The sequence below is a fragment of the Diaphorobacter caeni genome (assembly GCF_015354245.1).
In the GTDB taxonomy this organism is placed as follows: Bacteria; Pseudomonadota; Gammaproteobacteria; order Burkholderiales; family Burkholderiaceae_C; genus Diaphorobacter_A; species Diaphorobacter_A caeni.
Map to the genome: position 1 here is coordinate 572,992 of NZ_JADKYZ010000002.1, position 230,686 is coordinate 803,677.

Annotated in this window: 193 protein-coding genes and 1 riboswitch (2 of these 194 running past the window's edge); of the genes, 75 read left to right on the plus strand and 118 right to left on the minus strand. The window is 63.6% G+C overall.

Annotated features, from left to right (window positions below; translation table 11 throughout):
- The 7 genes from ISG32_RS06515 to ISG32_RS06545 all read right to left on the minus strand — a co-directional run.
- A protein-coding gene (locus ISG32_RS06515; RefSeq protein WP_194770184.1) for a hypothetical protein crosses the window boundary here: on the minus strand, nucleotides 1–513 show its 5' portion. 1,974 nt of this gene lie to the left of the window's left edge; 513 of the gene's 2,487 nt are visible here — the first part of the coding sequence; the start codon lies at nucleotides 511–513; the stop codon falls past the left edge of the window.
- A gap of 154 nt (nucleotides 514–667) precedes the next feature.
- Nucleotides 668–1,717 carry an ABC transporter ATP-binding protein gene (locus ISG32_RS06520; RefSeq protein WP_194770185.1) on the minus strand — a complete coding sequence of 350 codons (1,050 nt, stop codon included), beginning with the start codon at nucleotides 1,715–1,717 and terminating at the stop codon, nucleotides 668–670.
- Nucleotides 1,714–2,712 (minus strand): ABC transporter ATP-binding protein, encoded by a 999-nt coding sequence (locus tag ISG32_RS06525; RefSeq protein ID WP_194770186.1) that lies wholly within the window; start codon nucleotides 2,710–2,712, stop codon nucleotides 1,714–1,716. Before ISG32_RS06525 ends, ISG32_RS06520 begins: the two co-directional genes overlap by 4 nt.
- A 10-nt stretch (nucleotides 2,713–2,722) precedes the next feature.
- A complete protein-coding gene (locus tag ISG32_RS06530) occupies nucleotides 2,723–3,643 on the minus strand; it encodes an ABC transporter permease (protein ID WP_194770450.1) in 921 nt (306 codons plus the stop codon).
- 71 nt (nucleotides 3,644–3,714) lie between these two features.
- A complete protein-coding gene (locus ISG32_RS06535) occupies nucleotides 3,715–4,935 on the minus strand; it encodes a M20 aminoacylase family protein (RefSeq protein ID WP_194770187.1) in 1,221 nt (406 codons plus the stop codon).
- Nucleotide 4,936: 1 nt separating this feature from the next.
- A complete protein-coding gene (locus ISG32_RS06540) occupies nucleotides 4,937–5,920 on the minus strand; it encodes an ABC transporter permease (RefSeq protein WP_194770188.1) in 984 nt (327 codons plus the stop codon).
- A 401-nt stretch (nucleotides 5,921–6,321) separates the two neighbouring features.
- Nucleotides 6,322–7,359 carry a porin gene (locus tag ISG32_RS06545; RefSeq protein WP_194770189.1) on the minus strand — a complete coding sequence of 346 codons (1,038 nt, stop codon included), beginning with the start codon at nucleotides 7,357–7,359 and terminating at the stop codon, nucleotides 6,322–6,324.
- Nucleotides 7,360–7,667: 308 nt separating this feature from the next.
- Between ISG32_RS06545 and coq7 the strand changes: the two genes are divergently transcribed.
- Nucleotides 7,668–8,285: a 2-polyprenyl-3-methyl-6-methoxy-1,4-benzoquinone monooxygenase gene (gene coq7, locus ISG32_RS06550; protein WP_194770190.1), complete on the plus strand. Its 618-nt coding sequence runs from the start codon at nucleotides 7,668–7,670 to the stop codon at nucleotides 8,283–8,285.
- Between the two features lie 24 nt (nucleotides 8,286–8,309).
- Here coq7 and ISG32_RS06555 read toward each other — a convergent pair whose 3' ends face one another.
- Nucleotides 8,310–8,759: an OsmC family protein gene (locus ISG32_RS06555; RefSeq protein ID WP_194770451.1), complete on the minus strand. Its 450-nt coding sequence runs from the start codon at nucleotides 8,757–8,759 to the stop codon at nucleotides 8,310–8,312.
- Nucleotides 8,760–9,084: 325 nt separating this feature from the next.
- On the opposite strand from ISG32_RS06555, the gene ilvA reads away from it, so the two are divergent.
- From ilvA to ISG32_RS06570, 3 genes are read left to right on the plus strand one after another with little or no spacing between them, the layout of a single operon-like run.
- Nucleotides 9,085–10,659 carry a threonine ammonia-lyase, biosynthetic gene (gene ilvA / locus ISG32_RS06560; RefSeq protein ID WP_194770191.1) on the plus strand — a complete coding sequence of 525 codons (1,575 nt, stop codon included), beginning with the start codon at nucleotides 9,085–9,087 and terminating at the stop codon, nucleotides 10,657–10,659.
- Nucleotides 10,660–10,695: 36 nt separating this feature from the next.
- Nucleotides 10,696–11,538 (plus strand): adenosylcobinamide-GDP ribazoletransferase, encoded by an 843-nt coding sequence (locus ISG32_RS06565; protein WP_194770192.1) that lies wholly within the window; start codon nucleotides 10,696–10,698, stop codon nucleotides 11,536–11,538.
- A complete protein-coding gene (locus tag ISG32_RS06570) occupies nucleotides 11,523–12,104 on the plus strand; it encodes a histidine phosphatase family protein (protein ID WP_194770193.1) in 582 nt (193 codons plus the stop codon). Before ISG32_RS06565 ends, ISG32_RS06570 begins: the two co-directional genes overlap by 16 nt.
- A 27-nt stretch (nucleotides 12,105–12,131) precedes the next feature.
- Here ISG32_RS06570 and ISG32_RS06575 read toward each other — a convergent pair whose 3' ends face one another.
- Nucleotides 12,132–12,713 carry a type II secretion system protein N gene (locus ISG32_RS06575; protein WP_194770194.1) on the minus strand — a complete coding sequence of 194 codons (582 nt, stop codon included), beginning with the start codon at nucleotides 12,711–12,713 and terminating at the stop codon, nucleotides 12,132–12,134.
- 50 nt (nucleotides 12,714–12,763) lie between these two features.
- On the opposite strand from ISG32_RS06575, the gene gspG (ISG32_RS06580) reads away from it, so the two are divergent.
- The 10 genes from gspG (ISG32_RS06580) (at nucleotide 12,764) to ISG32_RS06625 (ending at nucleotide 22,298) form a co-directional block, all read left to right on the plus strand.
- Complete coding sequence (gene gspG, locus ISG32_RS06580; protein ID WP_194770195.1) at nucleotides 12,764–13,216, plus strand: type II secretion system major pseudopilin GspG; 453 nt, start codon at nucleotides 12,764–12,766, stop codon at nucleotides 13,214–13,216.
- A gap of 67 nt (nucleotides 13,217–13,283) precedes the next feature.
- On the plus strand, nucleotides 13,284–13,709 hold the full coding sequence (locus ISG32_RS06585) for a prepilin-type N-terminal cleavage/methylation domain-containing protein (protein ID WP_194770196.1): 426 nt from the start codon (nucleotides 13,284–13,286) through the stop codon (nucleotides 13,707–13,709).
- Nucleotides 13,706–14,071, plus strand: coding sequence for a type II secretion system minor pseudopilin GspI (gspI, locus tag ISG32_RS06590; RefSeq protein WP_194770197.1), 366 nt, complete (start codon nucleotides 13,706–13,708; stop codon nucleotides 14,069–14,071). Before ISG32_RS06585 ends, gspI begins: the two co-directional genes overlap by 4 nt.
- A 21-nt stretch (nucleotides 14,072–14,092) precedes the next feature.
- The gene (locus ISG32_RS06595) at nucleotides 14,093–14,797 is read left to right on the plus strand and encodes a PulJ/GspJ family protein (RefSeq protein WP_194770198.1); all 705 of its coding nucleotides are present in this window, start codon (nucleotides 14,093–14,095) and stop codon (nucleotides 14,795–14,797) included.
- Between the two features lie 8 nt (nucleotides 14,798–14,805).
- Nucleotides 14,806–15,816 (plus strand): type II secretion system minor pseudopilin GspK, encoded by a 1,011-nt coding sequence (gspK, locus tag ISG32_RS06600; RefSeq protein ID WP_194770199.1) that lies wholly within the window; start codon nucleotides 14,806–14,808, stop codon nucleotides 15,814–15,816.
- 67 nt (nucleotides 15,817–15,883) lie between these two features.
- A complete protein-coding gene (gspL, locus tag ISG32_RS06605) occupies nucleotides 15,884–17,116 on the plus strand; it encodes a type II secretion system protein GspL (RefSeq protein ID WP_194770200.1) in 1,233 nt (410 codons plus the stop codon).
- On the plus strand, nucleotides 17,113–17,667 hold the full coding sequence (gene gspM / locus ISG32_RS06610) for a type II secretion system protein GspM (protein WP_228529622.1): 555 nt from the start codon (nucleotides 17,113–17,115) through the stop codon (nucleotides 17,665–17,667). Before gspL ends, gspM (ISG32_RS06610) begins: the two co-directional genes overlap by 4 nt.
- A gap of 1 nt (nucleotide 17,668) precedes the next feature.
- Nucleotides 17,669–18,493, plus strand: a complete 825-nt coding sequence (gene gspN / locus ISG32_RS06615) for a type II secretion system protein N (protein WP_194770201.1) — start codon at nucleotides 17,669–17,671, stop codon at nucleotides 18,491–18,493.
- A gap of 7 nt (nucleotides 18,494–18,500) precedes the next feature.
- Nucleotides 18,501–20,870, plus strand: a complete 2,370-nt coding sequence (gene gspD, locus ISG32_RS06620) for a type II secretion system secretin GspD (protein ID WP_194770202.1) — start codon at nucleotides 18,501–18,503, stop codon at nucleotides 20,868–20,870.
- A gap of 66 nt (nucleotides 20,871–20,936) precedes the next feature.
- Nucleotides 20,937–22,298 (plus strand): GspE/PulE family protein, encoded by a 1,362-nt coding sequence (locus ISG32_RS06625; protein WP_194770203.1) that lies wholly within the window; start codon nucleotides 20,937–20,939, stop codon nucleotides 22,296–22,298.
- A gap of 60 nt (nucleotides 22,299–22,358) precedes the next feature.
- Here ISG32_RS06625 and ISG32_RS06630 read toward each other — a convergent pair whose 3' ends face one another.
- Complete coding sequence (locus ISG32_RS06630; RefSeq protein WP_194770204.1) at nucleotides 22,359–22,913, minus strand: CZB domain-containing protein; 555 nt, start codon at nucleotides 22,911–22,913, stop codon at nucleotides 22,359–22,361.
- A 355-nt stretch (nucleotides 22,914–23,268) separates the two neighbouring features.
- On the opposite strand from ISG32_RS06630, the gene ISG32_RS06635 reads away from it, so the two are divergent.
- The 3 genes from ISG32_RS06635 to ISG32_RS06645 all read left to right on the plus strand — a co-directional run bounded on the left by ISG32_RS06635 (nucleotide 23,269) and on the right by ISG32_RS06645 (nucleotide 26,518).
- The gene (locus ISG32_RS06635) at nucleotides 23,269–24,255 is read left to right on the plus strand and encodes an LLM class flavin-dependent oxidoreductase (protein ID WP_228529623.1); all 987 of its coding nucleotides are present in this window, start codon (nucleotides 23,269–23,271) and stop codon (nucleotides 24,253–24,255) included.
- A gap of 114 nt (nucleotides 24,256–24,369) precedes the next feature.
- On the plus strand, nucleotides 24,370–25,596 hold the full coding sequence (gene gspF, locus ISG32_RS06640) for a type II secretion system inner membrane protein GspF (RefSeq protein WP_194770206.1): 1,227 nt from the start codon (nucleotides 24,370–24,372) through the stop codon (nucleotides 25,594–25,596).
- A gap of 25 nt (nucleotides 25,597–25,621) precedes the next feature.
- On the plus strand, nucleotides 25,622–26,518 hold the full coding sequence (locus tag ISG32_RS06645) for a 5'-nucleotidase (RefSeq protein ID WP_194770207.1): 897 nt from the start codon (nucleotides 25,622–25,624) through the stop codon (nucleotides 26,516–26,518).
- A gap of 72 nt (nucleotides 26,519–26,590) precedes the next feature.
- On the opposite strand, the gene ISG32_RS06650 is transcribed toward ISG32_RS06645, so the two are convergent.
- Together ISG32_RS06650 and ISG32_RS06655 are read right to left on the minus strand one after the other, a co-directional pair.
- Nucleotides 26,591–27,088 (minus strand): cyanophycin metabolism-associated DUF1854 family protein, encoded by a 498-nt coding sequence (locus ISG32_RS06650; protein ID WP_194770208.1) that lies wholly within the window; start codon nucleotides 27,086–27,088, stop codon nucleotides 26,591–26,593.
- Nucleotides 27,089–27,115: 27 nt separating this feature from the next.
- Nucleotides 27,116–29,458 carry a cyanophycin metabolism-associated ABC transporter gene (locus ISG32_RS06655; protein ID WP_194770209.1) on the minus strand — a complete coding sequence of 781 codons (2,343 nt, stop codon included), beginning with the start codon at nucleotides 29,456–29,458 and terminating at the stop codon, nucleotides 27,116–27,118.
- A 236-nt stretch (nucleotides 29,459–29,694) separates the two neighbouring features.
- Here ISG32_RS06655 and ISG32_RS06660 point away from each other — a divergent pair, with 236 nt between their 5' ends.
- The 3 genes from ISG32_RS06660 to ISG32_RS06670 all read left to right on the plus strand — a co-directional run bounded on the left by ISG32_RS06660 (nucleotide 29,695) and on the right by ISG32_RS06670 (nucleotide 35,057).
- Nucleotides 29,695–31,869 (plus strand): cyanophycin synthetase, encoded by a 2,175-nt coding sequence (locus ISG32_RS06660; protein WP_194770210.1) that lies wholly within the window; start codon nucleotides 29,695–29,697, stop codon nucleotides 31,867–31,869.
- A 73-nt stretch (nucleotides 31,870–31,942) separates the two neighbouring features.
- Nucleotides 31,943–34,519 carry a cyanophycin synthetase gene (cphA, locus tag ISG32_RS06665; RefSeq protein ID WP_194770211.1) on the plus strand — a complete coding sequence of 859 codons (2,577 nt, stop codon included), beginning with the start codon at nucleotides 31,943–31,945 and terminating at the stop codon, nucleotides 34,517–34,519.
- A 43-nt stretch (nucleotides 34,520–34,562) separates the two neighbouring features.
- Nucleotides 34,563–35,057: a CreA family protein gene (locus ISG32_RS06670; protein WP_194770212.1), complete on the plus strand. Its 495-nt coding sequence runs from the start codon at nucleotides 34,563–34,565 to the stop codon at nucleotides 35,055–35,057.
- A 49-nt stretch (nucleotides 35,058–35,106) separates the two neighbouring features.
- Here the strand turns inward: ISG32_RS06670 and ISG32_RS06675 are convergent, their stop codons facing one another.
- The 3 genes from ISG32_RS06675 to ISG32_RS06685 all read right to left on the minus strand — a co-directional run bounded on the left by ISG32_RS06675 (nucleotide 35,107) and on the right by ISG32_RS06685 (nucleotide 38,589).
- A complete protein-coding gene (locus ISG32_RS06675; protein WP_194770213.1) occupies nucleotides 35,107–35,772 on the minus strand; it encodes a DsbA family oxidoreductase in 666 nt (221 codons plus the stop codon).
- Nucleotides 35,773–35,899: 127 nt separating this feature from the next.
- Entirely contained in the window at nucleotides 35,900–37,426 is a 1,527-nt protein-coding gene (locus ISG32_RS06680) for an AMP-binding protein (RefSeq protein WP_194770214.1), read from the minus strand.
- Complete coding sequence (locus ISG32_RS06685; protein WP_194770215.1) at nucleotides 37,423–38,589, minus strand: acetyl-CoA acetyltransferase; 1,167 nt, start codon at nucleotides 38,587–38,589, stop codon at nucleotides 37,423–37,425. The genes ISG32_RS06680 and ISG32_RS06685 overlap by 4 nt, the downstream gene beginning before the upstream one ends.
- A 114-nt stretch (nucleotides 38,590–38,703) precedes the next feature.
- Between ISG32_RS06685 and alkB the strand changes: the two genes are divergently transcribed.
- The 4 genes from alkB (at nucleotide 38,704) to ISG32_RS06705 (ending at nucleotide 41,130) form a co-directional block, all read left to right on the plus strand.
- The gene (gene alkB, locus ISG32_RS06690) at nucleotides 38,704–39,354 is read left to right on the plus strand and encodes a DNA oxidative demethylase AlkB (protein WP_194770216.1); all 651 of its coding nucleotides are present in this window, start codon (nucleotides 38,704–38,706) and stop codon (nucleotides 39,352–39,354) included.
- 147 nt (nucleotides 39,355–39,501) lie between these two features.
- Nucleotides 39,502–39,870: a response regulator gene (locus tag ISG32_RS06695; protein ID WP_194770217.1), complete on the plus strand. Its 369-nt coding sequence runs from the start codon at nucleotides 39,502–39,504 to the stop codon at nucleotides 39,868–39,870.
- Nucleotides 39,871–39,980: 110 nt separating this feature from the next.
- A complete protein-coding gene (locus ISG32_RS06700) occupies nucleotides 39,981–40,562 on the plus strand; it encodes a DJ-1/PfpI family protein (RefSeq protein WP_194770218.1) in 582 nt (193 codons plus the stop codon).
- A 193-nt stretch (nucleotides 40,563–40,755) separates the two neighbouring features.
- Nucleotides 40,756–41,130: a ribbon-helix-helix domain-containing protein gene (locus tag ISG32_RS06705; RefSeq protein ID WP_194770219.1), complete on the plus strand. Its 375-nt coding sequence runs from the start codon at nucleotides 40,756–40,758 to the stop codon at nucleotides 41,128–41,130.
- A gap of 12 nt (nucleotides 41,131–41,142) precedes the next feature.
- On the opposite strand, the gene ISG32_RS06710 is transcribed toward ISG32_RS06705, so the two are convergent.
- From ISG32_RS06710 to glmS, 6 genes are all read right to left on the minus strand, one after another.
- The gene (locus ISG32_RS06710; protein ID WP_194770220.1) at nucleotides 41,143–41,778 is read right to left on the minus strand and encodes a flavin reductase family protein; all 636 of its coding nucleotides are present in this window, start codon (nucleotides 41,776–41,778) and stop codon (nucleotides 41,143–41,145) included.
- A gap of 231 nt (nucleotides 41,779–42,009) precedes the next feature.
- On the minus strand, nucleotides 42,010–43,356 hold the full coding sequence (locus tag ISG32_RS06715; RefSeq protein ID WP_407645031.1) for an HlyD family type I secretion periplasmic adaptor subunit: 1,347 nt from the start codon (nucleotides 43,354–43,356) through the stop codon (nucleotides 42,010–42,012).
- A gap of 4 nt (nucleotides 43,357–43,360) precedes the next feature.
- Complete coding sequence (locus tag ISG32_RS06720) at nucleotides 43,361–45,478, minus strand: type I secretion system permease/ATPase (RefSeq protein WP_194770221.1); 2,118 nt, start codon at nucleotides 45,476–45,478, stop codon at nucleotides 43,361–43,363.
- 83 nt (nucleotides 45,479–45,561) lie between these two features.
- Nucleotides 45,562–46,806: a TolC family protein gene (locus ISG32_RS06725; protein ID WP_228529624.1), complete on the minus strand. Its 1,245-nt coding sequence runs from the start codon at nucleotides 46,804–46,806 to the stop codon at nucleotides 45,562–45,564.
- Nucleotides 46,807–47,653: 847 nt separating this feature from the next.
- Nucleotides 47,654–56,575, minus strand: coding sequence for an Ig-like domain-containing protein (locus ISG32_RS06730; RefSeq protein WP_228529625.1), 8,922 nt, complete (start codon nucleotides 56,573–56,575; stop codon nucleotides 47,654–47,656).
- 1,435 nt (nucleotides 56,576–58,010) lie between these two features.
- Nucleotides 58,011–59,921, minus strand: coding sequence for a glutamine--fructose-6-phosphate transaminase (isomerizing) (gene glmS, locus ISG32_RS06735; protein ID WP_194770455.1), 1,911 nt, complete (start codon nucleotides 59,919–59,921; stop codon nucleotides 58,011–58,013).
- Nucleotides 59,922–60,120: 199 nt separating this feature from the next.
- Between glmS and ISG32_RS06740 the strand changes: the two genes are divergently transcribed.
- The 3 genes from ISG32_RS06740 (at nucleotide 60,121) to ISG32_RS06750 (ending at nucleotide 62,098) form a co-directional block, all read left to right on the plus strand.
- Complete coding sequence (locus tag ISG32_RS06740; RefSeq protein WP_194770223.1) at nucleotides 60,121–60,612, plus strand: Lrp/AsnC family transcriptional regulator; 492 nt, start codon at nucleotides 60,121–60,123, stop codon at nucleotides 60,610–60,612.
- A gap of 135 nt (nucleotides 60,613–60,747) precedes the next feature.
- A complete protein-coding gene (locus ISG32_RS06745) occupies nucleotides 60,748–61,743 on the plus strand; it encodes a DnaJ C-terminal domain-containing protein (RefSeq protein WP_194770224.1) in 996 nt (331 codons plus the stop codon).
- 28 nt (nucleotides 61,744–61,771) lie between these two features.
- Nucleotides 61,772–62,098 (plus strand): chaperone modulator CbpM, encoded by a 327-nt coding sequence (locus ISG32_RS06750; protein WP_194770225.1) that lies wholly within the window; start codon nucleotides 61,772–61,774, stop codon nucleotides 62,096–62,098.
- Nucleotides 62,099–62,690: 592 nt separating this feature from the next.
- Here the strand turns inward: ISG32_RS06750 and glmU are convergent.
- Entirely contained in the window at nucleotides 62,691–64,118 is a 1,428-nt protein-coding gene (gene glmU / locus ISG32_RS06755) for a bifunctional UDP-N-acetylglucosamine diphosphorylase/glucosamine-1-phosphate N-acetyltransferase GlmU (protein WP_194770226.1), read from the minus strand.
- Between the two features lie 55 nt (nucleotides 64,119–64,173).
- On the minus strand, nucleotides 64,174–64,521 hold the full coding sequence (locus tag ISG32_RS06760; protein ID WP_194770227.1) for a DUF2917 domain-containing protein: 348 nt from the start codon (nucleotides 64,519–64,521) through the stop codon (nucleotides 64,174–64,176).
- A 140-nt stretch (nucleotides 64,522–64,661) separates the two neighbouring features.
- On the opposite strand from ISG32_RS06760, the gene ISG32_RS06765 reads away from it, so the two are divergent.
- Nucleotides 64,662–65,696 (plus strand): LysR substrate-binding domain-containing protein, encoded by a 1,035-nt coding sequence (locus tag ISG32_RS06765; RefSeq protein WP_194770228.1) that lies wholly within the window; start codon nucleotides 64,662–64,664, stop codon nucleotides 65,694–65,696.
- A gap of 193 nt (nucleotides 65,697–65,889) precedes the next feature.
- Nucleotides 65,890–66,324, plus strand: coding sequence for a bacteriohemerythrin (locus tag ISG32_RS06770; protein WP_194770229.1), 435 nt, complete (start codon nucleotides 65,890–65,892; stop codon nucleotides 66,322–66,324).
- A gap of 92 nt (nucleotides 66,325–66,416) precedes the next feature.
- Here ISG32_RS06770 and tyrS read toward each other — a convergent pair whose 3' ends face one another.
- Complete coding sequence (gene tyrS, locus ISG32_RS06775; RefSeq protein WP_194770230.1) at nucleotides 66,417–67,649, minus strand: tyrosine--tRNA ligase; 1,233 nt, start codon at nucleotides 67,647–67,649, stop codon at nucleotides 66,417–66,419.
- Between the two features lie 209 nt (nucleotides 67,650–67,858).
- Here tyrS and ISG32_RS06780 point away from each other — a divergent pair, with 209 nt between their 5' ends.
- On the plus strand, nucleotides 67,859–69,223 hold the full coding sequence (locus ISG32_RS06780) for a M23 family metallopeptidase (protein WP_194770231.1): 1,365 nt from the start codon (nucleotides 67,859–67,861) through the stop codon (nucleotides 69,221–69,223).
- A gap of 37 nt (nucleotides 69,224–69,260) precedes the next feature.
- A complete protein-coding gene (locus tag ISG32_RS06785) occupies nucleotides 69,261–70,394 on the plus strand; it encodes an anhydro-N-acetylmuramic acid kinase (protein WP_194770232.1) in 1,134 nt (377 codons plus the stop codon).
- Nucleotides 70,395–70,482: 88 nt separating this feature from the next.
- Here ISG32_RS06785 and erpA read toward each other — a convergent pair whose 3' ends face one another.
- The 4 genes from erpA to ISG32_RS06805 all read right to left on the minus strand — a co-directional run bounded on the left by erpA (nucleotide 70,483) and on the right by ISG32_RS06805 (nucleotide 74,348).
- Nucleotides 70,483–70,851 (minus strand): iron-sulfur cluster insertion protein ErpA, encoded by a 369-nt coding sequence (gene erpA / locus ISG32_RS06790; protein WP_166308726.1) that lies wholly within the window; start codon nucleotides 70,849–70,851, stop codon nucleotides 70,483–70,485.
- Nucleotides 70,852–71,256: 405 nt separating this feature from the next.
- On the minus strand, nucleotides 71,257–71,649 hold the full coding sequence (rpsI, locus tag ISG32_RS06795; protein WP_194770233.1) for a 30S ribosomal protein S9: 393 nt from the start codon (nucleotides 71,647–71,649) through the stop codon (nucleotides 71,257–71,259).
- Nucleotides 71,650–71,659: 10 nt separating this feature from the next.
- On the minus strand, nucleotides 71,660–72,091 hold the full coding sequence (rplM, locus tag ISG32_RS06800) for a 50S ribosomal protein L13 (protein WP_194770234.1): 432 nt from the start codon (nucleotides 72,089–72,091) through the stop codon (nucleotides 71,660–71,662).
- A 244-nt stretch (nucleotides 72,092–72,335) separates the two neighbouring features.
- The gene (locus ISG32_RS06805) at nucleotides 72,336–74,348 is read right to left on the minus strand and encodes a serine/threonine protein kinase (protein ID WP_194770235.1); all 2,013 of its coding nucleotides are present in this window, start codon (nucleotides 74,346–74,348) and stop codon (nucleotides 72,336–72,338) included.
- Nucleotides 74,349–74,603: 255 nt separating this feature from the next.
- Between ISG32_RS06805 and ISG32_RS06810 the strand changes: the two genes are divergently transcribed.
- Entirely contained in the window at nucleotides 74,604–75,488 is an 885-nt protein-coding gene (locus ISG32_RS06810) for a 23S rRNA (adenine(2030)-N(6))-methyltransferase RlmJ (protein WP_194770236.1), read from the plus strand.
- Between the two features lie 47 nt (nucleotides 75,489–75,535).
- Here ISG32_RS06810 and ISG32_RS27830 read toward each other — a convergent pair whose 3' ends face one another.
- The 11 genes from ISG32_RS27830 to ISG32_RS06865 form a co-directional block, all read right to left on the minus strand.
- Nucleotides 75,536–76,507: a septal ring lytic transglycosylase RlpA family protein gene (locus ISG32_RS27830; protein WP_194770237.1), complete on the minus strand. Its 972-nt coding sequence runs from the start codon at nucleotides 76,505–76,507 to the stop codon at nucleotides 75,536–75,538.
- Nucleotides 76,508–76,849: 342 nt separating this feature from the next.
- Nucleotides 76,850–77,698 (minus strand): methylenetetrahydrofolate reductase [NAD(P)H], encoded by an 849-nt coding sequence (gene metF, locus ISG32_RS06820; RefSeq protein WP_194770238.1) that lies wholly within the window; start codon nucleotides 77,696–77,698, stop codon nucleotides 76,850–76,852.
- Nucleotides 77,695–78,693: a TlyA family RNA methyltransferase gene (locus tag ISG32_RS06825; protein WP_194770239.1), complete on the minus strand. Its 999-nt coding sequence runs from the start codon at nucleotides 78,691–78,693 to the stop codon at nucleotides 77,695–77,697. The genes metF and ISG32_RS06825 overlap by 4 nt, the downstream gene beginning before the upstream one ends.
- Before the next feature lie 219 nt (nucleotides 78,694–78,912).
- On the minus strand, nucleotides 78,913–80,331 hold the full coding sequence (ahcY, locus tag ISG32_RS06830) for an adenosylhomocysteinase (protein ID WP_194770240.1): 1,419 nt from the start codon (nucleotides 80,329–80,331) through the stop codon (nucleotides 78,913–78,915).
- A gap of 82 nt (nucleotides 80,332–80,413) precedes the next feature.
- A riboswitch (S-adenosyl-L-homocysteine riboswitch) is annotated at nucleotides 80,414–80,487 on the minus strand.
- A gap of 26 nt (nucleotides 80,488–80,513) precedes the next feature.
- Nucleotides 80,514–81,227, minus strand: coding sequence for a two-component system response regulator KdpE (gene kdpE, locus ISG32_RS06835; RefSeq protein WP_194770241.1), 714 nt, complete (start codon nucleotides 81,225–81,227; stop codon nucleotides 80,514–80,516).
- Between the two features lie 48 nt (nucleotides 81,228–81,275).
- On the minus strand, nucleotides 81,276–84,002 hold the full coding sequence (locus ISG32_RS06840; RefSeq protein WP_194770242.1) for a sensor histidine kinase: 2,727 nt from the start codon (nucleotides 84,000–84,002) through the stop codon (nucleotides 81,276–81,278).
- Between the two features lie 27 nt (nucleotides 84,003–84,029).
- Nucleotides 84,030–86,111, minus strand: coding sequence for a potassium-transporting ATPase subunit KdpB (gene kdpB / locus ISG32_RS06845; protein ID WP_194770243.1), 2,082 nt, complete (start codon nucleotides 86,109–86,111; stop codon nucleotides 84,030–84,032).
- A gap of 5 nt (nucleotides 86,112–86,116) precedes the next feature.
- Nucleotides 86,117–86,734, minus strand: a complete 618-nt coding sequence (kdpC, locus tag ISG32_RS06850) for a potassium-transporting ATPase subunit KdpC (RefSeq protein WP_228529626.1) — start codon at nucleotides 86,732–86,734, stop codon at nucleotides 86,117–86,119.
- 154 nt (nucleotides 86,735–86,888) lie between these two features.
- Complete coding sequence (gene kdpA, locus ISG32_RS06855) at nucleotides 86,889–88,595, minus strand: potassium-transporting ATPase subunit KdpA (protein WP_194770245.1); 1,707 nt, start codon at nucleotides 88,593–88,595, stop codon at nucleotides 86,889–86,891.
- A gap of 113 nt (nucleotides 88,596–88,708) precedes the next feature.
- Complete coding sequence (kdpF, locus tag ISG32_RS06860) at nucleotides 88,709–88,810, minus strand: K(+)-transporting ATPase subunit F (protein WP_194770246.1); 102 nt, start codon at nucleotides 88,808–88,810, stop codon at nucleotides 88,709–88,711.
- A gap of 114 nt (nucleotides 88,811–88,924) precedes the next feature.
- Nucleotides 88,925–90,229 (minus strand): MFS transporter, encoded by a 1,305-nt coding sequence (locus tag ISG32_RS06865; RefSeq protein WP_194770247.1) that lies wholly within the window; start codon nucleotides 90,227–90,229, stop codon nucleotides 88,925–88,927.
- A 445-nt stretch (nucleotides 90,230–90,674) separates the two neighbouring features.
- Between ISG32_RS06865 and ISG32_RS06870 the strand changes: the two genes are divergently transcribed.
- Entirely contained in the window at nucleotides 90,675–92,300 is a 1,626-nt protein-coding gene (locus ISG32_RS06870) for a peptide chain release factor 3 (protein ID WP_194770248.1), read from the plus strand.
- 63 nt (nucleotides 92,301–92,363) lie between these two features.
- Here ISG32_RS06870 and ISG32_RS06875 read toward each other — a convergent pair whose 3' ends face one another.
- Complete coding sequence (locus ISG32_RS06875) at nucleotides 92,364–94,901, minus strand: DUF7657 domain-containing protein (protein WP_194770249.1); 2,538 nt, start codon at nucleotides 94,899–94,901, stop codon at nucleotides 92,364–92,366.
- A gap of 179 nt (nucleotides 94,902–95,080) precedes the next feature.
- On the opposite strand from ISG32_RS06875, the gene ISG32_RS06880 reads away from it, so the two are divergent.
- From ISG32_RS06880 to ISG32_RS06905, 6 genes are all read left to right on the plus strand, one after another.
- A complete protein-coding gene (locus ISG32_RS06880) occupies nucleotides 95,081–97,099 on the plus strand; it encodes an ArnT family glycosyltransferase (RefSeq protein ID WP_194770250.1) in 2,019 nt (672 codons plus the stop codon).
- 18 nt (nucleotides 97,100–97,117) lie between these two features.
- Nucleotides 97,118–97,468: an EamA family transporter gene (locus ISG32_RS06885; protein ID WP_194770251.1), complete on the plus strand. Its 351-nt coding sequence runs from the start codon at nucleotides 97,118–97,120 to the stop codon at nucleotides 97,466–97,468.
- Between the two features lie 10 nt (nucleotides 97,469–97,478).
- A complete protein-coding gene (locus ISG32_RS06890) occupies nucleotides 97,479–98,474 on the plus strand; it encodes a glycosyltransferase family 2 protein (protein WP_194770252.1) in 996 nt (331 codons plus the stop codon).
- A 20-nt stretch (nucleotides 98,475–98,494) separates the two neighbouring features.
- Complete coding sequence (locus ISG32_RS06895; protein WP_228529627.1) at nucleotides 98,495–100,360, plus strand: beta-galactosidase; 1,866 nt, start codon at nucleotides 98,495–98,497, stop codon at nucleotides 100,358–100,360.
- A gap of 57 nt (nucleotides 100,361–100,417) precedes the next feature.
- On the plus strand, nucleotides 100,418–101,206 hold the full coding sequence (locus ISG32_RS06900) for an HAD-IIB family hydrolase (protein ID WP_194770253.1): 789 nt from the start codon (nucleotides 100,418–100,420) through the stop codon (nucleotides 101,204–101,206).
- Between the two features lie 144 nt (nucleotides 101,207–101,350).
- Nucleotides 101,351–102,460 carry an acyltransferase family protein gene (locus ISG32_RS06905; RefSeq protein WP_194770254.1) on the plus strand — a complete coding sequence of 370 codons (1,110 nt, stop codon included), beginning with the start codon at nucleotides 101,351–101,353 and terminating at the stop codon, nucleotides 102,458–102,460.
- Between the two features lie 204 nt (nucleotides 102,461–102,664).
- On the opposite strand, the gene ISG32_RS06910 is transcribed toward ISG32_RS06905, so the two are convergent.
- The 6 genes from ISG32_RS06910 to ISG32_RS06935 form a co-directional block, all read right to left on the minus strand.
- Nucleotides 102,665–103,402, minus strand: coding sequence for an amino acid ABC transporter ATP-binding protein (locus ISG32_RS06910; RefSeq protein ID WP_194770255.1), 738 nt, complete (start codon nucleotides 103,400–103,402; stop codon nucleotides 102,665–102,667).
- Between the two features lie 30 nt (nucleotides 103,403–103,432).
- The gene (locus ISG32_RS06915) at nucleotides 103,433–104,104 is read right to left on the minus strand and encodes an amino acid ABC transporter permease (protein WP_194770256.1); all 672 of its coding nucleotides are present in this window, start codon (nucleotides 104,102–104,104) and stop codon (nucleotides 103,433–103,435) included.
- Between the two features lies 1 nt (nucleotide 104,105).
- On the minus strand, nucleotides 104,106–104,858 hold the full coding sequence (locus ISG32_RS06920) for an amino acid ABC transporter permease (RefSeq protein WP_194770257.1): 753 nt from the start codon (nucleotides 104,856–104,858) through the stop codon (nucleotides 104,106–104,108).
- Between the two features lie 166 nt (nucleotides 104,859–105,024).
- Entirely contained in the window at nucleotides 105,025–105,927 is a 903-nt protein-coding gene (locus ISG32_RS06925) for a transporter substrate-binding domain-containing protein (RefSeq protein WP_194770258.1), read from the minus strand.
- A gap of 133 nt (nucleotides 105,928–106,060) precedes the next feature.
- Nucleotides 106,061–106,960 (minus strand): amino acid ABC transporter substrate-binding protein, encoded by a 900-nt coding sequence (locus tag ISG32_RS06930; protein WP_194770259.1) that lies wholly within the window; start codon nucleotides 106,958–106,960, stop codon nucleotides 106,061–106,063.
- Between the two features lie 232 nt (nucleotides 106,961–107,192).
- On the minus strand, nucleotides 107,193–108,137 hold the full coding sequence (locus tag ISG32_RS06935; RefSeq protein ID WP_194770260.1) for a LysR substrate-binding domain-containing protein: 945 nt from the start codon (nucleotides 108,135–108,137) through the stop codon (nucleotides 107,193–107,195).
- 249 nt (nucleotides 108,138–108,386) lie between these two features.
- On the opposite strand from ISG32_RS06935, the gene ISG32_RS06940 reads away from it, so the two are divergent.
- The 5 genes from ISG32_RS06940 (at nucleotide 108,387) to ISG32_RS06960 (ending at nucleotide 113,502) form a co-directional block, all read left to right on the plus strand.
- Nucleotides 108,387–108,992: a TRAP transporter small permease gene (locus ISG32_RS06940; protein WP_194770261.1), complete on the plus strand. Its 606-nt coding sequence runs from the start codon at nucleotides 108,387–108,389 to the stop codon at nucleotides 108,990–108,992.
- A complete protein-coding gene (locus tag ISG32_RS06945; protein WP_194770262.1) occupies nucleotides 108,989–110,287 on the plus strand; it encodes a TRAP transporter large permease in 1,299 nt (432 codons plus the stop codon). The genes ISG32_RS06940 and ISG32_RS06945 overlap by 4 nt, the downstream gene beginning before the upstream one ends.
- Nucleotides 110,288–110,348: 61 nt before the next feature.
- Entirely contained in the window at nucleotides 110,349–111,389 is a 1,041-nt protein-coding gene (locus ISG32_RS06950) for a DctP family TRAP transporter solute-binding subunit (protein ID WP_194770263.1), read from the plus strand.
- Nucleotides 111,390–111,478: 89 nt separating this feature from the next.
- Complete coding sequence (locus tag ISG32_RS06955; protein WP_228529629.1) at nucleotides 111,479–112,486, plus strand: thiamine pyrophosphate-dependent dehydrogenase E1 component subunit alpha; 1,008 nt, start codon at nucleotides 111,479–111,481, stop codon at nucleotides 112,484–112,486.
- Entirely contained in the window at nucleotides 112,483–113,502 is a 1,020-nt protein-coding gene (locus ISG32_RS06960; RefSeq protein ID WP_194770264.1) for an alpha-ketoacid dehydrogenase subunit beta, read from the plus strand. Before ISG32_RS06955 ends, ISG32_RS06960 begins: the two co-directional genes overlap by 4 nt.
- Here the strand turns inward: ISG32_RS06960 and ISG32_RS06965 are convergent, their stop codons facing one another.
- Nucleotides 113,503–115,359, minus strand: a complete 1,857-nt coding sequence (locus ISG32_RS06965) for an ABCB family ABC transporter ATP-binding protein/permease (protein ID WP_194770265.1) — start codon at nucleotides 115,357–115,359, stop codon at nucleotides 113,503–113,505. It lies immediately after the preceding gene.
- A 207-nt stretch (nucleotides 115,360–115,566) separates the two neighbouring features.
- On the opposite strand from ISG32_RS06965, the gene ISG32_RS06970 reads away from it, so the two are divergent.
- Entirely contained in the window at nucleotides 115,567–116,013 is a 447-nt protein-coding gene (locus ISG32_RS06970) for an acyl-CoA thioesterase (protein ID WP_228529630.1), read from the plus strand.
- A 182-nt stretch (nucleotides 116,014–116,195) separates the two neighbouring features.
- On the opposite strand, the gene ISG32_RS06975 is transcribed toward ISG32_RS06970, so the two are convergent.
- The 13 genes from ISG32_RS06975 to ISG32_RS07035 all read right to left on the minus strand — a co-directional run bounded on the left by ISG32_RS06975 (nucleotide 116,196) and on the right by ISG32_RS07035 (nucleotide 130,144).
- Entirely contained in the window at nucleotides 116,196–116,786 is a 591-nt protein-coding gene (locus ISG32_RS06975; protein ID WP_194770266.1) for a bactofilin family protein, read from the minus strand.
- 365 nt (nucleotides 116,787–117,151) lie between these two features.
- Entirely contained in the window at nucleotides 117,152–117,643 is a 492-nt protein-coding gene (locus ISG32_RS06980) for a thioesterase family protein (RefSeq protein WP_194770267.1), read from the minus strand.
- A 10-nt stretch (nucleotides 117,644–117,653) separates the two neighbouring features.
- Entirely contained in the window at nucleotides 117,654–118,430 is a 777-nt protein-coding gene (locus ISG32_RS06985) for an enoyl-CoA hydratase (RefSeq protein WP_194770268.1), read from the minus strand.
- Nucleotides 118,431–118,495: 65 nt separating this feature from the next.
- Nucleotides 118,496–119,329, minus strand: coding sequence for an acyl-CoA thioesterase (locus ISG32_RS06990; protein WP_194770269.1), 834 nt, complete (start codon nucleotides 119,327–119,329; stop codon nucleotides 118,496–118,498).
- 118 nt (nucleotides 119,330–119,447) lie between these two features.
- On the minus strand, nucleotides 119,448–120,644 hold the full coding sequence (locus tag ISG32_RS06995; protein WP_194770270.1) for an acetyl-CoA C-acyltransferase: 1,197 nt from the start codon (nucleotides 120,642–120,644) through the stop codon (nucleotides 119,448–119,450).
- Nucleotides 120,645–120,672: 28 nt separating this feature from the next.
- Nucleotides 120,673–123,075 (minus strand): 3-hydroxyacyl-CoA dehydrogenase/enoyl-CoA hydratase family protein, encoded by a 2,403-nt coding sequence (locus ISG32_RS07000; RefSeq protein WP_194770271.1) that lies wholly within the window; start codon nucleotides 123,073–123,075, stop codon nucleotides 120,673–120,675.
- A 28-nt stretch (nucleotides 123,076–123,103) separates the two neighbouring features.
- Complete coding sequence (locus tag ISG32_RS07005; protein WP_194770272.1) at nucleotides 123,104–123,538, minus strand: DUF2147 domain-containing protein; 435 nt, start codon at nucleotides 123,536–123,538, stop codon at nucleotides 123,104–123,106.
- A 43-nt stretch (nucleotides 123,539–123,581) separates the two neighbouring features.
- A complete protein-coding gene (locus ISG32_RS07010) occupies nucleotides 123,582–125,378 on the minus strand; it encodes an acyl-CoA dehydrogenase C-terminal domain-containing protein (RefSeq protein WP_194770273.1) in 1,797 nt (598 codons plus the stop codon).
- Nucleotides 125,379–125,453: 75 nt separating this feature from the next.
- Nucleotides 125,454–126,122 carry a TetR/AcrR family transcriptional regulator gene (locus ISG32_RS07015; protein WP_194770274.1) on the minus strand — a complete coding sequence of 223 codons (669 nt, stop codon included), beginning with the start codon at nucleotides 126,120–126,122 and terminating at the stop codon, nucleotides 125,454–125,456.
- Nucleotides 126,123–126,292: 170 nt separating this feature from the next.
- Complete coding sequence (gene slmA, locus ISG32_RS07020) at nucleotides 126,293–126,943, minus strand: nucleoid occlusion factor SlmA (RefSeq protein ID WP_194770275.1); 651 nt, start codon at nucleotides 126,941–126,943, stop codon at nucleotides 126,293–126,295.
- 207 nt (nucleotides 126,944–127,150) lie between these two features.
- A complete protein-coding gene (gene argB, locus ISG32_RS07025) occupies nucleotides 127,151–128,041 on the minus strand; it encodes an acetylglutamate kinase (protein WP_194770276.1) in 891 nt (296 codons plus the stop codon).
- Between the two features lie 211 nt (nucleotides 128,042–128,252).
- Nucleotides 128,253–129,359, minus strand: coding sequence for a glycosyltransferase family 4 protein (locus tag ISG32_RS07030; RefSeq protein WP_194770277.1), 1,107 nt, complete (start codon nucleotides 129,357–129,359; stop codon nucleotides 128,253–128,255).
- Nucleotides 129,356–130,144: a glycosyltransferase gene (locus tag ISG32_RS07035; RefSeq protein ID WP_194770278.1), complete on the minus strand. Its 789-nt coding sequence runs from the start codon at nucleotides 130,142–130,144 to the stop codon at nucleotides 129,356–129,358. The genes ISG32_RS07030 and ISG32_RS07035 overlap by 4 nt, the downstream gene beginning before the upstream one ends.
- Before the next feature lie 85 nt (nucleotides 130,145–130,229).
- On the opposite strand from ISG32_RS07035, the gene ISG32_RS07040 reads away from it, so the two are divergent.
- On the plus strand, nucleotides 130,230–134,060 hold the full coding sequence (locus ISG32_RS07040; protein WP_194770279.1) for a methyltransferase domain-containing protein: 3,831 nt from the start codon (nucleotides 130,230–130,232) through the stop codon (nucleotides 134,058–134,060).
- Nucleotides 134,061–134,135: 75 nt separating this feature from the next.
- On the opposite strand, the gene ISG32_RS07045 is transcribed toward ISG32_RS07040, so the two are convergent.
- The 19 genes from ISG32_RS07045 to ISG32_RS07135 form a co-directional block, all read right to left on the minus strand.
- Nucleotides 134,136–136,742 (minus strand): DUF7657 domain-containing protein, encoded by a 2,607-nt coding sequence (locus tag ISG32_RS07045; protein WP_194770280.1) that lies wholly within the window; start codon nucleotides 136,740–136,742, stop codon nucleotides 134,136–134,138.
- 66 nt (nucleotides 136,743–136,808) lie between these two features.
- Nucleotides 136,809–137,408: a methyltransferase domain-containing protein gene (locus ISG32_RS07050; protein WP_194770281.1), complete on the minus strand. Its 600-nt coding sequence runs from the start codon at nucleotides 137,406–137,408 to the stop codon at nucleotides 136,809–136,811.
- 190 nt (nucleotides 137,409–137,598) lie between these two features.
- Nucleotides 137,599–138,489, minus strand: coding sequence for a class I SAM-dependent methyltransferase (locus ISG32_RS07055; RefSeq protein WP_228529631.1), 891 nt, complete (start codon nucleotides 138,487–138,489; stop codon nucleotides 137,599–137,601).
- A gap of 48 nt (nucleotides 138,490–138,537) precedes the next feature.
- On the minus strand, nucleotides 138,538–139,842 hold the full coding sequence (locus tag ISG32_RS07060) for an ABC transporter ATP-binding protein (RefSeq protein ID WP_194770282.1): 1,305 nt from the start codon (nucleotides 139,840–139,842) through the stop codon (nucleotides 138,538–138,540).
- Complete coding sequence (locus ISG32_RS07065; protein ID WP_194770283.1) at nucleotides 139,839–140,639, minus strand: ABC transporter permease; 801 nt, start codon at nucleotides 140,637–140,639, stop codon at nucleotides 139,839–139,841. The genes ISG32_RS07060 and ISG32_RS07065 overlap by 4 nt, the downstream gene beginning before the upstream one ends.
- 235 nt (nucleotides 140,640–140,874) lie before the next feature.
- Entirely contained in the window at nucleotides 140,875–141,774 is a 900-nt protein-coding gene (locus tag ISG32_RS07070; protein WP_194770284.1) for a peptidylprolyl isomerase, read from the minus strand.
- 257 nt (nucleotides 141,775–142,031) lie between these two features.
- Entirely contained in the window at nucleotides 142,032–143,591 is a 1,560-nt protein-coding gene (locus ISG32_RS07075; RefSeq protein WP_194770285.1) for a cell surface protein, read from the minus strand.
- Between the two features lie 209 nt (nucleotides 143,592–143,800).
- Nucleotides 143,801–144,262 carry a hypothetical protein gene (locus ISG32_RS07080; RefSeq protein WP_194770286.1) on the minus strand — a complete coding sequence of 154 codons (462 nt, stop codon included), beginning with the start codon at nucleotides 144,260–144,262 and terminating at the stop codon, nucleotides 143,801–143,803.
- A gap of 44 nt (nucleotides 144,263–144,306) precedes the next feature.
- Entirely contained in the window at nucleotides 144,307–146,751 is a 2,445-nt protein-coding gene (gene gspD, locus ISG32_RS07085; protein WP_194770287.1) for a type II secretion system secretin GspD, read from the minus strand.
- A 14-nt stretch (nucleotides 146,752–146,765) separates the two neighbouring features.
- Nucleotides 146,766–147,443 (minus strand): hypothetical protein, encoded by a 678-nt coding sequence (locus tag ISG32_RS07090; RefSeq protein WP_194770288.1) that lies wholly within the window; start codon nucleotides 147,441–147,443, stop codon nucleotides 146,766–146,768.
- Nucleotides 147,440–147,994 (minus strand): type II secretion system protein GspM, encoded by a 555-nt coding sequence (gene gspM, locus ISG32_RS07095; protein ID WP_194770289.1) that lies wholly within the window; start codon nucleotides 147,992–147,994, stop codon nucleotides 147,440–147,442. The genes ISG32_RS07090 and gspM (ISG32_RS07095) overlap by 4 nt, the downstream gene beginning before the upstream one ends.
- Complete coding sequence (locus ISG32_RS07100; protein ID WP_194770290.1) at nucleotides 147,991–149,250, minus strand: PilN domain-containing protein; 1,260 nt, start codon at nucleotides 149,248–149,250, stop codon at nucleotides 147,991–147,993. Before ISG32_RS07100 ends, gspM (ISG32_RS07095) begins: the two co-directional genes overlap by 4 nt.
- A 97-nt stretch (nucleotides 149,251–149,347) precedes the next feature.
- Nucleotides 149,348–150,211 (minus strand): type II secretion system minor pseudopilin, encoded by an 864-nt coding sequence (locus ISG32_RS07105; protein ID WP_194770291.1) that lies wholly within the window; start codon nucleotides 150,209–150,211, stop codon nucleotides 149,348–149,350.
- Nucleotides 150,212–150,219: 8 nt separating this feature from the next.
- Nucleotides 150,220–150,933, minus strand: a complete 714-nt coding sequence (locus ISG32_RS07110) for a prepilin-type N-terminal cleavage/methylation domain-containing protein (protein WP_194770292.1) — start codon at nucleotides 150,931–150,933, stop codon at nucleotides 150,220–150,222.
- Nucleotides 150,930–151,349 carry a type IV pilus modification PilV family protein gene (locus tag ISG32_RS07115; RefSeq protein ID WP_228529632.1) on the minus strand — a complete coding sequence of 140 codons (420 nt, stop codon included), beginning with the start codon at nucleotides 151,347–151,349 and terminating at the stop codon, nucleotides 150,930–150,932. The genes ISG32_RS07110 and ISG32_RS07115 overlap by 4 nt, the downstream gene beginning before the upstream one ends.
- The gene (locus tag ISG32_RS07120) at nucleotides 151,346–151,792 is read right to left on the minus strand and encodes a GspH/FimT family pseudopilin (RefSeq protein WP_194770293.1); all 447 of its coding nucleotides are present in this window, start codon (nucleotides 151,790–151,792) and stop codon (nucleotides 151,346–151,348) included. The genes ISG32_RS07115 and ISG32_RS07120 overlap by 4 nt, the downstream gene beginning before the upstream one ends.
- A 26-nt stretch (nucleotides 151,793–151,818) precedes the next feature.
- The gene (gene gspG, locus ISG32_RS07125) at nucleotides 151,819–152,247 is read right to left on the minus strand and encodes a type II secretion system major pseudopilin GspG (protein ID WP_194770294.1); all 429 of its coding nucleotides are present in this window, start codon (nucleotides 152,245–152,247) and stop codon (nucleotides 151,819–151,821) included.
- A 30-nt stretch (nucleotides 152,248–152,277) separates the two neighbouring features.
- Nucleotides 152,278–153,528, minus strand: coding sequence for a type II secretion system F family protein (locus tag ISG32_RS07130; protein WP_194770295.1), 1,251 nt, complete (start codon nucleotides 153,526–153,528; stop codon nucleotides 152,278–152,280).
- Nucleotides 153,521–155,251 carry a GspE/PulE family protein gene (locus tag ISG32_RS07135; RefSeq protein WP_228529634.1) on the minus strand — a complete coding sequence of 577 codons (1,731 nt, stop codon included), beginning with the start codon at nucleotides 155,249–155,251 and terminating at the stop codon, nucleotides 153,521–153,523. Before ISG32_RS07135 ends, ISG32_RS07130 begins: the two co-directional genes overlap by 8 nt.
- A 227-nt stretch (nucleotides 155,252–155,478) precedes the next feature.
- Here ISG32_RS07135 and ISG32_RS07140 point away from each other — a divergent pair, with 227 nt between their 5' ends.
- Entirely contained in the window at nucleotides 155,479–157,224 is a 1,746-nt protein-coding gene (locus tag ISG32_RS07140) for a beta-galactosidase (protein WP_194770296.1), read from the plus strand.
- A 70-nt stretch (nucleotides 157,225–157,294) separates the two neighbouring features.
- On the opposite strand, the gene rfbC is transcribed toward ISG32_RS07140, so the two are convergent.
- The 4 genes from rfbC to rfbB are packed head-to-tail and all read right to left on the minus strand — an operon-like array spanning nucleotide 157,295 to nucleotide 160,766.
- Nucleotides 157,295–157,840: a dTDP-4-dehydrorhamnose 3,5-epimerase gene (gene rfbC / locus ISG32_RS07145; RefSeq protein WP_194770297.1), complete on the minus strand. Its 546-nt coding sequence runs from the start codon at nucleotides 157,838–157,840 to the stop codon at nucleotides 157,295–157,297.
- Nucleotides 157,841–157,865: 25 nt separating this feature from the next.
- Nucleotides 157,866–158,765: a glucose-1-phosphate thymidylyltransferase RfbA gene (gene rfbA / locus ISG32_RS07150; protein ID WP_194770298.1), complete on the minus strand. Its 900-nt coding sequence runs from the start codon at nucleotides 158,763–158,765 to the stop codon at nucleotides 157,866–157,868.
- A gap of 37 nt (nucleotides 158,766–158,802) precedes the next feature.
- Nucleotides 158,803–159,693 carry a dTDP-4-dehydrorhamnose reductase gene (rfbD, locus tag ISG32_RS07155; RefSeq protein ID WP_194770299.1) on the minus strand — a complete coding sequence of 297 codons (891 nt, stop codon included), beginning with the start codon at nucleotides 159,691–159,693 and terminating at the stop codon, nucleotides 158,803–158,805.
- 2 nt (nucleotides 159,694–159,695) lie between these two features.
- Nucleotides 159,696–160,766 carry a dTDP-glucose 4,6-dehydratase gene (rfbB, locus tag ISG32_RS07160; protein WP_194770300.1) on the minus strand — a complete coding sequence of 357 codons (1,071 nt, stop codon included), beginning with the start codon at nucleotides 160,764–160,766 and terminating at the stop codon, nucleotides 159,696–159,698.
- Between the two features lie 149 nt (nucleotides 160,767–160,915).
- Between rfbB and ISG32_RS07165 the strand changes: the two genes are divergently transcribed.
- Nucleotides 160,916–161,428 (plus strand): phasin family protein, encoded by a 513-nt coding sequence (locus ISG32_RS07165; protein WP_194770301.1) that lies wholly within the window; start codon nucleotides 160,916–160,918, stop codon nucleotides 161,426–161,428.
- Between the two features lie 158 nt (nucleotides 161,429–161,586).
- Nucleotides 161,587–162,273 (plus strand): TetR/AcrR family transcriptional regulator, encoded by a 687-nt coding sequence (locus tag ISG32_RS07170; RefSeq protein WP_194770302.1) that lies wholly within the window; start codon nucleotides 161,587–161,589, stop codon nucleotides 162,271–162,273.
- A gap of 20 nt (nucleotides 162,274–162,293) precedes the next feature.
- Here the strand turns inward: ISG32_RS07170 and ISG32_RS07175 are convergent, their stop codons facing one another.
- The gene (locus ISG32_RS07175) at nucleotides 162,294–163,067 is read right to left on the minus strand and encodes a type III pantothenate kinase (protein ID WP_194770303.1); all 774 of its coding nucleotides are present in this window, start codon (nucleotides 163,065–163,067) and stop codon (nucleotides 162,294–162,296) included.
- A gap of 176 nt (nucleotides 163,068–163,243) precedes the next feature.
- On the opposite strand from ISG32_RS07175, the gene lysM reads away from it, so the two are divergent.
- Entirely contained in the window at nucleotides 163,244–163,711 is a 468-nt protein-coding gene (gene lysM / locus ISG32_RS07180; RefSeq protein ID WP_194770304.1) for a peptidoglycan-binding protein LysM, read from the plus strand.
- A gap of 722 nt (nucleotides 163,712–164,433) precedes the next feature.
- Here lysM and ISG32_RS07185 read toward each other — a convergent pair.
- The 12 genes from ISG32_RS07185 to ISG32_RS07240 all read right to left on the minus strand — a co-directional run bounded on the left by ISG32_RS07185 (nucleotide 164,434) and on the right by ISG32_RS07240 (nucleotide 176,701).
- The gene (locus ISG32_RS07185; RefSeq protein WP_194770305.1) at nucleotides 164,434–164,877 is read right to left on the minus strand and encodes a rhodanese-like domain-containing protein; all 444 of its coding nucleotides are present in this window, start codon (nucleotides 164,875–164,877) and stop codon (nucleotides 164,434–164,436) included.
- 95 nt (nucleotides 164,878–164,972) lie between these two features.
- Nucleotides 164,973–165,974 carry a M48 family metallopeptidase gene (locus ISG32_RS07190; RefSeq protein WP_194770462.1) on the minus strand — a complete coding sequence of 334 codons (1,002 nt, stop codon included), beginning with the start codon at nucleotides 165,972–165,974 and terminating at the stop codon, nucleotides 164,973–164,975.
- 28 nt (nucleotides 165,975–166,002) lie between these two features.
- Nucleotides 166,003–166,749, minus strand: coding sequence for a lysophospholipid acyltransferase family protein (locus tag ISG32_RS07195; protein ID WP_194770306.1), 747 nt, complete (start codon nucleotides 166,747–166,749; stop codon nucleotides 166,003–166,005).
- Between the two features lie 64 nt (nucleotides 166,750–166,813).
- A complete protein-coding gene (gmhB, locus tag ISG32_RS07200; RefSeq protein ID WP_194770307.1) occupies nucleotides 166,814–167,392 on the minus strand; it encodes a D-glycero-beta-D-manno-heptose 1,7-bisphosphate 7-phosphatase in 579 nt (192 codons plus the stop codon).
- Between the two features lie 71 nt (nucleotides 167,393–167,463).
- Nucleotides 167,464–169,629, minus strand: coding sequence for a glycine--tRNA ligase subunit beta (glyS, locus tag ISG32_RS07205; RefSeq protein ID WP_194770308.1), 2,166 nt, complete (start codon nucleotides 169,627–169,629; stop codon nucleotides 167,464–167,466).
- A 27-nt stretch (nucleotides 169,630–169,656) separates the two neighbouring features.
- Nucleotides 169,657–170,616: a glycine--tRNA ligase subunit alpha gene (gene glyQ / locus ISG32_RS07210; protein WP_194770309.1), complete on the minus strand. Its 960-nt coding sequence runs from the start codon at nucleotides 170,614–170,616 to the stop codon at nucleotides 169,657–169,659.
- Between the two features lie 110 nt (nucleotides 170,617–170,726).
- The gene (gene fabB / locus ISG32_RS07215) at nucleotides 170,727–171,947 is read right to left on the minus strand and encodes a beta-ketoacyl-ACP synthase I (protein WP_194770310.1); all 1,221 of its coding nucleotides are present in this window, start codon (nucleotides 171,945–171,947) and stop codon (nucleotides 170,727–170,729) included.
- On the minus strand, nucleotides 171,944–172,468 hold the full coding sequence (gene fabA / locus ISG32_RS07220; RefSeq protein ID WP_194770311.1) for a bifunctional 3-hydroxydecanoyl-ACP dehydratase/trans-2-decenoyl-ACP isomerase: 525 nt from the start codon (nucleotides 172,466–172,468) through the stop codon (nucleotides 171,944–171,946). Before fabA ends, fabB begins: the two co-directional genes overlap by 4 nt.
- Nucleotides 172,469–172,636: 168 nt before the next feature.
- On the minus strand, nucleotides 172,637–174,229 hold the full coding sequence (gene lnt / locus ISG32_RS07225; protein WP_323745903.1) for an apolipoprotein N-acyltransferase: 1,593 nt from the start codon (nucleotides 174,227–174,229) through the stop codon (nucleotides 172,637–172,639).
- Between the two features lie 32 nt (nucleotides 174,230–174,261).
- Nucleotides 174,262–175,143 carry an HlyC/CorC family transporter gene (locus ISG32_RS07230; RefSeq protein ID WP_194770312.1) on the minus strand — a complete coding sequence of 294 codons (882 nt, stop codon included), beginning with the start codon at nucleotides 175,141–175,143 and terminating at the stop codon, nucleotides 174,262–174,264.
- A gap of 153 nt (nucleotides 175,144–175,296) precedes the next feature.
- Nucleotides 175,297–176,040, minus strand: a complete 744-nt coding sequence (locus ISG32_RS07235; protein ID WP_194770313.1) for a GNAT family N-acetyltransferase — start codon at nucleotides 176,038–176,040, stop codon at nucleotides 175,297–175,299.
- A gap of 154 nt (nucleotides 176,041–176,194) precedes the next feature.
- Complete coding sequence (locus ISG32_RS07240; RefSeq protein ID WP_194770314.1) at nucleotides 176,195–176,701, minus strand: Lrp/AsnC family transcriptional regulator; 507 nt, start codon at nucleotides 176,699–176,701, stop codon at nucleotides 176,195–176,197.
- Nucleotides 176,702–176,958: 257 nt separating this feature from the next.
- Between ISG32_RS07240 and hppD the strand changes: the two genes are divergently transcribed.
- The 3 genes from hppD (at nucleotide 176,959) to phhA (ending at nucleotide 180,086) form a co-directional block, all read left to right on the plus strand.
- On the plus strand, nucleotides 176,959–178,101 hold the full coding sequence (gene hppD, locus ISG32_RS07245; RefSeq protein WP_194770315.1) for a 4-hydroxyphenylpyruvate dioxygenase: 1,143 nt from the start codon (nucleotides 176,959–176,961) through the stop codon (nucleotides 178,099–178,101).
- Nucleotides 178,102–178,218: 117 nt separating this feature from the next.
- A complete protein-coding gene (locus ISG32_RS07250; RefSeq protein ID WP_407645032.1) occupies nucleotides 178,219–179,187 on the plus strand; it encodes a Bug family tripartite tricarboxylate transporter substrate binding protein in 969 nt (322 codons plus the stop codon).
- Between the two features lie 59 nt (nucleotides 179,188–179,246).
- Entirely contained in the window at nucleotides 179,247–180,086 is an 840-nt protein-coding gene (phhA, locus tag ISG32_RS07255) for a phenylalanine 4-monooxygenase (protein WP_194770316.1), read from the plus strand.
- Here phhA and ISG32_RS07260 read toward each other — a convergent pair.
- Nucleotides 180,076–181,041 (minus strand): alpha/beta fold hydrolase, encoded by a 966-nt coding sequence (locus ISG32_RS07260; protein ID WP_194770317.1) that lies wholly within the window; start codon nucleotides 181,039–181,041, stop codon nucleotides 180,076–180,078. The genes phhA and ISG32_RS07260 overlap by 11 nt on opposite strands.
- A 148-nt stretch (nucleotides 181,042–181,189) precedes the next feature.
- On the opposite strand from ISG32_RS07260, the gene ISG32_RS07265 reads away from it, so the two are divergent.
- From ISG32_RS07265 to ISG32_RS07285, 5 genes are all read left to right on the plus strand, one after another.
- Entirely contained in the window at nucleotides 181,190–182,116 is a 927-nt protein-coding gene (locus tag ISG32_RS07265; protein WP_194770318.1) for an MBL fold metallo-hydrolase, read from the plus strand.
- Nucleotides 182,117–182,356: 240 nt separating this feature from the next.
- Entirely contained in the window at nucleotides 182,357–184,684 is a 2,328-nt protein-coding gene (locus ISG32_RS07270) for a TonB-dependent receptor (RefSeq protein WP_194770319.1), read from the plus strand.
- A gap of 174 nt (nucleotides 184,685–184,858) precedes the next feature.
- Entirely contained in the window at nucleotides 184,859–185,542 is a 684-nt protein-coding gene (locus ISG32_RS07275) for a Fe2+-dependent dioxygenase (protein WP_194770320.1), read from the plus strand.
- Nucleotides 185,543–185,597: 55 nt separating this feature from the next.
- Nucleotides 185,598–185,870 (plus strand): PepSY domain-containing protein, encoded by a 273-nt coding sequence (locus ISG32_RS07280; RefSeq protein ID WP_194770321.1) that lies wholly within the window; start codon nucleotides 185,598–185,600, stop codon nucleotides 185,868–185,870.
- On the plus strand, nucleotides 185,857–186,432 hold the full coding sequence (locus tag ISG32_RS07285) for a cytochrome b/b6 domain-containing protein (RefSeq protein WP_228529636.1): 576 nt from the start codon (nucleotides 185,857–185,859) through the stop codon (nucleotides 186,430–186,432). The genes ISG32_RS07280 and ISG32_RS07285 overlap by 14 nt, the downstream gene beginning before the upstream one ends.
- 149 nt (nucleotides 186,433–186,581) lie before the next feature.
- Here ISG32_RS07285 and ISG32_RS07290 read toward each other — a convergent pair whose 3' ends face one another.
- Nucleotides 186,582–188,564 carry a lytic transglycosylase domain-containing protein gene (locus ISG32_RS07290; RefSeq protein ID WP_194770322.1) on the minus strand — a complete coding sequence of 661 codons (1,983 nt, stop codon included), beginning with the start codon at nucleotides 188,562–188,564 and terminating at the stop codon, nucleotides 186,582–186,584.
- Between the two features lie 14 nt (nucleotides 188,565–188,578).
- Here ISG32_RS07290 and ISG32_RS07295 point away from each other — a divergent pair, with 14 nt between their 5' ends.
- Nucleotides 188,579–189,154, plus strand: coding sequence for a 5-formyltetrahydrofolate cyclo-ligase (locus ISG32_RS07295; protein ID WP_194770323.1), 576 nt, complete (start codon nucleotides 188,579–188,581; stop codon nucleotides 189,152–189,154).
- 54 nt (nucleotides 189,155–189,208) lie between these two features.
- On the opposite strand, the gene queC is transcribed toward ISG32_RS07295, so the two are convergent.
- Complete coding sequence (queC, locus tag ISG32_RS07300; protein ID WP_194770324.1) at nucleotides 189,209–189,937, minus strand: 7-cyano-7-deazaguanine synthase QueC; 729 nt, start codon at nucleotides 189,935–189,937, stop codon at nucleotides 189,209–189,211.
- A gap of 108 nt (nucleotides 189,938–190,045) precedes the next feature.
- On the opposite strand from queC, the gene ISG32_RS07305 reads away from it, so the two are divergent.
- The 3 genes from ISG32_RS07305 (at nucleotide 190,046) to ISG32_RS07315 (ending at nucleotide 193,065) form a co-directional block, all read left to right on the plus strand.
- On the plus strand, nucleotides 190,046–190,738 hold the full coding sequence (locus ISG32_RS07305; protein WP_194770325.1) for a glutathione S-transferase family protein: 693 nt from the start codon (nucleotides 190,046–190,048) through the stop codon (nucleotides 190,736–190,738).
- Nucleotides 190,739–191,401: 663 nt separating this feature from the next.
- A complete protein-coding gene (locus tag ISG32_RS07310) occupies nucleotides 191,402–192,658 on the plus strand; it encodes a multifunctional CCA addition/repair protein (protein ID WP_194770326.1) in 1,257 nt (418 codons plus the stop codon).
- Entirely contained in the window at nucleotides 192,655–193,065 is a 411-nt protein-coding gene (locus ISG32_RS07315; RefSeq protein ID WP_194770327.1) for a hypothetical protein, read from the plus strand. Before ISG32_RS07310 ends, ISG32_RS07315 begins: the two co-directional genes overlap by 4 nt.
- 658 nt (nucleotides 193,066–193,723) lie before the next feature.
- Here the strand turns inward: ISG32_RS07315 and trxC are convergent.
- The 3 genes from trxC to ISG32_RS07330 all read right to left on the minus strand — a co-directional run bounded on the left by trxC (nucleotide 193,724) and on the right by ISG32_RS07330 (nucleotide 195,650).
- Nucleotides 193,724–194,158: a thioredoxin TrxC gene (trxC, locus tag ISG32_RS07320; RefSeq protein WP_194770328.1), complete on the minus strand. Its 435-nt coding sequence runs from the start codon at nucleotides 194,156–194,158 to the stop codon at nucleotides 193,724–193,726.
- A 169-nt stretch (nucleotides 194,159–194,327) separates the two neighbouring features.
- Entirely contained in the window at nucleotides 194,328–194,522 is a 195-nt protein-coding gene (locus tag ISG32_RS07325; RefSeq protein WP_194770329.1) for a DUF2905 domain-containing protein, read from the minus strand.
- Between the two features lie 12 nt (nucleotides 194,523–194,534).
- Nucleotides 194,535–195,650 (minus strand): class I SAM-dependent methyltransferase, encoded by a 1,116-nt coding sequence (locus ISG32_RS07330; RefSeq protein WP_407645033.1) that lies wholly within the window; start codon nucleotides 195,648–195,650, stop codon nucleotides 194,535–194,537.
- 18 nt (nucleotides 195,651–195,668) lie between these two features.
- Between ISG32_RS07330 and ISG32_RS07335 the strand changes: the two genes are divergently transcribed.
- The 7 genes from ISG32_RS07335 (at nucleotide 195,669) to ISG32_RS07365 (ending at nucleotide 201,974) form a co-directional block, all read left to right on the plus strand.
- Nucleotides 195,669–196,463, plus strand: coding sequence for an SDR family oxidoreductase (locus ISG32_RS07335; RefSeq protein WP_194770330.1), 795 nt, complete (start codon nucleotides 195,669–195,671; stop codon nucleotides 196,461–196,463).
- Between the two features lie 50 nt (nucleotides 196,464–196,513).
- Nucleotides 196,514–196,885 (plus strand): dihydroneopterin aldolase, encoded by a 372-nt coding sequence (locus ISG32_RS07340; protein WP_194770331.1) that lies wholly within the window; start codon nucleotides 196,514–196,516, stop codon nucleotides 196,883–196,885.
- Nucleotides 196,886–197,130: 245 nt separating this feature from the next.
- Nucleotides 197,131–198,093, plus strand: coding sequence for a tRNA 2-thiocytidine(32) synthetase TtcA (gene ttcA / locus ISG32_RS07345; protein WP_194770332.1), 963 nt, complete (start codon nucleotides 197,131–197,133; stop codon nucleotides 198,091–198,093).
- Nucleotides 198,094–198,366: 273 nt separating this feature from the next.
- On the plus strand, nucleotides 198,367–199,107 hold the full coding sequence (locus ISG32_RS07350) for a DUF4136 domain-containing protein (protein ID WP_194770333.1): 741 nt from the start codon (nucleotides 198,367–198,369) through the stop codon (nucleotides 199,105–199,107).
- Nucleotides 199,108–199,290: 183 nt separating this feature from the next.
- Nucleotides 199,291–199,812, plus strand: a complete 522-nt coding sequence (locus ISG32_RS07355) for a DUF2501 domain-containing protein (protein ID WP_194770334.1) — start codon at nucleotides 199,291–199,293, stop codon at nucleotides 199,810–199,812.
- Nucleotides 199,813–200,143: 331 nt separating this feature from the next.
- Nucleotides 200,144–200,791, plus strand: a complete 648-nt coding sequence (locus ISG32_RS07360) for a histidine phosphatase family protein (protein ID WP_194770335.1) — start codon at nucleotides 200,144–200,146, stop codon at nucleotides 200,789–200,791.
- Complete coding sequence (locus tag ISG32_RS07365; protein WP_194770336.1) at nucleotides 200,775–201,974, plus strand: DSD1 family PLP-dependent enzyme; 1,200 nt, start codon at nucleotides 200,775–200,777, stop codon at nucleotides 201,972–201,974. Before ISG32_RS07360 ends, ISG32_RS07365 begins: the two co-directional genes overlap by 17 nt.
- Before the next feature lie 83 nt (nucleotides 201,975–202,057).
- Here ISG32_RS07365 and ISG32_RS07370 read toward each other — a convergent pair whose 3' ends face one another.
- From ISG32_RS07370 to ISG32_RS07415, 10 genes are all read right to left on the minus strand, one after another.
- Complete coding sequence (locus ISG32_RS07370) at nucleotides 202,058–204,379, minus strand: hypothetical protein (protein ID WP_194770337.1); 2,322 nt, start codon at nucleotides 204,377–204,379, stop codon at nucleotides 202,058–202,060.
- Nucleotides 204,380–204,690: 311 nt separating this feature from the next.
- Nucleotides 204,691–205,269: a DUF1697 domain-containing protein gene (locus tag ISG32_RS07375; RefSeq protein WP_323745909.1), complete on the minus strand. Its 579-nt coding sequence runs from the start codon at nucleotides 205,267–205,269 to the stop codon at nucleotides 204,691–204,693.
- Nucleotides 205,244–205,693, minus strand: a complete 450-nt coding sequence (locus tag ISG32_RS07380; protein ID WP_194770339.1) for a hypothetical protein — start codon at nucleotides 205,691–205,693, stop codon at nucleotides 205,244–205,246. The genes ISG32_RS07375 and ISG32_RS07380 overlap by 26 nt, the downstream gene beginning before the upstream one ends.
- Nucleotides 205,694–205,733: 40 nt before the next feature.
- The gene (locus ISG32_RS07385) at nucleotides 205,734–206,966 is read right to left on the minus strand and encodes a VWA domain-containing protein (protein ID WP_323745910.1); all 1,233 of its coding nucleotides are present in this window, start codon (nucleotides 206,964–206,966) and stop codon (nucleotides 205,734–205,736) included.
- Nucleotides 206,967–206,980: 14 nt separating this feature from the next.
- Entirely contained in the window at nucleotides 206,981–209,416 is a 2,436-nt protein-coding gene (locus ISG32_RS07390) for a DUF5682 family protein (RefSeq protein WP_194770341.1), read from the minus strand.
- A gap of 46 nt (nucleotides 209,417–209,462) precedes the next feature.
- Nucleotides 209,463–211,787 (minus strand): tetratricopeptide repeat protein, encoded by a 2,325-nt coding sequence (locus ISG32_RS07395; protein WP_194770342.1) that lies wholly within the window; start codon nucleotides 211,785–211,787, stop codon nucleotides 209,463–209,465.
- A gap of 31 nt (nucleotides 211,788–211,818) precedes the next feature.
- Nucleotides 211,819–213,684, minus strand: coding sequence for an ATP-binding protein (locus tag ISG32_RS07400; RefSeq protein WP_194770343.1), 1,866 nt, complete (start codon nucleotides 213,682–213,684; stop codon nucleotides 211,819–211,821).
- Between the two features lie 29 nt (nucleotides 213,685–213,713).
- Complete coding sequence (locus ISG32_RS07405) at nucleotides 213,714–214,796, minus strand: ATP-binding protein (protein ID WP_194770344.1); 1,083 nt, start codon at nucleotides 214,794–214,796, stop codon at nucleotides 213,714–213,716.
- A gap of 38 nt (nucleotides 214,797–214,834) precedes the next feature.
- Nucleotides 214,835–216,478, minus strand: coding sequence for a DUF5691 domain-containing protein (locus ISG32_RS07410; protein ID WP_194770345.1), 1,644 nt, complete (start codon nucleotides 216,476–216,478; stop codon nucleotides 214,835–214,837).
- The gene (locus ISG32_RS07415) at nucleotides 216,475–217,878 is read right to left on the minus strand and encodes an SWIM zinc finger family protein (RefSeq protein WP_323745905.1); all 1,404 of its coding nucleotides are present in this window, start codon (nucleotides 217,876–217,878) and stop codon (nucleotides 216,475–216,477) included. Before ISG32_RS07415 ends, ISG32_RS07410 begins: the two co-directional genes overlap by 4 nt.
- Nucleotides 217,879–218,063: 185 nt before the next feature.
- On the opposite strand from ISG32_RS07415, the gene ISG32_RS07420 reads away from it, so the two are divergent.
- Nucleotides 218,064–219,827 carry a lysoplasmalogenase family protein gene (locus tag ISG32_RS07420; RefSeq protein WP_194770347.1) on the plus strand — a complete coding sequence of 588 codons (1,764 nt, stop codon included), beginning with the start codon at nucleotides 218,064–218,066 and terminating at the stop codon, nucleotides 219,825–219,827.
- Between the two features lie 100 nt (nucleotides 219,828–219,927).
- On the opposite strand, the gene ISG32_RS07425 is transcribed toward ISG32_RS07420, so the two are convergent.
- Entirely contained in the window at nucleotides 219,928–220,191 is a 264-nt protein-coding gene (locus ISG32_RS07425) for a hypothetical protein (protein WP_194770348.1), read from the minus strand.
- On the opposite strand from ISG32_RS07425, the gene ISG32_RS07430 reads away from it, so the two are divergent.
- A complete protein-coding gene (locus ISG32_RS07430) occupies nucleotides 220,190–220,390 on the plus strand; it encodes a hypothetical protein (RefSeq protein WP_194770349.1) in 201 nt (66 codons plus the stop codon). The two genes, ISG32_RS07425 and ISG32_RS07430, sit on opposite strands and share 2 nt — an antisense overlap.
- Before the next feature lie 246 nt (nucleotides 220,391–220,636).
- On the plus strand, nucleotides 220,637–221,353 hold the full coding sequence (locus ISG32_RS07435) for an MgtC/SapB family protein (protein ID WP_194770350.1): 717 nt from the start codon (nucleotides 220,637–220,639) through the stop codon (nucleotides 221,351–221,353).
- 48 nt (nucleotides 221,354–221,401) lie between these two features.
- Here ISG32_RS07435 and ISG32_RS07440 read toward each other — a convergent pair whose 3' ends face one another.
- Entirely contained in the window at nucleotides 221,402–221,566 is a 165-nt protein-coding gene (locus ISG32_RS07440; protein WP_194770351.1) for a hypothetical protein, read from the minus strand.
- A gap of 373 nt (nucleotides 221,567–221,939) precedes the next feature.
- On the opposite strand from ISG32_RS07440, the gene cysK reads away from it, so the two are divergent.
- From cysK to ISG32_RS07455, 3 genes are all read left to right on the plus strand, one after another.
- Nucleotides 221,940–222,857, plus strand: a complete 918-nt coding sequence (gene cysK / locus ISG32_RS07445; protein WP_194770352.1) for a cysteine synthase A — start codon at nucleotides 221,940–221,942, stop codon at nucleotides 222,855–222,857.
- Between the two features lie 482 nt (nucleotides 222,858–223,339).
- On the plus strand, nucleotides 223,340–223,924 hold the full coding sequence (locus tag ISG32_RS07450; RefSeq protein ID WP_194770353.1) for a hypothetical protein: 585 nt from the start codon (nucleotides 223,340–223,342) through the stop codon (nucleotides 223,922–223,924).
- A 111-nt stretch (nucleotides 223,925–224,035) separates the two neighbouring features.
- Nucleotides 224,036–225,787, plus strand: a complete 1,752-nt coding sequence (locus tag ISG32_RS07455; protein WP_194770354.1) for an NAD(P)/FAD-dependent oxidoreductase — start codon at nucleotides 224,036–224,038, stop codon at nucleotides 225,785–225,787.
- On the opposite strand, the gene ISG32_RS07460 is transcribed toward ISG32_RS07455, so the two are convergent.
- The 4 genes from ISG32_RS07460 to ISG32_RS07475 form a co-directional block, all read right to left on the minus strand.
- On the minus strand, nucleotides 225,757–227,313 hold the full coding sequence (locus tag ISG32_RS07460) for a class I adenylate-forming enzyme family protein (RefSeq protein ID WP_194770355.1): 1,557 nt from the start codon (nucleotides 227,311–227,313) through the stop codon (nucleotides 225,757–225,759). The two genes, ISG32_RS07455 and ISG32_RS07460, sit on opposite strands and share 31 nt — an antisense overlap.
- Before the next feature lie 23 nt (nucleotides 227,314–227,336).
- Complete coding sequence (locus ISG32_RS07465; RefSeq protein WP_194770356.1) at nucleotides 227,337–228,314, minus strand: NAD(P)H-dependent flavin oxidoreductase; 978 nt, start codon at nucleotides 228,312–228,314, stop codon at nucleotides 227,337–227,339.
- Nucleotides 228,315–228,344: 30 nt separating this feature from the next.
- On the minus strand, nucleotides 228,345–229,361 hold the full coding sequence (locus tag ISG32_RS07470) for a Bug family tripartite tricarboxylate transporter substrate binding protein (RefSeq protein WP_194770357.1): 1,017 nt from the start codon (nucleotides 229,359–229,361) through the stop codon (nucleotides 228,345–228,347).
- A gap of 127 nt (nucleotides 229,362–229,488) precedes the next feature.
- On the minus strand, nucleotides 229,489–230,686 hold the 3' portion of the coding sequence (locus ISG32_RS07475) for a CaiB/BaiF CoA transferase family protein (RefSeq protein ID WP_194770358.1). Its footprint extends 35 nt past the window's final position; 1,198 of the gene's 1,233 nt are visible here — the last part of the coding sequence; its start codon lies beyond the right edge, outside the window; the stop codon is at nucleotides 229,489–229,491.

Here is a 230,686-nt window from a genome sequence, read left to right on the forward strand (position 1 = left end):
TTTCAGTTGCTTGAGTGCGGTGCTGGCGTCCACGAGCGAAGGCTCAAGCTCTGCCAGCGCCTGCTTGAGCTGATGGATGTCCGCCATGTCCATGCGCGACAAGGCGGAGTTCACGGACTGCTCCAGCACACCCGAGAATTTCGCGCCGGCCTTGAGTGCTCCAGAGGCCGCGCCTTCGAGCTTGCTCGCCCATTTCCCCACTTCACCGACAGAGCCACCCGGCGTGGTCAATGCGCCAATGCATTTCTCCACCCCCTGCGTCGTCGCATGCACTCCCTCCCGCACTTTCCGGGCAGCGCGTGCCGCGCTGGTCTCGCCAGTCAAACCAAACACCCGGGACAAAAGCGCCGGAGCGGGTGGCGAAGCAAGTGCTGTTCTCACGGCCACTCTGGCGGGCATCGGAGTGGCTGGCCGTATTGAATGCCCGCCAAACGTCGCATTGCCGGGCACACTTTGCGGCTGCGGTTGCGCGACGGGTGCCGACAGTCCGGGATTGACAGTTTGGAGGCTCATGACAACGTCCTTAGAAGAAAGGCGGCCATGGATCCAATCGATCCACATCCGCATCATTCTGAGTAACACCGCCACGACATTGGTTCCATGACCTCACCGCCAATGCCTGCACGCAGCCAGATGGCGAGCACGCTGCGATCAGGAAATCATGCCTTCACGCCGGCACGAGCACCACCGGAATGCGCCCCTCCTCAACGGCGTGGCAAGCCACGCGCGATGCGCCATCGCCGAGCAGCTGCGGACGCTCGCTGCGGCAACGTTCGTTCGCGAACGGGCAGCGCGGGTTGAACGCGCAGCCAGGTGGAGGATTCAGCGGGTTGGGCACCTCGCCACGCACCGGCGTGCGTGCGCGGCCCGTGTCGTGCATTTTCGGGATCGCGTCGAGCAGCATGCGGGTGTAAGGGTGACGCGGACGCGAGAACAGCTCCTGCTTGTCCGCGATCTCGACCAGTCGTCCCAGATACATCACGCCAACCTGGTCGCTCACATGCCGCACCACGGCGAGGTTGTGGCTGATGAAGAGATAAGTGAGGTGCTGCTTGCGCTGCAGGTCCTTCATGATGTTGAGCACCTGCGCCTGCACCGAGACGTCGAGCGCCGACGTCGGCTCGTCGCAGACCAGAAATTCGGGCTCGGTCGCCAACGCGCGCGCAATCGAGATGCGCTGGCGTTGCCCTCCCGAGAACTGGTGCGGGTACTTGGCCATGTCCGCCGGAGCCAGCCCCACGGACTGCAGCAGTTCGCCCACGCGCTGCGTCAGCGCTTGCTTGTCGCTGATGAGGCCGTGTTCGATCAACGGCTCGGCCACGATGTCGCGCACCAGCCAGCGCGGATTCAGGCTGGCGTACGGGTCCTGAAAGATCATCTGGATGCGGCGGCGCATGCTGCGCATGTCGCTTCCGGCATAGGCCGCATGCGCGTCCTTGCCATCGAACTCGAAGCTGCCGCGCGTGGGCTCGTAGAGACCCACGAGCAGGCGCGCCACGGTGCTCTTGCCGCAGCCCGATTCGCCGACGAGCGCGAGCGTCTTGCCCTTCTGGATCTCGAAGCTCACGCCGTCCACCGCATGCAGCAGTGCGCGCGGCTTGCGCTCGAGCACGCGGTTGAGCCACGGCGGCGACACATCGAAAGTCTTGGCCAGATCCTGCGCGCGCACCAGTGGCTGTGTCGGTGACGATGCGGGGTTGTGATCGCGGTCGCTCATGCGGGAACTCCTGTCGCTGCCACGCCTGTCCCCGCCGTGTTTTCGCGGAGCCAGCACGCGGCCTGCGTCGCACCCGCGGGAAGCAGGTCGGGGCGCTCGCTGCGGCAGCGGTCGAACACCTGCGTGCAGCGCGGGTTGAACGCGCACCCCGTGGGAATGGCGTTCAGACGCGGCATCGCGCCGTCGATCTGGTTGAGGCGCTCGCGGTCTTCGTCCATGTCGGGAATCGATGCCATGAGGCCAGCGGTGTAGGGGTGGGCGGGATGGTTGATGACCTCGTGCACCGGGCCGATCTCCGCGACGCGTCCGGCGTACATCACGGCCACTCGGTCGCAGGTTTCGGCGATCACGCCCATGTCGTGCGTGATCAGCATGACGGCCGCGCCGCGCGAGCGGCAGATGTTCTTGAGCAGCGTGATGATCTGCGCCTGGATCGACACGTCCAGCGCGGTGGTGGGCTCGTCGGCGACGATCAGTTCGGGCTCGGCCGCGAGCGCGAGCGCGATCACCACGCGCTGGCGCATGCCGCCCGAGAACTGGTGCGGATAGTGATCGATGCGCTGCTCCGCCGCCGGAATGCCGGTGTCCTTGAGCAGCGAGATCGCCCGCTCGCGCGCCTGCGCGGCATTCAGCGGCAGATGCGTGGTGATGGTCTCGATGAGCTGGCGGCCGACGGTGTACAGCGGATTGAGCGAGGTGAGCGGATCCTGGAAGATCGCGCCGATGCGCCGGCCCCGGATGTGGCGCATCTTCTCTGCTGGCAGGTTGTCGATGCGCTCGCCGTTCAGCAGAATCTGGCCCGAGGCGATGTGCCCCGGCGGCTCCAGCAGGCCGATGATGGACGCGCCGGTAAGCGACTTGCCCGCACCGGACTCGCCCACCACGCCCAGGATTTCTCCGGGCGCTATCGAGAAGGAAATGTTGTCGAGCGCGCGCAGCGTGCCCTTGCGGTTCGGGAATTCGACGACGAGGTTCTGGACATCCAGCAATGACATGGCGCTCACCTCAACGCAGGCGGGGGTTGAGGGCGTCGCGCAACCAGTCGCCCAACAGATTGACGGACAAAGCGATCAGCACCAGCATGATGCCGGGGAACACCGTGATCCACCATTCGCCGGAAAACAGGTAGTCGTTGCCGATGCGGATCAGCGTGCCGAGCGATGGCGAGGTGGGCGGCGCGCCGACGCCGAGAAAGGACAGCGTCGCCTCCGTGATGATCGCCGTCGCGACCTGGATGGTGGCGAGCACCATCACCGGACCGAGCACGTTGGGCAGCACATGGCGGCGCATGATGCGAAACGGCGGCACGCCCGTCACGCGCGCGGCCTGCACGTATTCCTTGCCGTACTCGACCATGGTGCTGGCGCGCACCGTGCGCGCGTACTGCACCCAGCCGTTGCTGCCGGCAAAGGCAATCGCCAGCACCAGCACGGCGAACGCGACGCCCTCGGCAGCGTTCGGAAAGACGGCGCGGGCGACACCGGCGATCAAGAGCGCCACCAGAATCGCGGGGAACGAGGACACCACGTCGCAGGCACGCATGAGCAGTGCATCGATCCAGCCGCCCTTGGCGCCCGAGATCAGACCCAGCGTCACGCCGATCACGATGGACAGCGCCACCGACACCACACCGACGATCAGCGAGATGCGCGCACCGTAGATCAGCGCCGAGAGAATGTCGCGTCCCTGATCGTCCGTGCCGAGCGGATATTTGCCCGTGCCCTGCTCCAGCCATGCGGGCGGAAGACGCGCGTCCGACAGCTCGAGCGTGGTCAGATCGAACGGATTGTGCGGAGCCACCCAGGCGGCAAACACCGAACAGAAGATGCAGACGAAGGCGATCGCCGCCGCCAGCATGGCGACCGGCGAAGATCGGAAGCTGTGCGCGACATCGCTGTCCCACCAGCGGGCAAGGGTTGATTTCATCGACATGTGCTCTGCGCCTTTTGTTTGAATTGCCTGCCCATTGCGTTTCGTGGTTCGCTCATGCCCATGATTCACTCCGCCGCGGCCAGCGGCATGCCCTGCTCGATGAGGCCCGCATGCAGCGCCGCGCCCAGCGGAAGGATGTCGTCATTGAAGTCGTAGCGGCTGTTGTGCAGTGTGCTGTTGCCCGCGCCCATGCCCTGGCCAATGCGCAGATACGCACCCGGCTTGTTCTGCAGCATGAACGAGAAATCCTCGGCCCCCATGCTGGGCTCGAGGTCCCGCACCAGGTTCTCCTCGCCCACGATGGTGGCCGCCACGTCACCGGCGAAGCGCGCTTCGCTCTCGGTGTTGATCGTGGCCGGGTAGATGCGCTCGTAGCGCACGTTCACGCTCGCCCCAAAGCCCATGGCGATGCCGTTGCAGACTTCCTGAATGCGCCGCTCCACCATCTCCTGCACGGCGGGGTCGAACGAGCGCACGGTGCCCACCAGCGTCGCGCTTCCCGGCAGCACGCTGAAAGCACCGAGATCGCCTGCCTGCACCGCGCACAGGCTCACCACCGCACTGTCCAGCGGCCGCACATTGCGCGCAACGATGCCCTGCACCGCCGTGATGATGTGGCCCGCGACCAGCACCACGTCGACGGTCTGATAGGGATGCGCACCGTGTCCGCCCCTGCCCGTGATCTCGATGGTGATGCGGTCGGCCGCCGCCATCATCGGACCATCGTTGAGACCCACGGTGCCCGGCTTCATCTGCGGCCAGTTGTGCATGGCGAAGACCGACTGGATGGGAAAACGCTCGAACAGGCCGTCCTCGATCATCACGCGCGCCCCGCCAAGCCCCTCCTCGGCCGGTTGGAAGATCAGCGCCGCCGTGCCGTCAAACTGCCGCGTCGCGGCCAGATAGCGCGCCGCGCCCAGCAGCATGGTGACGTGGCCATCATGCCCGCAGCCATGCATCAGCCCCTGCCTGCAGGACTTCCAGGTGAACTCATTGCTCTCCTGCATCGGCAGCGCGTCCATGTCGGCACGCAGGGCCATCATGCTGCCGCTTGCGCGCGTCTGGCCGTGGATCAGCGCGACCATCCCGGTGCGGCCGATGTGCTCATGCACCTCGTCCACGCCGCTCTGGCGCAACGCCTCGGCAATGCGCTTGCTCGTGTACTGCTCCTCAAACCCCAGCTCAGGGTGCGCATGAAGGTCGCGCCGGAACGCGGTCAATTCGGGATGAAACCGCGTGATGTGCGCAAACGCCCGTCCGCCCGCCTTCCATCGTGTCGTCTGCATGTCAGTGCCCTCCTGCCTTGCCGCCGACGGCAAGACGTGGATCGACCGCGAAATACAGCATGTCCACCACCAGATTGATGATCACGAAGATCAGCGCGATCAGGCAGAGATAGGCGGCCATCACGGGGATGTCCGCGTACATCACCGCCTGGATGAACAGCAGACCCATGCCGGGCCACTGGAACACGGTCTCGGTGATGATCGCGAAGGCGATCAGGCCGCCGAGTTGCAGCCCGGTGATCGTCATCACCGGCACCAGCGTGTTCTTGAGCGCATGGCCGAAATAGATCGTGCGGTCGGTCAGCCCGCGTGCGCGTGCGAACTTGATGTAGTCGGTGCGCAGCACCTCGAGCATTTCCGCGCGCACCAGCCGCATGATCAACGTGAGCTGAAAGATCGCCAGCGTGATCGCCGGCAGGGCGATGTGGTGCCATCCCTTGGCGGTGAGCAGCCCCGTGCTCCACCAGCCCAGTTGCACCACATCGCCGCGCCCGAAGCTTGGGAACCAGCCGAGCGTGACCGAGAAGACGAGAATCAGCAGAATGCCGATCAGAAAGGTCGGCAGCGACACGCCCAGCAGCGAAATCGTCATGAACACCTGGCTCAGAAAGGTGCCACGCCTGAGCGCGGCATAGACGCCCATGGGCACTCCGACCAACAGCGCGATCACGGCGGCCACCAGCGCCAACTCCAGCGTCGCCGGAAAGCGTTCCGCGATCAGACGCGACACCTTCGCGCCCTGTCGCAGGCTCAGACCGAAGTCACCCTGAGCGGCGTTCACCAGAAAGTGCCAGAACTGCACGACGAAGGGCTGATCCAGCCCCAGAGAGGCGCGCAGTTCCTGGATCTGCTGCGGCGTCGCATCCTGCCCCAACATGGTGACCACGGGATCTCCGACGTACTGGAACAGCAGGAACGAAATGAACGCGACCGTGACCATCACGATCACGGCTTGAATCAGTCGGCGCAGGATGAAGGCGAGCATGCGGTGTGGGGAGGTCGGTCCTGAATTCTTCTTCAGTGCGCAGTAGCAGGAATCCTGCCAAGCTGAACGCTCTGTCCAATGAAACACTATGCCGCTGAGCACCGGGGAACAGCCGCCGGGAAATCCCTGACAGACAAATGCGACAGGCCCCATGCCGCTCAAAACGCCATGCCCACCACTCCATCCGCGCCGCGGATTCCACAGATCATCAAGGGGAATCCGTGCATGCACGGACACACGCAGTCACACAACCCACACGCCAACGGCGCTGCCCACCGCTTCACGACGAGGCACCAGCCCCGCCTGGATCACGGCACAAATGACAGGGACGAAAAAAAACCGCCGCTCCGAAGAGTGGCGGTTTTCATCTCTAACTCAAGCTGGCAGATGCCAGCCGGAAATTAGAAGGAGTGGCGGATACCAACTTGCAGGCCGGTTTGAGCCTTGCCAGCGCCAGGACCGTCTGTGTTCAGGTTCTTGGAAGCCAGACCCAGGTTTGCGCCGTCCTTGTTCTTCAGGTACGACACGTTGCCGTACACAGCAGTGCGCTTGGACAGGTTGTACACGTAGCCCAGGCTCAGCTGGTGCGACTTGGCATCGTCAAATGCCTTTTGGTCGTACAGAGCGTACTGGATCTTCACTTCGCCAGCGCCCACTGGAGCGGAAGCGCCCAGCATGTAAGCGTTGACCTTCTGGTTAGGAGCGCCGTCGATCTTGTCGCGGGTCTGTTGAACGATACCGTTCAGCTTCACAACGTTCAGGTTGTACGAAGCACCCAGAGTCAGGGCGTTGCGATCGCGGTTAGCGGCAACGGTGTCACGGTCGTCGTACGACAGAGCAACGCTCAGAGGACCGTTGTCATATGCAACGTAACCACCGATGTAACGACCAGCGTGGCCGGAAGTTTGCTCGTCGAAGCCGTAACCCACAGCTGCGTTGAAGCCGCCGAAGTTAGGTGTGTAGTACGAAACCATGTTGCTGGAACGGATGCCGTTTGCATCGCCAGCTGTACCGTACCAGTTGCTCCAGCCCATGAATTGGCCGATACCGGTTTGGTTGAACAGGTCGTAGGAGCTGGTCTTCGTGTAGCCAGGAGTCAGGTCACGACCCAGACGCACTTCACCGAAGCCGCCCGACAGGGACACGGTCGAACGACGCTTGAAGTTGAAGCCGGAAGCATTGCCGTCGTCACCGAAGATTTCGCCTTCGAGCCAGAAGCCAGCCTTCAGGCCGCCACCCAGATCTTCCACGCCGCGGAAGCCGATACGGCTGGTGTAGTTGCCGCTAGTGTAAACGCCGTACTTGCTGTCGCCAGCTGCGTTGGCCTTGTTCACATAGCCGATACCAGTGTCGACGATACCGAACAGGGTCACGGAAGATTGAGCCATCGCAGCGCCGGAGGAAGCCAGCACAGCCAGGGCAATCAGTGATTTTTTCATTGCGAGTTACTCCAAGGTTAAACAGAGGGCCCTGGATCAAGGGGACTAGAGGCACATACTTCTGTGCAGCCCGCCGGTTCCCCCGGGCCAACCTCCTGGTGGGGAAGTTAGTCCTATTGCAACAGACGCCGCGATCTTTCGCAAAGGAATTCCCTCACAAAGGGCTGAAAAGCCAGAATTCCGTTGCGGTGTTGCAACACCCCATATCCTCTAGTTAAAGCACTCAAACGGAGCTTCGTCAACCCGGCAATACGGCTATTTTTGTAAACAACCTGCAGCTGGATCGATTCTGCCGACAATAGCGCCCAATGGACCACATTCTTACCGCCGCAGACGCCGCCCTGCGCACCCTTTTCGCCACACCCAAGGCGAGCGAGCCCTCGCCCGCGGGCCACTCCGAGGAGCCGGAGCTGAGCAGCGACGAGCGCCGTCTCTCCGGGGCGCTGATGCGCGTGAACCACGTTGGCGAGGTCTGCGCTCAGGCGCTGTACCTCTCCCAGGCTGCGGTCACCCGCGATCCGCAGCTGCGTGAAAGCCTGCTCGAATCGGCCCGGGAAGAACTGGACCATCTGGCCTGGACCCGCGACCGTCTGGATGCGCTTGGCAGTCGCCCCAGCCTGCTCAACCCGCTGTGGTTCGCGGGCGCGTTCGCCATCGGCCTCGGTGCAGCCAAGGTGAGCGACCGGATCAGCCTCGGTTTTGTGGTGGAAACGGAACGTCAGGTGTCCGAACACCTGCAGGGCCACCTCGGAACGCTGCCCGAGGCGGACACGCCTTCACGTCAGGTGGTTGCCCGGATGCAACAGGACGAGGAGCGCCATGCCGCCCAGGCGCTCGCCGCAGGAGCCCAGGAGCTGCCCGCCCCCGCCCGCCTGCTCATGAAGATGGCCGCCAAGGTCATGACGACGACCGCTCACTATATATAGAGGAGCGGCGCACCCCTTGGGGAATCAGCCCTCGACGATCTCGAAACCGGTGGTGATCTCCGCCGTCTTGCCCAGCATGATGCTGGCCGAGCAGTACTTCTCGTGGCTCATCGCGATCGCGCGCTCCACCGCTGCCGGCGGGATGCCCTTGCCGGTCACGGTGAACTGCATGTGGATCTTCGTGAACACCTTGGGATCGGTGTCCGCGCGTTCTGAGGTGAGCTTGACGCTGCAGCCGCGCACATCGTGGCGCCCGCGCTTGAGAATCAGCACCACGTCATAGGCCGTGCAGCCACCAGTGCCCGCGAGCACCGTCTCCATCGGGCGCGGTGCGAGGTTCTGCCCACCGTTCTGCGGGTTCGCCGCATCGGGCGCGCCGTCCATGGTCAGGACATGGCCGCTGCCGGTTTCCGCCACGAAACCCATTCCGGAGCGGGTTCCCGAGTTGCCGGTCCAGCTGACTGTGCATTCCATCATCTTTCCTCTCAAAACTGACTCATCAACGCAACACCATGTCGCGCAATGAAGAATTCATGCTGATTTTGCTGCATCGCAGCAAGATTTGGGAGTAGAATTCAACTCATGCGCCAAACAACGCTGACAACAGCCTGATTTGTTTGGTGCGCCGATTGTCTCCTCCATCTCCTCAAAGGATGGATTTGGCCCCGAGCTTCACGGCTTGGGGCCATTTTTTTGCCTTTTTGAACATCGACTGTCTGCTTTGCACCGCGTGCAGGCCAGCTTGTTCCTATGATGGCGGCCCAAGCACTGCCATCGCTCAGTGCCACCGGACCGCCAGATGACGAACAAACAACAGACACTCAGCCCCTTTGACTACCTCAAGAAGATCCTGACCGCCCGCGTCTACGACGTCGCCGTCGAGTCCGATCTCCAGGTCGCCAAGTCCCTCAGCCGCCGCCTGCACAACAAGGTGCTGCTCAAGCGCGAGGACCAGCAGCCCGTGTTCAGCTTCAAGCTCCGCGGCGCCTACAACAAGATGGCCCAGCTCACGCCCGAGCAACTGTCGCGCGGCGTGATCTGCGCCTCCGCCGGCAACCACGCGCAGGGTGTGGCGATGAGCGCCTCCAAGCTGGGCACGCGAGCCGTGATTGTGATGCCAACCACGACGCCTCAATTGAAAATCGATGCAGTGAAAACCCTTGGCGGCGAGGTCGTGCTGAGCGGCGAGAGCTACAACGACGCCTATGACCATGCGGCCAGGCTGCAGAAGGAAGAAGGCCTGACCTTTGTGCATCCCTTCGATGATCCGGACGTGATCGCGGGACAGGGCACGATCGCCATGGAGGTGCTGCGCCAGCTCCAGGCGCTCGGCAGCAACAGGCTTGACGCGGTGTTCGTCGCCATCGGCGGCGGCGGCCTGATCTCGGGCGTGGCCAACTACATCAAGGCCGTGCGCCCCGACATCAAGGTGATCGGCGTGCAGATGAACGATTCCGACGCGATGATGCAGTCCGTCAAGGCGCACCAGCGCGTGACGCTGCCCGACGTGGGCCTGTTCTCCGACGGCACGGCCGTCAAGCTGGTCGGCGAGGAGACCTTCCGCGTCGCCAGCGGTCTGGTGGACGATTTCGTCACCGTGGACACCGATGCCGTCTGCGCCGCGATCAAGGACATCTTCGTGGACACGCGCTCCATCGTCGAGCCCGCCGGCGCCATGTCGGTGGCGGCCATCAAGCAGTACGTCGCCAAGAACAAGACCAAGGGCGAGACCTACGCCGCCATTCTCTGCGGCGCAAACATGAACTTCGACCGCCTGCGCTTCGTCGCGGAGCGCGCCGAGGTCGGCGAGGAGCGCGAGGCCCTCTTCGCGGTGACCATTCCCGAAGAGCGCGGCAGCTTCAAGCGCTTCTGCGAAGTGGTCGGCTCCCTCCCCGGCGGCAGCCGCAACGTCACCGAGTTCAACTACCGCATCAGCAACGAAAAGCGCGCCCATGTGTTCGTCGGCCTCACGACCCATGGCCGCGGCGAATCCGAAAAGATCGCGAAGAACTTCCAGAAGCAAGGCTTCGACTCGCTCGACCTGACACATGACGAACTGGCCAAGGAGCATCTGCGCCACCTCGTCGGCGGCCATTCGTCGCTCGCGCAGGACGAGCGCCTGATGCGCTTCACCTTCCCGGAACGCCCGGGCGCGCTGCTCAAGTTCCTCAGCCTGATGCAGCCACACTGGAACATCAGCCTGTTCCACTACCGCAATCAGGGCGCGGACTACGGTCGCATTCTGGTGGGCATGCAGGTGCCGCCCGAGGACGCAGCGGAGTTCGACCAGTTCCTCACGACGCTGGGCTACCCCTTCGTCGAAGAGACGCTCAACCCCGCCTACCGCCTGTTCCTCCAGGCCAGCGGCAACTGAGCGCACGCCGCGCACTCCACCGCAACTGACTTCGCCATGCAAGCGATCCGCCACTATCTGCTGGCCGTGCAGTTCTTCACGCGCATTCCGGTGAGCGGACCGCTGGCGGACTGGGTCGGCTACAGCCCGGCCATGCTGCGCGCGAGCGCCGCGCATTTCCCGGGCGTGGGCTGGCTGGTCGCGGTGATCGCCGCCGCGAGCTTCGGTGCGATCAGCTGGCTGCTGGGCCCCGCGCAGATCTTCACCCCGCTCGTGGCCGCCGTGCTCAGCACCATCGTCACCGTGCTCGCCACAGGAGGCTTTCACGAGGACGGTCTGGCCGACGTGGCCGATGGCCTGGGCGGCGGCTACCAGCGCGAGCGCGTGCTCGAGATCATGAAGGACTCGCGCATCGGTGCCTTCGGCGCGATGGCGCTGGTGCTGGCGTTCGCAGCCAAGTTCGCGCTGCTCGCGCTGCTCGGGCAGCAAGGGCTGTCCATCGCGCTTTGGGCGCTGCTCTGCGGCCATGTGGTGTCGCGATTCTGGCCGCTGATCGCCGTGCGCACGCTGCCGCACGTGGGCGACACCGCCACCTCCAAGAGCAAGCCGCTGGCCGATCAGATCACGCCCGGCGCGCTGGTCACCGCGCTGCTCTGGTGCGTGATTCCGGTGCTGCTCTTCGCACTGGCGCTCGGCTGGCGGACGGCGGCCGTGGCGGTGCTGACCAGCGGCCTTGGAGCCGTCTGGATGCTCTGGCGGTTCCACAAGCGCCTGCAGGGCTTCACCGGCGACTGCCTCGGCACGATCCAGCAGGTGAGCGAGATCGCCTTCTATCTGGGCGTGGCCATCGCCGCAGGGCAGCAGTGGATCTTGCCGATCCAGCCATGGCTGAGCCTGTGAACACGCCGCGCCTGTGGCTCGTGCGGCATGCACGGCCATTGGTGGCGCCCGGCGTCTGCTACGGGGGGCTTGATGTCGCCGCCGACGACAAACACACCCAAGCCAGCGCGCTGCGCCTGCACTCCGCCTTGCCACCGCACATCACCGTCATTCACAGCTCGCCGCTGCGCCGCTGCCGGCAATTGGCGGATGAGCTGTTCTCTCTGCGCGCCAACACAGCCCCGATCCAGCTCGACGCTCGACTGCAGGAAATGGATTTCGGCACCTGGGAAGGCCGCCGCTGGAACGACATCGCCCGAGCGGAGATCGATGCGTGGACAGCGGACTTCACCCGCTTTCGTCCCGGCGACGGCGAGCCGCTGCAGCAGATGCTGGCGCGCGTCGCACAGGCTCTGCACGACGCTCAACAATCGGGGAAGGACGCCGTCTGGATCACCCACGCGGGCGTGATCCGCTGCGTGCTGTGGCTTCTGGAGCATGGGCACGACGAGCCCAAGGCCAACGAGTGGACGATGGCAGCACCCGGGTTCGGCGAATGGTTTTGCCTTCCCTTTGCTCCTCCTTGATCACCACTCAATTGCAAGCGAACGCAATCATTGTCCCTGCGCGGGATTGAACGGCGGGGGCGTGATGCCGGGAGTCGTGCCCTGGGGCATCATCGGCGATTGAACAGCCGGGGGAACCGCACCGGCAGGTGGCGGCTGGTACGCGGGGGACGACGCGGGCGCGTTGGCCGCGACCTTGAGCGGCATCTGCAGCGTCATCGACGCAGGGCCCTTGAGATCGAATCCCAGCACCGCCTCGCGCTTGTTCACCGACTGCAACACCATGCCCTCGGCCACTGGAGCGCCGATGCGGTACGGCTTGGCGGGCTTGCCATCCACCTCGATCAGCGCGGCGCCGTGACCGCTGCGGGTGCCGGCCAGCACGCCCACGAGGGTGTAGCGCGTGGGCGCGGCGGGGGCCGCCTTGGCGACCACTTCGGTGCCGCCCAGCAGACGCACCAGCGACGGCACGTCGACGACCGTGGGCGCGGCCGGCAGCGCGGACGCTCCCTGACCCAGCTGGGAAGCCGAGAGCCTGAGCCCCCAGAACACCACGCAGGCTGCCGCCAGAAACCACAAAACGAGGGTTCCGGCGCCCACCTTCCAACGGCTGTATGTGTTTGTCACCATCACGCGATTATGATTGACCCGATAACCACATTCCAAGTCGATCTGACGACATGCTGCAAACTGCCCAAGCCCTCGCCCGTTCCTCCCGCCGCAAAATCGCGCGCGGCTTCACTCTGATCGAGCTGATGGTCGTGCTCGTCATCATCGGCGTGCTGGCCGCGCTGATCGTGCCCAACGTGCTCGACCGCGCCGACGACGCGCGCAGCACCGCGGCTCGCACCGACATCACCAACCTGATGCAGGCGCTCAAGATGTACCGCCTCGACAACCAGCGCTACCCCACGGCCGAGCAGGGCCTGCAGGCGCTGATCGCCAAGCCCGCGAGCGGCCCGGTGCCGAACAACTGGCGCCCGTACCTCGAAAAACTGCCCAATGACCCTTGGGGCCGTCCCTATCAGTACCTCAGCCCCGGCGTGAAGGGCGAGGTGGATGTGATGTCCTTTGGCGCCGACGGTCAATCCGGCGGCGAAGGCAAGAACGCGGACGTGGGCAGCTGGCAATAAACCCGGACACTGACCGCGCTCCGTGCCTTCTCCCGTCGCCCTTTCGTCAAGAAACCCTTTCCGCCCCATGACACGCGCACACCGGGGCTTCACGCTGCTGGAGCTGCTGGTGGTGCTCTCCATCGTCGCGCTTGCCACGGTCGGCGTGAGCTTTGCCATCCGCGACAACGGCGCGACCGATCTGCAGCGCGAGGGTGAACGCCTCGCCGTGCTGCTCGAGACCGCGCGTGCGCAGTCGCGCGCCTCGGGCACGGCCGTGCGCTGGCGCACCACCGAGCAGGGCTTTGTCTTCGAGGGCCTGCCCACGCTCAAGCTGCCCAATCACTGGCTGGTCAGCGGCTCGCGCGCGAGCGGCCCCGCGCAGCTGTGGCTCGGGCCCGAGCCCATCATCAGCGCGCAGCAGGTCTGGGTCGTGAACGACGCCTATCCGGGCCGCGCGGTACGTGTAGGCACGGACGGCGTGCGCTCCTTCACCGTGGAGGCCATGCAATGACCAAGCGGGCACTGCAGCGCGGCTTCACGCTGATCGAGGTGCTGGTCGCGCTCGCCATCGTGGCGATCGCGCTCATGGCGGGAACGCAGGCCACCTCCGCATTGATGACCAACGCCACGCGTCAGACCGACGTGATGCTCGGCCACATCTGCGCGCAGAACGAACTCGTGAAGGCCCGCCTGATGCGCGAGCTGCCGGCCTATGGGGACCAGCAGAGCCTGTGCGAGCAGGCGGGCCGACGCTACCAGGTGGTGACCTCGGTGTCACCGCTGCCCAACCCGCAGTTCCGCCGCGTCGATGCGCAGGTCTTCGACGAGCGCTATCCGGTGATCCGCGTGTCCACCATCGTCGGCCGATACTGAAGAAGAAAAAGAAGAGCCGAGATGCGCAGACACCCCGCTTTTGCTCCACGCCGGTCTTCACGCGGCTTCACGCTGATCGAGCTGCTGGTGGCGATCACCATCATGTCGCTGATCGCGCTGCTGAGCTGGCGCGGCATCGACGGCATGGTGCGCTCGCAGCAGATCACGCGCGAACGCTCCGACCACCTTGTGGTCATACAGAACGCGCTCGCGCAGTGGCAGTCCGATCTCGACTCCATCCAGCCGGTGGACAGCACCCAGCCACTTCACTGGGACGGACAGGTTCTGCGCCTCACGCGCCGCACCACGCAGCAGCCCGATCAGGGCGTCGTGGTGGTGGCGTGGGCCAGGCGCGACGCCAACGGCACGCCGCAATGGCTGCGCTGGCAGTCACCGCCCGTCAACACCCGCGCGGCCTGGAGCGCCGCCTGGCAGACCGCCGGGCAATGGGCGCGCACGCCGTCAAGCAGCGAAGCGCAGCGCGAGACCGTGCTGTTCCCGCTGGCCGATGTGCAGCTCTACTACTACGTCGGCGGCGCCTGGGCGAATGCGCAGTCGAGCGTCGGCGGCTCGTATGCCGAACAGTCGCTCGGCGGGCTGACCAAGGCGGCTGCCTCGGTCCCCGAAGGCATCCGCCTGTCGATCACCCTGCCCGAGGGCGGCGCGATCACCGGCACGATCACCCAGGACTGGGTCAACCCCGTGCTCGGCGGCAACAAGACATGAGGACGACGATGCAGCACGCCCTCACCTCACGCCCTCCGGGGCGACGCGAACGCGGCGCGGCGCTGCTCGCGGCCATGCTGACGGTCGCGCTGGTCGCCACCTTCGCCGCATCGGCCATGTGGCAGCAGTGGCGCGCCATCGAGGTCGAATCGGCCGAGCGCGCGCGCATCCAGTCGGCGTGGATTCTCGTCGGCGCGCTCGACTGGTCGCGCCTGATCCTGCGTGAGGATTCACTGGCACGCGGCGACAGCACCGACAACCTCACCGAGCCCTGGTCGATCCCGCTCGAAGAGGCGCGCCTCTCGACCTTTCTTTCCGCCCAGCGCAACGTCTCGCAGGTCGATGACGCCAGCGCGCAGACCGACAACGCGTTTCTTTCTGGACGCGTGACCGACATGCAGTCGCGCATGAACCTCACCAATCTGGTGAAGAACAACGCCCTGGACGCAACGGCCATGGCCCAGTTCGAGCGTCTGTTCGACTATCTGGGGTTGCCGCAGAGCGAGCTGTCGCTGATCTCCTCCCACATGCTGCGCGCGGCGGCTTCCGACACCAGCGACGCGCAGAGCTCCGCCATCGCGCTGATGCCGATGACCATCGCGCAACTGAGCTGGTGGGGCGTCGCGCAGAACACCATCGCCAAGTTGGCCCCCTTCGTCACCATTCTTCCGCTCTCCACCAAGCTCAACATCAACACCGCCGGCGCGGAAGTCATCTGGGCCAGCGCGGACGGCCTCGACATGTCGGACGCGCAACGCCTCATCCAGTCCCGCTCGTCGCAGTATTTCAAGTCGGTGAGCGTCGCGGCCAATTTGCTCAGCAAGCCCGAGCTGCTGACGGCGACGCTGTTCGACGTGTCTTCCGAATATTTCGAGGTGCGCGGTCGCATGCGCATCGATCAGACCATCGTCGAGGAACGCTCGCTCGTGCACAAGCAACGCGGCAAGGTCCGCACCCTGTGGCGCGAGCGCGGCGGCTTTCTGCGAAGCGAGTCGGCCGACGCGATGGGCAAATCTTGATCACCGGGTACAAACGATGCCAGTCACCGTCACGCGTCACGCCTAAAATGGCGCGCGAACACCAGTCATGAGCACCCTCATTCTTTACCTGCCTCCGGGCACGCCTGGGCCGAACACCGAATTCAGCTACACGCTGACCGCCGACGGCCACTCCGCAACCCGCCAAGCCAGCGCCAAGGCCGCACGCCTGCCCGATCCGGGCCGTACGGGCGAGGTCGTCGCCGTCGTGCCCGCACGCGGGCTGTCGTGGCAGCGCGTGACCCTGCCGCAAGGAGCGACCGCCTCCGCCGCGCGCCTGCGCTCGGTGCTTGAAGGTCTGCTTGAAGAGCAACTGCTGGATGAACCCGCGCAGCTGCATTTCGCGCTCGCCCCCGACGCGCAGATCGGCGAACCCGCGTGGGTCGCCGTGTGTGACCGCGTCTGGCTGCGCGAGACGCTGCAGCTGCTCGAATCGGTGGGCCGCAGCGTGGGCCGCATCGTTCCCGAATTCGCTCCGGGCGCGTCCGACGCGCGCGAGGTCTATGCCATCGGCGTGCCCGAAGAGGCGCAGTTGGTGCTCACATCCGCCAGCGCCGATCAGGCCGTGAACGTGCTGCCGCTGAACTCCGCCACGCTGGCGCTGGGCATGCAGAGCACCGATCCCGACCAGCCCGCCCGCGTGCGCGCCGAGCCGGCCGTCGCGGGCATGACCGAGAAGCTGCTCGGCCGCTCCGTCGAGCTGTCGACGTCCAGCCAGCGCTCGCTCGTCGCCGCGCGCGGCCAATGGAATCTGGCACAGCTCGAATTCTCGAGCAGCGGACGCACGCGCGCCCTGCGCAGCGTGAGCGGCGGCTTCAACGCCTTTCTGCGCGCGCCGCAGTGGCGCGCCGCGCGCTGGGCGCTCGCCATCGCCGTCGTGGCTCAGATCGTCGGCCTCAACGTGGCCGCCTACAAGGAACGCCAGTCGCTGGCGGCCAAGGAGGTCGGCATCCGCAGCACCCTGCAGCAGGCCTTTCCCAACGTCAAGGTGGTGGTCGACGCTCCCGTGCAGATGGAGCGCGAGGTCGCCCAGCTGCGCCAGGCGGCAGGCAGCCTGTCGCACCGCGATTTTGAGCCCCTGCTCGCCGCCGCAGGTGCCGCGCTGCCGGTCAGTCAGGTGCCATCCATGGTGGAGTTCGCCGATTCAGAACTGCATCTCACCGGCGTGAGCCTCACCAATGACGAGCTGTCCACTGTGACCCAGCGCCTGCAAGCCGACGGCTTCGTCGCCCGCGCACAGGGTTCGCAGCTCTGGATTCGCGCAGCCGGGGAGCGGCCATGATGAAGAACAAGAATCCCGCGGCCAAGTCCGAAGCGCTCGACGCGCTCAGAGAACGCTGGAAGAGTCTCGCCGCACGCGAGCAGATGCTGGTGCTGATCGCCGCGAGCGTCGTCGGCCTCGCCATCGTGTGGTGGGTGCTGCTGTCGCCCGCGCTCAAGACGCTGCGCAGCGCGCCGGCAGAACACGCGCAGCTCGACGGCCAGCTGCAGCACATGCGCAGCCTCCAGCAGGAAGCGCTCGAGCTGCAGAAGGCCCCGCGCGTGCAGGGCGATGACGCGACGCGCGTGCTCCAGAGTTCGCTGGCGCAGGCGCTCGGCTCGACCGCGCAGGTCTCCGTCGTCGGCGATCGGGCGACGGTAACGCTCAAGGCCGCGCCCGCTGGCGCTCTGGGCCAGTGGCTCGCCCACGTGCGCAGCACCGCGCGCGCAATCCCGATTCAGGCCAAACTCGTTCGCACCAATGGCGCGGGCAAGTCCGGCGCGAACGCCGCCAACACGCTGCCCGCCTTCTGGGAAGGCACACTGGTGCTGACCCTGCCGGTCGCGAACTGACATGGCGATCAGCAAACCACGCACCGCCAACCGCTCCGCTCGCGGCACCGAAGCGCCCGTGCGCTCGCCGCGCGGCTGGGCCATCGTCGGCGGCGTGCTCGGCGCCCTGACGATGATCGCCGTGCAGGCACCCGCCACATGGCTGGCCTCGGGCGTGAACAGCGCCACCAGGGGCATGGTGCAACTGCAGCAGGCGCGCGGCACGCTCTGGAACGGCTCTGCGCAACTCGTGCTCACCGGCGGCGAGGGCAGCTCCGATCAGGTCGCGCTGCCCGGCCGCCTGAACTGGCAGCTGCGCCCTGCCCTGGTCGGAGCCAGCGTCGTTCTGAATGCCGACTGCTGCACCACCACGCCCGTGCGCATGCACGCCGGGCTGCGCTGGAACGGCATGCAGCTCAAGGTGGCCAACAGCCAGAGCCAGTGGCCCAGCGCCGTGCTCAGCGGCCTTGGCACGCCATGGAACACCATTCAGCCGCAAGGCCGACTCTCGCTTGCCACCACCGGACTGCAGATCGACTGGAACGCCGGGCGCATGGCGCTGCAGGGCCATCTGCAGCTCGACGCGCTTGACGTATCCTCCAAGCTCTCCACCCTGAGCCCGATGGGCAGCTACCGCGTGAGCGTGAATGGCGGCGACAGCCCCACGCTCGCGCTCAGCACCTTGAGCGGCGCGCTGCTGCTCAACGGATCGGGCCAATGGGTGGGCCAGCGCCTGCGCTTCACCGGCGAGGCCAGGGCCGCAGCCGGCCGCGAGGCCGCGCTGGCCAATCTCTTGAATATCATTGGGCGACGCACCGGCGACCGCTCCATACTCACCGTGGGTTGAACCAACCATGACTTTCTTGCCTCCACATCGCCTGCGACTCGCACTGCACTCCATCGCCGCCAGCACCCTGCTGCTGTGCGCCAGCGTTCCGCAGCAAGCCGTCGCCGCGCCGCAAGGCAGCATCCAGTCCAACGAGCCGGTCACGCTGAACTTCGCCAATGCCGACATCGAGGCCGTGGCCCGCACCATCGCGACCATCACCGGCCGCAACGTGGTGGTCGATCCGCGCGTGAAGGGCCAGCTCACGCTGGTCACCGACAAGCCCGTGCCGCCAACCACCGCGTTCCAGCAGTTTCTCGCGGCGCTGCGCCTGCAGGGCTTCACCATCGTCGAGGCGGCCGGTCTCTACAAGGTCGTTCCCGAGGCCGACGCCAAGCTGCAGGCCGGCGGCGTGACCGTCACCCAGGGCAGCTCGGGCACGGGGCCCGCCAGCGGCCAGATCGCCACGCAGATCTTCAAGCTCAACTTCGAGAACGCCAGCAATCTGGTGCCGGTGCTGCGCCCGCTGATCAGCCCCAACAACACCATCAACGTGAACCCCGGCAACAACTCGCTGGTGATCACCGACTACGGCGACAACCTGCAGCGCATCGCCCGCATCATCGCGGCGATGGACGTCTCCAACGCGAGCGACGTCGAAGTCATCGCGCTGCAGAACGCCATCGCCTCGGACCTCGCGCCGCTGGTGCAAAAGCTCATCGACGGCTCCGGCAACTCCGGCGTTGCTGCAACCGGCACGCCCGGCGCGGCCGCCGCCGGCCAGTCCGACACGTCCTACCGCACCACCCTGCTGGCCGAGCCCCGCAGCAATTCGCTGATCGTGCGCGCGGCCAATCCGGCGCGTCTGGCGCTCGTGCGCTCGCTCGTGGCCAAGCTCGATCAGGCTCCCGCCGCAGGCAGCTCCGCCGCGACCGGCAACATCCACGTCGTCTATCTGAAGAACGCCGACGCAGTGAAGCTCGCGGCCACCCTGCGTGCCGCGATTTCCAACGGTTCGATGGGCGGCAGCAATTCTGGCTCGGGCTCCGGCTCGGGCCTGCCCTTCAGCGGCAGCAGCGGCGGCACAAGCGGTGGGCTGATGAGCACCGCCAGCAACAGCACCACGCAATCCTCGGGCCTTGGCAGCAACACCAGCGGTGGCCTTGGCGGAGGCACGCAGTCCAGTTTCGGCAGTTCGCAGAACAACGCGAACCAGGGCTCCACGGGCGGCCAGATCCAGGCCGACGCCTCGACCAATTCGCTGATCATCTCGGCACCCGAGCCGCAGTACCGCCAGATCCGCGCCGTCATCGACAAGCTCGACGGTCGCCGTGCGCAGGTGCTGATCGAGAGCCTGATCGTCGAAGTGTCCGCCAACAAGGTCGCCGAATTCGGCATTCAGTGGCAGGGCATCATGGGCAACTACGGCAGCACGCTGGGCCTTCTGGGCACCAACTCCAGCCAGTCGGGCACCAACATCCTGGATCTGGCGCTCGCCGCGGCCAGTGGCACCACCTCCACCATCACCTCCGCCCTGTCCAGCAAACCGGCGGGCGGCACCATCGCGGTCGCGCCGCGCATCAACGGCAAGTACTACCTCGGCGTGCTCGCCAACTTCCTCGAGAACACGGGCGACGCCAATGTGCTCTCGACCCCGAACCTGCTCACGCTCGACAACGAAGAGGCGCAGATCATCATCGGCGAGAACGTGCCGTTCGTGACCGGCTCCTACGCCAACTCCACCGGCAGCTCGACCGTGAATCCGTTCACCACCGTCGAGCGCAAGGACGTGGGCCTGATGCTGCGCGTGCGCCCGCAGATCAGCGAAAACGGCTCCGTCAAGCTCACGCTCTATCAGGAAGTCTCCAAGGTCAACAGCACCACCACGTCGAATGCGAACGGCCCCACCACCAGCAAGCGCGCCATCGAGTCGTCCGTGATGGTGCAGGACGGCAACGTCATCGTGCTCGGCGGTCTGCTCGAAGACAGCTACGCGCTCGGCCAGGACAAGGTGCCGCTGATGGGCGACCTGCCCGTGGTCGGCGCGCTGTTCCGCAACGAGCAGCGTTCGCGCAAGAAGACCAATCTGATGGTCTTCCTGCGCCCCATCGTGATCCGCGACGACGCCACCAGCGACGCGCTGGTGCAGGACCGCTACGAAGCCATCCGTGCGCTGCAGATGGGCACGCAGCCCGCCGACAGCACGCTGATGCGCGCGGTCAACGAAGCCCCCGTGCTGCCGCCGCTGAACACGCAGACCACGCCGTCCAAGAACGGCAGTGCGCCCGCGAAGCCGGTGCCCACATCGATGTTCCCGGTCGAGGTGAACCGCAACAAGTCCACTGCGCAGCAGCCCGCGGACTCGACCGTGCAGGACCCCAACTTCACGCCGCAGTAAACCGCCTCAAACGCTGCCCATCCACCCATCGATTCAACGCCAGACCGACCGTCAGCCAGACCGCCCATGCGCCATCCCCTGCCATACACCTTCGCACGCTCGAACCAGTTGCTGCTCGAGGACGATGGCCACCAGCTGGTGCTGTGGCACGGCATGGCGCCCGACATGGGCGCGATGTCCGAGGTGCTGCGCAAGCACGCCGTGCAGCAGCTCATGCCGTTGGACAACGGCGCGCTCGCCCAGCGCATCAGCGCGGCCTATTCACAGTCCGATTCGAGCGCGGCGATGGTGGTCAGCGAGGTCGAGTCCGACGCCGACCTCTCTCGCATGATGCAGGAGCTGCCCGCGGTCGAGGACTTGCTGGAGTCGGCCGGCGACGCGCCCATCATCCGCATGCTCAACGCGCTGCTCACGCAGTCCGTGCGCGACGGCGCGAGCGATATCCACATTGAGCCCTACGAGCGTCATTCCAGCGTGCGCTTTCGCGTGGACGGCACGCTGCGCGAGGTGGTGCAGCCCAACCGCGCGCTGCACGCCGCGCTGATCTCGCGCCTGAAGATCATGGCCGATCTCGACATCTCCGAGAAACGCCTGCCGCAGGACGGCCGCATCTCTCTGCGCCTTGGCACCCGTGCCATCGACGTGCGCGTCTCCACCCTGCCCAACGCCCACGGCGAGCGCGCCGTGCTGCGTCTGCTGGACAAGAGCGAGAACAAGCTCAGCCTCGAGTCGGTGGGCATGCAGGGCCCCGTGCTCACGCAGTTCGAGCGCCTGATCTCGCAGCCGCACGGCATCATTCTCGTGACCGGCCCGACCGGCTCGGGCAAGACCACCACGCTGTACGCGGCGCTCGCCCGCCTGGACGCGACGAGCAGCAACATCATGACGGTGGAAGACCCCATCGAATACGAGCTCGCGGGCGTCGGCCAGACACAGATCAACAGCAAGATCGACCTGACCTTCGCCAAGGCCCTGCGCGCCATCCTGCGCCAGGACCCGGACGTGATCATGATCGGTGAAATCCGCGACTTCGAAACCGCCCAGATTGCGATCCAGGCGTCTCTGACCGGCCATCTGGTGCTCGCCACGCTGCACACCAACGACTCGGCCAGCGCCATCACACGCCTGACCGACATGGGGGTGGAGCCGTTCCTGCTGTCCAGCTCGCTGCTCGGCGTGCTCGCCCAGCGACTGGTGCGCAGGCTCGATCCGAGCGAGCCCTCGGGCTATCGGGGCCGCACCGGCATCTTTGAATTGCTGGAAGTGGACGACCAGATCCGCGCGCAGATCCACGGTCAGGTCAGCGAATCGGAGATCCGCGATCAGGCGCTGGCCAATGGCATGTCGCTGATGCGCACCGACGGCGAACGTCTGGTGGCGGCGGGCATCACCAGCGCCGAAGAGGTGCTGCGCGTCACGCGCGACTGAGCGCGCGGGATCTCAGGAAAAGTTCAGGAAGCCTCTGCCTCTCAGAGCGCGTCTACGCTCTCAGGCGCCGGCCGGCAGCACCGGCTTTCTGACGGCTGGCGTACCGGACGCCGGGTTGCGCACCAAACCGCGCTTGAGCTCCTTGAGCAGCAGCACCATCTGGCGCGACGCATGCTCGCACTGCCGGAACGTGCGCTCCGCCATCACCATGTCGCCCTGTTCGATCTGGGTGATCAGCTCCGCGGCCTTGAGATGGAAATAGCGATTGCGCACCAGCAGCATGTCATAGGTCGGCAGATGGCCGAGCGCCTTGCGGCCCGCGTCATGCAGCCATGCGCCGAGTTCCGAGCTGCGGTCATCGCGGATCACGTCCGGACGCAGCTGTTCATCGATCTGTCCTTCGCAGGCCTGCCACAGCCAGGGCAGCCAACGCTCGTGGCTCACGATCAGTGCCTCGATGTCGAACTCCACGGACAGGCGGCTGACCTCGTCCCCGAAGGCGACGAGTTCGCTGGCTTGCAGTGCGGGCACGGTCGACCAGTCCTCGGGCCGCTCCGCCTTGGCGCGTTGCTTGGAGGAGGCGGCTCCCGACGAAGAGAAAAAACGTTTGAGCATGTCCATGTCACTCCCTCTCAAAGTTGGATTGCATGGCGCAAAGCGTTCGGCACTCTCTGCTTCCCTTGCCGCACTTCAACCATACCAAATACCAATTGAATATTTAATATTTTAATTTAAAACTATCAGCCTGTCTGGAGCGTTGGAAAATGCGCACGCTCCGCTCAAACACAAGCAAAGGCTGACCCGTGTGAGTCTAGGTAGTTAAAAATAGTTTGCACATACCCCAGTTCAGGTAATTTGGGGTTTGAGGCAGGTCATTTAACATTGATTTACATTTTGCGATAAATCGATTGCCCGCACGGAGGCGCAGTTTTTGACCGACACACACAATGGGACGATGCGTACCACTCCCATGCCCTCCCTTTCCATGCTCGATCTGGTGGCCGTCCGCGAAGGCGGCACCGTCGCCGATGCGCTCGCCATCGCGGTGCGGACCGCACAACGTGCGGAGCAGCTCGGCTTCAAGCGCTACTGGCTGGCCGAGCACCACAACATGCCCGGCATCGCCAGTTCCTCCACGGCCGTGCTCATTGGTCACATCGCGGGCCAGACGGGTTCCATCCGCGTGGGATCGGGCGGCATCATGCTGCCCAACCGCGCGCCGCTGGTGGTGGCCGAGGCCTTCGGCACGCTCGCGGAGCTCTATCCCGGCCGCATCGAACTCGGCCTCGGCCGCGCGCCCGGCACCGACGGCCCGACGATGCGCGCGCTGCGCCGAGACCGCGTCGAGACCGAAGAGGACTTTCCGCGCGACGTCGCCGAGCTGCAGCGCCTTCTTGGCCCCGTCCAGCCGGGCCAGCGCATCGTGGCCGTTCCAGGCTCGGACACCAACGTGCCGATCTGGCTGCTGGGCTCGAGCATGTTCTCCGCCCAGCTCGCCGCCGAAAAGGGCCTGCCCTACGCTTTCGCCTCGCATTTCGCGCCGCGCTTCCTGATGCCCGCCATCGAGATCTACCGCGCCAACTTCAAGCCCTCGGCCACGCTCGCCAAGCCCTACGTGATCATTGGAGTGCCGCTGATCGCCGCGCCCACCGACGACGAGGCCGAATACCTCGCCAGCAGCACCTTCCAGCGCGTGCTGAGCATCCTCACCAACCAGCGCGGACGGCTCCAGCCTCCCGTCGCCAACTATCTGCAGCAGCTCGGCCCGCGCGAGCGCGAAGCGATTGCCGACTTCCTCGCCATCGGCGTCATCGGCGGCCCCGAGACCGTCAAGGCGGGCTTCGAGAAACTCGCAGCAGCCACCGAAGCCGACGAGTTCATGCTGGTGAGCGACGTCTACGACCCTGCCCTGCGGCTGCGCTCGCTGGAGATCGCTGCGCAGGCGATGCAGAACTGATCTGCCCGCGGAGATCGCGGCGCCTCTGCAACCGGCTACCATCAGGGCCTTGGCGCCGCGTTCCGTTCGCGTTGAACGGGAACGGAAAGGGCGCCGCCGAACCTGAAAACACGCATGCCCGCCTTTTCCTTTGAAGCACTGGACGCCGCCGGCCAGACCCGCAAAGGCACGATCGACGCCGACAGTCCCAAGGCCGCCCGCAGCCTGCTGCGCGCGCAGGCCCTCGTGCCCTTGGCAGTGGAAGCGCTCGCCGCGAACACCGCCGGGCAGGCGCCGTCGCTCAGCCAGCGGCTGCTCACCCGACCGGTGTTCAACTCCACGCAGCTCGCCATCTGGACGCGCCAGCTGGCCGGGTTGATCGTCTCGGGCCTGCCGCTCGAGCGCGCGCTCAGCGCCCTCTCCGAAGAAGCCGACACCGAACGCCAGCACCATCTCGTCGCCGCCCTGCGCGCCGAGGTGAATGCCGGCTCCACTTTCGCGAAGGCGCTGTCGCAGCACCCGCGCGAGTTCTCCGACATCTTCTGCGCGGTGATCGGCGCGGGCGAGCAAAGCGGCCATCTCGGCGAGGTGCTCGACAGGCTGGCCGACGATCTCGAGCAGCGCCAGGCTCTGCGCGCCAAGCTCATCGGCGCCTCGCTGTACCCGGCCATCGTGACCTGCGTGGCCATCGTCATCGTGCTGTTCCTCGTCGGCTATGTGGTGCCGCAGGTGGCCAACGTGTTCGCCGGAACCAAGCGCGCGCTGCCCGTGCTCACCGTGGCCATGCTCACACTCAGCGATGTGGTGCGCAACTACGGCTGGCTGATGCTCGGCGTGGTGATCCTCTTTGCGATCTTCATGCGGACCGCGCTTTCGCGACCCGCGTTTCGCGCCACCTTCGATGCCTGGTGGCTGAATCTGCCCATCATCGGCAAGCTCGCGCGTGGATACAACGCAGCGCGCTTCGCAGGCACGCTGGCGATGCTCGCGGGCGCGGGCGTGCCGATTCTCAAGGCGCTGCAGGCCGCCGCCGAAACCCTCCACAACCGCGCCATGCGCGCCGATGCGCTCGACGCGCTGGTGCTGGTGCGCGAGGGCGCACCGCTGGCCTCGGCCATCTCGCAGAAGAAGCGTTTTCCGAGTCTCGTCTCGATGTTCGCGCGCCTGGGCGAGCAGACCGGCCAGCTGCCGCTGATGCTGCAGCGCGCGGCCAACCAGCTCTCGACCGAAGTGCAGCGCCGCGCCATGCAGCTCGCCACGATTCTCGAGCCGCTGCTGATCGTCGCCATGGGTCTGATCGTCATGCTCATCGTGCTGGCCGTGCTCATGCCGATCATCCAGCTCAACCAGTTCGTCAAGTAACTCCAACCACGAGACCAGAAAAGCCATGCCCGTCACGCTGGATGATCAACTGGTGGTCGCGATCTCCTCGCGCGCCCTGTTCGACTTTGAAGAAGAGAACCGCCTGTTCGACGCCGAGAATCCACAGGCCTACATGCAATTGCAGCTCGACCGGCTGGACACGCCGGCGCGCCCGGGCGTGGCGTTCTCGCTGATCAAGAAACTGCTGGCCTTCAACGCCGACGGGAAGCAGCGCGTGGAGGTGGTGATGCTCTCGCGCAACGATCCGGTGAGTGGCATGCGCATCTTCCGCTCGACCAAGGCCGCGGACATCCCGCTGCAGCGCGGCGTGTTCACCCAGGGCGGCGCACCGTTCAGATACCTGCGCCCGCTCGGCGCGCACCTGTTCCTCTCGGCCAACGCGCAGGACGTGACGCAGGCGCTGCGCCTCGGCCACCCGGCCGCGCACGTTTTCACGGATTCGGTGCGCGCCAGCGACTCGCATCCCAACGAAGTGCGCATCGCCTTCGACGGCGACGCCGTGCTGTTCTCCGACGAGGCCGAGCAGGTGTTCCAACGCGACGGATTGGAAGCCTTTCAGCGCCACGAACTCGACAAGGCCACGCAGCCCTTGCCCGAAGGCCCCTTCAAGCCATTGCTGGCCGCCCTGCACCGGCTGCAGCAGGCCAGCACCAAGGGCATGCGCATCCGCACCGCGCTGGTCACCGCACGCAGCGCCCCGGCGCACGAACGCGCGATCCGCACCCTGATGGACTGGAACATCTACGTCGACGAAGCCATGTTCCTCGGCGGCCTTGAAAAAGGCCCCTTCCTGCGCGAGTTCGAACCTGATTTCTTCTTCGACGACCAGACAGGCCATGTCGAATCGGCCGCTCGACATGTGCCCGCAGGCCATGTGAGCAGCGGCATCGCGAATGGTTGAACAAACTCACAGAGGCACAACGAAGGATCGCGCCCATATCGACGCCGAACAGACGGCGTCAACAAAACAAAATCAAAGAAACCGGCTCAGCAGCTTGCGCGAATGCTTGTCGAGGGCCGAGGAATCGCGCACACGGAACTGCAGCCCATCGCTCGCGGTGATGAGCAGATGCGTGCGCCCTTCGAGCTTGCGGATGTCCTCTTCGGCCTTGAGCACCAGATCGAAGCGCCCCCTGTCCGTCTCCACGCTCCAGGTGCTCGGCGTCGCGAACGTCGACACGCTGACCAGTTTCTGGATCGTCGGCACGAACTCGCGCGCCGCCAGTTCTTCTTCGATCAGCGTGCGCTGTTCGGCAGAGAGCTGGTCCATGCGGTCGATCCAGACGAGCTCGTGACCATCGGTGCCGAACAGCGACAGGCCCTCGTTCGGTGCCGAGATCGGATAGGCGCGCACCGGCAGCACGCCGACATGCTCCTTGTCGTCGGCCGCAAGGCGCAGCGTGAGGCGACCATGGGCGTTGCGCGAGAGTTGGAAGGCGACGTTGGCTGTTGTCTGACTGTGCAATGACATGATTTCTTTCGCTCCGGATCTCTCGGCTCAGGCGTGTGCGGATGAAGGGTCGGCCGGGGCCTTGGAGGCCACGCGGGATGCGGCGTCGATCACCACGCCCGCGGCTTCGGCGTCCTCCTCGGCGCGGCGGGCCTGCGCCATGTAGAGGCGCCAGTACGCGCCTTCCTTGGCCATGAGCTCGTCGTGCGGGCCGACTTCCACGATCTCGCCGCGATCCATCACCACAAGGCGGTCGGCCTTGCGCAGCGTGGACAGGCGGTGGGCGATCGCGATCGTCGTGCGGCCTTGCACGAGGTTGTCGAGCGCCTTCTGGATTTCCTTTTCGGTCTCGGTGTCGACGGCCGAAGTCGCCTCATCAAGAATCAGGATGCGCGGGTCGATCAGCAGCGCGCGCGCAATAGAGATGCGCTGGCGCTCGCCGCCCGACAGGCCCTGGCCGCGCTCGCCCACGAGCGAGTCGTATCCGTGCGGCAGGCGCAGGATGAATTCGTGGGCATGCGCGGCGCGCGCGGCGGCGACGATTTCCTCGCGCGTCGCCTCGGGCTTGCCGTAGGCGATGTTCTCGGCGATAGTTCCGAAGAACAGGAACGGCTCCTGCAGCACCAGGCCGATGTTGCGGCGGAAGTCCGACACGGCGATGCGGCGCAGGTCCACGCCGTCAAGCTGGATCGAGCCCTCGCTCACGTCGTAGAAGCGGCAGATCAGGTTGACCAGCGTGCTCTTGCCCGAACCGCTGTGGCCGACCAGACCGATCATCTCGCCGGGCTTGATCTGCAGGTCGAGGTGCTTGATGACCGAACGGCTGCCGTAGCGGAAGCTCACGTCCTCCATGGTCAGCGCGCCCTTCACGTCGTTCGGCAGACGCACCGGGTTCTGCGGATCGGGCACGTTGCTCACGTGATCAAGAATGTCGAAGATGCGCTTGGCGCCGGCCGCCGCCTTCTGGGTGACCGAGACGATGCGGCTCATCGAATCAAGGCGGCTGTAGAAGCGGCCGATGTACGCGATGAAGGCGGTGAGCACACCGACGGTGATGCTGCCACCGGCCACCAGCCAGATGCCGAAGCCCCAGACGATCAGCAGGCCGATTTCGGTGAGGAAGGTGACCGTGGGAGTGAACAGCGACCAGGTCTTGTTCACCCGGTCGTTGGCCTCCAGATTGGCCTTGTTGGCGTCGGCAAAGCGGTCAGACTCGCGCTGCTCCTGAGCGAAGGCCTTGACCACACGGATGCCGGGAATGGTGTCGGCCAGCACGTTGGTCACCTCGGACCAGACGCGGTCGATCTTCTCGAAGCCCGTGCGCAGGCGTTCGCGCACCATGTGGATCATCCACGCGATGAACGGCAGCGGCACCAGCGTGACGAGAGCCAGCCAGGGGTTGATGGAGAACAGGATCGCCGCGGTCATCATCATCATGAGCACGTCGGTCGCGAAGTCGAGCGCGTTGAGCGACAGGAACAGGTTGATGCGGTCGGTCTCGGCGCCGATGCGCGCCATCAGATCGCCGGTGCGCTTGCTGCCGTAGTAGTCGAGCGAGAGCTTGAGCAGATGGTCATACGTCTGGGTGCGCAGCCCCGAGCCGATGCGCTCGGACACCTTGGCCAGCACGAAGGTGCGTGCCCAGCCAAGAACCCAGGCCAGCACTGCCGAAATCAGCAGGCCGCTCAGATAGAAAACCACCGTGCCGGGATCAATCTTCTGGCCGTTCTGGTACGGGATCAGGATCTTGTCCATGATCGGAATCGTCAGATACGGCGCGACCAGCTGCGCGCCCGTCGCGGCCAGCGTCAGCAGGAAGCCCAGCAGCAGTTGATTTTTGTAAGGCTTTGCAAAACGCCACAGGCGCAGCAGCACCCAGGTGGACGTCTGCGGGGCCTGCTGCCGCGCGCAGGCCGGGCATTCCTCGCTGTCGGGCGGCAGGGGCGCATGGCAGGTCGGGCAGAGCGTTTCTTCCTCGTCCTCGGCGGGCAGCGACGAGCCGTCGCGCAAGGCCAGAAGGCGGCGTTCGATCTTCTCGAACTTCTGCATCAGCAGCAGCGCCTGCGGGTGGCGCGCCAGCGTGAAGCGCCACAGCTCGTGACGCTTGGCCTCGTCATGCAGCTCGAGCGTGCCTACGCCGCCATGGTCCAGCAGCCGCAGCGACATGCCTGCCTCAAGCGGCCAGTCCCGGATCACCCCTTCCGCATTGCGAAAAATCATGCGCTGCGGCGTGAGCACCAGCAGGCCGTTCGCAAACCGCAGATCGGGGGTCAGGTCAACCTCCAGGGATGCCAGCACGTTTTCATCTGTACGGAGCTGTGCTCGCACTTGCTGTCCGGCGGGGGAATTCATGACGCCGGCAGCGTCCACAGGATGGTGGTGATTTTGCATTTGGATTATTTTTCGGCCCTTGGCACCTACAAAACTCTGTCAGTGTCCTCATCTGAATTGTCCATGACAGGAGGGTCGGTTTGGCGACTCCCGTTTTAACGCGCCGCCCGCCCCTTCGGCTGACATCCCGACACTCAAGTCGCAATTAACGCGCACAATGCACGCTGTTGCAGCCTCTTGGTGATCGACAATCCGGTTTCCATTCTGGCGTTTCAAGAATTCACTAGTTGCAATCCATGGCGACATTCAAAGATATCCAACTCCTGCGCACGACCTATCTGCGCGGCCCCAGCGTCTGGACCTACCGACCCGTTCTGGAGGTCTGGCTCGATCTGGGAGAGCTGGAGGACTACCCGTCCAACAAGATCCCCGGTTTCAATGAACGACTCACCGCCTGGCTGCCCGATCTGATCGAGCACACCTGCGGCGTGGGCGAGCGCGGTGGCTTTCTGCTGCGCCTGAAGGAAGGCACCTGGATGGGCCATGTGCTGGAGCACATCGTCATCGAACTGCTGAACCTCGCCGGCATGCCTGCGGAGTTCGGCCAGACGCGCGAGATCTCCCAGCGCGGCGTCTACCGCATGGTGTTCCGCTGCCCCGAAGAGTCGGTCGCCCGTACGGCGCTCGATTGGGGCCACAAGCTGATCATGGCGGCGATCAATGACCAGCCCTACGACATCAAGCCCGCGATCCAGGCCATCAAGACCGCGATCAACGACCGCTACCTTGGCCCGAGCACCGGCAGCATCGTCGATGCCGCGGGCGAGCGCCGCATCCCCCACATCCGCCTGAACGACGGCAACCTCGTGCAGCTCGGCTACGGCGCCGCTCAGCGCCGCATCTGGACCGCCGAGAGCGACCAGACCAGCGCCATCGCCGAGGGCATCGCCCAGGACAAGGACTTCACCAAGCGCCTGCTGGCCGCCTGTGGCGTGCCTGTCCCTGAAGGTCAGATCGTGAACTCGCCCGAAGAAGCCTGGGAAGTCGCGCAGGACATCGGATTTCCGGTCACCGTCAAGCCATCCGACGGCAACCACGCGCGCGGCGTGACGCTGGACCTGAGCGCCGAAGACGACATCAAGACCGCCTTCGCGCTGGCCCAGCCTGAAGGCTCCGACGTGATCGTCGAGAAATTCATCAACGGCACCGAGCACCGCCTGCTCGTGGTCGGCGGCAAGGTCGTCGCGGCCTGCCGTGGCGAAACCGTGAGCGTGGCCGGCAATGGCAAGTCCACGCTGGCCGAACTGGTCGCCGTGGTCAATCAGGACCCGCGTCGTGGCCCCGAGCAGGAATATCCGCTCGACTGGATCAATCTGGAAGCGCCCGCCGTCAAGCTCGAACTCAAGCGCCAGAACATGACGCCCGCGTCGGTGCCCGCGCAGGGCGAGTCCGTCCTGCTGCAACGCAACGGCAACATGGCCATCGACTGCACCGACGAGGTGCACCCCGACGTGGCCTACTACGCCACGCTCGCGGCCAAGATCGTGGGTCTGGACATCGCCGGCATGGACATGATCCTGCAGGACGTCTCCAAGCCCATGAAGGGCCAGGGCGCGATCCTCGAAGTGAACGCCGGCCCCGGCCTGCTCATGCACCTCAAGCCCACCAGCGGCGCGCCGCGCCCCGTGGGTCAGGCCATCGTCGAGCACCTGTTCCCGACGACTGAAGACGGCACGGGCGCGGGCCGCATTCCCGTGGTCGGCATCGCCGGAACGCGCGAGAACGCGTTCATCGCGCGCCTCGTCGGCTGGCTGCTGCAGCTCTCGGGCAAGCTCACCGGCGTGGCCAGCGAGCAAGGCATGTTCCTGAACAATCGCCAGACCCAGAAGACCAACACCGCCAACTGGGCCGGCGCGCACCGACTGCTCACCAACCGCCTCGCCCAGGCCGCCGTGATCGAGACCACCGCGCGCTCGATCCTCGCCGAGGGGCTGGCCTATGACCGCTGCCTCGTGGGCGTGGTCACCGACATGGACGGCTTCGAGACGCTCAAGGACCACGACGTGCACGAGCAGGGCCAGATGACCCGCGTGTTGCGCACCCAGATCGACGTGGTCCTCGACGAAGGCGCTGGCGTGCTCAACGCCGACATCGAACAGGTGGCCGATCTGGCCCGCCTGTGCGACGGCGAGGTGCTGCTGTACTCCCTGCAGGCCGACAACGCCCACATCGCCCAGCACCGCGCCGACAACGCCGAAGGCCGTGCGGTGTTCGTGCGCGGCGATCAGGTGGTGCTCGCCACCGGCACGCAGGAACGTGTGCTCGGCACGCTCGATGCGCTGTCGCTGCCCGGTGGCCGCAAGCCCGACACGCCTGCCCTGCTGGCCGCCATCGCCACGGCGTGGTCGATGGACATCGCGCCCGATCTCATCGGCGCGGGCATCAAGACCTTCGAGTACAACGAGATCTGAGATCGATCTCACCCCCAGATGATTTCTCTGCGTTGCCGCACACGAAGCGGCAACGCGAAAAAGAAAGAAGAACATGCAAGTCACCCGCGTCCGAGCCCTGCGTGGCCCGAATCTCTGGACCCGCAGCACGGCCATCGAAGCCGTCGTGCACTGCGACACCCATGAGTGCGTGTACTCCGACATCGCCGGTTTTGAAGACCGCCTGCGCGCACGCTTTCCCAAGATCGGCACGCTGCAACCCCACGGTGCGGACCAGCGCCTGTCGCTCGCCCATGTGCTCGAAGTCGCGGCGCTGTCCCTGCAGGCACAGGCGGGCTGCCCCGTCACCTTCAGCCGCACGCACTCCACGGTCGAGCCCGGCACCTTCCAGGTCGTCGTCGAATACACCGAGGAAGCCGTCGGCCGCAAGGCCATGGAATACGCCGAAGCGCTGCTGCGCGCCGCGATGGACAACACCGCGTTCGACGCCGACAAGGCGATCGCCGATCTGCGCGAGACCGACGAGGACGAGCGCATTGGCCCCTCGACCGGCTCCATCGTGGACGCCGCCGTCGCGCGCGGCATTCCGTTCCGCCGCCTGACGTCCGGCTCGCTCGTGCAACTGGGTTGGGGCTCCAAGGCCCGCCGCATCCAGGCCGCCGAACTCGACATGACCAGCGCCGTGGCCGAGTCCATCGCGCAGGACAAGGACCTCACCAAGCGCCTGCTGCACGCGGCCGGCGTGCCCGTGCCGCTCGGCCGTCCCGTCAAGGACGTGGACGACGCCTGGGTCGTCGCTCAGGAAGTCGGCCTGCCCGTCGTCGTGAAGCCGCAGGACGGCAATCAGGGCAAGGGCGTGGTCGTCAACATCACCACGCGCGAAGGCCTCGAAGCCGCCTACAAGGTGGCCGAGGAATTCGGCGACGACGTGATGGTCGAGCGCTTTCTGCCCGGCCATGACTTCCGCCTGCTGGTCGTCGGTGGTCAGCTGGTCGCCGCAGCGCGCCGCGAGCCGCCCCAGGTGCTTGGCGACGGCGAACACAACATCCGCGAGCTCGTCGAGATCGTCAACCGCGATCCGCGTCGCGGCACCGGCCACGGCACGGCGCTCACCAAGATCCGCCTCGACGACATCGCCATCGCGCGCATCGCCTCCGAGGGCCTCACGCCCGAATCCGTGCCCGCACCGGGCCAGCGCGTCGTGCTGCGCAACAATGCCAACCTGTCCACCGGCGGCAGCGCCACCGACGTGACCGACGACGTGCATCCCGAGGTCGCTGCCCGCGCCATCGAGGCCGCGCAAACCATCGGCCTGCACATCTGCGGCGTGGACGTGGTCTGCGAGACCATGCTCAAGCCGCTCGAAGAACAGAACGGCGGCATCGTCGAAGTCAACGCCGCTCCCGGCCTGCGCATGCACCTCGCGCCCTCGTTCGGCAAGCCGCGCAACGTCGGAGTGCCCATGGTCGACGAGCTGTTCGCGCCCGGTCAGGACGGCCGCATTCCGGTCGTCGCCGTCACCGGCACCAACGGCAAGACCACCACCACCCGCGTGATCGCCCACCTGTTCACCTCGCACGGCTGGCGCACCGCCATGACCAACACCGACGGCGTCTACGTCAACGGTCGCCAGATCGACAGCGGTGACTGCTCCGGCCCGCGCAGCGCCCGCAACGCGCTCGCCCATCCCGAGACCGACGCGGCCGTGCTCGAATGCGCGCGCGGCGGCATCCTGCGCGAAGGCCTCGGATTCGACCGCTGCCAGGTGGCCGTGGTCACCAACGTCGGCGAAGGCGACCATCTGGGTCTGAACTTCATCACCACCGCCGAAGACGTCGCGGTGCTCAAGCGCGTCATCGTGCAGAACGTCGCCCCCTCGGGCTACGCCGTGCTCAACGCCGCCGACCCGCTGGTCGCGGCCATGGCCTCGGTCTGCCCCGGCAAGGTGATCTTCTTCGCGGCCGACCGCCACCACCCCGTGATGGCCACGCACCGCGCCCAAGGCAACCGCGTGGTCTACGTCGATGGCGACAACATCGTCGCGGCCGAAGGCTCGTGGCGCGAGAGCATTCCGCTGCGCGACATCCCGATCACGCGCAGCGGCCTGATCACCTTCCAGGTCGAAAACGTCATGGCCTCCATCGGCGCCGCCTGGGCCTCCGGCCTGCCGTGGCAGACCATCCGCCGCGGCCTCGCAGGCTTCCTGAACGACAGCGACAACGCCCCTGCGCGCTTCAACGTGATGGACTACAAGGGCGCCACCGTGATCGCCGACTACGGCCACAACCCCGACGCCATCCGCGCGCTCGCGCAGGCCGTCCAGGCCATGCCGGCCAAACGCCGCAGCGTGGTGATCTCGGGCGCGGGTGACCGCCGCGATCAGGACATCGTCGAGCAGACCCGCATCCTCGGCCAGTACTTCGACGACGTGATCCTCTACCAGGACGCCTGCCAGCGCGGCCGTGAAGACGGTGAAGTGCTCGGCCTGCTCAAGCAGGGCCTCGAGGGCGCACCGCGCACCACGTACAGCACCGAGATCCACGGCGAGTTCATCGCCATCGATCACGCGCTGGAGCGCCTGCAACCCGGTGACCTGAGCCTCGTGCTCGTCGACCAGGTGGAAGAAGCCCTCGCCCACCTGAACAAGCGCTGCGCCGAAGCCAAGGCCTGACGCAGACGCCGCCCCCACTCTCACCGACCGCACACGACAAGCCATGCGCCACCTGATCCGGAACACCTTCGCACCAGCTCTCGCACTGGCCTGTCTGTCGCTCTCCGCCTTCGCGGCGGACGGTGAAAAAATCGGCACGGTCGACACCGCCTTCAAGCTCATCGGCCGCGACCACGACATCATCGTCGAGGCCTACGACGACCCAGAAGTGAATGGCGTCACCTGCTACGTCTCGCGCGCCCGCATCGGCGGCGTCAAGGGCACGCTCGGCCTCGCCGAAGACCGCGCTGAGGCATCACTTTCCTGTCATCAGGTGGGCGCCATCTCGTTCCCGCAGCCGCTCAAGCCGCAGGACGAAGTCTTCAGCGAACGCATGTCGATTCTGTTCAAGCGCCTGCGCGTCGTGCGCATGGTGGACGCCAAGCGCAACGCGCTGGTCTACCTCACCTACTCCGACAAGCTCATCGACGGCTCACCGCAGAACTCGGTCTCTGCGGTGCCGGTGGCGCACGGGACGGTGATTCCGGTGAAGAAGTAGCAAGCGCGTGTGGAAATCGCAAGCGCGCTCCAAAAGCACGTTGGCGATTTCAGGCCTGCGCGGCCAGCTTTCTCAACGCTTCCTCAAACACCTCCACCGGCTGCCCGCCCTGAATCAGATGGCGGTCGTTGACGATCACCGCGGGCACCGAGTTGATGCCGTGCTGGTGATAGAACGCCTCGCGTTCACGCACCTCGCTCGCGTATTCGTCTGACTCCAGAATCGCTTTCGCACGCGCCTCATCGAGACCCAGCTCGCGCACGAGGCGCAGCAGCACGGCATGGTCGCTGGGGTTGTCTCCGTCCGTGAAATAGGCCTTGAAAAGCGCATGCTTGAGCGCGCGTTGCTGCTCGGCCTGGCTGTCTTCTTCGAGCCAATGCAGCAGGCGATGCGCGTCGAAGGTGTTGTAGATGCGGCCGCGCCGATCCATGTTGAACGTGAAGCCGACGCCCGCGCCTCGCTCGGTGATCGCCTGCTGGTTCTTGCGCATCTGCTCGGCGGGCGCGCCGTACTTGCGCTGCAGATGCTCGATGACATCCTCACCCTCGGGCACCATGTCGGCGTTGAGCTCGAACGGCTGGAAATGCAGGTCGATCTGCACATCGCCCTTCACGCGCTCAGCCGCCATCTCCAGCGCGTTCAGCCCGATGGCACACCACGGGCAGGAGACGTCGGAGACGAAGTCGATCTTGAGTTTGACGGGTGCGTTGGACATGGAAAACTCCGTGCAGAGAAAGCTGTTTTGAATGATTGATCAAGCAATCTACGCCAATTCAATTTTCCCTGCATGAAGCCGTTTACCTGCGCGCGATGGCGTGCGGCATGGATCGCACAATCATCGCTCAATCGGCCTTGGCAAGCCAGTCGCGCAACTCGGTCTTGAGCACCTTGCCGTAGCTGTTCTTCGGCAGCGCCGGCACAAAGCGGTAGGCCTTGGGCCGCTTGAAGCGCGCGATGTGGTCGAGGCACAGCGCGTCGAGTTCGGCATCCTCGGGGCGAGCACCGTCGGCCGCGACGAGGAAGGCGATGACGACCTCGCCCCAGTCCGCATCGCGCTGACCGACCACCGCCACCTCGCTGATCTGTGGATGCATGAGCAGCACCTCTTCCACTTCGCGTGGATAGATGTTGGAGCCGCCCGAGATGATGACGTCCTTGGAGCGGTCGCGCAGCGTGAGAAAGCCGTCGGCGTCCATGCTCGCGACATCGCCCGTGTGCAGCCAGCCGCCACGCAGCGTGGATTGCGTGGAGGACTCGTTGGCCCAGTAGCCCGCCATCACCGCATCGCCCCGCACGGCCACTTCTCCGAGCTCGCCGACCGGCACCTCGCAGTCATTCGCATCGACCACGCGCACCTCGACGCATGCATGCGCCTTGCCGACTGACGCGATGCGCTCGGCCCAGCGGGGGTGCCCGGTCTCCGCGATCTGCTCGCGGGCGAGTGCGGTGATCGTCATCGGGCATTCGCCCTGACCGTAAATCTGCACGAACTTCTGACCCATGGTGTCGAGCGCGTCGCGCAGGTCTTCGACATACATCGGTCCACCGCCATAAACGATGGTCTTGAAGGCCTCCACATCGGCCTCGACACGACGGACGTGCTCGACGAGGCGATGCACCATCGTGGGCGCGGCGAACAGGCTCAGATGGCCGACGCTGGCCGCCAGTTCCACCAGTTCGGCCGGATCGAAGCCGCCCGACACGGGCACCACATGCCTCGCGCCGCGCAGCATGTGCGCATAGTTGTAGAGGCCCGCGCCGTGCGACATGGGCGCGGCGTAGACCATCGCGTCATGCGCCTGCACGTCATCCACGTCCGTGAAGTAGGCCATGGTCGTTGCAAGCAGGTTGCGGTGCGTCTGCATCACTCCCTTGGGCCTGCCCGTGGTGCCCGAGGTGTAGAACAGCGAGGCCACGTCGTCAGGGCGCCTGTCCTCCATCACGAGCGGACTGGCATCGCTCACCGCCGCCTGCCAGTCCGTGTCGCCGAAGACCAGCAGAGCATTTGGCGATGCACCCGCGTCCAAGGCCGAATCGCGCAGTTCGGGCGACACGCAGACCGCACGCGCGCCGGAGTTTTCGAGCACGTAGGCCAGCTCCTTGCTGTGCAGTTTGTAGTTCACCGGCACCGAGATCGCACCGGCCCAGTGGATGGCGTGCAGCGCCTCCAGATACTGCGTGCAGTTGGCCGAGAAGATGGCCACGCGGTCACCTGGCTGCACGCCGCAGCGCGCGCGCAGATGAGCGGCCAGACGCGCCACGCGACCCGCGAGCGTGTGGTAGTCGCAGACCGGCTGCGCGCCCAAGAACACGGCGGAGCGCTCTCCATGCGCGAGTGCCGTGCGATGAAGCAGCTGGGAAATGTTCATCGCGCGCGCTCCAGAACGCTCACGTAATTGGCCACCGCCGAGCCGCCCATGTTGAACACCGCCCCAAGCCGGGGATCGCGCACCTGGATGTCGCCCGCCTCGCCCATGAGCTGCATGGCGGACAGCACATGCATGGAGACGCCGGTCGCGCCGATGGGGTGGCCCTTGGCCTTGAGGCCGCCGGACGCGTTGACCGGCAGGCGGCCATCGCGCATCACGGTGCCGTCCTCGAGCACCCGGTGCCCCTCTCCTGTGGCCGCCAGTCCCATGGCCTCGTAGGTGAGCAGTTCGGCGATGGTGAAGCAGTCGTGCACCTCGGCGAACGAGAGATCATTCACGCCTACGCCCGCATGCTGAAGCGACTGCTGCCATGCGCGGCGCGGGCCTTCGAACTGCACCACATCGCGACCTTTCATCGGCAGGTAGTCGTTGACCTGAGCGCGCGAGCGAAATCGCACTGCGCGCGGGAAGTCGGCGAGCGCGTCGTCGCTCGCGAGAATCAGCGCGGCTGCGCCATCCGAGACCAGCGAACAGTCGGTCTTGCGCAGCGGCGCGGCGATCATCGGGTTCTTGTCGGAGACCGTGTTGCAGAACTCGAAGCCCAGATCTCGCCGCATGTGCGCCCATGGATTGAGCGCGCCGTTAGCGTGGTTCTTGGCGGCGATGCGCGCAAGCGCCGCGCTGTGGTCGCCATGGCGCGCAAAGTACTCCTGCGCAATCCCGCCGAAGATGCCGGGGAAGCCACCATCGCCCGCCTGCACCTCGCCCGAGTAGCCGCAATCGCCCAGAATGCGCGTGACTTCCGCGCCGCTCACCGCCGTCATCTTCTCGGCGCCGACCACCAGCGCGACGCGCGCGCGGCCGGCCTCGATGGCGTCGCACGCCGCATACACCGCGGCCGAACCCGAGGCGCAGGCGTTCTCCAGCCGCGTGGCGGGCTTCCAGCGCAGAGCGGGGTCGGCCTGCAGCGCCAGCGAGGACGCGAAGATGTCGGGCGCGAAGCCGCCGTTGAGATTGCCAAGCCAGATGCCGTCCACCGCCTGGCCGTCAATGCCCGCATGCGCCATGGCCTGCGAAGCCGATTCCGTAATCAGTTGCTGAAGCGACAGGCCGTCCAGCTTGCCAAAGGGCAGATGCGCCCAACCCACGATTGCCACACCCATGTCCATCTCCTTGATTGGGGTTGTTCCGTGCATGCATGGTACGAAGCCGCCAAGCCAGCGTACAGTCGCGCAACTACACTAGGGTTTACGCTGAATCCATCCACCCACGCCGTCATGACCGCCGATCTCTTCGCTGACGACTCCGCCGCATCCGAGCCCTTGAGACTTGGCGAAGAGGCCGTGCTGCTCAGAGGCTTCGCGCTCGACCAGGCCGATGCGCTGCTCGCGGACATCACCGCCATCACCACGCGCGCGCCGTTCCGGCACATGGTCACGCCGGGTGGCAAATCCATGTCGGTGGCGACCAGCAGCTGCGGCGATCTCGGCTGGGTGAGCGATCTGCACGGCTATCGATACGCGAGCGCAGACCCGCTGACCGACCTGCCCTGGCCAGCGACGCCCGAACGCTGGCTCGATCTGGCGGAGCGCGCCAAGCGGGCCGCCGGCTTTGCAGACAGCAGCGCCCCTGACGCCTGCCTCATCAACCGCTATGCGCCTGGCGCGCGACTGTCGCTGCATCAGGACCGCGACGAGCGCGACTTCGGAGTGCCCATCGTCTCCGTGTCGCTGGGCTTGTCTGCCGTGTTTCTGTGGGGCGGAAACCGGCGCGCGGATCCGTACCGCACAATGGTTCTGTCGCATGGCGACGTTCTGCTCTGGGGCGGCGTGGACCGCCTGCGTTTTCATGGCGTGAAGCCGGTGGCGCAAGATGCGTCGTGCCGATGGGAACATCGGTTCAACATCACCATGCGCAAGGCCGCCTGACGCCGTGCGTTGCGCACCGTCTCCCTTTGCCATGTAGGGCTTTGGCCGCGCGGAATGGTCGGCTGTCGGCAACGGGCTAGGATTTCAGGCCGCTTCCACTCGATTCGGCCATTTCTTCTTTTCCGCTCTCAACACAGAAGGACCTGCGTGCGCGTTCTATACGTCGAAGACAACGACCAGCTCAGAGAATCCATCACCCTGCTGCTGCAGGACGATGGCCGTGAGGTATGCCCCTGCACGACTGCCGAGGAGGCGCTGGAACTGGACGCGCCACGGCCCTTCGATCTGGTGATCACCGACGTCACGCTGCCCGGCCTCTCGGGGCTGGAACTGAGCGCCCGCCTGCTGGACGCCGACATCGCGCGCTGGATCGTGCTGTGCAGCGGCTACCAGCTCGACGAGCAGATCCGCGATCTGGGAGGCGCCAACGTGCGCGCACTGGTCAAGCCCTTTGGCATCGACGAACTCGAGTCGCTCGTGGACTCCGTGCAGACCGCGCTGGACCAGGCGCGCTGAATCTCCTCACCGCACCCCGCATGTAGTAAGCGGATAACACCCGCGCACGCCCAAGCCTGTCGACAATGCCGGAAACCGATTCCCCATTGCACACCACACAGGAGACAGACATGGCAGGCAAGAAGATTCTGATGATCTGCGGCGACTACTGCGAGGACTACGAGACCATGGTGCCCTTTCAGGCGCTGCTGGCCGTGGGCCACACCGTGCACGCCGTGTGCCCCGACAAGGCGGCGGGCGACAGCATCAAGACGGCGATCCACGACTTCGAGGGCGCGCAGACCTACAGCGAAAAGCCCGGTCACAACTTCACGCTCAACGCCACCTTCAGCGCAGTGAAGGCAGAGGACTACGACGCGCTCGTCATCCCCGGCGGACGCGGCCCCGAGTATCTGCGCACCTACCCGGCCGTGGTCGCGGCCGTGCGCCATTTCTTCGACGCCAACAAGCCGGTGGCGGCCGTCTGCCACGGCGCGCAGCTGCTCGCGGGCGCGGGCGTGCTCAAGGGCCGCACCTGCTCGGCCTACCCCGCCTGCCGCGTCGAAGTGGAACTGGCCGGCGGCACCTATGCCGACATCGCCATTGACAAGGCCCACACCGACGGTAACCTGGTCTCGTCTCCCGCATGGCCCGCTCACCCCGACTGGATCGCCCAGTTTCTCAGCCTGCTGGGCACTCGCATTCAGCATTGAGAAGCGCCCGGCGGACCTCGCCTGAGCCGCACCCGCTCCGTTCGCGAAGCGAGGTGCCGTGCTCCATGCGCCATTGACGCCGTTCGCGAAACCAGTCGCACTGCCGTTCGCGGATGCCGTCATTTGCGCGATGGAGGAATGAATGCACAATGCGGTGGCCCTTTCACCCTCAAGAGTACGAAGGAGACATGCCATGTGCGAGGTATTCATCAGCGCGGACCCGAACCTCTACGCCAGCCGCGCGCGCTCGGTGCGGCTGCACGGCGTGGTGACCAGCATCCGTCTGGAAAACCTGTTCTGGAAAGTGCTCGAAGAAATCGCCACGCGCGACGGCATGAGCGTGCCCCAGCTTTGCGCGCGCCTGCATGACGAACTGCAGGAGGCCCACGGCAGCGTGGAAAACTTCACCTCGTTCCTGCGCGTGTGCTGCGGCCGCTACCTCGCGCTGCAGCTCGCGGGTGGCATTCCGCAGGATCGCTCCATCCCGATCCGCAGCCTCAACGCGCAGCAGGTGCTGGACACGGAGCGCCAGACGCCAGCGACACACGCCATGCGGCGCACCGCTTGAGCGAACCGTTGGTCAGTCCTGGGACTGCTCAACATCAACATCAACATCAACATCAACATCGACCGCATCACCGATCGCGTAGAAGTGTCCGCCGGCAATGTAGTGCAGGCTGCGCAACGCATCGGGCGCGCTCTCGAACAGCCAGTGCCCATCGCGAAACACCCGTGAATCGGCCCATGCGCCTACGATCTCTCCAATGAACAGGTCGTAGGCCGCCTGATTGTGCGGCTCGCTGACGAGCCTGCAGGCCATCCACGCCGAGCACCCGTCGACCAACGGCAGATCGCACTCCGGCAGCTCAAGCCACTCGACACCGGCGCGCTCCAGCTTGTCCGCCTCGTTCAGGGCACTGTGCGTTCCCACATGGTGCACCAGCCGCGCCTGCGCACGCGTAGGCACCTGAATCACGAACTCCCCGCTTTGCTCCACCAGCGCCCGCGTGCGCGTCGCCTTGTCGATCACCACCGTGAGCTTGGGAGGCGAGTAATCCAAAGCACATGCCCAGGCCGCCGCCATCACATTCGATTCACCGGCATGCCGTGCGGACACCAGCACCGTCGGACCATGGTTGAGCAGTCGATAGGCCTTGGAAAGATCGACGGGCAGGACAAACGAAGAAGAAGAAGAAGAAGAAGAAACAGAAGACATGAAAGACCCGGAGGAGAACCCAAAGACTTCAAAGTATCGCCCAGGACGGCGGCCCACAGATGACCACGAGTGCCCAAGGCATCGGGTGGCATCGGGAAGCGTCGGAGGGGTACAGGAGCACACGAAACATCCAGTGGTCACGAGCACCCAATCAAAACAAAAAGTGCCTGAAGACATGGAGCCTTCAAGCACTTTCCAACTTCTGGATTCATCCATCCTGACGCGTCCGAGTCACCTTTCTCGCAGAGCCTCTCGGCCCTTGTTGAAAGGCTTGATCAGATACTGCATGACCGTCTTGCTGCCGGTAAGAATTTCCACCGACGCGATCATCCCCGGGCTGATCGGAAACACCTTGTCCTCGCGCTTCAGATGATCCGCCTCCGTGCGTATGAACACGCGGTAGTAGTACTGATCGCGCTTCACATCATCCTGAATCGTGTCGGGCGAGATCGTCACCACCTTGGCGGGCAGACCTCCGTAGATCGAATAGTCGTACGCCGTGATCTTGACCGTGGCCGTCTGGCCAGGGTGGATGAAGGCAATGTCGCGTGGAGAGATGCGGGCTTCCACCAGCAACTTCTCGTCGAGCGGCACGATCTCCATCAGCTTGCCGTTGGGCGGAACCACGCCGCCGACCGTGGTGATCGCGATGTCCTTGACCACGCCACGCACCGGCGAAGTGAAGGTCAACCGCGTCAGCGCATCGGCTCGGCCACGGGTCACCTGCCGCAGCGATTCGATTTCCGCATTCGCCTTGGCCAGATCCTCGCGCGCCTTCACGAGATACTGACTGCGTGCATCAGCGATGCGGGTGGTCAGATCGTTGGCCTGACGCTTCAAGCGCAGCACTTCGACGTCGCTTGCGGCGCCGCGCACCACCAGCGGTTCGGTCAGCGACAGCTCCTTGCGCACCAGCATCAGCGCTTCCTGCAGACCCGAAATCGTTCCGGAAAGCCCTTCACGCCGCGAGTCATAGAGCGCCGTTTCCGTGCGCACCAGATCGGCGTCCGCGCGCACGTCGTCCGGAAACTTCAGCGGCGTGCCGTTCACTTCGGCATACAGACGCGCCGAGGTCGCCTGCGCCGCGCGCATGCGCACCGCGCTTTCCTGCACCGTGGCCTCGCTCTTGGTCCGGTCGAGCTGGGCCAGCACCTCGCCCGCCTCGACGATGTCGCCTTCCTTGACCTTGAGCTCCACCAGAATGCCTCCTTCCAGCGACTGGATGACCTGCTCCCGCGAAGAAGGAATCACCTTGCCCGTGCCGGTTGATACCTCTGAGAGTTCGAACGCAGTGGCCCAGATCGCAAACGCCGCAACCATCAGCGCCGCGATCCAGACGATCAGAAAGGGAAGCGGCATGCCCACGCGCTTGCTCGGTGAATTCACCGGCATCGGCGGCATCTTGCGCATCATCGGCCCGCCCCCTCCACCAGCGCCGACATGTTTGACGTTCACCGTCATTTTCTGAGGAGCCACGCTTTTCGCGGCACTCGCAGCCTTGTCCGCCGTTGCCTGCGCATCCGGCTGGGATTGGATTTGCCCGACAAGCATGGGCTCGGGCCTTTCGTTCGCGTTCATCGCGTCATGCCTTGCCATTTGTCAACTCTCCCAACACATGCTTTTTCGGGCCATCCATCACCACACGACCGTTGTCCAGAATGATGACGCGATCCACCCACTGCAGCACCTGCATGCGATGGGTGGCGACGATCAGGGTGCGCGGGGCGAGCCACGGCGTCAGAGATTCGATCACCTGATGCTCGGTCACCTCGTCGAAATGGGCCGTCGGCTCATCAAGCAACAACACCGAAGGCTGGCGCACGATGGTGCGCGCCAGCAGCAGCGCCTGGCGCTGTCCGCCGGACAGGCCAAGACCACCTTCCTGAATCATTTCGTCCAGCCCTTCCGGACGCCCCTGGACCAATGCCAGGCCGCCCGACATGCGCAGCGCCTCCAGCAGTTCCTGATCATTCGCCATCGGTCGACCCAACACGAGGTTTTCGCGGATGGTCCCGTAGAACAGGTTGGAGTTCTGCGCAAGCAACCCGATGTCGCGGCGCACATCCTGCGGATCGATCAAGGCCAGGTCGAGACCATCCAGGCTGATGCTTCCCGCACTCGGCTTGTACATCCCCGCGAAGAGCTGCAGCAGCGTCGACTTGCCCGCCCCCATGCGCCCCAGCACGGCGATCTTTTCGCCGGGCTGCACGCGCAGATTGGGCAGCTCGAGCGCGGGACGCCTGGCTTCTTCGGAATACTGGAAGCGCACACCCGTCGTGCGGTAGTTGCCGTGCACATGCGCGACATGCACGCGGCGGGCCTCGTCCGGCACATCCACGGGTCGCTCCATGAGCTTGTTGAGGCCTTCGCGTGCCACCTTGGCCTGCTGCCAACGGGACAGCAGGCTGGAGATCTGGGCCATCGGCGAGACCATGCGCGAAGACAGGATCGAGCTGCCCACGAGCGCGCCGGTCGTCATGTCGCCGTTCATCACGCGATAGCAGCCCACCAGCAGCACGACGGCGTAGACCACGCCCTGAATCTCCTGTGTCCACGTCATCAGCGTGTTGGTCAGAAAGCGCTGGCGCATGCCGATGTCGGCCGACACCATGTTCACATGGTTCCAGCGGTTCTGAAAACGCGGCTCCGCGCGCAGCGACTTGATGTCGTCGAGTCCTTGCACCGCCTCCACCAGCATCGCGTTGCGCAGCGCCGATTCGCGCATGCCGGCGTTGGCCAGTCGCGCGAGCGGACGCTGGGCCAGCAAACCGGGCAGCAGCAGCAGCGGCAGCGCGGCCAGCGGAATCCACACCAACTGCCCGCCGATCAGCCACAGCACGCCAAGGAACAGGAAGAAGAACGGAATGTCGGCCGCGGCCCCGATGGTCGTCGACGTCAGAAGCTCGCGCACCTGATCAATCTCGCGGATCTGGGCGATGAAACTGCCCGTCGATTTGGGGCGCGCGTCATAGCGCAGTCGCAGCGCGCGGCCGAAAACCGTCTCGGATATCTGCAGATCGGCGCGCTTGCCGAGGATGTCGATGATGTAGGTGCGACACAGCCGCATCAGAAACTCGAACGCCATGGCGAGCATGACTCCGCCGAACAGCACCCAGAGCGTGGCTTCGGACTGCGAGGGCACGACGCGGTCATAGACCTGCATCGAAAACACCATGCCCGACAGCGCGAGCACGTTGGCCACCAGCGATGCCAGCACGACCTCGCCATAGCGATGCCAGTCCTTGAGAGCGATCTTCCAGAACCAGCTGGGTTTCCAGGGTTTGATGTACTCATCGACGCGAGCATCGGGCACATCGGCCAATGGGCGCAGCAGTGCAGCGCGCACGACGAGCGTCTTGAGCTCAGCACCGTCCATGACGGTCTCGACGCCCCGCTCGCCGCTGAAAGCGATGGCGACCCTGTTCTGCGCGTCGACAGTGCGGATCACGCCCACACGTCCATCGGCAAACTCCACCACCACCGGCAGGCGCCATGCATCGAGCAGCGAGGCATCGAAGCTTGACAGCCGAAGGCTCAGGCCCATCTGGCGAGCCATGATTTCGAGCAGCGTTTCAAGTGCCGTGCCGCTCTCCCACGCCAGCGCCACCCTGGCATTTTCGGCCGACGCACCTATGCCGTAGTGGCGACCGACAGCCAGCATCGCATCAAGCCATGCCGTGTATTGTTTTGGCAATTCCATCTCTGTTCAACTCCTGGCAGCGACCGCAGAAGGCATGCGCCACATCATTCGGTTATGCGATTTCGAGCAAGTCCCATCGGCGGTCACGGCAGCAGTTCCATACCTTGGATGATCTTGTTGTTCAATCCGAAGAATTCGCGCAGACGCCCCGTTGCGGCGAGGTACTCGAGGCGGTATTGCCACAGGTCGTGCATCAGGCCCTGCGCATCGGAGTCCGCCTGGTGGATTTCCTGCTCCGCGTTCAGCAGATCCAGAATCGAGCGCGTGCCAAGCTGATACTGCTCGCGATAGAGGTCACGCACCGACAGGATGCTTTGCTTGCGATGCTCCACGTCGGCCAGACGTGCCTGACCACCCAGCGCCAACTCCTTCCATGCGCGAGATTGATCGCCTGCCTGCAGCAGAGCTGTCTCGATGCGCTCGCGCGTGGCGACCTCTTCGGCAGCCGCGGCATTGATCTGCGCATCCGCAGCACCGCCCTGATACAGCGGAACCGACAGGTTGATTTGCAGCGAGTGGTACATGCCGCGCCGCTCGTAGGTGTTGGGATTGACGCCCTTGAGCGCCTTGTTGCCCGCCGCGTCAAGCGTGATCGTGGGCCACTTCGAGGCACGCGTGCTGACGAGCTGCGCCTTGGCCGCCTGCCGTTCCGCCTGAACCATCAGCACGTCGGGCAGCAGCTGGAAATCCGGCGTTCCGCTCATCCACAGCGCATCGTCTTCCAGACCGGGCAAGACAGAAACCCTGCGCGCACCGGCCTCACCGACAAAAGTGCGCAGCTTCTGGCGCCACTGAGCAAGCTCGGACGACATCTGTCCCAAGTGGGCCCGCGCGCCCTGAGCCCGTGCGCGCGCCTGAATCGGATCCGCCTTCGTGCTCAGGCCCGCGTTGGCTCGCAACTCTGCCAGCTCCAGCACTTTGTCCACCGCATCGACCTGCGTTCGTGCCGTGTCCGTCAGGGCCTGATAGCGATGCACCATCAGCACCGCCTCCGCCGTACTGCGAGAGATCACGTCAATCTGCTTGATGACCATGGCCTGCTGGCGCCGCACCAGTGCCTGGCTGCGGCCGACCTGGCTGTCCACCTTGCCGAAGTCATACAGCATCTGTGACGCCGAAATGTTCGCCAGCAGGCTGCCGCCGCCCGTGCTCGATGAATTGCTGGTTCCGGTGCCCATGCCTGCCCGAATCTGCGGGTAGTACCCTGCCTTGGCGTAGTCCACCCCAGCCGTCTGCTGCGCAAGCGTCGCCACCGCATCGGTGATGGAGGGGTGCTGCTGAACGGCCAGTTGCACTGCACTCGCCATGGGCAGCAAGCCGGCAGGCATGCGATCCTTCGTCAAGGGCCGAGGCGCGGGCGCGTCCACCTCGGTCGCCAGACTGGATGGCGCCAGTTTCCTGCTCTCGGCTGGGATGGGCGAACTCACCGACGGCACCCCGCTCTCCGTTTCGCCTCCATGCTCGCCCGTACGTTCGCCCCTGTGCTCACCTTTGAGCGCTGCCGACGTCTGTGCGCCCGCATCCATATTGGTCTGCGCACAAGCCGATGAATACGCGAAGGAAAGCATCGGAGACACCACCAGCAGGATGGTTGCCGCCCCGAGCCTACTCCCCTCTCGGCGCCCATTGACCTGCTGGCCTACTGACCCGTCTAAATGTTTGGAACTAATTTTCATATCCCTCGGATATTTTCCAAATTAATGCATGCAAATAATCCAACATGCACTCAACACACAATGCACAAATACGCGCCATATCCATCCAATGACAACAATGCAGCGCAACCCCATTCAAATACAAACTGAAATCTCTTCCCCATAGGAAAGCCAAACCCGGAAAACCACATAGACCGGGGAAATTCGATGGGGAACAGTTGGAAGTCGATGCGAATGAGATTTCAAACACAAATCACCGAATTCAATCAATTCAGATTCACTCATCGCGACACACATCACATATTAATATCAGCCCAGAAAAACAGGGGATGCACTTATTAAATTTAAAAATTAATCAATCACAAAAACTCTTCTTCATAAACAAAGCTTTTTTTTCACGCACAAAAATGCACCTTTCGTCATGAATACAAAAGGTGCAATTTCAATGAAAATCGACTTCAAATGAGGAAACCGAGGGGTTGCGGACTATTCACAAGTCCCCAACCCCTCGTCCGCTTCATCAGATCAGAGAGATCTGATGATTGGCCAGCAAGGTCGCCAAGTCGGTTTCCACACCGGTCAGCGTCACAAGAGTCGTGGACGAGAACGTTCCGCCCGCGCCATCCCGGTCAATGCTCACCATCGTGTTGCCACCCGAGGTCGTCACCGACAGGTACTGCGCGATGTTGTCGCCGGCGTTGATGGTCGCAACGCCGTTGATGTACTTCGAAGCAAATTGCCCGTCGACCGTCGGCGTGTAGCCCACCAGCAGATCGCTCACATCGATGCGGTCCGCATTCGCGGTCGCCTCCCATGTTCCGACCTTGAAGCCGTTCACCACGTCAGAGCCGTTGCCACCCGTCGCGTTGTTCGCGTTGAGCAGCTTGTACATCAGCGTGTCGTTGCCACCGTTCGTCAGGTTGAAGGTGTCATTGCCACCACGACCGTCGAAGTAGTTGTTGCCCGCGTTGTCGGTGAAGGTGTCATTGCCGGAGGCCCCCGCAATCCCTTCGATTTCGCGGAACGTATGCGTGCCAAAGCCCGTGTTCTGGGCCGTCGCAAGCGACAGGTTCACCTGGATCGCAGCGCTGCCCGCAGCCTTGTAGTCAACGATGTCCAGGCCACCGGTGTCGCTCCACGATTTCACGCCCGAGATTTCCGTCGTGCCGCCGCCACCCGTGAAGATGTCGGTGCCCTGAGTCGCCATGAACGTATCGTTGTAGCCCGAACCGACAATGCCGTTGCCGACATTGGCATTGTTCGATGCCGTGGCGGACTCTGTCGTCAGCACATAGGCACTGTTGGCCGCGCCCGCCGAGATCCCTCCCCACGAAGAGTTCACGATCTCGACCGTATTGCTGCCCACGGAGCTCACCCCACCCACGTCTGCCGCAGCACCACTCTCGCTGCGCAGAATGACCACGCTATAGGTTGCGCTTGCATCCAGCCCGTAGAAGTCAACGATGGCGGTGCTGTCATTGGTCTGGTTGCCCGACTGCGGGTTGATGGTCTGGGTACCGACCACCGCACCCGTTGCCTCGTTGACGAGTTGAACGGTGTTGCCATAGAGCGAATTTATGCCGCCTTTATCGAGAATCCGGAAATGCAGGGACGTGCCATCCGCCACCTGGTTCTTGTTTTCGATATAGGTCGTTTTGCCCTGCTGTGTGAAAGCCAACAGATCACGATCACCATCCCAGTCGATATCTATCGCCACCGCGCCCGTCACCGGATTGGCGGAGGAACCAATCGTGCTCGTACCCACCTGCGTCAGCAGATTGGTCGTCGCGAAACTGGTTGCGGTACCGGTCGTCGTGTTGGTGTACAAGTTGATCGGACCCGTCTGCGCTGCCGCAGAGATGCCAATCGCAATGCCTCCGGCCATGCCAGGCAGTTCGATGACGTCCATCTTGCCGTCGTGGTTCCAATCCAGTGCGATGGACGCGCCACCAGCCAGCGTATCGCCGAAGGTGTACATGCCCGCTGCGGTGGGCGTTCCCACGCCGTCGCCATTCGCATCGCTGAACACCAGCTTGCCGGTGCCGTCGTTCATGTAGATGCGGCTTGCGTATTCGGCGTTGGAATTGGCTGCGCCGCTGGGACTGCTTGTGCTTTCGCTGCCGCGACCCAGGAACAGATCCATGTACCCGTCACCGTTGAAGTCCGCCCATGTCATCGCCACACCATTGCCGATGGCAGGATCAGAGTCGTCTCCACGTTGGAACACGTTTTCGACGATTTGACTGACGTTCCACGCACCGGTGTTCGTACCGTTGACCACCACCAGGCGCGCATTGTTGGTGCTGTTGGCACCGCTGGCATTCACCACCGATCCATTGGGCGCAACAATGTTCTGGCTATGCATCACGAAGTCGACAACGCCATCGTTGTTGATGTCGACGCCAGAGAGCTCCATGTCCGGCTGAGACTGGTTTTGAGCCGTCGGAGCCTGGTACCCTGCCGCACCGATTGCATAGGAGTTCGCAAACGCCCCGTCTTTGCTCATGCCGGTCACTGTGCCGTCGTTGTTCAAAACGATCTGGGAACCGTAGCCACCGCGGATGTCCGTGTCATTGGGTGTCTGGTCACCAATCACCATGTCGACATAGCCATCACCGTTCTTGTCGATGGCCACAATGCCACCGTACCAGCTCCATGTGTTTGCACTTCCTGCCGTGTTCGCGTCACCCGCAAAACTGCCAGTCTGGGGTGAAGTCGTGAACGCTCCCACCTGATAGGCCGCATACGTGGATCCGTTGTAGTAGAACATCTGCTGACCGTCGTCATAGACGCTGTCCACCGCGAACAGGTCCATATAGCCATCGCGGTTGTAGTCGATGAAGGTCGCGTTCTGCACATAGCTGGCCCCTGAATAGCCAGCACCGGAGTTGCTCACCAGCTTCGTCGTGGAGAAGTCGCCCAGAGAGGAAGACGACGTCGCTGTCGAATCCAGCATGGTCTGGTTGCTATGGATGCGCCACAGACCATCCTCGCTCAAGGTTACCGCCGTCGCCTTCTGGTTGGAATCACCACCGCCAGCACCCACAGTCACCACCGGCGTAGGCGCGACCACCAACTCGTTTGTCGTTGCATCCGACGTGATTGCCACGCCGTCCGCGCCGTACAGCACCGCCGTCACATCGTACGTCCTCACCGTCAGCGCATTGGCATCCGGAATCTGCACATACCACGTGTTGTTCAGCGGATCGACCACTACCGCGCCCGTCTGCGAGCTGTACGTCACGCCATTGACCGTCACCTGAACATACTCGCCCGGCTGGATTTCAAAGCCGACGGAACCGGCGATGATGGGGGTCGTGTCCAGAGTATTCTGCGCTTGCACCACGACGACGAGGTCGACGTTGATGGTCAGCGACGCGTTCGCGCCCTGGTTGCCTGCAGCATCGACGACCTTCGCCACATAGGTATGTGTCGAGTTGTCGGCAAGCTGGTCGGGCAGCACGAAGGTCCAGTTGTTGCCCGTGACCGTGGCGTGGCCCAGCAGAGTTGTGCCCTCGTAAATGTCCACGGTTTCGTTGGCCGCGAGCGCTGTGCTCAACGCACCCTTGAGCAGCGGTGTGCGGTCGTCCGTGGTCGTGCCAGTGCCGAAATCGCCCTGAGCTGCACCTACGTTGTCGTTGTACAGGATGGTCGTCGTCGTGGTCGGGGCCACAGTGTCCACGCTCAGCGTGAATGCCGTGGATGCCGAGCCCTCCGCACCGCTGTCGCTCGTGACGACTGCGGTGTAGCTGTAGCTCTGGCCGTTGGCCAGGCCGCTGAGCGCGTACGTCCAGCCCGTTCCCGCTGCGTCGACCGTAGCGTTGCCCAACAGGGTCGTGCCCTGGTAGATGCGCACGGTCTCGCCCGCTGCGATGGCCGCACTCAGTGAGCCGTTCAGCACCGGAGTGGTGTCGTCCGTCGTAGTGCCCGACGCATAGTTGCCCTGCAGTGCGCCGACGTTGTCGGAGTACGTGTCGATGGTGGTCGTGACCTCCGGCGCGCTGGTGTTCACGGTGAGGGTGAACACTGGCGATTTGCCCGTCGTGCTTGCATTGCCTGCCTGATCGACCACCAGCGCGGTGTAGTTGTAGGTCGCGTCGGCGAGATCATGGAGCTGGTAGGTCCAGCCCGTGCCCATGACCGTTGCCGTACCCAGCAATGTATTGCCCTGGTAGATCTGAACGGAGTCTCCCACGCTCAGTCCGTACTGCAAGGTCCCCCGGAGCAGCGGCGAGGTGTCGTCCGTCGTCGTGCCCGAATCCATGGCGTTGTTCACTACGGAACCGGCGTCATCCACGTAGCTGTCGATGGTGACCATCACGCTCGGAGCGTTCGTGTCCACCGTGAGAGAGAACGTGTTCGACAGCGGCCCCACATTGCCAGCCGCATCCACAACCTTGGCTACATACTGGTAGGTGGTTGCATCCACCAGACCGCTGAGCTGCAGATGCCAGCTGTTGTCGGTTGCATTGACGCTCGCCTCGCCCACAAGCACGCTGTCCGAGCCCACGATGCGGTACACGAGCACCTGCTCTCCAGCGCCCAGAGCCGCTGGAATGGAGCCGTTCAGCACCGGCGCGGTATCGTCGGTGACCGTGGCGTTGCCATAGTCACTCTGCAGCGTTCCTTGGTCGTCCGTGTAGCTGATGATGGTCGGCGCGCTCGTCGATGCGCTCGAGTCTTCAGTCAACGTGAACACGTTGGAAGTCAGGCCCTTGTTGCCGGCCTCGTCAACGATCACAGCCGTATAGCTGTGAGCGCCTGCAGTCAGCGCGTTGAGCTGGAACGTCCAGGCACCGCTCGCCACGGTAGCCTCGCCCAACAGCGTTGCACCCTCGTAGATACGCACCACGTCGCCCGAGACAAGACCCGCTACGCTGCCCTTGAGCAGTGGCGATGGATCATTGGTCGTCGTGTTGTTTCCGAAGTCGCCGTCGTTTGGCGTGACGTTGTCTTCGTACGCAGTGATCTCGATTTGGTACTCTGCCGTGTTGCTCGGCGGGACGGTGTCGAGCTTCACCAGCGCCTGCGCGCTGGCCGGATTGCCCAATTGATCCGTCACCTGTGCCGTCACGGTGATCGTGCCTTCGTTCAAGGTGCTCAGGTCTGCCGGTGCAGCCGTCCACGCATTGTTGTTGATGGTAGCTACGGCATTGACGCTGTTGACGCCATCCGTGAACGTCACGTTCACGGTCAGCCCGTTCGCGATGTTCGCCGTGGTGCCACTCACCACCACATCAGACACTTCCGCCGCATTGACGATGTTGTCGCCTTCGATCGGCGCATCAAGCCAGATGCCGGACACGCTGGTATCCACCGTGTAGGTCTGTGCCGCCGTCTTGACGCCTTCGTTGCCTGCAGCGTCCGCCATGGTGGCCGTCACCTGCAGCGTCTTGTCCGCATCGGCTGCAAGGGCTGCACCGGGGACGCTCACGCTCCAGGTCGTGCCCGTCACGGTGGCCTCGTAGGTCGCGCCGTTCAGGCTCACCTGCACGCTCGTGGCCGTCACGTCCGCCGGTACGCCAACGAGCGTGCCCGTGAGGGTCACCGCTGCGCTCTGCGCCTCGGCTGCGTTCACGACGTTGTCCGCCGTCACCGGGTTCACCGTGAGCGTGACTGCGCTCATGTCCGGCGCCGTCGTGTCCAGGTTCACCACGAACGGTGTGCCTGGCGCGCTTTCGTTGCCCGCCGCATCCACGCTGGTGGTCGTGAACTGGTGCTCGCCATCGGCGGTGAGCGCCGGGGCCGTGTACGACCAGCTGCCGTCCGGCTGCACCGTGGTGCTGCCAACGAGCGTTCCGTCCACGTACACGTTGACGAGGTCGCCCGCCGTACCCGTGCCGCTGAGCGTCGGAGTGGTGTCGTCGGTGACGCCGCCGCTCACGAGGTCGCCCTGGTGGCTGCCCACGTCATCCACCGCCTTGCCGATCGCCGGCACGCTGGAGGCCTGGGTGTCCACCGTCAGCGTGAAGCTGGCCGTGGCCGTGACATTGGCCGCATTGGTGCTGCTGGCCACGTAGCTGTGCGTGCCCTCCGCCTGCACCGGCAGGCTCACGCTCCAGTGGCCCGTGGCGTCCGCCACGACACTGGCGACCGCCGTCGTGCCTTCGTGGATGGTCACCAGCTGCCCCGCGTTGGCCTTGCCCGCAAACGTCGGTGTGCTGTCGTTGGTGGTGCCTCCGTCGGCGATCGCTCCCGTGATCGCCTGCACGTCGTCCTGCACGCTGCTGATGGTCAGCTCCAGCGTGCTGGTGTCCACCGTGAAGTCCAGCGCCGGGCTCGGTGCGCTTGTGTTGCCCGCCGCATCGGTGAGCGTGCTCGTCAGGCTGTGGCTGCCCTCCGCCAGCTCCTGCGCCGGCGTGAAGCTCCAGGTGCCATCCGGCTGCACGGTGGCCGTGCCGATCGGCGCGCCGTTGTCCATGATGGTGACCGTCTCGCCCGGCTGGCCCGTGCCGCTGAGGGTGGGCGTCGCGTCGTCCGTGGTGCCGCCTGCCGTGATCACGCCGGGCGTGTTCACGTTGTCGGTGGCCACCGGTGCTGCCGGTGTGGCCGGGGCCACGGTGTCCACCACGAGCGGGTACGCTCCCGTCGGTGCGCTCTCCACGCTTGCTGCGTTGGTGCTGGTGGCCGTCAGGCTGTGGCTGCCCTCGCCCAGGGCGCTGACTTCCACGCTCCAGTGGCCTTGCGGATCCACCACCGCGCTGCCAACGGCCGTGCTGCCGTCGTACACCGTCACCGTGGTGCCGGCCGTGCCCGTGCCCGAGAGCACCGGGGTGTTGTCGCTGGTCACCGCATCCTTCTGGATGTTCTTGAGCGCGCCCGTGTCGTTGGCCGACACGTCCGTGATCGAGGGGGCGGCCGGAGCCACGCCGTCAAACGTGAAGGCGATCTCGCCGGTCTCCGCGCCCGCGTTGCCTGCTGCGTCCACCGGACGCAGCGTGAAGCTGTGGTCCGTGCCCGTGATCGGGGTGCCCGGCGCCACGCTGAACGTGCCGTCCGCATTCACCGTCGCCGTGCCGATCACCACGCCGTTGTCCAGCAGCTCGACCGTCGCAACGCCCGCCGCCGCCGTGCCCGTGTAGGTCGGTGTGCTGTCGTCCGTCGTCTCGCCCGCAAGGATCGGGCTCTGGTCATCGCCCACGTTGTCTTCCAGCACCAGGCCGCCCAGGCTGCCGTCCGGCGGCGCAACCGTGTCGGACGCCTGCGATGCGCTGGCCGCCGTGTTGGGGTTGCCTGCCAGATCATGCGCCGCGCCTGCCGACACGCTCACGATGATCGTGCCAGCATCACCCTCGTGCGGTGTGACCCGCAGCGTGTACACGCCGGGCGAAATCTGCGTGAATTGACCCGCGTCGCCTCCGCTGACTGCGATGTCGCTTGCGTCGAATCCTTCGACCTCCTCGCTGAAGGTGAAAGTGAAAGTGACGACACCGTTCTGGCCGAGCGTGCCTGCGACATCATCGGTGATCGTCAGCGTGGGAGCCACGCCGTCGACGGTCGCCTGCGTCTCTCCGCTGACGTTGCCTGCGGGGTCCGTTGCGATCACTGTGACGATGCCGCCATCGGTCAAGTTTCCGGGGTTCGGAACTTCAAAGCTGCCGTCCGGACCAGCGGTCACGGAATCCTTCGTGCCGTCGGGATAGGTCACGGTCACGGTCGCGCCCGGCTCGGCCTCGCCAGTGATCGGCTGGGTTGGGCCCACAGGATCGACCGTCGGCGCGGGAGGCGCCACGGCATCCACGGTCGCGGTGGCTTCATCGCTGACATTGCCCGAAGGATCTGTTGCAGTCGCTGTGATCTTGTCGCCGTCCGTGAGATCGCCCGGATTGGGGATGGTGAAGCTGCCGTCCGGACCAGCGGTCACGGAATCCTTCGTGCCGTCGGGATAGGTCACGGTCACGGTCGAGCCAGGCTCAGCGGTGCCGGTGATGGGGTCTTTGCCGTTCACCAGATCCATGTCGGGCACCGCCGGTGCCGACGTGTCGACGGGTGGCTGCTCCGGCGTACCGCCATCGACGGTGGCAGTTGCTTCGCCGCTGGTGTTGCCGGCAGGATCGGTGGCAGTGACGGTGATCTTTTCTCCGTCTTCAAGCCCGCCGGCATTGGGCACTTCAAAGCTGCCGTCCTTGCCGGTGGTCACGGTCGCTGTCGAGCCGTCGGGGAAGGTCACGGTCACGGTGGAGTCGGGCTCGGCCTTGCCGGTGATCGGTTCATCCGGGGTCACGGTGTTCACGGTAGGAACGTTGGGAGCGATCGCATCGATGGTCACGCTGGCTTCGCCGCTGGTATTGCCCGAGGAGTCGGTGGCTGTCACGGTGATCTTGTCGCCGTCGTCGAGGCCGCCGGGGTTGGGGAGGACAAAGCCGCCATCTGCACCAGCAGTCGCGGTCGCCGTCGAGCCATCGGGGAATTTCACGGTCACGGTCGAGCCGGGTTCGGCCGTGCCGGTGATGGGGTCCTTGGCATTGGCTGGGTCCACGGTCGGAGTGGGCGGCGCGATGGCGTCGACCGTTGCCGTGGCCTCTCCGCTGGTGTTTCCAGCCGCGTCAGTCGCCGTCGCGGTGATCCGGTCTCCATCTCCGAGGCCTGGATTGGCCACCGAGAACGTGCCGTCCTCGCCGACCTGTGCGGTTGTCGTCGAGCCATCGGGGAATTTCACGGTCACGGTCGAGCCGGGTTCGGCGTGTCCAGTGATTGCATCATGTCCGTTGACTGGATCCATGGTCGGCGCATTGGGTGCCACCGCATCCACCGTCGCCACGGCGGGGTCGCTCACGCCGCCGGACGAGTCCGTGGCGACGACCGAGACGATGTCGCCATCTTTCAGTCCCGGATTGGGAACCGAGTACTTGCCGTCCGCACCTGCCGTCGCCGTGGCGGTCGTGCCGTCGGGGAAGGTCACGGTCACGGTCGAACCAGCGGTGGCCACCCCCGTGATGGGGTCCTTGCCGTTCACCGGATGGATCTCGGGCAACGGCAGTTTGACGGGCTGAGACGAATCCGACCCACCGATGCTCGAACCCACGGCCAGCAGCGCTGCCATGCCGGCCGCCCAGGTCAGCACCAGCGGAACGGCCGCGTTGTCCGATTCTGCCAGCAACGGCTCTATCGAATAGAGATTCGAGTAGCTGTAGCCAAGCGCCCCCTCGCCCTCCCCGAACGAGGCGAGCCACAGGCCTTCCTGGTCATCCTCCAGCACCAGGTTGCTCTGGCCACCCTCCAGCTGGGCAAAGAAGTCCTGCACGGTGATGACCTCGCCGTTGTGCAGCTGGATGATCAGATCCTTGCCATTGCGGATCATTTCCTTGACATCCGCGCGTGTGACCCCGACTTGGACCACCGACGCATCCGACAGACGGAATTCGGCCGGCATGCCGTATTTGGAAACTGCGGATTTCTTCGAAATGACAACGATATCCACGTGACCTGCAGAAGAAGACATAAAAAAGCTCACTTAAAAAATTGAAAAACGGGCAATCTCATAGACCACAGAGAGCCTGACGACAGATTTCATGAAATCAAAAGATGCGCTCCACTCGGGCGCCACTCACTCATTCAATTTATTGACCCCATTGAACCGTGCAAGAAGAACAGGATTCATCGAATTTATTCGAGGTCAATATCAAATATTCCCCGACGCGAATAAACGAAGGGCCACAGATTACCGAGACATATCACCAAACATTTGACGCAACTCAAATCAGAACCGAGCCAATCGACTCCATGCATTTAGTTAACACACTTCTTAAGCCATTGACCTCAGTTAACAAATAACCCATTCAAAACCGAGAAAGGAAATGCTCCGCGATTAACCTGCCGCATCCGAATTTAGGGATCAACTGCTTCACTCGATTCCCTCCATGCATCAAGAAATCAATTCACCCGATAGAGCATCAACATCCAATGCCTGACGACTTATTGCTCATCGGGCATGTGGCGAATTAAATCATTCCTCAACAGATTTCATTGATCTGAGTGGGCGCAAGAGACAATTCTTTAAATACGCTCTTCAAAACATAAGAATCAGTGAGTTGTACCCACAGGCGCGAGATATTTTCCAACCCACTCAATTGCGCACACCGATCGATACCCCATCGCTGCAACAACAAATCAGTCCTTGAAAAAAGAAAGCCGACTCAATGCAAACAGAGAGATGCCCGCGGGCAAAAATACACACTCAGTTTATGCAAATCTCACTGCCACTCAGATAGTAATCTTGATGGCACTCTATTGATGCATCACTAGGACTTCACCACAAGGGATTCTCTTGATGTATCAAAAGTCATTCATGCAAACATGATCTCAATGATCAAAAATCACAAAGAAAAATCCTGAGAAATTGGCATTCAAGTGGATTTACTTGAATAAATGAGTAAAAGATGTGATTCGATTGAATATGCGAGTATTTCAACTCACTCAAATTTCACTTAATTTGAATGATTCATTGACAAAGCGCATTGATTCATTCGATACCAAAATCCCACCAAAATGCTGAAATCAGGAAAGTGCACTCCAACTTCCGCAATGGCGCTCCATTGAGGATGGGCACAAAACTGATGTATTCGGGAGACAGATTTCCAGACGGTGCGCTGAAAACCACCGCAGACTTGATGCGGGTTCAGAAATGGCGTCTCAGATGGAGCGCCAAGGACTCGTGTTCACGCCGCCTCGAAAGATAGCAGGCAGGAGCAGGAGCGTGCCGCGCGAGGTGGGGCGAGGTGGGGCGAACCGGGGCAAGGCGACGGAATGCGCTCGTTCCGGCATTCCGTCGGTTCAGCCGCGCCAGACTGCTCTGGCTGGCGCGGCGATTGATTTTCAAGCGCGCATTGCGCGGTTTGCAGGCTCCTTGGTGGGGCACCTGCGGAGCATGTGGCGGATCACTCCACCGTCACGGATTTGGCCAGGTTGCGCGGCTTGTCCACATCGGTGCCGCGTGCCACGGCGGTGTGATAGGCGAGCAGTTGCAGCGGCACCACGTGCAGGATAGGGCTCAACGCACCGTAGTGCTCCGGCATGCGGATGACGTGGATGCCCTCCTCGTTCTCGATCTGCGAATCGCCGTCTGCCAGCACATACAGCACGCCGCCGCGTGCACGCACTTCCTGCATGTTGCTCTTGAGTTTTTCGAGCAACTCGTCGTGCGGCGCCACGGTGACCACCGGCATGCTGCTGGTGACGAGCGCAAGCGGGCCGTGCTTAAGTTCGCCAGCAGGATACGCCTCGGCGTGGATGTAGCTGATTTCCTTGAGCTTGAGCGCACCTTCCAGCGCGATCGGATAGTGGATGCCGCGTCCGAGGAACAGGGCGTTTTCCATCTTCGCGAAATCTTCGGCCCAGCTGATGACCTGTGGCTCCAGCGCCAGCACGGCCTGCAGAGCGACGGGCAGGTGGCGCATCGACGTAAGGTACTGCGCTTCCTGCTCTTCGGTCAGGCGTCCCTTGGATTGGGCAAGCGCCAGCGTGAGCAGGAACAGGCCCGCGAGCTGCGTCGTGAACGCCTTGGTCGACGCCACTCCGATTTCCACGCCCGCGCGGGTGATGTAGGCCAGCTCGCATTCACGCACCATGGCGCTGGTCGCCACGTTGCAGACGGTGAGCGTGTGCGTCATCCCGAGACTCTGCGCATGGCGCAGCGCGGCCAGGGTGTCTGCCGTTTCGCCAGACTGGCTGATGGTGACCACCAGCGTCTTCGGGTTGGGCACGCTGGTGCGGTAGCGGTATTCGCTCGCAACTTCCACGTTGCAGGGTATCTTGGCGATGGATTCGATCCAGTACTTGGCCGCGCAGCCGCTGTAGTAGCTGGTGCCGCAGGCGAGGATCAGCACCGAATCGATCTCCTTGAACACGCGCCACGCGGCGGTGCGGGTGCCGCCGTCGGCGTCCAGTCCGTCGAACAGCTCAGGCACGATGCCCTGCACACCTTCCAGCGTGTCGGCGATCGCGCGTGGCTGCTCGAAGATTTCCTTCTGCATGTAGTGGCGATACGGGCCGAGCTCGGCTGCGCCGCTGTGGGCATGCACGGTGCGCACCGGACGCTCGGCATCGCTCATGCGCTGGCCGGCGTGGTCAACGATCCAGTAGCGGCCGGGCTGCAGATCGACCAGATCGCCTTCCTTCAGATAGACGATCTGGTTGGTCACGCCCGCCAAAGCCATCGCATCGCTCGCAAGAAAATTCTCGGACTCGCCCACGCCCAGCACCAGCGGCGATCCGGCTCGCGCGCCGACCACGCGGTGCGGCTCGTCCTTGTGCATCACCGCGATCGCGTAGGCACCGTGCAGTTGCGCGACCGCTGCCTTCACCGCGTCAAACAGGTCGCCGTCATACAGACTGTCCACCAGATGCGCGATGACCTCGGTGTCGGTCTGGCTTGAAAACGCGTAGCCGCGCGCCTGCAGCATGCGGCGCAGCTCCTGATAGTTCTCGATGATGCCGTTGTGCACCAGCGCCACCCGCCCCGCACGGTCGGTCTCGGCGGGTGCGGCGTTCGGGCCGTGGCTGAAATGCGGATGGGCGTTGTGCACCGCCGGCGCACCATGCGTGGCCCAGCGGGTATGGGCGATGCCCGTCGCTCCCTGCAGATGCTCGGCATCAACCTGATCCTGCAGCTCTGCCACGCGGGCCGTGCTGCGCGCCCGATGCAGACCACCCATGGGGTTGCTGCCCATGCTGGCCTCGTGCACTGCGACGCCGCAGGAGTCGTAACCGCGATACTCCAGCCGCTGCAGGCCCTGCACAAGAATGGGAACGATGTTGCGTTGGGAAACCGCGCCGACGATGCCGCACATAGATGAAAGCTCCATGCGGAGCTGCCGGCTCCGCGTTCGGGTGAGAAATTTCAAGGATCAGTGGTCAGTGATCGCTGATCAGGAATGGACGGCATCGTACGCAGGCAATCATGAATTTTGTTATTCATTTTTGATTGAATTTGAAATAATATTTCTCAACAAATCAAATTTGAAATTGAATTTCAAAAATCTATAAATTATGGAACTGCAAGACACCATCGACAACGTCGATCGACAGCTGCTCGATCTTCTGCAGCAGAACGCCGCCATCAGCAACCAGTCTCTGGCCGAGCAGGTCCACGTCTCGCCGCCCACCTGCCTGCGTCGGGTGAGGCGTCTGCACGATCTGGGCCTGATCGAGAAACAGGTCGCCTTGCTCCAGCCCGAGCGGCTCGCCGCGCTGCAGGGACACGGTCTCACCGCGATCGTCGAGATCACGCTCGATCAGCAGGGCGCAGAGTTCCTGAACGCCTTCGAGTCCCGCGTGAAGACCGATGAACAGGTGCAGCAATGCTGGCGCGTGTCGCCCGGGCCGGACTTCATTCTGGTGGTCCACGCACACGACATGCCCGCTTACCACGCGCTCGCGCAGCGGCTTTTCACGCATGACGCCAATGTGCGCAACGTCAAGGCCTTCTTCGCCACGCACCGCGCCAAATTCGATACGCGCGTGCCCATCCGGCTTGAATAGATGCAGTTTGTCACCATATGGAATCCATGCAATGCCCGCCGAATTCTCTCGGCCCTCGGCATTCGCCTACTATTCACCAGTACATATCCATAAACGTCGGCCATAGCCAACAGCGCCGATCCAGGAGCGTGATGCATGGAATTCAAGGACTACTACAAGATCCTCGGCGTCGAAAAGAACGCCTCCGCGGACGAGATCAAAAAGTCATACCGCAAGCTCGCCCGCAAATACCACCCGGATGTCAGCAAGGAAGCTGACGCCTCGGCACGCATGGCCGAAGTCAATGAGGCCAACACCGTTCTGTCCGACCCCGAAAAACGCGCGGCCTACGACAACCTCGGCAAGGAAAGCGCCTATCGCGCGGGCCAGGATTTCCGCGCGCCGCCGAACTGGGACGCCGGCTACGAATTCACCGGCTCGCACGACGGCGACGGCATGGACAGCGCCGCCTTCAGCGACTTCTTCGAGCAGATGTTCGGCCGCGCCGCGCGCGCCCAGCGTGGCGCCGGTGGTGGCGGCGCTGGGGCGGGCGCCTCCCAGTTCCGAGGCGGGCCGCCTCCCTCGCAGCGCGGTGAAGACCACCACGCCAAGATCGAACTCGACCTGCAGGACTCCTACAGCGGCGCTGAGCGCATGCTCACGCTGCGCGGAGCCCGGCTCGACGACAGCGGCCATCTGGTCAACGAAGAGCGCCAACTGCAGGTCACCATTCCGAAGGGCGTGCGCGAAGGCCAACTGATCCGTCTGTCCGGCCAGGGCAGCCCCGGCTTCGGCGGCGCACCGAACGGCGACCTCTTTCTCGAAGTGCAGTTCAAGCCCGACACCCGTTGGCGCGCTCAGGACCGCGACGTCTACCAATCGGTCAATGTCACCCCTTGGGAAGCCGAACTCGGCGGCCCCGTCGAGGTAACCACGCCCAACGGCAGCACGGTCGAGGTCAACATCCCCGCCCACTCCAAATCCGGCCGCAAGCTGCGCCTGAAGGAGCGCGGCCTGCCCGCCGCCACGCCGGGTGACCTGTATCTGGAACTGCACATCGTCCAGCCCCAGGCCACCACGGAAGAACAACGCGCCGCCTACGCCCATCTGGCCAAGGCCTTCCCGCAGTTCAACCCACGCAGCGGCCAGTGACGCGCAAGCTAGAAGAAGGACACTTCACATGCCCAACCCACACGACACCCCGCGCGCTCTCGGCGAACTGCTCGACGACCACACCCTGAGCCTCGAAGACCTCGCCCGCGCCTGCGCCAAAGCCCCGGACTGGGTGACCGAACGCGTCTCGGAAGGCCTGCTGCAGGGACAGGAGGCTGCTGGCACCTGGCGCTTCACCAGCACCACCGTGATCCGTGCGCGCCGCATCGCCAGACTCGAATCGACGTTCGATGCTGATCCTCAACTGGCTGCGCTGACTACTGATCTGATGGAGGAAGTGGTGGAGTTGCGGCTGCGAATGCGGCAGATGGAGGAGGCGCTGAAGGCGCGCTGAGCAGTCCTGCGGTGAGGCTCTCCCCTGCTCGATCACCGTGGTGTGGGGTTGAGGGCGGAGGCCGGGAGTTCCGCCCGGCGGCGGAGTAACTTTTCGCTTGCGCGCGAAAAGTCACCAAAAGCGCGCTTTTGAATACGGAGTCACGCGGCAGAACTCGCTTTGCGCTGCGCGCGCCGCTCGGACAACCGCCGCGAGTCAGTGTTTAACCAAGAGGAATGTTCAGCACGTCGCTTCGCTTGTGCCGAAACATCTCGCGACTTCGCGAGATGCTGGGATGCTGGGATGCCAGCGCTGCGCGATTTTTGATTTGCTCGCTGGATCAACTGCGCTCAAGAGAGCAGCGGGCATGTAGTGCCCAACCCAACTCTGCAAGCCCCCGGCACGAGCGAAGCAAAGTGCCGCAACACCTCTTCAAAACTGATTTCCGGCGGTTGTCCGAGCGGAGCGCGAAGCGCGCAGTCGAGTTCCGCCGGAGGTATTGAAAGCGCGTTTTTGATTACTTTTTGCGCGCAAGCAAAAAGTGATTGCCCCGCCGGGGGCAGTCCCGGCCTCCGCCCTCAACCAAAGACCAGCAACCAGCAACCAGAAGAAATTACTTCTTGGAAGGCCGCTTCCAGTCGGCAATACTGACCTGCTTCCCCCGAGCCACAGTCAACGCCCCCGGCAAAGCATTCTTCGTCACGGTAGACCCCCCACCCACCGTACCACCCGCACCGATGGTGACCGGCGCCACCAGCACGCAATTGCTCCCGATGTGCACATCCGCCTCGATCACGGTGCGGTGCTTGTTCACGCCATCGTAGTTGGCGGTGATGCTTCCGGCGCCGTAGTTCACCCGCTCGCCCACGGTGGCATCGCCGAGATAGGCCAGATGGTTGGCCTTGGCTCCGTCCGCCAGCGTGGAGTTCTTCACCTCCACGAAATTGCCGATGTGCACCTCGCGGCCCAGTTGCGCGCCTGGGCGCAGACGTGCGAACGGCCCGATCAGTGCGCCCTCGCCGACCGAGACGCCGGCCTTCTCGCCGTCGATGTGGGTGAACGGATGAATCACGGCACCCGCCGCGATCTTCACGTTGCTGATGTGGCAGTACGCGCCGATGCGCGCGCCTTCACCGATCTCCACGGCGCCCGTGAAAATGCAGCCCACGTCGATGTCCACGTCGGTCGAGCAGTTCAGTTGGGCGAGCACGCCGCGCGCGTCGTCGCGCAGGTCGAATCGCGCGGGGTCGGCCAGGCGCACGCCCTGCTCCATCAGCTTGGCGGCCTGGCGCAGCTGGTGGGCGCGCTCGAGCGCCGCAAGCTGCATGGGACTGTTCACGCCCTCGACCTGCAGCGGGTCGTCGATGCAGTGACCGATCACGGGAACGCCATCGGCCACCGCCATCGCGACCACGTCGGTCAGGTAGTACTCCTTCTGCGCATTGTTGTTGTCCAGGCGCGCGAGCCATTGCTTCAAGTGCCTGGCGGGCGCGGCCATGATGCCGCTGTAGATCTCGTTGATCGCGCGCTGCGCGTCGCTCGCGTCCTTGTGCTCGACGATGCGCTGGACCACGCCGTTCGCGTCGCGCACGATGCGCCCGTAGCCGGTGGGGTCGGGCACGCGCACCGAGAGCAGCGCGAGCTTGTCTCCGCCGGACGCTTCGACCAGATCGGCCACGGTCTGCGCCAGCGTGAGCGGTACGTCACCCGAGAGCACAACGACCACGCCATCATCGTCCTGCAGCTTGGGCACGGCCTGCTGCACGGCATGGCCGGTGCCAAGCTGCGGCTCCTGGCGCACGAACTGCATGTCGAGCGACGTCGCCATCGGCAGCTGGAATGCGGCGCACGCGGCTTCGACCTGCTCGGCGCCGTGCCCCGTCACCACCACCACGCGGCGCGGTGCGAGGCTCTGCGCCTGCGACACCACGTGCTGCAGCAGCGGTCTGCCCGCCAGACGTTGCAGAACCTTGGGAGTGCGGCTTTTCATGCGCGTGCCCTTGCCCGCGGCCATGATGATGATGTCGAGTTGCGCTGTCATGTGTGTTGGATGCGAGTCGGCGGCTCGCCAGAAGAGCAAAAGACGGATTATCAGCCTATCCGCCGCCCGCGAGCTCCGTCGTGCGGCGCTCCCACGCGAAGCGCACGGCCTGCCCGGCAACTGGCTCGAGCACCAGATGCCTGCCCGGTGCGACATCGAGCATCTGCCCCGCAAAGAGAAACAGGTCCTCGGACCGCTCCGCGCCCACCGCAGTCAGGGTGATCCAGGCGTGGCCGCTGCTCGCGAGCAGCCTGAGCCGCATCGGCTCGCGGCTGCGCAGGCTCGCGGCAAGGCCCGATCGCAGGATGTTCGTCTCGAAGAATTCCACGCGTTCGGAGGGAACGGAGGGCTGGCTCCGGGAAAGACTCCATTGTTGCGTGACGGGAACATGCGCGGTGGTCATATCCGGCTCCTTCTGCCTGCTGTAAATCGTCAAATCCGTTGAATACGCTGAATATTTGACTCGCACTGCTTTCCGTCGTCCAATGAAATGGATTCTGCTGATAGATGCACAATTCGCATCAATCCCGACGCCACACGACGATGAAGCCCAACAGACCCGCTCCAACGACCGCCGCCTCGCGGCCACCCACCCCGCCGCCGATTGCACATCTGCGCACGCGACCGGTCTCGGTGGGCCACTGGCGGGCGTTTCTGGCCGTTGCGCGGCATTTGAATTTCCGCGCCGCGGCGGACGAGCTGGCACTGACCCAATCCGCCGTGAGCCGGCAGATCCAGTCACTCGAAGAGGAAGTGGGCGTTCCGCTCTTTCTGCGCCACACCCGCGCCGTCGAATTGACGACGGCCGGTGGCCAGCTGTTCCAGACGCTCACTCCCGCGCTCGAGCGCCTCGACGCCGCCGTGCGCATGGTGCGCCAGAGCGCCGGCCGCAAGAACGTGGCGATCACCACCTGGGCAAGCTTCGCGTCGATGTGGCTGATCCCGAAACTCGAGGATTTCCAGCGCAACCATCCCGACATCGACATCCGCATCGACGCGAGCGACAACATCGTCGATCTGGACACCTCCGACGTCGACCTTGCCCTGCGCTCCAGCGTGCCGGGCTCCCAACCGGCCGGAGCAAAGCGGCTGTTCGGCGAGCAGCTCTGCGTGGTGGCCAGTCCGTGGCTGCTCAAGAGCATGGAGCCGATCCGCACGCCCGCCGACGTGGCGCGCTTCACGCTGATCGAGGCGGGCGACGCCCACCGGCTGCCCTATTTCGAGTGGATCACCTGGAGGCGCTGGTTCGAGGTCTACGGCGTCTCGCGCCTGCAACCCGCTCGCTGGCTGTATTTCAACTACGCGCAACAAATCGTGCAGTCCACGCTCGCCGGTCAGGGTCTCGCGCTCGCCCGCATGCCGCTGGTTGCGGATGCGCTTGCCACCGGCGATCTGGTGGAGGTGCTGCCGGGCCACCGACTCGACTCGCCGCTGGCCTACTGGCTGATCGTCGGACCGCGCAGCTCCCAGCGCCCGGAGGTGCAGGCGTTCTGCGCTTGGCTGCAACTGCAGGCGCAGACCACGCGCGAAGCCATCGGCGAGATTCCCGATACCGACCTGCTCGACGATCTGCACTGAGTCTTGCCCCCGTTGCAAGCCCTTTGAGAAAGCGCAAGCCTCATTCGGCCAAGAATGCGGCTTATCCATCAATGGATTTGCGTTGAATCAATCGCCGGTCAAACATGACTCCAGATTGCAGAAACACCTACTCACAAATTTAACAATTAGATGGCATTCTGGTCCGCTTTACCCTCACAGCAGGAGGATGCGGATGACCTTGATGCCCTGGAGCGCGGAACTGGAACTTGGACTCGTCGAGATCGACACGCAGCACCGCGTGCTGGTCGATCTGGCGAACGCGATGCATGACGAAATCCGCGATGTCGGACCGCACAGTGCGGCCATAGGGCAGATTCTGGAATCGCTGGTGGACTACACGCACAACCACTTCATCATGGAAGAAGTGCTGTTCCGCAAGTATCAATACTCCCATGAAGAAGCCCACGAGGCGGAGCACGGCGTCTTCACCGGCCGGATCATGGACCTGCTGACCCGTTTCGAAGACGGCGACACCGTCGGGCCCGAGGCGCTCGAGCTGCTCAAGAACTGGCTGACCCACCACATCTGCGTGGTGGATCGCGCCTATCTGCCTTTCATGAAGGCGGCACTTGCAAGCGAAGCAGCCGCCGATGCGGTCCCCGGTTGAGCCTCGGGGAGCCATGAAGATAAGCGAGGGAAGTGGGGGTCCGCTCCCCATGACGCTTCGCGGCCGCCGCGAAGCGCCTCAGTGGGCATTTCTCAGTAGAGCGTCACGCGCGCGAACTTGCGCTTGCCGACCTGCAGCACAAAGGTGCCGGCCTCGACCTTCAGGCCCTTGTCGCTGATCACCGTGCCGTCAATGCGCACACCGCCGCCGTCGATCAGGCGGTTGGCCTCGCTGCCAGATGGGGCCAGATTGGCCTGCTTGAGCAAGGCACCGATGCCCAGCGGCGCGCCCGACAGCTGCACCTCCGGAATGTCGTCGGGAATGCCGCCCTTGGAGCGGTTGATGAAGTCCTGCTCGGCCGCCTCGGCCGCCGCACCGCTGTGAAAGCGCGCGGTGATCTCCTTGGCCAGCAGCACCTTGGCATCCTTGGGATTGCGCCCGCCCTCGATCTCGAGCTTGAGCGCGGCGATTTCCGACAGGCTCATGAAGGACAGCAGCGTGTACCAGTCCCACATCAGATCGTCCGAGATCGACAGCACCTTGGCGAACATGGTGTTGGCGTCCTCGGTGATGCCGATGTAGTTGTTCTTGGACTTGGACATCTTGTTCTCGCCGTCCAACCCAACAAGCAGCGGCATAGTGAGCACGCACTGCGATTCCTGACCATATTCCGCCTGCAGGTGGCGACCCATCAGCAGATTGAACTTCTGGTCCGTGCCGCCAAGCTCCAGATCGGACTTGAGCGCCACCGAGTCATAGCCCTGCAGCAGCGGGTAGAGGAACTCGTGCAGGCTGATCGAGCTGCCGTCCGTGAAGCGCTGGTGGAAGTCGTTGCGCTCCATCATGCGGGCCACCGTGTACTTGGCCGACAGCTGGATCATGCCGCGCGCACCGAGCTGGTCGCACCATTCGCTGTTGTAGCGCAGCTCGGTCCTGTTCGGGTCGAGGATCTTGTAGGCCTGATCGCGGTAGGTCTCGGCGTTCACCTTGATCTGCTCGGCCGTCAGCGGCGGGCGGGTGGTGTTGCGGCCGGAGGGGTCACCGATCAGCGTGGTGAAGTCGCCGATCAGGAAGATCACGGTGTGGCCAAGATCCTGGAGCTGGCGCATCTTGTTCAGAACGACCGTATGGCCAATGTGGATATCGGGCGCCGTGGGGTCCAGCCCGAGCTTGATGCGCAGCGGCTTGCCGGTCGCTTCGGAACGCGCCAGTTTCTGGGTCCAGTCCTCCTTGGGAAGCAATTCGTCCACCCCGCGCAGCGTGATTTCGAGCGCCTGTCTGACACTGTCAGTGACCGGGTATGTTGTAACAGCTGAATGATTCATAAGGGTTTTTAGGGGTGTCTGGTCAGACATGGTCGTTATACTTCTGCACTTCGATGCGGTGAAGGATTCTAGTAGGCTCGTCTTATGACAGGTGCCTTCCTCCTTGTAACTGCGCACCAGAATACTGCGATATCCACCCGCACGCCCCTGCCTGACACTTTCAGCTGGCCCGTGTACGGATATACGCCAAAAGCTCAGGGGTACGACTTTTGAAGCATGGTTTAACCACCGCGTACACGGCCTTGGCCGAGCGCCTAGTTCTAATAGCCCAGAACCATCCGAAGCGCATTGCGGCTGCCGTGGCGGCCGTTCTTCTGACCGGTGGCGGCGGCGCCTTCGCCGTGGCCAATCTGGGGCCTGACGCCTCCGATCTGCCGATCCGCACGATCACGCACGCGGCCACCTCGCTGGCCGAAGACCAGCCGCTGTCGGCGCTGGTGGACATTCCGAGCTACTCGCTCTACCGATCCGACACCACCCGCAGCAGCGACAGTGCCGAGAGCCTGCTGCAGCGCATGGGCGTGGCCGATCCGGCCGCAGCCTCCTTCCTGCGCACCAACGACCTCGTCCGCCAGAACCTGCTGGGCCGCGCCGGCCGCTCGGTCACGGCCGAGACCACCGACGATCACCGCCTCACGCAGCTCACCGCCCGCTGGGCGCCTGACGAAAGCGGCAGCTTCAAGCGCCTGGTGATCAAGACCACCGGCGACGGCAAGTTCTCCGCCAACATCGAAACCGCACCTCTGACCGTGGGCAGCCGCTTTGCGGGCGGCATCATCCGCAATTCGCTGTTCGCGGCGACCGACGCCTCCAACATTCCCGACTCGGTGGCCGTGCAGCTCGCCGACGTCTTCTCCAACAACATCGACTTCCACCGCTCCCTGCGCAAGGATGACCGCTTCTCGGTCGTCTACGAAACGCTGGAAGCCGACGGCGAGCCCCTGCGCGCCGGTCGCGTGCTGAGCGCCGAGTTCCACAACAACGGCAAGACCTTTGACGCCGTCTGGTATCAGGAACCCGGTCGTTCCAAGGGCGCGTATTTCACGCTCAACGGCGACAGCATGCAGCGTGCGTTCCTGACCTCTCCCGTGGAGTTCACCCGCATCAGCAGCGCGTTCTCGATGCGCATGCACCCGATTCTCAGAACCTGGCGCGCCCACAACGGCACGGATCTGGCCGCCCCCACCGGCACCACGGTGCGCACCGTGGGTGACGGCGTGGTGAGCTTCGCAGGCGTTCAGAACGGCTACGGCAACGTCGTCTACATCAAGCACTCCGGCAATCAGGAAACGGTCTATGCCCACCTGAGCTCCGTCGACGTCAAGCAGGGCCAATCGGTCGAGCAGGGCCAGAAGATCGGCGCCGTAGGCTCCACCGGCTGGGCCACCGGCCCGCACCTTCACTACGAACTGCGGGTGAACGGCGAGCAGCGTGACCCGATGGCCACGGCTTTGGCCAGCGACGCATCGCGCCCCATCTCCAAGGCTTCGCGCCCCGCGTTCGAACGTCTGGCTGAAAACATGCGCATCCAGCTGTCCTCGGCAGCCCTGCAGACGACGGCGCGCGCCGACTGATCATCACCCGATCCCCTGTCGACGTGCAAGGACGCAGATGACGACTGACCGCGACGACAAGCCAAGCCTGTTCATAGGCCTGATGTCCGGCACCTCGCTGGACGGCGTGGATGGCGTGCTGGTGGCCTTCTCAGGCAATGGCAAGCCCCAACTGAGGCATCACGCCTCCAGCCCGTTTCCGGACGATCTGCGCACCGAGCTGCTGGCGCTCAACACCAGCGGCGCCAACGAACTGCATCGCGCAGCCCTCGCGGCCAACGGTCTGGTGCGTGTCTATGCACAGGTGGTGCGCGATCTCCTCAAGCAAGGTGGCCTGAAGGCCGGCGACATCACCGGCATCGGCGCGCATGGCCAGACCGTGCGCCACCGCCCGCAGGAATTCGATCACAACGGCTACACCCTGCAGCTCAACAATCCCGCCTTGCTGGCCGAGCTCAGCGGCAGCACGGTCGTGGCGGATTTCAGATCGCGCGACGTGGCCGCCGGTGGCCAGGGCGCGCCGCTCGTGCCCGCCTTCCATGTGGGCGTATTCGGCCGCGCGGGAGAAACCGTGGCCGTGCTCAACCTTGGCGGCATCGCCAATCTGAGCGTGCTGCGGGCGGATGGCAGCGTGCTCGGCTTTGACTGCGGCCCCGCCAACGCGCTCATGGACTATTGGTGCCACCAGCACACCGGCAAGTGGTACGACGCCAATGGCACCTGGGCCGCTCAGGGCAAGATCGTCGGCCCGCTGCTTGGCGCACTGCTGCAGGAACCCTATTTCGCCCAGAACCCGCCCAAAAGCACCGGGCGCGACCTGTTCAATCCCGACTGGCTGAAGCAACGCCTCGCCAAACACCCGGACATCGACTCGCAGGACGTGCAGGCCACGCTCGCCGAGCTGACCGCCATCTCCTGCGCCGATGACCTCAAGCGCCTCGCCCCCGATGCCCGTGAGCTCATCGTCTGCGGCGGCGGAGCGCTCAACCAGCACCTCATGCAGCGCCTGCAGGCCCACCTGCCCGGCGTGACGGTGCAATCCTCGGCCGCGCATGGCATCGACCCCCAGCAGGTCGAAGCCGCCGCCTTCGCGTGGCTCGCGCGCCAGTGCCTGCTGGGCCAGAGCGGCAACCTCGCATCGGTCACCGGCGCACGCGGCCCGCGCGTGCTCGGCGCGATCTACCCCGCCTGAGGCAAAGCGGCTACAAGGCGCTTTCCAGAAAAAACAAAGCCGCCTCGAAGGGCGGCTTTCGCGTTCAGGCCGGAGCCCGATGCGACGATTACACCGAGAAGCTCGATCCGCAACCGCAGGTCGTCGTCGCGTTCGGATTCTTGATCACGAACTGCGCGCCCTGCAGATCTTCCTTGTAATCGATTTCCGCGCCCAGCAGATACTGGTAGCTCATCGCGTCGATCAACAGCGACACGCCATTCTTGGTCATGGTGGTGTCGTCTTCGTTGGTGATTTCGTCAAACGTGAAACCGTATTGGAAACCCGAGCAACCGCCGCCCTGCACGAACACGCGAAGCTTCAGGTCCGGATTGCCCTCCTCGGCGATCAGATCCGCCACCTTGGCAGCGGCGCTGTCGGTGAAGACGATCGGTGCGGGCATTTCGGTCGTGGTGATGTTTTCTGCAACTGCGCTCATGGAATGAGACCCTCGTATAGCAATATATAGGGGAGATGCTACTGCAATGGGCGAGTAAATGCATCGGAAATGTGGTTTGACGCCAAACCCGTTGTGGGCATTGAAATGAAAACGGAAATCGGCAACAACGCACAGCGCCGCAGGCCGACCGATCAACGAAGCGCAGCGAGAGCCCACCCCGCCCACACAACGGTGAGATAGCCCCCTAGGCTAGGCGTCTCGCCCGCTGACAGTACTCTCGTACGGCAAGGGCGAGCAACGACGCATGAGGGGCTATCTCACCGCCTCAAAACGACCAGCCAGTCGAAGCCGAAGGCTTCGGCAAAAGACAGCCAACAAAAAACCGCCCGAAGGCGGTTTTTTGTGAAAGCAGCTGTCGAACCAAGGCCCGACAACAACAAGCGATCAACGCTTGGAGAACTGCTTGGCGCGGCGTGCGGAGTGCAGACCGACCTTCTTACGCTCGACTTCACGTGCATCACGTGTGACAAAGCCAGCTTGGCTCAGCACAGGCTTCAGCGACGCGTCATAGTCGATCAGCGCGCGGGTGATGCCGTGACGTGTAGCGCCGGCCTGACCGGATTCGCCACCACCGTGCACGTTCACTTGAATGTCGAAAGACTCGACATTGTCGGTGAGCACCAGAGGCTGCTTAGCGATCATGATGGAGGTTTGACGGCCGAAGAACTGCTGAATGTCTTTGCCATTCACAGTGATCTTGCCGGAACCCTTCTTCAGAAACACGCGGGCGACGCTGGACTTGCGACGGCCGGTGCCATTGTTCCATTCACCAATCATTCAAGGCTCCTTAGATGGCCAGCACTTTAGGCTGTTGTGCGGTGTGAGGATGCTCTTCGCCGCCATACACCTTGAGCTTCTTGATCATGGCGTAGCCCAGAGGACCCTTGGGCAGCATGCCCTTGACGGCCTTCTCGAGCGCGCGGCCAGGATGCTTGGCTTGCAGGTCACGGAAGTTGGTGGCAGTGATGCCGCCTGGGAAGCCCGAGTGACGGTAGTACACCTTGTCGAGCGACTTGGTGCCGGTAACCTTGAGCTTGGATGCGTTGATGATGACGATGTAGTCGCCGGTATCAACGTGAGGCGTGTAAATGGCCTTGTGCTTGCCGCGCAGACGGAGGGCAACTTCGCTGGCTACCCGTCCGAGCACCTTATCGGTGGCGTCAATCACAAACCACTCGTGCACGACCTCAGCGGGCTTTGCGCTGAAAGTAGTAGTCATGAGTTTCTCTTTTCAATGGAGAAGTGGTTTGGGTGGTCCTTTTCCACGGTCGGTGCAACTCTGATGGAAGCCTCTTAGGTGGTATCGCCCTGGAGTCCAGCCTCTCGGCGCGACTTCAGAACCCTTTGCCGCGGGACCTATGAATCGCTGCAAAGCCAACCATTATACAAATTTGGCGCCATGGTGCGCAAGCGGCGTGCAACGACGCGGCAAAACAACGGCCTGGCTGCGGCCGCGCGAAAGCTCACTGGCTGTACATCTGCCGCTGGCGGCGCTCTTCCTCGCGCTTGCGTCGGCTCTCCACGCAGACGGGATGGCTCTCCATGCCCGGTTGCTGGCACTGGTTGTGCACGCACATGGGCTTGGCAAGGAATCCAGCACCCGAGCAAGCATCTTCCGGATTCACGCGCTTGACGGGAGCGGCCTGCGAGGCGGCCGCCACCTGAACGGGCGCGGGTGCCGGAGCGGGCGCCGCCGGGGCGGGCTCATGCACCACCGCTTCCACCGGCTTCTTCACCGGAGCGACCTTGGGCTTTTGCTCCTTGACCACTGCCACTGCCACCGGCATCGCCGAAGCAGCCGCCGCGCTTTCGCTCGCGGCGGCCAACGCCAGGTGGGTCGCCTCACTGGCCGCCGAGGATGCCTGCTCCGGTGGCTCCGCCAGCTCGGTGATGATGTCCTCTTCGGGCGTCGGAATCACCACGGACTGCTGCGCCACCGCCTGCTGCACCGGGGCCGTCTGCGTCATCAAATACCAAGCCGCCGCTCCACCCACCAGCACCGCGAGGGCGGCGGACAGCATCAAGGCGCGGCGCGCTCCGCCGGTGCGGCCAACGGCCGCCTGCCGCCGGCTGGACGGGGACTTGGATTTCCCGTTCTTGGCTGAAGTGCCGTTGCGGGCCTTGGAAGCGGCGGCAGCCAGAGGCGGTTTGCCGTTCGGATCGACGATCTTCGTGGGCTGAAACGGATTGAATGGCTCGGCCACCGAGTCCTGAAAGTCATCCATCGCACGGACGACGGTGTCCTGGAACTCGGTCTCCGGCGCCTCGTCGCGCGATCTGTGCGCGGGTTCCGGCTTGCCCGATCCGGGCACATGCAGCACCGTGACCAGGTGGTCGGTATTGCGGCGGCCCCCATTGGCTGAGTCCTTGGCCGAGTCTTTGGCGCCGTGCGCGGCGTCGGCAGGCTGGGAGGCCGCCGGCTCTGCGGAGTCGGCAAGGCCCTCCAGAATCGACGCGTCATTGCGAACCTGCGCCTTGGGGTCGATCCAGTTTTCGCCGAGGTCGGCGCGGAAGTCGAATTTGTCCAGATGGGCCGGTGCCGTGGTCAGCCCCATCTGCTCGAGGAAGGCGTCCACCGTCCACTGACGGTCACGCGGCTGCAGCGACAGCGCCTTGGTGATCGTTTCCACGAACGCTGGCGAATACTCAATGCCGAACTGCTTGCGCACCGTGCGCGCGACGCGGCCAAACGGAACCATGCGGTCGCGGATGGAGCGCAGCGTCGAGGGCAAGGGAACGTCGTTGCAGATCACGCCGTAGATCACGGCGGCCAGTGAATAGATGTCGCTCCACGGGCCGGGCTTGAGGTCGCTGTCCGCATCGGCATATTGCTCGATGGGAGCGTAATTCACCTTGAGCACGGCGGTGTGCTTCTGGTCGCGGTCTTCGATGGCGAAGCGCGCGGCACCCAGATCGAGCAGCACCGGCGGGCCGTTGTCCTGCAGAAAAATGTTGTCCGGCGAGATGTCGCGGTGCAGCGTCTTGCCCTCGTGCAGCACGCGCAGCCCGTTGCAGACCGACCAGATCACCTTGCGCAGCCACTCCTCCGACGGCGGCGTGCGCATGTGCGTGCGGGCCTGCTTGAGCGTCATGCCGGCATACAGCGGCATCACCATGTAGGCGGTCTGGTTGGCCTCCCAGAAGCGGAAGACCTTCACGAGCGAGGGATGATCGAACTGCGCGAGCAGCCGCGCCTCGTCGACGAAGGAGGCCAGACCGGCCTGAAACGACGGCTCGTCCGACGAGGAACGTACCCACAGCGTGCGCCCGTTGGCGCGCGCGGCCAGCGACGTCGGCATGTATTCCTTGATGGCGACGAAGCGCAGCAGGGAATGGTCGAATGCCTGGTACACCATCCCGAACCCGCCCACGCCGAGCAGCCCCACGATCTCGAACTCCCCGAGGCGCACACCCACGGGCAGTGCATCGACATGGTCGACGGTGCTTGGAAGACGGGAGCCGGGAATTTCGGACATGGACAATCAGGTGGGGTGACGCGTTGTCAAGAATATTCGAGTATCAGAGGTTAGAGCATGTTTGCCGGACAGAGGGCATTCATGCCGACACAAACGGCGAATTTTCATCCGAGGTTGCAAAAACCATACTCCGGTAGAAACCGTGTTTTCGTGACGGAAACCACACATTTTGCAACGAACCGGCCCGCCGGCCTATTTCAACGGTTTTTCATGACGCAAGACGTGCACCTTCCCACTGGGACGTAAACTCCAGCGATGTTCAGTTATCGACACGCCTTTCACGCAGGAAACCACGCCGATGTGCTCAAGCACACGGTGCTGATCAGCATCCTGCAATATCTCACGCAAAAAGAGACCGCTCTGACCGTGCTCGACACGCACGCCGGAGCCGGGCTGTATCGACTGGACAGTGAGTTTTCCGAGACCAGCGGCGAAGCCGTCGACGGCGTGCAGCGCCTCTTCGACGCCAAGGATCTCACCCCCGCCCTTCAGGCCTATGTGGACGTGATCCAGTCGTTCAACAACGGCAACTCGCACAAGGTCTACCCCGGATCGCCCTTCATCGCGCAGCACCTGATGAGCGAGCGGGATCGCGACCGCCTCAAGCTGTTCGAGCTGCACCCCACCGACACCCGCACGCTCAAGGCCAACGTGGCCCAGCTTGAAGCGGGCCGCGCGATCGCGGTGCTGCAGGAAGACGGCTTCGAGGGCATCAAGAAATTCCTGCCACCACCGGCCAAGCGCGCACTGGTGCTGTGCGATCCAAGCTACGAGCTCAAGACCGACTACGGCCGCGTGCTCGACATGGTGGATGATTCGCTCAAGCGCTTCCCGACGGGTGTTTACGCCGTCTGGTATCCGATCATTCCGCGCCCCGAGGCGCATGATCTGCCGCGTCGCCTGAAGACCATGGCCGTCAAGGCCGGCAAGTCCTGGCTGCACGCCACGCTGACCGTCAAGTCCAGCAAGCTCAGCGGCGTCGCCATGGGCGAGAAGCGCCCCGGCCTGCCCGCCAGCGGCATGTTCGTGATCAACCCGCCGTTCACCCTCAAGGCCGAGATGCAGAAGGCGCTGCCGCAGATGGTCGAGCTGCTCGCCCAAGACCGCAACGCGACGCAGACGCTCGAGTCGGGCGGCTGACTCCGGAGCGATTCGAGAGCAAGTCGGGAGCGTGACCGGCGAGCGCGTCAGCGCTTGCGTGCCGTCGATTTGCCCGACGCCTTGCCCGCGGCCTGATGTGGGTGTTTTTGTGCAGTGCGGCCCGACGACTTGTTCGCCGATCGCGCAGACACCTTCGCCGACGCGCTGACCTCGGCCAGCGGCATGCGCGAGACGACTTTCCGCCCACCGCGTTCGCTGCGCTCCTCGGCGGTCAGCAATGCGTCGGGGCAGGAATCGCTGCCCTTGTGCAGCTTCCACAGCTCCACCTGCTTGATGCCGAGCCCCTGAATTCCCAACTCCCGCGCCGCGCCCTGGCTCAGGTCGATCACCCGACCCGGCGCGAACGGGCCACGGTCGTTGACGCGCACCATCACCGTCTTGCCGGTGGAAATGTTGCGCACGCACAGCTTGGAGCCGAAGGGCAGCGTACGATGCGCGGCCGTCATGTCCTCGCGGTCAAAGCGCTCGCCGTTGGCCGTGAGCCGGCCATGGAACTGACCGCCGTACCAGGACGCCAGTCCCTTGTCGATCAGCACGCCCGGGATGGAGGTGTCGACGTCATCCACATCGCCATCGTCATCTTCGTCACGCGGCTTCGAAGCACTGCGGTCCACGGGCGGGCGCAGGCCAGCGCCATAGGCTGTCACGCCTTCGCCGCTTTCGGGCTCGCCGGGATAGGGCGTCACGCTGCCCTTGTTGACCTCCACCGCAGCGGGTGGCCCGCTCCATGTTCGCTCGGACCAGCGTGGCCGCAGCGTCACCGTGGGAGCCACGGTCTCTGCGGGAGCGACCGGCGAAGGCACCGCCGCATCCGCCTTGGCATGGACCGTCGAGTCAGGCGTCGTGTCGGAGGGGGCGACTGCCGTCGGCTGCACCGCACAGCCCGCGAGCAACACGCCCAGCAACAGGCTGCCGCCCGCCTTGATGAAGCGGTGGAGCGGTGCGCGCGCGGTGGTCGCGATGATCAGTGGGATGTCTTTCCGGTTGACGCTGTTCATTCACATCGCCCGGGAAATGGATGGAAACTGGATGGAAGTTGGATAGGTTCAGCGGGCGTCCTCGCCTGCAAGCATACGATGAGTCTTTGCGCTTGGTCTAACTTTACATACATCCTGAGATCGAGCCTTCTGAGCCGCCCGAAGTTCCCCGCGCACGCTTTCCCCCTCTGAAAAACGGGCGCTCCGTACCGAAGATTGTGATGATTCGGTTACGGCTGGAGTCGGCTCTTGCCACTCGCTTGCAGGTCTTGCGCGGAGTGAAAAACGAAAGGAATTGTCACCCCGCCAGACCTCCACGCCGCAGCCCTCGGCGTGGAGTTTGCGTCAGCGCATCAAGTCTGCTTATATGCCGATGCGCTTGCAGATCTCGAGCGTCGCTGCGCTCTGGTTCATCGTGTAGAAGTGGATGCTCGGCACGCCACCCTTGATCAGCTGCTCGCAAAGGTTCGCGATCACATCCAGACCAAACGCACGGATGCTCTCCACATCATCGCCATAGCCCTGCAGGCGCAGACGAATCCAGCGCGGAATCTCGGCGCCGCAGGCATCCGAGAACCGCATGAGCTGCGACGCGCCCAGGATCGGCATGATGCCCGGCACGACCGGCACATCGACGCCAAGCTTGCGGGTGTCATCGACGAAGCGGAAATACGCATCGGCGTTGAAGAAATACTGCGTGATCGCCGAGTCCGCGCCCGCCTTCACCTTGGTGGCGTAGGCGTTCAGATCGGCTTCGGCAGAACGCGCCTGCGGATGCACTTCCGGGTAGGCCGCCACCTCGATGTGAAAGTAGTCGCCGGTCTCTTCACGGATGAAGGACACCAGATCGCTGGCGTAGTGGAACTCGCCGCCGATGCCGTAGCCACTTGGCAGGTCGCCGCGCAGCGCCACGAGGCGGCGCACGCCCATCACCTTGAGCAGCGCAAGCTGCTCGCGCACGCTGTCGCGCGTCGCGCCGATGCACGAGAAGTGCGAAGCCGCATCCACGCCCTCGGCCAGGATTTCCTTGACCGCGTTGAAGGTGCCTTCCTGCGTGGAGCCCCCGGCGCCATAGGTCACCGAGCAGAACTCGGGCTTGCGCTCATAGAGTTGCGCACGCACGCCGCGCAGCTTCTGCGCACCTTCGGGGGTCTTGGGGGGAAAGAATTCAAAGCTGACCGGCAGCCTGTTCCGTACTTGTTCCTGACTCATTTCCCTCTCCTTGCCAAAACAAAAAACTCGCGATTGCCGTCGCCACCCTCGATGGCGCTGTCCATCCACTTCTCGACCTTGAGACCCACGGTCTGGCAGCAATCGCGGATGCGCTGCTCCACCTCGCCATACAGCGCCGGATCGCGCACGATGCCGCCCTTGCCGACCTGGCCGGGCTGCAGCTCGAACTGCGGCTTGACGAGCATGAGCAGCTGGCCCTTGGCCTTGAGCAGCGGCACCAGAGCGGGAAGAATCAGCGTGAGCGAGATGAACGACACGTCGCCCGTGATGAAATCAAACTCGGGCGTGATGTCCACGTTATCCAAGCCTTCCCGGCGCTTGCGCTGCACCGGCATCGAACCGTCGACCTTCGCCTTGGCCTTTGCGGCGCGCTCGGCCTTGAAGTCCTCGATGTCCTGTTCCTTGGCATCGTCGCTGTCGTCATAGTCGTCATCGACCAGCCCGCCATTGCGCATCCATGCATAGGGCGCGCTCGGCTGCGTGTCGTTGTCTTCTTCTTCCTCAACGATCTCGCTGAGCGCGTCCTCGCATGCATCGCGCAACGAGTCCGCCGTCATCGAGCGTGCATTCAGCCCCTCGACGCAGACCACGCGCGCATCGCTGCGCAGACGTTCATGCAGCTGCGCATGGCCCACGTCCACGCCGATGACCTGCACGGCGCCCTGCTGCAGCAGGCAATCGGTGAAGCCGCCCGTGCTCTGCCCCACATCGAGACAGCGCAGGCCCGCGACCTTGAGGCCCGTGGCCGTCAGCGCGCCTTCGAGCTTGAGACCGCCGCGCGAGATGTACTTGGCCTCCGCCGCATCCAGCAACTGCACCTCGGCCATCTCTGGAATATCGTCGCCATTCTTGGCCACCTTGTTCCAGGGCAGCCCAGGTGCCAGGCGCCACTCGACACCGGCTGCGATCAAGCGCTGGGCCTGCGAACGCGTGGTGGCATGGCCTTTTTCTACGAGGTAAACATCTGCGCGCATGGCGCCTCCAAAATCACAGCGATTTGTCTTCTGCGCTCACAAGAGCGCAGCCACGGCATGCGAAGAGTTCAGAGCACACGAACCCATCGCAGCCGCCAAGACAGCCCTTCAGGCCAGGCGCCGAAGCCGCAGACATACCCAGTGGGTAGACAAGGCTTCGCAACGACGCATGAAGGACTGTATGGGTGGCCCCCAAACGAGTGACCACCCCACCATCGATCAATAACGGTATGTGTCTGGCTTGTAGGGGCCAGTCTTCGCCACGCCGATGTAGGCAGCCTGATCGTCGGTCAGCTCGGTCAGCATCGCGCCGACCTTCTTCAGGTGCAGACGGGCCACCTTTTCGTCGAGGATCTTCGGCAGCACATACACCTTGCCAACTTCGTAAGCATCAGGCTTGGTGAACAGTTCGATCTGCGCGATGGTCTGGTTTGCGAACGAAGACGACATCACGAAGCTGGGGTGGCCGGTAGCGCAGCCCAGATTCACCAAACGGCCCTTGGCCAGCAGCGTGATCTTCTTGCCGTCGGGGAAAGTGATCTGGTCGACTTGCGGCTTCACTTCTTCCCACTGGTACTTCTCGATCGAAGCGACGTCGATTTCGTTGTCGAAGTGACCGATGTTGCAGACGATGGCCTGGTCCTTCATCGCAGCCATGTGTTCGTGGCGGATGATGTCCTTGTTGCCGGTGGTGGTCACGAAGATGTCGGCCTTGTCGGCGGCGTATTCCATCGTCACGACCTTGTAACCTTCCATCGCGGCTTGCAGGGCGTTGATCGGGTCGATCTCCGTCACCCACACTTGCGCGGACAGCGCGCGCAGAGCCTGCGCCGAGCCCTTGCCCACGTCGCCGTAACCTGCCACGCAAGCGACCTTGCCAGCGATCATCACGTCAGTAGCGCGCTTGATGCCGTCCACCAGCGATTCGCGGCAACCGTAGAGGTTGTCGAACTTGGACTTGGTCACCGAGTCATTCACGTTGATTGCGCGGAACAGCAGCGTGCCCTTGGCGGACATCTCGTTCAGGCGGTGCACGCCGGTGGTGGTTTCTTCCGTCACGCCCATGATCTTGGCGCTCTTGCGGCTGTACCAGGTGGGGTCTTGCGCGAGCTTGGCCTTGATCGCGGCGAACACGATGCGCTCTTCTTCGCTCGTGGGGTTGGCCAGCACGGATTGATCCTTCTCGGCCTTCTTGCCCAGATGCATCAGCATGGTGGCATCGCCGCCGTCATCCAGAATCATGTTCGGGCCTTCGCTTTCGGTGTTGGCGAGGCCGAATTCGAAGATCGCGTGGGTGTATTCCCAGTAGTCTTCCAGCGACTCGCCCTTGATGGCGAACACGGGCGTGCCAGTGGCGGCAATCGCTGCAGCGGCGTGATCCTGTGTGGAGAAAATATTGCAGGAAGCCCAGCGCACGTCAGCGCCCAGAGCCTTCAGCGTTTCGATCAGCACAGCTGTTTGAATGGTCATGTGCAGCGAACCGGTGATGCGCGCGCCCTTCAGCGGCTGCGCCTTGGCGAACTCTTCGCGAATGGCCATCAGGCCGGGCATTTCGGTTTCGGCGATCTTGATTTCCTTGCGGCCCCAGTCAGCCAGCGAAATGTCCGCAATCGCGCGGTCTTGTGTCTTGGTGTCCATGGTTTGCTTTCTCCACTCGAGAATTTCAAAAACCACGTTCTGGGGGAGCAAAAAAGGAGATTGCGTCTCACCGCACAGAAAGCGTGGGCGAGCGTCGTTGCCAATGTGTTGATCCGAGCCTCACGCCTGACTGGCGCTGCAACGCTCCTCGGAAAACGCGGATTATACGGGAATGCAGCGCGTCAGTGCCCCAACCCCACGAGCCGATAACCCACTTGCAGCTCGGTGATCAGATGCTGCGGCTGGGCCGGGTCGTGCTCGATCTTCTGGCGCAGATTGGCCATGTGCACCCGCAAATAGTGCGCACGATCGAGGTATTCAGGCCCCCAGACCTGCAGCAGCAACTGGCGATGCGTGAGCACCTTGCCCTGCCCGCCGATCAGCGCGGTGAGCAGACGGAACTCGATGGGCGTGAGATGCACCGCTTCGCCCGCGCGCGTCACCTCGTGCGTCGCGAGATCGACCTGCACGTCGCCGAACTGCGTGCGGCTCGTGGGCGCGCCGCCCTTGCCCGTCGCCATCTGCTGCGCGCGGCGCAGCAGCACGCGCAGTCGCGCCATCAGCTCGGGCACGCCGAACGGCTTGGTCAGATAGTCGTCCGCGCCCGCATCAAGCGCGGCCACTTTCTCTTCCTCGCGCTCGCGTGCGGACAACACCAGCACCGGCACGGCGGACCATGAACGCAGCTCGGTGATCACACTCTTGCCATCCGCATCGGGCAGGCCCAGATCGAGCACCACCACGTCGGGCTGCCGACTGGCCGCCTCGATCAGTCCGCGCCTGGCGGTCTCGGCCTCGAACACCTGCCAGCCCTCGTCCTCGAGCGCCAGCCGCACGAAGCGGCGAATGCCCGAATCGTCTTCGACGAGCAGGATGCGGGGCGTGGCTTGGTTCATGGTAGTGGGCTGTGCGGATCTGAAATAAGCAAAACGGCCAACTTGGAATTATGGTGCGAGGGGCATGTCGTCCATCGCGGGCGGCACCTCGAGCGGGATGCGGACGGTGAACGCCATGCCCGGGCCGGGCACGGCGGGCTCCACATCGATGTCTCCGCCATGCGCCTGCACGATGCGCTGCGCAAGCGTGAGCCCGAGACCAATGCCCGACACCGACGACTCCGGCGCGCCGCGCGTGAAGGGCTCGAAGACCTCCTGCGGATTCATGTGCGCAGGCAGCCCCGGGCCGCCATCCTCCACGCTGAGCAGCAACTGCGATGCGCCGGTGCGCGCCCACACGCGGATCGGCGTTCCGACCGGCGTGTACTTGATCGCGTTGTCCACCAGATTCACCAGCACCCGCTCCATCAGCACCGCATCGAGCCGCACCATCGGCATGCCGGGCTCGAGCTCCGTCCTGACAGGATGCTCCACCAGCCGATCCCGCAACTGATGCAGCGCGCTGCCGATCACATCCTCCACCGGCCACCATTCGCGCTTGAGGTGCACACCGCCCTGCTGCATCCGCGCCATCGCGAGCAGGTTGTCGACGAGCTGCTGCATCGACACGGCCTGCCGCTGGATCTGCCGCACCATGTCGAAGGTGACGCCGGAACTTGCATGGCGCTGCGCGACGTCGGCCGCGCCAAGAATCGAGGTAAGCGGCGTGCGCAGATCGTGCGACACGGCGGACAGCAGCGTGTTGCGCATGCGCTCGCCTTCCATCGCGACCTGCGTGTGCTGCGCGATCTCGACGAAGTGCACCCGCTCGAGCGCCAGCGCGATCTGGCTCGCGCAGGCCTGCAGCAGGCGCTGCTCTTCGGGCACTTCTAGGCGCTCTGGCGAGCGCAGCTCCAGCACCAGCACGCCGCGCCCGCGCACAGGTGCAAGCAATGGCACATAGAGCGCATTCGCGGCCGCGAGCGTGTCCGTTCCGCGCCCGGCCATCTGCCCGTGCTCCATCGCCCAACGCGCGAGGCTCGCGTCCATGCTGCTCGCGCTGCCGGGCGCGGCATGGAGCTTTTCATCCAGATCCGGCAGCAGCAGACCGGCCTTCGCGTCGAACACGCCCGACATGGTGCCCAGCGCAATCTCCGCAATCCGCTCCTGCGTGAGCGCACCTGACAGATCACGCGCCAGACGCGCGAGCGCACCGGCGCGGCGCTCGCGTTCGGCCGCGACCTGCGCCTCGTGCCTGAGCCGCGCCATCAGTTGGCCGCAGACCAGCGCCACGCCGAGCATCAGCGCGAAGGTGAACAGGTACTGCGTGTCCGCGATGTTGAACGAGCCGCGCGGCTGCACGAAGAAGAAATCAAAGCAGAGCACCGCCAGCAGCGCCGCCCACGCTCCCGGCCCGCGTCCCCAACGCAGCGCCGACAGCACGACGATGAGCAAAAACAGCATCACCACATTCGCAGGATCGAAAACCCGCAGCAGCAGCTCCGCCACCAGCGTACCCGCGAGGCAGGCCGCCGTCGCACCCGCGTATGCGGCCCAGCGCACCGGCGCACGCCGTGTGCCGGGCGCAGCTGCGGCCGACACCGTCGGCGGCTCGGAATGCACCCGCGTCGAAAGCACCAGCACGTCGAGCCCGGAATCGAGCTGCGCGATGCGATCCGGCATGCTGCGCGCCAACCAGCGCATGGGAGACCACGCGGCAAGCGGCACCTGCGCCAGCACCAGATGGCTGGCATTGCGCTCGCGCGCAAAGTGGACCAGCGCCTCGGCTACATCGGCGCCGGGAATGGTGGCCGTCTCCGCGCCCAGTCTGGCGGCCAGCGCCAGCGTCTTGAGCACGGCGGCCTGGGCGCTGCGCGGTCGGTGCTGGCGCTGCGGCGCATCCACGTAGACGACCACCCAGTCCGCCTCGAGCCGCCGCGCCAAACGCGCCACCTGTCGCACCAGCGCGTCATCTCCCGCACGTCCGCCCACCCCCACCAGGAGCCGCTCTCGCGTGGGCCAGACATTGCCGATGGAACGCTCGCGCCGGTAATCACGCATGTCATCGTCCACACGGTCGGCCGTGCGGCGCAGCGCCAGCTCCCGCAACGCGAGCAGGTTGCCGCGCCGGAAAAAATGCTGAGATGCGCGCTCCGCCTGTTCAAGCTGGTAGACCTTGCCTTCCTTGAGCCGCCTGAGCAACTCGTCGGGCGAGATGTCCACCATCACCACTTCATCGGCATCGTCAAAGATCTGATCGGGCACCGTCTCGCGCACCTTGATGCCGACGATCCCTCTCACCACATCGTTCAGGCTCTCCAGATGCTGGACGTTGAGCGTGGTCCACACGTCGATGCCCGCATCGAGCAGTTCGTCCACATCCATCCAGCGCTTGGGATGGCGCGAGCCCGGCGCATTGCTGTGCGCAAGTTCGTCGAGCAACAGCACGTCCGGGTGCCTCGCGAGCGCCGCATCGATGTCGAACTCCCTGAGCTGCTTTCCCTGATACGGCACCTCGGCCAACGGCAGCAGCTCCAGGTTGTGCAGCTGTTGCGCGGTTTCCGAGCGGCCATGCGTTTCCACCAGCCCCACGAGCACCGAGCGCCCCGCCTGCCGCTCGCGCTGCGCCGCCGAGAGCATGGCGTAGGTCTTGCCCACGCCCGCGTTCGACCCGAAGTAGATGCGCAGCTTGCCGCGATGCGCGCTCGCCCGCTCCTGCTGCAGCCGCGCCACCAGCGCATCGGGGTCTGGGCGCGAATCGCCGCCATCAGGATGAGTGCTGGATAAGTTCGGCATATCCGGACAAGCGTAGCACCGACCGGATCAGACCAGACCGATGGAAGCGACAAACATATCAATCAGCTTGATGCCCACAAACGGCACGATCAATCCACCCACGCCGTAGATCAGCAGGTTTCGGCGCAGCAGCGCGGCGGCGCCCACGGCTCGGTAAGGAACGCCGCGCAGGGCCAGCGGAATCAGCGCGATGATGATCAGCGCGTTGAAAACCACGGCGCTCAGGATCGCGGACTCCGGGCTGTGCAGCCCCATCACGTTCAGCGCCGCGAGCTGCGGATAAGTGCCCACGAACGCGGCGGGGATGATCGCGAAATACTTGGCCACGTCGTTCGCCACGCTGAACGTGGTGAGCGCACCGCGCGTCATCAGCATCTGCTTGCCGGTTTCCACCACCTCGATGAGCTTGGTCGGATTGCTGTCCAGATCGACCATGTTGCCCGCCTCCTTGGCCGCCTGCGTGCCGCTGTTCATCGCGACGGCCACGTCGGCCTGCGCTAGGGCGGGCGCATCGTTGGTGCCGTCACCGGTCATCGCCACCAATCGGCCCGCCGCCTGCTGGGAGCGGATGAGCTGCAGCTTGTCTTCGGGGCGTGCCTCGGCAAGGTAATCGTCCACCCCCGCCTCGGCCGCAATCGCCGCTGCGGTGAGCGGGTTGTCGCCGGTGATCATCACCGTCTTGATGCCCATGCGGCGCAGCTCCGCAAAGCGCTCGCGGATGCCGTGCTTGACGATGTCCTTCAGCTCGATCACGCCGAGCACGCGCGCGTTGTCCGCCACCACCAGCGGCGTACTGCCGCGGCGCGAGACCTCGTCAACGATCTTCTGCACCCCTGCCGGGAACTGCCCTCCCAGCGCCTCGACATGCTTGCGCACCGCATCGGCCGCGCCCTTGCGCAACGCACGCGGTCCGGTGCCGTCGCGCATGTCCACACCGCTCATGCGCGTCTGCGCGGTGAACGGCACAAAGGTCGCGTTCAACGAGCTCAACTCGCGCTCGCGCAGGCCATGCCTTTCCTTGGCCAGCACCACCACGCTGCGGCCTTCGGGCGTCTCGTCGGCCAGCGACGCCATCTGCGCGGCGTCGGCCAGTTGCGCTGGCGAGATGCCGGGCGCGGGCAGAAATTCGCTCGCCTGGCGGTTGCCGAGCGTGATCGTTCCGGTCTTGTCGAGCAGCAGCACGTCCACGTCGCCCGCGGCCTCCACGGCACGGCCCGAAGTGGCGATCACGTTCGCCTGCATCATGCGGCTCATGCCGGCGACGCCGATGGCCGAGAGCAGGCCACCGATGGTGGTCGGAATCAGACACACGAGCAACGCGATCAGCACCGTCAGTCCCACGACCGCACCCGATCCGCTCTGCGCCACGGCGAATGCCGAGAATGGACTGAGCGTGACGATGACCATCATGAACGCCAGCGTCAGGCCGACCAGCAGGATCGACAGCGCGAGTTCGTTGGGCGTCTTCTGGCGCTTGGCCGATTCGACCATCGAAATCATGCGATCCAGAAACGATTCACCGGGGTTCACCGTGATCTGCACCACCAGCCAATCCGACAGCACCCGCGTGCCGCCGGTGACCGAAGAGAAGTCACCTCCGGCTTCGCGTATCACAGGTGCGGATTCGCCGGTGATTGCGCTTTCATCGACCGACGCGACACCCTGAAGCACCGTTCCATCCAACGCCACGGTATCGCCCGCCTCGATCAGTATCACCGAACCCGCGCGCAGCTCGTTGGCGGGCACGGGTGTCCACTGCGCACCGAACTGCGGCTTGCTCAGCAGCTTGGCGACCGTGTTGCGCTTCATGCCCCTCAGACTCGCCGCCTGCGCGCGGCTGCGCCCCTCGGCCAGCGCCTCCGCGAAGTTGGCGAACAGCACGGTGAACCACAGCCACAGCGAGATCAGCAGAATGAAACCTGCGGATGCTTCGCCCTGCCCGCGCAGCGCCTGGATCCAGAGCAGCGTGGTCAGGATCGCGCCCAGGTAGACGACGAACATGACCGGGTTGCGCCACTGCGCACGCGGCGTAAGCTTGCACACCGAATCCCACAGCGCATCGCGTGCCAGTCTTGCTTCGAACAGCGGCAACGTAGATTTTCTCGACATGATGCTCATTCCTTGTTCTTGTTATCGCGCTCGTTGTCATCGAGCGCGAGATTGAGCGCAAGCACGTTCACGCGCGGCTCCCCCAGCAGCCACAGATCGCGCGGCGTGATGTGGCGCTCCACCAGTGCGGAGACCTGCGCATCATTCAAACCACGCGCCTTGGCGACGCGCTCGATCTGCAACCGCGCATTCGTGACCGAGATGTGCGGATCCAACCCGGACGCGGATGCAGTGACCGCGTCGACCGGCACCCGGTCCTGCGCGCCCAATCCGTTGAGCGTGCGATAGGCCAGTGCACGCTCGGCCACCACCGAGTCCAAGGTTCTGCTGGTCACGCCCTGATTGCTCGCGGCCGCCAGCGCGGCGTTGTAGGGCGCTGCAATCGTTGCTGCCGGGTCCTTGGGGTCCGGCGCGCTCGTCACGCTCGGACGGCCTTGAAAGTAGCCTGCTTGGGTGAAGTTCTGTCCGATCAGGGAAGAGCCGATCACCTGACCATTCTTCGTTATCAGGCTGCCTTTCGCCTGGTGGGGAAATACCCAGTTCGCCACCACCGTCGTGGCGAGTGGATAAGCCAGCCCGGTCACCAGACACAGCGCCACCGCCGCGCGGACGCACTGCCCCATGGTCTGTCTCCATCCCGTCCGCCGATAAGGAGCAGACTCCTGTGCGATATTCGTTTGAACCAACGTGCCCATGACACTCTCCTGCGAAGGGCCCTGACCGCTTCGCCCAACAATCCCAGACTTTGAAATACCTGCTGCGCGTGAGCCACTTGCTTCACGAGTACAGCTTGCCCGCCAGCATCTGCAGGTGCTCGACCACCGGACCCAGAGCCAGCGATGGCAAGAACGTCAAACCGCCCACTACCAGAATCACGAACACCAGAAGTCCCATGAACAGCGGCGTCGCCGTCGGGAAGGTGCCGGGGCCCGGGGGCACCGTGGTCTTGGCGGCCAGGCTCCCGGCCACGGCCAGCATCGGCAGCATCGTGAGGAAACGGCCGAACAGCATGGCAAGACCCAAAGTCGTGTTGAAGAACGGCGTGTTGGCGTTCAGACCCGCAAAGGCGGAGCCGTTGTTGGCCGTGACTGATGTGTACGCATAAAGAATTTCGGAAAAGCCGTGCGGCCCGTGGTTGGCGAGGCTCGCTCCCGCATCCGGCCAGACGGCCGCCAGCGCGGTGAAGCCCAGCACGCAGGCCGGATGCGCCAGCACCGCCAGCATCACCAGCTTGATCTCGCGCGCCTCGATCTTCTTGCCGAGAAACTCCGGCGTGCGGCCGATCATCATTCCCGCCACGAACACGGTGAGGATCGCGTACTGAATGAGGTTGATGATGCCCACGCCATCGCCACCGAACACGCAATTGAGCATCATCAGCGCAAGCGGCGTGATGCTGCCCAGCGGCGTGAGCGAGCTGTGCATCGCGTTCACCGAGCCGGTGGTCGCCGCGGTCGTCGTGGTCACGAACAGCGCTGTGTCTGCAATCCCGAAACGCAGCTCCTTGCCCTCCATGTTGCCGCCCGGCTGCGTGGAGGCAAGCGTCTGGTCCGCACCGCCGCGCGCCAGCAGATCGCTGCCGCTTTGCTCGGCATGGAACGTCAGCGCCAAAAAGCCGATGAACATCACCATGCAGGCACCGAACAGCACCCAGCCTTGACGGCGACGCAGCAGCATCGATCCGAATGCATAGGTCAGTGCGGCGGGAATCAGCAGCATTGAAAAGATGTGCACGATATTGGTGAGCGGCGTTGGGTTCTCGAACGGATGCGCTGCATTCATGCCGAAGAAGCCGCCACCGTTGGTACCGATGTGCTTGATGCTCTCAAGGCTGGCAATCGGGCCCATCAGAATGTTCTGCGCAGTGCCTTCCAGCGTCGTCGCTGCGACCTGCGAGGTCAGCGTCTGCGGCACGCCCTGCCATACGTAGAACAGCGCGACCGCGAAGCACAGCGGCAGCATCACGCGCCACAGCACGCGCACGTAGTCGACCCAGTAGTTGCCCAGATCCTTGGCGCTGGTACGAGCCAGTCCGCGCACAAAGGCCGCTCCCACAGCCACGCCGGTAGTGGCACCCGCGAACATCAGAAAGGTGATCACCACCATCTGCGTCGCATTGGAAAGACTGGCCTCTCCGGCATACGACTGCCAGTTGGTGTTGGTGATGAAGGAAGCGGCGGTGTTGAACGCCAGATCGGGCGTCTGCGCCGCATTGCCCAGATCGCCAAGGGGCAGACTCACCTGCAGACGCAGCAGCAGGTAGCCCAGCAGCATCATGAACGCGTTGGAGGCCACCAGCACCACACCGTAGCGCCTCCAGTCCATGCGATCGTCGGGGTTCACGCCGATGGCGCGGTAGCTCCAGCGCTCGATGAACCAGTGCGATTCGCCCGTAAAACAATGGGCCAGCCATTTGCCCATCACCACGGTCAGCGCGCCCACCATGAGCAGCACCAACGCATATTCCAACCAGACCATCCACATGAGTGCTTCTCCTTGAAATCAAAGACGCACCAACGCGGCGATCAACCCGAGCATCCCGCCGAAGCAGGCCACGGTCACGGCGACATAAACGACATCCAGCATCGCGCGGCTCCTCAGAATTTTTCCGGGCGCACCAGCGCATAGCCAAGATAGGCGAAAAGACCGACCACCGCCGCGATGGCGATCCAGTCGGTCCAGCTCAGAGTCCACAACATGATTTCCTCCCGTACCGCCCATCGGAATGAGGGCGGCGGATTGCGATGGAGGAACTGTAGAAATGACCGCGTCAAGAGCCGGTTGAGAATGACGCGGGCGGTATCAAGATCGCGTCAAGATGCCGATGCCTGAGGCTTTTCCGCCGGCCGCTGCACGCGCCACGCAAACCAGAACACGACGGCCAGCACGGCGAGCGCCATCAGCACCACGCCGTTCCAGCCCATGTGATCGAGGAACCAGCCCGCCCCCGCGCCAAGAATGCTCGAGCCCATGTAGTAGCTCCAAAGATAGAGCGATGAGGCGTGCCCCTTGTTCTGCGTCGCCATGCGCCCCACCCAACTGCTCGCCGTTGAATGCGCGATGAAGAACCCGGCGGTGATCAGCACGATGCCGAGCACGATCAGCGCCAGACTCGTGAACTGATGGCCGATCATCGTGCTGAGCACGCCCGCCGCCATGACCGCCGCGCCGACGGTCAACACCCTGCCGCGCCCCACGCGATCCGCAAACGCCCCGGCCAGCGGCGACGCGAAGATACCGAACAGGTAGGCGTAGAAGAAATAGCTGATCTGCACCTGGCTGAGCCGATACGGCGCGCCGCTCAGCAGAAAGCCCGCGTAGTTGTAGATGCTGACGAATACGCCCATCAACCCGAACGAAATGATGAACAGCGACAGCAGCCCGTCGTGCCGCAGATGCTGCGCCCACGCCCTGAGGTGATAAGCCGCGCCCAACCCGGACTTGCGCACAAAGTTGCGCGACGGCGGCAGCAGCCAGATGAAACCGAACGCCAGCAGAAGATCCAGCACCGACAACGCCGCAAGCGCATGCCGCCAGCCGAAGTAATCCGTCAGCACGCTGGTCCCGATCCGCCCCGCCATGCCGCCAAACGCCGTACCGCCCACATACAGCCCCATCGAGAATCCCAGCCCCTTGGGATCGATTTCCTCGAACAGGTAGGCCATCACCACCGCAGGCACCCCGCCGAGCAGAATCCCTTCAAGCAACCGCGCCGCGAGCAGCGCATGCCACTGCGGCAGAAACGACACCGCCAGATTGCACAGTGCCGCAAGCGCCAGCGACACAAATATCAGTCGACGCCGCCCCAGCCCCTCGGACAACGCACCCGCCACGACGATGGACACCGCCAGACTCGCCGTGGTCAACGACAGCGCCAGCGCACTCTGCGCAGAGCTCACGCCGAACGTGGCCGCGAATTCAGGCAACAGCGGCTGCACGCAATACAGCAGCGAAAAGGTGGCGAAGCCGACGAGAAACAGAGCAAGACTGACGCGGCGATATTCTGGGGAGCCGCGTTGAATCCCTGTGCCGACAGGAACATCATGGACATCGGCGCGTGATGCGGGTTGTGGCTGCTCAAGCGCTGGCTGCGCGTCATCGGCCTCGGGGCAGGTCATTGGAAGCTAGGAGAAATGGCAAATCTACCCAAATTGTGCGCCCAAGACGCATGCATTGGGGACTGCGGGGCATATCCCCTCACAATCGCCCTCCGCCCTTTAGACAGACAGGTGGCATCGATCCCGCTCATACGCAAGATGAGCAGCGCCCCTTCCTTCAATGAACGGCAGCCCACAAGCTGAGCGCCGTTTTCGTATCAGCACCGGCCGGTGAATATCGGTATTTGCTGCTGTTTTTCACGCTGCCTCTGGCCTTGTTCCCCGTTTATTTGCGAATGCAAAACTCGTGACGACTCCCAATGCGAGGCCACGCTGAAAATCAGCGCATGCAGGACAAGACAGCGACCCTGATTGGTTTTCGCGCGTCTCTGTAAAATACCCTTATCAGCCGAGGTTTCACAAGATGAGACCCGCGCTCTCCTGACAGTCTTCTCTGGATTTCCCCTTGACATACGCCCCCGAAACCCGGCGCCGCCGCACCTTTGCCATCATTTCTCACCCCGACGCCGGTAAAACAACGCTTACGGAAAAGCTGCTGCTGTTCTCGGGCGCGATCCAGATCGCCGGTGCCGTCAAGGGCCGCAAGGCCAGCCGCCACGCCACATCCGACTGGATGGAAATCGAAAAACAGCGCGGCATCTCGGTCGCATCCTCCGTGATGCAGATGAGCTACCGTGACCACGTCATCAACCTGCTCGACACCCCTGGCCACAAGGACTTCTCGGAAGACACCTACCGCGTGCTCACGGCCGTCGATTCGGCACTGATGGTGATTGATGCAGCCAACGGCGTGGAAGCGCAGACCCGCCGGCTTATCGAGGTCTGCCGCCAGCGCGACACGCCCATCATCACCTTCGTCAACAAGATGGACCGCGAAGTGCGCGACCCGCTCGACATCCTCGACGAAGTCGAACGCGAACTCGGCATGCCCTGCTGCCCCATCACCTGGCCGGTGGGACAGGGCAAGTCGTTCGGCGGGATCATCAATCTGCGCACGCAGAGCATGACCGTGTTCTCGCCCGGCAGCGAAAAACGCCCGCAGGAATTCGAGACCATTCCCCTCAGCGAGGCAGACAGGCTGCGCGAGCGCTTCGGCAAGGCATTCGACGACGCGCTGGAAAGCATGGAACTCGCCGTGGGCGCCTCAGCAGAGTGGGACCACGAGGCCTTCCTCGCAGGCAAGCTCACCCCCGTGTTCTTCGGCTCCGGCGTGAACAACTTCGGTGTGATGGAAGTGCTGGACGCGGTCGTCGACATGTCACCCCCTCCCGGCCCACGCAAGAGCACGTTGCTGGTCAACAAGCAACCTGTTGAAAAGATCATCCAGCCCGAAGACTCGAACTTCTCTGGCGTGGTGTTCAAAGTGCAGGCCAACATGGACGCCAACCACCGCGACCGCATCGCCTTCGTGCGCGTGGCGTCCGGCAGGTTCACGCACGGCATGAAGATGAAGGTGCAGCGCACCGGCAAGGAACTGCGCCCCACGTCGGTCGTCACCTTCATGAGCCAACGCCGCGAGGCCGTGGAAGAAGCCTACGCGGGCGACATCATCGGCTTCACCATCCACGGCGGCGTGCAACTCGGCGACACCATCACCGACGGCCCGAACCTCCAATTCACCGGCCTGCCCTTCTTCGCGCCCGAATTGTTCATGACGGTCGTGCTCAGAAACCCACTTCGCACCAAGCAACTGCAGCAAGGCCTCATGCAGCTCGGCGAAGAAGGCGCAATCCAAGTATTCAAACCCGAGGCCGGCGGCAACATGCTGCTGGGCGCCGTCGGTCAACTGCAGTTTGAGGTCGTCCAGCACCGCCTGAACACCGAATACGACTGCGACATCCGATTGGAAGGTTGCCAATACACCGGTGCGCGTTGGATCACCGCGGATACACCTGCAGAACTGCGCGAGTTTGAAAACGCTTATCCGTTGCGCATGGCGCGCGATGCGGCGGATACGCTGGCGTATCTATGCACAAGCCCTTACGACGTGCGACTGGCGCAGGAGCGGTTTCCGAAGATTCACTTCCACCCGTTGCGCGAGCATGCGGGGTTGGCGTTGCAGGCCAGTTGATTCCCAGACTCGCTATGGCATTCGCTCCAAAGTATCTATGGAGCGCAGCCATAGCTTGAAGCTTCACTGTGAATTCTTGCTTGGCTTCACTGCAAACCAGTGCAAGTTTCTGAACTCTCCGAGCCAAGTCAAACTTGGATTTGATCGCAACAGTTGCTCGCTGTCAGCGAGGACGGCAACACGCTCTGCTCCAGTTTTGGAGAAATCAAAACTTTGCGGATTCACGTGAACATGAACCTGATCGACAGAAGTGGCACCCACAATGTAGCCTCTGGCCTCCGTCACGCCCGAATCCAAATAGAAGCCCAAGTGCTGGTAACGATTCACTTCCGGCCATTCGGAGGCCAACAATCCCATTTTTTCCCAAAACACCTTGTGCGGGTAGTAGAGCACCCCGTTGGAGATAGGTACGCCAGCCGCAGCAAGGGTCAGTGGACCAATGCCATCCCCGTTCATGACCACCGTGCGCCGCGCACGCGAAGGATTTGAAGCGTCTATCACGAACGGGCGATTGCCGTCTGCAAGTGATATATCTCTAGGCGCTCGACCGATAGGATTGAAAGCGAGGCTGGTCAGCAAATGCATGACGATCAACATAGATATTGCTTCTCGCATGCGATTTCTCAGTAGCCACCAACAGGTTGCAACGCCTCCGATGACCATCGCCGCAGTAAACACGACGCTTCCACCGGGCATGATCATTAAGGGTGTATGGGTCAGGGCTGCCGCGATGAGAATACCGCTGGCAATTGTCATGACCATCGGGAAGACTAAAGTGCCACGACTCTTCGACAGAAGGGCCCCTGCTTCACCTGCGAATCCAGCCACTAAAGCGAAAATAACCGTGATCGCCAAGCCCAATCCGACTTCCATACGGCCAGTGGGCATGTTCCCCCACAGCGTAAGCTTGGCGAGCCAGATCGGGAATCCCACAAATACGTAAATGCAATAGCAGGCGATGAAGGCAGCGCTAGCGAGAACAATCCAGCGCCTGCTATGTCGACGCAAAAGATGCACCAAGCAGATTGTTGCCAACGCAAAGGGAAGAATGAAGTAAGAACTCGCCTCTGACTCGTTCGTCACAGGACCTGGCAGACGCAACACAACTTCTGCATTGTTGTAACCTCGCAAACTCCACCACCAAGACATATCTCCGCCAGGCAATGAACCACGTCTACCTGGATACTCCGTGGCCTGCATGATTGCAACAGCATCACGCGTGTCCAACCACCAACTCCCAAGCAACGCGCCAAGTACCGCCAGCGCGACCACAACGCCCATGAACTGAGCTGCACCGAACCGCAGTTGCGATCGATTTTCAATTGCCCATCCGATGCCGACAAAAACCAGCAGACTACCCACCACAATCAGCCATGCTGGATAAAGAACAAGAAACCAACATGCGAGCAGCCACCCCAGAATAAGCCCCATGATCAGCGCCTTGCCAACGCTAGTGCACTTGACCAACCCAGTCAGCACGACGAAGGCAAATGCGGGAAACATGATCGCGTATAGCGGCCAGTTGGACCAAGCCGCAGCATACGGTGCCACACAAAATGCAAATGACAACCCGAAATTGAGCCCCCGTTGCGAGGGTCTTAATACATTCAGGAGGCACCACACCGCAAGCAGTCCACCCCAAAACGGGAGTTGCCACTGCCAACTCATAGCCTGACGTAACGGCAACAAAAAGTAGCCCCAAGTGGCAGGTCTGGCCAAAGCCGCCCATTGCTTTACCGGCGCCCCAGTCATTCCGATCACACCCATGTTCTGTCCGCCCAGTCCAATGTTTGAATTGACGATCGGGAACTGAGGATCGTGATGGATCTGCGCAAGAACGTTGGGCATCAAAACACCCCACTCGTCGCCTCGAATAGCACGAGGAGAAAACACCACGCTCTTGGTGTTTCCTTTTACATCCAGCATGCTCTGACCAAACGGGCCCTGCAGGAGCCAGCCCAAAGACGACCCTGTAACACCGAACGCAACCAACAACGCGAACAAACCGCCAATCCATACAAATGGGGCACAGCCGACCGTCCACTTGGAAGTCGTTCGCCCGCCGCGATTTGTACGTTTGCGTCCCAAATACGTGATGACGCCCGCGGCGATCACGACTACCGCAAGAATCCACCAATGCCGTTCTCGAATCGTCTGTACCACCACGAAGGGCGCACCCGCATCAGGGCTGGCCAAAGAGAGCTTTGCCCCATCTGGATAGGTCGCCGATACCCGAAAGGAATGAATACCGGGTGAAGGGGCCTTCGAAAGCTTGACATCCCAACTGAACCCGGCGCCGTACTGTCCACCAGTGGCGGGATTCTCGGGCGTGAGATCTGCTCGCTCGCTCCATCGAACATCCGCCCCCGTAAAACTCTCGCCGCGAATCGACATGTCCATCGTTGGCAAGTCCGTACCATTAACGCCGGTCACCACCCAACCACGCAACGAAATTTTTTGCCCGGCTGCATCGTATTCCGACTCAACCACCATTCCGAATCGTTTCGGAGGCTCTGCAGCCTGTGCACCAACAACTATCGATGTAAGCAAAGAAAAAAGGATTAGCAAGTATCGGGCCAACATCGTTATCGGATTCACCATGTCAAAATTCAAGTTAAAACCAGGCAAAGCGTCTTGCCAGCACCGTCCACCGCTTGTAGATCGATAGTTCCGGCGGAGCCACTCCAAGGGATAGTTGTATGCTCGCAAACTCACTGCCAATGAATGCGCAGTCTTCGCTTTCAGCGAGAAACCCCTAGATGGCTTACATAAGAGACAACATGTCAGATCGACAGATACGTTTTTTTTCGCTGGTTTGGCTGGGTTGGATTCTAAGTGCAGCGACCAGGCAACTGATCCGCTACTTCCCTCAACCGGATGCTCCACTCAATGGAGATGCCTTCTGGATATATTTGCCCAATGCGCGCAAATGGCTTGATCATTCGTGGACTTTCTTCACAACCGACCCTTATAGCTATCACGTAGCGCCTCTGGGGTATTGGTGGGCGGCAATTTGGCGAGCGGATCCAGCTACGATTCAGATGGCCAACTGCATTCTGTTCCTCGCTTGTGTCGTTCTGATGTGGCGTTGCGCAAGTCGACTTGGCGGCTTCTGGGCTGGAGTGACGGCTACCGCACTTCTCGTCTACTACCCTACTCTGACCAGCTTCATTCCCCAAGTACTGACAGAGCCACTCTACCTTTTCGGCTTGCTGCTGTTCATTGCAGCATCGGTCGAGTATCTTCTGGGCACAAAATATCCGCGCTGGTTGCTCAGCCTATCAGCATTCGGGCTGATGATCACTTTGCTGTCCCGGCCCGTGCTTCAGTTCATGGCAGTCGGAACGGTACTGATGCTTTCCATCGTCTGTCTACTACTCTGCCGACGATCGGAACAGGTACAACGCGAACGATACGGGAAAGTCTTGAAAATCAGTCGACATTTCCTGGCAGCGATCGCTATAGCCCTGACGCTTCCTATCGCCGTGGTAGCAAAGAACGGCGTCTATTTCGGTCTGTGGAGTCTGGGTACCGGCGCAGGGACAGGACTACTTTATGGAGTAAGTCCTTTCAAAATGGGCCAGGAGCCAGTCTATTTGGGATTCAAATATGACGCATATCAAGTCGCCAAAACTGCGAATCCGGAAACCACGAGCACGCTGTCCAAAGTCGGAGATTCCGACAATGCCCGCGTAGCCATATCGATCATCAAGAACACAACGTTCATTGACAACACCGTGTTTTTTTGGAGCAAATTCAAAGCTTGGACTCTATACAGCACGCCAGAGCTTCTACTGTATCCAAAAGCGCGACAGTTTCGCATCTTCGAATGGCTGAGCATTGCTCTTGCGATAGCCATCGGCACCATCCGATTTGCCAAGAGCCAAATCACGAAAGCGTCGTCCAAATTCGAAGCAAGAGACCGCGACTCCACCACCACATGGGTTCTCTTACTTTTAGGGCTACTGACTTTAGCCATGATTTTTCAGTTGTTGCCCGTGCTCTACAACGCTCGATACAACATGTTCTTCATCGAACCCACTCTGATACTGCTTTCTGCAACCAGTATCGCGACGCTAATCAGATTCGCATGGCCTCATTGTCTCTGGAATCGAAACGTCAGCCCCCCTTCGTCACCGACCTACTTTTGGATTCGCGGCATTCTACTCACCATTGCATTTATAGCAATTTTGATACCAGGTTCAAATGCGCTGTTGCGCAAAGCGCAACGAAATGAGGCAATTGCCATTGACCCTCTACGCTTGGGCCCCGTTCAAACGATCCTTGATCAGCGGAATATAGGCGAGCCGACCTTCGTCGGGGCACGCCGCCCACCAGGTGAGCATCAATGGTTGCTTGATTCAGGGGTAGGCACCATGCAGATTCCAATCAACTTGGACAATGCTGAAAAGATATCTCCCGTCGACACCATGGATGCGATATGGCTAATCCGTTTGTCTGTGAGGACAACGACAGACAACCGGAAGTGCAGCAATGCATCTGTTGCAGTCGCCGACTCGTACCCCTCTGAGGGTTGGTATGAACCACCGCAGACGTTCAAGCTTCGCACCGACGGAGCTATGCACACCTACGCGACGCACGGAAACGACAGAATGCGCCCAAGCAAGAACACGACATTTTCAATTACGTTCAACTGTCCTGCTGGGTCCATTGTGACGTTTGGGAACTTGGAATTGTTAAAGTCCGTGCTTCCCGAAGCTGCTCGAGACCTAATACAGAACCGACAGCCAATTGACCCATACTTTCAGAGAGAACGCGAACAGACGCCCTCAAGCTGAAGTTGCCTCATCACCACCATGACTACATTTCTCACAAGCATCACAGTCCTTTGTGTTCTCGGGATTTCCTTTGGACAACTGCTGTTCAAACGCGCCGCTCAATCCATCGCAAACGCTTCGAACTGGCAGGATTGGATCTTCAACGGCTGGTTGATTGGCGCTCTGGCACTCTACGGCCTCACGACACTAGTGTGGGTCTGGGTATTGCGGAACGCCCCCCTCCATCTGGCATACCCTTTCATGGGACTTGCGTTTCTTTTCGTTCCGATTCTGGGATGGTTGATTCTGGGTGAAAGAGTTCAAACACCCACGATCATTGGAGGCGTGTTGATTCTTGCCGGAATCACCATCGCCTCGCGTGCATCCTGAATATTCCAACATGAAAATCGCCGTCGCCATCCCCTGCTACAAAGTCACCAATCACGTCATGGGCGTGATTGCCGCCATCGGCCCGGAGGTCGATGTCATCTACGCTATCGATGACGCCTGCCCCAACCACAGCGGCAAGTTCATTGAAGAGCACAACACTGATCCGCGGGTTCGCGTGCTCTACAACCCGGAAAACCGCGGCGTAGGTGGCGCCATCGTCACGGGCTACAAGGCGGCGATTGAGGATGGGATGGACATCGTCGTCAAAATCGATGGCGATGGGCAGATGAATCCCGCGCTGCTGCCGCAGTTCGTTCGACCATTGCTGCGTCATCAGGCCGACTACACGAAGGGAAATCGTTTCTTCCGCCCCGAATCCGTTCAAGGCATGCCTCCAATGCGCCTCTTTGGCAATGCAGTGCTTTCGTTCCTCACCAAACTGAGCTGCGGCTATTGGAACAGCATGGATCCGACAAATGGCTACACAGCCGTACGCACCAACGTGTTGAAGGAGCTTCCACTCGACAAACTCGAGCGCCGCTACTTCTTCGAGACCGACATGCTGTTTCGACTGAACACCGTGCGCGCGGTAGTCAAGGATGTGCCGATGGATTCGGTCTACGCCGATGAGGAGTCCAATCTCAAGATCAGCAAGATCCTGCCCGAGTTTTTGCGAAAGCATCTTTCGCGTCTGGGTCGTCGCTACGTATACAACTACCTGGTACGAGATTTCAACGTCGGTACTGTATACAGCCTGATGGGTGTGTTGCTGGTGCTGTGCGGAAGCCTTTTCGGGCTGATGCACTGGATATCCGGCAACGTGCACAACCAGACGGCGTCGAGCGGGACAGTCATGCTCGCAGCGCTGCCGATCATCATCGGCATTCAATGTCTCATCGCGTTCATGCACTATGACGTGAGCAATGCGCCCACCGAACCACTGAGCACGACGTTGGACGATCTGCTGGCACCTGTTCACTCGCCCGATACCGGTCAGAACCTCTAATTTCCAAGCTCCATCTCTGCATGCGTCTGCCTTCCCGTCCATTTCGCTCTGCCCTTCCGTCCTTCGCCGCCTCCCTGATCCTCCATGCGGTCATTGCGCCGGCCTGCGCGGCGGACGCTGCCCACAGGTCGCCGCTCGTCGTCGCTCCGACCGTGGAGGGCATGTATGTCTGCCCCAGTGCGACAGCCGATATGCAGCGCGTTGCCAGCCATGTGCAGGCGGCGCAGGAGTGCAGCCGACGTGGGGAAACAGGATCCGCCGCCGTCAATGCGCTGCTGGACACCCTGGAGCCCGGTGGCCCGAAAGGTGATGTACAGGTGGGATTCACGCTCACGCTGCAATTGCTCGGGCTCTACAGAAAGACCGACTCAGGGTGGAAAATCAACGATGACCACGTGAATGCGTCACTGCAACTCATTCGCGAAATCAAACGGCCGGTCGTCATCTATCTCGCGGCGGACCACTTCGACACCGTTGGTCCACTTGCCGAAGAGCTCGGAAAGGACCCGCGCAATCTCATGTGGCTGAGCGACGGAACGCCACCGCAGCTGGGCTATTTTGGCTACACGATCCTGCCCTACACGCTGTCGACCGATCCTTCGATTCCGGTGAACATGTACCGGTATGCTGCGCTTGAATACATTGCCAGCAAGCTCCAAACGCTGCCCAAAGAAGCGCAGGAGCGTATCGTCGCGGTAAATCTGGTGGGTGAGCTTCACCACATGTTCCCAGACTTCGAGAACGGCATGGGTTTGAAGCAGGACATGCGCGTCACGGACTACAGCCCTGCGTCAGTCGCCGGATTCAAGACATGGCTGCGAGCCAAGTACGGAACGGTGGAGACGCTGTCCAGACGCATGGGACTGCAATTTGCGAGCTTTGAAGAAGTTCCGGCGCCGACCAAGGACATCCGCAAAGACAAGCTGCAAAGCTTTGGTGAGCACTACGACGCCTACGCGGATGGAGTGCTCCCCATCGGTGGATGGCTGTGGGATCCCAAGGGAGCCGTCAAGCGGCTGGATCTCTACGTCGATGGCAAGCAGGCAGGCACCGTCAGCCAACAGTTGAATCGTCTCGATGTGTACCGTGCCGTGGAAGAGATCACCTCGGCCAATACGGGCTACCGCATCGACTATGACTACAGTGGCCTCAGGCCCGGCAAGCATATCGCGCAGATCGTCGCGATCTCGGACGACAAGCGCAAATCGCTTCTGGGCGAACGGGAGTTCGTGGTGGTTCCGCGCGATCAGTCAACCATCGGATCACGCGCGCCAGCGGGCCTTCGAAATCTTGCACCCACCGAGAAGACGCTGCCTGGCATCCGCACCTACATGGACATGCCCAAGCCGTTGCAGGATCTGTATTTCAATCCGCTGGCACGCGATTGGAACGAATACCGTGCTACTCAAGTCTACGGCTTTCTGGAAGACTTTCACGCACGCGCCCTGAAGGCGGGAATCCCGGCAGACAAGCTCTATTCCCACCAGATCGTGCCGAACGTGAATTCTTCCTGGAACCAACAGCTGTTCGCTTCCGACACGACGCTGCGCGGCAGCACGCCATGGAAGCAGGGGCTCAACATGTACGGTGGCTCCACCGACAGTCCGTGGATGAAGTTCTTCATCGCGCAACGCAAGATCCACGACTACGGGGTTCCCGAATTCAATCCGCAGCAGTGGAAGCTCGACGGCGTGCATCTGGCCGCCATGCAGGCACAGAAGCACGCGGGTGCGCGCTTCATCTCGCCCTACTATTTCTCGGTGATTCCCCAGCGCTTCAAGGCAGCCACGGAACATGGAGTGAATCGCATGGAACTGGGCCCCGACAACCCCAAGGACGGATCGGACAAGTTCTATCGGGCGATCATCGAATTCGCCAGACAGTGACGAGGGCTTCGGCAGACTACCACCAGCCTGCCGAGCGTGCCTCTATCATTGCCGCCTATGCTCCCCCTCTCTCAATGGCCACAGTCGGACAGAATCCCTCTGCACGGCATCTTCACCGACATCGACGACACCCTCACCACCGACGGCGCGATCACGCAGGATGCGCTTGACGCGCTGGCCGCACTGAAGGCCGCTGGCCTGCATGTCATCCCCATCACCGGGCGTCCCATTGGCTGGAGCGAGCCGTTTGCATCGATCTGGCCGGTGGATGCCATCGTGGCAGAAAATGGTTCAGTGGCTTTCCGGTATGACAAAACAGGCCAACTGCAAAAGATTTACCAGCAGGACGACGTCACCCGCGCACGCAACTACGCGCGCATGCAGGAAGTCGCGCAGCAGATCGTGCGCGAAGTTCCAGGTGCCACGCTGGCGACCGACTCGGCTGGGCGCGAGACCGACATCGCGATCGATCACAGCGAATTCACGCATCTGCCTCAGGCGGCCATCGATCAGGCCGTGGCCATCATGCGCGCGGCCGGCATGAACGCCACGGTGAGCAGCATTCACATCAACGGCTGGTTCGGTGATCACAACAAGCTCGAAGGCGCACGCTGGATCGTGCGCGAGCAGTTCGGGCGCGATCTCGACAAGGAGCTGGATCACTGGGCCTACGTCGGCGATTCGACGAATGACCAACTGATGTTCAAGACATTCAAGAACAGCGTCGGCGTGGCGAATGTGACGCGCTTTGTTCCGCAGCTCAAGGATTTTCCGAAGTACATCACGCAAGGCGAACGCGGAGCAGGATTCACCGAAGTGGCCAATGCAGTGCTCCAACTCGCATAATGCGTTCTCGTGAGTAAGGCTGGTGCAAAAAATTGGCGGGTGAAGTCGCTCCCGATTCCTTGCAGCCGCAATGAAGATTGAACGACGCAACAAAATAGCAAGAGGCGTTTGCGCTCGTCGGCAAAGCAAAAGGAACCCGATCCCGTGGATAAATCGCGCAATGTGTCTCGCTTAGCAGTACTTGAAGGATTACGGGGCCTCGCGGTCTCCATGGTTTTCATCATGCACCTGCAGTCGTATACGCCAGTGCTTTGGCCAGGCCAATCGGCATTTGGTGCAAGCTCTGGAGTCGCGCGGATTCTCAGCACGTTTTGGATCGGAGTGGATCTGTTCTTTGTGCTCAGTGGGTTCTTCATCACACTCGCCGTTCTGCGTCCTCCGGACTGGAACTCGGTTCAATTCCTGAAGAACAGATCCACCCGCATTCTTCCCGCCTACTATGTCTCGATGATCTTTGCGATCGTCACCTTGCAGGTCAGCATGCTGCTGACGACACACGGTTGGACAGACTTGTTCATGCATCTGCTTTTGATGCACCACCTGCAGGAATGGTCCTTCTTCTCGATCAACGGGCCGTATTGGTCGCTAGGTATCGAGTTCATGTTCTATCTGTTCATGATGGCGTCGGCGCCATTCTGGCGGACCAGACACGGCTGGCTCATGGTGCCATTGATGTTCGTGATCGCCCTGACATGGCGCTCGGGAGTCTGGAGTGGAGTGCCAATTGGTCAACGGTTCTTCATGGCTTCGCAGTTGCCCGGCAGCCTTGATGAATTCGCCATGGGTTCGCTCGTCGCGATGGGCTATCTGCGCGGAGTGTTCAGCACACAAGGCACTCGCCGTACAGTCATCGGATTGACTGCACTGCTTGCGGGCGCGATGATCGTTCTATATTGCATGCACGCGTTCTCCAAGTACCCCTACTGGGAGACGCGCTGGTTGGTGTATTTCGGAAAGACTTTGCTCAGCACCGGCTTTACTCTCGTACTTGTCGCATTCCTCTATTTCTCTCAGCAAGAACGCATGCTGAAACTGGTGAAGTTCAGTACGCTCGGTTGGATTGGCGCGGTGAGCTACAGCGTCTACCTCTACCACTCGGTGATGATTCATATCGGTCATCAACTCATTGGTCCTCACACGGGGCCCGGATGGCTCTTCAATGGCATCGTGGTTTCATCCACGCTGCTCCTGTCATGGCTGAGCTACCAATTCATCGAACGTAGATGGCACCCAAGTCTGCCACCCGCGACTTGATGCAGCCCCAACAAGAAAGGCACCCGAGGTGCCTTTCCCTACATTCCATCTTGCTAAAAATATGGCCAGACCCGATGGGACTTCGATCTTGCCAAGTAGAAAGAAGGTCGCGGCGCTCGCTGAGCATCTCGGCAATCGCCGAGGAACATTGCCTTGCAGCAGAGGCCAAGCCCTCCGGAGAGGGCGTGCAGCACCTCAGAAAGATCAGTGCTGCAGGATCTTGTTCAAGAACTCCTTGGTCCGCGGCTGGCGGGCTTCGGGGTTGCCGAAGAATTCGTCTCGCGAGCAGTCTTCCAGAATCTTGCCGCCGACGTCCATGAAGATCACGCGGCTCGAGACCTTGCGGGCGAAGCCCATTTCGTGGGTCACGCACATCATGGTCATGCCTTCGTGGGCGAGGCCGATCATCACGTCCAGCACTTCGCCGACCATTTCGGGGTCGAGCGCGGAGGTGGGTTCATCGAACAGCATCACGATGGGGTCCATCGACAGCGCACGGGCGATCGCCACGCGCTGCTGCTGACCGCCCGAGAGCTGGCCGGGGAACTTGTCCTTTTGCGCCGACAGGCCCACGCGGTCGAGCATCTTGAGGCCGCGCTTCTTGGCGTCGTCCGCGCTGCGGCCGAGCACCTTGATCTGCGCGATCGTCAGGTTCTCGGTCACCGAGAGGTGCGGGAACAGTTCAAAGTGCTGGAACACCATGCCCACGCGGCTGCGCAGCTTGGGCAGGTTGGTCTTGGGGTCGTGCACCGCCACGCCGTCGACGAAGATTTCGCCTTTCTGGAACGGCTCCAGCGCGTTGATGGTCTTGATGAGCGTGGACTTGCCGGAGCCCGAAGGTCCGCACACGACCACCACTTCGCCCTTCTGGATGTTGGTGGAGCAGTCGGTCAGCACCTGAAAGCTGCCGTACCACTTGGAAACGTTTTTGAGTTCAATCATTTTTTGAATTCCTCAGATGGGAGCGACTTGTCAGCGGATGATGGCGATCTTCTTGTGCAGGCGCTTGACGAACCACGAGAGCGCGTAGCAGAGCACAAAGTAAGTCACGGCGGCCGTCAGATACGACTCCACCGGGCGGCCATAGTTCTTGCCCGCGATGTCGAAGCCCTTGAGCATGTCATAGGCGCCAATGGCGTAGACCAGCGACGTGTCCTGGAACAGGATGATGGTCTGCGTGAGCAGCACCGGCAGCATGTTGCGGAAGGCCTGCGGCAGCACGACGAGGCGCATGTTCTGACCGTAGGTCATGCCCATGGCCTGACCGGCGAACACCTGTCCACGGGGAATGGACTGGATGCCGGCGCGCATGATTTCGCTGAAGTAGGCGGCCTCGAACGCGATGAAGGTGACCACGGCGGAGGTTTCCGCGCCGATGGGTTTTCCGATGATCATCGGCATCAGCAGGAAGAACCACAGGATCATCATCACCAGCGGAATCGAACGCATGCCGTTGACGTAGATGGTGGCGGGCAGGTCGAGCCACTTCTTGCCCGACAGGCGCATGAGCGCGAGCAAGGTGCCGAAGAAGATGCCGCCGATGGTGGCGATCACCGTCAGCATGACGCTGTACTTGAGACCCTTCCAGACATAGTTGGCGAACAGATCCCACGAGAAGAATGACCAGTCGAGAGCGAGATTCATATCAGTGACCTCCTCCGCTGGCTGCGATCATGCCCGGCACACGCGAGCGCTTTTCGATGAATGTCATGATGCGGTTCACCACGAAGGCCGAGAACACGTAGAGCGCCGTGACCGCCAGATAGACTTCCACGCCGCGTGCGGTTTCTTCCTGCGCCTGCATGGCGAACATGGTGAGTTCGGCCACGGAGACGGCAAACGCCACCGAGGAGTTCTTGAACACGTTCATCGTCTCGCTGGTGAGCGGCGGAATGATGATGCGAAACGCCATGGGCAGCAGCACATAGCGGTAGGTCTGGAACGTGGTGAAGCCCACCGCCATGCCCGCATAGCGCTGGCCGCGCGGCAGGGCCTGAATGCCCGAGCGCACCTGCTCGGCGATGCGCGCCGAGGTGAACAGGCCAATGGCGAAGACCACCAGAACGAAACCATCCACGCGCTTCAAGGCAGGGAAGATGGCCGGAATCACGTGATACCAGACGAACACCTGCACCAGAAGCGGGATGTTGCGGAACAGCTCGACCCAGGCGTTGCCCAGTCGAACGATCCACGGCCGGTCCGGCAATGTGCGCAAGGTACCGATGATCGAGCCGAGAACCAGCGCGATCAACAACGACAGCAACGACACCGACACGGTCCAGCCCCAGGCGGACAGCATCCAATCCAGATAAGTGGTGTCGCCATTTTTTCCAAAACAGCTTTGCCCGACCTCTTGGGTAATGGTGTCTTGACAGAACACCTGCCAATCCCAACTCATACGAGCACCTCTTTATTCTTCAAATTCAAGAACCGTATTGGCTGCGTTGCGCTGCAATATGCCTGTCATGTGCATGCGATAGTACATAACGATTCACAGCCAGCACGATTCAAAACAAAAGCGCCCCTTCTCCGTGGGTCGAAGGGGCGCAGCTCATTTCGAAAGATTACTCAGCGACCTTGTACTCTTCCATGGGCTTGTCGTTCGGAGCATCCCATGCAGCCTTGGTGGCAGCCGACAGCGGCAGGCCGATCTTCACGTTGTTGGGAGGAATCGGCTGCATGAACCACTTGTCGTACAGCTTGGCCAGCGTGCCGTCCTTGATCTGGCGTGCGATGGAGTCATCCACGGCCTTCTTGAAGGCGGCATCGTCCTTGCGCAGCATGCAGGCGATCGGCTCGACCGACAGCACTTCGCCGACGATCTTGTAGTCGTTGGGTGCCTTGGACTTGGAGATGTTGGCGGCCAGAATCGAGCCGTCCATGATGAAGGCGTCGGCACGGCCGGTTTCCAGCATCAGGAAGGAGTCGGCGTGGTCCTTGCCCATGACTTCCTTGAAAGTCAGGCCGTCGGACTTCTTGTTCTTGCGCAGGGTCTGCACGGAAGTGGTGCCGGTGGTGGTCACCAGCGTCTTGCCGTTCAGGTCCTTGATGCCGGTGATGCCCGAGTTGGCCTTCACGGCGATGCGCACTTCTTCCACGTAAGTGGTGAAGGCGAACGCGGCGTCCTTCTGACGAGCCGTGTTGTTGGTGGTCGAGCCGCACTCGATGTCCACGGTGCCGTTCTGCACCAGAGGAATGCGGTTCTGCGAAGTCACCGGCTGGTACTTGATTTCCATCTTGGCCAGACCCAGTTGCTTCTGGATGTCCTTGAGGACGTTCTCGCCCATTTCGGTGTGGAAGCCGACGTACTTGCCGTTGCCCAGCGTATAGCCCAGACCGGAAGATTCACGCACGCCGAACGTGACGGCGCCCGAAGACTTGATCTTCGCCAGTGTGTCATTGGCTTGCGCGAACGCGGTGCCTGCAGCCAGAACGGAAATGGCAGCGACCATCAAATGCTTCTTCATAAACTCTCCTTGCAAGTGAAGCGGGAAAATAACGAGGGTACTGACTACAACGACTCACGACCCACGGTGCAGTACCGGACAAGCGTAACTCATTGTTTTCACCTCAAGCAAACTATCAACTGGGATTGCACCATCAACCGGGAAGCTGATCTGTAGGGTATTTCCAGAAGTCTCTCAACAAATAGCTGGCAGGCAGATTCAGGGAGCGCTGCGCCGGCGGAATCGGCTTGGTGAACCACTTGTCGTACAGCGCGTTGATCTCGCCGCTCTTGATCATCCGGCGCATCTCGTCATCCACCAGTTTCTTGAACGCGACATCGTCCTTGGGCAGCATGATCGCGAGCGGCTCCGTCGTCAGAAACCGACCGACGATCTTCACCGCCTTGGGCTCGTCGCTGCCAGCGGCCAGTCCCGCGAGCAGCACATCGTCCATGACGAACGCATCCGCCTGGCCTTTTTTCACCATCTCGAACGCCGCCGCATGATCCGGCGCAGTCACTATGTCCATTTGCAAGTAGCGTGCCCGGTTGAGCTGCTCGAGTGCCGCCAGCGGCGTCGTGCCCTTGGTGGACACCACCTTCTTCTTGGTCAGATCGTCGATCGCCTCGATCTTGCTGCCCGCGGGCACGAGAATGCGCGCGCCGGTGATGAAGTGGGCGATGGTGAAGCTCACGTCCTTGCGGCGCGCGGCATTGTTGGTGGTCGAGCCGCACTCCATGTCGGCCTTGCCGGTCTTGACCATCTCCACTCGATTGGCGGGCGTGACCATCAGCAGCTGCACCGGCATGTCCTTGGCGCCTGCCTGCTTGCGCACCTGCTCGGCAATGCGAAGGCACAACTCCAGTGCATAGCCGACGGGTTTGCCGTCCTGCACATACGAGAAGGGAATCGAGGCTTCGCGGTGCGCGATCACCAGCGGCGCGCCCTTGGCGACACGCTCGAGCACGCCTTCGGCATGCGCGGTGGTGATGGAAGAGGAAAGCGCGAAAAGAGCACCCAGGCATGCGAATGCCCGGAGGAGAGTGTTTCTCATGATCTGTCTGCGCTCCTTGATTGCGAGAACGGGGGCAGCGCATGAGCCTTGGAGCGGGGTAACGCTCGCGCAGCGGAAGCACGGACTGCCCAACGAAGACAAGCAGCCGTTGTGTGACTACTGTCAAAAATTTTCAGCGAATGTATCGATCTGAATCGTCGAGCGCCAATGCTAATTGCTGCGGGGAAGTATGCAATCAAATCATGGAATGACCACATTGACGCGTGCACATTCAATCTTCGACATGTGCCGCATCCGTCTGTGACTGCAGGTAGGTCCACAGCGACTGCGCGAGCGTGTTTCCCACCTCCTTCGCATTCGGCTTTTCCCGGTAGGCACGCACCTCCATGGCGACCTGCAGATGCGCGGCGTCGCTCGGTGCGGCGCTCACCAGCTTGCCGGCACGCAGTTCCTTCTTTACGGCGCTGTGCGGCAGAAACGCCACACCATGGCCTTCCAGCGCCATGGCCTTCAGTCCCTCGGCCATGTCGGTTTCGTAGACGCGGTCCAGATGGATGGTGGTCGCCGCTTCCTTCAGGATCAGATCGGTCACGCGGCTCAGATAAGCGCCCGGCGCGTAGCCCAGATACGGCAGCGGCTGCCCCGGCTTGCCCGGCAGGCAGAACAGCGGCTTGCCCTCAGCATCGGGCTTGCAGTAGGGCGCCAGCATTTCCTGGCCGAGGCTCACCATCTCGTAGCGATCCGCGTCGAGCTGGATCGGCTGCGACGGATGGAAGTAAGCGATGAGCAGATCACTGCCGCCCTCGACCAGACGCATCACCGCGTCATGCACGTTGAGCGCAAGCAGCCGCGTCTTGAGCGGGCCGAACTCGGTTCGCAGCTTGGTCAGCCACGCGGGGAAAAAAGTGAAGGCCAGCGTGTGGGGCACGGCGAACACGATCATGTCCTTGCCGGTGGTCGTGTGCGCCCGCAGCATGGCGCGGGTGTTCTGCAGCGCCTGCAGCATTTCAAGCGCCTGATCGTAGAGCGTCTTGCCGGCGCTGGTCAGCCGCGTCGGATACGAGCTGCGGTCCACCAGATCGGTGCCAGCCCAGGCTTCGAGTGCCTGAATGCGGCGCGAGAACGCGGGTTGCGTCACATGGCGCAGCTGTGCCGAACGGCTGAAGCTGCGGGTTTCTGCGAGGCTGACAAAGTCCTCAAGCCACTTGGTTTCCATGACGGGCATTATCCGCGTCCAGCCGCCGACAAAGGGCGTCGGCGCTCCGATGCTCACAATCTTTGATGCTGCAGCGCAGCAATTTTTTGTCGCCGATCTCGGGGAACACCCCGACATTCCCCCGGGAGCTTAGGGGGCAAAATCAAATTCATCACTCGCGCGCATGACGCGGCCTCTCTCATGCACCACATGGTCGGGCAAGGCGTTGGCATCCCTCCGTTCGTTGAATCATTGCTCCCGCCGTTCCAGATGTCCTTTCAATCTCCCGTCGAGCCAGACCCACAGGCCGCATCGGACACCCCGCCAGCCCCCGCCACCCCCACCGCCTCCGACGAGCCCCGGTCCCTTCGCATTGAAGACTGGCTCACCGTCATCGTGATGGCGGCGCTCGCGCTGATCACCTTCGCCAACGTGATCGTGCGCTACTTCACCAGTTCATCGTTCGCATGGACCGAAGAAATTTCCGTGTTTCTCATGATCGTGCTCGCGCTCATCGCAGGCTCCGCCGCCGTGGCGCGTGACCGGCACATCCGCATCGAGTTCTTCTCGGAGAGCGGCTCGGCCAACCGCCGCCGCAAGCTCGCGCAGCTCGGCGCAGTGCTGGTCGCGGTGCTGTTCACGCTGATCGCGGTGCTCAGCATCCGCACGCTCTGGGACGACTACCGCTTTGAGGAAACCTCGCCGGGCATCGGCGTGCCGGTCTGGTGGTACACGATGTGGCTGCCGATTCTCTCCATCGCCATCGCCCTGCGCGCCATCGGCCTGTTCATCCGCCGCTCGCGCCAGTCGGACGTGGAATACCTCACCGACCCCACCGAGTCCGGTGACGCTCCGGCAGGAGGCCAGCAGCCATGATCGCCACTCTGCTGTTCGTTGCCTTCATCGTGCTGATGATGGTGGGCGTGCCCATTGGCGCGGCCCTGGGTCTGGCGGGCGCGGCCGCGATTGCGCTCGCGAATCAGGAGACGCAGTGGTTCGGTCTGCTCGCCGTGCCGCAGAATTTCTATGCGGGTCTGGGCAAGTACCCGCTGTTGGCGATTCCGATGTTCGTGCTCGTCGGCTCGATCTTCGACCGCTCCGGCGTCGCGTTGCGCCTCGTGAACTTTGCGGTCGCCATCGTCGGACGCGGCCCCGGCATGCTGCCGCTGGTGGCCATCTCGGTGGCGATGTTTCTGGGCGGCATCTCGGGCTCGGGCCCCGCGAACGCCGCCGCCGTCGGCGCGGTGATGATCGCCGCGATGAACCGCGCGGGCTATCCGGCGAGCTTCTCCGCCTCGGTCGTCGGCGCCGCCGCGGCCACCGACATCCTCATCCCGCCCTCGGTCGCCTTCATCATCTACTCGGTGCTTGTGCCCGGCGCATCGGTGCCCGCGCTGTTCGCAGCCGGCATGGTGCCCGGTGTGCTCGCCGGCATCGCGCTGATCTTTCCCGCCGTGTGGATGGCGCGCAAACACAAGATGGGCCACCTCGAATCCTCGCTGCCACGTCCTCCGTTCTGGAAGAGCCTGCGCGAAGCTTCGTGGGGCCTCGCCGCGCCGGTCGTGATTCTCGGGGGCATGCGCGCGGGCTGGTTCACGCCGACCGAAGCCGCCGTGGTGGCGGTGTTCTACGGGCTGTTCGTCGGCATGGTCGTCTACCGCACGATCAAGGTGCGCGACCTGTTCATCATCCTGCGGGAGGCGGGCGAGCTCTCCGCCGTGATCCTGCTCGTGGTCTCGCTCGCGGGCATCTTCGCGTTCTCGCTCTCGACGCTCGGCGTGATCGATCCGGTCGCCAACGCCATCGTGCATTCGGGCCTCGGCGAATACGGCGTGATGGCGCTGCTGATTCTGCTGCTCATCACCGTCGGCATGTTCCTCGACGGCGTGTCGATCTTCCTGATCTTCGTGCCGCTGCTGCTGCCTGTGATGAACCATTACAACTGGGACCCTGTCTGGTTCGGCGTGATCCTCACGCTCAAGGTCGCGCTCGGCCAGTTCACGCCGCCGCTGGCCGTCAATCTGATGGTGTCCTGCCGCATCGCCAACGTGCGCATGGAATCGACCGTGCGCTGGGTCGGCCCGATGCTGCTGGCCATGTTCCTGGTGATGATCGCGGTGATCGCGTTCCCGCAGCTGGCGCTGTGGCTGCCGAAATATCTGGGTTATTGAACGATTTTTCTGAACGATTTTTCGAACTGTTTTTCTGACCATTCAACGAGGAGACCAACGCATGAAGCTTCGCACTTTCCTGACCGCCACGGCCGCAGCCGCCGCTGCTCTCGCGCTCTCGCCTTCGGCGGCGCTGGCGCAGCAGAACTACAAGAGCGAGTACCGCCTGTCGCTGGTGCTCGGCCCGCCATCGCCCTGGGGCATGGCCGGTCAGATCTGGGCCGACCTCGTGAAGGAACGCACCAAGGGCCGCATCAACATCAAGCTCTACCCCGGCGTGTCGCTGATTCAGGGCGACCAGACGCGTGAATTCAGCGCGCTGCGCCAGGGCGTGATCGACATGGCCGTCGGCTCGACCATCAACTGGTCGCCGCAGGTGAAGTCGCTGAACCTGTTCTCGCTGCCGTTCCTGATGCCTGACTACGCTGCGGTGGATGCGCTCACGCAGGGCGAAGTCGGCAAGGAAGTCTTCAAGACGCTGGAAAAATCCGGTGTCGTGCCGCTCGCGTGGGGCGAAAACGGCTACCGCGAGCTGACCAACTCCAAGCATGCCATCAGCAAGCCCGAAGACTTGAAGGGCATGAAGATCCGCGTCGTCGGCTCGCCGATCTTCACTGACATGTTCTCCGCGATGGGCGCCAATCCCACGCAGATGAGCTGGGCGGACGCGCAGCCCGCGCTCTCCAGCGGAGCGGTGGACGGTCAGGAAAATCCGCTCTTCATGTTCACCATCCTGAAGCTGCACACCGTCGGCCAGAAGCATGTGACGACCTGGGGCTACATGGCCGACCCGCTGGTGTTCGTGGTCAACAAGGACATCTGGGCGAGCTGGAGCAAGGCCGATCAGGACATCGTGCGCCAGGCCGCCATCGACGCGGGCAAGCAGGAAATCGGCATCGCCCGCAAGGGTCTGGTCGAGCCCGGCAAGCCGCTGCTCAAGGACATCGCCGGCATGGGCGTGACGGTCACGCAGCTCACGCCCGAGCAGCGTGCCGCATTCGTGAAGGTCACCCGCCCGGTCTACGACAAGTGGAAGCCGACCATCGGAACCAACCTCGTGGACATGGCGGAAAAGGCCATCGCCGCACGTCCCAAGCAGTGACGACCGTCCTCCCGACGTAGTACGAAACCGGGCATCTCAGCGACGCTGGATGCGCGGTTTTTTTTCGATTTCCGAGTTTTCAACGAGACATGACCGATCTGCTTTCTCTCTACCGCACCATGGTGCGCATCCGAGCGTTCGAGGACGCCGCCGAAGCCGCGAGTCAGGGCGGCGTCACCTGGGGCGGCGCGGCGACCGACAAGGCCGTCGAAGTGCGCGTCAAGGGCCCCCTGCATCTGTCCACGGGTCAGGAAGCCGTCGCCACCGGCGTCTGCGCCCATCTCACGCCCGAAGACCTGCTCACATCCACGCACCGCGGTCACGGCCACACGCTGGCCAAGGGCGCGGACGCGACGAAGATGATGTGCGAACTCTTCGGCCGTGCGACCGGCTACAACGGCGGCAAGGGCGGCTCCATGCACATCGCCGATTTTTCGGTGGGCATGCTGGGCGCCAATGGCGTGGTCACCGCCGGACTGCCGATCGCCGTGGGCGCGGCGCACGCGCTCAAGATTCGCAAGACCGGCGCCATCGCCGTGAGCTTCTTCGGTGACGGCGCGATCAACCGCGGACCGTTTCTTGAAGCGCTGAACTGGGCACAGGTCTACCAGTTGCCGGTGCTCTTCGTCTGCGAGGACAACCAGATCTCCGCCACCACCAAGTCCGCACCGATGACCGCCGGCAGCAACGCCGCAAGCGCGCGTGCCGAGTCCATGGGCATCGCCGCCACGCGCGTGGACGGCAACGATGTCGAGGCCGTGAGCGCAGCGGCCGAGACGCTGATCGAGCAAATCCGCGCGGGCTCGGGACCACGGCTGCTGCATGCGATCACCTATCGCCAGAAAGGCCACGTGTCGGTCGACCCCGCCACCTACCGCGACCCCGCCGAAGTGACGGCGGCGCTCAAGAACGACCCCATCGTGCGCGCCCGCCATCTGCTGGTGCAGCGCGGGCTGGCAGATCAGGCCGCACGCATCGAAGCCGATGCCAAGGCTGAGATCGACGCGGCGCTCGCCACGGCCAGCGCCGCCCCTTGGCCCGACCGCTCCGCGGCCTACACCGACATCATGACCACCGGGGAAGGAGTCTTTGCATGACCGACTTTGCAACATCCACACCGCCCCGCGTGACCACGATGAGCTACGCCCAGGCCGCAGCCACCGCGCTGGAAGAGGCCATGCGCGCTGACCCGCATGTGGTCGCGATGGGCGAGGACCTTGGGCGCGGCGGCGTGTTCGGCCAGTACCGCACGACGGACGGCAAGAATCTGGTCGACGTGTTCGGCAGCGAGCGCGTGATCGACACGCCGATTTCCGAAGCCACCATCATGGGCGCGGGAGTGGGCATGGCGCTCGCCGGGCTGCGCCCGGTGGTCGAGATGCGCGTCGCCGATTTTGCGCTCTGCGCCATCGACGAGCTGGTGAACCAGGCCGCCAAGAACCGCTACATGTTCGGCGGACAGGGCCGCGTGCCGCTGGTGGCGCGCCTGCCCATCGGCATCTGGACGGCCTCCGCCGCGCAGCACTCGCAGTCGTTCGAAGCATGGTTCGCGCATGTGCCCGGTCTGGTGGTGGTCGCGCCATCGACGCCGGAGGACAACTACGGCCTGCTGCACGCCGCGCTCGCTTCGGGCGACCCCGTGGTCTACATGGAGCACAAGGAGCTCTGGGGCATGCAGGGCGAAGTGCGACTTGGCGAACGCGTGGAGCTCGGGCGTGCGCGCACAGCGTTTGCAGGCAGCGGCAACGGCAACGACGTGACCATCGTGTCGTGGTCCAGGCAGGTGCAGGCCTGCGTGGACGCGGCCAAGGATCTGGCCGCACAGGGCATTCATGCCGAAGTGCTCGACCTGCGCACCATCTGGCCCTGGGACAGGGATGCCGTGCTGCAGAGCGCCAGCCGGTCAAAGCATCTGCTGGTCGTGCACGAAGCCGTGCAGGCCGCTGGCTTCGGCGCCGAAGTGGCCGCGACCGTGGCCGAGCACACCGATGCGCGCGTCTCACGTCTGGGGGCGCCACGCATTCCCGTGGGCTATGCCCACACGCTGGAGACCGAGTCGCGCGTGAGCGCCGCGCAGATCGCGCAGGCCGCCGTGCGGCTGCTCAAGCGCTGATCACGCGCCGAGTCCGACCAGTGCGTCGGACTCCGTCGCGCCGCGCTCCTGGGATTCGCGCTGCAGGTTCCACATGCGCGCGTAGCGCCCATCCAGCGCAAGCAGTTGCGCATGCGTGCCGCGCTCGAGAATGCGGCCGCCCTCCATCACGATGATCTCGTGCGCATCGACCACGGTGGAGAGACGGTGCGCGATCACCAGTGCCGTCTTGTTCTGCGCGGCGCTGCGCAGCTCGTTCTGGATGGCGCGCTCGTTGGCCGAATCGAGCGCGGATGTCGCCTCGTCAAAAATCAGAATCGGAGGATTCTTGAGCAGCGTGCGCGCAATCGCGACGCGCTGCTTCTCGCCGCCGGAGAGCTTGAGCCCGCGCTCGCCCACCATCGTGTCGTAGCCCTTGGGCGTGGAGGCGATGAAGTCGTGAATGCGCGCGGCCTTCGCTGCGGCCTCGATCTCCTCGCGGGTGGCGCCCGCGCGTCCGTAGGCGATGTTGTAGGCGATGGTGTCGTTGAACAGTACGGTGTCCTGCGGCACGATGCCGATGGCGCGGCGCACGCTGGCCTGCGTGACGTCACGGATGTCCTGCCCGTCAATCGTGATGCGGCCCTGCTGCACGTCGTAGAAGCGAAACAGCAGCCGCGCGAGCGTGGACTTGCCCGAGCCCGAAGGGCCGACGACGGCGACGGTCTTGCCTGCGGGAATCTCGAAACTCACGCCATGCAGAATCGGGCGTGCGGCCTCGTAGGCGAACTGAACGTCTTCGAACCGCACGGTCGGCGAGGCACCGCACACCAGCGCCTTGGCGCCGGGTTGATCCGCGACTTCGCGCTCGCGGTCCATCAACGAGAACATGCGGTCCAGATCGGTCAGGCTCTGCTTGATCTCGCGATAGATCGCGCCCAAAAAATTCAGCGGGATGTACAGCTGGATCATGAACGCGTTGATCATCACCAGATCGCCAAGCGTGAGACGGCCATCGACCACGCCCTGCGTCGCGCGCCAGAGCATGGCGACCAGCGCCGTGGCGATGATCAGCTGCTGCCCGGTGTTCAGCATGCTCAGCGAACGCTGGCTTTTCAGGCGTGCGGTGCGCAGCTTGTCCAGACTCTCGTCGTAGCGGCGTGCCTCGTATTCCTCGTTGTTGAAATACTTGACGGTCTCAAAGTTCAGCAGCGAATCGATGGCCTTGGTGTGCGCCGTCGAATCGGCCATGTTGGCCTCGCGGCGAAAGCGCGTGCGCCATTCGGTCATCGAGACGGTGAACGTCACATAGAGCACCAGCGCCGCCACGGTGATCCAGAAGAACCACGCGTCGAACTTCACCGCCAGGATGCCCAGCACCAGCGCGACCTCGATGAAGGTCGGAAAGATGCTGTAGAGCGAATACGAAATCAGCGACTCGACGCCCTTGACGCCGCGCTCGATGTCTCGCGTCATTCCGCCGGTCTGGCGCTCGAGGTGAAAGCGCAGGCTCAGGCCGTGCAGATGCTGGAAGGTGTTGAGCGCGATGCTGCGCGCCGCGCCCTGCGTGGCCTTGGCGAAGACCAGTTCACGCAGCTCGGTGAACAGCGACGTCGACAGCCGCAGCAGGCCATAGGCGAGCAGCAGGCCGATCGGCACGACGAGGATCGCGGCCGCGTCACCGGGCTTGATGGACAGGGCGTCCACCAGATGCTTGAGCAGAATCGGCACGCCCACGTTCGCCAGCTTGGCCGCGAGCACGAACAGCAGCGCGGCGATCACGCGCCATTTGTATTCCATCAGAAACGGCACCAGACGCCCGAGCGTCTGCCAGTCGCTGGCGGTTCGGGGGATGGTCTTGGTGTCGGGAGAATCGGGAGATGAGCCGCGGCCGCGCATAGGTAGATTGCTTCTTGTGGGTGCTTGTTGTTCTGGAGAATCCGGTTGATTGTGCGCTGAAGTTCAGACACGCGTTGCACCTTCATGACTGCACCTGCACAAGGGCTGCTCGATACGGCGTCGGCACGGATGCTGGAGATTCCGGATAATAAGGGTTTACCCTAGATTCACTTTTGTCTTTTGCGGCAACAGTGTCGAACCGATTCCATGACAACAATAACCATGACCGATCCCGAAACCCTGCGCACCATCGCGCCCAGCCTGCCCGACGACAAGGAACTGGTGCTGCGCGTCATTCCCATGCCGGGGGACACCAACAGCAACGGCGACATTTTTGGCGGTTGGGTGATGGCCCAGGTCGATCTGGCCGGCTCCGTGCTGCCCGCCCGCATCTCGCAGGGCCGCGTCGCCACGGTCGCCGTGAAGGAATTCGTCTTCAAGCAGCCAGTGCGCGTGGGGGACATCCTGTCATTCTTCGCCCGCGTGGACCGCGTGGGCACCACGTCGATCACCGTCGATGTGGAGGTGTTCGCCGAGCGCATGTCGCTGCAGGGCCAGCACATCAAGGTGACGGAAGCGACGCTGACCTATGTCGCCATCGACGAACAGGGCCATTCGCGCGCCATTCCCAAGAAGGACGCCAAGAAGGCTTGAAGCGTGGCGGACGGCTCCCGCAGGATCTCGCCGGGATCTGATCGGGATCTCCCAAGGATGCCAAGCCCCAGAAAACGAAAAGGCGATGCATTCAATATGCATCGCCTTTTTCATCGCTCACTCACTCGCCGCAGGGCAACCTCTGCGTTGCCCAAGGATTGCGGCAGGAGTCGTGCTGACGATCAGGAAGCCGCTGCGGCGGGTGCCGACGACGTGCTGCCGCTCGCGGACGACGAGGAAGCGCCGCTGCGCGAGGCACCGTTGCCGATGCCGGCCTCGATTTCACCGGACAGCTGGCCGCCCTCTTCGATCACGACCTTGCCGTAGCGGATCTTGCCGCTGACCTTGCCGGTGCTGTAGATCACGAGCTTGTCGCGCACCGTCAGGGTGCCGTTGAATTCGCCATGGATTTCGGCGATGTCGATCTCGGCCGAGCCGCGGAATGCGCCCTGCTCGGCGATCTGGATCACGCGCGAGTCCATGGTCGCCTCGACCGTGCCTTCCACCACCAAGGTGTCGCAATCGGTGATCTCGACGCCCTTGAGCTTGATGTTCGGGCCGACGGTCAGCTTGCTGCCGGCCGACTCATTGGCGACGCTCGAAACGGATTTGTTCACTACGGCTCCCAGGCCTGTTGCTGAAGACGACGAGGCAGCCGCGGTCGAGCCGCTGCCGCCGGACAACGATGATCCGCTGCCCAGTACCGAGCTCGGCTGGCGAGGTTGCAGTACATCAGAATCACGTTTGCCGAAAAATGGGTTTTGCACAGCCATCAATTCTCCTTGAAATAACACTCAACCAGAAACTGCACAGTTTCTGTTCATCGGGCACCTTACGCACATGCGCGGTCAGCGTCAAACAAGCCCCGCCGATCCGCTCGGGCTCGTCCAACGAGTTCCGCTCGAAAAATCGGGAAATGAAAGCGCAGCCGAACCGCCTCAAGTGTGTTTGCACATGCTTTCTGATGCTGCCGCAAGACAGTCAATAGCACGCGTGCCCTATGGCGAAGAATCGTAATGAGGAAATAAGGCCTCGAACGTCTTGTTAGGCAAGAAGCGTAACCAAATGGGTCTGATTTTCCAGTTTCTCGCAGTGTTTGCAGCGCCAGGCTGCGGCGGCATGGCCTGCCGCCGCGCTTTCAGGAGACGATGTAGGACGCCGTGCCGACCGAGAGCAGCTCGTCGCTCGCCGAAAGAAACTCCATGCGCACGGTCGCCACGCGCGAGCCGAGCCGCAGCACCTGAGCGCGCTGCTTGAACTGCGCGCCGATCGCGGCGCGCAGATAGTCGATGCGCAAATCGATGGTGCCGAGCCTGGAAAAGCGCTGCAGCCGCTTGGCGGGCGGCTCATCCATATGGCGCGCGCCGATGGCCGCCATCACCGCCAGCCCGGCCATGGAATCGAGCGCCGCGCTGATCACGCCGCCGTGCACTCGATTGAAGGCGAAGTGGCCGACCAGCTCGGGCTTCATCGCGATCCGCGACTCCACGCCCTGCGGCGCGATGCGCGTGATCTGCAGACCGAGCACCTGATTGAACGCGATCTGGCGCTCGAAGATGTCGGTCAGCGCGTCGATGAACTCGGGTTCGAAGGTGACCGCATCGGCAGCGATGGACACGTCCTGCTTCATGCAGCGTCCATCACAGCTTGCTGAAATCGGGCGCGCGCTTTTCCATGAAGGCCGTGAAAGCCTCCTTGGCGGCGGGTTCGCCGAGCATGCGGCCAAAGCTCGCGGCCTCTTCGTCGATGCGCGCAAGCAGCTCGTCGGCATGGGTCTTCTTGAGCAGGCGCTTGGTTTCCATCAGCGATGCGAGCGACTTCGCGGCGAGTTTTTTCGCCTGCATCTGCGCAAGCATGTTGCATTCGGTGGGCGGCACCACGCGGTTGACCAGCCCCACCTCGAGCGCCGCCTCGGCCATGAAGGGCTCGCCCAGCAGCAGCGCTTCGGCAGCGCGGTGGTAGCCGAGCATCTGTGGCGCCAGCAGGCTGGAGCCCGCTTCGGGACATACGCCCAGATTCACGAACGGCATGGAGAACGCGGCGTTGTCGCCCGCGTAGACCAGATCGCAATGGAACAGCATCGTGGTGCCCACGCCGACCGCCGGGCCGCAGACGGCCGCGAGCATCGGCTTGGGGAACGTGGCAAGGCATCGCAGAAAGCGGAACACCGGCGCGTCGTGAGTCGTCGGCGGATGGTTCAGAAAATCACTGATGTCGTTGCCTGCGCTGAAGATCGCCACATCGCCCTGAAACACCAGCACGCGGGTCGCCGCGTCGGCCTTGGCGTTGTCGAGCGCATCCGCCATCTGCGTGTACATCGACGCCGTGAACGAATTCTTCTTCGAGACACGATTGAAGGTGATGGTGGTGACACCTTGTTCGTGGTGGACCAGAAGGTCCTGTGCGGGCGTGCTCATGTGGGGCTCCTGAATATGAATGGGGAATCGAACGGGCGCGGCCCCATGAGGCCCGCCGCCTGCGCTCATTCCTTGTAGTAGACGATTTGACTGGTGGTGGCCAGCATCAGGCCATCCGCGTTCCACAATTGTGCCGTCTGATCGCAGAAGCCATTGCGGAATTCCTGCGCACGGGCCTGCGCGAACAGATGGCCGGTGCCGGTCTGAGCCAGTTGCTCGCCGCTCGCGTGAAAGTACGTGGTGATCGATACCGTGCCCGCCGGCACCTGACGCGCGCGGCGCAGCCAGGGACGCGGAAAGAACACGTCGGACGCCGCCGCCAGCCCCACGAAATCAAGCATGCGCTCTGGCGCATCGCGCACCCACAGTTGCGAGAGGCTGGTGTCGCCACGGTCATCCCAGACCGTCGGCAGATTGCCAGAGACCGGACGCATCTCGTAGGAGCTCAACCACTGCGAGCGGAATGCCGGCGCAGCACGCTCGCATTCCAGCGGACCGGGAACGATGGGCATCGGCGCGTCGGTGACGCTCCAGGTCTCGCGGCGCACGGCCGTCACGACCGTGGCGGTCGTCGCGATCACCACTTCGCCGTCGGCGTTCGCCTGTTCGAGCGTGACGATCCAGTGCTGCGTCGAGCGGTTGGTGCGCGCGGGCGTGGCCCGCACCGTGAACTCACCGGCCGTCACCGCACCCGCGAAATTCACCGTGAGCGACAGCGGATCGCCAAGCAGTTGGGGATGTTTCAAGACCGCCTGCAGCAGCGTGGCGGCGGTGATCCCGCCGAACGGACCGACCATGTTCCAGTAGGCATCGGTCGTGCGGCCGGTGTAGATGCCCTGCTCGCTCGTCTCCAGCAGCAAGGCATCGTCCAGAGGATGAATCGTGGCTTGATTTGTCATGTGTGCCAGTGTGCCGTTTTTTGCGGAAAGCGGTGGTCGTGATGGTGACTCGCCATTCCCCAAATGCGCCAAAGCGATGGGCGGACATCGACATGCCCGCCGCATCGCCTCGTGGAGATCAGACCCGCTCGAAGATACCGGCGGCGCCCTGTCCCATGCCGACGCACATGGTCACCATGCCGTACTTGAGCTTCTTGCGCTGCAGCGCATGCACCACCGTGGCCGAGCGGATCGCACCCGTCGCGCCCAGCGGGTGGCCCAGCGCAATCGCGCCGCCCATGGGGTTCACCTTGGACATGTCGAGCCCCAGCGTGTTGATCACGGCGAGCGACTGCGCGGCGAACGCTTCGTTGAGTTCGAACCAGTCGATATCGTCCTGCTTCAGGCCCGCATAGCGCAGCGCGGCCGGAATCGCCTCGATGGGGCCGATGCCCATGATTTCCGGCGGCACGCCCTTGCTCGCATAGCTCACGAAACGCGCGAGCGGCGTGAGGCCAAAGCGCTTGACCGCAGCCTCGCTCGCCAGAATCAGCGCGCCCGTGCCGTCGCTGGTCTGCGAGCTGTTGCCCGCCGTGACCGAGCCGCGTGCGGCGAACACCGTGCGCAGCTTGGCCAGCCCTTCCAGTGAGGTATCGGGACGCGGGCCCTCGTCGAGGCTCACGGTGCGCGTGCTGGCCATCGTCTCGCCCTTGGCGAGGTCCAGGCCTCGGTCCGTCACCTCGATGGGCGTGATCTCGCTCGCGAACTCGCCCGCCTGCTGCGCGGCAATCGCGCGCTTGTGCGACTCCAGTGCGAAGGCATCCTGCGCGTCACGCGTGACCTTCCACTGCTGCGCCACCTTCTCGGCGGTCAGCCCCATGCCGTAGGCGATGCCCACATCGCCATCGCGCTCGAAGATCGAGGGCGAAAGCGATGGCGCATTGCCCATCATCGGCACCATGCTCATGCTCTCCACGCCGGCGGCAATCATCACGTCGGCCTCGCCCACGCGGATACGATCCGCCGCCATCGCGACGGCCGACAGGCCCGACGCGCAGAAGCGGTTCACGGTGATGCCACCCACGCTGGTGGGCAGTCCCGCGAGCACCGCGCCAATGCGCGCCACATTCAGCCCCTGTTGAGCTTCGGGAATCGCGCAGCCGCAGATGATGTCCTCGATCGCTTTCGGATCGAGGCTGGGCACCTGCGCGAGCGCGGATTTCAGAATCGTCGCGAGCAGATCGTCGGGACGGTAGTTGCGGAAAAAGCCCTTGTGCGAACGACCGATCGGCGTGCGCGTGGCGGCAACGATGTAGGCGTCTTGCTGTTGTTTCATATTCAGTACTCCTTGCGTGACGCGTTCATCAATTGCGTACCGGCTTGCCGGTGTTGAGCATGCCCAAGATGCGCTCATGCGTCTTCGGATGGGCGATCAGGTGCGTGAACGCCTTGCGTTCCAGCTTCATCAGATATTGCTCATCCACCAGCGTGCCCGCATCCACATCACCACCGCAGACGATCTCTGCGATCAGCGAGGCGATGTGTTGGTCGAATTCGCTGATGAAGCCGCCGTCGCGCATATTCACGAGCGAGCCCTTGATCGTCGCAACGCCGCTGCGGCCTGCGACCGGGAAGGTGCGGGCCAGAGGGGCGCGCCAGCCGCCGTTTGCCATGGACTTGGCCTCATTGATGGCAACGTAGAGCAGCTCATCCTTGTGCGCGACGATGATGTCGCTGTCGAGCAGATAGCCGAGCTTGCGTGACTCGATCGCGCTGGTACCGACCTTGGCCATCGCCGCTGCGGTGAAGCCTTCGGTGAGAAACGGCAGCAGATCTTTGCCCGTACTGGTGGCTGCGTTTTCGGCAGCGCGACGTGCAATGTAAGTGAGGCCACCTGCGCCGGGCACGAGACCCACGCCCACTTCGACGAGGCCGATGTAGCTCTCCATGTGCGCCACGCGGCGGGCGGAATAAACAGCGAGTTCGCAACCACCGCCCAGCGCCATGCCGTGGATCGCGGCGATCACCGGCACCTGCGCGTAGCGCATGCGCAGCATCATGTTCTGCAGTTCCTGCTCGATGCTTTCAATCGCGTCGGCGCCGCCGACGACGAACGCCGGCATGGTCGCTTCCAGATCGGCGCCTACGCTGAACGGCGCGTCGCCGGACCAGATCACCATCGCCTTGAAATCGGACTCGGCCACGTCGACCGCTTCCATCAGGCCTTCCATGACTTCGGGGCTGATGGCGTGCATCTTGTTCTTGATGCTGGCGATCAGCACTTCGCCGTCCAGCGTCCAGGTGCGCAGCGCCTTCGATTCGGCAATCGTCGTGCCTGCGGTCTGCCAGTCGGGCAGATTGGTTTCGCCAAGCAGCTTCTCGGGGAAGATCTGGCGCTCGTATACAGGCAGCTCGCGACGCGGGATGAACTTGCCTTGCGATGCGCTCCACGAACCCTGCGCGGTGTGCACGCCACCGGCTTCGGCCACGGGGCCTTCGAACACCCACTTGGGCAGCGGCGCCTTGGTCAGCGCCTTGCCCGCATCGATGTCTTCCTGCACCATCTTCGCCACGTCGAGCCAGCCGGCTTCCTGCCACAGCTCGAACGGACCCTGCTTCATGCCAAAGCCCCAGCGCATGGCCTGGTCGATGTCGCGCGCGGTATCGGCGATGTGCTCCAGATGAATCGCGGCGTAGTGAAAGCTGTCGCGCAGAATCGCCCAGAGGAACTGGCCCTGCGGGCCTTCCGCGCCGCGCAGCAGTTTCAGGCGCTCGCCCGCAGGCTTCTTGAGCATGCGGCCGTAGACCTCGTCGCTCTTCTGGCCTGCGGGGATGTACTCCTCGCTCGCCAGTTCAAACTGCAGAATGTCGCGGCCGAACTTCTTGAAGAAACCGGCCTTGGTCTTCTGGCCCAGGTTCTTCAGGTCGAGCAGCTTCTGCAGCACCGCCGGTGTGCCGAAGTTGCCGTAGAACGGGTCGGTCTCGAGACTCAGGTTGTCCTGCAGCGTCTTGATGACGTGCGCCATCGTGTCCAGACCCACCACGTCCGCCGTGCGGAACGTGCCGCTCGATGCGCGGCCCAGCTTCTTGCCGGTGAGATCGTCCACCACGTCGTAGGTGAGGCCGAAGTTCTCCGCCTGCTTCATGGTCGAGAGCATGCCGGCGATGCCGATGCGGTTGGCGATGAAGTTGGGCGTGTCATGCGCGCGCACGATGCCCTTGCCGAGCGTCGAGGTGACGAAGGTTTCGAGCTGGTCGAGCACTTCGGGCTTGGTCGTCGGCGTGTTGATCAGCTCCACCAGCTGCATGTAGCGCGGCGGGTTGAAGAAGTGGATGCCGCAGAAGCGCGGCTTGATCGCGTCGGGCAGCGCCTCGGAGAGCTTGGTGATCGACAGGCCCGACGTGTTCGACGCGACCAGCGCGGTCTTGGCGACGAACGGTGCGATCTTGTGATACAGATCGAGCTTCCAGTCCATGCGCTCGGCAATGGCTTCGATGATCAGGTCGCAGCCCTTGAGCAGCTTCATGTGCTCTTCGTAGTTCGCGGGCTGGATCAGATCGGCGTCTTCGGCCACGCCGATCGGCGAGGGCTTGAGCTTCTTGAGATTGGCGATCGCCTTCTCCGCAATCGCGCTCTTCGGACCTTCCTTGGCGGGCAGGTCGAACAGGATCACGGGCACCTTCACATTGACGAGATGGGCGGCGATCTGCGCGCCCATCACGCCCGCGCCGAGCACGGCGACTTTCTTCACCTGGAATCGGGACATGTTCATAGTTCCTTGGGAATTCTTGTGTTCAATTCACGCGTTGCCAGACCTGGGTGCGCCAAAAAGGGCCCAGATATCCGCGCACTTCAAGCTTGGCTCCGCCGTCGGTGGGCGTGAAGCTCGCGCGGTATTCCTTGCCGTTCTCGGGATCGATGATCTTGCCGCCGGACCACACGTCCTTGTCGGCCTCTTTCTTGCCGCCGCGGATGATCTCGAGCCCGACGATGGGCTTGTCCTTGCGGTCGCCCGTGCATTCCGCGCAGACGTCCGCAGGACTCGCGCCCTTCTTGAGCACCTTCTCGATGCTGCCCTTCAGGCCGCCGGCTTCTTCGGTGACGCGGACTTCGGCCTTGGCCTCACCGGTCTTGTCGTCCATGTTGCGCCAGAGGCCGACGGGCGACATCTGTGCGAATGCGGGCACGGCGAGCGCCATGCCCAGCACGGCTGCGAAGCATTTCTTCATAGGGCCTCCTGCGTCAAAGGTACTCAAGTGGTCGCGTGCTGGTTCAGGCGAGTGCCGCGTCGGTGTCCATCAGCGACTTCGAGCCTGCGCGTGCGGTGCGCATCAGCGATGCGGTTTCGGGGAACAGCTTGGCGAAGTAAAAACGCGCCGTCTGCAGCTTGCCCTGATAGAACGGATCGGTGCTGCCGTTGCCGATTTCGCGCAGCGCGACCTGCGCCATGCGGGCAAAGAAGTAACCGAACACGAGGTGACCCGCAACGCGCAGATAGTCCACGGAAGCCGCGCCCACTTCGTCGGGGTTCTGCATGCCCTTGAAGCCGATTTCGGTGGTGAACTTGGTCATCTGGTCGCCCAGCATCGCGATCGGATTGATGAACTCGGCCATCTTCTCGTTCACGCCTTCTTCCTCCACCAGCTGGCCGATGAGCTTGCCGAACTTCCTGAGCGTCGCGCCCTGGTTCGACAGGATCTTGCGGCCCAGCAGATCGAGCGCCTGAATGCCGTTCGTGCCTTCGTAGATCATGTTGATGCGCGCATCGCGCACGAACTGCTCCATGCCCCACTCCTTGATGAAGCCGTGGCCACCGTAGACCTGCTGGCTCATCGTCGTCGCGGCCCAGCCGTTGTCGGTCACGAAGGCCTTGACGATGGGCGTCAGCAGCGCGACGAGATCGGCGCTGTCCTTGCGCACCTTTTCATCGGGGTGATTGAGTTCCTTGTCGATCAGGAACGCGCTGTAGGTGATCAGCGCGCGGCCACCTTCGGCATAGGCCTTGGCGGTCAGCAGCATGCGGCGCACATCGGGGTGCACGATGATCGGATCGGCCGGCTTGTCCTTGGCCTTGGTGCCCGAGAGGCTGCGCATCTGCAGGCGATCCTTGGCGTAGACGAGCGCGTTCTGATACGCCACTTCCGTCAGACCCAGCGACTGATTGCCCACGCCCAGACGCGCCGCGTTCATCATCACGAACATCGCCTGCAGGCCCTTGTTGGGCTCGCCCACCAAGGTGCCGATGGCGCCGTCGATGTTGATCTGCGCGGTTGCATTGCCATGGATGCCCATCTTGTGTTCGAGCGCACCGCAGAAGATCGGGTTGCGCTCGCCGAGCGAGCCGTCGGCCTTCACGTTGAACTTGGGCACGAGGAACAGGCTGATGCCCTTCGAGCCGACCGGCGCATCGGGCAGGCGCGCGAGCACCAGATGCACGATGTTTTCGGTGAAGTCATGCTCACCCGCGCTGATGAAAATCTTGTTGCCGGTGATCTTGTAGGTGCCGTCCGCCTGCGGCTCGGCCTTGGAGCGCAGCAGGCCCAGGTCGGTGCCGCAGTGCGGCTCTGTCAGGCACATGGTGCCGGTCCACTCGCCGCTGGTGAGCTTGGGCAGATAGAGCTTCTTCTGCTCGTCCGTGCCGTAGGCATGCAGCGCTTCATACGCGCCGTGCGACAGGCCGGGGTACATGGTCCACGCCTGGTTCGCGCTGTTGAGCATTTCGTAGAGCGCCGAATTCACCACGAACGGCAGGCCCTGGCCGCCGTAGTCCGGGTCGCAGGAAAGCGCTGGCCAGCCGCCGTCGATGAACTGCTTGTAGGCTTCCTTGAAGCCCGTCGGCGTCTTCACTTCGTGCGTGGCCTTGTCGAGCACGCAGCCCTCTTCGTCGCCGCTGATGTTGAGGGGGAAAGTCACGTTGGCCGCGAACTTCCCGGCCTCTTCCAGCACCGCGTTGATGGTGTCGGCATCGACGTCGGCAAACGGCTTCATCTGCTGGTAGTCGTCGGTGATCTTGAAGACCTCATGCATGAGGAATTGCATGTCACGAAGCGGCGGCGTGTAAGTAGGCATGTGGACTCCGGGAAGAAAGGTTGAGGGTGAAAACGGTTTGTGGAATGTTCTGGAAAGCGGGTGCCGATGTGGATATCAGCTTGCGGCGGAAGCATCTGCGCCGTAGCGCTGGAGAATGCTGTTGAAGCCCCCCACGGCACGCTTGATCGAGCCGGGAGTGCGCAGAAAACGTGCCTCGTAGTGCAGCGCGAGAATCAGTCCGTGGATCTCGAAGAGCATCTGCTCGGCATCCACATCGGTCTGGAGCTGGCCGCACTCGGCGCATTGCTCGATGGCACGCTTCATGGCGGCGTGCCAGGTGAGCACGGAATTGGCGAGCGCATCGCGCACGGGGCCGGTACGGTCATCGAACTCGACCGCGCCGCTGATGTAGATGCAGCCCGAGTCGATTTCGATGGAGGTGCGCTTCATCCAGTTGTCGAACATCGCGCGCAGACGAGCAATGCCGCGCGGCGCAGTCATCGCCGGATAGAAAACTTCCTGCTCGAAACGCGTGTGGTATTCACGGATCACCGAGATCTGCAATTCCTCGCGTGAGCCAAAATGCGCGAACACGCCGGACTTGCTCATGCCGGTCACATCGGCGAGCGCGCCGATCGACAGTCCTTCTAGACCGATGTGCGTGGCCAGTCCCAAGGCGGCGTCGATGATGGTCGCCTTGGTCTGCTGCCCTTTTTGCAATACGCGGCCTTCGCGGCTTGCGGCAGCGCGTGCGGGCTTGGGAGAAGTGGTCGTGGCGGTCATGCTCAAGGATAAAACGAACGATCGTGCTATTTTGCACAAAAGTTTGCCACAACGCCAGTCTTTGATCTCTTCTTCTTGCAAATGCAGGGAAAACCCTTGCGAAAGCCTTTTTCAGTCAAAAAAAAATCCGCCTCGTGGCGGATTCTCTGATGAGTGAGCTATGTCAACGCTCAGTGCAGCAATGCGAGCACGTTCTGAATGTCGTCCGCCGGCGAGCTCTTGAAGCCCGATCGCACAAAGCGCAGCAGGCGGCCACGCATCAGATCGCCCAGCAGTGCGGCGCGCATTTGCGCCTCCGCCGTCGGCGCTGCGGCTCCGGCCGCATCCGCGCCATCGCGCAGGCATTGGCGCAGCGACGCCTCAATCTTGTCGAAGAACAGGTTCATGCGCTGTTGCAGGCGCTCGTTCTCGAACACCAGCGCATCGCCGACCATGACCTTCACCATGCCCGGATTGCGCTCGGCGAACTGCAGCACCATCGTCACGATGCGCAGCGCCTGCTGCGTGCCGTCGATGGCGCTGGCGGCATCCACTGGCGGCTCGGTGATGCGGTTGATCAGCGTGAACACGCTGCTTTCGATGAACTCGATCAGCCCTTCGAACATCTGCGCCTTGCTGGCGAAGTGGCGATAGAGCGCGGCCTCGCTGACCTCCAGCCGCGCGGCAAGCGCCGCCGTGGTGATGCGCTCAGCTCCCGGCTGTTGCAGCATGGCGGCCAGCGCCTGCAGGATTTGCACCCTGCGCTCTCCCGGGCGCGGACGCTTGCGTGCAGCTGTAGGCACGGCGGATGTGACGATTTCGGTTTCTTCTACTGAGGACATAGGCTCGCATTCGCAACAGTTGTAAGGAGAATTTTCGCACACTCACTTACCAAATCGCATTGGAGGTCACTTGAGCTGTACAAATTCAAGAATTGCCAACCCGTCAACGGTCCATGTCGACACGCCTGCATTCGGTCGCCAGACCGCATGCAGCCTCGCTGCCGGGACATGCGATGGTCCACGGCAGAGGCTATGTAAAGATGTGGCTCAGTAGCTGCGAATCATGGTGCCGTAGGCCTGATCGGTCAGGATTTCCAGCAGCATGGAGTGCGGCACGCGGCCGTCGACGATGTGCACCGCGTTCACGCCGCTCTTGGCCGCGTCGATGGCACCGGCGAGCTTGGGCAGCATGCCCCCGGAGATCGTGCCGTCTTCGATGAGGTCGTCGATCTCGCGCGAGGTCAGCTCGGTCAGCAGCTTGCCCTGCTTGTCGAGCACGCCGGGGATGTTGGTGAGCAGCACCAGCTTCTCGGCCTGCAGCACGGAAGCCAGCTTGCTCGCCACCACGTCGGCGTTGATGTTGTAGCTCTCGTTCTCTTCGCCAAAGCCGATGGGGCTGATGACGGGGATAAACGCGTCGTCCTGCAGCGCCTTCACCACGCTCGGGTCGATGGCGACGATGTCACCCACCTGGCCCACGTCGTGTTCGATGTTGGGATCCTTGTTGTCGAGCAGCTTGAGCTTCTTGGCGCGGATCAGGCCACCGTCGCGACCGGTCAGGCCCACGGCCTTGCCGCCCGCCTGGTTGATCAGGCCCACGATGTCCTGCTGCACTTCGCCGGCCAGCACCCACTCGACCACTTCCATGGTTTCGGAGTCGGTCACGCGCATGCCCTGAATGAATTCGCCCTTCTTGCCGAGGCGCTTGAGCGCGGTCTCGATCTGCGGGCCACCGCCGTGCACCACGACCGGATTCATGCCGACCAGCTTGAGCAGCACCACGTCTTCGGCGAAGTCGGCCTGCAGTTCAGGATCGGTCATGGCGTTGCCGCCGTACTTGATCACCATGGTCTTGCCATGGAACTTGCGGATGTAGGGAAGCGCCTGGGCCAGGATTTCGGCCTTGTCGCGCGGGGCAATCGAGGAAAGATCGTTCATGGATGGAGGCCGTCCGGAAAAGGAGGTGGTCAGTGAATCGGATAACCTCAAATTGTGCCGCAAACGCAGGCACGCCGGGACATTCGGCCGGCAATAGCGCCCCGATCCAGTGCGCCAATCGGTGCCCATGGCACTATGAGACTGTCACGACGCATGAAACTCGCGCTCCCCAAGCAAGGGCAGGCGCGCCGCGCCTCAGGGGGCAGCGGTTTCAGTGCTTGATCCAGTTCGGCACTTTGAAGCGGACGATGCACAGGTAGGCCACCACGTAGCTCACCATGAACAATCCGCAGAAGGCGATCAGCACCCAGGTCTTGTTCCAGAACAGCACGGCAGGCACCACGGTGAGCAAGGTGAACGCCCAGAGATACGGCGACGTGCGGTTGTTGCGCATCAGCATGCGGCGCGATTCGTCATCGTGGAACACACCGATCACGATGCGGCGATAGATCAGCTGGTGAAAGTGCAGCGCATCCGCCATGCCCGGCGACACGCCGCGCGCGAGCTTGCGATAGATGGAGAACAAAGTCTCCCAGATCGGATAGATCAGCAGCAGCACCGGGAACCACGGCGAAACGTCCGGATTGCGCTGCACCAACGAAATGCTGACCATCGCGATCACCACGCCCCAGATATAGGCTCCGCCGTCTCCGGCGAACAGCATGCCGCGCGGGTAGTTCCAGACCAGAAATCCCCCGGTCACGGCGGCAAGGCAGATGATCAGCGAGCCGAGCGCGCGGTCGTTCACCTGCAGGCACACATGGGCCAGGGCCAGACTGATGACCAACGCCACCATGCCAGCGAGTCCGTTGTAGCCGTCGATGATGTTGAACGCGTGCGGCAGCCCGGCAATCGCCAGCAGCACAATGCCCATGCCGATCCACGGTGCCTGGATCAGCAGCGCATCAAGCCATGGAACCCCGAGGCGCGGAATGTTCATGCCCAGCAGCCAGATCGCCAGCACGCCCGACAACAGCGTGAGCGCGAGCCGGTAGCGCACCGTCATGCGCTGCGTCATGTCCTCGACGATGCCGCCCAGCGCCGCCGGCAGCAGCGCCACGATCCACCAGTACGCCCAGTTGCCCAGCCGCAGCGAGCCCGGGTCACCGGCCTGCGTGGACTGCACCACGCCCACCGCCCAGCTCACGCACAGCCCCGTCAGGAGCGCCACGCCTCCCATGCGCGGCACCTCGCCCGTATGGAAGCGCTGGGGCTTGAACTCGTCGTAATGCGGCGTGCGACGCCCTCGCAGCGCGCGAATGATCAGCGCGGCAGTGAGGCTGGAGACCAGAAAACCAATCAGGGACAACCAGATCATGTGCGCTCGGCCCCTGCGGGAATCGACGCCATGGGCGGCAACTGCCGCGCCCGACGATAGACAGACGAAGTCCAGAGCCTGAGCAGGCTGGCCACATGCCACGCCAGATGAGAAAGCGAGCGGCCACTCGCACGCTGTGCCGCATGAATCAATTGCACCGGGGCTCGCACAATGCGCCAGCCGGCAAGCCGAATACGCAAACTCAGATCGACATCCTCACAGTACATGAAATAACGCTCGTCAAAACCTCGAACCTGCCTCCACACGGACGCAGGCAAAACCAGACAGGCACCATTGACCCAATCCAGACGCTTCTCGGACTGTCCCTGGACACGACGTTGCCAAAGTGCAACAGGTGTAGGCAAGGCGCGCTCGCTGTCCTGCACGCGGCCCGTCTCATCGACTTGCACCGGATAGGCGCAACCGACCCCTGACTGGGCAGCGGTCGCCACCAGAGCGGCGAACGGATCCGCATTCAGACGGATGTCCGGATTGAGCACGCACACGAAGTCTTCCATGGCTCCGGACAGCGCGCGGTTGTGGTTTTCACCGAAGCCCAATGGACTCTCGTTGCGCCTCACCTCCAGCTCGAAAGGCCAATGGCCATCGGGGCCTCCGGGCAGAGACACCTCCTCCAGCGGCTTGTTCAGCGTCAATACCACCCGATGGATGGAAGGCCCACTGAAATGTTTCAGGTCGTTGAGCAAATCTGTCACGGAAGCACCATGACCATGGCTCACTATCGACACGACCAGATGCCTTGGAATTGTTATCTCGGAATCCATTGGATGCGTATTGTCCTCGTTACAGGCTCCATCCGTGTCATTAATTGATTCCCGCCAAGCGTTGTGGCTTAGTCATAATTCGGGGATGACACAGAATATTGAGGATTTGCACGTCTATCTGCGCAAAATCCGCCCGGGCGAACGCACCTCGCTGTCGGTTATCGCAAGTTTAGTTCATCAGAATGCCACGGTCCTCGACCTTGGCTGCGGCAGCGGTGCGCTCGGACAGTATCTGAAAGAGACTCTGGGCTGCACCAGTGACGGCCTGACATGGAGCGAGGCCGAGGCCGCCCATGCCCGCCCGAACTACGGCCAGGTCGAAGTCGCAGATCTGGAAACCTGCGATTTACTTGCTTTATTTACAAATAAACACTACGACTACATTGTCTGCGCAGACGTGCTGGAGCACCTGCGCCAGCCAGAGCGGATTCTGAGTGCCTGCCGCAAGCTGCTCAAGCCCGAAGGCAAGCTTTTGGTGTCGGTGCCCAATGCAGGTTACGCAGGCCTCGTCGCCGAACTGCTGCAGGGTGAATTCCGCTACCGCGAAGAGGGCCTGCTCGACCGTACCCACCTGCGGTTCTTTACCCGCCGTTCGCTCGCCCGCTTTCTCGGCGAGAACGCCTGGCGCATCGATGTGCTCGACACCGTGCGCCGCGAGCTGCCCGAATCGGAGTTCAAGACCCAGTTCGACGATCTGCCGCCCGCCGTCGCGCGCTACCTGCTCGCCACGCCCGACGCCCTCGCCTACCAGTTCATCGGCGCCGCGCACCCCGTGGCCGAGCCGGTCACGGACAATCCGGATCAGGCCACCGAACACGAACCGGCGCATGCGCTGTTCACTTCCCAGCTTTATGTGGATCTTGGCAACGGCTACGCCGAAGACACCAAGATCAGCGCCACCGGAGCGATGGGCGAAGAACGCCAGCGCGTGAAATTCGAGATCCCCGTCGCCGATTCGCCATTGAGTCATTTGCGGCTCGATCCCGCCGACCGCCCCGGTTTTCTGTATCTGTACTCCATCGTGCTGCGCGCCGCGAACGGTGATGCGCTCTGGAGCTGGTCGCCCGACCAGCCCGACCACTTCCGCCTTGCCAAGACGCCGCAGCACCAGATTCTCTGGCAGCCTCCTGCCCCGCGCGTGTCCTCGGCCACGGTGATGCTGCTCACCGGCGACGATCCGTGGCTTGAATTGCCGCTCGCCCAAGCGGACCTCGCGGGCGCGCTTGAGCAGACGCTCACGCTCGAACTCGAGGTCGGCTGGCCCATGTCGGCTGACTATCTGGCAATGGCCCACCAGGTGCAGCCGCTGCATTCGCACATCGACCAGCTGAGCACGCATGTCGGGGACTTGAGCGGAAAGATCGTCGACCTGAACGGCCAGATCAACACCCTCAACGGTGAAACCTCCAGCCTCATCCACTCGCTGGCGGCCAGCGAAAACCAGCGCCGCAGCTTCCAGGACGAGTCCGCGCAGTTCCAGCGCAACGCGACGCGGCTCGAGCACGAGCTCGTCAAGGTGCAGGGCGAGTTCAAGGATCTCGCCGAGCATCTGAAGAACATTGAAAACTCGACGGTCTTCAAGGCGACGCGGCCTCTGGTCAACGCCAAGATCGCACTCGACCGCCTGCGTGGTCGCGCGCCCAAGCATGAAAAATTGAAGGTCAAGCGGTTCGTGCAGTCGACCGCGCCGGCCACGCCGATCGCGCCCACGACCCATCCCGTGGACGTGATCGTGCCGGTCTACAGAGGCCTGGCCGACACGCAACTGTGCGTGGAATCGGTGCTCGCCGCGCCGGTGCAGGTGCCCTACCGCCTCATCGTCATCAACGACTGCAGCCCCGAGCCCGAAGTCACGGACTGGCTACGCAAGCGCGCGGCTGGCGAGCCACGCATCATGCTGCTCGAGAATGAGGAAAACCTCGGCTTCGTGGGCACGGTCAACCGCGGCATGGCGCTGTCGGACGCGAACGACGTGCTGCTGCTCAACAGCGACACCGAAGTCGCCAACAACTGGCTCGACCGCATCCGCGCGGCGGCCTATGGCGACAAGAAGATCGCCTCGGTCACGCCGTTCTCGACCAACGCGACGATCTGCAGCTATCCGCGTTTCTGCGAAGACAACCCGCTGCCGCCCGGCTACGACACCGCGCGCATGGACGCGCTGTGCGCGAGAACCAACCCCGGTGCCGTCGTCGACGTGCCCACGGGCGTGGGCTTCTGCATGTACATCCGCCGCGACAGCCTGAAGGACGTCGGCCTTTTCGACGTCAAGAACTTCGGCAAGGGCTACGGCGAGGAGAACGACTTCTGCCAGCGCGCGGAAGGTGCCGGCTGGCGCAATCTGCATCTGCTCGACACTTTCGTGCTGCACACCGGCGGCGTGAGCTTCGGCGACAGCAAAAGCCCGCGCGAGCGCGCGGCCATGGAAAAGCTCGCGCGCCTGCATCCGAACTACGCGACGGATGTGCACAAGTTCGTGCAGGCCGACCCGGCGCGCCCGTATCGCCTCGCGCTCGACGTGGCCCGCATCCGCGACGCCAATCAGCCCGTGATTCTGGCCGTGCTGCACGACCGCGCGGGCGGCACGGTGCGCCATGTGCGCGAGCTCGCCGAACATCTTGCCGACAAGGCCGTGTTCCTCACGCTCACGCCATCGGCCAACAGGAGCCTGACCCTGCGCATGGCCTCCGAGGCCGAGGGCTTCGATCTCGTGTTCAAGATCGACGAGCAGTTCGAAGACCTGCTCAACGTGCTGCGCCAGCTGCATGTCTCGCATGTGCATTTCCACCACCTGCTGGGGCACGACAAGCATGTGCGCGACATTCCAGCGCTGCTGAACGTCACCTACGACTTCACCGCGCACGATTTCTACAGCTACTGCACCTACATCACCATCACCGGCGAAGACAACCGCTACCAAGGCGAGCTCTCCCCCGGTCAATGCAAGTGCTGCACGCCCGACATGCCCGCGCCGATGGAAGGCAATGTGGCCCGCTGGCGCGGTGCCAACGCGCGCTTCCTGAGCGCCGCGCGCACGGTGATCACGCCAAGCCATGACACGGCCAAGCGCATCATCGGCTTTGCACCCGCCGCCAACGTGCACGCGATCCAGCACACCGACATCGACGCGAACGTACCTCTGCCGGTTCCCGCGCCACAGCCGATCACTGACAACCGCGCGCTGCGCATCGTCGTGCTCGGCGCGCTCAGCGCCATCAAGGGTGCCGACGTGCTCGAAGCCGCCGCCGTCGAGGCCGCGCGCCAGGGGGCGCCCATCGAGTTCCACCTGCTCGGCTACGGCTACCGCCACCTGCTGAGCCAGCCCAAGGCCGCGCTCAGCGTTCACGGCGCGTACAAGGAAGAGGAACTGCCCCAGTTGCTCGCGTGGCTCAAGCCCGACCTGATCTGGTTCCCCGCGCAATGGCCCGAAACCTACAGCTACACGCTGAGCGCCGCGCTGCAGGCTGGTCTGCCGGTCGTCGTGCCCGACATCGGCGCCTTCGCCGAACGCGTGGTCGCGCGTCCATGGACCTGGATCCACGAATGGGATCGCGACGCCAAGGAATGGGTCGGTTTCTTCGAGCAGATCCGCAACGAGAACTTTGCGCCCGCCATTGCTCCGTCGCTCGAATCGGCCCAGCCCGAAGCGCCCAAGGTGCCCGAAGCCGAGGCCTGGACCTACCGCAGCGATTACTTCAGCCACATGTCCGCGCCCTCGGAACCCGCAGCCGATGCGGTGCCGCTCGAAGGTGACTACATGGCGCAGTTCGTCCCGGAGCGTGCTTACAGCGGCGCGACCAAGGCGGGCATTCTGGGAATGCTGGTCTATCTGCGCTCGCTGCCGGTGCTGCGCGGCGTGGCGCGCAAGATTCCGCCGCAGTTTCAGCGGCAAGTGAAGACGTGGCTGAACGGCTGATCGGACGTCACCCTATCCACAAAAAATGGGCTCCTCGTCGGGAGCCCATTTTTCTTTCCGCGTCGCTCGATGGACTTATGGAATCACCCGAAACAGCGTCCAGTTCGCGCCATCGGTCTTTTCCAACTGCAAATGCAAGTTGCGCTTTAGCGACTCGCCATCCTGCATGGTGGCGAGCACAAAGTCCGCCTTCACCTTCGCAAAGTCGAAGCGCTCGGGCTGCACGCCGAGCGTCACCGCGTCCATGCGCGGGCTGCTGATGCGGAAGTCCTCGCCAGCTAGCTCGGGTTCGAGCTTGATCTGCATGAACTGGTAGCGGTTGTAGACCTGCTCCTGTCTGCCCTCGGGATCCAGTTCGCGCCAGAACTTCAGCGGTGGATCATAGAAGAAGCTGTTGACCACGCCCACGCCTGTCACCGGCAGCGCGCTCACCCAGAGGTCCTGGTTGACCACGGCGACACGCGCGGGAGCACTGGCTCCCGGAGGCTTCAGTACGGACTGCAGCTCCGGCAGCAATTGCACGTGCTGGGGTGCCTGCTGCAGCGGATTGAACGGCAGGCTCACGGCCAGTGTCCACGCGGCGCTGATCGCCACCGCGCTCCAGACGCGGCCTCGCACCACCAGATAGGCCAGCCACGCCGCACCCGCCAGAATCAGTGCCAACACGGCCGGATTCAGCCAGTCCTGCATGGGCACGGGCATCGCGGTGAGATGGTGCCAGTTGATCCACGCAAACCCTGCGGCGGTCAGCGCCGCGCAAGCCTGCAGCAACGACGCTCTGGCGCGCGAGCGTTCTGCCCATTCACGCAGCGCCGCGGCTTCCTGCATGAAGTAGCCCAGCAAAAGGACCTGTGCCAGCACCAGCGCCACATCGAGCCGGAAGGCGGGCACCTTGCCCCAGAGCGTCACGCGCGCGAGCCACGCGGGAATGCCCACGAACATGTGCACCAGCACGAACGCAATGAACGCCCACAGCACGAGCACCAGCGCGTCGATGGAGCGCTTGATGACAACGTGCAGCAGCGTGGCCACCGCCAGCGGAATCAGAAGATAGAGGCTGCCTGCCGCATCGCTCGGAATCGACCACTGCGAACTCGCGTAGAGCGTCACCAGATTCGCCAGTCCCTTGGACAGATGCCAGGGCTCGACGTAGCCGCCCAGCTCCACTGAGCGCTGCCCCGGATACACCGTCTGCCCGAGCGCCCGAATGGCCTCGTGCGCATCGCCCCACCAAGCCCCCAGCAGCGCGCCGCCGACCAGTACGGCCAGCACCGCGCCCACGACCTGCGCCGTGCCGACGCTCCAACGCGAACGCGTCCGCCACAACTGCGCGAGCGTGGCCAGCGCCATCAGGTAGGCCAGCGGAATCTGCCAGCCCGGATACAGCACCAGCACAAAGCCCGCCGCCGACCAGCCCAGCACCATGCCCCACCATCCTGCAGCGAGTTTGCCTTCGGCCAGCATCATCCTCACGGCGGCCAGCGCCGCGAGCAACGGGAAAAAGCTCACGTAGGCCGGCCACCCGGACCACCCCACCGAATAGGCCGAACCCGGCACCAGCACCGCCAGCACCGCCGCCTTGCGCCAGTCCATCACGAACCAGCAGCGCAGCACCGCCCACAGCGCGAGAAAGCAGGCGAAGAACGGAAACCACCAATGCCACGCCAGCGCGCGCTTCAGATCGAGCGAGAAAAAGCCCCAGCTCGCAGGCTTGGCAATCGCTTCGAGCCCCAGCGTGGGCGTGCCGCTCATGCCCACGACATTCATGTTCTGGCCGTACACGCCATGCAGCAGATTGAGCGAAGCGAGCGGATTCGGCGCGGCGCTCTGGCTCATGGCCAGCGGCGTGACGATCAGCCATTCATCGCGCCGCACCTCCTGCGCCTTGCCGAGGAAATTCGCACCGTCATGCTGCAGGATCCCCGCCCGATCCAGCAGCAAAGGAAGCGATGAACCGCTCCAGCCCGCCGCCACCAGCAACGCGAAGGACGCCAGCACCGCCGCGATGAATCCACGCGCGCCCGCGATGCCGTCGCGCCGCGCAAACGCGAGCAGCAGATACGCCACGGGCAACAAGGCGGCCAACGCGAGCGCCAGTTGGGCTCTAGTGGAAGGCTTGCGCGCGCCTTCGGGAATCTGCACCTGCCGTGCCGATTCGCTGAGTTCCAGATCGAAGCGCCCCCCATCACCATTCGTGACGCTCACGCGCAGCGGGAAGCTGCCTGCGGATGCATCCTGGGGCAGACGCACCGGAAGATGAAAACCGCTGTTCAGCCACAGCGCCTGTTTCGTGGACTCGACGACATCGGGCCGGTTGGTCAGAAAGCCGAGGCGGCCACGATAGACGGATCGGTCACCGAGCCAGATCTCCACCAGCGTGACGTAGACGCTCGGGTTGTACGCGGCGGCCCAGCCCTGCAGGGTCAGCACGCCGTCACGCACCTCGGCCCTGTCGACAAAGCCCTTGCCTGCGGCCTGAACGCCATTGGCAGCAACGGGCGCGTCCAACCCGGCACGCGTATCCCGCGCATGGGTTGAAGTGGAAAACAAAGCGATGACGAGCCACAGAAGCAGCGCGAACACCGTCATCCAGATGTGGCGGCGCGGCTGTATGGCCTCTACGGCAATGGACAGAAAACTCCTCGGCAGCATGGTGTGCGCGGCTTGCGCACGATGCGCCAACCCTGTTCCTCCTGTGCCGCGCAAGTTAACACAGTTTGCCACGGCCTCCGCTCCGAGGGAGGACGCTTATCTGTACCCCGGCATCACCCGATAGCGCAGCTGCTGCATGAGCCTGCGGCGCAGCATCTGCATGCCGTTGAGCTGCGGCTGGCGGAACACGCCGACGGTGTCGCCCCAGGCCGCGCTGTCCTCACTCGCGTGTGGCTCCCAGTCGGTGCTCACCTGCAGCAACTCCAGCGACGCGTACTTGGCGAGCGCGCGGTAGGCATCAGGATAGAAGCGCCAGCAGTCCTGCGGATAGCGGTGCTCTGGCCCGCGCGACGGCGCGAGCAGAAAGATATGACCGCCCGGCTTGAGCACGCGCACCATTTCGAGCCACGAGCACCAGAAGTACTCCACATGCTCGAAGGCCTGTCCGGAGACGATCACGTCAACGGAGAAGCTGTCGAACGGCAGACGATAAGGCGACTCGAGCACCACATCCACGTTCGGCCCGGCCCCCAGGTCCACGCCGGTGTATTGCCAGCTTGGGTGCAGAAAGAACTGCTTGTAGCTGCCGTTGACGTCGTAGCTGCCGATGTCGATGATCTTGAGCGGCTTGTTCGTGCTGCCCGAGAGGTATTTGTGGACCAGCCCCTGTACGTGGGCCAGCGAACTTGTATGCATGCTTCCGAATCCTTGCAAAATCAGTTTTCAGGCGCTTCACGTCTCCGACGGCACGTCAACCTGGCGTGGCGCAGGCGAGGGCAGCCGCGCAAGGGCCGCCCCGCAGCGCTGGCTGCGTCCCCCTGCCCGCATTGCAACGCAATGCGAGAGCGGGGGGAAGGCGCGAAGCGACTCAGGGGGTGTGCTCCCTTCACGGCTTCTCGATGACGATGGCGTCCTGGTGGTGCCAGAACTGACGCTCGGCCACCTTGAGCAATCGCGCCTCGGGCAGCGTCTCGGCGATGCGGGCGCGCACAAAAGCTTCGGACGTGAAGGTCGTTCCGTACTCCTGACCATCGATCGCGTTCGATTCGCTCGACGCGACGAAAAAGTAGCCGTTGTCATCCAGCGTGACGTTCTGCTTGAACACGGCTTCCGCGCCGTGCGTGGTGAACACCAGCACGCCGCCCGGCTCCACCATGTCGAAGATGCGGCGCAGCCAGCGCGACCATGTTGATGCGGGCAAGTGCGTGAACAGCGACAGCACGAACACCAGATCATGCTTTTTGTTCCATTGCACCTGCTCGGGCACGGAAGGCGACACGAAGCCCTCCACGCCGAAGGTGCGACGCGAGAACTCCACCGAGTCCACCACCACGTCGTTGGCCACCACGCGCTCAGCACCCAGCGCCTTCACCAGATGGCGCGTGAAACGGCCGTGGCCGCTCGCGAACTCCAGAACGCTCCGGGTACGCAGCAGCGGGTGACCCACCTCTTCGAGCAACAGCACCAGTTCGGACAGGGTGCGCCAGCCATCGGCCAGATAGTCGCGGATCGGGTTCAGACTGGAGGGATGGGCGGCAAAGAACTTGAAGATGTCGTCGGCCTCCGAGATCTGGCAGGGGCACCCCATCCACTGGCCATACGACAGCAGAGGGAAGTGTTCCTCGATCAGGTTGTGCGCGGCCAGGCGGGTCGCGGCAACGTCGCGCGCCGCCACCAGCGCCTGACCAGCGGCCTCCATCTCGCCACGGCCCATCAGGGCCTTGGCCTCTGCGATGGGGTCGGGAATGGTCGTCGAAGCGTTATCAGAGGACATCATCAATATCTGGAAAATTCGTTGAAAGGCCGGAACGGCCAAGGCGGAGCATCAGGTCCATTCGTGCGGAAGGCGCACCAGCCCCGGCATGAGCGTCGGCGACACGAAGCGGAAATGCTGATAGTGCAGCCACGCATCGTAAAGCACGAGACCGCTTTCATCGAACAGGTAGGCGCTGACCACATATTCTCCGCTGTGCAGCGGGAGATTCGGAAAGCGCAGCACGGACTCCCATGTCCCGTCGGCAAGACGACGCGGATGCGCGCCCTCTTCATGCGTGGCCAGCGAGGTGATGCCCGTGCCCTGAGACTGCTCGATCATGAAACCGAGATTCGGTCGCTCATCGCCGCGTCCGCGCACATGGAAGGTGACCGCGAGGTCCACGCTCTCGAGCAGCGGCGGCTTGCCCTCGCCGAGATCGGCAATCGTCACCGACAGCATGCTCGCGCCCAGACCGTCCGGGTTGGACGGCATGCGCGTGCCGGTGGTTTCTGGCTTTGCGGGCAGATCATCATCCAGCGCGTTGAGCGTCACATCGGACTCGTCTGCCCCGCCCTCGATCAACGCAGGTTGCAGTGCCGGTGCTGCCGCGTCCGAACGCAGACGGCTGTGCATCTCGTACGAGCCCATGACCGCCTCGGTCGGCCCCATCTCCATCACCTGCCCGCCCTTGAGCCAGATGGCCTGATCGCAAAGATGGCGGATGTGGTACGAGCTGTGCGAGCAGAACAGAATCGTGCAGCCCGCGTCGCGGAACTCCATGATGCGCGCCACGCACTTCTTCTGGAAATGCTGGTCGCCCACGGCAAGCGCCTCGTCGATGATCAGCACATCGGGCGGCACGGCGGTGATCAGCGCGAAGGCGAGTCGCACCGTCATGCCCGAGGAATAGGTCTTCACCGCCCGGTCCATCGCATCGCCGAGTTCGGAAAACGCGATGATGCCCGGTTCGAGCTTTGCCATTTCCTCGTGGCTGATGCCGATCAGGCTGCCCGCGAAATACAGGTTGTCGCGCCCGCTGAACTCGGGGTGAAATCCCGCGCCGAGCTCAAGAATCGCCGTCACGCGCCCCACGCGGTCGACCGTGCCCGAACTCGGCTGCATCGTGCCTGCCAGCAACTTGAGCAGCGAGCTCTTGCCCGCGCCGTTGTCACCCACCACGCCAACGCACTGGCCGCGCTTGAGTTCGAAAGAAATGTCCTTGAGCGCCCAATGGCTGCGATGGCGCACCTTGTCACTGAACAGCGCCTTGAAGCGCTCGCGCGGCGAATCGTAGAGCTTGTATTCCTTGCTCACATGGCTCACGCGCAGCACCACGTCATCGCTCAATTTCGCCGGAGACTTCTGTGCATTCATAGCCAATCCACCAACTGGTCATGGCTGCGGCGCACCGCCACCGACAACAGCAACGCCGCGCCTGCAATCCACAGCGCGAGAGCCAGCCAGACGTTCCAGGCGGGCCATGCCCCCTGCAACAGAATCGTCTGCCAGCCCGACACCACGGGCGTCATCGGATTGATCCACAGCACCCAACGCCATGCGGCCGGGAACATGGTCATCGGAAACAGCACCGGCGAGACGAAGATCCCGATCTGCAACGCAAAGCCCACGATCTGCACCGTGTCCCGCAACGCCGCCGCCATGATGGCGAACAGATAGGCCAGCAGAAAGCTCATCACCACTTGGAGCAGCAGCAACGGAATCACCGCAATCACCGGCAGCGCAAAGTGGTGCACCGGCGCATAGGCCAGCGTCAAAAGAAGCAGCATCGGCCCGAACACGACAGTGCTGGCCAACACCGTGCGCGCAGGAAAAATGATGGGTGGCAGCGCATTCTTCTGCAGCAGCCCGCCCGCATCCAGCAGACTCGTCGTGCCACGCCCAAACGCATCGCAAAACGCCATCCACGCCAGCGAACCGACAATCAGATACGTGCCCACCCGACTCGTGGGTGCATGCTCGCCCAGACGCATCGCGAACACGACATCGAACACCAGATAGTAGGCGGCCACCGTCAGCAACGGCTGGATATAGGCCCAGAGCACGCCCACGGCGGAGCCCTGATAGCGCGCGACGGCTTCGCGCCGCGTCAATACCGCCACCAGATTGCGCAGACGCCAGAGCTGCGCTAATTCAGACAGAAATGTTCCCATGCAAATGATGAATCGCAGGGTGATTTGGAATCAATCAAAAAGAGCAGAAACGACAACGCGAGAGGCTTGCCGATAAGCAAACCTACTCGCGCTAGAACCGTTTCCAAGCAAAGTACTTCGCACGCACAACCGTTAGTACAGGTCGGGCAGCGCACGAATGGTACCAGCGATTGCGACGAGCCCGTGACTTCTGACGCGATCACTCGCGTCGTGTCACGAGCTCAATTCAATATGATTACTTCTTGACGGGAGCGGAAACTGCGGGCTTCTCAGCACCCATTGCCTTGAGCGCGTCTTCATGGATCTTCGCATCCTTGATCAGCGCCTTGTTCTTTTCCAGACGCTTGTCTGACAACAACTTGGTCATGGAATCCGCCTTCAACTTGTCGGAGACTTCTTCAAACGCCAGCGTGCGGGCTGGTCGCTTGTCGGCAAATTGAATGATGTGCCACCCAAATTGGGTCTTGACCAGATCACTCAGCGGCTTGTCCTTGGAGAGTCCGGCCACGGTCTTGTCGAACTCGGGAACAAAACGTCCCGCCGGGCTGTAACCCAGATCCCCGCCTTTTTCGGCGTTGGACTTGTCATCGGAATTCTCTTTTGCCAATTTGGCGAAATCAGCACCGCCCTTGATTTCCGCCAGCAGTTTCTCCGCCTTGGCCTTCGATTCGGGGGTATCACCAGCGATCAGGATATGACTCACCTTGGTTTCGCCTGGCACTTCGAACGCCTTCGGGTTCGAGCGGTAATAGTCACGCGCGTACGCTTCGACCGCCTTTGCGTCAGGCGTATGCGAGGCGTCAAACTGCTCCATGCGCACGGTGGAAAGCACACGCTCCTTCGCGATCTGCACCTGAGCCTTCACTTCGGCCGAGTTCGCAATACCGTTTTTCTCAGCCTCTTGGGCAAGCAGACGTCGTGCAGCCAAGGTAGTGGCGATTTGCTTCAATGTCGCAGGATTGTCAAGAGCACGTTCCCGAGCACTAGGAGGGGCCAGAGCCAGCTCTGCACGGACATCCTGATCCGTCACCTTGACCGTTCCAACTTCCAGCACCACGGCGGGCTGAGCAGCCAGCGCGCCCGTGACAACACAAAGACCGAGAACGGCCACACCCAATTGACGAGACATTTTCATAACGATCGGAAAGTCCTTAATTCACGAAACAAACTACCAGCAGTTCAAAGAAGCAACGCTTCCAAGCGAATGCCGCGAACGGCCTGCGCACTGCACCACGAGCTTGAGTCCACTGCTTACAGGTCACACGATTGCTTCAAGCAACCATTTGGCGACTCAACGCCGCACAAGCTCCATGTCAATTTCGTAGAGATAAAAAAAGGCGGGGAGTTCCCCGCCTTTTTACTTACGCATCGCTGCGTTCAGTCCGTAACGAATTAAGGACGAGCGAAACGGTGACCCCAGTTCACGCCGAAGTTACCAGCGGTACCGGCAGCCACGGATGGGTTGTAAGCGCTAACGAACGCTTGGCCCAGGATTGGCAGGCCAGCGGAAGTTGCACCGGGGGTGTTCAGCTGAGCCCAGCCGTTCGTGAAGCCAGTGTCCATGTCCTTCAGTGCCACGGAAGCTGCCAGCACTGCGGACTGCGATGCACCAGCGTTGTTGAAGCTCAGAACGGATGTTTCGCCGCAGAACAGGGTAGGCGCTGTGGGCGTACCGGGAGAGATCACCACGTCGTCTGGGGACTCTGGGGAGTTCTCTTCACGATCCCAAGCTGTGTAGCTCACGTTCAGCACGCAAACAGCGTCGCCGTTCATTTGCGTGTTGGACGCAGCGAAGTGCTTGTTCACGTATGGGTTGTACACGGCTTCTGGGCCACTTGCAGCAGCGTAGTCCACGGCAACAGCGTAACGACGTGTAGGCATGGAGAACACCCAGTCAGTCTCAGCCTTGATGTCGGGCTCAGTCCAGTACTCGTTGATCACAGCACGGGTTGTGATGGCATCAGCCAGCTTCACAGCCTGGTCACCAGGCCAAGTCGCAGCAGCAGTGGTGTACTGAGTGTACGGTGTAGACATGTCAGGCAGGTCATACATCGCAGGCTTCACGTACACCTTACCAGCAGCGTTGGCACCGAACAGTGCGTCAGCCGTGTAGGTGGTGGGATTGACCACGTTTACGTTGGTCTGTGGGAAGTACACGATGTGACCGGTACCCAGCACAGGAGGCACTGCCACCGAATCAACCGCTTCGATAGCCGTAGCTGTACCGCTCCACGACAGTGCCTTAGGCACGTTCATGATGGTCCAGTTGGCTGCCAGGCCGGTCGTGGGGTTAGCCATGCCGATAGCTGGAGCTTCGTAAGCAGCTTCGTCTGCCAGGTCGGTGTTGATGGCGGTCCAAGCAGTGTTGGTGCCGTCGTTCGCGCACTTGGCAACGCTGTCCTTGTGCTTGATCAGCGGGTACAGACCACCGGTGGTCGACTTTGGAATGTCGGCCATGTTGAAGATTTCAATGTAACCTTCACGGGTGCCGTTGGCACGCTCTTCAGCCGTCACCTTGGAGTTCAGACGCGAAGTGATGAACGGTGTGCTGTTCAGTGTAGCCTTGGCTGGCTTCGTGCAAGTAGCGTCTTCGGTCGTCAGGTACGACAGGCCGTCGGAGTTCTTGCTGACGTTGGCAGTCCACACGTCGCCTGGCGACAGGAAGACTTGGAAGTCAAAAATGTCGTCAGAGTTGCGAGCGCCGCGGAAGCGAACCTTCACAGCCTTGCCGTTCACGGTGTCGGTGTTGATCAGCGACAGCAGCATGGCGTTGCCATCTTGCGTGCTGAAGTAAGGCACGAGCAGCATGTGACCAGTGCCGGTGTTACCGAACTGCAGGTCGTTAGCAGTTGCTGGCGTTGTAGTGCCGCCGATCGTTTGGATGGCGTGCGCGCTGCCAGCAAAGCCCACCACAGCGGTGGCGATGCTCAGAGCGAGAACATTCTTCTTCATAGAAACTCCAGTTGAAAAGTTGTTTGGCGCAACTAAGGTAGAGGTTGATTACGCCTTTTAATCCTAGCATAGCGGGAAGGCAGTTTGCCTAGAGAATTCACCCCGCCGATGAGAGTATGTTGGTTGGGTGCAACAATTACAGGTACTCGATACTCGTTTCCTCCATCAGTCACGCCAATTCAACCTGCAATAGGGCAACGTACGTGGACTCAAAGTTTCTCGAATATCCACCATTGTCCATCCTCCAATAGCCATGTTTCGTCAATGTACGTGACGACTTGTTTCGGAAAATTCTGACGGAACATCGCGGCGGCCGTGGCAGCCAAACGAATCTGGACATCGCACTTGTCAGCCGTTGGACAAGTGACCTTGACAGCCTCTCCCTCCAGAACCCTCACGTCCTTGCCACGACGCTCCACAAACTTCTCTGGAGGCACCGTAGCGCGAAACCCAGGGGTATTGTATTGATAGGCAGCGTTTTGGTCACCTTTTATCAACGCTGCCCAACGGGCGTTGGCTCTTGCCTTGACAGCAGCTTCCGGACTACCCCCTCCGAAACTGGCACAGCCCGCCAGCAGCGCAACCGCCACACCCAATCCTGTGAGCCTGGCTACCCATGCGCCGCGCCCACTATTTCGTAAGCGATCCTGAGCGACTCCAGCATTCATCATAAAAAGTTACTCCTTGATACAGATTGAATTCGCAATTGTCCAGTTTACTGAGGCTGCGGAGCCGAGATCGGGGCTGCGGTCCTCGGCTTGACCTTGTCTCGGTCAAACGCTTCCACATCTCGCAATCCCTTCATCCGGTCACGAAGTTCATCAGAGACTTCGCGAATGTCGATGTCCGTGCGCACCACACGCGGAGAAATGACGACCAGCAACTCAGTGCGTTTGCTGTCCTTCGTATGCTCCCCAAACAGCGCACCAAGCACAGGAACTCTGGACAGCAGGGGCACACCCGTTTTCGCTGCCTGCTCCGCATCTTTGATCAGGCCGCCTAGCACGATCGCATCACCGGAACGGACAGCCACCTTGCTGCTGATCTGACGCTGCATGAAGGCGTACTGCTTGGTGTCGGCATCCTGAGCGCCCAGATCCGTCAGCATCTGATCAATCTGCATCGTGACCAAGTTGCCCGCATTGACTGATGGCGTAACCACCAAACTGACCCCCGTATCCTTGTACTGGATAGTCGATGTGGTTGTCGTCGTCGTTGAATTGGGAATGTAAGTCGTTGATGTCTGCACTGGCTGCTGATCACCGACGGAGATGGTCGCGGTGTGATTGTCCAGAACCATCAGGCTGGGACTCGAAACCACTTTCAGGTTGGTGATCTTCGACAAAGCGGACAACGCCGCACGCACCCGTCCATAGGGATTCAGAACAGAATAAGTGAATCCGCCAGCCAGCGCACCGGTCTGTGGAGCTCCGCCGACATAGCCGATTCCGGAGCTGTCCACCTTGCTGCCATTCGCCGTTTGATCCGTAAACGCCCACTTCAACCCATAGTTCAAGGTATCGTTCAGGGTCACCTCAATGATCGATGCCTCGATCAGTACCTGAGTCGGAGGGATGTCAAGACGCTTGAGCGTGGCTTCAATCCGCTCATATTCGGCTCGCGTCGCCCAAATCAACACGGAGTTGTTCAGCTCGTCTGCCACGACGCGGATCGAACCAAAGCTGGCCGTCACGGAAATGGACGGACGATTCGAATTGGCGGTATTGCTCTGACGAAGACTGGTCAATCCTCCGGAGCCGATTCCGGTTCCGGCAGACTGCCCAAACGCGCTGCCTCCCGCATAGCCGCCATATCCACCCATGGTGTTTCCGCCATAGGCGTTGTTGTATCCGCCCATGGAGTTGTTGAAGGCGTTGTTGTTGTTGAACGCGTTGTTCGATCCCGTCACGCCGGCCACGCCGCCCTGCCCCGGTGCAACCCCCGTCGCACCCGTGGCTCCTTGGGCGTTGCCGCTCTGAAACGGATTCTGCATGCCACTGAAGATTCCGCTCAAGACGGTCGCCAGATGGCGCGAATTCACGTTCTGAACCTGATAGATGAACAACTGCGGCTCCGCGCCGTTGTCGCTCGGCTTGTCGAGCTTCTCGATCCAGCGGCGGGCTTCCTCCAGATAGGCGGCTCGCGGGGTCACCACCAGAATGCTGTTGATGCGCGCGATGGGCAGCACTCGGAGTGCGCCGTACAACGGAAAATTCTCGCTCAAGGCTACGGCCGGGGTATTGGCGGCTGCCGCAGCACCCCCACCAGCGCTCCCCGGAATGGCTTGAGCGGAGCCTGCGGGCCGCGCCACGCCTCCAGGGGCTCCACCGCCGCCTGCCGCCGCGCTGCTGTTCAGCAGTTGCAGCGCGGACTCCACCTCCTTGACAGAGGCGTATTTCAATGGGAAGACGCCGACCGACATGCCCTTGAGCATGTTCACGTCGAAGGTCTTGACCATGTCCATCCAGCCTTCGGCCTGATTGCGCGTGCCGGCCATGACCAGCATGTTGCGCAGCGTGTCCACCCGGACGATCGCTTCGCCCTGCACCATCGGCTTCAGAATGGCCGCCATTTCCGTGGCGCCAATGAACTCCAACGGAATGATGACCACGCCATAGCCGGGGGGCAGAGGCCCCTTGGTGCCAGCCACGCGGATGTTGGAGACCACGCCCTTGAGCGAGTCCAGTCGGCCCACGTGGTAGACGCCACGCGAGTCACGCCCCATGGCAAGCCCGTTGACCTGCAGCGCGCTCTCCAGCAGCGACAGCGCGTCGTCCGGGGAGATCGGACCGCGCGTGGCCAAGGTCACGCTTCCGGTGATCGGCTGGTGCAGCACGTAGTCGACCTTCAGCACCTCGCGCATGAACACGGTGACCACATCCTGGATGGGGGCATCCTCGAATTTGTATCCGCTGGGCGAACCTTCCACCGGCGTGTAGGCGGGAGGCATGTTGATGAGCTTGTCATCACCGCGCATGATGCGCGGCTCGAAATCCGGGGCCGGCTTGGACTTGTCGTCACCCGCCGATTCCGCCGACACAACCGACGCTGCGGTCTTGCCATCCGGTGCTCGCGCGGCGGGATCAGCGGCATTTTGAGCGTGCAGGCTACCCGTCAAGGCAAACAGAAGCCCCGTAGCAATCAGTTGACGCGATTTCATTGAATTCACTCTATTCATTTGGTAACGGGACGTGCTCCAGCTCGGGCACGAATTTCATTGCGACGACGCAGGCGCTCACGCTGGGCCTCTTCCATCGCTTGACGACGTTGTTCGGCGGTGGCATCCAAAGGAATCTGTCCTGCCCCGGGCGCACCCGCCTCTGGCGGTGCTCCGGGAACCGGCGCTTTGGGCACGGGTGCCGGCTTGGCGGCGACCAGCAGCAGCTTGCGCGTTTCACCGCCATTCTCGAAAACGGCTTCGCGGTCTTCTATGGACTTGAACGTCCATGCACCCAGCTTGTCGTTGATGGAGACCATGCGCACCTTGCCATCGACCTTGGCCAGCATGCCCGAGGGAGAATCCTCGCCGCCATAAAGACCAAAGACGTGAATGCCCGCAAACGGATCAGGCGGCGGAGCCTTCTTCTCCTCGTCCTTGGGAGGAGGCGGTGGCGGGGGGCGGCGACTTGGCGAGAACAACGGGCGCTCCAGCGTCTCCACGAACAATGCCACGTCCACTTTGGAGGCGGAGGCCGGCAGCGGATCGGCGAATTGCAGATCGGGCATCACCGCCTGGGGAGGTGTCCAGATCGTGTTGCGCAGGGTTCCATCGGGCTTGATCCACAGCGCTGCCAGCCCCAGCGTGAGCAGCAGGATCAGAATGCCGAGAATGCGTGTTGCGGACAAGGTCATGCAGGTTTGCGGTGCAACACCGAGAGTTTGAGTTCCGTGCCGAGGCGCTGAGGCTTGTCAGCCCTCTGCAGCCCGACCACCTGAATATTGATGCCGTCCACCAGAATGACCGGCGTCAAGCTAGGCAGCACCGCCAGAGCGGCCTGCAGATGGATCAGTTCGCCCTCCGCGCGCACGGACAGCGAGATTCTCTCGAAGCCCTGCTCCATTTTTGCCGGCAGCACCTGACTGCTGACCACGGTCAAGCCCGCGGTGCTGAGGATCGAGCGCACGCGCTGCTGCGCATCGTTGCCCGCCTGTGTGGCATCCACCTCGCTTGGATAGACGAATGTTGACATGCGCTGCTCCATCTGGGCAACTTTTTCATCCATCTTCCCGGCGCTAGCCTGCAAACCCAGAAGCCTCGCGAATCGGGGCTCGAGTCGACTGAGCTGCTCCTGCGCATCCGCGTGCTTGATCGAGAGGTAAGTGCCCAATGCGAACAACGGCAGCAGGCAGACGAGCACCGTCACAGCAAGAATGCCCCAGTCGCGGCGTGACAGTTGATTCATCGTGACCCTCCAATCGATTCAGACGGCTCAACTCGAGTGCCCGCATTGCCCGGCGGCGCAGCGACCACAGGCGCCTTGGGCGCGGGTGCAGAAACGGGTGCCGGCGCTGGTGCTGGCGCAGTTGGTGCCGATGCGGCAGGAGCAGGAGCAGGAGCCGATGCCGTCGCCACAGCGGCTGAGGCCGCAGGCGCAGGCTGTGACGCCGCGGAGGCCGGAGCCGAAGGCGCCAACGCGGCCGCTGTGGCCGCATCAGCCACCGACACCCCAAAATCGTCCGTCAACTGAAATTCGATCTGAAAGGTTTCCTTGACCATGCCGGGCTGCCGAACTGCAGCGGAGAGCGCGCGGACCTCCTTCACCTCAGACAAACCGCCGAGCTTCTGCATCAGTGAAGCGGAATCGCTCGCCTGGCCTGCAATCATCACTTTGCGCCCCTCAATCTGCAGTCGCTGCAGCACGGTGTCATCAGGCAAAGCCTTGGTGAGCGCCTGCACCACCTGCAAAGTATCGAGGCGATGACCAATGATATTGGCCAGCGCCTTGACCTGATCCTCGATTTTCAGCAATCCTTCCCGCTTGCCCACTTGCGGGCCAGCCTGCTTGTCGAGCGCCGCATAGGCGACATTGGCCTGTATGGCCTTCGCTCGCAATTGCAGATAGGGAGTGACCGCCATCGCGGCACACAAGGCCAGCGCCACGCAGGTCAGCGCCGCAACGATGGTCCAGTATTTCTGACCGCTGCGCGCACGGCGCGCCTCGCCGAACCCGGGCAACAGCATGGCCGCATCGTCACGCTGTGGCAACAAGGCCCAGGCCTCCGGCTCCGCTCCGGCTCCCGTCACGCCGGTCCTCGACGCAATGTGCTGCACCACCCGCTCTCGCGCGGCAAGCACCATGTCCACGGTCACCGCATCCGGCGACGAAGCGGAGACGTTCGTATTGATCGCATATCCCCAGAGCAGGCTCGACGACGCAAAAGGGTTGCTGTTGAGCGCCTCAAGCGACAGCGCCTGCTGCATCTTGTCGGGATCCAGCAACGGCATCACCAGTCGCTTGCGCAACAGCAGGCTCTCTGGAATCAGCCGCGCCTCGAAGCTGCTGTCGGAGGGCTTGGCGGCCTCGCTGCCTTCACGTGTCTTCAGCCGGAAACCGCGCGTGCGCGCGTCAGGCTCCCAGATGGATCGACCCTGGACATCGTCGGCCACCACCTGAATTTCAACGCGCGGAGCCAGCCACGACCATGCAGGAGTCAGCATCAACTTCGCCCACGGGGCTTTCAGGTCGTGCCAAAGATTCCTCAGGTCGAGGCCAAACAGCCTCAGATCATCGCTCGCAATGGGCATGCTTCAAGTTCTATGGTTTTGGCAAGGGAGCTTGCTCCACTCGGGAATCGGCGTAAAAAACCCGCCATGGTAACCCGTCAGGTGACGAGTTGGTAATCTGGTACCGACGAATGACCATGATGGCGCCGCCATCCGGCAGCGGAACTCGAGCGCTCATCTCCACGGACCGGGACGAGGTCGCCCCACCAATCCATGCACCGTTCAGTTGGCTGGTGTCCGCGCCGACATTATCTCCACCACGGGCTTGCACGAAACCCGCGACTGCAGCCTCATTACCGCCTGCAACAATATTGAGCACATTGGGGGGAGCCGCCTGCACATTGATCTGCCCACTGCCCCCGGAGTCAGTCGTGATCATTGGAGCAATCCGGGCATAGATGGTGTAGTCCATGCCCGGCAGTCGCATCAGATCTTCGGGGGCCTCGAATCCCGGCGGCTTTCCCGACGGACCCGGCGTCGTTCGCGCCATCATGATGGCATTGGCGAGCGTTCCCGCCACACCTGCATCCACACCAGCTCCCATCTGGAACAAGGCTTGAAGCAATTCAAGTGGCGCTCTGTTGATGTTGATGAATCCATTCATGGGCGTCATGCGAACCATCACGTCCCTGCCCGCATAGGAAACAGGCGCCTCCACCAGTTTCTCGGGACGTTTTCCGCTGGCGACCAGCGACTGCAACGCCAACTGCATGGCTCCTTCAGCCACGGCCTTCGCCATGACGGTCTGACGAGCGAACGATGCCACCTTGAGTTCCGACTTGACCGACAGCATGATGCCGGTCACGAGTACGCTCAAAGACGCCACCAGCCACAGCACGGCTATGAGGGCAAAACCGCCCTCGGTCCGACCATGGGCGCAGGAAAGCGAATGCAACCCAGATCTCATTGCGAGCCCCCGATCACCTCATCGTCGCCATCCGCGCCATCCGGGCGGGACACCGGCAGCGGCCACAGCGGAACCACCCATTGCAGGGGAGCACGCGCCTCACGCTGAATGTCGAGCACCACGCGCGCAGGCAGAAAATCCGGGTGAGCCCACTCGGCCTCCCATTCGACATTGGCATCGACGTTCGCTGGGCGGGAGTTCTCATACTGCAGGGAGAGCCCCGACACGCCGACCATCAGGACCTGCGAAGCGGCGGAGCCCCAATCCGGAAAACCCGGCTGGTCTTCCCAAGGGACATAGCGCAACACCAGCGCCGACGTGTTTCCCGCCGGCTCCACACCCAAATGAAAGAAGCAGCGTCCACCCGCACCATACCGGGCCGGGAGCACACCGATCCAAGACACTTGAGACGAAGCCCCCTGAAACTGCAGCGGTGGCCCTCCCGGTCCCGATGCGCCGACCTTGGGCAGTGGCGCGCCCTCCAGGGCGGCACCCGGCACGGCGCGGGCCGAGATCCGCCCCAGCGTGTCGCGAACGAAACGCTCTGCAAGGCGATCGTCATCCTGCATGGCGAAGTTGGCGTCGACCCGCTCGCTGCTCTGGCCTGCGGTGCGCATGGCAGACACGAGCGCAATCATGATGATGGACAGAAGCACCATCACCACCAGCATCTCCAGCAGCGTGAACCCGCCAGCGCGCCGCGTCCTCATGCTCCGGGTTTCCTCGGTCCGCGCTCGGGCCGCAGTGTCTGAAGCACCAGCTCCTTGGGCTCACCGCGTTCCACCCAACGGACGGCGACCTGCACTTCGTGCAGCTTGGGCGCCTGGGGATTGTCACCGCCGCCCGAATCAAATGGCTGCGATTGGAGCGACCAGGCGATTTCGCCCACGCTCCCCGATTCGGCGACCCCTGCAGCCGGAACGCCATCCACGCGACTCAGCGTCGACTCGGCCACCGACGTGGCCTGCTGGCGCAGATCCAGATCACCCACCGCACGCACGCTCGAACCCGTGGCACGGTACAGCACGCCCAGCGACATCGCCATGATGGCAAACGCGACCAGCAGCTCCAGCAGAGAGAATCCGCGCGCCCTAGCAGGATGTCGGCCCATGTTGCGTCGACTCATTTCTGAACGGGCTCCTGCTCCACGCGACCAGAAAACCAGTCCACGCGCAGACGCACGCCGTCTCCGGTATGGCGCAACACGTCGACACTTCCGCCGCTCGCGCCGCCCGATGGCAGGAAGCGGATGCCGAAATGCGAGTCCTTGGCCTCACTGTTCGCCACGATGGCGCGCAGCTCGATGGTGTCCGGAATGGGTCGCGACTGACCACCCTCCACTCCGTACTGCTTGCTTTCCAGATTCACCATGAACACGGATTCGCGTCCGCTGAGCACCGCCTGCTGACGTGCGGCGCGCATGCCGGTGACCACCCCACGGACCACATCGCGGTAGTCCATGGAGGTTTTCATTTTGTCGTATGCGGAAGGCGCCACCGACATGACGAGCGCGAGGATGGCGAACACCACCATCAGCTCGATCAATGTGAATCCGCGCTCCCGCACCACAACAAAGCCACGCCTGCTTCTAGGAATTACTTGGAATTGCGCACGTCGGCGTTCTCACCCTCGCCGCCGGGGGCGCCATCGGCACCCAGCGACAGGATTTCAATGCCGCCGTTCGGACCTGGATTGGCATAGCGGAAAGGATGGCCCCACGCATCGGTCGGAACGTCGTCGCCCTTGAGGTAAGGGCCCGCCCAGCCATTGCTGCTGCCGGGACGCTTCATCAGCGCGCCCAGGCCCTCATCGGCGGTCGGGTAGCGGCCCACGTCGAGCTTGTAGATTTCCAGCGCCTTGTCGATGTCGGCAATCTGCACGGCCGTCGTTTTCGACTTGGCTCCGCCCAACTGGTTCAGAACCTTCGGGCCCACCAGACCGGCCAGCATGGTCAGAATCGCCAGCACCACCAGCAATTCGATGAGTGTGAAGCCCGCCTGGGCTTTTTTACGAGTGTTGTTCATGGTTTGAGTCATATAAAACAAAACAGTTGATCAAGCGGCGAGATCGTTGACGGACAGGATTCCCATCAAAATCGATACGATGATCGAGGCAATCAGGATCCCCAGCACCAGAATCAGCACCGGTTCCACCAGAGTCAGGGTGCGTTTGATACCCACCTCCACCTCACGGTTCAAAATATTTGCCAGCTCGAGCGTCATGGGTCCGATGCGTCCGGTTTCTTCCCCCACACGCAGCAGGTTGATGGCCAGTGGCTCGAAAACTCCCGTGCCAATGGCGGCATCCGCCACTTTGCCGCCTTCTTTCACCTTCGGCCCCATGGTTTCCAAGGGCTTTCGCAGCAACAGGTTGGTCACTGTCTGGGTCGAAATGTGCAACGCCGTCAGCAGCGGCACTCCATTGCCCAGCAGGGTTCCGAGCGAGCGCGAGAAAAGCGTCATCTCGTATTTCTTCGACAGCCCCCCGACAAGCGGCATGCGCAGAACCACGCCCTGCCACCATTGGCGCCCTCCCGGCGTCTTGAGCCACTTCAGCAGCATCCACACCACCAGCGCCCCCACGATGACGATGAACCAACCATAGTGCTGAAACACCTTGCCGATATTCATCACGACCCGCGTCGGCATGGGCAGCGCATCACCCATGTCATTGAACAGCTTTTCAAACTGCGGCACCACGAAACCCAGCATCGCCACGAGCGAAAGCACCGCCACGCCCAGCAGGATTGCGGGATAGATCGCGGCCGAAATCACGCTTTCGCGCAAGGACCGGATGCGTTCCATGTGCTCGACGAGCCGCGCCATCACGGATGCCATCTGGCCACTGATTTCGCCGGACCGGATCATGTTCACGTAGAAATCGCTGAAGAGATGGGGATGGCCCGACAGGGCTTTGCTCAAGGGCGTGCCGCTCTTGACCTTGTCCAGAATGTCGACCAGCAGCGACGTGACCATGGGCTTGTAGCTCATGTCGATGAGCACGCGCAGCGCATTGTCAAGAGCCAGTCCCGCCTTCAGCATGATCGCCAGTTCGGAGGTGATCGACAGCACGTCCGCCGCATTCACCTTGGCCTTGGGATTGCCTTGCTTGCGGAAGGCCTTCGGCCCGCCCGGAAGGGCCCCAGCCTTTCCACCGCCTCCGGCCAGTCCCGACTCCCGCACGTCCAGCGGAGTCAGGCCCTGATCGCGCAACCGCTTGAGCACCTGCGCAGCGCTCGCGGCGTTCATGTTGCCCTTGGTGACCTTGCCGTTGGCGGCGGCGGCGCTCCAGTCGAAATCAGGCATCGCTCTGGTCCTGTGTCACGCGGGCGAGTTCGTCCAGGCTGGTCGCCCCGGCGAGCACCTTGCGCAGACCGTCTTCGTGCAGACTGAGCATCCCGTCCTTGGCCGCAATCGTGTTGATTTCCACAGCGTCCTTGCCCTGCAGAATGGCCGAGCGGACCTTTTCGTCGAGGACCAGCAGTTCGTGGATGCCGGTTCGTCCACGGAAACCCGTCTGGCGGCACTGCTTGCAGCCGACAGGTCGGTAGATGGGCGTGCCGTGCGCGGCAAAGCGCGACAGGCCTGAGGTGGTCCACTCCGTCTCGGACGGCACGTAGGTTTCCTTGCACTCTCCGCACAGGGTACGCACGAGACGCTGGGCCAGAATGCCGTTCACCGACGAGGTGATCAGATAGCCTTCGACGCCCATGTCCTTCAGGCGGATGATCGCGCCGGCTGCCGTGTTGGTGTGCAGCGTGGAGAGCACCAAGTGACCGGTCAGCGCGGACTGCACGGCGATCTGCGCGGTTTCGCCGTCCCGCATTTCACCGATCATGATGATGTCCGGATCCTGACGCAGGATCGAGCGCAGCGCGTTCGCGAAGGTCAGGTTGATCTGCGAGTGCACCTGGATCTGGTTGATGCCTTCGAGCTGGTACTCGACCGGATCTTCCACGGTGATGATCTTCTGCGTCTCTGAATCGAGCTTGGCCAGTGCCGCGTACAGCGTGGTGGTCTTGCCGGAGCCGGTCGGCCCCGTGACCAGCATGATGCCGTAGGGGCGCGCCAGAAGAGCATTGAATTTATCCAGCGTATCGGTCGCGAAGCCCATGTCGGCCAGACTGAAACGAACGCTCGCTCTGTCCAGCACCCGCATCACAATGCTTTCGCCGTGCACAGTGGGAACGGTGGAGACACGCAGATCCAGCTCGCGCCCCTTCACCCGGGTCTTGATGCGACCGTCCTGCGGCAGGCGACGCTCGGCGATGTCGAGGTGCGCGAGCAGCTTGACGCGCGAGCCGACGGCAGCGCTGTGTTTGGGCGGAACGATCTCGGACGAGTGGATCACGCCGTCGACGCGGTACCGCACATGCATGCCGTCGTCGAACGGCTCCAGGTGAATGTCGGATGCACGCATGTCGATCACGCGACCGACGATGGCATTGACCAAGCGGATGACCGGCGCTTCGCTGGCCAGATCCTTCAAGTGCTCGACGAAGTCGCCCGAATCGCCATCCAGAGCGCCGAACTCATCCCCGTCGACCGCATCCTGCTGCGGCTGAGTGAGCGCGCGTTCGATGTCGGACACATTGCCGATGAAGGGCCGGACCTCAAGGCCGGACACCATCTGCAGGGCCTTGAGCACGAAGTCGTCCTGCGGCACCGCCATCGCCACATCCATGCGTCCATCCTCCACACGCAGCGGAAAGACGTTGTGGCTGACGAGAAAATCGGGCAACAGCCCCTCCACGTCCGGCATCAGCGTGGGGAATTCTTCCGCCGTGACGAACGGCACATTCAATTGTCTGGACAGCGCCTGACTGATGTCGAGTTCGGACACCACGCCCAGTTGCACCAGCACCTTGCCAAGCAGGCCACCCATCTCGTGCTGTGCATTGAGCGCACGCTCCAGATCGCGATGGTTGATCTTGCCAGCCTGCAGCAGCAGCTCACCCAGACGCAAGCGCGCCGGCTGAATCGGCTCAACAAGTATGGGTTCCGCAGTGTCGGCTGGTTGTGTCATCATAGAAAGTTGCTCGTTCCCTCGCCGGCAACATCGCTTCGATGCTGCTGGCGGCATAACCCGCCATCATACCGGTCAAGCCTTTGACCGTCAGATCTGGATTCCTTCAAGAACTCATGCCGCTCGCACTGTCACGCAAATACCAAAAAAGGGGAAATTGGGGAGCCGCGCTCGCTTCGCTGGCGCTGTGCGCACTTCCCGCGCATGCGCAGATCGCACCGGACGGGCTGATGCCGCGTGCACCGCTCTATGTCACCCCTCTCGTCTCCGGGGTACTGCTGTGCAACGCCGGCAACCGCGTCACCGAGCTGAAGACGCTGGAGCAGATTCAGGACTGGTGCGTCAAAAACAACGCGACGGATGACCTCGCCGCCAAAACCCTGCTGGACGCGCTGGAGCCCGGTGGCCCCGCAGGCAAAGTGCGGTTGGGATACACACTTCTGGTCCCGCTGCTGGAGTTGTTCGAGCGGCAGGAAGGCCAGTGGAAAATCAGCCCCACCAAGGCCAAGCGCTATCTGGACGTGATCGCCGCGATCCGTCGTCCGGTGGTCGTCTACCTCATGGGCGATCACTACGACAGCAGCTCTCAGCTCTCTCAGGAGCTCGCGCGGGATCCGCACAATCTGCTGGCCTATGCCACGGGCCCGGTGCCGACCAGCCGCTACATCGGACACGGAATCATTCCGTTCACACTGCGCAGCGACCCGGACATTCCCGTCAATCGATACCGCTTCGAGGCGCTGCGCCACATGACACGGCAGATCAGCGGACTGGACGCGTCAGTGCGATCACACATCGTGGCCGTGACCCTCGCCGGGGAACTGCACCACATGTATCCAGGGTTCGAGGATGGAGTGGGCGAGTACGACAACATCCAGGTCACCGACTACGGCCGCGAGTCGCAGGCCGAGTTCAGAGGGTGGCTCAAGGAGAAGTATGGTTCGATAGAGCGTCTGAACCGGCAATTGGGCAGCCAATTCGCTGCCTTCTCCGACGTTGAGGCTCCGGCGCTGGACATCAGGAAATCTCCACTGCGCACGTTTTCTCAGCACTACGACGCCTATGCCGCCGGAACGTTGCCGGTTTTCGGCTGGCTCTGGGATCCAGGGCAGAAAATCCAGAAGCTGGATCTCTACGTCGATGGCGCCTACCACGGTCCCGTCTCCCGCGGACTGGGGCGCATGGATGTCTATCGCGCCAAGAAAGAGGTGACGACGCCCAACACCGGCTTTCGCAGCGACCTCACGTTCCGCGACATGCCCAAGGGCAAGCACATCGCGCAGATCGTCGCCACCTCCGGCGGCAAGCGCTTTCTGCTGGGCGAGCGCGAGTTCGTCATCGTTCCGCCCGACCAATCGTCCACCGCAGACTCGCCCGCACCGAAGCGGCTGGCCGCCCTGCCCGAAGCCAGCACCCTCGAAGGCGTGGAGTACTGGCTGGACCGCCCCAAATCATTGCAGGACGTGTACTACAACCCGCTGGCACGGGAGTGGGACGCGTTCCGGGCATTTCAGGTAAACGCTCTGCTCGACCGCTTCTACCGCATTGCGCGCTCGGAAGGCATTCCAGCTGAATTGCTCTATTCGCACCAGATCGTTTCGGAATCCAATGGCGCATGGAACCCCGTGCTGTTCGCCTCGGACTCCTCAGTGTCCAACACCACGCCATGGCGCACCGGAATCAACCAGTACGGCGCGAGCCCCTATGCGTTCGAGTACCTGAAGAAAAAACACATCCGCGCCTACGGCGTGCCCGAATTCAACCCATTGCAGGGCGCCAACCCCGAGGCGGCCCGCAACGCATTCGTACAGCACTACCAGGCAGGTGCCAAGTTCGTGAGCCCCTTCTTCCTGTCGGTCGTGCCCGCACGGCTGAGGGCTCCGGATGACAAGCGCCACTTCGACATCGCGCCGGACAATCCCAACGATGGAGCCGACACGCTGCACTCCGCGCTGGAGTGGTTCGTGCGTAAATAATAGGCAAGCAGCAACGGCCTCTCAACACAGGCCTCTCCTGCGAATCGAAGCCGTTGCCCTGCCCGTCCTGTCAGTCGAAGACTTCCGCTCTCTTGAATGCCTCGCCCTGCGCGTCCTTCGCCGAGAGGCTTGGAGTGCCGTCAAAGTGCCAGTCGACCGCGATGTCAGGGTCGTTCCACGCGATGCAGCGCTCATGCGCAGGCGCGTAGTAGTCGGTCGTCTTGTAGAGAAAATCGGCGGTGTCGCTCAACACCACGAACCCATGCGCGAAGCCCGGTGGCACCCAGAGCTGGTGCTGGTTGTCTTCGGTAAGCTCCGCGCCCACCCATTGGCCAAAAGTGGGGGAGCTTCTGCGGATGTCCACCGCGACGTCGAACACGCTGCCACGCACCACACGCACCAGCTTGCCCTGAGGCTGCTGGATCTGGTAGTGCAGGCCGCGCAGCACGCCACGGGTGCTGCGGCTGTGGTTGTCCTGCACGAAATCGTGCTTCGTGCCCGTAGCTTCGTTGAAAGCCTGCTGGTTGAAGCTCTCAAAGAAAAAACCGCGCGCGTCGCCAAACACCTTGGGCTCGATCAGCACGACCTCGGGAATGGCCAGACGGGTTGCTTTCATTCTTTCACTCACTCACTTCATCGATTCAATAAATCTTGTCGCGCAGAACACGCATCAGGTACTGGCCGTAGCCGCTCTTGGTCAACGGCTTGGCGAGGCGCTCCAGCTGCTCGGCGTCGATCCATTGGTGGCGCCAGGCAAGCTCTTCCGGACAAGCGATCTTGAGGCCCTGGCGATGCTCGAGCGTCGAGATGAACTGTCCCGCTTCCAGCAGGCTTTCGTGCGTTCCGGTATCCAGCCATGCATAGCCTCGACCCATGATTTCGACATGCAACTGGCCCTTCTCGAGATACAGGCGATTCAGGTCGGTGATCTCGAGCTCGCCGCGCGGTGAAGGCTTGAGGCTTCTGGCCAGTTCGACCACCTGCTCGTCGTAGAAGTAGAGCCCGGTGACCGCGTAGTTCGACTTGGGATCGGCAGGCTTTTCTTCAATGGACAGCACCTTGCCAGCCTTGTCGAACTCGGCCACGCCATAGCGCTCAGGGTCCTGCACGTGGTAGGCGAACACGCTGGCACCTCCGGTGCGCTCGCGCGCGCTGCCCAGCAGTTCGTGGAAATCGTGCCCGTAAAAAATGTTGTCGCCCAGCACCAGCGCGCTCGGGCTGCCGTCGAGAAACTTCTCGCCGATCAAAAAGGCCTGCGCCAGACCATCGGGGCTGGGCTGCACGGCGTATTGCATGCGGATGCCCCATTGGCTGCCGTCACCGAGCAACTGCTCGAAGCGCGGCGTGTCCTGCGGCGTGCTGATGATCAGGATGTCGCGGATCCCCGCAAGCATCAGCGTGCTCAGCGGGTAATAGATCATGGGTTTGTCGTAGACCGGCAGCAGTTGCTTGCTGATGGCGAGCGTGGCCGGGTGCAGGCGCGTGCCCGAGCCACCCGCGAGGATGATGCCCTTGCGTGGGCTTGGATTATTGATCGTCATGCGGTTTTCTTTTTCTCGCAGGGATGGTCAGGAACTCTCAGAGGATTTCCGTGAGCATGCGTTGAACGCCATGCTGCCAATGCGGCAGCGTGAGGCCGAAGGTGTCCTGCAGCTTCGACGTGTTCAAGCGCGAATTGTTCGGGCGCCTGGCGGGGGTGGGGAAGGCCGATGTCGGCACGGGCGCGATCTCCGTCGCCTTGATCTGCAGATCGGGCTTGATCTTCTGCGCCTGCTCGATCACGAATCGGGCGTAGTCATGCCATGTGGTCACGCCACCGGCCACGCAGTGATAGAGGCCCGCATCTTCGGGCTTTTGGTGCAGATGGCGGATCGCGTGCGCGGTCACGTCGGCCAGCAGATCGGCCCCCGTGGGTGCGCCAAACTGGTCGTTGATCACCGTGAGGCGGTCACGCTCCTGCGCAAGACGCAGCATGGTCTTGGCGAAGTTGCCGCCGCGCGCCGCGTAAACCCAGCTGGTGCGCAGAATGATGTGCTTGGCGCCGCTCGCGCGAATCAGCTCCTCGCCTTCGAGCTTGGTGCGGCCGTAGACGGACAATGGCCCGGTCGCGTCGGACTCCACCCACGCCGCGTCGCCCGAACCGTCAAAGACATAGTCCGTGCTGTAGTGGACGAGCCACGCGCCCAGTCTGGCGGCCTCTTGGGCAATCAGCCCCGGTGTCGTCGCATTGAGCTTGCGCGCGAATTCGGGCTCGCTCTCTGCCTTGTCGACCGCCGTGTGCGCGGCCGCATTGACGATCACGTCGGGGCGCAGCGCACGCACGGTGGCAACCACGCCTTCCGGATTCGAAAAATCGCCACAGTGCTCGGTGCTGTCGAAGTCAAGCGCCGTGACCTGCCCCAGCACGCTCAGGCTGCGCTGCAGCTCCCATCCGACCTGACCGCCCTTGCCCAGCAGAAGAATGTGCATGACTACGCCTTGTCCTGAGTCTGGTACTGCTGGGAGATCCAGTCGCGATAGGAGCCGGTCTGCACGGCGGCCACCCACTCGGCGTTCTCCAGATACCACTGCACGGTCTTGCGGATGCCCGTCTCGAAGGTCTCCGCAGGCTTCCAGCCCAGCTCGCGCTCGAGCTTGCGCGCATCGATCGCGTAGCGGCGATCATGGCCTGGCCGGTCGGTCACGTAGGTAATCTGCTCGCGGTAGCTCTTGCCGTCCGCGCGCGGGCGCAGCTCGTCGAGCAGGCCGCAGACCAGATTCACGATCTCGATGTTGGGCTTCTCGTTCCAGCCGCCGACGTTGTAGGTCTCACCCAGCTGGCCGCCCTCGAGCACTCGGCGGATGGCGCTGCAGTGATCGCGAACATAGAGCCAGTCGCGGATCTGCATGCCGTCGCCATAGACCGGCAATGGCTTGCCAGCGAGCGCGTTCACGATCATCAGCGGAATCAGCTTCTCGGGGAAATGATAGGGGCCGTAGTTGTTGCTGCAGTTCGTCGTGAGCACCGGCAGGCCGTAGGTGTGGTGCCACGCGCGCACCAAGTGGTCGCTCGCTGCCTTGCTCGCTGAGTACGGGCTGTTGGGCTCGTAGTTGTGGTCCTCGGTGAAAGCCGGGTCGGTGGGCTTGAGCGAGCCGTAGACTTCATCGGTCGAGACGTGCAGGAAACGGAAGGCCTGCTTGTCCTCCGCAGGCAGGGAAGCCCAGAAGTGACGCACGGCCTCGAGCAGCCGGAAGGTACCGACCACGTTGGTCTGGATGAAGTCTTCAGGACCATGGATCGAGCGGTCCACATGCGACTCGGCCGCGAAGTTCACGACGGCACGCGGCCGGTGCTCCTTGAGCAGGCGCTCAATCAGCTCCGCGTCTCCGATATCGCCCTGCACAAAGTGATGGCGCACGTCGCCCTTGAGTGTCTGCAGATTCTGCAGATTGCCCGCATAGGTGAGCTTGTCGACATTGACCACCGGCTCGTCATTGACGGCCAGCCAGTCCAGCACGAAGTTGGCGCCAATGAAGCCTGCGCCGCCGGTTACCAGAATCATGGAAAGTTGCCCAGATCGAAAATTTGTCTTAGCCGCCGATTATCCCACCCATCGTCCGACAGACGTTTCAGCCCCAAAAGTCATAGACTTCGGGGGATCCGATCCAACCAAGATCAATCTACTCCACCCGAGCTCAACAAGGAGCCAGCATGAGCAGCAAATCGTCGCCTGGAGGCAAGGGAGGCAGCGCCATTCCGGAGCAGCTTCAGCAACTCCCCCATCTCGCCAAGGAATCCGCCGAGCAGATCTGGCTGGCGGGACTCGGTGCGTTTTCCAAGGCCCAGCAGGAGGGCGGCAAGGTGTTCAACGTGCTGGTGCAGGACGGCCTCGCGCTGCAAAGGCAGGCCCAGGCGATGGCCCAGGAGCAACTGCAGGCCGCCAGCAGCCGTCTGGAGGGTCTGACCAGCAAGATGAGCGAGCGCGCCGCAGAGCCGCTCGACAAGCTGGAGTCGCTGTTCGAGCAACGCGTCGCCAAGGCACTGCAACGCATGGGTATCCCCAGCGCAAGGGATCTTGAGGCGTTGCAAGCGCATATTGACGCGCTTTCCAGAGAGCTGCAAGAGACCCGCGCTCAGTTGCGCGCCGTCCAAGGCCAAGAACAAGGCGCGGAACCAGTCGACGCGCCCCCGGCACGCAGAAGCACCCGCAAATCGGGCAGCTAGAAATCCTACCCCGAGCCGAGAACCCCACATCTCATTGATTACCCACTGTCCACGACCATCTCGACCCGTTAGAGTCGACTCTCAACAAGACGCAATAGCAATAGCAATAGCAATAGCAAGAGCGTGTTTACGCTCTCAGAGGGCAAGGAGACAGAGGCATGGCGACCAAAAAGGCACCGCGCCGCACCGCCGAGCGGATTTTGCAGAGCAGTCTGGCGCTCTTCAACCGGTTTGGGGAACCGGGCGTTTCCACCAATGCCATCTCGGCCGATCTGGGCATCAGCCCCGGCAATCTTTACTACCATTTCCCCGCCAAGGACGATCTGATCAACGCGCTGTTCGGGCAGTACGAACAGGCGCTCACCCCCATCCTGCAGGCGTCGGACGGCGTCGCCAATGTCGAGGATGCCTGGTTCTTCATGCATTCGGTACTGGAGGTGAACTGGCACTACCGCTTCATCTACCGCAATCTCAACGAGCTGCTGTCGCGCAATCGTCAGCTTGAGGCACGCGTGCGGGAGACGCTGGATGGACTCATGCAAAGCCTGTTGCGCCTGCTGAGCAGCATGCAGCACAACGGCGCATTGATCGCGCCGTCCATCGGCTGGGGCACGACGGCTCGCAGCATGGTGCTGCTGCTGGTGTTCTGGCTGAGCTATGAATATGCGCTCGATCCGCGCAATGCCCTCGAAGAGGAAAACGCCCAGAGCGCGGCGATGCGCAATGCGGTCCATGTGCTCGGACTGCTCACGCCCTACGCGGCCCCCGATCAACGGGCGCATCTGCAGCGGCTGATCGACGCCTATGCGCCGGACAGCATCGAGCCCGAATCCGCAGCAGCCTGACTCAAGACAACCGGTTCAAGTCAATACACCACCGCCGCCCGGTGCGCGGCGATTTCCAGCAGCCCGTCAAAAATCAGCTGCTCGACCAGCTCGAACGGCCGCGTCATGCTCGGCGCCATCTTCCAGCCCGCCCCGCCGGTCATCATGCAGGCGGGCTCCATGCCGCAGTGATCCTTGAGGTGCTGATACATGCGCTCGACCGCCCCGGCAATGGCGTAGGTGCCGCCACTCGTGAGCGCATCACTCGTGTTGGATGGAAATGGCCGCACCTCGCCGGTCGGCACATGCAGCCCTGCCGTGCCGGTCTCCAGCGCGCGCAGCATGATGCCGTGGCCCGGCAGGATCAGACCGCCGAGGAACTTGCCGTCGGTGTCGATCGCCTCCACCGTCACCGCCGTTCCCACCATCACCAGCACCAGAGGCCGTGCAGGCCCTTGCGCCAGCAAACGGTGACGCGCACCGATCATCGCCACCCAGCGGTCAGCGCCCAGGCGCGAAGGATGGTCGTAGCCATTGGTGAGCCCCGCTTCTGCGAGCGACGGAACCACCCACTGCGGCGTCACGTCCCAGAGTTCCATCTGTTCAGCCACGCGGCGCTTGACCGCATCGCCCGCCACCACACAACCCAGCATGCGCTCGGGAACGGGAAGCGTCGCCCACGGCCCCTCGGCGAGACGATCGATATGGTCCAGAAATTCGGCTCCGTGCGCCAGAAGCTGGGCGCCGGGTTGAGGTGCATCAAACAACGCCCACTTGAGTCGGGTGTTGCCCACATCGATGGCCAGAAAAGTCATGCCAGCGATTATCGTGAGTTTTCGAGATTTAACACTTGTCAGCAGAAACCACAGTGCAGAATGTCACCCTTGCCAAGCGCCCAAGGCAAACTTAGGGTAAATCTCTGACATAGACTGTCACATCGAGCCCTTACAGTGGCAAGTCGCTTTATTCCGAAACCTCAGGAGATCACAGCATGGGATTGTTTAGTTTCATCAAAGAAGCCGGCGAAAAGCTCTTCGGCGGTTCCTCCGCTCAGGCTTCCCCCTCCGAAGACCCGAACGCCAAGGCAGCAGCTGCCATCGCAACCTACATCGGCACCCAGAACCTCGGCGTGTCCGACGTGGTCGTCAAGTTCGATGGCGCCTCCGGTGCCGTGACCGTGAGCGGCGTCGCGCCCACGCAAGCCGCCAAGGAAAAGGTCACTCTGTGCTGCGGCAACGTGGCCAGCGTCCAGTCCGTGGACAACCAGATGAGCGTGACCAACCCGGAACCCGAAGCCCAGTACCACGACGTGGTGCGCGGCGACACCCTGTCGGCCATCGCCAAGAAGTACTACGGCGACGCCAACAAGTATCCCGCCATCTTCGAAGCCAACAAGCCGATGCTGTCCAGCCCGGACAAGATCTATCCCGGCCAGAAGCTGCGCATTCCGGCGCTGTAAGCGCGGATCGCGCGTGCCCGTCACTGGGCACGTCCAATGAAAAAGCCAGAGGCCTCACCGGTCTCTGGCTTTTTTCATTCACTCGTTCATTCGTTCATTCATGCTTCATGATCGGGAGAAGGGGCTGTGCCTTTTCGTCTTGGATATGCGTAGTCTTGGGTGAGGAGATTTGGTTTTTGTTTCTGCTTTTGTTGCGCTGTTTGAGGGCAGAGGCCGGGAGTTCCGCCCGGCGGCGGAGTAACTTTTTGGTCTTGCCCAAAAAGTCACCAAAAATGCGTTTTTCAATACCCGCGGCAGAACTCGCTTTGCGCTGCGCGCGCCGCTCGGGCAACCGCCGCGAGCTAGATGTTCACTCGGAGGTGTGCTCGGCACGTCGCTGCGCTCGTGCCGGGCATCTCGCGACTTCGCGAGATGTGGGCGCACCAGTGTTGTGCTTTTTTGATTTGCTTGCAGGATCAACCTCGTTCAAAGAACAGTCGGCGTCTGCACCCCAACCCAACTCAGCAAGCACCCCGGCACGAGCGAAGCAAAGTGCCGCAACACCTCTTCCAAACTGATTTCCGGCGGTTGTCCGAGCGAAGCGCGCAGCGCGCAGTCGAGTTCCGCCGGAGGTATTCAAAGCGCGTTTTTGATTACTTTTTGCGCGCAAGCAAAAAGTGATTGCCCCGCCGGGGGCAGTCCCGGCCTCCGTCCTCAAACAGAGAGCAAAAGAAAAAGATAACTCACTGCCTCCAGGGCAAACCACGAAACCGCCACCCCCCCAGCCGATTGCGCTGCCCATTGGCATCCACATCCCCCTCAAACCCCTCGAGGATGTTGTAAGCCTCCACCCCCAACTCCGCAGCCCGCTTGGCCGCAGCCACAGACCGAACCCCGCTGCGGCACAGCAGCACCGCCTTGCCGCCGGGCGGCACGGCAGCGCGCAGCTGCTCATCAAACGCCGCGTTCATCGCCATGCCCGGCCACTGCTTCCAGGCCACCGCCACCGCGCCGGGCACGTAGCCCACCCATTCGCGCTCGGCATCGGTGCGTACGTCGATGAGGACGGCCTTGCCCTCCTGCACCCATTGCCAGGCAAGTTGCGAGCTGACATCGCCCGCATAGCCATCGGCGGGCTGGACGGAGTCAGGGACAGAAGAGTTGGGCGTCGTATTCATGGCGATCATTCTGTCAGAAGCGCCACCGCTCGGGGCGGCGATCAGGCTCTCGGGCGCAGCCAAAGACCGCGCGAGTGAGGCGCAAGGCGCCTCAGGGGGGCGTGTCACTCCCAGGAAGGAGTCGCTTCTTCCTTGAGGCTGCGGCGCAGCACCTTGTAGTCGGGCATCACCGTGGCGACCGTTTCCCAGAAGCGTGGCGAGTGGTCCATGACGCGCAAGTGCGAGAGCTCGTGCACGACCACGTAGTCGATCACCGAAGGCCTGAAATGCAGCAGCCGCCAGTTCAGGCAGATGGAGCCGTCCGAGCGCGCGCTGCCCCAGCGGGTCTGCGCGCTCGACAGTCGCAGCCGGGTCCAGCGCACGCCCAGTTGCGGCGCGTAATGGTTGAGGCGCTCGATGAAATGCGCGCGTGCCTGCCTGAGCAGCCAGGCGTGCACCGCGTCACGGATCTTGGCGGGCTCTGCCGTGCTCGGCAACGCGATATGCAGCTCGCGCGGTGCGCCTGGGTACGGCGCATCGATCAGCGCACCGCCCCGCTCCTTGAAGCGATGCTCGGCGTCGAGAACGATCCGGAGCGGCTCGCCATACAAGGGGAAAATGCCACCGTTTCGCCAGTCTATGCGCGCGTCCTCGCGCTTTTGCTGTCGCAGCTGGGCGTCGCCGAGCTTGCGCAGAATCCAGTCCGATTTTTCCTTGAGCGCATCGTCGATGGCCGAGAGCGTCACCCAAGCGGGCGCACGCACCGACAGGCCGTCGGCATCGACCACGAAGCCGATGCTGCGACGGCGCACGCGCGTGAGCGCATAGGCCACGCGCGCATTGCCGAGCAGCAGCTCGCGATTGGCCTTGGGATGGCGAAACGATGCGGGCTGCAGCACGCGCGAGAGCGGTTCGGGTGCAGGGCTCGCTTCTGTGGATGGGGCTAGGAGTGCGGGTTCGGCCGAAAACTCGGCCCACAGGTCCTGAGAGTCGTCGTTGGCCTGCTTCAAACGGCGGCTGCGGCCATCGGGCGTGGCGCGCGGCGCGGCGGGTTTCTGAGAGCCTGTTGTGGGTTCAGGCACCGGCTTGTCGGCATCCTCCGCGATGCCGAACAGCTCGAGCGCCATCTGGATCAAGCCCTGTCCCACGGGTCGCTTACTTTCCGGGCGGATAGGCGTCAGGGTCGAGGCGCCGCATTTCCGCTTCGATCCAGTCCTGCGCGGCCTGCATCAGCTCGTCCTGGTTCTTGCCCTCGGACGGAATCTGCGGACCCACCGACACATCGACGATGCCCGGGCGCTTGGTGAACGGCGTCTTGGGCCAGACGCGGGCCGATGTCACGGCGATCGGCACCACCGGCACGCCCGCGCTCACGGCCAGACGCGCACCGCCGCTCTTGTACTGCCCGACTTCGCCGCGCGGAATGCGCGTGCCCTCGGGGAACATGATCACCCAGGTGCCTTGCGACAGCAGCTTGCGGCCTTGCTGGAGCACCTTGGCGAAGGCGCGGCTGCCTTGGCTGCGGTCGATGTGGACCATGTCGAGACTGCCGATGGCCCAGCCGAAGAACGGGATCTTGAGCAGTTCCTTCTTGAACACGTAGGCCAGCTGGCGCGGCATGATGGCCGGCATCAGAAAGGTCTCATAGGTGGACTGGTGCTTGCACAGCAGCACCACGCCCGCCTTGGGATCGGTCGGCAGGTTCTCCATGCCGGTCACGCGGTAGCTGATGCCCATCAGAGGACGCGCGCTGTGCACCGACATCGCAAGCCAGGCGCGCGCGATGCGATAGACCGTATCCTGCGACCCACCGAACAAACGCACCACCAGCATCGCCAGCGAATAAGGAATCACGGTGACACTCATCCACAGCAGATGAAGAACGGAACGGATGAAAGCCATAGTGTTGAGGAGTGGATGAGTCGGTTGTGTGAATGAAGTCGTTGTCGAATGAATTCGAAGGCCGTCAATGCGCGGCCGCCTTGGCCGCCTGAGCCGCCGCGACGAAGTCCACGAAGGCGTTCAGATCGGCGTGCACATGCGTGCCCTCGGGCCAGGGCGCGGACAGCGCACCCTTGGACACCTCGAGCTCGGCCGCCGTTCCCGAGCACACCAGATGCAGTTGCGGCACGCCGATGGCCGCCGCCGCCTGCAGGTGCGACAGCGTGCTGCCCACCGCCACCATCTCGCTGCGCTCGACGCCGTAGCGGTCGCGGATCTGCTCCATCAGACCGGGTGCGGGCTTGCGGCAGCTGCAGTGCTCGGCATCCGAATGCGGGCAGAAGAACACCGCGTCAATGCGGCCACCGAGCGCCGACACCTGCTTGAGCAGCCGCCCGTGGATGGCGTTGAGCGCATGCACATCGATCACCCCGCGCCCGAGCCCCGGCTGGTTGGTGGCGATCACCACATGCCAGCCCGCACGCGACAGACGCGCCACGGCTTCGAGCGCACCCGGAATCGGAACCCATTCGTCGGGAGTGGCGATGTACTCATTGCCCATGGCGTTGAGCGTGCCGTCGCGGTCGAAGATGGCGATTTTCATGACTGGATTATGAAAGCATTCGAGAGAAATCCCGCTCTACACGCTCTTGGGTCCCTGACGGCGGTGTCCGCTCAAGCCAGACGAGACAGGTCAGCCACGCGGTTCATCGCCACGTGCAGCGACTTGAGCAGGCCCTGGCGATTCAGACGCACGGCCTCCTCTTCGGCGTTGACCATCACGTCGTCAAAGAACTTGTCCACGGGCGCGCGCAGCGCGGCCAGCGTCTGCAGGCTGCCGGTGTAGTCGCCGTTGGCGAACTTCTCGTCGGCCACCGGCACCGTCTGCTGCATGGCGGCGTAGAGCGCCTGCTCGGCGGGTTCCTGGAGCATGGCGGGATTGACGTGCGCGTCCACTTCGCCAGCCTTCTTGAGGATGTTGCCAATGCGCTTGTTGGCGGCGGCGAGCGCGGGCGCTTCGGGCAGTTCGGCGAACGCGCGCACGGCCTGCAGCGCCTTGGGCATCTCGCCCCATGGCACGTTGGCGGCGATCACCGCATCGGCCTCCTGCGCGCTGTAGCCCTGCTCGCGCAGGTAGCCCGCAAGGCGCTCGTGGACGAATTCAAGCAGTTGCGCGTTGCTCTTGTCGGCATCGGGCAGCAGCGCGCCGAAGCTCTCCGACGCGGCCTTCACGACGCTTGGCAGATCGAGCGGCAATTCCTTTTCGATCAGCATGCGGACCACGCCCAGCGCGTGGCGGCGCAGCGCGAACGGATCACGGTCGCCGGTCGGCAGATTGCCGATGCCGAACATGCCGACCAGCGTTTCCAGCTTGTCGGCCAGCGCCACGATCACGCCCACGTTCTCGCGCGGCAGTTCGTCACCCGCGAAACGCGGCTTGTAGTGGTCCTCGATGGCATGCGCCACTTCCACGGCCAGGCCGTCATTGGCCGCGTAGTAGCCGCCCATGATGCCCTGCAGCTCGGGAAATTCGCCGACCATGTCAGTCACCAGATCGGTCTTGGCGAGCAGCGCGGCGTTGTCCACGCAGTCCATCAGATAGTCGCGCGCAAGCTCGCCTTCGGCGGAATGCAGCGCGGGGTTCTCCGCGACGATGGCGGTGAACATCTGCGTGGCGATCGCCTTGGCGATGTCGCGCACGCGCTGCGTGCGCTCGCCCTGCGTGCCGAGCTTGTTGTGGTAGACCACCTTGGAGAGCAGATCGACGCGGCTTGCCAGCGTCTTCTTGCGGTCCTGATCGAAGAAGAATTTCGCATCGGCCAGACGCGGACGCACCACGCGCTCGTTGCCGCCGGTCACAGCGCTCGCGTCGGCGGGGCTGATGTTGCTGACCACCAGGAACTGGTTGGTCAGCTTGCCTTCGGCCGAGAGCAGCGGGAAGTATTTCTGGTTGGCCTTCATCGTGAGGATCAGGCATTCCTGCGGCACGTCGAGGAATTCCTTCTCGAACTGGCAGACCAGCACGTTCGGGCGCTCGACCAGCGCGGTCACTTCGTCGAGCAGCGCCTCGTCCTCGATGGCCTTGACGCCACCGCCCACGCGCTCGGCCGCAGCCTTGAGCTGGCGGGCGATCTCGTCGCGACGCTCGGTGAAGCTCGCGATCACCGCGCCCTGCTCGCGCAGTTGCTTGGCGTAGTCGTCCGCACTCGCGAACACCACCGGATCGACGCTCGCTTCAAAGCGATGGCCGTGCGTCGAGTTGCCGGCCATGAGGCCCAGTGCGTTCACCGACAGCAGCACCTCGGTGCCGTGCATGGCGACGAGGCCGTGCGCGGGACGCACGAAGTTCACGCTGCTCCAGCCGTCCTGCAACTGATAGCGCATGACCTTGGGGATAGGCAGCTTGGCGATGGCTTCATCGAGCGCCTTCTGCACACCTTCGGTGAGCTGCGCGCCCTTGGCGGTGCTGTTGTAGAAAAGAATGTCGGCCTTGCCGTCGTTCTGGCGATCCAGCGTGGCGACGGCGGATTCGTCGGCACCCAGCGCATTGAGCTTCTTCAGCAGCGCGGGCGTGGCCTTGCCGTCGGCCGTGAGGCCCACGGTCACGGGCATGAGCTTTTGCGAGACGGCCTTGTCGGCGGCCTGCGGCAGCACTTCGGTGATGTGGGCAGCCAGGCGGCGCGGCGAGGCATATGCCGTCAGGCGCGAGCCGGGCGACGTGAGGCCCTGGGCCTTGAGCTGCTCGAACATCACGCCCGCAAAGGCGTCGCCGAGCTTCTGCAGCGCCTTGGGAGGCAGCTCTTCCACGAACAGTTCAACAAGAAGATTCGGAGTGGTCATGATCAGTGGTTCTTTCGCTTCTGCGCCTCAGGCGGCCTTCTTGTTGTTGTTCTGTTGCTGCTCTGCCTTGGCGAGATCCGCCAGCACTTCGTCGGCCCATGCCTTGGGCGCCATCGGGAAGCCGAGGCGCGCGCGGCTGTCCAGATAGGCCTTGGCCACGGCGCGCGCCAGGTTGCGGATGCGGCCGATGTAGGCGGCGCGCTCGGTCACCGAGATGGCACCGCGTGCGTCCAGCAGATTGAAGGTGTGGGCGGCCTTGAGCACCTGCTCGTAGGCGGGCAGCGCGAGCTTGGCTTCCATCAGGTGCTGGGCCTGCTTTTCGTAGGCACCGAAGGCGGTGAACAGGAACTCGGCATCGGAATGCTCGAAGTTGTAGGCCGACTGTTCGACCTCGTTCTGGTGGAACACGTCGCCGTAGCTGAGCTTGCGGCCATTGCCATCGTCGGTCCAGACCAGGTCGTACATGTTCTCGACGCCCTGCAGATACATCGCGAGGCGCTCAAGACCATAGGTGATCTCGCCCGTCGCGGGCTTGCAGTCGATGCCGCCGACCTGCTGGAAATAGGTGAACTGCGTCACTTCCATGCCGTTGAGCCACACCTCCCAGCCAAGGCCCCAGGCGCCCAGCGTCGGATTCTCCCAGTCGTCCTCGACGAAGCGGATGTCGTTCTTCTTGAGATCGAAGCCCAGCGCCTCGAGCGAGCCGAGGTACAGCTCCAGAATGTTGTCCGGTGCCGGCTTCAGAACCACCTGGTACTGGTAGTAGTGCTGACCACGGTTCGGGTTCTCGCCATAGCGGCCGTCCTTGGGGCGGCGGCTGGGCTGCACGTAGGCAGCCTTCCATGGTTCCGGGCCCAGCGCGCGCAGGAAGGTGGCGGTGTGCGAGGTGCCCGCGCCCACTTCCATGTCATAGGGCTGCAGGAGTGCGCAGCCCTGGTCGGCCCAATACGACTGCAGCTTGAGGATGATTTGTTGGAAGGTCAGCATGACTGGTTCTGTCTTGTTCGATGAACGCGTTTTCACGCGTGAACCGAACATTTTAGTTTGCACAAACAAAACGGGGGCCGCAGCCCCCGAGAATCTCGATAGTGACAGTGTTACTTGCCGTCCCAGCGGCGCAGCACCAGCGATGCGTTGGTGCCGCCAAAGCCGAAGCTGTTGGACAGCGCCTGACGTACCGGAGCGTCGCGCGTCACGGTCACGAGCGGCATGCCTTCGGCGGCGGGCTCGAGCGTTTCCACGTTGGCCGAACCGGCGATGAAGCCCTTGTTGAGCATGATCAGGCAGTAGATCGCTTCCTGCACGCCGGTCGCGCCCAGCGAGTGGCCGGTCAGCGATTTGGTCGACGAGAACGCGGGAATGTCCGAGCCGAACACCTCGCGGATCGCGCGCAGCTCGGGCACGTCGCCCACGGGGGTCGATGTGCCGTGCGTGTTGATGTAGTCGATCGGGCCTTCCAGACCTTCGATGGCCTGACGCATGCAGGCGATCGCGCCGTCACCGGAGGGAGCGACCATGTCCTCGCCGTCGCTGGTCGCGCCGAAGCCGACCACTTCGCCGAGGATGTTCGCGCCGCGCGCCAGTGCATGCTCGAGGCTTTCGAGCACCACGGCGCCGCCGCCGCCCGCGATCACGAAACCGTCACGGTTCGCGTCGTAGGCGCGCGAAGCCTTCTCGGGCGTCGCGTTGTACTTGGCGGACATCGCGCCCATACCGTCGAACAGCAGGGCCATGCCCCAGGACAGCTCTTCGCCGCCGCCCGCGAACATCACGTCCTGCATGCCCCAGGCGATCTGCTGGGCAGCCGCGCCGATGCAATGCGCCGAGGTGCTGCAGGCCGAGGTGATCGAGTAGTTGATGCCCTTGATCGCGAAATTCGTCGACAGGCAGGCGGAGACCGTGGAGCTCATGCAGCGCGTGACCTGATACGGCCCCACGCGGCGGATGCCCTTGCTGCGCAGCGTGTCGGCCGCTTCGATCTGGTTGGCCGGCGAGCCGCCGCCCGAGCCCATGATCAGGCCGGTGCGCGGGTTCGACACCTGCTCGGGCGTCAGGCCCGACTGGGCAATCGCGTCGGTCAGCGCGATGTGCGCGTAGGCCGCCGCATCGCCCATGAAACGCAGTTGCTTGCGGTCGATGCGCTCTTCCAGATTGATCTCGGGAATGCCCGCCACCTGACTGCGCAGGCCCAGCTCGACAAACTCGGGCATGGCCTTGATGCCGGGACGGCTGGCGCGCAGCGAAGCCTCCACCGTGTCCAGGTCGTTGCCGATGCACGAGACGATGCCCGCGCCCGTGATCACCACGCGCTTTTTCATGCTGCAGTCCCTTGGCCGTTGCCTTCGCGCATGAACAAGCCTACACGCAGGTCATTGGCCACGTAGATTTCCTTGCCGTCGGCGAGCAGACGTGCGTCGCCAATGGCCATATTGAGCTTGCGCTTGATGACACGCTTGATGTCAATTTCGTAAGTGACCAGTTTCACGTCGGGTCCGACCTCGCCGGTGAACTTGACCTCGCCCGCGCCAAGAGCGCGGCCACGGCCTGGCAATTGCAGCCAGGTCAGGTAGAAGCCGATCAGCTGCCACATGGCGTCGAGGCCGAGGCAGCCCGGCATCACCGGATCGCCTTGGAAATGGCAGTCGAAAAACCACAGGTCCGGCTTGACGTCGAGTTCCGCGACGATCTTTCCCAGACCATGCGCACCGCCATCGCTGTCGATGTGCGTGATGCGGTCAAACATCAGCATGGGTGGCAGGGGCAGGCGCCCGCTGTCCGGCGTGAACAACCGGCCCTCACCGGAGGCGATCAGTTGCTCATAGGAAAAGGAATCAGCCATTGTCAGTCATTCTCCAGACGGCCAAGCGCCATCTTCGTGGGATGGCCGGAGTTGAATCCGACCATAAACATTCTTGCAAAAGGGCATCATTATCAAGGCTTGCAGTAGTCCAACCGCAACATGGGGCCAAGAAAATCATACAAAACCCGGATAGTTCGCTGATTATCGTCAATGCACAACACCGACTCGGTGGCGATTTCCCCGGATTCCAAGCAGAACGGCAACCACCAACCCCAGCCCCCAGAGCGGCCAGAGCCCAAACCGCCCCACCCACCAGGCGAACGGCGTGACCGGCCCGGACACGCCCCGGACCTCTGCCTGCAGCACGCCGCGCTTGTCATTTTCAAGGCGGTGCGTGACCTGGCCGCGATGGTCGATCACTGCGGTGGCGCCGGTGTTGGTCGCGCGCACCATGGGGCGCTCGAACTCCAGCGCGCGCAGCCGGCTGATCGCCAGATGCTGGTCAATCGCCACGGAATCGCCGAACCAGCCGATGTTGCTCAGATTCACCATGAAGGTCGGCGAACGGGCCGCATCGACGAAGCGCGCGCCCAGTTCCTCGCCGAACAAATCTTCGTAACAGATGTTCGGAGCGATGCGCTCGCCCTTCCAGTCGAACGAATCCTGTCCGATGTGGCCGCGGTTGAAGTCGCCGAGGGGGATGTTCATCATCTCGGTGAACCAGCGGAAGAACGGCGGGATGAATTCGCCGAACGGCACCAGATGGTGCTTGTCATATTGATACGGCTTTTGCATGCCTGGCGCATAGCCGTAGACCGAGTTGGTATAGCCCTCGGTGAAATTGCCGAGCGGAATGCCCACGAGCAGCGCCTGCTCGCCGCCCGCCTTCACATAGCGCTCGGTGACGGCCTCGAGATAGCCGGTCGGCAGCTGCTTGGGCAGAAGCGGAATCGCCGTCTCGGGCGCGACCACCAACTGGGCCGTGGCCTCGCGCAGCCGTCCGCCGTACCAGTCAAGCGCCATCGGAATGCCGCTGCCCGGCAGGAATTTTTCATCTTGCGGAATCTGTCCCTGCATCAGGGCCAGCGTCATCGGCTTGGAGAGGTGGCTGGCATCCACCTTCCTGAGTTCGGTCTGGCGCTGGGAGGCAAGCCCGCCGAGCACCATGAGCACTCCGGCCACGCCGATCCACCATTTCTGGTTGCTGGCGTCCTCCGAACGCATCATCGCGATCGAGGCCGCGATGAAGGCGGCTGCAAAGCCCATGCCGTACACGCCCACATAGCGCGCAAGCCCTGCGAGCGGTCCTTCGACGTGCGCATAACCGATGGCGCCCCAAGGGAAGCCCGTCCACCACTGTCCACGCGCGAGTTCCGCCAGCAGCCACAGCGCAGCGAACAGGAAGGCGGCATGCAGACGGTTGTCCGGCAGGCGCTTGCGGAACCACCAGACGACCAGCGCGTAGTACCCACCCAGAAACGCGGCCAGCCCCAGCACGGCGGCGACGGCCAGTGGCGCGGCGAGGCCGCCGTAGGTGTGCATGGAGATGTAGAGCCACCAGAACGTGCCGCAGAGCCATGCCGTGGCGAACAGCCAAGCCATGAAACCCGCGCGGCGCGGCGTCGCGCTCTGGAAAATTGCATGGACGAAGGCCGCCAGCGCCGCGATCTGCAGCCACCACAGCGGTTGTCCGCCCCAGGGCCAGGCGAGCGACAGCGCCTGCGCCACCCCGGCCAACAAAACCAGTGGCCAGAGCCACCATGCGCCGCCCGCGTTGTGGGCGGCGGGATCAACTGGCACAACGCCGGACTGCTGCATCGTCACCTTTGTCTTCAGGAATCGTCCGTGCCCGCATCCGCTGGAGCGGGCGAGACCTTGAACCAGCGCACCGCCCCGCCCTTGCCATGCAGCACGACGAAGCGCAGGCCGCCAAGGTCGAAGTGCTCGCCCTTGCGCGGCACGCGACCGAGTTCATGGGTGATCAGACCGCCGATGGTGTCAAAGGACTCGTCGGGGTCACTGCTTCTGAGCTCGACGTTGAACGTCTCCGCCACGCGCTCGACCGGGGTGTCCCCGCTCACGCGGTAGGTCTGGTCGGCCAGGCCGAAGATGTCTCCCTCTTCCTCGGGAACGTCGAACTCGTCCTCGATCTCGCCGACGATTTCCTCGATCACGTCCTCGAAGGTCACCAGTCCCGCGATGCGGCCGAACTCGTCAATGACGATGGCCATGTGACTGCGCGAACTGCGAAATTCGGTGGAGAGGTCGTTCAGGCTCTTGCTCTCCGGCACGAAGAGCGCTGGACGCACCATGGTGCGGATGTTCAGATTCGGCGAGCGCGAGAGCTTGAGCAGGTCCTTGGCGAGCAGCACGCCGATGATGTTGTCGCGCTCGCCCTGATAGACCGGAAAGCGCGAGTGCGCGGTGCGGATGACCTGAAGGATCAGCTCGTCGATGGGCTCGTCGATGTTCAGCAGGTCCATGCGCGTGGCAGGCACCATCACGTCGCTGGCGGTCATCTCGGCCATGCGCAGCACGCGCTCCAGCAGCACCCGGGTGTCGGCGTTGATGACGTCGCCATCCTCGGCCTCGGCCATGGCCGCCACCAGCTCCTCGGTGGAATTGGGGCCCGGGTTGATGAATTCGATGACGCGCTGCAGAAGGCTGCGCTTGTCTTCCCTCTCGGAATTTCGCGCGGGATGGGGGTCTGACACGGTCTTGTATGCAGGACGTGCGGTAGTGAAACAGTCCTCTAGGATAGCGGATTGTTCAAATTCGCCCGCCAGCAGGGTCTGCGGCGGCGGGCAAAAGCGGCTCGTGCCGCCAGGCACGCCAAGGCAGCGCCATGCAGCCGATCGCTCGGCGGCTTACTCCGCAGCCTGGTGACGGCCTTCGCGCACGCCCTGTCGGATTTCCTGCAGCCCGCCGAGCATGCTCCAGAACTGCTTGGCCTGCTTCTTGAACTGGTAGTCCATTTCGCCGAACTTCACGGCCACCAGCTTGCTGACATGCGTGTCGAAGCTCGCGGGCGGCAGCTCGAGGTAAGCCTCGGACTCGGAGCCGTCGCGGTGCACGGTGGCGCCGGCGTTGCGCGCGATCTTGAGCATCGCGGTGTTTTCGGAGAGCGCGTGGATGAACATCATCTTCACGTCGCGGCTGCGCGCCAGCATCACGGCGCGGTCAAACAGCTGCGCACCGTAGCCACGGCCTCGCGCCTTGGAGAGCACAGACACGCCGAACTCGGCGCAGCTCTTGAACTCCTCGTGCTCGGCATAGGCCACATGGGCCATGGCGATGAGTTCAAGGCGGCGGTTGAAGATGCCGATGACTTCGTCGCGCTCGAAATCGATGTGATCGACGTAGCGGCGCACCTGCGCGTCGCTGGCCGGATAGCCAAAGCGCAGGTAACGATCCTCGGGGCTGAGAGCCAACAGGTGGGCGGCAATGCGCTCGCGATGCTGGGCAGCCAGCGAACGGATGGGCACTGAAGCAGAAACCATTTTTGAAGCACCTCGTTGTGTCGGCGTAGTCTGATCGTCATTGGAGCCTGCGCCCCAGATGCGTCGACCCATGTCCCAGGAAGCGAGCAGCCAGTCTTTCGTCAATAGCATGATGCCGCCATTCTAGGGTTTTCCCTAGGACTTTGCAGCGCCGATGTTGCAATGCAATATAAAAACCGGGGATGTTGGCGTTTGTTGTCAGTTGTCTGTTTCCGAAGCCAGGCGGCATCAGCGTTTGGCGCTCCTCATTGGAGAGCAGAGCAAATCAGACGGGGACGGCCGTGGTTGCCTTGACACGGTCAAGTACGAAGCTGGTCTTGCAGTCCTGCACGCTCGGGTGCTTGAGCAGCGTGTCCATGATGAAGCGGCTGTAGTGCGCCATGTCGGCCACGACCACGCGCAGAAGATAGTCCATCTCGCCGGTCAGAGCGGAGCACTCCACCACCTCGGGCCAGCTCTGCACGCTCGCACGGAACAGATCCATGGGATTGCGCTTGTGGCTTTCGGTGTTCTTCTCGAGCCGCACGTTGATGTAGGCGGTCAGCCCCAGCCCCACGGCCTCGGGTTTGACCAGCGCGACATAGCGTTCGATGATGCTGGCATCCTCCAGCCGCTTGGCACGGCGCAGCACCGCACTTGGCGACAGGCCGACCCGCTCGCCGATCACGTCGTAGGTCTCGCGGCCATTGGCCTGCAGGCTGCGCAGGATGGCGCGATCCAGCTTGTCGAGCGACACGGAGGCGGTTTCGCCAGTGACTGAAGAAGTACTCATGGGATGCGATTTTCAGCCACGGAAACGCACAAGTTAACCCGAGACTTCCCTAGCGCAAAATTACTGCCATTTGTTTGACAAATTCACATGAATAGTGCAACGAATGCGAAATCCATGGATGAAATAGGCGGAAAAAAGACCGTATAGCCAATTACATTCAACACTGCACAACCGCATGCTTTCGCCGCACGGCCCGGATCCGAAGACCCGCCGGACCGATCAGAACACACCCCCTATTCCCGCACTGGAGACCCGCCATGAACGCTCCCACCGCCGACAGGACAATCAACGACGCCGCTGCCGCCAGCGGTTCCGCCTGGGAGAACCCCATGGGCACCGACGGTTTCGAGTTCATCGAATATGCCGCCCCCGATCCGGTCGCCATGGGCAAGGCCTTCGTCGCCATGGGCTTCAAGCCCGTCGCGCGCCACCGCCACAAGAACGTGCTGCTGTACCGCCAGGGCGAGATCAACTTCATCATCAACGCGGAACCCGACAGCTTCGCCCAGCGCTTTGCGCGCCTGCACGGCCCGAGCGTCTGCGCGATCGCATTCCGCGTGCACGACGCCAAGGCCGCCTACGAGCGCGCGCTCAACCTCGGCGCGTGGGGCTATGCGGGCACGTCCGAGCCCGGCCAGCTCAACATCCCCGCGATCAAGGGCGTGGGCGACAGCCTGATCTATTTCGTGGACCGCTGGCGCGGCAAGAACGGAGCGCGCCCCGGCGACATCGGCAACATCGGCTTCTTCGACGTGGACTTCGTGCCGCTGCCCGGCATCAGCACCGAGGAAATGCTGCACCCCAAGGGCGCCGGACTGACCTACGTGGACCACCTCACCCACAACGTGCACCGCGGCCGCATGGTCGAGTGGGCGGATTTCTACGAGCGCCTGTTCAACTTCCGCGAGATCAAGTACTTCGACATCGAGGGCCAGGTCACCGGCGTCAAGAGCAAGGCGATGACCAGCCCCTGCGGCAAGATCCGCATTCCGATCAACGAGGAAGGCAAGGAAAAGCCGGGCCAGATCCAGGAATATCTGGACATGTACAAGGGCGAGGGCATCCAGCACATCGCCATGGGCTCGGACAACCTCTACGACACGGTCGACGCCCTGCGCGCCAACGGCGTGCGCCTGCTCGACACCATCGACACCTACTATGAGCTGGTCGACAAGCGGATTCCCGGCCACGGCGAAAGCGTCGAAGAGCTGCAAAAGCGCAAGATCCTCATCGACGGCAAGCAGGACGCCGTGCTGCTGCAGATCTTCAGCGAGAACCAGCTCGGCCCGATCTTCTTCGAGTTCATCCAGCGCAAGGGCGACGACGGATTCGGCAACGGCAACTTCAAGGCGCTGTTCGAGAGCATCGAGCTTGATCAGATGCGCCGGGGCGTGCTCTGAGAACGTGTTGACGACCCCAGCGTCACAGTTTGCGATTGGGCATATGTGGTTAACAATGCTGCGCCGCAATAAATTGTAAATATACTGCGCAAATATTTACTTTTCAGAGGATCCGCCGTGCTCCGCGCTTCTTTTCTGCTCAGTGTTTTGCTCGCCGGCGTGCCCTTGGTCGCCATGGGCCAGAACGCCTCGGCGCCCATGACGCTGGTCGTCCCCTATCCCGCGGGCGGTCCGCTCGACACCTCCGCGCGCCTGATCGCGCAGGAGGCGAGCGGCCAGCTCGGCCACATCCAGGTGGAGAACAAGCCCGGCAAGGGCGGCGGCACCGGGGCGGAACTGGTGGCCAAATCGCCCCACACCTCCAACATGGTGCTGATGGGCGCAGTCGCCACGCACGCGGTGAATCCGTGGCTGCACAAGCAGCTCCCGTACGACCCGCTCAAGGACTTCAAGCCGCTGGTGCTCGTGGCACGCACGCCCAACGTGCTGGTGATGAACGCCGAGCTGGCGCAGGAGCTCAACATCCAGTCCACCTCCGATCTGGTGAAGTACCTCAAGGCCAACCCGGAGAGACTCAAGTACGGCTCCGGCGGCAACGGCAGCATCGGACACATCGCGGCGGAGATGTTCAAGTCGCTGACCAACACCCGCATGGCGCATGTGCCGTTCCAGGGATCGAGCCCGGCCCTCAAGGCGCTCGAATCCAAGGAAGTGGCGCTGGTGTTCGACAACCTCGCTTCCTCGCTGCCGCTGATCCAGACCGGCCACCTGAAGGCGCTGGGCGTCACCTCGCTCGGCCGCGATGACTCGCTGCCCAAGGTGCCCAGCATCAACAGCGAGGTGCCCGGCTTCAACGTGGTGACCTGGTTCGGGCTGTTCGCCCCCGCCTCGCTGCCCGAAAACGACGCCCGCCGCTTCGCCGATGCCTTCCAGGCAGCGATGAAGAGCCGTCAAGGCACGGCGGGACTGAGGAAGATGGGCATTGCGCCCGAAGACGTCCGCCTCTCGAGCTTCCAGGAGTTCGTGGAGTCGGAAAACAACAAGTTCGGTTTTCTGATCAAGGCGGCCAAGATCCGCATCGAATGAGCAGCGGCCACGCACGGGGCTGACAGGCCCGCATTGGCCGCGATGAAAAGGAGCACATCATGGGACAAGCCCCTGTCGTCTATGGCCAATCGAGCCGTCCGCCACGCGGCGACTACAGCCGCGCGCACGAGGATTTCACCTGCGCGCAGGATTTCGACGCCTACACGGCGGCCGATCACGACACCTACCACCGGCTCTACGAACGCCAGTCCGCGCTGCTGCCGGGTCTGGCGAGCCAGGCCTTCATCGACGTGCTGCCCAAGCTCGGCGCCAAGGAGCGCATTCCGCGCTTCGACGACATCAACGAGCAGCTCTGGCGCGCCACGCGCTGGCAGATCGTCGCCGTGCCGGGGCTGATTCCCGAGCGCGCCTTCTTCTCGCTGCTCGCCAACCGGCAGTTTCCGGTGACCGACTGGATCCGCAAGCCCGAGGAGTTCGAATACATCGTTGAGCCCGACGTCTTCCACGACCTCTTCGGCCATGTGCCGCTGCTGTTCAACCCGGTGATCGCCGACTACATCCAGCGCTACGGCCAGGGCGGGCTCAAGGCCGAGGACCTGGGAGCCGGCGAGATGCTGGCGCGCCTGTACTGGTACACCATCGAATTCGGGCTGATCCGCGAACCGGCGGGTCTGCGCGCGTATGGCGCGGGCATTCTGAGTTCCAGCGGCGAGCTGCAGTACAGCGTGCAAAGCCCCGAGCCCCGGCGCCTCCCGCTGGAACTGGCGCGCACCATGCGCACCCGCTACAAGATCGACACCTACCAGCAGACCTATTTCGTGATCGACAGTTTCGAGCAACTGTTCGAGCTGACCGCGCCCGACTTCACCCATCTCTACGAAGAACTGCGCCTGCTGCCCGAATTCGCCGCCGACAGCGCGCCGCTGATCAGCACCTGACGCGTGCCGCAAACGGCAGCTGCGACTCGATCAGCGCCCAGAGCCGGGGCGCGCCCAGCATCTGCACATGGGCGTATCCGGCCAGCAGATGGGGTTCGCCGTTCGCCAACTGCGAGGTGGATTCCGGGAAGACCACGTTGTCGCAGTCCGAAAAGACGCAATGCCAGCGCACTCGCGAGAACGCGCTGCCCGTTTCGGCCTCATCGCTGCGCAGCTGCGCGAGCCATGCGCTGCCGGGCCGCATCTCCTTGACGTTGGTCCCCAGCACGCACATCGCCAGCGGCGAGCCATGATGCGGAGTGCCGATGGTGATCGCCGCGTGCGGCACCAGCCCGCTGCCCGCAGGCAGGCTGCGCAGCCAGTCGCGCAGCACCAGCCCACCCATGCTGTGCCCGACCAGCAGCGGCGCCACGCCGGTGGCCTCATGCAGACGCCGCACGGCGGCCTCCACGGTGGGCCGTGCCGTCGCGATGCCGTGCAGCAGCATCGGCAGGCTCACCGCGACATAGGGAATGTTCTGCGCGCGCAACTGCAGCATGGTCTGCGTCCACACCGCGCGGTTGCACATCCATCCATGCACCAGCACCACGCCGCAGCGGCCTTGCGCATCCGGCGGCAGATGATCGCCCACCTCCCACTCTCGCCACGGAATCTGCCAGGCGAACTGGTGCATGGACTCCTGCGTCTCGGCATTCCAGGCTCGAAGCACCGCGTCACGGCTCGCCACCGGCAGACCGAGCCGCCGCTTGAAAATCTGCATGACCCAGAACTGCAGCCCCAGCCACAGCCGCCCGGCCAGCATGAACAGCACGACGCCGACCACCGCCAGCCACGCCGAACGCGGCCACGCCCAGGCGACCCAGGCGATCACGCAGAGCACGTTGAACAGACTGACGGCACGCAGCCACCAAGCAACCATGAATTCCAGCCTCTCGAAGCCCAAGTCAGCAGCCATTGTGCATGTTGCGTCCCAAATTGCGCCTGACGGGCAGGCACAATGATTGAGAGCGTGTCGGCGATCTCCACACGGTCTTGCAGGCACCGCCTCGGGCTGAGATCGCGAACATGCTCCGAGAGACAACCGCCACCACAAGATCAGAACCATGACCCGCACCACGCCCGCCCTCCCCACTGACATCACCGTGCTGGAGCGCGGCTGGCTGTCCGCCAACAATGTGCTGTTTCAGGGCGAGCATGGAAGCGCGCTGGTCGACAGCGGCTATTTCACCCACGCCGACCAGACCGTCGATCTGGTCGCCGCCACGCTCGGCGAGAAGCCGCTCGACCTGCTGATCAACACCCATCTGCACAGTGACCACTGCGGCGGCAACGCCGCCCTGCAGGCGCGCTGGCCGCAGCTTGCGACCCGCATTCCGCCGGGCCAGTTCGAGCAGGTGCGCCACTGGGACCCCGTCGCGCTGACATACGAGCCCACGGGCCAGCATTGCCCGCCGTTCCGCGCCGATGGCGTGCTCGTTCCGGGCGAACAGATCGCGCTGGGCGACCGGCACTGGCAGATCCACGCCGCCCCCGGTCATGACGCGCATGCGGTCGTGCTGTTCGAACCCTCGTCGCGCGTGCTGATCTCGGGCGACGCGCTCTGGGAGAACGGCTTCGGAGTGGTGTTCCCCGAGCTTGAGGGAGAGGAAGGCTTTGCCGACGTCGGCGCGACGCTGGACCTCATCGAGCGCCTTGCGCCCGAAACCGTGATCCCCGGCCATGGCCCGGTGTTCGGCGACGTGCCGAGAGCGCTCGAGATCTCGCGCCGCCGCCTTGCGGGCTTTGTCGCCGCCCCGCTCAAGCACGCGCGCCATGCCGCCAAGGTATTGCTCAAGTACAAGCTGCTGGAATGGCAGCGCATTCCCTTGGAAGATGCACTGCGCTGGCTGGAAAGCACGCCCTATTTCCGCCTGCTGCACGAGCGCCATTTCGCGACCCTCGGCCTGCGCGAATGGGCCGAGGAGCTGGTGCGCGATCTCGTCGCCAGCGGCGCGGCGGCACGTCACGAAGCGCTGCTGCTCAATGCCTGATGTCGGCCGTCAGCCGACTTTGAGCGACAGCGTTTTGCGGCTTGTGCATAAAACTCGCAAAAAGTTCCGTCGCATCCCCAAAAAAGCATAGCAAACGGCAACACCCTGTTGCCGAAGCGCCACATTTCACCCCAATTCCTCCCAGAAATTGCCGGAAATTGGGGTGACAAACATAACAAGCACGAGAACGAGAGTGATTCTCAACAATAATTCACTCCAGTTAAACAGAGGGTATTTTTCATGCAATCCAAACGTTCTTACGTTAAGAAGCCACGCAGCCTGCGCCTGGCTGACAGCGTTGCAGCAGCCGTCGTTCTGCTGCCGCTGAGTGCTTTCGCTCAAACCACGGCCGCTCCCGCCGCCACTGAAGCCCTCCCCACCGTGACGGTGAAGGAACAGGCCATCGACCCGAACCCGAACGCCGAAGTCGGCGCGCCCTACAAGGCCAAGACTTCCGCCGATTCGCGCCACACCCGCCCGCTGGCCGAGACACCGCAGACCATCTCGGTGATCACCAAGTCCGCCATCGACGACTCCGGCGCAACCGACTTGAAGCAGATCCTGTCGGCCCAGCCCGGCATCACACTGGGCACCGGCGAAAACGGCAATGCCTTCGGTGACCGCTACATCATCCGTGGCCAGGAAGCCCGCTCCGACGTGTTCGTCGACGGCCTGCGCGACCCCGGCATGACCACCCGCGAAAGCTTCGCGGCCGAACAAGTGGAAATCACCAAGGGCCCGAACTCCACGTTCGCAGGCCGTGGCTCCGCTGGCGGCGCGGTCAACGTGATCACCAAGCAAGCCACGCTGGATTACGACTTCACGCGCTTCTCCGGCTCGGTCGGCACCGACAGCCACTACCGCCTGACGATGGACGCCAACAAGGCCATCAACGACACCTTCGCGCTGCGCGTGAACGCGCTCGTGGGCTCGGAAGACGTGCCAGATCGCGGCCCGTCCGAGCGCAAGCGCAAGGGTCTGGCGCTGTCGGGCCTGTGGGAAATCAATCCTGACCTGAACGTCACCGTCGACTACTACGGCTTCCGCGGCAAGGACAATCAGCCCGACCTCGGCGGCTACCTCGTCGGCACCGCACCCGCCCGCTACCCCGCGAGCAACGTGCCCGTGTACGCACAGTCCAACGACTTCCTGAAGTCGGACGTCGACACGCTGACCGCACGCGTCAACTACCGCCTCACGCCCGACGTCAAGCTCAACAGCCTGACCCGCTACGGCACTTCGAGCAACGGCTACGCCACGACCGGCGCATCGAGCCGCACGGCCTACAACGCCGATGGCTCCACCTACACCACCGCCGGCCTCGACGGCGGTCACACCGGCTGGCAGGAAGTGCACTACTTCGCGCACCAGACCAACCTGCGCTGGGACACCCAGATCGGCGGCATGAAGCACGAGTTCATCACCGGCTTCGAGTACACCGACCACATGGTCAAGTCGGGCAACTACACCGTCGGCAACACCGGCGCCTACAACTGCCGCACCAGCGCGACGGCCACAGCCAACAACGGCTGGTGCTTCACCAATGCAGCCGGCGCGAGCCTGGGCGACCCGACCACCATGGCCGGCCGCAACTACTCACGCAACGGCTGGAACCGTGACTGGCAAGTGCGTACCTACGCCCTGTCGCTCATGGACACCGTAGATCTGACCGACAAGCTGACCGTGTTCGGCGGCGTGCGTGCCGACCACTACAAGCTGTCCATGCTGACCCGCAACGCCGCCACCGGCGCGCAGACCGGTGACTACGGCTTCAGCGACACGCTGTTCAACGGCCACCTGGGCGTGAGCTACAAGATCAACCCACAAGGCATCGTCTACGCTGGCTACGGCACATCGCAGGACATCAACGGCGGCGAGCCCGATGCGGGCACCAGCAGCGGCTACGGCGGCCTCGTGATCTACAACGGCAGCGCCGCAGGCGCCAAGCCCGAGCGTTCGCAGAACTTCGAACTCGGCACCAAGTGGAACATTCTGGACGACAAGCTGCTGGCGACCGCAGCCGTGTTCCAGACCACCAAGACCGACGTGATGGAAGGCGCGAACTACGACACGGCTGGCACGTTCAACACTGGCAAGAACCGCGTGCGCGGCGTCGAATTCGGTCTGGCCGGCAACGTGACCAAGGACTTCCAGGTGCAGGCCGGTGTGGCCATCATGAAGTCCAAGGTGCTGCGTTCCGCCACCGCCACCAACGTGGGCCGTCCGCTGTCCAACTTTGCTGACCGTTCGTTCGCTCTGCAAGGCAAGTACCAGCTGACCAAGGACCTCTCGATCGGCGCCATCGCCCGTCACGAGAGCGACCGCTGCGGCGGCCAGCCTGACACCGCTGCCGGCTACACAGCCGCCGGCGTGTGCTCGCAGCCCGTGCCTTCGTTCACCGTGTATGACGCGTTCGCTTCGTATCGCATCAACAAGCACGCCGACGTGCGCCTGAACGTGCTGAACCTGACCAACAAGGACTACTACACTGCCGTGTACCGTTCGGGCGCGTTCCTGTACAAGGGCGACGCACGCGCCGTGCGCCTGACGCTGAACCTGGATCTGTAACTGGCCAGCCGAGCGATCCGCAGCGCGTGAGAATTGACTCTCCGGCGCTGCGGATTGGTTCAGGTCTTGCATGACACAGATCAGTGACCATCGATGCCGGGCCCCTGCCCGGCATTTGTGCTTGTATTTATCGGGTATTCATCGATTTCCGAACTTGAACAGGGAATCCAGATCATGTTGATCACCATCGACAAGGTCCTGACCAAAGAGCAGGTCCTTCAATTCCGCCAGCAGCTCGACCACGCCGACTGGAGTGACGGCGCCGCCACCGCAGGCACGCTGGCCAAGAGCGTCAAGCGCAACCAGCAGCTCGACGACAACGGCGAGCTCTGCATCGCGCTCGGCAACCAGATCGTGCGCACGCTCTCGCAGACGCCGCTGTTCATCTCGGCCGCGCTGCCGCGCACCATCTATCCGCCCAAATTCAACCGCTATGCCGACGGCGGCACCTACGGCGCGCATGTGGACAGCGCGCTCATGTTCCTGCCCGGCAGCAGCCAGCAGATGCGCACCGACCTGTCGGCCACGCTGTTTCTGGCCGAGCCCGACGAATACGACGGCGGCGAACTCGAGGTCGAAGGCCCGTTCGGCGTGCAATGCGTGAAGCTCGAAGCGGGCGACATGGTGCTCTATCCATCGAGCAGCCTGCACCGCGTCACGCCCGTCACGCGCGGCGCACGCGTGGCCTCGTTCTTCTGGATCGAGAGCCTCGTGGCCAACGAGACCGAGCGCACGCTGCTGTTCGATCTGGACCAGTCCGTGCAGCACATGGCCCCTTCCTTCGCCCCCGACGACCAGCGCCTCGTGCAGCTCACCGGCGTCTATCACAACCTGTTGCGACGCTGGGCCAAAACCTGACATCCACTGGATCGCAGAACGTTTTAAGATCCGTTTCCCTCTAGGAGTGCACCTCATGAAAACCATCAAAACTGTCTTGTGCGCCGCCATCCTGACCATCGGAACAGGCAGCGCCTTCGCTCACGGCAACGTGACCTGCAAGGAATATCCCAAGAACGAATGGCGCCCGCACACCGAGCTGCAGCAGAAGCTCGAGAAGGAAGGCTGGGTCATCCGCCGCATGGAAAAGACCGCCACCTGCTACGAGGTCTACGCCAAGGACCCCAAGGGAAAGCGCATCGAAGCGTTCTTTGATCCCAAGACCTTCGAACGCGTTGAAGAAGAATAATCCGCTTGCTGAAAGCCAGACCGCGCCGCTGAAGGTGCGCGTCTGGGACTGGCCCGTGCGTTTGCTGCACTGGGGTCTGGTGGTCTGCATCGCGCTGTCCTGGTGGAGCCGCGAAGACCTCGGACCCTTGCACGAGCGCACGGGCTATGTCGTCATCGGCATCCTGGCGGCACGCCTGCTGTGGGGTTTCGTGGGCACGCATTACGCGCGCTTCGCGCAGTTCGTGCGCGCACCCCGGGCCACCATCGCCTACGCGCGCGCCGCGCTCAAGGGCAAGGCGCCGCGCTACATAGGCCACAACCCGCTGGGCGGCTGGATGGTGGTGGCGCTGCTCGCCTGCCTGAGCCTGCTCACCTTCACGGGCTGGCTCTACACCACGGACATGTTCTGGGGCTACGGCTGGCTTGCCGAGCTGCACAAGTATCTGGCCTGGACCCTGCTCGGCCTCGTCGCCCTGCACATCGCCGGCATGCTCTGGACCTGCTGGGAGCACCGCGAAAATCTGGTGCGCGCGATGTTCACCGGAAAAAAAGCCACGCCATCCGCAGACGACGTGGCTTGATCGTTAGCAACGCTCAAGACTGGCGCGTCCCAAGCGAGTGACAGCCGAGCAAGGGCCGCTCCGCAGCGCCGGCCGTGTCCCCCTCCGCTGCGCAACGCGCAGCATCAGAGAGGGGGAAGGCGCGAAGCGACTCAGGGGGTGCCAGCCGTTTACGGCAGGTCTTTGTTCGGCTCGGGTTCCGCCGCGTTGCGCGGCCCCACTGTCCCCAATCGCGACTTGATCGACTGCGGCTGTCCCGTGAGGATGGCCGCATAGTTGGTCGTGTTCGCCAGCACGTTCTTCACGTAGGTGCGGGTCTCGGTGAACGGCACGTTCTCGGCCCAGATCGCCGCGTCGATCACCGGACCGTTGCGCCAGTTGCGCGGGCGACCGGGCCCGGCGTTGTAGGCGGCGGCGGCCAGCGCCATCGAGCCGTCGAAATCATCGAGCGCGAGCTTGAGATACGCGGTGCCGATGGTGATGTTGGTCTCGCGGTCATAGATCATGTCGGGCGTGAAGTCGGTCATGCCGATCTTGCGGGCCGTCCACTTGGCGGTCGCAGGCATCACCTGCATGAGGCCCGAGGCCCCCACATGCGAGCGCGCGTCCATGATGAAGCGGCTTTCCTGACGGATCAGGCCATAGACATAGGCGGGATCAAGGCCGATGCCCTTCGAATGGTCCACCACCGAGCTGCGGAACGGCATCGGAAAGCGCTGCGTCGCGTCAATGAACGACTTGGTGCGCTCGCTGGTGTTGATGCAGCGGTCCCAGATCTCCTGCTTGCAGGCCAAGTCGGCAGCGGCCAGCAGCTCGCGGTCATTCAGGCCGCCGGGGTTGTGCAGATTGGTCGCGTAGTTCCATTCGCGCACACCCTCGCTGCGCAGACCGAGCAAGATGGCATAGAGCCCGCGGTTGAGCCCCGGATTGGCGCGCGCGCCTGCGATCTCTTCGGGCGTGAGCGGCGAAGGTGCCGGTGGTGTGGTCAGCTTCTGGCCGAGTTCCTCGCGCGCCAGCTGCTCGTAGAAGCTGCTGGTGCCCGCGATCGACTCGAACAGACGCTTGGCATTGGCCTTGTCCTCGTCACCAGGACGGTTCGACAAATAGGCGCGGCCACGCCAGTACACCCAGGTGGGATCGGTGCGGCCCATCGCGCTCATCGCGTCGATGCTGCGCGAGACGACCTTCCACTGCCCGGCACGCATCGCGGCGCGCACGCGCCAGCCCAGCATGTCGTCGTTCAGGTCGGCGTCCCGCGTCACATTGTTGAAATAGCCCAGCGCATCGGGCGACAGCGAGTTGGCCGCCTGCTTGCCGATCAGCCCCCAGAGCCAGTTGCGCTCCTCGGCCGAGAGCTGCACGCCCCATTTGTTGTCGAGCATGTTCGCGGCCTGCGCCGGATCGCTCATGGCCATGCGGATCAACGCCAGCACGATGAATTCCTGCTTCATCTTGCCGCGCGCCGTGGCCCGGCCCGTCAGGTATTTCGTGGGCGAGTCGATGGCCTCGCGCAGACCGCCCGCCGCCTCGGGAGCGACAATCTGCACGGCCTTGGCCACCGCGCGCAGACGATTGGCCTCGGCCGCGAGCCGCGCCTTGCGCCAGACGTCGTTGGCCTTGATCTTCTTGTTGGCGTACAGCTCGGACGCCGCATAGGCGCAGCCGTCATCCAGCTCACGCTGTCCGTACCAGTTGCGAAGAATCAGCTCCGCGCCCTCTTCGGTCGCCTTGCCGAGCATCTGGTCAACATTGAGGGCGTAGCACTGCACCTCCTTGTCGTCGCGCATGCGGAACTTGAAGTGCATGTCCATGAACCGCTCCCAGTCGCGACGCTGACCCAGCAGCAGCAGCCAGTCGTTGCGCAGGCGGTCTTCCTGATAGCTGCCCGCGTAGCGTTGCAGGAAAGCATCAACCTCGTCCTGCGTCGCCTCCTCGATCCGCGCCTTGAGTTCCCAGTACGCAGCCCACGGCTCGAGCACGTGTCCACGCGCGCCGGGCAACAGTGCGGTGAGTTTTTGCTTGTCCTTCTGCCTGAACGCTTTTTGCATTTCAAGCAGCACATCATCGCCTCGGGTTTGTGCCGAAACGGGAGCAACCGTACTTGCCAGACTAGCTCCGAGCAGTAACGGTGTCAGAATCTTGAGCCATTGCATTACTGGATTATGTGATGGACAAAGCAGCCCTGCGTCGCGCACTGGTAGAACAACGACTGAATTTGCCCGACAGGTTGGTTCGCACCGACATGTTGCAGCGTGTCATGCGCATCTGGCTGGTCGATCGGCCCGACATCATCATCGGCGCCTACTGGCCCATCAAGGGCGAATTCGACCCGCTTCCGGCCTTGCACCGCTGGAAGGAAGACGGCGAGCTGCTCGACGAACCCCAGCGCCGCCGCATCGGCCTGCCGGTGGTCAACCGCGAACACAAGACCCTTACCTTCCACGCCTGGTACCCCGGCTGCCCGATGGAGGAGGACGCCTACGGCATCCCCAAGCCCAAGGACACCGAGCTGATCGTCCCCACCCTGCTCTTCGTGCCCTGCGTGGGCTACGGCGCGGGCGGCTACCGCCTCGGCTACGGCGGCGGCTTCTACGACCGCACGCTCGCCGCCCTCGAGCCCCGCCCGTTCACCGTGGGGCTGGGCTACACCAACGGCTATGTCGACGAGTTCGAGCCCGAAGCCCACGACCAGCCACTGGACGCCATCCTCAACGACAACGGCGTCGTCTGGCCGGTGGGCTGAACGCTGAACGTGCCTGCGAAAGTCGTCAGTACATTTATTGACGACTTTTACCATTCACGCACGCTGCGCCTGCCACTGCGCCCAACCGCGCGCACGCAGCTCGCACGCCGGACAGGTGCCGCAGCCGTATCCCCAATCGTTCAGGCGGTCGCGCACGCCCTGATAGCAGGTGTGGGTGTCGCGCCGGATCAGCTCGACCAGCCGCGCCCCACCCAGCTCGAAGGCCAACTGCCAAGTCTGCGCCTTGTCGATCCACATCAGCGGCGTCTCGATCAGCAGACGCCGCTCCAGGCCCAGATTGAGCGCCAGCTGCATCGCCTTCATCGTGTCGTCCCGGCAGTCGGGATAGCCCGAAAAATCGGTCTCGCAGACCCCGGTCACGATCACGCTGATGCCGCGCCGATAGGCCAGCGCCCCCGCCAGCGTCAGAAACAGCAGATTGCGCCCCGGCACAAAGGTGTTCGGCAACCCATCCGCCTGCATCGCGAACGCCACATCCTCGGTCAGTGAAGAGCCTCCGATTTGCGCCAGCACATCGAGCGAGAGCAGATGATCCTCCCCGAGCTTCGCGCCCCACTCAGGAAACGCCCCGCGCAACGCCTGCAGCGCCGTCTTTCGTACCTCCAGTTCCACGCTGTGCCGCTGACCGTAGTCAAACCCCAGCGTCTCCACCCGCTCATAGCGCGAAAGCGCCTGCGCGAGGCAGGTTGTGGAATCCTGACCGCCGGAGAAGAGGACGAGGGCGGTCTTATGGATGGCGTTGGGAGCATTCGATAAGGACATGACTGAAGTGAGGACCGACATGGGCCAGAATTAGAACACCGCACGTGCCTCATGCGCCGCGCGCATGTGCCTGCCCTCCTCACGCCACTCCCACGAACGAGGTTCACCATGCTCCAACTCTTCATCGGCAACAAGAACTACTCCTCCTGGTCCATGCGCCCCTGGGTGCTGCTCAAGCAGGCGGGCATCCCGTTCGAGGAAGTACTGGTGCGCTTTGACAGCTTTTCCGAAGGCTCCAAGTTCAAGACCCAGATCGCGCAGGTATCCCCCACCGGCAAGGTTCCCGCGCTGGTCGACGGTGACCTCGCCATCTGGGACACCCTCGCCATTGCCGAATATCTCGCAGAAAAATTCCCGGAAAAACGCCTCTGGCCGCAGGATGCGAAGGCCCGCGCCATCGCACGCAGCGTCTGCGCCGAGATGCACAGCGGCTTCACCGCGCTGCGCAGCCACTGCGGCATGAACATCGAAGCCGACCTCGCCGACATCGGCGCCTTGGTCTGGCGCGACAAACCCGCCGTGCAGGCCGATGTGAACCGCCTCATCGAGATGTGGACCCAACTGCTCGACACCCACAAGGGTCCGATGCTGTTCGGCAAATTCAGCATTGCCGATGCTTACTACGCTCCGGTCTGTTCACGCATCACCACCTATGCGCTGCCCGTGCCTTCTCACATCCGCGCTTATGTGGAGCGGGTGATGGCGTTGCCTGGGGTCCAGGCGTGGGTTGAGGACGCGCTCGCGGAGCACGATTTTGTTCCGTTTGACGAGCCGTATCGGGTCAGGGGGAATGCCGTTTAACTATTGCCTATTGTCTATTGCCCTCGCGCTGGGTCGTGGGGAGATATTCGGCTTTTTGTTCTTGTTTTTGGTTTTTGTTTGAGGGTGGAGGCCGGGAGTTCCGCCCGGCGGCGGAGTCACTTTTTGCTTGCGCGCAAAAAGTAACCCAAAACGCGCTTTTCAATACCCGCGGCAGAACTCGCTTTGCGCTGCGCGCGCCGCTCGGGCAACCGCCGCGAGCTAGTGCTTAACTAAGAGGTGTGTTCGGCACGTCGCTGCGCTCGTGCTGCATCTCGCGACTTCGCGAGATTCCGGGGACGGGCGCGGCGTCATTTGCGCGCGGCGGATCGGACATCAACGCTGAATAGCACAGTGGGCGAACACCACCCCACCCAGCTTTGCAAGAGCCCCGGCACGAGCGAAGCAACGTGCCGCAAACTCCTCTTCAAAACTGATTTCCGGCGGTTGTTCGAGCGGCGCGCGCAGCGCAAAGCGAGTTCCGCCGGAGGACTTCCAAGCGCGCTTTTGGTGACTTTTCGCGCGCAAGCGAAAAGTTACTCGCCCGCCGGGGCGAGACCCGGCCTCTGAACTCAAACACTACGAACCAAAGAAAAAACACCACAAAAAAGCCAACCCACAGGCCAAGCAGCCACACAGCTCAACACCCTGCCCTACACTTGCGCCATGCAAATCTATATGGTGGGCGGCGCGGTTCGCGACCGCCTCATGGGCCAACCGGTGAACGACCACGACTGGGTCGTCGTCGGTGCGCTGCCCGAAGAAATGACGCAGCTCGGCTACACCGCGGTAGGCCGCGACTTCCCCGTGTTTTTGCATCCGCAGACGCACGAGGAATACGCACTCGCGCGCACCGAGCGCAAGAGCGGTCGGGGCTATCGCGGCTTCGTGGTGCAGACCTCGCCGGATGTCACGCTCGAAGAAGACCTCTCGCGCCGCGATCTCACCGTCAACGCCATGGCCGCGCCGCTCGACTGGAGCGGCAACGCCGACGCCGTGGTCGATCCCTACGATGGTCAGCGGGATCTGCGTGACAAGGTGCTGCGCCACGTGACCGACGCGTTTCGCGAAGATCCGGTGCGCATTTTGCGCATTGCCCGCTTTGCAGCGCGTTTTGCCGATTTCAGCGTCGCGCCCGAGACCATCGCGCTCATGCGCGAGATGGTGGCCGAGGGCGAGGTCGATCACCTCGTGCCCGAGCGCGTCTGGCAGGAGCTCTCGCGTGGTCTCATGGAGCCGCGCCCCTCGCGCATGTTCGAGGTGCTGCGCGAATGCGGCGCGCTCAAGGTGCTGCTGCCCGAACTCGACCGCCTCTGGGGTGTGCCGCAACGCGCCGAATACCACCCCGAGGTCGACACCGGCGTGCACGTGATGATGGTGGTGGACATGTCCGCCAGACTGCAGGCACCTGCCGGCGTGCGCCTGGCCTGCCTGATGCACGATCTCGGCAAGGGAACGACGCCCGCCGACATCCTGCCGCGCCATATCGAACACGAGGCGCGCAGCGTCGATCTGGTGAACGCCGTCTGCGACCGCTGGCGCGTGCCCAACGACCTGCACGAACTCGCCGTGCTGGTGGCGCGCGAACACGGCAACATCCATCGCAGCAAGGAGCTCGGCGCCAGCGCGTTGCTGCGCCTTTTTGAACGCTGCGACGCCATCCGCAAACCCGCACGTTTTGAAGAAGCCCTGTTCGCCTGCGAATGCGATGCGCGCGGGCGGCTGGGTTTCGAGAACAATCCTTATCCACAGCGCGCGCGACTGACCCATGCCCTGCAAACCGTGCTCGACGTGAAAACCGGCCCCATCGCGGGGGCCGCAGCCAAACGCGGTCTCAAGGGCGAAGCCATCGGCGCGGCCGTCGCCGATGCAAGGCGCGAGGCCTTGCGCGCATGGCTGTCCAACGAAGCACCGACACCATGACCGAAGAAACCCCGTTGATCCAAACCACCGAGCAACTGCGCGAACTGGCAAACCGTGGCCAATCCGGTGAAGGCTGCGACTGCCACCTGATCCAGTTCCAAGGCTGGGACAGCATCACCGACATGCGCTGGCCCGCCGCCCAGATGCAGCAGATCGCCGACCTGCGCGAGCCCGGCGTGGATGAGCCTACCTTCGAAGAATTCCACCCCCACCGCACCCGCTACGAAAGCCCCGAAGCGCCCATCGCGCTGGCCTACTTTCCGGTCAACCGCAGCACGGTCTGGCGCTGCAGGAAATGCGGCATTCAGGTCATGCGGTACACGGAGTTCGGGGGGTACTACGTGGATCAGCGTGTGCGGGTGTTGAATGCGGCGCTCGTTGTGGATGCGCCTGCACCGACGGTCTGAGGGTCCGCTTATCCAATACGCCATGATGGAGAGGTGCTGTCCTCGTCTGCACGTGGGGGCTGGTATTGGATTTCTTATTTGTTTGCTTGCTTTTTGCTTCTGCTGTTGGCTGGTTTGGGGGCAGAGGCCGGGAGTTCCGCCCGGCGGCGGAGTAACTTTTTGGTCTTGCCCAAAAAGTCACCAAAAATGCGTTTTCAATACCCGCGGCAGAACTCGCTTTGCGCTGCGCGCGCCGCTCGGGCAACCGCCGCGAGCTAGATGTTCACTCGGAGGTGTGTTCGGCACGTCGCTTCGCTCGTGCCGTGCATCTCGCGACTTCGCGAGATGCTGAGACGCCAGTGCTACGCAATTTTTTAATTGCTCGCTGGATCAACTTCGTTCAAAAGAACAGCGGGCATGGGTTACCCAACCCAACTCCACCAACACCCCGGCACGAGCGCAGCGAAGTGCCGCAAACACCTCTTCAAAACTGATTTCCGGCGGTTGTCCGAGCGGAGTGACGAAGGAACGCAGCGAGTTCCGCCGGAGGTATTCAAAGCGCGTTTTTGATTACTTTTTGCGCGCAAGCAAAAAGTGATTGCCCCGCCGGGGGCAGTCCCGGCCTCCGCCCTCAAACCAGCAAACGAGCAAACGAGCAACCAACAAAAGCACAAAAAAATCAAATCAAAGACTCAACCCACCGAACAATCTCCCCGCTCGGCAAAGCCCCAGAAATCCGCCCCAACTCCACCCCCTCCCGAAACACCGCCATCGTAGGAATGCTGCGAATCCCGAACGGAGCAGCCGTCTCGGGATGCGCCTCCGTATCCAGCTTCGCGAACTGCGCCCGAGTCTGCAAAGCCTGAGCAGCCTGTGCATAAGCAGGCGCCATCATCCGGCAAGGCCCGCACCAGGGTGCCCAGAAATCCACTACCACCGGCAATTGGCTGCGCCCGATGTGCTTGGGAAAGCTGACCGCATCCAGATTCACCGGCTCGCCCGTCAGCAATGGCTGATGACAGCTGCCGCAGTTGGCGGAGTCGCCCAGCTGGTCACGCGCGATGCGGTTGGTCTTGTGGCAATGGGGGCAGACAACATGCAGTGAATCGGACATGGCAGATCTCGTGAAGGGCAATGCGAACGTAGACGAACAAACGAACAAACGTGCAGACGTACAAGCGAAAAACAATCAAACGTGAGCATCATGTGGCGATCTCCCACGCTTTTTCAAGCGCTCGAGTACCCTGCGGCGTCATGGCCTACAAGGTCCGTCTTGCCGCTGTTCAGACGTAGCGTGCGATCAGGCTCAGCAGCCCGCTGAGCACCAGCGTGCTCGCAAGGGGAATGAACCAGTCGCGCCCGAACAGGCGGAAGTGGAAATCGCCCGGCAGCCGCCCCAGCCCGAGCTTGCGCAGCCACGGGGTGATGCCGTTGATGAGGATGAGCGCCAGAAAGACGACGACGACCCAGCGGATCATGATGGTGTTGACTCAGAGCCTGTGCGTTCGGTCGCCGTGCGAGAAGCCCATGGGAATCCATGGCTCGCCCACGCCCAGCATGATGACCTTGAACAGCTCGCCCATCTCGTGCTCCATCACGAGCTTGGCGGCCTGCGAGCGCTGCTTCTGCTCGCGCGTCTCCATCTCCTTGGCGATGCCGCAGTTGAGCAGGAAATGCGCCTGGTTGGTGTAGCCGAGCACCTGCAGACCGGCGTCCTGCGCGGCCAGCGCCGTGCCGGTGAAGTTCACGTGCGCGGTGATGTCCTTGAGGCCCACGTCGACCAGCGGATCAAAATCCACCATGTGCGCGCGATGGCACACCAGCGTGCCCATGTGGCGCTGCGGATGGAAGAACTCGGTCTCGGGAAAGCCGTAGTCGATGAAGATGGCCGCGCCTTGCTTCAATCGGTCCGCGATCGTGCGGATGAAGGCCTCGCCCTGAGGCTGCAATTCGGTCAGATAGTCCTGCGGACCCGGCACCTCCACGGGCGGGCGCAGCTCGGTGGGGCGATCGTCAAAGGCAAAACTGCCGTCAGCCGCGATGACCACGCCGCGCTCGCTCCACACGCCGTCCTGCTCGCCGCCCTTGCGGAAGACCAGCTTGACCGGCATGGCGTCCAGCACCTCGTTGCCGACGATCACGCCGTGAAGGTTGTCCGGCAACTGATCCGCCCACGCCACCTGATCGCCGAATTTTTCCAGCGTCTGCTGCTGGCGCGCGCGCAGGCTGCCCGAGAGATCGACGATGGTGTAGCGCTTGACCCGGCTGCCCAGTGCCTCGAGCAGTTGCTTTGCCAAGGCACCCGTGCCCGCGCCGAATTCCCAGACCTCCTCCGTGCCCGAGGCATCGAGCGCCTCGCGCACCTGCTGCGCCAGCGCCCAGCCGAAGAGCGGCGAGAGTTCGGGGGCCGTCACGAAATCGCTGCCCGACTGCGGCATGGTGCCGAACTTCGCCGTGCCGTTGGCGTAATAGCCGAGGCCGGGCGTATACAGCGCCAGCTCCATGAAGCGGTCAAACGCCAGCCAGCCACCCGCCGCGCGAATGGCCTCTTCGATGTGCTGCTTGAGCGCCGTCGTTAAACTTGAGGAATCTATTGATGTGTTCACACCCCCGATTGTCCCCCAATGCCCCCGACCGCACGATCAGCACGACCTCGCACCGTTCTCGTGACCGGCGCCGCCAAGCGCCTGGGGCGTGAAATCGCGCTCGCGCTCGCGGAGGCCGGCTGGCGGGTGGCCGTGCACTATCGTTCGTCGGAAAGCGACGCGATGGACACCGAAGCCCGCTGCGCGGCGCTCTCGGGCGACAGCGCGCGCTTCGCGGCGAACTTCGACGACGAGGCCGACGTGCGCGCCCTGATGCCGCGCGTGGTGGCGCGTTTCGGAGCGGTGGACGCGGTGGTCAACAGCGCTTCGCTGTTCGAGCACGACAGCGTCGACACCTTCAGCTTCGCCTCGCTCGGCGAGCACCTGCGCAGCAATACCGGCGCGCCCATCGTGCTCGCGCAGAGTCTGCACACGCATCTTCGGCAGCGCGCCGAGGCCGGCGAAGCCGATGTGCAGGGCGCCGTCGTCAATCTGCTCGACCAGAAGCTTTGGAACCAGAACCCCGATTTCCTGAGCTACACGCTCTCCAAAGCCGCGCTGGAAGCGGCGGGCACGATGCTCTCGCTCGCCCTCGCGCCGCTGGTGCGCGTAGTCGGCGTGGCGCCGGGGCTCACGCTCACCAGCCACATGCTCGAGACCGAAAAATTCGAGCAGCTGCACCGCCTGAGCCCGCTCGGGCGCTCGTCCACACCCGCCGACGTGGCGGCCACCGTGCAATTCGCGCTCGCCAATCGCTCCATCACCGGCACCACGCTGCTGGTGGACGGCGGCCAGCACCTGATGCGCTTCGAGCGCGATTTTTCCCTGATGTGAGCGCCCCGCGCGTTGGCATCACCCCTTTTTTCTCTTTTGCCTTTTCAGCCATGCACAATGCCGCTGGTACCCAGATCCTGACGCTCACGGGCTTGCGCTTCGACGCCAACCTCGGCATCCTCGCCCACGAAAAAACCGCCCCCCAGCCCATTCAGGTCGACGCCGAACTCAACCTCGGCACCCAGCCGCTGCGCCCAAGCGACGACGACATCCTGCATGTGCTCGACTACCGCAAGGTCCGCCAGATCATCATCGACGAATGCCGCGCCGAACACGTGAACCTGCTCGAGAGCCTGATCGGCAAGCTCGCCCAGCGCCTGATGCAGCTGCCCGGCGTGCTCGGCGTGCGCGTGAAGATCGCCAAACTGGAAATCTTTGACGACTGCGAGGTGGCGATCCGGGTCGAAACCGGGCAGTGGTAAGGCTCCGGGAGCCGTAGGCACGCCAGAAACAAGCCCTTCGAAAGCGATTTCGCGCCTTGCATGCGACAATTGCCGTTTGGCGCGTCCGCGAAACCTGTCCTCCGAAAATCCATCGGTATGCAGTTCGCCTGACGCGCTTTCTGGCCTTGCGGCCAGTTTGTACACAAACCCCGATTGACGACGGAAGCACGCGAAACGCAAGGCAATGCGGTTTTCGCGCGACGACCGGACAGTGGTGAACCGCCATGAACGCTATTACTGACAACCCGTGGATCGCCGACGCTGCAGCCGATGAGGCCGGCGCCGAAGCCGCTGCCCAACCCGGCAAGATCAAGATCGAACGCGAGCAGATCAAGCTCGAGAAGCGCCTGTGCCGCGAGGTCGGCCGCGCGATCACCGACTTCAACATGATCGAAGAGGGCGACCGCGTGATGGTCTGCATGTCCGGTGGCAAGGACAGCTACACGATGCTCGACATTCTGCGCAAGCTGCAAAAGCGCGCTCCGGTGAAGTTCGAGCTGGTCGCCGTCAACCTCGACCAGAAGCAGCCGGGCTTTCCCGACCACATCCTGCCCGAATATTTCAAGAGCATCGGCGTGGAGTACCACATCGAGACGCAGGACACCTACAGCGTCGTCAAGCGCGTGATTCCCGAGGGCAAGACCACCTGCGGCCTGTGCTCGCGCCTGCGCCGCGCGATTCTGTACTCGGTGGCCGACAAGCTGGGCTGCACCAAGGTGGCGCTCGGCCACCACCGTGACGACATCGTGCAGACGCTGATGCTCAACATGTTCTACGGCGGCCGCATGAAGGGCATGCCGCCGAAGCTGGTGAGCGACGACGGCAAGCACGTGGTGATCCGCCCCATGGCCTATGTGCCCGAGAAGGACACGATCCGCTGGTCGCAGTACCAGCAGTTCCCGATCATCCCCTGCAACCTCTGCGGCAGCCAGGACGGCCTGCAGCGCGTGGCCGTGGGCGAGATGCTGCGCGAGTGGGACAAGAAGTTCCCCGGCCGCATCGAGAGCATGTTCCGCGCCATGGGCAACATCGTGACGACACACATGATGGACCCCGAACTGCACGACTTCAAGAACGCCAAGGCCACCGGCATTGCCGATCCGAACGGCGACATGGCCTTTGACCACGAAGAGCTGCCCACTACACCCACCTTGCCGGGCGGCGTGCAGGTTGTTCAGCTTTCCTGAGAGCGTGTCGACGATCTCCACTCGGTCTTGCAAGCGCGGCCTCGGGCGGTCTGCCGCGTTGCAAATCCTCGCAATAGCACGAGCTATTGCTGCGGTTTGCGCCTTGCAGCCCATCCCGATCCGCATCTCGCAAGCCTCGCGCCGAGATCCTCAACACACTCTGAGAACTTGACAGAACTTCGGTAATCCAACAGTCTACGCATTGTTGAGATTGGTTCTCAATTGATGACCCATCTCCCGGGCCCCCAGCCCCGACTGTCCGGATTACCTGTCATGACCCATCTGCCCCGACGCTTTCATCTCTCGATCTTTCTCGGGCTCTTCGCGGCCCTGCTGCTTTCGGGCTGTTCCACCACGCGCCAGGTGGAAAGCAACGTCAACAGCTATTCCACGCTGGCCTCGCTGCCCAGCCCTCCCACCTACCGCCTCGAACGGCTGCCCTCGCAGAACGCCAACGCGGTGCGCTTTGACGCCATCGAATCCCAGGCCCAGCAGGCTCTGGCGACCGTCGGTCTGCAGCGTGACGACCGCAGCGCCAGCCTCGTGCTGCAGATCGGTGCCGAAGCCGGCTTCGTGCCAAATCCCTATTGGAATGCCTACGGATATGGCTACCCCGGCTACGGTCCCTCGCCCTTCTACGGCAGCTTCGGGTTCGGCTTTGGCCGCGGCTGGGGCATTGGCCTTGGCATGGGCGGTGGCTGGATGATGGACCGGCCCACACCACTGCACCACCGCAAGGTCAGCCTGATCCTGCGCGACGCCAGGTCGCAGAAGATCGTCTACGAAACCTCGGCCGTCTTCGAGGATGTCTGGACCGACGACCCCGCCATCTACGGCGTGCTGTTCCGTCAGGCGCTCGCCGGGTTCCCGACCCCGCCGCAAGGCACGCGCATGGTCAGAACACTGGTCGACCGCAGCACCACCGTGCCCGTTCCGGACGCAGCGGCCGTTGCCCCCGCCCCTGTCCCTGCTCCCACCAAGGTTGAATCAGCACCTGCGCCCGCTGCGCGTTGAACACGGCGGGATCACACATCCCGCTACACCTCGCGCGCGGCGATTTTGCAAAGATCCACATTTGCGTGCAAATCATCGTGCTAAGGTCAAGGCACGAAGACCAGCACAGCTGGCGCGAGCTACCGCTCACTCACTCTTTTTCTGCAAAGACCACCGCTCCAATCGTTTCGAAAAGGATCCGACATGAAGAACAAAAACCAGAACAACGGCACGAACCGCATCGCCACCTCCGCACTCCTGTGCGCACTGATGCTCGGCGGGGCCGTCGCCGCACAGGCAGCCGGCCTGGGTGACGCGCTGCGCGACAAGGTGGGCAGCGGCAGCAGCAGCGGAGCGACGGGAAGCGGCGGTTCCGGCTCCATGCTCTCCGGCGCGCTGGGCGGTGGAGGCGACTCCTCGTCCGCAGCCCTGTCCGCCATGGGCCTGTCCGGCTCCGGTTCTGCAAGCAACGCGGCCGGCGTCATCACCTATTGCATGAAGAACAACTACCTCAACGCCGACAAGGCCGCTGCCGTCAAGGACCAGCTCCTCGGCAAGGTCGGCCTCGGCCCGAAGGAAGAGCCCAAGGATGAAGGTTTCCTCAGCGGCGCCACAGGCATGATCACCGGCAAGGACGGCAAGAGTTTCAGCCTCGACAAGGTCAAGGGCAGCGTCAAGGAAAAGGCCTGCGATCTCGTGCTGGACAACGCCAAGTCCCTCCTCTGACAAAAGAAGCAACCCGAATCTCAAGCCGATGCGCCCCGTGGTCCATCGGCTTTTTTCACTCCGTTGTCCTCTCTCCGCATCAGAGCGTGCTGGCGAAGCGACCATGCCAACGCCGCTCCGATCGCCGCTCCCATTGGCACTCCCATTGGCGCATTGCGGATCCCCCGCAAAAAAGGCAAAAGACAAACAACCGGGGACGCAAACACCCGCCCTCTGGCGGAAGCCCTGATTGCGGGACAATGAAACGCGCAGTGAAAATACTCACGTCTCCGCACATTCTTTCCAGAAAACCCGTGTCGGCCCGTTCAGCCGCCTCAACGCTCCAACCCGCATGCACGTCACCCGCATCATTGCCATACGCCACGGCGAAACCGCCTGGAACGTGGACACCCGCATCCAGGGCCACCTCGACATCCCCCTCAACGACATCGGCGAATGGCAGGCCCGGCAGGCCGCCGGCGCTCTGGCCAACGAAAGCATCGACGCGATCTACAGCAGCGACCTCAAGCGTGCCTTCGCCACCGCCGAAGCCATCGCCGCAGCCACTCAGGCTCCGCTGATCGCCAACCCGCAACTGCGCGAGCGCAGCTTCGGGGATTTTCAGGGCCGCACCTTCACGCAGATCGAGGCCGAGTCGCCCGAGGACGCGATGCGCTGGCGCAAGCGCGACCCCGATTTCGTGCCCGCAGGCGGCGGTGAATCGCTGACCATGCTGCGCTCGCGCATCGACGCTGCGGTCAACGACATCGCCTCGAAGCACCCCGGCGAACAAATCGTGCTCGTCGCGCACGGTGGCGTGATGGATGTGCTCTACCGCCTCGCCACCAAGCTCGACCTGCAGGCGCCGCGCACCTGGCAGCTCACCAACGCTGCCATCAACCGGCTGCTCTGGACGCCCGACAGCGGCCTCACCCTCGTCGGCTGGGCCGACACCCAACATCTGAACCAGCAACAAAGCCGCGATGAAATCCATTCCTGACCATCTGCTCCAGCTGCTGGGCAAATCCGTGGACCAGATCGAGACGCCCGCGCTGGTCATCGACCTCGACGCCATGGACCGCAACATCCAGCGCATGGCCGACTTCACGCGCAAGCACCGCGTGCGCTGGCGTCCCCACGCCAAGCTGCACAAGAGCGCCGACATCGCTCTGCTGCTCGAGCAGGCGGGCGCCATTGGCCACTGCGTGCAAAAGCTCTCCGAGGCCGAGATCCTCGCGGCGCACGGCGTGAACAACCTCTACATCAGCAACGAGATCATCGCGCCCACCAAGCTGCGGCGCGTCGCCCAGCTCGCGCAGGACCTCGATGCGCGCGGCGGTCGCCTCGCCATCGCCGTGGATTCGGAAGTCGGCATCGAGCTGCTCGCGCGCGCGCTGCGCGAGGTGACCAGCCCCGGCATCATCGACGTGTTCGTCGAGCTCGACGTCGGCCAGGGCCGCTGCGGTGTGCCGCCCGGAGAGGCTGCCGTCGCGCTGGCGCAGGCCGTTGCCGAGCACCCGCCGCTGCGCTTTGCGGGTCTGCAGGCCTACCATGGCCGCGCCCAGCATTTCCGCACGGGCGCCGAACGCCGCCAGGCCATCGCGCAGGTCATCGAAGAAGTCACGCACACGCGCGATCTGATCGTCGCCGCGGGTCTGCCGGTGCACCTCATCACCGGCTCGGGCACCGGCACGCTGATCCATGAGGCCGCGAGCGGCGTCTACGGCGAGCTGCAGGCGGGATCGTTCCTGTTCATGGATGCGGACTATGCGCGCAACGAGCGCGACCCCGCCCAGCCCGCGTTCGAGCACGCGCTGTTCATCAAGTCGCAGGTCACCTCCGCCAACGACAAGCACGCCGTCTGCGACGCGGGCCACAAGTCCCACGCCATCGAATCGGGCCTGCCGACGGTGCACAGCCTCAACGGCGAAAGCAATGAGGCAGAGGCAGCGGACGAGGCAAGCACGCTGCGCTTTGCCAACGGCGGGGACGAGCACGGCATCCTGCACCCCGGCAGCACCGGCGGCTGGCTGCCCGCGCTGGGCTCCACCATCTGGCTGATTCCGGGCCACTGCGATCCCACGATCAATCTGCACGACCACATGATCGGCGTGCGCGGCGGGCTCGAAGGCGGTACGGTCGAGAGCATCGTGCGCGTGGATGCGCGCGGCGCGCTGCGCTGAAGCAGACGACTCTCACGGCACACTTCCCAAACGACATCGGCCCGCTGCAGCGGGCCGATGTCATTCATTCAGCTCATCCGATTTCAGCGCTGCGACTCGCTGCCGCCTTTCGCGGACACCGCGCGCTTGCGGCGTGCCAGCACGCCGCCCAAGCCGCCGAGCAGCCCCGTTCCAAGCAGCCACGCGGGCAGGCCCCAGACCGGCACCGGCACAGCCGATGCGCCAGGGCCCGTCGGTTGCGTCACGTTGGAGTCCGTCTGCAGCGCGATCACCTGCGGCACTGCGGTCGCCGGGCTCCAGATCGAATCACCCGCCTGCGACGCGGTGATGCCGCAACTGCCCAGACTCAGCATCGTCACCGTCGCGCCGCTGATCGTGCAGACCGCCGGCGTGGTCGATGCATAGCTCACCGGCAGACCGCTGGATGCCGTGGCGGGCGATGGCAATGCGAACGTGCCGCCCTGCGTGAACTTCTGAGGAGGCTGCGCGCCGAACGTGATGGTCTGCGCCTGCAGCGGCACGTTCTTGGACTGCAGATACCAGTTGTTGCCCACCTGGGCAAGCGAATAGAGGAAGTTGCCCGCGCGCGGCGCGCTCGTGAGCACGAAGGCGTTCGGTGCCGAAGCCCCCACCACGCTGACCACCTCGATGCCATTGCCCGTGGTGGCCGCGCCTGCGCCGTTGATGTTGTGCACATCGATGCGGGTCGGGCCGCTGCCGAGCACGGAATCGCCCTGCACCACCAGCTTGTCGGTGGGCGCCGCGTCACTGCCCAGCGCCGTGCCCAGCACCAGCATGCCGTCGTTGCTGGTGTAGTTGCCTGCAACCGTCATCACCACGCCGGGCTGCCCGGGTGCCGCCTTCTGGATCGACTTCCCGCGAGCCCCCGACTTGGGCAAGGCCGCCGTGTTCGGCAGATTGACGATGCCTCCATTCACGAGGCTCAGAAGGGTCTGATCGAAGCCGTCGGCATCCAGCATGCCACCGCCCGATACCGTGTGGGCCGACCTGAAGCTGAACGCGTCCGCCGCGCCCGCAACCAGACGCCCGGCACTCACCAACGTGGCGCCGTCATAGTCGTGCCCCTGGGCGAGCGTGGTGGCACCCGAATTCATCTGCTTGACGGTCGCCAGGCCGCGAATGAGAGGCGAAAAGGTGATGTCGTCGGTGTGATTGAAATTCACGAAACCCAGGGCCGTGTTGGAGCCGATGAAGTCGGCCTGCAATGTGCCGGAGGCTCCCCCGGTTCCCACATTGATCTCGACCGTATTCGCCGGGCTGTTGGGCACCACCACGTTGCGCCCCATCAGCACGCGGCCTGCCACCGTCATCGTCGCGCCATCAGCGACGCTCAGGACGGCGTTGGTGGGCAGATCCGTCCCTGAGAGGGTGGGATCGATCTCGGCGGCCCCGAACAGCGCCATGAGCACATCGCCGGTCACCGTGACGGATGTTCCCGTCCCCGTGACGTTCATCGTGCCGTCGGCATTGAACGGCATCGTCATGTTGTTGGCGCCATTCAGATTGAAAGAGAAACCGCCGATGTTCAATCCACTGCCGGCGTAGATGCCCAGCGGCGTCTGGGATGCCGGTGGCGTGGGCGCAAACGTGGCGCTGGCGCCGCCGCTGACCGTCAGGACGCCCTTGCCCTGCAACCCGACGATCGTGTCGCCCGCGACCAACCGCGTGCCCGCGCCGTCCACCGTCATCACGCCAGAGCCATCAAGCTGCAGGAGACTGGTGCCGGCCTGATTCGCGGTCGAACCAGAAAATCCACCGATGATCAGAACACTGTCGGAGGTGACCTGCGCTCCGGCCTTCACATCCATCACACCCGGAGTGATGCCGCCCACCGACAGGATGCCCGCCGCAAGCGAGCTTCCCGCATCGGTGATCGTCGCGCTGCCTCCCGAGCCGGCCGGCGTGGAGTCATCCGTGCGGCCATTGCCGATGGAGAATTGCAGGGTCTTGACGGTCGCTCCTTTTTCCACCTGCGCGCGGGCATGGCCCAGCACCCCCACCGAAATGGCGGAAACATACGGTTCGGAGCTCACATCCAGAGAGGCGGCAGCGCCGGTCACGGTCAGAGACGCCACATCGCCCACCTCTGGAGCCATGCCCAGATACCAAGCCTTTGCGGCACCCGTGACCATCACCGGCCCGGTGCTGGTCTGGATGAAGACCGGATCCTGATCACCAGGCGACAGCGTGGGCGCATGTGCACCGCCCGTCTGGATCTCCCAGTTGCCCGGAATGTCCCAGCTTTGCGAAACCGTTCCCTTCCAGAAAACATTGTCCCTGGCCGCATGCGCCGACAGCGGCATCGCGACGCACAGCGCAACCCCGGACAGGGCCCGCACCAGCGGATGCACGACAAAGTGGATGGAAGGCTTCACTGGACGCATGTTCATTCCTTGCAGGCTCGATCACGGGGAGGGGAATGCAGAGTCATCGGTAGTGAAACTGCATTAATGGGTATTTCTAATAGTAACTTGTGAATAGTTAATGTCAATTAAAAATATTCATTGATGCTTTTTTAATTAAAACCGTCTGGCATCCACTGGCATCTCATGGAGCCAGGCGCGGGTCAGTTGGTTTGACGAGACAACAATGGAGTGCGAAAAGGCACGGAGGGCATCGCGCGGGTGAATGCGCGTGGACGCGCCGGGCGCGCTGCGCCCGATCGCACACAACCTCCACTCAGCGTGGAGTCACGCTATGCAGCGGCGCACTTGCGCACGGTATCCAGCGTCCGCGTCGTGATCTGCTTGCCGAACGTTTTTTCGAGCAATGCCATGAACACCGGCCCCTTCTCGTGAGGCACGTAGGCACAGAACGCTTCCGTACCCTCCAGCTTGAGAATCGCGGCCTGCTCATGCTCCAGTGGAAGCATGAGTTCCTCCCCGGCATAGGGTCGGAGCAGAAAAGTCACGACCGGCTTCGCATTGGCCGGCAGCGCAAACTCCGAGAAGGGCGCACGCTCCACCAAAGACTGCAGAAACGACGAGGGCCGGACAATCGTCATGAACCGCTTTCCGAGATGCTTCTCCATGGCCTCTTCCGCGATCCGCTCCAGCGCGGGAACCGCCTGCGGCTCCGCCGAAAACGCCACGTTGCCGCTGGACAAAAGCGTTTTCACGTCCACAAACCCCGCAGCCTCGAAGCAGCGCTTGAGTTCCGGCATCTTGCAGTTCATGGGGCTCACGCCCCTGAGGAAGGCCACATAGCGTTGCATGGATACTCCCGGTTGTCTCGGTCGCAACCGAGGTTCACGCCTGCCAACTGCCGCTGCCATCATCCCACCACGGACAGTTTTCCAGATCCTCGACAACCTCGTATTCAACGGCTTGCCCGGACTCAAAGCTCACGATGATCACGGCGTCGTTGGCGACCTCGGCCGCAGTGTTGAACTGCAACTCCAGCGCCCGATTCGGCCTGAAAATGAAGCTGCAGGAATCCGGATCGACCCGAGGTGCGCCACATGCCTGCAAGTGCTCCAAAGCATGAGTCAGATGCGTCTGGCTACTTTTCATCACGTCTCGAAAAAACGCTTCTTCTTCCGCATCTGGCATCTCGCCCACTGGCCAGAATCCGAAGTACGACGACTCGCCGCGGGCCTCGAAACACCACTCATCGCCCAGTTCGTTGACAACAACGCCTGCGCCGAAGATATCCTGCAACCGGATCACACAAGAGGAGCGAACATGGTCGTCGGTCATGCATTTCTTTCCGTCACGCGCGCCTTTTCGGACACCGCCCTCAGCGGCTGGTCTTCATCCCCTGCGCCGCCGCCCAGGCGCTGATGTCGTCGCGCCGGATCGCCGCCGCCATGAGCTGCGGGAAGGCGTCCGGCGTGCAGGCGAACGACGGCACGCCAAGCGCGGCGAGCTTGCTCGCGAGCTGGGCGTCGTAAGCCGGAGCACCCTCGTCGCTGAGCGCGAGCAGCGTGATGAACTGCACGCCCGATTCCACGAGCTCATGCGCACGGCGCAGCAGACCCGCCTCGACGCCGCCTTCATAGAGGTCGGAGATCAGCACCAGAATCGTGTTGCGCGGCTCGCGGATCAGGCTCTGGCAGTAGCCGACGGCACCGTTGATGTCGGTGCCCCCGCCGAGCTGCACGCCGAACAGCACGTCGACCGGATCATCGAGCTTCTCGGTCATGTCGACCACGGCGGTGTCAAACACCACCATCTTCGTGTCGACCGCAGGCAGGCTCGCCATCACCGCGCCGAAGATGCTGGAGTAGACGACCGAGTTCGCCATCGAGCCGCTCTGGTCGATGCACAGCACCACCTCGCGCTGCGGCTTGCGGGCCTTGCGGCCGTAGCCGATCAGCGTCTCGGGCACGATGGTGCGGTAGTCGGGCTGCCAGTGGCGCAGGTTGGCGCGGATGGTGCGGTTCCAGTCGATCTCGGCATGCCTCGGCCGGCGGTTGCGCTGGCTGCGGTCGAGCGCGCCGCTGATCGCGCCGCGCATCGGCTCCTCGAGCTTGCGCATGAGTTCATCGACCACCTTCTGCACCACGGCGCGCGCCGTGGCCTTGGTGCTCTGCGGGATCACGCTGGACAGCGAAATCAGATCGGCCACCAGATGCACGTCGGCCTGCACGCTCTCCAGCATCTCGGGCTGCAGCATGAGCTGGCGCAGGTTGAGCCGCTCCATCGCATCACGCTGCATGACCTGCACGACCGAGCTTGGGAAATAGCGGCGGATGTCGCCCAGCCAGCGGCTGACGTTGGGCGACGAATTGCCGAGGCCGCCGCGACGCGGACCGTCCTCGCGCTTGTGCTGTTCGTAGAGCGCCGCAAGCGCCTGATCGACATCGCCGATGCCACCGGACAGCGCGCCGCAGCTCGCGTCCGCGGGCTCGCCGAGCACGAGCCGCCAGCGCTGCAGCCGGTCGGTGGGCGGCAGGTCTTCGAGCGTGGTGACGGGCGCTGCCGCAGCGGCGTTTGCGTTCGGGGTGTTCTTGGTACGTGCCATGTTGATTTTTCCTCAGGCTCTCAGGTCTGGATTGGAGCCAGGCCCCAGAGCGTGCGCAGCGCGGGCAGCACCAGCGCCGCGCGTTCCGCATCGAGATCGTCCGCCGTTGCGGCCCCGTGGGATGGCGTCGCCTGCGCGCCGTGCTTTGGCCCACGCACCGCGCGCGAGCCGAGCTGCTGGCGCTCGGCGCGGCTGAATTCCGCAAAGCTGCGGCGCACCAAAGGCAGCACCTGGATGAACTGCGCTTCGCCAAGCTGCGCAAGCCAGGCGTCGACCGCACCCCAGATCGCATCGTCGTGCAGCAGCACCAGCGCCTGGCCGTTGAGAAAACCATCGAGCCACGCGGCGGCGTCGACCGGCACGACGCCGAGCGACAGGTTGTGCGCGAACTGCAGGCCGATCTTTTCCTCGTCCCAGATCTTCGCATCGAGCAGCAGCCGCGTCGCCATGCCGCGCAGCAGCGCCGCGCAGGTGTCGGCCTCGGCCATCACCACCAGCGCGCGGTGCCACGCGGTGGTGGTCTCCTCGGCATCGCGCAGGCGGATCGCCTCGTCGGCCTGCAGCGCGAGCGTCTTCACGCCGCGCGCGGCCTCTTCATCGAGCGACAGACAGGCGTTCGGCAGACCGATGGCCGCGCGCAGCACGAGCTGATCGATCACGCCCGCCAGCAGCTTGCTGTCGGTCTGGCGCACGCTGCCGTAGCGGTAGACGTTGGCGAGCGCGGGCAAGGCGCGCAGCAGTTGCTGCACATCGCCGGTGATGGCCGCGCGCGCAGAGACCTCGTTCATCAGCCGCTCCACCAGCTGCGGCAGCTGTGCGAGCAGCGCATCGTCGATGGCCTCGGCGATCTCGGGCAGCGCGGTCTGAGGAGTGAGCGACTGCAGCACGCGCTTGACGGCGGCGGTCTCGACGGTCGATCCGAAGCGGCTCGCCTCGATGAGTTTGACCACGAGTTCGGGCCGCCATTGCAGATCCCAGCTCTCGCGGAAGGTGCCGCGATTGCGCTGCTGGTCCGACGCGCGGCGCCCCCAGTGAAGGTCCAGCAGCCGCAGGCGATGCAGCAAATGGCTGCGCGCCAGATCGGTGTCCTTGCGCAGGTCGAGCGCAACGATCTTCGAGCCCGCCTCGGGCTTGAGCCGCAGCGTTTTCTGCTGTTGCTCCAGATCGCGCTGCAGCGGCACCAGCGGCACATCGGCAGGCACGCTGCCAAGCACATCGCCCACCACCAGCGCATCATGGATCAGCTTGAGCGGAGCGGACTCGCCCATGCAGACCACCGTGCGCACGGCCTCGTGCAGCTCGGGCAGGCCGGGCTCGGTCTGACCGCGCAGCGCCGCCAGACCCTCGGCCAAACGGGTGGCCTCGATGATGTGCGCGCTCGAACAGTCGAGGTCATGGTTGCGCAGCAGTTGCGCCACGCGCGAGAGCCAGCCTGCCGCGCGGCTCGGCTGGATGAAGCGCGGCGATGGCTCTGCGGCGGCGTTGTGGTCGGCGGCCGCATCGGTGCGCCACAGGTGCGCATACCAGCCCGGCGCATCCACGCCCGCGCCATAGCCGCTGCCACTCGCGAGATTGCGGTGCGTCCACGGTGCCCATGTCGCCTGCACCTTGATTTTCGGGAGACCCTTGAGCGTGGCGGCATCGGCCTTGGCCGTCATCTTCGTCGTCGATATCGCCTTCAGCGCGGGCACATGCCATGCGCCGCAGATCACCGCGATGCGCTGATGCCCGGCCTTCTGCGCCTCGCGCATGGTCTGGCGCATCGTGGCCTCGCGGCGCTCCTCGCGCAGCGCGTAGGCCTCGCCGCGCAAGGTGTTGGGCAGCTCTTCGCGCAGCGCCGTCATCGCCTCGGCCACCGCGTCGAACACCGCGCCGTCGCCCCCGCGTTCCTCGACCAGTCGATTCCACCAGGTCTCGCCGTCGGCGTAACCCGCCGCCTCCGCGAGCGCATCGAGCGGGTCGCGTGCAAAGCGCTGGTCGGGATGCGGCTTTTCGAGTTCGCGTTCGGCCTCGACAGCGCTGTCGGCATCCGCCGCTTCGGGCTCCTCGGAAGCATCCGATGCTGGCTCGCTCTCCGCCTGCTTCGCCAGTTCCTCTGCCTTGCGCTCTCGCGCCTCCTCGGCCTCCTTGTCGAGCGCCATTTCGGTGGCCTGCGGCAGGTCCATGAATCGCACCGGCACGCCATGCTTCACGGCCCATTGCAGGGCCACCCATTCGGGCGAAAACTCGGCGAGCGGAAAAAACGACGCGCGGCTCGGCTCGTCCTGGCCATAGACCAGCATGGCGACCGGCGGGCGCAGTTCCTCGTTGGCGACGGCCGGCAGCAGCGCCTCGCACTCGGCCGGGCCTTCGATCAGCACGGCGTCGGGCTGCAGGGCCTCCAGCGCCTTGAGCAGGCTGCGCGCGCTGCCCGGCCCGTGGTGGCGAATGCCAAAGAAGTGCAATGCTGAATCCATGTTTCCCGTTCTTCTTCAATTCATCCAATGACCGATGGGCGACAGATCAGAGCCCGTAACGCTCTTCCATCGCCTCGTGCCGCTCGGTCGATTCGCCCGCGTCGCGCGCCAGATCGCTCCAGCACAGCGTCATGCCCTTGGTGAGCGCCGCAAGCTTCGCGGAGATCACGCGCGGCGGCACATCGGCCGGTGCCGTCACCGCCAGATAGATGCCGGGCAGGCCGGCGTCTTCGTCACCATCCTCGTCGTCTTCGTCCGACTGGTCATCGTCATCGGAATCGACCACGCGGTAGCTGTCGCTGCTGTACTGCCATGTGCTCCAGCCCTCTTCCTCCAGCGCATCGCGGATCGCGCGGATCTGCTCCTCGCCGGGATGCAAGCCGTCGACCATGTAGCTCGGGCCATGGCCACCCTTTTCCAGCACATGCAGCGGTTCGCTGTAGATGCGGATGTAGTGCTCCTGCTCTTCCTCGTCTTCCGGCGGCTGCTCGGCGAGGCTGGGCACGAACACCACCCAGTCGTTCATGCCCTGATCCATTCCGCGCTGCGCGGGCTGAACGATGCGCGCCGTGGCCGGTCCGGTGCGGCGTGCCATCACGTCACGCGTGCGGCCGTCCTCTTCATGGCGCAGATAGATCAGGCCCCAGTCCTCCTCCAACGGCGCGTCTTCGGAATCGACGGGGTCGAGCTCCATGTCAAGAGCGATGGCCTGCCTGCGCACCTCGGCCCATTGCTGCGCGGCGCTCGCGGCGATCAGCAGGTCCCAGCGCTGGCGCACTTCGGGGTGCTCTTCGCTCTCCAGCACGATGCGGCGCTGCTCGACCGCCGTGTCGAAATCCTTGAGTTCCATCGCCGCATCGGCCCACAGCCCGCGTGTGGCGACGGCAGCGGGGTCGTGCGCAATCACCTGCTCGACCAGCGGACCGACCTGAGCAAAACGCGACTCGCGGAAAGCCACGCGGGCCCGGTACCAGGCCGCCTGCGCGGGCAGCGTGGCCGCGATGCGCGCGGCCTGCTCCTCGACCGCCGCGTGGTCCTCGGCCTTCATGCACACGCCGAACCAGCGGTTCTGCAGCGCGATCGAGTCCGGTGCCGCCTCCACCATGGCACGCAGCCTGGTGCGCGCCAGATCATGGCAGCCAAAGTTGGAGAGCGCCGTGGCCAGCGTCGTCACCACATCCTCGTCCTGCGGCAGCGCGCGGTGCGCCTGCTCCAGCCACTGGATCACCGCCTCGTTGTCGAGCCCGCTCGCCGCATCGGAATTCAGCCATTCGACCAGCTCCTCGGGCGGACATGGCGCGGCGATGCCGCCCGCGTTCGCCAATGCATCGCTCGCGGTGTCGAGCTTGGCGGCTGCGCCGAGGTCCAGGCGCAGCATCGGCAAATGTTCGCGTGCGCGGGCCATCGCGCCTTCCGCAAGCCAGGGCACTTGGCGCGCGAGCGACAGTTCGACCTGCGCGAGCGTCAGGTCGATCAGCACGCGGTGATTGCCCACGGTGTGCAGGTGCTCGATGGTGCTCCAGATCGCGTGGCCGAGCGAGGCGGTGTTGAAGTCCGGCTGAACGCGCGCAATCGCCAACGCGGCGCGGCACCACATCAAGTAGTCCTCAAGCTCGATGTCGTCGAAGTCGGGCAGCAGCTCGATGGCCGCCGCCGCATCGCCCGCCATCGCCAGCGCACGCGTGCGCAGGAACAGTCGCGTCGCCTGTTCGCGGCGGTCGTCGTCATCCGAGTCCTCCTCGGACTCTTCGAGCAGCTTGAGCGCGGTCTGCGGCTCGCCGAGCGCGAGCCACTGATCGACCTCGGTGCTCACGAACAGCGTGGTCACCTCCTCGCCCGCACGGCGCTGCTCGTCGCGCTGGCGCTTCAGATAAAGCACCGCTTCACGTGGCTGGCCCTGGTCATGCAGCGCATTGGCGCGCTCGATGCTGATGCAGCCAAAACACGACCAACTCGGGTCGATGCGCGCCAGCGTCTCGTCGCAGGCCGCAAGGCGTTCTTCGGACCATCCTGGCCCGTCCACGTTGGCGTAGGTGGCCACCAGATCCTGCGTGATGCACACGCTCTGCGGGCAGGCGTGGGTGCGCTCCTGGTGCGCGCTTTCGTACGATGCGACCACCTCGCCGAGCTGCGTCTCGCCATGGTGGCGTGCAATGCGCGAGGCGTTGAGCCAGTGCTTGAAATAGATGTCGAGCCACGGAATCTCAAGGCTGCGCGCGGCCGCCAGCGCCTCGGGCACCAGCGCCTCCACGAGCGCATGGTTGCCGCGATACTGCTGATACGGCACGTCGTGGATGAGATAGGCAAGGCGCTGCTGCCCCTGCTCTTCCAGCTGTTCGGCAAGGTCGTTGACCCAGGCAAAACTGTCCATGTGGCTTGCTCCTGAAATTGGCTTGTGGGGTTCAGTTCCGAGTCGTCGGCGCGCACAGCGCCGCCACCGCTCCATTGAAGTCATTGAGCAGATCAACGAGCGGCGGCTGGCCTTCAAGCTCCTCGCCGCCAGGCGCCATGATGACCTTGAAGCTGCGCAGCAGCGCCACCGCGTGCGCGGGCACGGCGCGACCCTCTCGATGGCTCTGCAGCAGCGCTTGAATCGCGGGATTGTCGAGATTGATGTAGAGCCGCGCGGACACGCTCGCGTCGATGCGCTTGGTGAACGCGCGCGCCAGACTCAGCGCCGCGCCCGCCATGCGCTTGCTCGCATCATCGGCCTCGAGCCGCGCCTTGAGCTGGGCCTCGCGGTCGGGCACGGCGATCAGCGGCAGCTCGGGCGAGACGAAGCGCGCGGGCACCACCAGCTCGCCCCAGGCCAGTTGCGTGCGCAGCCAGGCGATCTCGCTCTCGGGCAGATCGGCCGCGCGGAACATGCGCGCATTGCCCGTGGCCGTGCCGATCTCGACCAGCAGCACGCCACGGTCGCGCACGTACTCGCGCAGAAATCCCGCCACAGCGTAGCGATCACCACGCGCAACCGGCACCTGCAGCGCGCGGAACAGCACGTCCTCGAAGCCACCGCTCTGCCCCAGACTCAGGTGAATGCGCCCGTCGCGAACGAGGCTGCGCACCGGAAGGTCGCCCTGGCTCGTGGAAATGCGCACGGCGTCCTGGAGCATCGCGAACAGTTCATCCTCGCAAAGCGCCGCGCCGAGCAGCGCCTCGTTGTGGCGCGTGAGCAGTCGGCTCCATGCGGGCGCCTGCTCCTGGGCGAGGCTCGCGAGGCCCTTGATCAGCGCGCTTTTGAGATGCGCGCGCACCGCCGTATAGGCATCGTCGCGCTGCAGATCCTCACGGCTCGCGGTGGGCGTGAGCGCGTTCGATTCGATCACGCCGCCGATGAAACCGGCCCACACGGGAATCAGGTCGCGCGCCTCGTCGTCCAGCAGCATGCCGCGCACGTAGACGCTCAGATGCCGGTTGTCGCTCGTGCCGTAGGTCGCTCCGTCCTGCACCCACAGGAGGCCGCGCGCATCGCTGTCGCCCTCGGGCTCGATGGGGATCACGCAGATCGGCTCGAAGTGGCGCTCCATGCGCGTCGCGAACGCCATGCGCTGGCGCTGCAGCACGGCGGGATGAACGACCACGCCGTCCTGCGTGGCGCGCCACGGCGGCGGATCGGCGTTGACGCATTCATCGTCGAACCACAGCGGCTCGCGCAGCAGCGCGCAGTAGCGCCCCAGCACTTTCTTGAGCACGCCGCCCGAGCACAGATGGTTGAAGTCGTTGCGCATCGCCAGATGGATCTCGGTACCTACCGGCCGCGCGGGAATCGGCTGCACCGCATAGCGCCTGCCGTCCGTTGAAAGATAGCGCCAGCCCTCGCCCGTCGACTGGTACGAGGTGGTGTTCACCAGCACCTGCTCGGCCACGACGAAGGCCGAGAGAAAGCCGAGGCCGAACAGCCCGATCAGTTCCTCGCTGCCCTCCTGTCCCGTCGCGCGCAGCTGGCGGGTGTAGCCATTGCCCAGCGTCGCGAGAAATCTGTGCAGCTCCTGTTCAGTGAGGCCCGAGCCGTTGTCGCGGATGATGAGAGTCTGCGCGGCATCGTCGGCGATCACGTCGATGCGGCCGGGCTCGGTGAAGCCCGGATCCTCGAGCCTGCGACGCGAGATCGAGTCGTGCGCATTCTGGATCAGCTCGCGGATCGCGACGACCGGCGTCGAATACAAGTGTTTGGCGAGCACGTCGAACAGCCCGTCCAGATGCACCTGCGTGGTCTGCAGGGCCGGTGCCGTTCCATCGTCGAAGTCGTTGCTGCTGTTTTCGGTCATGCGGTGGTCGTCTTCTGTCCAATGGCGTCTCAGAGCTGCTCGCGGCAGGCGCGGTACAGGTCCTTCCAGTCCGAGCGCTCCTTCACCACGGTCTCGAGGTATTCCTTCCACACCACCGTGTCCTGCACCGGATCCTTGATGACCGCGCCGAGCAGGCCCGAGGCCACGTCCGCCGCGCGCAGCACGCCGTCGCCGAAGTGCCCGGCCAGCGCCATGCCGCTGTTGATCACGGAGATCGCCTCGGCCGTGGACAGCGTGGACGTGGGCGACTTGATGCGCACGCTCTTGCCGTCTTCGGTCTGGCCGTTGCGCAGCTCACGGAAGATCTGCACCACGCGCTTGATTTCCTCCAGCGCCGGAGGCTCGGCCGGCAGCGCAAGCGCGCGGCCCATCTCGCCGACGCGCTTCATCACGATCTGCACCTCGTCCGCTTCGCTGGCCGGCACCGGCAGCACCACGGTGTTGAAGCGGCGCTTGAGCGCGCTCGACAGCTCGTTGACGCCCTTGTCGCGGTTGTTGGCCGTGGCGATCACCGAGAAGCCCTGCACCGCCTGCACCTCGCTCTCCAGCTCGGGCACCGGCAGCGTCTTTTCGGAGAGCACGGTGATCAGCGTGTCCTGCACATCGGCGGGAATGCGCGTGAGTTCCTCGATGCGCGCGATCTTGCCGCGCTTCATCGCGTTGACCATCGGGCTCGGAATCAGCGCCTTCTCCGACGGGCCGTGCGCGAGCAGCTGGGCGTAGTTCCAGCCGTAGCGCAACTGCTCCTCGCTGGTGCCCGCCGTGCCCTGCACGAGCAGCGTGGAATCACCGCTCACGGCGGCGGCCAGATGCTCCGACACCCACGACTTCGCCGTGCCCGGCACGCCGTACAGCAGCAGCGCGCGGTCGGTCGCGAGCGTGGTCACCGCGATCTCCATGAGGCGCGCATTGCCGATGTACTTGGGCGAAATCTCCACCCCGTTCTTGAGCGTACCGCCCATCAGGTACTGCAGCACGGCCCAGGGCGAGAGCTTCCAGTTGGGCGGACGCGCGCGGTCATCGACCTGCGACAGCGCGTCCAGTTCGTGCGCGAATTGTTGCTCTGCATGTTGACGAAGAACCTGGCTCATGGTGTGAAGCTCTCTGTTGGCAAGAAGATTGAAAAAGATCAGGATGACGCGGCCACGGCCACAGGCTCCGCGACCCGTGTCAGCGTCTGGCGGATGTCCGCGATGCGGTGCACGTGCTGCCATGACTCGTCGACGTTTCCCTGCTCGGCGCCTGCGGCGCTGGCCTTGTCGATCACCGCCAGCAGCTCGGGCAGCGCCGCCGGATCGAGCCACAGCGCGGCGCTTCCGAGCGCCTGCGACAGGTCGTGGCGCACGCTCCAGTTCGTGCTCGCGCCGTCCGCCGCCAGGGCATATTGCGACAGCGCCGAGACGATCTGCGCGGACAGCTGCGGCGAGAGCTGCTCGCCGGGCTCCATCAGCTCGCCGATGCGGATCAGCACGACCACCAGCCTCGGCGCGGCCTTGACGCGGCTGCTCCAGTAGGCCTCGCGCTCGGGCAACGGCATGGCGGCCAGCAAGGAGTTCAGGCTCTGCAGCGCGAGGCGGCTTTCCTGCATCGAGGTCAACAGCCCCAGCCACTCCCGGCTGGGCGCGCGCGCCGCCGCTTCGAGCAGGCCGTCCCACAGCGAGCGCTTCCACTCGGTCTTGCCCGCCCACGCGAACAGCGCCTCGGGCATCATCCCGAGATGCGCGAGCCACCACGCGGGCGGCGTCATGCGCACGAGTTGGTAGAGCCACCAGGCGCGCTCGCCGCCCTTGAAGAAACCGCTGGGCTTGATGGCGATGCCGTCGCGCGGCCAGTCGGCGTTTTCCTTTTCGGGCGGCTCGATGGTCCATGTGTCCCCATCGCCATTAAGCTTGAGCAGCGGCATGATCCACGCGACCACGCGCTGCGAATGCGCGCTGTCCGGCAGCGTCGACAGCAGTTCCGCCGCCAGCTGCTTGATCTCGCCGCTGCGGTCGGTCAGCAGGCGCTCAAGGAGCGGCTCGTCGTCCATCGACAGCTTCGCGCTCAGCACCTCCAGCATCGCCAGACGCTCCTTGGCGTTGAGCTCCTTGATCGCGGCCTCGAAGCGCTCGCGTGCCGCGCGTGGATCGCTGCCCCGCTCGCTGCGCAGCACGGCCACGCGCTGCTCGAAGCTGCCTTCGCTCCACAGCTGTTCGACATCGGCCTGCTGATCGGTGCCCACCGCGTACTTCCACGCGGGATTGAGCTGCGCCAGCCACAGGCCGCGCGCGCCCAGCACGCCAAGCAGATCCGCTCGCAGCGCCGAGTTGCGCGCGCCCGCGTCGAGCGCCGTCGGCAGCGTCTGCTGCGGCAGCCGCATCCCGGCGCGCGCAAGCACATGCCAGCTCTGGCGGATCAGGCTTTCAGGCCCGTCGCGCAAGGCGGCGTTGAGCGCGCGCATCACCGCCTCGTCGGTCGGCATCGGCTGCACGTCATCGGGCGCGGCGGACAGGGCCAGCGGCGGATCGACGGCAGCCGGCACATGGCCCGCGCGCTGCCACAGGGCAGCCGCACCCGCCGCACGCAACAGCTTGATCGAGCCCGCGTGCGCATCACCTGCCGACGGCAGCGCGGCATTCGCGTCGCGCACCAGCGCCTGCAGCGCGATGGGCCACTGCGCATCATCGACCGCGTCCATTCGCTGCGTGCCGACCAGCGCCTGCTGCATCAGCCCCTGCCAAAGCGAAGAATTCATGGGCGCACCGCCCGTCAATCCACCCGTTGATCCGCTCATTGCACCTCTCCCGAAAGCGCCCAGATGAGCTGCGCCCCGTCGTCGCCCACCAAGCTCCACGCGCTGAGCAAGCGCCAGCGCTCATCGCTCCACTCGCCCATCGCCAGCACCGGATGTCCGCCGCTCGCCGCAAGCAGGCTCCACGCCTGTTCATCCGGCAGATCGAGCTGCAGCACGCGCTGCTCGCCGTCAGTGCCTTCGTGAGCGGCATCGGTCACCACCGCCTGCCAGCCAGCGCCCTCGGCGCGATGCAGATGCACGCCCTGCAGCATCAGCGGCTGCAGCGGCTGAAACGGATTGCCCGCAAGCCGCTCCGCCAGATCTCGCCAGCTCCGCTGCGCCTGGCTGTGCGCGAGCAACGACGGCGACGCGTCGCCCTGCTCGTCGAGCAGGCTGCTCGCATCTGCGGCGATGGCACGCATCGGCGCGCCGCCCGGATAGAAATGCAGACTCGCCGCGTAGCTGCGCCCCACCAGCCATGCGCGCTCATAGCCACGGCCGCCGTGCGCGTAGTCCTGCAGCAGCGCGATGCGCCGCGTCCGCTCGCCGAGCAGCCACATGCGCCGCTCCACGAGTCGGCCCTGCCCCTCGATCTGGCAGCCGCCCAGCACCCGCCAGGTGTCCGCCACGGCGGGCGAGGTGGCCAGCAGTTCGGCCTTGTCCTGATTGAAACCGAGCGCGCCCATCACATCGTCGAGCATCGCGGGCGGCAGCTGATCGCGGCGCGCCGCGGCGTCGAGCAGCAGCTGCCACTGACCCAGATGGCTGAGCAGCACGGCCGGCCAGTCGCCACGCGCGCTCGCCACGTCGTACAGCTGGGTGACGCGCGCGGCCATGCCGGGCGCCTGTGCATCCACCAGCCGCGCGGCCATGTTCCGCCACGCCTGATGGGTGCTTGCGTCGTCAAGCTGCTGCGAGGCCAGCCCTTGGCGCAGCATGTCCTGCATCCACAGCGAGAGTTCGGCCAGACCGCCGTCCACGCGGCTCCAGCGTTTGGCTTCACGCTTGGCGGAGGCCTCTGGGTCGGGCGGCGCGGCGGCCACTGCGGCGGCCTTGGCCTCCTTCTTCTCGGCGCGGTCACGGCGCGAGTCGAGCCATTCGCTGACCCAGAGCGGGCGCGTGTCGGAAGCAGCCACCTGCCCTGCCGTACGCAGGAGCAGCAGCGCCAGCCCATGCTTGCACGGGAACTTGCGGCTCGGGCAACTGCATTTGAACGAGGGACCGCTCAGATCGACCTGCGTCTGATAGGGCTTGCTGCCGCTGCCCTGACACTCGCCCCAGACTGCCGCCTCATCGCTGCCGAGGGTCGGCCATTTGCCGGGAGACTTCAGGCCCTGCGCGGCCTTGGTTGAGGAAGCATCCGGGGACAGCCCCAAAACTTCTGCTTCGCTGGTTAGCACGTGCTGCCTTCTCCATCCCGCCTGTGATAGCGAACAAGTATTAGTCTTGCCAGATTTATACCAAAGTCCCGATGTCAATCTGGCGAAGCCCTGCCGGGAGTTTGTGAACTTGTGCATCGGCGCCACATGGCGATTCAGGGTAGACGCCAGTAGCGGCCCCGTCGGCGCCGCAGACAATCTCCGCCATGCTCTCTCCCAGCCAGGTCATCGTCATCGCCACGCCGGTGTTCTTTTTGCTGATCGCCGTCGAATGGCTGGTCAGCATGCGCCGACAGAAATACAAGTACCGGCTGGCCGACGCGTTCAGCTCGATGAGCCTCGGACTCATGAGTCAGACCAGCGCGGTCTTCACCAAGCTGCTCACCGTGGGCATCTACACCGCCGTGTTCGAGCATGTGGCGCTGGTGCGCGCGGACGCGTTCTGGCTCAGCGTGCCCGGCTGGCTGATTGCGCTCGTGCTCTACGATTTTCTCTACTACTGGAACCACCGCATGGGCCACGAGGTGGGCGTGCTCTGGGCCGCGCATGTGGTGCACCACCAGAGCCAGCAGTACAACCTGTCGACCGCCCTGCGCCAGCCCAGCACCTATGCGCTGCTGTCGTGGCTGTTCTATCTGCCGATGGCCCTGGTCGGCGTGCCGCCGCTCGTGTTCGTCGTCGTCGGCCTCATCGATCTGCTCTACCAGTTCTGGGTGCACACCGAGCAGGTGCGCCGCCTCGGCTGGTTCGACCGCTGGTTCTGCGCGCCCAGCAACCACCGCGTGCACCACGCCGTCAACGACCAGTACATCGACAAGAACTACGGCGGCATCCTCATCCTCTGGGACCGACTCTTCGGCACCTTCAAGCAGGAAGACGACCGCGAACCCTGCGTCTACGGCACGCGCGGCCTGCTCAAGAGCTGGGACCCGCTCTGGGCCAACCTCTCCATCTACAACCAGCTCGCGCACGACAGCTGGCACGCGCGCAGCCTGAGTGACAAGCTGCGCGTCTGGCTCAAGCCGCCGGGCTGGCGCCCCGCCGACGTGGCCGAGCGATTTCCCAGACCGGCCTTCGTGCTCGACGAGCACCGCGTACTGTTCGATCCGCCCCTGAGCCGCGCCGCCAGAGGCTTTGCGGCGATGCAGTTCGTCGCGCTGATGACCGCAGCGGCGCTGTTTCTCTGGAACGCCGACCAGGCCCCGCTCGCGCACAACCTCATCTGGTTCGCCTCCATCAGCGCCGCGCAATGGACCCTCGGTGCCGTGCTCCAGGGCCGCATCAGCGTGTGGCTCGCGCTGATGCTCGACGCCGGCGTGCTCGCGGCCGCCACCGGCGCACTCGGGCTGATGGAGTGGCACATGGTCTTCAAGCCGGCCGCCATGCTGCTGGCCTGCGCGCAGGTGTTCAGCGCGCAGCGCCACGCCCCCGTGGACAGCAAGGGCCGCACCCACCCGTACTCGCTGCGCTGGATGCTGCTGGCACTGCAGTGGTCCTTCATCGGCGACGTCTGTCTGATGCTGCCCGCCAGCGGCATGTTCGTGCCCGGCCTCGTGAGCTTTCTGCTCGCCCACCTGTGCTACATCGTGGTGATGAAGCGCGGCATGCCCTGGTTCGCCGACCGCCGCGCGCTCGTCATAGCGCTGCTGCTCGGCGCGGGCATGTACGCCTTCCTCTGGACCGGCGGCCTGCCCGCCGATCTGCGCATCCCCGTCGCGGTCTACGTCGCCGTCATCGCGCTGATGACCGCGCAGGCCTGGGGCCGCTGGCGCGTCATGCGGTCGGCCAACGCGCTGCAGGTGGCGCTCGGCGCGAGCCTGTTCATGCTGAGCGACGCCATCCTCGCGCTGGACCGCTTCGTGCAGCCGGTTCCCTATGCGCTGTTCTGGGTGCTGATCGCCTACTTCGGCGCGCAGGCGCTGATCGTCTGGGGCTTGACCGGAAAGCCAGCAGCCAGCCGTCAACCGTGAAATCCCGACAGCGATTGACCGATATATCACCCAAAGGCGATAATTGAAGGATCGCCATTTCAGGAGTCCCCACGTGGACAGTGCCAGTTCAACCAGTGATTTATCGCGCGCCGCAATGGCAGCGTTGCTGGCCGACTGACTGGACTCCCCGCTTGAACGGGAGCCGGTCACCGGCACCAGAACCGTTCAATGCATTGCGGCGCGACTGAGCGCTCGCCTCAGGCTCGACATGCGTGTCGGCCTCTCCTGCGCCCACCTTTCGAATCATGGAAGCACTTCGGAGTCGATCGACGCCGGAGCGTTTGACGCGTACCGTTTCCGCGTGGCCCTTCTTCATTCTTGCCTCACCGAAGGAGAACGCCATGAAGACCTTTTTCTTTCGCACCGCCCGCATGACGTCTCGCAACCGCAGCTGCACCACAGAGACGAGCAGCGCCGCCGCATCGACCGCATCGCCCTCCCAGCCGCTGCAGGACCAGCTGCGCGAGCTCGACACTCTCACCCGCTGGCCCACGCACCGCATCCGCAGCTTTCTTGCGACCCAGTCGCGCCGTGCGCGCTGAGACGCTGGCCCGTCACGCCCCCGCAGCGTCCTGAGCGCAAACTCAGCAATTGCCAAGGCGTGGACGGCGAACTCGCGAACCCGCCACGGCCCTGGAGCGCGCAAGATCCAGAGTGGTTCATCGTCATATGGCTCTGCTACGCTGTCGTGACGACGCTGCTCGGGCGCTTTCACATGAAGCGCCGAGGCTGGTGACAACAAAGCGCGCAGCACGCACCAAGACAACCACATCAGGACCGCGCATCGCATGCAAGCTCTCCACAACCTCAATGCGCAAGCAGCGCTCAACACGCTGGTCAGCCTGTTCTTCGCCTTCATCTTCGGCAGCGTCATCGGCCTCGAACGCCAGATCCGCCAACGCACGGCGGGCCTGCGCACCAACACGCTGGTGGCGGTCGGCGCGGCGGTGTTCGTGGATCTGGCCATGCGGCTGAGCGACGCGGACGGCGCCACGCGCGTGATCGCCTACGTGGTCTCGGGCGTGGGCTTTCTCGGCGCCGGATCGATCATGAAGGAAGGCGCCACCGTCACCGGCCTGAACACCGCCGCCACTCTGTGGGGGTCCGCCGCCGTGGGTGCCTGCTGCGGCGCGAGCATGATTCTCGAGGCCTTCATGGCGACCCTGTTCGTGCTCGCCTCCAACACCCTGCTGCGCCCGGTGGTCAACACCATCAACCGCCGCCCCGTGAACGAAGAAGCGGGCGAGGCGATCTACTACGTCTACGCGATCTGCACGAGCAGCGTTCAGGCGGCGGTGCGCGAACGGATGCTCGAGTTGCTCGATGCCGCGACCTACCCGGCGCGCTCAGTGGAAAAACATGCGTTCGGGCCGAGCGACACGGAGATCGAGGTCGTGCTGCACGCAACGTCCGTGGACGCGGATGAGCTCGACGGTGTCGTCAAGCAGATTGAGGCCTTGCCCGGCGTCCTCCAGGCGTTCTGGAACTCCAGCACGGAGGAGTGAGGGGGCGGGGAATTCGTTCCCATCCGCTCCTGCCGGGACGCCCCGGCCTCAACTGGCCGCAGCCACGATGGTGTTGAGAATCAGCACCACCAGTCCGAACACGCCGATGACCATGCAGACGTCCGCTCCCTTGCGTTCACGCATCGCGTAGCCTCCCACCAGCAGCAACATGGCCACGCTCCCCGCGATGATGTTGAAGTCGAACAGTTCCATGCTTGATCCATCGTTGTGCGCTGTCGAAAGAGGTTGACGACGACGAAGGTCCTCGAAGTCCGGCAGCGTGTGAGTTATGTATGACGTAAGACGTGAGACACTTTTTCTTACTAACGATTGTCGGAACTCCATGCCCGACATCACTTGACTTACCTCAAGACACCTCGCAACCCGCCCCAGCGACCTGCTTGCATATTCCCAACCGCAGCAAAACCTGCATATCCATATCGCGAAAAGTACTAACAACTGCGCCACAATGGACTGGTTGCTTTCAGCCAGACTCTTGTCCGGCGTCCTTTCCCGTTTTCTTTCCCGTTTTCTTTCTCGTTTTCATCCCGTTCCGATTCATCCCCTGTAGCTGGAGACTTCTTTCATGAAATACGACAACATCCTGCAGACCATCGGCAATACGCCCGCCGTGAAGATCAACCGTCTGTTCGGCGCTGGTGCCAATGTCTGGGTGAAGGCCGAGCGCGGCAATCCCGGCGGCTCGATCAAGGACCGCATCGCGCTGGCGATGGTAGAGGACGCCGAGCAGCGCGGCACGCTCAAGCCGGGTGGCACGATCATCGAGCCGACCTCGGGCAACACCGGCATCGGCCTCGCGCTGGTCGCCGCCGTCAAGGGCTACAAGCTGATCCTCGTGATGCCCGAGAGCATGTCCATCGAACGCCGCCGCCTGATGCTGGCCTACGGAGCAAGCTTTGATCTGACGCCCAAGGAAAAGGGCATGAAGGGCGCGATCGCCCGCGCGCAGGAACTGGCCGCATCGACCCCCGGCGCATGGATTCCACAGCAGTTCGAGAACCCCGCCAACATCGACGTGCACGTGCGCACGACGGCTCAGGAAATCCTCGCCGATTTCCCTGACGGCATCGACGCGCTGATCACCGGCGTGGGCACTGGCGGCCACCTGACGGGCGTCGCGCGCGTGCTCAAGGCCAAGTTCCCGAGCCTCAAGGTCTTCGCCGTCGAGCCCGTGGCCTCGCCCGTGATCTCCGGCGGCCAGCCCGCACCGCACCCGATCCAGGGCATCGGCGCGGGCTTCATCCCCAAGAACCTCGACACCACGCTGCTCGACGGCGTGATCCAGGTCGACGCCGAACCCGCCCGCGAATACGCCCGCCGCTCGGCGCGCGAAGAAGGCATGCTGGTCGGCATCTCCTCCGGCGCCACACTCGCCGCCATCGCCCAGAAACTGCCCGAACTGCCCGCAGGCGCGCGCGTGCTGGGCTTCAACTACGACACGGGCGAACGCTATCTGTCGGTGGATGGATTCCTGCCGAGCTGAGCTCGTCGTCCTGCATATCCACTGCCCACCTGCCGTGGATACCCCAGCCCCGAACTGCGGTCGCGTGCCGTGGTGGGGCTTTTTCATGCCCGGCACTCATGCCTTGCACGTTTGCGAGCCATTCCATCCGAACCTTCTTCACGACATCAAATTGACAGCAACAGCGGAAAAGCATTGGCTATCATGTTGATGCATTGATCCCATTCATCAATTAAAAACACTCGGTCAGCGTGACTGGATCGAGAGGGCTCACCATATCGATGCCGCACAGCGTGGCACCCCAACCCGCGCGTTCAATCGTGCACCGCACACCGGCTCGTGCTGCTGACCAGACCACCATGTCTTCACTCACCACTCGACGCGAACACCTGCGCTGCCTGCTGGCTCTGACAGCGCTGACGACGGCAGGCTGCAGCGCTGCCGCCTCTCCGCACTCCACGCCGTGGGCTCCTTGGAATCCCCAAACGCCGAAGCCCTCCAACATGTCACCCGACAAAGCCTACGCCCTCTTTCTGGCCTGGAAGGCCTTTGTCGGCCCGGTGCGCAAGGCGTCGTTCACCGGCATCGAGCAGCGGCCCAACGGCAGCTTCAAGGCGATCCATGGCGGTGCCGATTTCGACTACGACATCGATACCCGAACGCTGATGGTGATGCGCCTGCTGACCGAAGGCGCGAACCCGCTGATCCGCGACGACCACCCCGGCGTGGTGGCCAACCGGAAGCTGGCGCTGCAGGAGCCGTTCACCATGGGCGGTGCGCAGTTCTTCATCAATCCGCGTCCGTGGTTGACGGATCTGCATCGTGCTCGCTCGCCGGGCATGAATGCCTACATGCTGCGGCGGGACTTCAACGATGCGGACATTCCGAAGGAAAGCTTCGTGCTCGACGTGCGATGGCTTCTCTTTTGGGGGTTCTACTGGTATCCGCACGGCGGCAATCTGGTCGGAGTGGAAGAGCCCGGATTCAAGCGCGCCTTCCGTCCACAGGACTATCTGGAGCGCACGCGTCCGGCGCTCGAGAAATGGGCCAACGCACTGCTGGCAAAGGGTGAGCCTCCGGATCTCTGAGCACAAACGGGCCCCTGCGGAGCTGGACTGCCGGCAAGGGACATGGCGTTTCGCTATGATTTCGTCCCCTGATTGAACTGCTCTCGCCCGATCACCACGGGCCAGCCCCACATGCTCCGCATCTCCGAAATCAAGCTGCCGCTTTCCGCGTTGCCAGCGGGCGAATTCGACGCCGACACCCATCCCGAGGCCGCCCTGCGCGCACAGATCGCGCAGACGCTGGCCATCGACGCAAGCGCCCTCGCCTCCCTGCATGTGCACAAGCGCAGCTTCGACGCGCGCAAGGTCGAGTTGATGGCGGTGTACATCGTCGACGTGACGCTGGCCGACGCGGCGCAGGAGGCCGCGCTGCTCGCGGCGCACGAGAAGAATCCGCATGTCAACGCCACGCCGGACATGGCGTGGAAGCCGGTGGGGCAGGCCCCTCACGACCTGGCGGAGCGCCCGGTCGTCATCGGCTTCGGGCCCTGCGGGATCTTTGCCGCGCTGGTGCTGGCGCAGATGGGATTCAAGCCCATCGTGCTGGAGCGCGGTCGCGAGGTGCGCCAGCGCACCAAGGACACCTGGGGCCTGTGGCGCAAGCGCGTGCTGACGCCCGAGTCGAACGTGCAGTTCGGCGAAGGCGGCGCGGGCACGTTCTCGGACGGCAAGCTCTACAGCCAGATCAAGGATCCGCGCCACCTGGGCCGCAAGGTGATGGAGGAGTTCGTGCAGGCCGGTGCGCCCGCTGAAATCCTGTACACCGCACATCCGCACATCGGCACGTTCAAGCTCGTGAAGGTCGTGGAGACGCTGCGCGAGCAGATCATCGCGATGGGTGGCGAAGTGCGTTTCGGGCAACGCGTGAGCGATGTGCAGGTGCAGACGGATGCCGACGGCACGCGCCGCGTCACCGGGCTCACGGTGGTCAATCTGGCCACCGGCAAAGAGCAACCGCTGCCCGCCACGCAGGTGGTGATGGCGCTTGGCCACAGCTCGCGCGACACGTTCGCGATGCTCTACGAGCGCGGTGTGGCGATGGAGGCCAAGCCGTTTTCCATCGGCGTGCGCATCGAGCATCCGCAAAGCGTGATCGACCGTGCACGCTGGGGCAAGCATGCGGGCCATCCGCTGCTTGGCGCTGCCGATTACAAGCTGGTCCATCACGCGAAGAACGGCCGCGCGGTCTACAGCTTCTGCATGTGCCCAGGCGGCACCGTGGTCGCTGCAACGAGCGAGCCGGAGCGCGTGGTGACCAACGGCATGAGCCAGTATTCGCGCAACGAGCGCAATGCGAACGCGGGCATGGTGGTGGCCGTGGATGAAAGCGATTTTCCGAGCGACGTGGCCTCGTTCGAGCAGCATCTCGGCAAGAGCTACGGCGTCGAGAACTACCAGACGGGCACGACGCATCCGCTCGCGGGCATCGTGCTGCAGCGCCAGCTCGAATCGAATGCCTACGTGGTGGGCGGCAGCAACTACAGCGCGCCGGGTCAGCTCGTGGGAGATTTTCTGGCCAGACGCGACTCCACCGCATTCGGCGACGTGCAGCCCTCATACAAGCCTGGTGTGCACCTGACCAGCATCGACAAGGCCCTCCCCGCGTTTGCCACCGAGGCGATGCGCGAGGCGCTGCCGGTGTTCGGCCGCAAGATCCGTGGCTACGACATGGCCGACGCGGTGATGACCGGCGTGGAGACGCGCACCTCCGCGCCGCTGCGCATCGGCCGTGGAGCCGACTTCCAGAGCCTGAACACGCAGGGCCTCTATCCTGCGGGTGAAGGAGCCGGTTACGCGGGCGGCATTCTGTCGGCGGGCGTGGACGGCATCAAGGTCGGCGAGTCCTTGGCGCGTCAGATGCTCGGCTTGGCCGACGCCGCGTAAGCCTCGCGCAGATCGCGCTTTAGCACCTTGCCGATAGCGCTGCGCGGCAGCTCGTCGACCAGCACCAGATCGGCCAGGCGCTGGGTCTTTCCCGCCATCGCGTTGAACCACTGCCTGATCTCGTCGGCCGTATCCAGCGCGCCCTTGCGCCGCACGACGTAGGCCACCGGGGTTTCGCCCCACAGCTGCGAAGCGACACCCACCACAGCCACGTCCTCGACCGCAGGGTGCGCACGCATCTGCGCCTCAAGGTCGCTCGGGTAGATGTTGAAGCCGCCGCTGATGATCATGTCCTTGCGGCGATCCATCAGCGTCAGAAATCCGTCCTCATCGAATCGCCCGACATCACCCGTGCGGATGAATCGCTTGCCCGTCGGATCGAACCATTCGGCCTCGCGCGTCTTCTCGGGTTGGCCGTGGTAGCCGGTCATCATGCCGGTGGAGTGGCCGACGACCTCGCCGATTTCGCCCTGCGGCACCTCGTTTCCCGCTTCGTCGATCAGGCGGATGTCGCTGTTGGCGGCCGGCCGGCCGACGGTGTGCAGCTTGTGCGGAAAAAGGTGCGCATCGAGGATGCAGGTGCCGCCGCCTTCGGTCATGCCGTAGTACTCGGTGAGCGTACCGGGCCAGCGCGCCAGCACGTCGGCCTTGAGGTCGGCACGGAACGGCGCGCTGGTGCAGAACTTGAAGCGGAACGCGGAAAGATCATGCGCGTCGAAGTCGGCCAGCGCCATGATGCGCTGGTACTGCACCGGCACGAGAATGGCGTGCGTCACGCGCTGCTGTTCGGCCAGACGCAGATAGCGCGCCGCGTCGAATTTCTTCATGAGCACCACGCTGCCACCGTAGGCGAGCGAGGGAATGAAGATCACCAGCGTGGTGTTGGAGTACAGCGGCGTCGCGAGCAGCGTGACCGACTCGGGCCCGTAGCCGTTGGCTGCGCCGCGCTGCACATGCGCCCACCTCATGCCGTGCGACTGCACGATGCCCTTGGGCGTGCCGGTGGTGCCCGATGAGTAGATGATGTTGAACGCGTCGCTGGGCACCACGTCGACATGCTGCGGCTTGCTGCCCGCCGCAACCAGCCAGGGATCGAACATACGTCCGTGCGCGATGCCGTCCAGCGAGATGCACGACAGACTGGAGTCGAGCGCGGAGACATCGGCCGACGCATCCGCGAACCACAGCCTGGCGCCGGAGTCGCGCAGCATGGCGGCAAGCGTGTCGCTGGTCGATGAAGGTGCGAGCGGAGCCACTGCCGCACCGGCTCGCAACGCACCAAGAAACACCGCGCCGCAGCGCACCGAGTTCAGCGCGCAGATGCCCACCACATCGCCCCTGCACACGCCGTCGCGCTGCAACGACGCGGAGATGCGGTCCACCAGCGCGTCCAGCTCGCCGTAGCTCAGCGCCTCGGTTTCGTCGCGCAGCGCGGGATGCCCGGGCCGCGTCTGGGCGTGCAGGCGCAGGAGGTCGGAGACGGAGTGGAACGGCGCTGCGGCAAGCGGATGGGACGTGGTGGTCATGGGAGAGAGATGGATGTCGCGCATCAGGCGGCGGAGATGCCAGCGAGCCGCTGGTCGATGAGTGCGTGGGCCTCGCCCATGATGCGGTCGATGAGCTGCTGCACGGTCGGCACATCGTGGATCAGGCCGACGACCATGCCGCAGGACCAGACGCCGCTTTGCATGTCGCCCTGCTGCATGATGCGCGGATAGGCACCGGCCAGCTCGGGCGCGATGTCTTCGAAGCGGATGCGGCTGCCGAGTTCGCGCTCCTTGCGCAGCACCTCTTCGGTGGCGGCGTTGGCGAACACGCGCTCGGTGTTGCGCAGCGGTCGCATGACGATGCGCGTGTCCAGCTCGCTCGCCTGCACGATGGCCTGCTTCACGTTGTCGTGGATCGGCGCTTCCACCGTCGCCATGAAGCGCGTGCCCATGTTCATGCCGTCCGCGCCGAGCGCCAGGGCGGCCACGAGCGAGCGCCCGTCGGCCATGCCGCCCGATGCGACGAAGGGAATCTTCAGCTCCTCGGCCGCGCGCGGCAGCAGGATGAAGTTGGGCACGTCGTCCTCGCCGGGATGCCCGCCGCACTCGAAGCCGTCCACGCTGATCGCGTCGCAGCCGATGGATTCGGCCTTGAGCGCATGGCGCACCGACGTGCATTTGTGGATCACCTTGATGCCCGCGTCCTTCATCATCGGCAGCCACTTCTGCGGGTTGTTGCCCGCCGTCTCGACGACCTTCACGCCGCCGTCGATGATGGCGCGGATGTAGCCCGCGTAGTCAGGCGGATTCACCGCCGGAAGAAAGCTCAGGTTCACGCCGAAAGGCTTGCTCGTCATCTCGCGGCAGCGTGCGATTTCGTTGGCGAGCAGTTCCGGCGTGCGCTGCGTGAGCCCGGTGATGATGCCAAGCCCACCCGCGTTGGAAACCGCCGAGGCCAGCTCGGCAAACCCCACGTAGTGCATGCCACCCTGGATGATGGGATGCTCGATGCCAAAGAGTTCGGTGATGCGCGTCTTCATGCGTGTTGTCCTTCTTTCCAAAAACAGATTTCAGTCGAGCCTGGCCCCTGCCGTCTCCACCAGCGCCTTCCAGACCGGCATGTCGCGCTGGTAGTTCTCGCGGAACTGCTCGGGCGAGCTCATCAGCGGCGCGAAGCCCGCGCCCGTGATGCGCTCCTGCACCTTGGGGTCCTTGGCGACCTCGAGCAGATGCGCGTAGAGCTGCGCGATGATGTCGCGCGGCACGCCAGCAGGCGCGCCCATCGCGATCCAGCCGACCAGCGAGAACGCATCATCGAGCACGCCCTGCTCATGGATCGTGGGCACGTCGGGCATCACCACCATGCGCTGGCGGCCCGTCACCGCAATCGCCTTGATGCGTCCCGTATCGGCATGCGGCTTGACGTTCTGCGCGCTCAGAAAACCGAACTGGTACTGCCCGCTGATGAGCTCCTGGATCGCCTGGCTCTCGCCCTTGTAGGCCGCGTGGTTCATGTCGGAGTTGGTGATCTTGCTGATGTAGGCGCCCGCCAGATGCGCGTACGAACCCACGCCGTAGGAGCCGTAGCTCATCTGGCCGCGATGCGCCTTGGCGTACGCCAGCAGTTCCTTCATGTTCTTGACCGGCACCGACGGATGCACCGCGAGCACGACCGGCGCGGTGCTCACCTGCGAGACCAGTGCAAGGTCCTTGATCGGGTGATACGGCAGCTTGGAATAGAGATACTGGTTGACCAGCATCGACGAGCTCAGCGACATCAGCAGCGTGTGGCCGTCAGGCACGGCCTTGGCCACCGCGTCCGTGCCGACGATGCCCGACGCGCCGGGCCGGTTGTCGACCACCACCGGCTGGCCCACGCGCTTGGACAGCCCCTCGCCGAACGCACGCGCGAGAATGTCGGTCGCGCCGCCCGCGTTGTACGGCACGATGAGCCTGATCGGCTTGCTGGGCCAGTGGTCCCGGCCCGTCTGCGCCTGCGCGCCCGACACCAGATGGACACCGGCAAATGCCGCCGCGCCCTGCAGCAGGGTGCGGCGCTGGATCATCGACACGTCATTGAAGCTCATTCGCTCGTCTCCTTGAATCATTCAATCGGCAGGCTGCACTCGGCAGCGGCGCCATCACACAGAGAATGCGGAACACGGACTATGCGGAACACGGACTGACAGAAAAACAGGGAAAGATCCGGAACACTCACTCGGGCAGCGTCAGCACGCCCTTGTCGCGCAGCTCCGCGAGCCGTTCGTCGCTCAGCGAGAGCAGACCACGCAGCACTTCGCGCGTGCCCTCGCCGAGCGTGGGCGGCGCGCTGCGGATCGGCAGGCGCTGCCCGTTCATGCGCACTGGCGGCGCAAACACTGGTGTTGTGCCGACCACCGGATGCGGCATGTCCTGCACCAGCCCGCTGCGCCGCGTGCGTTCGCTGTGCAGCGCCTCGTGCAGGCCCAGCACCTCGCCGCAGGGAATGCCCGCCTTGCGCAAGCGATCGAGCAGCACATCGCGCTTGATCGCACGGATCAGCTCCTTGAGCATCGGCGTGAGCGCGAGCCGGTTCTTGGCGCGGTTGACGTTGCTGGCGAAGCGCTCGTCATCGACGATGTCGGGACGCTCGAGCACCACGCGGCAGAATTTCTCGAACTGCGCATTCGTGCCGACCGTGATGATCAGCGGCCCGTCCGCCGCCTCGTACATGCCGTAGGGCACGATGGACGGATGCGCATTGCCGTAGCGCTCGGGGTCGTGACCGAGCTCGAGCGCGTCGAGCCCGTAGTACCCCGTGATCATGACGCCGCAGTCGTAGAGCGCCATCTCGATGAAGCGGCCCTGCCCCGTGCGCTCCCGCTTGAACAGCGCCGCGAGCACGGCCTGCGCGGCCGTCATGCCGGTCATGAGGTCGACCACCGCCACGCCGAACTTGAGCGGCGGCTGCTCCTTCTCGCCGTTCAGCGCCATCAGGCCCGCCTCGCCCTGGATCACCAGGTCGTAGCCCGGCCGCTGCGCCTCCGGCCCGCTGCTGTCGTAGCCCGCGACGGCCACGTAGACGACGTCGGGCTTGATCGCCTTGAGCTGCTCGTAGCCGAGCCCGAGCTTCTCCGCGCCACCCGCCTTGAAGTTGTGGATCACCACGTCCGACTGCCGCAGCAGATCGTGGATGATGGCGATGGCCTCGGGCGTCTGCAGGTCCAGCGTGACCGAACGCTTGTTGCGGTTCATGCTGTTGTAGTAAGTGGTCTCGGTCTTGCCGATGCGCATGCCCCAGTCGCGCGTGTCGTCGCCGCGCCCGGGATGCTCGACCTTGATGACCTCCGCGCCGAAGTCGGCCAGCACCTGCCCGCACAGCGGGCCTGCAAACACGCGCGAGAGGTCCAGCACGCGCACGCCCGCCAGCGGC

Coding starts and splice junctions, on each gene's coding strand:
- ISG32_RS06520 (WP_194770185.1), bottom strand. CDS start 1,717: ATGAGCGACCGCGATCACAACCCCGCATCGTCACCGACACAGCCACTG.
- ISG32_RS06525 (WP_194770186.1), bottom strand. CDS start 2,712: ATGTCATTGCTGGATGTCCAGAACCTCGTCGTCGAATTCCCGAACCGC.
- ISG32_RS06530 (WP_194770450.1), bottom strand. CDS start 3,643: ATGAAATCAACCCTTGCCCGCTGGTGGGACAGCGATGTCGCGCACAGC.
- ISG32_RS06535 (WP_194770187.1), bottom strand. CDS start 4,935: ATGCAGACGACACGATGGAAGGCGGGCGGACGGGCGTTTGCGCACATC.
- ISG32_RS06540 (WP_194770188.1), bottom strand. CDS start 5,920: ATGCTCGCCTTCATCCTGCGCCGACTGATTCAAGCCGTGATCGTGATG.
- ISG32_RS06545 (WP_194770189.1), bottom strand. CDS start 7,359: ATGAAAAAATCACTGATTGCCCTGGCTGTGCTGGCTTCCTCCGGCGCT.
- coq7 (WP_194770190.1), top strand. CDS start 7,668: ATGGACCACATTCTTACCGCCGCAGACGCCGCCCTGCGCACCCTTTTC.
- ISG32_RS06555 (WP_194770451.1), bottom strand. CDS start 8,759: ATGGAATGCACAGTCAGCTGGACCGGCAACTCGGGAACCCGCTCCGGA.
- ilvA (WP_194770191.1), top strand. CDS start 9,085: ATGACGAACAAACAACAGACACTCAGCCCCTTTGACTACCTCAAGAAG.
- ISG32_RS06565 (WP_194770192.1), top strand. CDS start 10,696: ATGCAAGCGATCCGCCACTATCTGCTGGCCGTGCAGTTCTTCACGCGC.
- ISG32_RS06570 (WP_194770193.1), top strand. CDS start 11,523: ATGGCTGAGCCTGTGAACACGCCGCGCCTGTGGCTCGTGCGGCATGCA.
- ISG32_RS06575 (WP_194770194.1), bottom strand. CDS start 12,713: ATGGTGACAAACACATACAGCCGTTGGAAGGTGGGCGCCGGAACCCTC.
- gspG (WP_194770195.1), top strand. CDS start 12,764: ATGCTGCAAACTGCCCAAGCCCTCGCCCGTTCCTCCCGCCGCAAAATC.
- ISG32_RS06585 (WP_194770196.1), top strand. CDS start 13,284: ATGACACGCGCACACCGGGGCTTCACGCTGCTGGAGCTGCTGGTGGTG.
- gspI (WP_194770197.1), top strand. CDS start 13,706: ATGACCAAGCGGGCACTGCAGCGCGGCTTCACGCTGATCGAGGTGCTG.
- ISG32_RS06595 (WP_194770198.1), top strand. CDS start 14,093: ATGCGCAGACACCCCGCTTTTGCTCCACGCCGGTCTTCACGCGGCTTC.
- gspK (WP_194770199.1), top strand. CDS start 14,806: ATGCAGCACGCCCTCACCTCACGCCCTCCGGGGCGACGCGAACGCGGC.
- gspL (WP_194770200.1), top strand. CDS start 15,884: ATGAGCACCCTCATTCTTTACCTGCCTCCGGGCACGCCTGGGCCGAAC.
- gspM (WP_228529622.1), top strand. CDS start 17,113: ATGATGAAGAACAAGAATCCCGCGGCCAAGTCCGAAGCGCTCGACGCG.
- gspN (WP_194770201.1), top strand. CDS start 17,669: ATGGCGATCAGCAAACCACGCACCGCCAACCGCTCCGCTCGCGGCACC.
- gspD (WP_194770202.1), top strand. CDS start 18,501: ATGACTTTCTTGCCTCCACATCGCCTGCGACTCGCACTGCACTCCATC.
- ISG32_RS06625 (WP_194770203.1), top strand. CDS start 20,937: ATGCGCCATCCCCTGCCATACACCTTCGCACGCTCGAACCAGTTGCTG.
- ISG32_RS06630 (WP_194770204.1), bottom strand. CDS start 22,913: ATGCTCAAACGTTTTTTCTCTTCGTCGGGAGCCGCCTCCTCCAAGCAA.
- ISG32_RS06635 (WP_228529623.1), top strand. CDS start 23,269: ATGCCCTCCCTTTCCATGCTCGATCTGGTGGCCGTCCGCGAAGGCGGC.
- gspF (WP_194770206.1), top strand. CDS start 24,370: ATGCCCGCCTTTTCCTTTGAAGCACTGGACGCCGCCGGCCAGACCCGC.
- ISG32_RS06645 (WP_194770207.1), top strand. CDS start 25,622: ATGCCCGTCACGCTGGATGATCAACTGGTGGTCGCGATCTCCTCGCGC.
- ISG32_RS06650 (WP_194770208.1), bottom strand. CDS start 27,088: ATGTCATTGCACAGTCAGACAACAGCCAACGTCGCCTTCCAACTCTCG.
- ISG32_RS06655 (WP_194770209.1), bottom strand. CDS start 29,458: ATGCAAAATCACCACCATCCTGTGGACGCTGCCGGCGTCATGAATTCC.
- ISG32_RS06660 (WP_194770210.1), top strand. CDS start 29,695: ATGGCGACATTCAAAGATATCCAACTCCTGCGCACGACCTATCTGCGC.
- cphA (WP_194770211.1), top strand. CDS start 31,943: ATGCAAGTCACCCGCGTCCGAGCCCTGCGTGGCCCGAATCTCTGGACC.
- ISG32_RS06670 (WP_194770212.1), top strand. CDS start 34,563: ATGCGCCACCTGATCCGGAACACCTTCGCACCAGCTCTCGCACTGGCC.
- ISG32_RS06675 (WP_194770213.1), bottom strand. CDS start 35,772: ATGTCCAACGCACCCGTCAAACTCAAGATCGACTTCGTCTCCGACGTC.
- ISG32_RS06680 (WP_194770214.1), bottom strand. CDS start 37,426: ATGAACATTTCCCAGCTGCTTCATCGCACGGCACTCGCGCATGGAGAG.
- ISG32_RS06685 (WP_194770215.1), bottom strand. CDS start 38,589: ATGGGTGTGGCAATCGTGGGTTGGGCGCATCTGCCCTTTGGCAAGCTG.
- alkB (WP_194770216.1), top strand. CDS start 38,704: ATGACCGCCGATCTCTTCGCTGACGACTCCGCCGCATCCGAGCCCTTG.
- ISG32_RS06700 (WP_194770218.1), top strand. CDS start 39,981: ATGGCAGGCAAGAAGATTCTGATGATCTGCGGCGACTACTGCGAGGAC.
- ISG32_RS06705 (WP_194770219.1), top strand. CDS start 40,756: ATGTGCGAGGTATTCATCAGCGCGGACCCGAACCTCTACGCCAGCCGC.
- ISG32_RS06710 (WP_194770220.1), bottom strand. CDS start 41,778: ATGTCTTCTGTTTCTTCTTCTTCTTCTTCTTCTTCGTTTGTCCTGCCC.
- ISG32_RS06715 (WP_407645031.1), bottom strand. CDS start 43,356: ATGAACGCGAACGAAAGGCCCGAGCCCATGCTTGTCGGGCAAATCCAA.
- ISG32_RS06720 (WP_194770221.1), bottom strand. CDS start 45,478: ATGGAATTGCCAAAACAATACACGGCATGGCTTGATGCGATGCTGGCT.
- ISG32_RS06725 (WP_228529624.1), bottom strand. CDS start 46,806: ATGCCTGCCGGCTTGCTGCCCATGGCGAGTGCAGTGCAACTGGCCGTT.
- ISG32_RS06730 (WP_228529625.1), bottom strand. CDS start 56,575: ATGTCTTCTTCTGCAGGTCACGTGGATATCGTTGTCATTTCGAAGAAA.
- glmS (WP_194770455.1), bottom strand. CDS start 59,921: ATGTGCGGCATCGTCGGCGCGGTTTCCCAACGCAACATCGTTCCCATT.
- ISG32_RS06740 (WP_194770223.1), top strand. CDS start 60,121: ATGGAACTGCAAGACACCATCGACAACGTCGATCGACAGCTGCTCGAT.
- ISG32_RS06745 (WP_194770224.1), top strand. CDS start 60,748: ATGGAATTCAAGGACTACTACAAGATCCTCGGCGTCGAAAAGAACGCC.
- ISG32_RS06750 (WP_194770225.1), top strand. CDS start 61,772: ATGCCCAACCCACACGACACCCCGCGCGCTCTCGGCGAACTGCTCGAC.
- glmU (WP_194770226.1), bottom strand. CDS start 64,118: ATGACAGCGCAACTCGACATCATCATCATGGCCGCGGGCAAGGGCACG.
- ISG32_RS06760 (WP_194770227.1), bottom strand. CDS start 64,521: ATGACCACCGCGCATGTTCCCGTCACGCAACAATGGAGTCTTTCCCGG.
- ISG32_RS06765 (WP_194770228.1), top strand. CDS start 64,662: ATGAAGCCCAACAGACCCGCTCCAACGACCGCCGCCTCGCGGCCACCC.
- ISG32_RS06770 (WP_194770229.1), top strand. CDS start 65,890: ATGACCTTGATGCCCTGGAGCGCGGAACTGGAACTTGGACTCGTCGAG.
- tyrS (WP_194770230.1), bottom strand. CDS start 67,649: ATGAATCATTCAGCTGTTACAACATACCCGGTCACTGACAGTGTCAGA.
- ISG32_RS06785 (WP_194770232.1), top strand. CDS start 69,261: ATGACGACTGACCGCGACGACAAGCCAAGCCTGTTCATAGGCCTGATG.
- erpA (WP_166308726.1), bottom strand. CDS start 70,851: ATGAGCGCAGTTGCAGAAAACATCACCACGACCGAAATGCCCGCACCG.
- rpsI (WP_194770233.1), bottom strand. CDS start 71,649: ATGATTGGTGAATGGAACAATGGCACCGGCCGTCGCAAGTCCAGCGTC.
- rplM (WP_194770234.1), bottom strand. CDS start 72,091: ATGACTACTACTTTCAGCGCAAAGCCCGCTGAGGTCGTGCACGAGTGG.
- ISG32_RS06805 (WP_194770235.1), bottom strand. CDS start 74,348: ATGTCCGAAATTCCCGGCTCCCGTCTTCCAAGCACCGTCGACCATGTC.
- ISG32_RS06810 (WP_194770236.1), top strand. CDS start 74,604: ATGTTCAGTTATCGACACGCCTTTCACGCAGGAAACCACGCCGATGTG.
- ISG32_RS27830 (WP_194770237.1), bottom strand. CDS start 76,507: ATGAACAGCGTCAACCGGAAAGACATCCCACTGATCATCGCGACCACC.
- metF (WP_194770238.1), bottom strand. CDS start 77,698: ATGAGTCAGGAACAAGTACGGAACAGGCTGCCGGTCAGCTTTGAATTC.
- ISG32_RS06825 (WP_194770239.1), bottom strand. CDS start 78,693: ATGCGCGCAGATGTTTACCTCGTAGAAAAAGGCCATGCCACCACGCGT.
- ahcY (WP_194770240.1), bottom strand. CDS start 80,331: ATGGACACCAAGACACAAGACCGCGCGATTGCGGACATTTCGCTGGCT.
- kdpE (WP_194770241.1), bottom strand. CDS start 81,227: ATGAACCAAGCCACGCCCCGCATCCTGCTCGTCGAAGACGATTCGGGC.
- ISG32_RS06840 (WP_194770242.1), bottom strand. CDS start 84,002: ATGCCGAACTTATCCAGCACTCATCCTGATGGCGGCGATTCGCGCCCA.
- kdpB (WP_194770243.1), bottom strand. CDS start 86,111: ATGTCGAGAAAATCTACGTTGCCGCTGTTCGAAGCAAGACTGGCACGC.
- kdpC (WP_228529626.1), bottom strand. CDS start 86,734: ATGGGGCAGTGCGTCCGCGCGGCGGTGGCGCTGTGTCTGGTGACCGGG.
- kdpA (WP_194770245.1), bottom strand. CDS start 88,595: ATGTGGATGGTCTGGTTGGAATATGCGTTGGTGCTGCTCATGGTGGGC.
- kdpF (WP_194770246.1), bottom strand. CDS start 88,810: ATGTTGTGGACTCTGAGCTGGACCGACTGGATCGCCATCGCGGCGGTG.
- ISG32_RS06865 (WP_194770247.1), bottom strand. CDS start 90,229: ATGACCTGCCCCGAGGCCGATGACGCGCAGCCAGCGCTTGAGCAGCCA.
- ISG32_RS06875 (WP_194770249.1), bottom strand. CDS start 94,901: ATGGTGAATCCGATAACGATGTTGGCCCGATACTTGCTAATCCTTTTT.
- ISG32_RS06880 (WP_194770250.1), top strand. CDS start 95,081: ATGTCAGATCGACAGATACGTTTTTTTTCGCTGGTTTGGCTGGGTTGG.
- ISG32_RS06885 (WP_194770251.1), top strand. CDS start 97,118: ATGACTACATTTCTCACAAGCATCACAGTCCTTTGTGTTCTCGGGATT.
- ISG32_RS06890 (WP_194770252.1), top strand. CDS start 97,479: ATGAAAATCGCCGTCGCCATCCCCTGCTACAAAGTCACCAATCACGTC.
- ISG32_RS06895 (WP_228529627.1), top strand. CDS start 98,495: ATGCGTCTGCCTTCCCGTCCATTTCGCTCTGCCCTTCCGTCCTTCGCC.
- ISG32_RS06900 (WP_194770253.1), top strand. CDS start 100,418: ATGCTCCCCCTCTCTCAATGGCCACAGTCGGACAGAATCCCTCTGCAC.
- ISG32_RS06910 (WP_194770255.1), bottom strand. CDS start 103,402: ATGATTGAACTCAAAAACGTTTCCAAGTGGTACGGCAGCTTTCAGGTG.
- ISG32_RS06915 (WP_194770256.1), bottom strand. CDS start 104,104: ATGAATCTCGCTCTCGACTGGTCATTCTTCTCGTGGGATCTGTTCGCC.
- ISG32_RS06920 (WP_194770257.1), bottom strand. CDS start 104,858: ATGAGTTGGGATTGGCAGGTGTTCTGTCAAGACACCATTACCCAAGAG.
- ISG32_RS06925 (WP_194770258.1), bottom strand. CDS start 105,927: ATGAAGAAGCATTTGATGGTCGCTGCCATTTCCGTTCTGGCTGCAGGC.
- ISG32_RS06930 (WP_194770259.1), bottom strand. CDS start 106,960: ATGAGAAACACTCTCCTCCGGGCATTCGCATGCCTGGGTGCTCTTTTC.
- ISG32_RS06935 (WP_194770260.1), bottom strand. CDS start 108,137: ATGGAAACCAAGTGGCTTGAGGACTTTGTCAGCCTCGCAGAAACCCGC.
- ISG32_RS06940 (WP_194770261.1), top strand. CDS start 108,387: ATGTCCTTTCAATCTCCCGTCGAGCCAGACCCACAGGCCGCATCGGAC.
- ISG32_RS06945 (WP_194770262.1), top strand. CDS start 108,989: ATGATCGCCACTCTGCTGTTCGTTGCCTTCATCGTGCTGATGATGGTG.
- ISG32_RS06950 (WP_194770263.1), top strand. CDS start 110,349: ATGAAGCTTCGCACTTTCCTGACCGCCACGGCCGCAGCCGCCGCTGCT.
- ISG32_RS06955 (WP_228529629.1), top strand. CDS start 111,479: ATGACCGATCTGCTTTCTCTCTACCGCACCATGGTGCGCATCCGAGCG.
- ISG32_RS06960 (WP_194770264.1), top strand. CDS start 112,483: ATGACCGACTTTGCAACATCCACACCGCCCCGCGTGACCACGATGAGC.
- ISG32_RS06965 (WP_194770265.1), bottom strand. CDS start 115,359: ATGCGCGGCCGCGGCTCATCTCCCGATTCTCCCGACACCAAGACCATC.
- ISG32_RS06970 (WP_228529630.1), top strand. CDS start 115,567: ATGACAACAATAACCATGACCGATCCCGAAACCCTGCGCACCATCGCG.
- ISG32_RS06975 (WP_194770266.1), bottom strand. CDS start 116,786: ATGGCTGTGCAAAACCCATTTTTCGGCAAACGTGATTCTGATGTACTG.
- ISG32_RS06980 (WP_194770267.1), bottom strand. CDS start 117,643: ATGAAGCAGGACGTGTCCATCGCTGCCGATGCGGTCACCTTCGAACCC.
- ISG32_RS06985 (WP_194770268.1), bottom strand. CDS start 118,430: ATGAGCACGCCCGCACAGGACCTTCTGGTCCACCACGAACAAGGTGTC.
- ISG32_RS06990 (WP_194770269.1), bottom strand. CDS start 119,329: ATGACAAATCAAGCCACGATTCATCCTCTGGACGATGCCTTGCTGCTG.
- ISG32_RS06995 (WP_194770270.1), bottom strand. CDS start 120,644: ATGAAACAACAGCAAGACGCCTACATCGTTGCCGCCACGCGCACGCCG.
- ISG32_RS07000 (WP_194770271.1), bottom strand. CDS start 123,075: ATGTCCCGATTCCAGGTGAAGAAAGTCGCCGTGCTCGGCGCGGGCGTG.
- ISG32_RS07005 (WP_194770272.1), bottom strand. CDS start 123,538: ATGAAGAAATGCTTCGCAGCCGTGCTGGGCATGGCGCTCGCCGTGCCC.
- ISG32_RS07010 (WP_194770273.1), bottom strand. CDS start 125,378: ATGCCTACTTACACGCCGCCGCTTCGTGACATGCAATTCCTCATGCAT.
- ISG32_RS07015 (WP_194770274.1), bottom strand. CDS start 126,122: ATGACCGCCACGACCACTTCTCCCAAGCCCGCACGCGCTGCCGCAAGC.
- slmA (WP_194770275.1), bottom strand. CDS start 126,943: ATGTCCTCAGTAGAAGAAACCGAAATCGTCACATCCGCCGTGCCTACA.
- argB (WP_194770276.1), bottom strand. CDS start 128,041: ATGAACGATCTTTCCTCGATTGCCCCGCGCGACAAGGCCGAAATCCTG.
- ISG32_RS07030 (WP_194770277.1), bottom strand. CDS start 129,359: ATGATCTGGTTGTCCCTGATTGGTTTTCTGGTCTCCAGCCTCACTGCC.
- ISG32_RS07035 (WP_194770278.1), bottom strand. CDS start 130,144: ATGGATTCCGAGATAACAATTCCAAGGCATCTGGTCGTGTCGATAGTG.
- ISG32_RS07040 (WP_194770279.1), top strand. CDS start 130,230: ATGACACAGAATATTGAGGATTTGCACGTCTATCTGCGCAAAATCCGC.
- ISG32_RS07050 (WP_194770281.1), bottom strand. CDS start 137,408: ATGCATACAAGTTCGCTGGCCCACGTACAGGGGCTGGTCCACAAATAC.
- ISG32_RS07055 (WP_228529631.1), bottom strand. CDS start 138,489: ATGATGTCCTCTGATAACGCTTCGACGACCATTCCCGACCCCATCGCA.
- ISG32_RS07060 (WP_194770282.1), bottom strand. CDS start 139,842: ATGAATGCACAGAAGTCTCCGGCGAAATTGAGCGATGACGTGGTGCTG.
- ISG32_RS07065 (WP_194770283.1), bottom strand. CDS start 140,639: ATGGGAACATTTCTGTCTGAATTAGCGCAGCTCTGGCGTCTGCGCAAT.
- ISG32_RS07070 (WP_194770284.1), bottom strand. CDS start 141,774: ATGAAAATGTCTCGTCAATTGGGTGTGGCCGTTCTCGGTCTTTGTGTT.
- ISG32_RS07075 (WP_194770285.1), bottom strand. CDS start 143,591: ATGAAGAAGAATGTTCTCGCTCTGAGCATCGCCACCGCTGTGGTGGGC.
- ISG32_RS07080 (WP_194770286.1), bottom strand. CDS start 144,262: ATGATGAATGCTGGAGTCGCTCAGGATCGCTTACGAAATAGTGGGCGC.
- gspD (WP_194770287.1), bottom strand. CDS start 146,751: ATGAAATCGCGTCAACTGATTGCTACGGGGCTTCTGTTTGCCTTGACG.
- ISG32_RS07090 (WP_194770288.1), bottom strand. CDS start 147,443: ATGACCTTGTCCGCAACACGCATTCTCGGCATTCTGATCCTGCTGCTC.
- gspM (WP_194770289.1), bottom strand. CDS start 147,994: ATGAATCAACTGTCACGCCGCGACTGGGGCATTCTTGCTGTGACGGTG.
- ISG32_RS07100 (WP_194770290.1), bottom strand. CDS start 149,250: ATGCTGACTCCTGCATGGTCGTGGCTGGCTCCGCGCGTTGAAATTCAG.
- ISG32_RS07110 (WP_194770292.1), bottom strand. CDS start 150,933: ATGAGGACGCGGCGCGCTGGCGGGTTCACGCTGCTGGAGATGCTGGTG.
- ISG32_RS07115 (WP_228529632.1), bottom strand. CDS start 151,349: ATGAGTCGACGCAACATGGGCCGACATCCTGCTAGGGCGCGCGGATTC.
- gspG (WP_194770294.1), bottom strand. CDS start 152,247: ATGAACAACACTCGTAAAAAAGCCCAGGCGGGCTTCACACTCATCGAA.
- ISG32_RS07130 (WP_194770295.1), bottom strand. CDS start 153,528: ATGCCTGATTTCGACTGGAGCGCCGCCGCCGCCAACGGCAAGGTCACC.
- ISG32_RS07135 (WP_228529634.1), bottom strand. CDS start 155,251: ATGATGACACAACCAGCCGACACTGCGGAACCCATACTTGTTGAGCCG.
- ISG32_RS07140 (WP_194770296.1), top strand. CDS start 155,479: ATGCCGCGTGCACCGCTCTATGTCACCCCTCTCGTCTCCGGGGTACTG.
- rfbC (WP_194770297.1), bottom strand. CDS start 157,840: ATGAAAGCAACCCGTCTGGCCATTCCCGAGGTCGTGCTGATCGAGCCC.
- rfbA (WP_194770298.1), bottom strand. CDS start 158,765: ATGACGATCAATAATCCAAGCCCACGCAAGGGCATCATCCTCGCGGGT.
- rfbD (WP_194770299.1), bottom strand. CDS start 159,693: ATGCACATTCTTCTGCTGGGCAAGGGCGGTCAGGTCGGATGGGAGCTG.
- rfbB (WP_194770300.1), bottom strand. CDS start 160,766: ATGATTCTGGTAACCGGCGGCGCAGGCTTCATTGGCGCCAACTTCGTG.
- ISG32_RS07165 (WP_194770301.1), top strand. CDS start 160,916: ATGAGCAGCAAATCGTCGCCTGGAGGCAAGGGAGGCAGCGCCATTCCG.
- ISG32_RS07170 (WP_194770302.1), top strand. CDS start 161,587: ATGGCGACCAAAAAGGCACCGCGCCGCACCGCCGAGCGGATTTTGCAG.
- ISG32_RS07175 (WP_194770303.1), bottom strand. CDS start 163,067: ATGACTTTTCTGGCCATCGATGTGGGCAACACCCGACTCAAGTGGGCG.
- lysM (WP_194770304.1), top strand. CDS start 163,244: ATGGGATTGTTTAGTTTCATCAAAGAAGCCGGCGAAAAGCTCTTCGGC.
- ISG32_RS07185 (WP_194770305.1), bottom strand. CDS start 164,877: ATGATCGCCATGAATACGACGCCCAACTCTTCTGTCCCTGACTCCGTC.
- ISG32_RS07190 (WP_194770462.1), bottom strand. CDS start 165,974: ATGGCGCTCGAGCTGTTCGGCATCGCGGAGGATGCCGACAAGCCGGTG.
- ISG32_RS07195 (WP_194770306.1), bottom strand. CDS start 166,749: ATGGCTTTCATCCGTTCCGTTCTTCATCTGCTGTGGATGAGTGTCACC.
- gmhB (WP_194770307.1), bottom strand. CDS start 167,392: ATGAAAATCGCCATCTTCGACCGCGACGGCACGCTCAACGCCATGGGC.
- glyS (WP_194770308.1), bottom strand. CDS start 169,629: ATGACCACTCCGAATCTTCTTGTTGAACTGTTCGTGGAAGAGCTGCCT.
- glyQ (WP_194770309.1), bottom strand. CDS start 170,616: ATGCTGACCTTCCAACAAATCATCCTCAAGCTGCAGTCGTATTGGGCC.
- fabB (WP_194770310.1), bottom strand. CDS start 171,947: ATGAAAAAGCGCGTGGTGATCACGGGCGCGGGCATCGTCTCGTGCATC.
- fabA (WP_194770311.1), bottom strand. CDS start 172,468: ATGGCTGATTCCTTTTCCTATGAGCAACTGATCGCCTCCGGTGAGGGC.
- ISG32_RS07235 (WP_194770313.1), bottom strand. CDS start 176,040: ATGCTATTGACGAAAGACTGGCTGCTCGCTTCCTGGGACATGGGTCGA.
- ISG32_RS07240 (WP_194770314.1), bottom strand. CDS start 176,701: ATGAGTACTTCTTCAGTCACTGGCGAAACCGCCTCCGTGTCGCTCGAC.
- hppD (WP_194770315.1), top strand. CDS start 176,959: ATGAACGCTCCCACCGCCGACAGGACAATCAACGACGCCGCTGCCGCC.
- phhA (WP_194770316.1), top strand. CDS start 179,247: ATGGGACAAGCCCCTGTCGTCTATGGCCAATCGAGCCGTCCGCCACGC.
- ISG32_RS07260 (WP_194770317.1), bottom strand. CDS start 181,041: ATGGCTGCTGACTTGGGCTTCGAGAGGCTGGAATTCATGGTTGCTTGG.
- ISG32_RS07265 (WP_194770318.1), top strand. CDS start 181,190: ATGACCCGCACCACGCCCGCCCTCCCCACTGACATCACCGTGCTGGAG.
- ISG32_RS07270 (WP_194770319.1), top strand. CDS start 182,357: ATGCAATCCAAACGTTCTTACGTTAAGAAGCCACGCAGCCTGCGCCTG.
- ISG32_RS07275 (WP_194770320.1), top strand. CDS start 184,859: ATGTTGATCACCATCGACAAGGTCCTGACCAAAGAGCAGGTCCTTCAA.
- ISG32_RS07280 (WP_194770321.1), top strand. CDS start 185,598: ATGAAAACCATCAAAACTGTCTTGTGCGCCGCCATCCTGACCATCGGA.
- ISG32_RS07290 (WP_194770322.1), bottom strand. CDS start 188,564: ATGCAATGGCTCAAGATTCTGACACCGTTACTGCTCGGAGCTAGTCTG.
- ISG32_RS07295 (WP_194770323.1), top strand. CDS start 188,579: ATGGACAAAGCAGCCCTGCGTCGCGCACTGGTAGAACAACGACTGAAT.
- queC (WP_194770324.1), bottom strand. CDS start 189,937: ATGTCCTTATCGAATGCTCCCAACGCCATCCATAAGACCGCCCTCGTC.
- ISG32_RS07305 (WP_194770325.1), top strand. CDS start 190,046: ATGCTCCAACTCTTCATCGGCAACAAGAACTACTCCTCCTGGTCCATG.
- ISG32_RS07310 (WP_194770326.1), top strand. CDS start 191,402: ATGCAAATCTATATGGTGGGCGGCGCGGTTCGCGACCGCCTCATGGGC.
- ISG32_RS07315 (WP_194770327.1), top strand. CDS start 192,655: ATGACCGAAGAAACCCCGTTGATCCAAACCACCGAGCAACTGCGCGAA.
- trxC (WP_194770328.1), bottom strand. CDS start 194,158: ATGTCCGATTCACTGCATGTTGTCTGCCCCCATTGCCACAAGACCAAC.
- ISG32_RS07325 (WP_194770329.1), bottom strand. CDS start 194,522: ATGATCCGCTGGGTCGTCGTCGTCTTTCTGGCGCTCATCCTCATCAAC.
- ISG32_RS07335 (WP_194770330.1), top strand. CDS start 195,669: ATGCCCCCGACCGCACGATCAGCACGACCTCGCACCGTTCTCGTGACC.
- ISG32_RS07340 (WP_194770331.1), top strand. CDS start 196,514: ATGCACAATGCCGCTGGTACCCAGATCCTGACGCTCACGGGCTTGCGC.
- ttcA (WP_194770332.1), top strand. CDS start 197,131: ATGAACGCTATTACTGACAACCCGTGGATCGCCGACGCTGCAGCCGAT.
- ISG32_RS07350 (WP_194770333.1), top strand. CDS start 198,367: ATGACCCATCTGCCCCGACGCTTTCATCTCTCGATCTTTCTCGGGCTC.
- ISG32_RS07355 (WP_194770334.1), top strand. CDS start 199,291: ATGAAGAACAAAAACCAGAACAACGGCACGAACCGCATCGCCACCTCC.
- ISG32_RS07360 (WP_194770335.1), top strand. CDS start 200,144: ATGCACGTCACCCGCATCATTGCCATACGCCACGGCGAAACCGCCTGG.
- ISG32_RS07365 (WP_194770336.1), top strand. CDS start 200,775: ATGAAATCCATTCCTGACCATCTGCTCCAGCTGCTGGGCAAATCCGTG.
- ISG32_RS07370 (WP_194770337.1), bottom strand. CDS start 204,379: ATGCGTCCAGTGAAGCCTTCCATCCACTTTGTCGTGCATCCGCTGGTG.
- ISG32_RS07375 (WP_323745909.1), bottom strand. CDS start 205,269: ATGGCAGCGGCAGTTGGCAGGCGTGAACCTCGGTTGCGACCGAGACAA.
- ISG32_RS07380 (WP_194770339.1), bottom strand. CDS start 205,693: ATGACCGACGACCATGTTCGCTCCTCTTGTGTGATCCGGTTGCAGGAT.
- ISG32_RS07390 (WP_194770341.1), bottom strand. CDS start 209,416: ATGGATTCAGCATTGCACTTCTTTGGCATTCGCCACCACGGGCCGGGC.
- ISG32_RS07395 (WP_194770342.1), bottom strand. CDS start 211,787: ATGGACAGTTTTGCCTGGGTCAACGACCTTGCCGAACAGCTGGAAGAG.
- ISG32_RS07400 (WP_194770343.1), bottom strand. CDS start 213,684: ATGACCGAAAACAGCAGCAACGACTTCGACGATGGAACGGCACCGGCC.
- ISG32_RS07405 (WP_194770344.1), bottom strand. CDS start 214,796: ATGAGCCAGGTTCTTCGTCAACATGCAGAGCAACAATTCGCGCACGAA.
- ISG32_RS07410 (WP_194770345.1), bottom strand. CDS start 216,478: ATGAGCGGATCAACGGGTGGATTGACGGGCGGTGCGCCCATGAATTCT.
- ISG32_RS07420 (WP_194770347.1), top strand. CDS start 218,064: ATGCTCTCTCCCAGCCAGGTCATCGTCATCGCCACGCCGGTGTTCTTT.
- ISG32_RS07430 (WP_194770349.1), top strand. CDS start 220,190: ATGAAGACCTTTTTCTTTCGCACCGCCCGCATGACGTCTCGCAACCGC.
- ISG32_RS07425 (WP_194770348.1), bottom strand. CDS start 220,191: ATGGCGTTCTCCTTCGGTGAGGCAAGAATGAAGAAGGGCCACGCGGAA.
- ISG32_RS07435 (WP_194770350.1), top strand. CDS start 220,637: ATGCAAGCTCTCCACAACCTCAATGCGCAAGCAGCGCTCAACACGCTG.
- ISG32_RS07440 (WP_194770351.1), bottom strand. CDS start 221,566: ATGGAACTGTTCGACTTCAACATCATCGCGGGGAGCGTGGCCATGTTG.
- cysK (WP_194770352.1), top strand. CDS start 221,940: ATGAAATACGACAACATCCTGCAGACCATCGGCAATACGCCCGCCGTG.
- ISG32_RS07450 (WP_194770353.1), top strand. CDS start 223,340: ATGTCACCCGACAAAGCCTACGCCCTCTTTCTGGCCTGGAAGGCCTTT.
- ISG32_RS07455 (WP_194770354.1), top strand. CDS start 224,036: ATGCTCCGCATCTCCGAAATCAAGCTGCCGCTTTCCGCGTTGCCAGCG.
- ISG32_RS07460 (WP_194770355.1), bottom strand. CDS start 227,313: ATGACCACCACGTCCCATCCGCTTGCCGCAGCGCCGTTCCACTCCGTC.
- ISG32_RS07465 (WP_194770356.1), bottom strand. CDS start 228,314: ATGAAGACGCGCATCACCGAACTCTTTGGCATCGAGCATCCCATCATC.
- ISG32_RS07470 (WP_194770357.1), bottom strand. CDS start 229,361: ATGAGCTTCAATGACGTGTCGATGATCCAGCGCCGCACCCTGCTGCAG.